This is a genomic window from Pseudomonas sp. FP198, from assembly GCF_030687895.1.
Lineage (GTDB): Bacteria > Pseudomonadota > Gammaproteobacteria > Pseudomonadales > Pseudomonadaceae > Aquipseudomonas.
Genome location: NZ_CP117452.1, coordinates 3,159,335 through 3,390,020, shown reverse-complemented (window position 1 = coordinate 3,390,020; position 230,686 = coordinate 3,159,335). Strand labels below are relative to the sequence as shown.

Here is a 230,686-nt window from a genome sequence, read left to right as displayed (position 1 = left end):
ACCCTGGCGCCACGCCTCGACGCCCATGAGCGTCAGGCACTGGCAATCGCCCATTGGTTGCAGGCGCAGCCGCAGGTGAAACGGGTCTTCCACCCAGCGTTGCCCGATCATCCCGGTCACGGTTTATGGCTGCGGGACTTCAAGGGCAGCAATGGACTGCTGTCTTTTGAGCTTCGCGAAAATGACGACGCGTACCTGGAGCGCTTTATCGATGCGTTGCAGGTGTTCGGGTTGGGGGCGTCCTGGGGTGGGTTCGAGAGTCTGGTGACCGTTGCCGATACCCAGGATCGGCAAAGCGCCGAGGATCGGGCGTTGAACCCGGTGGTGCGCTTGCATGTGGGGTTGGAGGATGTCGAGGTGTTGATCGAGGACCTGCAGCGGAGTTTTGTGGCTGCCGGATGATTTACCAGACTTCTGGTTTCTCCAATGCGGCAGGCATGAGGTCTACCGCCGAAAAACGCTTGGCCCAGAGATGCGCCTGACGAAATTGCTGAACGGTTGCATGGTCGCTTTGACTGGCGAGCGCTGCAGCGACGGTGTTGCGCAGGTCAGTGCCTTGATCCACGATCCAGACGCCCGGCTCACGGTCGCGCAGGGCCATTTCACCGAAGCGGGTCGAGATGACAGGCAGGCCGAGGGCCCGGTACTCGTAGTATTTGATCGGGTCGACCGAGGCAGTCAGGCGGTTGAGCTTGAACGGAATCAGGCCTACCGAAAACGTTGCCATGGCCGTCATTGCATCGGCATGGGAACACTCGGGTAGCAGCTCGATGTTGGCAGGCAATACGCAGGGCGCCGGTGTGAAGACGGGGCCGATCAGCCGGATCCGGTGTCCAGGGTTGGCCTGGGCCAGCGCGGTGACCAGGTCCCAGTCGAACCAGCGACCCAGGGTGCCGACATAACCAAGCACCGGTTGTTTGGCGCTCAGGTCCGGGCTTTCAACTGGCGCAAGTCCGTGCACATCACAGGCATTGAGAGCCAGTTCTACCTGGTCGGTCATGCCCAGGAGTTTATTGCGCAGGTGGCTGGAGGAGGCCAGCACTCTGTCTACCCGTCGAATAAGCTGCGCCTGGCGACGCTCCATGGACCGGCGTGACAGGCCCTGATAAAAGGCCGGGAAATCATCCATCGCGTCGTAGACGGCAGGGCTTGCAGGCATGCGCGCCAGCAGTTGCAAGGCCAGTTCGGAAGGTTTTCCGACACCTATCAGGCAGGGGCCGGCGGCGGCAAAAGCCGCAGTCTCCTTGAACAGGTTGCGCCACAGTCGCTTGAGCAGCATTGCCGAGCCTGGAAGCGGCTCAATGGGCAGGCTCCGGGGTTTGCAAACGTGCAACCAGGGGGGAACGGTGACGCTGTGCTGATCGGCAACAGGCGGCTTGGACCTGATGTCGTTCAACGTGGGCAAGCGCGTCGGGTAGGGGTCGATCCAGAGCACCTGTGCGCCAGTCTGCTGGTGATACCAGTTGACGAAATGATGGGGGCGCTGGCTGAAACTGGCCCATGGCACCGGGGACAGGTAGATCATTCTCATGACTGAAGGTGCTGGCGCAGGACGTCGGCAATACGCGCTGCGGCCCTGCCGTCGCCGTAGGGGGAAACGCCCCGCGCCATGCCCTGATAGGCCTATGGGTCATCCAGGAGATGCTGTGCCTGTTCAACAATGGTGTCCCGATTGGCGCCCACCAACTTGACCACGCCGAGGTCGACCGCTTCGGGGCGTTCGGTTTCTGTCCTGAGTACCAGTACCGGTTTACCCAGGGCAGGGGCTTCTTCCTGCACGCCCCCGGAATCGCTGATGATCAGGTATGAGCGCTTGATTGCCGCGACAAACGGAGCGTAGTCCAGCGGTGCGCAGAGGATGATGTTCGGGGTTCGGCCGAGCAACTGATGCGCGACGTCCTTGACGTTGGGGTTGGGGTGGACGGGATAGAGGATCTGGATGTCCGGGTTCCGTTCGGCCAGGCACTTGAGTGCCTGGCAGATATCCTGGAACGGTTCGCCGAAGTTTTCCCGACGATGGCAGGTCACCAGCACCATGCGTCTGTGCGCATCGAGTGGGACGGTCAGGGCTGAGTCCTGTGCCGCGGTCATCAGCAAGGCATCGATGACGGTGTTGCCGGTCAGGGTGATATCACTGGCGGCAACACCTTCGCCCAGCAGGTTAGCCACGGCGCCCTGGGTCGGCGCGAAATGCCAGCGGGCCAGCTTGCCGGCGATCACCCGGTTGGCCTCTTCGGGGAACGGATTGTACAGGTCCCCGGTACGCAGGCCCGCTTCGACATGGCCGAAGGGAATTCGCAGGTAGAAACACGCCAGTGCGGCACTCATGACGGTGGTCGTGTCACCTTGAGCCAGTACGACATCCGGTTCCTCGGCTTGCAGAACGCCGTCGAGTTCACGCAGCAGGCGTGAGGTCAGGGCTGCCAGAGACTGGTTGGGACGCATGATGTCCAGGTCGAGGTCGGCATTGATCGCAAAGCCCTTCAGTATCTGGTCCAGCAGGCCGCGGTGCTGGGCGGTGGCGAGCACCCGGCACTCGATGTTTTTCTCGGCCTTGAGGGCATTGATCACCGGGGCCATCTTGATGGCTTCGGGGCGTGTACCGACGATGCAGAGTACCTTGTGGGTCATGACTGCTGATTTCCTATCATTGTTGTCAGAGAGCGTGCTATCCGGTCCGCGTTGGCCATCAGGGTCAACGTGTGCGATTTCTCGGTAAGGCTGGGCAGACAGGCGCCGTCGACGACATGCACGCCGTCGAGGCCTGCGACCTGGCCAAGGCGATCGGTCTGGCCAATCTTCGGCATCGAGTGCATGGGTAGGGTTCCCGCATAGTGGATATCTGCTCCCGGTCGGCCGACGGTGAAACTCATGGGCATCAACAGCGCGCCCATCTTCCAATAGATCCGGCGCAGCCTGGTCTCGGCGGCTTTCATCACCCCGGGGAGCTCGGGATGCACTTGGCCGGTGATGCTCAAGGACCCGTCGGGGCGCAGCAGCGCCGTATTGCTGGACAACTGCCCGGGAAGGAAGACATTGCCGACGACGCACGCGCTGAGCAGGTTCCTCAGCCATTCGATGCTGTAGCGTTTGCTTATGGGAATCCGGCTGACGAACTCGGTCATGGGCAAGCCCGTGGTGCTGAACGTCGAACCGAACGCCGTGGTGCCGGGCGTCAACTCCAGGGTGAACGAGAGCTGGCCCAGGCCAAATACCGGCACTCTCGGGGTGCCGAGCATTCTTGGCAGCCATAACAGGAAGGCCGCCGTCGGCGATGACAGCAGCGGTACCGGTGCGGAATGGTTCAGGCACTTGAGGACGAGCCGGGTCGAGGCCAGTGTGCCCGCCGCCAACAACAGGCGCGCACCGCGCAAGCGCCGGGCGGAGCGATGATCGGTGATGGTCCATGCGTCGTCTTGTTTCAGCAGATCCTCCACCAGGAAATTCTGGACGTGCTGGAACCCAGGGTATTGCTTGAGTTTGCTCAGCTCTTGCGAGGCGCTGTACAAGGCTTGGTGGTGACAGCCCCACAAGCAGTTTCCAGAAAGATCGCAGGCCTTGCGCTCCTCAAGGGGCTGGCTCAAGGCGGCGACTCTTGAACGGCCAAGGCGAAAGCCCAGGTCGGGAAACACTGCTCGGCGCCGGGTGTAGCGGTCGAGCAAGCGCTGATGCAGGCTGTCCAGCGGCAGGGGCGGTTGCGACCACTCATCCAGACCGAAGTAGCTGGAGAGATCGTCGTTGAGCCGGCCACTGATACCGATCCGGCGCGCGACCGTTTCGTAGGACGCCCGCATCTCGGAATAATCGATGGGCAGCCCGGCAAAGTCACCGGCGCCCAGCGTTGCCACGCCGCAACCCCAGGCATTGGACAGGCCTCCGGTGGCCAGTGAGCCGATGCCGATAAAGTTTTCGGTCTCGATGCGATTGCCGGCGCTGAACCCTTCGAAGACATGGGCGTGGGTCGGCGTCTTCAGCTTGGGCGATACGGCGTCCAGTTGGTCCAGGGCGTGGAAGTTTTCGCCGATCATCCATTTCCACTGATGCGCGTCGTTGGCCCTGGCACTGAGGAATGGCCGGGTTGGCGGCGCCGGTGAGGCGCTGTTGGCCTGGGCATCGACCATGAGCACTCGCAGGCCCGCCTTGACCAGCGGATAGGCCGCTGAAGTCCCGGCCGGGCCGCTGCCGACAATGATCACATCGAACTCAGGCTTCACGGTGGGCTTCACTTCCAAGCAGCAGCGGGCGGGCAAAAGCACGGCACGACAACGCCGCTATCTTCCACGCCAACGCTTTGACCGAGGTGAGTCCCAACGCAACCAGCGTGGCGACAAGGCTGCGCGGCCATTGGGTGCCGAGAAACACCTGCGCGCCTTGGGGGCTGGCTTCGGCGATACCGAGTGCAACCTGCAGGCGCCAGGCCAGTTCCTGGCCCTCAGGCGAGCGCAGGACGCCGGGGTTGTCCAGCAGCGTCAAGAGTATCGGCCAGCCCATCAGCAGGCGTGAGTGAATGACGGGACGGGTTTCGCCCGCACGCTCCAGTGCCCTGGCATAGCGCCTGACCAGGCTTTTTTGCGGCGCTCGTTTGAGCAGGTAGCCCAAGAGCACCGCGGCTTCCTGAAGCAGGCCTCGACGTTGCCCATGACCGGAGCGATGCATGCCGTGGGCAAGGGGGCGCAACGCGATGCCGAGTTTTTCCAGGGAACGCTCGGTGTCCATGGGCGGCAGATGAATAAGGGAAAAGATCCGCTCCAGGCCGAGTTTTCTGCTCAAGGATCGTCCGAGTATCAGCCGCAACAGCCTGAGCAATGCCACCGGCACGGGGATTGGCAGGCGAGTGGCGCGGACCCGGTGCGTCGCGATTGCGCCCAGGAACAAGCCAAAGGCAATCGGTTTCACGGCGCCCAGATTGAGGACCTCACCGTGAGTGTCGTCCCGCTCGGCGATGGCCAGTATCGCGGCCGCGAGGTCGTCGACATGGATCGGCTGCACGCGAGGCGCTGGCATGAGGGTCGGAATGAACGGGCTCCGGCGAACCAGCCCGGTCAACAGACCAAAAAGCCCGCGTTCGGGGCCGCCGTACACTTGTCCGGGGCGGATTACGGTGCCCCCGGCGGCAAGCACATGCTGCTCGATACGCCACTTGGTCCGGCCATAAACGCTCGGGGCCGTGGCCTCGGCGGTTTGACTGGAAATGAAGATGAACCTGGCCGAGCCTTGTCGGGCGCAATCGATCAGCGCCAGGGCCGCGTTTATTTCAGCGTCCGCGTTAGTGTCAGTATCGGGTGATGTGTCGGCCGCCAGATGGATCAGCGCCTGAGTGCCAGCCGGGCATTCGGGCGCCGGGCCCCGCAGGTCATAAGGCAGCCAGGCATAGGGGGCAGGGCACGGCTGGCGGGTGGCGCAAATGACCTCGTGACCGCTTGCCGCCGCGAGGGCACTCAAGCGTTGTCCGATGTAGCCGGTCGCACCGGTAATCAGTAGCGTCATGGTCGTGCGCCTTCGGCTCGGTCAGCGGGAGCCGGCGGGTGCGTATCGGTACGAAACACGAACCGCTTGCTGATCCAGTAGGTCAGCGCTACGCAGATCACGTCGCTGACAAATTTCACCGGGACAGGGTTGTCGATGAAGTACAGCCCCGCGCTGAGCAGCACCGAAGCGAGCGGAATATTGATGGCGAGCAATGAAAAATAGCGCAGTGCTTGAGCCTTGCTGCCGACGCGTGTCGACAGGAACGTGAAATGCCGATGCGAAAAGAACGCGAACGTCCCGGCCACGACTTTGCCGGCGACGTTGGCCAGCACGGGTTGGTCGGCGAATAGCGCGACCAGCAGCAAGAAGATCCCCATGTCCAGCCCATAGGCCACGAGTTGGATGGCGCCGTATCGGAAAAAGGTCAAGACGTCCTCCGGATCACCACGATGTGGTGCAAGGCCAATATCCGGCGCAACGGATACAGCAGTTTTTCGATGACCTTGAGCACAGGGATGAATACGTCAGGCAACAGCTGGCGAAAGTTCAGGCCACCGGAAACCAGATACCGCAGGTAGTTGCCGCAGATTTCCTGGTGGACGATCTCCAGGCCCGGGTACTTACGCTCGAACGCCTGCCGGTCGCGAACGAAAACGATGTAGCTGAGGGCCTGGTTGGCGCCGTTCATGGGGCCGGTCGCCGGTGTATGCCAAGAGGGGAAGTGCATGTCGAAGCCTTCGGACTTGAACAGGCGCTTATAGAGGAACGCGGCAAAGGGGCCGTGAAAGGGCTCGATCAGAATGGCCCCGCCGCCGATCCTGAGTGTCCTTTCCAGCTCCGTGAAAAACCGTTCGGGATGAGGAAAGTGGTGAAAACAGTTCTGGCCATAAAAGGCCCTGACCGAATCATCGTCCAGGCTCATTGCCTGGGCATCGAGCGCCATGTCGAGTTTCTCACTGGCGACAACGTCCGTGGCCAACACTTGCGGGTATGAGTCGCGCATGGGCGCGATGCCCGCTCCCAACTCCACCTCAAGCCCCCCGGCCTGGAAATAGCGGTCTGCCAGTCGACGGAACGCGTGGTGGAACTCTACGAAGACGTCCCGAAGCATTTGCTTGCGCTCAAGCACTTTGCCGTGAAGTTCAAGACGTTCGCAGCCATCGACATCCAGCGTCTTGAGTGATGGGTCGGATAAAAAATCTCTTAGCGCTTTAATGACTTTTCTTCCCGCAATGAAGTAGCCCTACGCCTGGAATGCCGAGGCCTGTTGGGGACCGAAGCGATGTCGTAACCGAGAAACGCCATGATCAATTGCAGCCCCATGAGCATCGGCAATGCGCTGAGCATCACAGTGCCGGCTGGCGTCGCGACGCCATGCTGCGCCGACTCGAACCAGTGATAACTGCCGAACAGGATGCCGAACACGAACATCAGGATGCCGACCGGCAGCTCGATCGAAGCCAGGGACATGTCGCGCAAGTAGTAGTTGTAGAGCACGCGCTTGGTGAAGTTGCGCAGGTGCTTGAAGAGGAATTCGCCGACGATCTTTGAGATCTTCAGGTGACTGACTTCATCGCCGTAGCGGGCTTCCATCGGAATATCCACCACCACCGCGCGCACGGTGTTCAGGCGGAACAGGATGTCGGTCTCGAAAAAATAGCGTTGGCTGACCTTGTCCAGGGGCAGCAGCCTGGCGACGTCACGGTGAATCGCGGTATAGCCGTTGGTCGGGTCGAACAGATCCCAGTAACCCGTCGACAGTTTGGCCATCAACGACAACACGGCATTGCCGAACAGACGAATTCGCGGCATCGACTGGACTTCCTCCAGGTCGAAAAACCGATTGCCCTTGGTGTAGTCGGCTTCACCCGCCAGGATCGGTTCGATGAACAGCGGAATCAGGGTCGGGTCCATCTGACCGTCGCCGTCGACCTTGACGATGATACTTGCGCCGTCAGCGAGGGCGGCTCGATAGCCGGTCATGACCGCACCCCCGACACCTTTGTTGATGTCATGGGGCAGCACCTTGACCCGAGGGTCGTTACATGAGGCCAGGACATGCCCGCCCGAACCGTCCGGGCAGGCATCGTCAATGACATAGATGCGCCAGACCTCCGGCCCGATGGCGTCGATGACGCCGACGATATGTGCGGTGACCCGATAGCTGGGGATGACGACGGCAACGCGTAGTTCATCCGTGAAAATCGCTGTTGTTGTGTTCATCGATTCGCCAACTATTGCCTGAATGAAAGTGATTTGAACTCCAGGGGAGTGTCGGTATGCCCGGACGCATAAATGACCGCGGACGTGGCATTAGCCGGCGCAACGACACTCATCTCATGAGTCTCCCAGTGCGTGGTGCAATCAAACGTTTCGATGCTGGTGCTGATGAAGTCGCCTTGGTCGTCAATCCAGTTGGCCTGGATTCTTCCGGTAGTGGCTGCCTCCGTGCAGCGCGCGGACACACTGTTGATGTAGGTCAGCCCCGGCGTCACGCCGACGCGCTGTGTGGCGGGGGTGTTGACGTTGACGGTGAGGATCTTGCGCGAGGTGTCATAGGTCGAGGGTGACAGCAGGTTCCAGCCGTCGAGGCTGGACAGGTCCGGATTGAGCAGGAGCTCGTAGTGAGTGGCGTTGAGTTTGCGCAGGTCCAGGTTACCCAGCCTGGAATACGACGTGGACACGGCGAGCAGGCGGTCGAGTTGTGCCTGGGGAAGAGACTTGAGATCGATCACCAGCCAGTTCACCTGGCGCTGGCGCAAGCGCCGGGTAAGCTCCGCCGGCGAGGTCGCTGCGTCGAATTCGCCTTTCCACTTCAGGTTGTACCACGATGCGTAAAGGGCATCGCCATGCAAACCCGCCATCAAGGGCGACGCAAAAACCGCCACGGGCTGATAACCGCTGTTCAAGGCGTTGACGGTGTCGACCATTTTCCGGATCGGCAGGCGCTCCAGCAAAAAGGCCTCCCGACCGGCCTGGCTCAACAGTGCCGAGGGTTTGATTTCACCATAGTACGTCGCGGCCTGGATGAAGCGGGTATTGGCCAGGACCAACACGGCACCGGCCGCGATGGCGAGGCTGCGGGGGAAGGCCCTGGCGTCGGAAAACGGCAGGGCGAGGATCACCGAGAACAGCGCGAAGGAGGGGAACACATAACGCAGGTAGGCCGTTGACTGGAACGTCATGAACATCGCGCCGGCGCCGACCAGGAGGATGCACAGGGCTTTTTTGTTGCCGCTCAGCAGCACGGCGACGGCCGCTGTGGGTAGCAGCAGCCACTGGAAGCCCGCCGCGCCGACCCGCCCCTCGATGAACTGCGGCGACTGGAAGACCATTCGATACAGGGTGTCCCAGGTCATCCCGGTACCGAAAGTGGCGGGCGGTTCGAAGTTCATGTCCGGCCAGAGCGGCGAATGGAAAACCCCGTTGAAAAACGGGAACACCGGGTTACCGGTCAAGTACCCGGCACAGACGTAAGGGGTAGCGCCCGCCAGCAGCAGGCCGGCGCTGCCGAGCATCAGCGCCTTGGCGATTCCTCCCATGGCCCAGGCCTTGTATTGCAACAAGAGGACCACCAGCAGGACCGGCAGGACACTCAGGGTCACCGCCTTGGTCGCCATGGCGAAGCCCAACAGGACACCGGCCAGGATCAATTGCGACAGGCGTTCCCGAGGATCCGCAGTGAAGCCCGAGACCTTCAGGATCGCCAGGGTCCCGGCCAGCATGAAGGCGGTCCACGCCGACTCTATGTGCAGGCTGCTGCTTTCAGCGAAGGCGAGGGGCGTCGACAGAAAGATCAGGCTTGCCCAGCGAGCGCTCGTGGCGGAGCCCCCGGCCCAGAGGGTCATGTTGCGAATCTGCCACGCCACCAGCAAGGCGAATGCGCTATTGCTCAGGCGTGACGCCGTTTCGCCCGCCAGCATATAGACGATGCTATAGATCCAGTCGGCCAGCATGGGCATGACTGCCCACACATAGGTGTTTGCATCGAACGACCATTGGTGCCGCTGGGCCAGGTGTGAAGGGACGAAAAGGTGCATGGCCAACGCGTCGTGGCCGACCTCCGGCATGAAGGCTACCAGCACGTAGAGGCAGGCGAATCCGCCAATCAGTACATCAAGGCCGGTTTGCAGGGGCGTATGTGCCGAGCGGGTGGCCCGGATTTGGGCCAGCAGTTCGCGACCTATCGACAGGACCTGTTTGTGTCCCAATACAAGCGGCACTGCTAGCATCGCGCCATAGAGCCAGGGATAGTTGATCGGCAAATACGCAGCCAGGCCTGTCAGCGTACCGAACGTGCCGGTGCCCATCAGCAGATGGATGCTCCAGTCGGCCGGGTTTTCTTGCCTGAGCAGCCACCTGCCGAGCACGGTGGCAGACAGCGCGAAGACCGTGACGACAACCACCGGCCAGATCTGCGCGCAGGCAATGGTCAGGCACGCCAGCAGGCCCAGGCAAAGAATGATCGGCGGCTTGCGAGTGAAGGCGGTAAGGGCTGCCAGGACTGCCACTGACAGCAGTATCGTGCGGCTACTGTTGTTCATGGACGCCAGTTCAAGCGTCGAAAAACCGTACACACCGACCGCCGTACTCGCCAGTAAAACCAACAGCACCACTGCGTATTTCAGGCTTGATCCGGGCAAAATATCGTCTCTGCTGAAGGAACTTCGCTTAAGGTGTTTCTCGATTCATTGTGGCGAGGGGATTTATCCCCGCTGGGCTGCGAAGCGGCCCCAAAAGGCTGAATGCAACCAACCTGGTCCAGTGTGGTGGCTGGGTTCAGGGCCGCTTCGCACCCCAGCGGGGATAAATCCCCTCGCCACAGGTTCATCTGCACCCTCAAGAACAGCGTTGCATCCAAGAGGGCCCTATACATCTCGATACGTATGCGGAACCCAGGCCCCCCATTTGTTCTCGTAGATCGCCCGGTTCTTCTCGAAAAGTGCCTGTTTTTTCCTGGCACCCAAGGTGTTGAACGAGGCGGACAGGTGGTGATGGACGAATACATCTTCGGCGCAAGCCGCGCGCAGGCCGCGACGCTGCACGCGGCGGCAGTAATCGTCATCCTCGAAGAACCCCAGGCCGTACTCCTCGCACAGGCCGCCAATCTGCTCGTAGGTCGAACGCGGGAACATCACGCAGAAAAACGCCAGGGTGTTTATTTCGAACCACTCGCCCATGCGGGCACGGGTCATTTGCGCGGCTTCGGCGGGCATGTCCTCCATCCGGCCATAACGGGTGCTGACTTTGGCTTCGTTGCCGATGTTGTTGGTGACCGGGCCGATGATGCCGATTTCCTCGTGGTCCTTCAGATGACGGATCAACCCCCTGATCCAGCCGGCGGTGACGACCGTATCGTTGTTCAGGATGACCAGGTAGTCGCCACTGGCTGCCGCGAGCCCTTGGTTGTTCCCTGCGGCGAATCCCTTGTTATCCGGATTGAGGATGACGATCCGTTCGGGATGTCCCTTGGCCCAGGCAGTGAGATAGGCCGGGGTCTGGTCGCTGGAGCAGTTGTCGACCACGATGATTTCAAGGTTCGGGTACTGGCTCTGGGTCAACAGACTGTCGAGGCAAGCCTTGGTCAGTTCGAGGTTGTTGTAGGTCAACACCACGACGCTGACCTTGGGCAGGGGCAATGACGCGACGGCCTTTCGCAGGCTGGCGGCCCGATGCTGCCAGGTCTGGCCCTGAGCGAACGATTGACGCGCCTTTGGCGTTGCGCCGGCCTCTGGCAGAGCGTCGAGTACACGGCGTATGGCCGAGATGAATTCAGAGGGCTGTTCAACCGTCCAGACCAGTTTGCCGAACTGGCTCAACTCCGGCAGTTTCACCGAGACCACCGGTTTTCCCGCGCTCAGGTATTCATAGACCTTGACCGGATTGGTGGCGAGCGTCAGGGGCATGACCTTGAACGGAAGCAGGCAAACGTCTATGGCGTGGAGGTAGTAGGGCAGGGAGGCATACGGGACTTCGCCCTCCAGGACCACATTCGGGCAGGCCTTGAAATATTTTTTCGCCTGGACGATATCGCTGCCGATCAACAGGATCAGATGCTGCGGGAAGGACTGGGCGACGCGCTTGACCAGTTCCAGGTCGAACCATTCGGCGATGACGCCGTAGTAGCCGATGATCTTTCTGTTGGCCGGGTCCCGGTAGATCTTGTCGGGACGTTGGCTGAAAAAACCGTATTCGCAGGCGTTGCGGATCACCTCTACGTTGCGGTTTTCCCGCTTGCCGTGTTGTTCGATCCAGTCGGAAGTCGCCACCAGCAGATCGGCCCGGCGCATCAAGGCGATTTCCAGGTCGAGCAGTTCCTGGGCAACATTGCCGAAACCTTCGTGGTGATCCATGCAGTCATAGACCAGCGTGGCGTTGGGGACACGTATTGCCAGCGGGAACCAGTAGGCGTGCTGGACGATGCAATCCACGGCGGCGACGTTCGCCGCGTCCAGCAGCATGGCCAGGCCTTGGCGCAACTGGCTGATCGCGGCCGCTGAAGGCGGGGCATGATAAATGGCCGGAGCCCCGCGCACCTTGAAACGGATCTGGAACAGCCGCTCGGAGCCCTCCAGGCGCTCCGCCTCGAAGCCGGGAGCATCATCGTCGATAAAGTGGTTGGAAATATAAAACGTCGTTTGTCCCGCCCGCGACAACTCCTTGGCCAGGTTTTGTGGGCGCTGGATGCGAAAGTGCCAATCGATCACGCCGAACATCAGGATCGTCGGCTGCCCGTGACTGGATGGCACGGCAAGGTCAATCGGTGGTAGCAGGGGTTGCAGCGGCGCGAGGCTTGGGGACGCCGATGATTCGCCGGCTGTCGCCCTGGTGCGTTTCAGCCAGCTTCGAAGCCGCTGGGCCAGCCTGCTTTTCTGCTGTGCGGTGAGCGGCAACCAGGCGTAGATCCGGCGCGATAATTTATACAGCTGCTTGCGTATCGAATAACGCAGCGGTGCGCGTTCGATGGCGTTGCCCCAGTCAGAAAGCTTGAACAGCTCAGTCTGCTTCGCCGCCAGTTGTGCGCGTAAATCCACCGCCCAATCGGACAGCTCCACCGCTTGGCGTTCTTTGGCCCGGAGCAACGTCTGGGTGTCTTTGAGGCGCCGTTCGGTCACCTGCAATTGCTCGCGCAGTCGCCCGGCCTTGCCTTCCTGAAGTGACAGGCGAGTGCGAAGCGCTTGTGAACCCAGGTTCAGTTGCTTGATCAGCCGGTCCCGATTCTCGATTTCCTTGACCAACTGCAAGGCTTCAATGGATCTGGACTGTGTTGAGCGAGTCAGTTTGTCAATGTGATCGACAAGACGGTTGATCTGATCCATGCGTTCTTCCAGTCCCTTGGACATTACGGCAACGCACCCCGGCTCTTGCAGGTGTGTTGTCGACTTCAATAACCAGGCAGGCCCAGATTCCAGCCGTGCCACCCATCAGCATAGCGGCTGCTGGACGAGGCGCCACGTCAACAAACTCAGATGACATCGGCAAAGCCTTTGCGTGTCCTCTGGAACCAGGCGAATCCGGCACAGGCAATCGACAAGGAAATTGCCGAATAAGTTGCCAGGTGCGCCCATTGTGGCGTCCTGCCCCAGAACAGTACGTCACGAACCATTTCCACCGGCAGCGTCAGAGGGTTCGCCTGCAAGGCGGCCTGATAACTTTGCGGAAGTATCGAAAGCGGATAGAAAATCGGCGAGAGAAAGAGCATCGCCGTTATGACGATGCCGATGAACTGGCCAATATCGCGCAGGTACACGCTTATCGAGGCGAGAAACCAGGAAATTCCCAGGGTCAACAACACCAACGGAAACAGCACCAACGGCAGCAGAAGGGCGGTTGCCGGAGGGGTTCCGAACAGGACGATATAGAAGAGCAGCCAGGCCAGGATGCTGATCGCCATGTGGAACAGCGCCGCGCCGAGCGACACCATCGGCAGGGTTTCCAGCGGGAAGACGATCTTCTTGACGTAGTTGGTATTGGCCAGCACCAGGCCCGGCGCGCGGTTCAGGCATTCGGAAAACAGATTGAACACCAGCAGGCCTGCGAACAGCACCAGGGCGAATTCGCTCTTGGACTCGCCGCCACCCGACCAGCGGGCCTTGAAGACCACGCTGAACACGAACGTGTAGACCACCAGCATTAACGCCGGGGTGAAGAACGACCATAGGATACCGAGCATCGAGCCTTTATAACGACCGATGATCTCCCTGCGGATCAACACGTAGATCAGGATTCGATTGACCAGCACACTTTTGATCATGGCGGCAGGGGAGGTGCTGAACGACTGCATTGGTACTAGGGCCCTCAAGACAAAAAATCGAAACTCGGTGAATCGCATCCTCATGGAGGGTAGGCCAAGTTCAGGGCATTCGAAGTTTTTTTCCCCGTTTGTGCTTAACTCATCGGCAGTGCCCAGCGAAGGAATGATTCTGTAGTGCCGCTAATGGAAGTGACTCATGGAAGGGCTTTGCCGATGTCGTTTGAAGTGGCCATCAGCGCCGAGAACCTGAGCAAGTGTTATCAGATCTACGATGCGCCCAAGGACCGCCTGTTGCAGATGCTGGTGCGCGGCAGGAAGCGTTTCTACCGCGAATTCTGGGCCCTGGATGATGTTTCCCTGACCATCGCAAGGGGGGAGACCGTCGGCATCATCGGCCGTAACGGCAGTGGCAAATCCACCTTGTTGCAACTGATCTGCGGAACGTTGATGCCGACCCGGGGCAGCGTCCGCGGGCATGGCCGGATCGCAGCGTTGCTTGAGCTCGGGTCGGGCTTCAATCCGGAGTTCAGCGGCCGCGAGAACGTCTATGTAAACGCAGCGGTGCTGGGCTTGAGTCGCGCGGAAATCGATGCTCGTTTCGATGACATCATCGCCTTCGCCAACATCGGCGACTTCATCGACCAGCCCACCAAAATCTATTCCAGCGGGATGCTGGTACGGCTGGCCTTCGCCGTTTCGGTCTGTGTGGAACCGGAGATCCTGATCGTCGACGAGGCCCTTGCCGTCGGCGATGCCTCTTTTCAATTCAAATGCCTGAACCGGCTGGAAGAACTGGCTGCCAAAGGCACCACGCTGCTGTTCGTCTCCCACGACATGAGCATGGTCAAACGGTTTTGCCACCGGGTCATCTATCTGCGCGCGGGCCGCGTCGTTGCCAGCGGCTCTCCCGATGAAATGGCCGAGCTGCACTTGCTCGACATGCGTGACGAGCAACGTCGCTGGGCCAGTGGCGGGGCCATACCGGTTACCCAAAAATCCTTTATTGGCGGTCAGCAGGGGATGGCCTTTGGAACCGGGGAGGGACACATCAGCGCCGCCTGCTTCACCAACACCCGGCAGCTTTCGTCGAGTTACCTGTATGGCGACGACATCGAGATTCGCGTTGAAGCGTTACTGCATGAGTCGATCACTCAACCCAACATCAGCTTCACTATCCAAGAGGCGAGGCTACTGGTGATCGGCGGGGGCAACTTCGCCCTGCAACCGGGACCGGTCGAAAACGGCTGGCGGCATACGGCCATTACGGTGCGCTTCCCGGCTAACCTCGCCGAGGGGCGCTACCACGTCACGCTCAAACTGTTGCATGGCGCGACGGAAGACACCTCGCAACTGATCGAGAAGCAAGTCGCGCCCTTGGCGTTCGACATGTTGCCCAGCCACAAGCATTTCCTGGGCATGGTTGACCTGGGATTGCAGAGCGTCGAACCGCGAGCGGCGGAGTCGCCCCCCAAGACCTGCGGGATTCAAGAAAAGGGGGATCTGGCGGAACACTTGGATGAGCGCACATGGCAGGTGGCTATCTTCGGCACCTTCGACGTTGAAAACTATGGTGACCTGCTGTTTCCCATCATCGCCGAGGCAGAACTGGCCCGGCGCTTGGGTTCGGTCAATCTGCAGCGGTTTTCCTATCACGGGAAAACCCCATCCGAATGGCCCTATGCGGTGACGTCGCTGACAGAGCTGCCCACTGTAGCGGCAGGCCTGGATGGCGTGTTGATCGGCGGTGGTTTCCTGATCCGATTCGATAAAGTCGTTGCCCATGGTTATGGTCCGACCACTGCCGACATCCATCACCCTAGCGGTTATTGGCTGACCCCCGCGCTCATCGCGCTGCAGCATGCGGTTCCGGTCATGTGGAATGCACCGGGGATGCATTGCAACAGTATCCCCGATTGGGCCAGGCCGTTATTGACGATGGCCCTTGAGCAGAGCCGGTATGTGCGCGTCCGTGATGCCCTGTCGCGCGATACCCTCGGCGCGCTCAGCCAGCAAATCGAGATCGAAGTGCTGCCCGACACCGCGTTCGGCTTACCGCGCCTGATCGATGAGCAACGGCCCTCGGCCGAGTTTGTTCGCCTGCGCGAGCATGCCGGGCTGACCGGGCCCTACATCGTGATCCACGCGATTCATGTGGTGGAGTCCTTTGTAAAATTGTTCGAAGACCACCCCGAGGCATTCCTGGGCTACCAGTTCCTGGTGGTGCCGATTGGACCGGTCCTGGGTGACGATCCGTCAGTGATTGCCGGGCGGCTGCCCGGATCCATCACCTTGCCGTTCTGGCCGGAGCCGTTGCTCATGGCCGAAATTCTCAGCCAGGCCCAAGCGGTGATCGGCCATAGCTATCACCTGGCGATCACCGCCCTGGCGTTTGGCGTGCCGGTGTTTTGTTCGGCGGACCTGACCACGGGCAAGTACACGGCGCTGGCTGGGTTCGACACGCTGCATGCGTTGCCGAATGTCGCGACGGTCGATCCGCAATGGTTCCTCGCCCGCGTGGGCAAGACCCGTGCATCGCCCGCGGCGCGTGCGGCGGCGGATCAGTTGGTGGAGCATTGGGACCGGGTCGCTGAGATCATTCGCCAAGGTAAAACGGCGTCGCAGCCGGTGCTGGGGGCTTTTCTGCAGCACCTGCCGAATCTGCTCGAAGCCGCGGCCGAGACGTGCAACCCAGTGCCGGCTGAATCGCCGGTGAGTCCGGTCATGCCTGTGCCGCAGATCAACGAACCCGCGCAGGAACTGGCGGCACGGGAGCTTGCCCAACAGCAACGGATCGTCCAGCTTCGTGAGCAACTGGCTCGCAGCGATGCCAGGATGCGTGAGCTGCAGAACTCCAATTCATTCCGAATGACCGCGCCACTGCGCTCCATCGCCCGTGGTATCAGAAACCTGACAGCGAACAAGAACCGACAATGCTAGATCTCTCTCGTCTCACGCCAGCGGCGCTAAAGGATCAGCCGTTCTCATGGGCTGAAATCGGCAACCTGTACTCGGCCGAGGATGCCGCCGCGTTGGCGGCTACCTTTCCTCATGATCACTTCAAGACGGTGAGTGGTTATGGCGGCGAAAAAAACTATGACTACGAGGCACGAGCCTTGTTGGGCATGGGCGACGATACCATCGCTCATGCGCAGGAATTGAGCGAGGCATGGTTGCGGCTGGCTCGGGATCTTGGCTCGGCTGGTTATCGCGAAGCCCTGTCGCAAATGACCGGAATCGATCTGCGCAGCGTGCCGATGGAGGTCAATGTCTTTCATTACGGTCCGGGTGCGAGCCTGGGCGCCCATCCGGACCTGCCCGATAAACTGGTCACCCATATCCTCTATTTCAATGAGTCCTGGGACCGTAACGACGGCGGTTGCCTGAACATCCTGCACCGCAACGATCCCAGCGCAGTGGCGGCCGAGATCGAGCCCTTGGTGGGTAATTCGGCGATCCTGGTGCGCTCGGATAATTCCTGGCATGCCGTCACGCCCGTAGTCAGTGGCTGCCATTCTTCCCGTCGTAGCCTGACCGCAACGTTCTACCGGCCGGGCTCGCGCAGTTCCATGTGGCCGCCGGATGACAGCACGCCGCTGCATCGGTACCCGCATGCTTAAGCCCGACAGCCCCTTGATCGACCGGGACGCCGCCTTGGCTCAGCGAGATGCGGCCGTCAATGAGCGCGATACCGCGCTGGCGAAAGTCGACTTCCTGCAAAACACCCGTTCGTGGCGCTTCACCCGGCCACTGCGTACGCTGTTCCGGGTGCTGCGTTATGGATTTTCCGCCTACCGGGAGTTTCCCGAAACGGCTCCGGCAATCGTCTACCCGGCAGCGCCGGAACCGTTGCCGAAGGTTGAGGTACAAGCGGATTTCGCCACCAGAGGGCAGCTGGATATTCTCTGCTTCGCCAATATCGACTGGGCCGCGCGCTTCCAGCGACCGCAGCAACTGATGAGCCAGTTCGCGAGCAATGGTTATCGGGTGTTTTATATCGTCCCTTCCAGTGTGCCGGAGCAGGGACAGCTTTATCGAGTGACCTCAGTGGCGTCCAACCTTTTCGAGGTGGCGCTGCATCGCGATGTGCAAATGGCCTATTACGAAAAGATAGTGACGCCTGAGAACCATCAGGCGTTGCTGCGTGCGATTGCTGCATTGGTCACCGACATGCAAATCAGAACCGCCCTTTCGGTGGTGCATATTGCCTACTGGAGCCCTGTGGTACTGAGCCTGCGCACGCTGCATGGCTGGCGCATTCACTATGACTGCATGGATGACTGGGATGGTTTTCCGAACATTGGCGAACAGTTGCTGAGCGAGGAAAAGACCCTGATCCCCCAGGCCGATCTGGTGACCGTTTCCGCGGCGTTGCTTTACCAGAAATGGTGCGCTCATAACCCTCGCTGCGTGCTGGTGCGAAACGCTGTGGATTTCGCTTTTTTCCACCAGCACTGTTTTACCAACGATGTGCTGAGCGGGCTGGTCGGCCCGGTGATTGGTTATTACGGCGCCTTGGCGCAATGGCTCGATTATCCACTGCTAGCGGCGTTGGCGGACCTGCGGCCGACGTGGAATTTCATCCTGGTGGGGGATATTTTCGTCGAGGACCTGGCGGGGCTCGAGCACAAGCCCAATGTGCGCTTGCTGGGCCGCAAGCCGTACACCGACATGCCGCTGTACCTGGATCATTTCGATGCGTGCCTGATTCCCTTCAGGCTTTACAACGTGACCCATGCGGTCGATCCGGTGAAGTTCTACGAGTACATCAGCGCCGGCAAACCGGTGATCTCCACGCCACTGGCGGAGATCGCCATCTACAAGGACCTGCTGTACTTTGCAACCGGAGTCGATGAGTTCATCGAGCAGATCGAGCGTGCCCTGGCCGAGCGCGATCTGGCCCTTTACAAGCGGCGTGTGGAGCTCGCTCGGGCCAACGATTGGAAGGATCGATTTAATAGCATGCAACTTGCCATCGTCGGGCTGTACGAGAAAGTCTCCATCGTGATCGTGACGTACAACAACCTCAATCTGACGATTCAATGTGTAAACAGTATTTTGCGTAATACCACCTGGCCCAATTACCAACTGATTGTCGTCGACAACGGCTCGGACGATGGCACACAAGACTATCTTGAATGTCTTGGCCATGAGGTGCCGTTCACGAAGATCATCCTCAACCCGGACAACCGGGGCTTCGCTGCGGCGAATAACCAGGGTTTGCGAGAAGCCGACGGTGACGTCCTGCTACTGCTCAATAACGACACGGTGGTGCCGGGCGGTTGGCTCGATCCGCTGGTCAGGCATTTGCGTGATCCGAGCATCGGCCTGGTCGGGCCGGTCACGAATGCGGTAGGAAACGAAGCGAAGATCGAGATTTCCTATACCGACATCCAACAGATGCAAGCGTTTGCAGACCACTACACCGAAGCCCGTAAGGGGCAGTCGTTCGATATCTCCATGCTCGCAATGTTTTGTGTCGCCTTTCGCCGAACCACCTTCGATGAGGTGGGGTATCTGGATGAAACGTTCGGTATCGGGTTGTTCGAAGATGACGACTACAGCCGTCGCATCCAGGCTGCCGGCTACCGCACGGTCTGCGCTGAAGATGCGTTTATCCATCACTACGGGCAGGCCTCATTCAGCAAGCTGATCGCCAGCGGCGAATACCAGGCCCTCTGGGACAAAAACCAGGCGTACTTCGAAAGCAAATGGGGAGCGTGGCAAGCCCACGCACATCGCGACGAGCCCGGCGCGGCAAAGGATGGGTAGGGGTAGGGCGCGATAGGTCATCCCCCTCGACATCCTCGTCGACAGCAACCCCGCCATCGCGAGCAGGCTCGCTCCCACATTGGGTTTTCGGCAGGCGGACACAAACATCCTACCTATCGCCCAGGCCGTTTCAGCGTCCAGGCAAATCCTCATCCAGCAGCTGAAACGCCTTGGGGGCAAAGCCAAACCGTTGACTGGCCGGCGAGTGGTCGAACACCAGGTCCTGGTTCATCCGCGCCACAAGCGCGCTGGAAAGGTGCCGGTAGCGTGGCAGGCAGCGCATGATCGAAACGCCCCAACCCAATGCCTTGGCTGGGAGGGGCACTGTTCGAACCGGACGTCCCATCGCCTGGAAGATGCGTCGCACCATGGTGTGATACGGCAAGATTTCTCCCCCCGACAGGTTGTAGCCACCACTGGGCAAGTCAGGCATGTTCATGGCCGACAGGCAAGCCTGGATAACATCATCACCATGCACCGGCTGGCGCAACCCGGTGCCGCCACCGATCAGTGGGAAAAATCCAAAGCGCTGGATGAAACGAGCGATTTCCGAAATATTCTTGTCGCCACCAAAGCCATAGATCAGGGTCGGTCGCAGGATCACCCATTCGATCTGCCGTTCGGTCGCCCACTGCTCAAGTTGTTCTTCCGCACGTATCAAGCGTTGCGCTACGTCTCTTTCCCGAGGGTCAGGCGACGCGTGCTTGGCAAAACGGCTGGTGGAAGACAGGACGACAACGCGTTTGACCTGGGTGCTGGCAAGGCGCTCCAGATAGTCGGACAACACCCAGATGGGAGCGAAGGACAGCAAGGTGTCCAGCGTCAGTTCCCGCCAGTCGTTAGCCTCTCGCCAGGTCACGCCCGGGCAGGACGAAACCTTCGACAGGCTTCGGGTGAAGGCGCTTGTCGAATGACCGGTTTGTACCAGCAATGGCAGGAGGCGCTGGCCCAGGAAACTGGAGCCGCCCAATAGGCCTACCCGCAAATTCAAGTCTGTTGTCATAGGTTCCATGCATTTTTAAACCGGGTCGTCGCGTGGCGAAGGACGATCAGGCCGAATCGAAACCAGACCCCGATCACCACGCTGATCCAAAGGGCGCCAGAGTATTTGCGACGGAAAAATTTGCGATAGAAACGCAAGAACCCGAGGTGTTTATGCCATTCGACGAAATACGGACGATGGTGACTGCAGCCACCGAATACATGCATCACCTGGGCATCTGGTACGAACAGGACACGCCAGTCGGCCTGATGGAAGCGCATGCACCAATCCAGATCCTCGCAATGCAGGAAATAGTCTTCGTCCCACATTCCGACGCTCTCGATCGCTTCGCGCTTGACCAGCATGCAGGCCCCGGAAATGGCTTCAACGGCAATGGGCGTGCTGGGTAGGGGATCCTTGTGCAATAAAAAATCAGACAGAACCGAAGGGAAAAACTTCGAGAGCCGCGAGAATCCGAAAGCTCGCATGAAGGCACGCCTGGGAGTCGGAAAGACCCGGCGTCCACCGGCTTGCTCGCTGCCATCCGGATTGCACAGGAACCCTCCCACCATGCCGACTTCCGGCGCGCTGTGCAGCGCCAGGAGCAAGCGGTCCATGGCATTGGCTGCCAAAACCGCGTCCGGGTTCAAGAAAAACAGATTGGTCGCCGCCGACAGGCGGGCACCCTGGTTGCATGCCACCGCGAAGCCGAGGTTGGCGGCATTGCGCACGATTTCAAGCTTGTCGTCGCCGGCGTGGGTACGCGCCAGCCTCACCAGGCTGTCATCGTGGGAATTGTTATCCACCACGATCACTCTGGAAGCGCCGGCGGCAAACGCTGACTCTACACACGCCAGCAAAAGCTCTCCGGCGTTGTAATTGACGACGATCACATCGCACTCGCCGCATAAAGATGATGTGGCCGATCCATCGACAGCGCGCAGATCCATTGCTTTCAAATTCATTACTCCCTGCACAACCTGAATACATATGGAATCGCAACTACACAGGTGTGTATTTCAAGATAGCAGGTCCACGCCCTTCGACCAGTTTCTGGACGGGTGGGCGCTCCTGGCAGTCATATGCCACCGTGTTGAGTGCCGGGGCGTTTGCGTGTCAGGTTCGGCACAGCTGTCGCGGCCAGTGCGACAGCTGTCGCACGCCGACGCAACCGCTAACCAGGCGTGTAGGCCCCGTACCACGGGGCCTACAGTGATATCTACAAGAGTGGCATGGGGGTTGCTCTTCTTCTGGTGCGCAGCGCAATGGCTTCGCTACTAATAAGAACCAGGAGTCTCCCATGACACAGATTGGCCTTCCCGTGCCTACTGCTTCTGTGGACGCGCGCCCGCGCGTTCCCCTCAAGACGTTATTTATCGTGCTGGCGCTTACCCTCAATGCCGCCCCAGGCTGGGCGCAGGACATGCCGGCGAATGTCGATGGCAAGCGCATCATTGCCGCCGACCAGGAGCCCGGTAACTGGATGAGCACCGGCCGTACCTACGACGAGCAGCGCTACAGCCCCCTGAACAAAATCAGCGACCAGAACGTTGGCCAGCTGGGGCTCGCGTGGAGCTACAAGCTCGACCTGGACCGCGGTGTCGAGGCCACGCCGATCGTCGTTGATGGCGTGATGTACACCACCGGTCCGTTTTCCGTGGTCTACGCCCTGGATGCGCGCGACGGCAAGCTGATCTGGAAGTATGACCCCAAGTCTGACCGCAACCGCGCCGGCGAGGCCTGTTGCGATGCGGTCAACCGGGGTGTCGCGGTGTGGAAGGGCAAGGTCTACGTGGGCGTGCTTGATGGCCGCCTGGAGGCAATCGATGCCAAGACCGGCCAGCGCGCCTGGTCGGTGGACACCCGCGCCGATCACTCGCGCAGCTACACCATCACCGGGGCCCCGCGGGTGGTCAACGGCAAAGTGGTGATCGGCAACGGCGGCGCCGAGTTCGGCGTACGCGGCTATGTCACCGCCTACGATGCTGAAACCGGCAAGCAGGCCTGGCGTTTCTTCACGGTACCGGGTGACCCCAAGCTGCCGCCGGAAGACAAGGCCATGGCCATCGCCGCCAAGACCTGGCACGGCGATGCCTATGTGGCCCAGGGCGGGGGCGGCACGGCGTGGGACTCTTTCGCTTTCGACCCGGACTTGAACCTGCTGTACATCGGCGTGGGCAATGGCTCGCTGTGGGACCCGAAATGGCGTAGCCAGGCCAAGGGTGACAACCTGTTCCTGTCATCCATCGTCGCGGTCAATGCCGATACCGGCGAGTACGCCTGGCACTACCAGACCACGCCAGGAGATGCCTGGGACTACACCGCCACCCAGCACATGATCCTGGCGGAACTGCCGATCAATGGAAAGCCGCGCAAGGTCCTGATGCAGGCGCCGAAGAACGGTTTTTTCTACGTGATCGACCGCGCCACGGGTGAGCTGCTGTCGGCCAAGGGGATCGTGCCGCAAAGCTGGACCAAGGGCATGGACATGAAGACCGGCCGGCCGATCGTCGACGACGAGAACGCCGCGTACTGGAAGGACGGCAAGCGCAAACTGGTCACACCGGCGTTCTGGGGCGCCCACGACTGGCAGCCGATGTCCTACAACCCGAACACGGGCCTGGTGTATATCCCGGCGCACATCATGTCGGCCTACTACGAGCACATCCCCGAGGCGCCGAAGCGCAACCCGTTCAAAAGCATGTACCAGTTGGGCCTGCGCACCGGGATGATGCCGGAGGATGCCGACGGGCTGCTGGAAATGGCCAAGGGCTGGTCGGGCAAACTGATCGCCTGGGACCCGGTCAAGCAGCAACCGGCCTGGGAAGTGCCGTATGTGACGATCTTCAACGGCGGCACATTGAGCACAGCTGGCAACCTGGTATTCGAGGGCAGCGCCGACGGCCGGGTGATCGCCTACGCCGCCGACACCGGCAAGAAGCTCTGGGAGCAGCCGGCGGCCAGTGGCGTCATGGCCGCGCCGATTACCTACAGCGTGGACGGCGAGCAATATGTCACCTTCATGGCCGGCTGGGGCGGGGCCTTCTCGACGTTCGCCGGGGCTTTGTCCCTGCGTGCCGGGGTGCGGCCGTTCTCCCAGGTGCTGACCTACAAACTGGACGGCACCGCGAAACTCAACGAGCCGGCGCCACTTGCCGACACGCCAAAACCGCCGCCACTGACTGCTGACATGGCGGCGGTGGACGCCGGCGGCAAGCTCTATGACGGCTACTGCTCGCAGTGCCATGGCATCCATGCCGTCAGCGGTGGCGTGCTGCCGGACCTGCGCAAGCTGACCACTGAAAAACACCAGATGTTCCTCGGCATTCTTTATGGCGGTCGAGTACCTGACGGCATGCCGTCCTTTGCCGATGCCTTCACGCCGGAACAGGTGGAGCAGATTCATCAATACCTGATCAAGCGTGCCCACGACCTGCAGCAGGAAGGCGGCGTCTGGAAAACCTTCAGCGCCAAATGAACGCCCGCGACGCAGGGGCCGGTGCGCCTCTGCATCGCTTTCGACACTGACCGCGAGAGCAGACCCATGACCGAGATCATCGATTACCAGAACTTCATCGCCAACGCCTTTGTCCCCAGCGACCCGAGCATCGACGTGCACAACCCTGCCAACGGACGCTTGCTGGCGCGGGTGCCGCAAGCCAGCGGCGACCAGGTAGAAGCGGCCATTGCCGCGGCGCGCAAGGCACAGAAAAGCTGGGCAGCCCGCCCGGCCATCGAACGCGCCGGTTACCTGCGCAAGATCGCCAGCAAAGTGCGCGACAACGCCGAGCGCCTCGCCCATATCATCACCGCCGAACAGGGCAAGGTGCTGGGGCTGGCGCGGGTGGAGGTCAACTTCACCGCCGACTATCTGGATTACATGGCGGAATGGGCGCGGCGCCTTGAAGGCGAAGTGCTGACCAGCGATCGCGCCGGCGAAAGCATCTTCCTGCTGCGCAAACCGTTGGGTGTGGTGGCCGGCATCCTGCCGTGGAACTTCCCGTTCTTCCTGATTGCACGCAAGATGGCGCCGGCGCTGGTGACCGGCAATACCATCGTGATCAAGCCCAGCGAAGAAACCCCGATCAACTGCTTCGAGTTCGCCCGCCTGGTCGCCGAGACCGACTTGCCGGCAGGCGTGTTCAACGTGGTCAGCGGCACCGGCGCAACGGTGGGGCATGACCTGACCAGCCATGCTGGCATCGACCTGATCAGCTTCACCGGCAGCGTCGGCACCGGCTCGCGAATCATGGCCGCGGCGGCGCCGAACATCACCAAGCTCAACCTGGAACTGGGCGGCAAGGCCCCGGCAATCGTGCTGGCGGACGCCGACCTGGCGCTGGCGGTCAAGGCGGTCACCGCGTCGCGGGTGATCAACAGCGGGCAAGTCTGCAATTGCGCCGAGCGGGTGTACGTCGAACGCAAGGTTGCGGATCAATTCATCGAGCAGATCGCCGCGTCGATGGCCGCGACCCGCTACGGCGACCCGCTGGCCGAGGACAATCTGGACATGGGCCCGCTGATCAACCAGGCGGCGCTGGAGAAGGTTGCGCAGATGGTCCGGACCGCCACGGGGCAGGGGGCCGAAGTGGTCACCGGCGGCGCGGTGGCCGACAAGGGCCAGGGCTTTCATTATCAGCCGACGGTGCTGGCCGGGTGTGGCAGCGACATGGCGATCATGCGCCAGGAGATTTTCGGCCCGGTGTTGCCGATCCAGATTGTCGATGACCTGGACGAAGCCATCGCCCTGGCCAACGACAGCGAATACGGCCTCACTTCATCGATCTATACCCGCAGCCTGAGTTCGGCCATGCGCGCCAGCCATGAACTGGATTTCGGCGAAACCTACATCAACCGGGAGAATTTCGAAGCGATGCAGGGCTTTCATGCGGGGGCGCGCAAATCCGGTATCGGCGGCGCGGATGGCAAGCACGGTTTGTATGAGTACACCCATACTCATGTGGTTTACATTCAAATCTGATCCATTACCTGCGCCTGGAAAAATGCCGGCTCCCCGCTTGTAACGCTGTCCACTCAAGGGAAAATGGTAATCCCGTGGCGAGGGAGCTTGCTCCCGCTGGGTTGCGAAGCGACCCCAAACCTGGCGAACGCGGAGCATCAGATGCACCGCACCCGCTGGTTTACGACTGCTTCGCAGCCGAGCGGGAGCAAGCTCCCTCGCCACCTGTCGCAAGCCTTAAGTGAACTGCATCAGGCCGGGCATCAGGGCTGATCGTTGGGCGCGATGACACCGTGCTTCTTCATCTTGCGGTACAGCGTCGAGCGCGACACGCCGAGCTCGGTGGCGGCTGCGCTGATGTTCCAGCGCTGTCGGCGCAAGGTGCCCAGCAGGTGACGGGCTTCTTCGTTCCCGAGTTGTTCACCCAGGTTGTTGGTCGACAGTTGGGCGTTGCCAGGCAATCGCAGCGTCTGCGGTGCGAGCAATTCGCCGGGCAGGCAATCCAGGTCGATCACGCCGTCTTCCGCCAGGGCCACCGCGTAGCGCAGGCTATTGAGCAACTGCCGAATGTTGCCGGGCCATGGGTAGTCGATCAGGCATTGGCGCGCATCGGCGTTCAGCCGTAACCCGCGGGCGCCAGGTTGGGCGGCGAGCAACTTGTCGATCAGCTCGGCCCGATCACTGCGTTCGCGCAAGGCCGGCAGCGCCAGGTTCATGCCGGCGAGGCGATAGAACAGGTCTTCGCGAAAGCGCTTGTCGCCGATCATCGCCTGCAGGTCCTGGTGCGTGGCCGAGATCACCTGGACATCCAGGGTTACCGGCACCTCGGCCCCCAGAGGCGAGATTTCACGCTCCGCCAGCACCCGCAGCAAACGGGTCTGCAAGTGGGCGGGCATGTCGCCGATTTCGTCAAGGAACAGGGTCCCGCCGTTCGCCAGCTCCAGTTTGCCTTTCATGCCTTTGCGGTTGGCGCCGGTGAAACTGCCGGCGCGATAGCCGAACAGCTCGCTCTCGATCAACGTTTCCGGAATCGCCGCGCAGTTCAATGCCACGAAAGGCCCGGTGCGACGTTGGCTGGCCTGGTGGATGGCACGGGCAAAGGCCTCCTTGCCGGTGCCGGTCTCGCCGGTAATCAGGATCGGGATGCCCTTGTCGATCACCTTGCGCACGCGTCGCACGTTCTGTTGCAGCCGGGCGTCGAGACCGGCGAGTTGCTGCAAGTCCGGGTGAGCCTCAGGGGCAGGGCGGGCGACGGGCACCGGGCGGTGCCGTTCGGAAGGTATACGCAGGCCGACGTCCAGCAGCGCTTCATCCTGACGACGGCGCAGGCGCACGCCCTGGGCGCCGCCATTGGTAAGCCGGAGCAGTTCGTCCACCGAAGTCGGGAGCAGGCTGTCGATGAGCGTGCCAAGCAGTGCCGGTTGATCTGCCAGCTCCAGGGCGACAAACGCGGCACGGTTGGCGCCGATGACGCGACCACTTTCATCGAGCGCGAGCAGTTGCTCGTTAGCCAGGTCGGCGATCTCATCGATGGGCTTGAGGGACAGGGTCAAGCGGTCGCGATAGCGCTGGCGAAAGTCTGCGTTCTCGATCAGCCGCGCGTACATGATCACCAGTTGCAGTGTGAGGTACTGGCTTTCCCGAGGGCCCTCGTTGTTCATGCAGGTCGCATTCAGGCAGCCGCGTAACAAGCCTTGGGCGTCGAAGATCGGCGCCACCGAGCAGCTCAGGCTGAAATTCGATGCCAGGAAGTGCTCCTCACGATGAATGATCAACGGCTGCGCCGCCGCCAGGGTGGTGCCGATGCCGTTGGTGCCCACCACCGACTCGTCCCACTGCGCGCCCACTACCAGCCCCGATCGGGTGTAGATGTCGTGCTGGTTGGGGAGCCGGGAATCCAGGGTGATGCCATGCTCGTCGCTCAGCAGTACGGCAAAACCGGCTGGCACCACGCGCTGGGCCAGGCCGCTGACGCCCTGGCTGGCGATGGAAAGATATTGCTGGTGCTGTTCCTGATGACGCCGTATGGCGTCGGCGCTGAGGATATTCTTGCGGCTTGGCGCGCCAGGATCGAGCCGGTGCTCCACGACGCTGCGGTACCAGGATTGCGCAATGACCCCATCCGGCCTGAGGCCGCGCCCGGAGAAGTGGTCGTTGACGAACGCCGCGAGTTCGCCGGGGATCGTCTGCGTGTCATGCAGGGTCATGAATTGCTCCATCAGGCGTAAGGCCCGCGAAGGGCCTTCACAGCGATCTTGTTATTGGACGATGGCCGCCGTTGCAAGTATCTACCATAGACGCTGGAGCGTGAATTTTCAGCCTCTGGAAATGTTCGCAATTGATGCCGAGGAAGTTTCGCCGCGTGAAGTCACCTGGCGCCGGGCACCGATGGGAGCAAGAACCCGAGCACCTCGTCAATCAGCAGCTCTGGCGCTTCCTCTGCAATGTAATGCCCCGACGGCAAGGCTTTTCCCCGGACGTTGGTGGCGACCTTTTGCCATTCGCCAAGGGGATCGAAGCAGCGACCCACAACGCCGTCGGATCCCCACAAGGCGAGTAACGGCAGTGAAAGTTTCTTGCCAGCTTGCAGGTCGCTCTTGTCGTGCTCCAGATCGATACTGGCACTGGCCCGGTAGTCTTCGCACAAGCCATGGGCTGCGCCCGGGAGTCCCAGGCAGCGCGAATACTCGGCGAATGCCGCTTCGGTGAAGGGCGCCATGCCCGCGCTGCGAGCACCCATGACGCTGCGCAGATACAGCTGCGGATCCGCTTCAATGAGCGTCTCGGGAAAAGGCGCTGGGCGAATCAGAAAGAACCAGTGCCAATAGGCGCGAGCGAAAGCTTCGTTGGTCTGCTCGTACATCGCCAGCGTCGGAGCGATATCCAGGATGATCAAGCGCTTCACTGCGTCCGGATGATCCATTGCCATCCGACAGGCCACTCGTGCGCCCCTGTCGTGAGCCAACACGTCGAACTTTATGAATCCCAGTTCGCGCATCAACTCCAGTCCGTCCAGCGCCATCTGCCGCTTGGAGTAAGCCAGGTGCTGCGCGTCGCTTGGCGGTTTTTCGCTGTCACCGTAGCCCCGAAGATCCGCCGCCACCACGGTGAAATGTTGCGCCAGCGGCTCGGCGACCTTGTGCCACATCACGTGAGTCTGAGGGTGCCCGTGAAGCAGTAGCAAACCTTGGCCACTGCCGCCTTTGCGGTAGTTGACGGTGATACCGTTGACGTGGCATCGACCCGATTCAAATGAGGCAAACATCGCTCGAAACTCCTTTTGGTTGTTGCTCCCATTCTAGGGCGAGCGCGCTGTGGTACGAAGGTACGGCGTGTGAAAGCTTCCTTCACGAATCGTGAAGAACTTTAGTTGCCTTAGGCAGACATCACTCAAGTTGCGCGCGGGATCACCGACAAGCCGCTTTCGATGTTGCCTTCACACCTGCATTTCGACCATCTCGGCGGGCCACGCTTTCGAACACCTTGAAACTGTGTAGCGGAGGAAGCGTCATTTCGTCTCTCTCGCAAGCGTTGGGACGGGAAGGTTATCGAAAAATAATCGCCGCGGGCTGTCGATTTGCGTCGTCGCCATTCGATTAGTCTGCAGAGCCGCCACACGGACGGCTTGATCCATCTATTCTGAGGAGCTATGAGCATGCGATTTATGGTGATCGTCAAAGCCAGTCCCGAATCCGAAGCCGGAGAAATGCCCAGCGCGCAGTTGCTGACCGCCATGGGCGCCTACAATGAGGAACTGGTCAAGGCCGGGGTGATGCTCGCCGGTGAAGGCCTGCATCCCAGCGCCAAGGGTGTTCGCGTACAGTTTTCCGGAAACAACCGGACCGTCGTCCAGGGCCCGTTTGCCCAAACAGGGGAATTGATCGCTGGCTTCTGGATCTTCCAGGTCCAGTCGTTGCAGGAAGCTGTCGACTGGGTCAAGCGCTGCCCCAACCCTATGGTCAGCGACAGTGAAATTGAAATTCGCCAGATCTTCGAAGCTGAGGATTTCGGTGAGTCTTTTACCCCCGAGTTGCGCGAGCAGGAAGAACGTTTGCGAGCGCAGATATCCGATCAATCGTGAAACCGCAGACAGGAGAGCAGAGCATGAAAATCATTCCGTACCTGACCTTCAACGGCCGCTGCAAGGAAGCCTTCGCGTTGTACCAGGACGTGCTGGGCGGCGAGTTGTTTTCCATGTCCTTTGCCGAGGCGCCCGAGGACGTCGGCATACCCAAGGACCCCAATCTGATCATGCACACCTGCCTGACCGTGGGCGGCTTCAGCCTGATGGCTTCCGACTGCGCGCCCGGCCAGCCGTTCAGCAAGCCGCAAGGCGTGTCGGTGTCTCTGAATGTCGACAGCGCGGCGGAGGCCGAGCGGCTGTTCAATGGCCTGAGTGCCGGCGGCAGCGTGCAGATGCCCTTGGGCAAGACCTTCTGGGCGGAGCGCTTTGCGATGTTCGAAGACCGTTTCGGGGTCGCCTGGATGGTCAATTTCGAGGGGCGGCCATAAATCGGACTGCCGGCACGGCCGCGCCAATTCTGACAGGAATGTCAGGAAGCGGTCAGGCTGCGGACACCTTCGGCCCGATACTCTGCTGGACGCTGTACCCGTCTGCCCGGACCGCTTGAAACATGCATGAGCGCCTGTACAGCGCACCCCTTTGCTAGAGGAAATATCCGATGCGGTTGCTCATCGTCGAGGACGAAGAAAAAACGTCTTCCTATGTCCATCGTGGCTTGAGCGAGCTTGGCTACATTGTCGATGTCGCGACCAATGGTATCGATGGCCTGCATTACGCGTTGGAAATGGATTACGACGTGGTGATCCTGGATGTGATGCTGCCGGGCAAGGACGGCTACGGCGTGTTGCAGGGCTTGCGCCTGCACAAGAAGACGCCGGTGATCATGTTGTCGGCCAGGGGCACGGTGGATGATCGGGTCCGGGGGCTGCGCGAGGGTGCTGACGACTACCTGGGCAAACCGTTTTCCTTCGCCGAGCTTGTTGCGCGTGTCCAGGCATTGATCCGGCGGCGTGCCGATGACACCGCCGATCCGACGCATTTGCGCATCGATGACCTGGAGGTTGATCTGCAGGCGCGCAAGGTAACCCGGGCCGGGCTGCGCCTGGACCTGACCGCCAAGGAGTTCTGCCTGTTGAGCCTGCTGGCGCGACACCAGGGTGAAATTCTCTCCAAGTTGATGATTGCCGAGCAGGTCTGGGACATGAATTTCGACAGCGACGCCAACGTGGTTGAAGTCGCGATCAAGCGGGTGCGGGCCAAGGTGGATGCGCCTTATCCACGCAAGTTGCTGCATACCGTGCGCGGCATGGGTTATGTGCTGGAGAGCCGTGAACTCAGTGACAGGCAGGCTGGTACGCCGTGATGAAAGGATCGATAGCCAAGCGACTGGCCCTGATGTTCGCGCTGGCGGTCATGCTGATCACTGCGGTCAGTGCGACGCTGTTGCGCTGTTCGTTGAAGCAGTCGCTCGACGAGCAGATGCAGAACGAGCTGATCCTGCGCCATTCGGTGCTCGATCCGGTGCTCGCCAAATACGATTCGCCGGCGTTCTGGGTCGGCTTGCGACAAAAGCTCGATGGCCTGACGCCTGCGGATGAGCGCGTGCGTTATTGGGTGGTGGTCGACGACCCGGCCTACAGTTATGGCGGGCCGATGCCGGACGGCCTGGACTGGTCGAAGCGCCCGGATGGTTTCGCCACCCTCGATCTACCCGACCGGGACCGCCCCATGGTGCTGATGGTCGAGACCATTGCGGCCATGGGCAGCCGTCCGGAATTGCGTTTTATCGTGGGATTGGATTCGACGCCGTTCATGAAGACCCTGGATGATTTCACCCGGATACTGATCCTGACCTCGGCGCTGGGCGTCGTGCTGGTGGCGCTGCTCGGCTATTGGGTCGCACGTTTTGGCCTGGGCCCGGTCCGGCGCTTGAGCCGTCAGGCCAACAGCCTGCCGCCAGGGGATTCGAAGCAGCGACTCGACACCCAGGCGCTGCCTGGCGAATTGCAGGAGCTGGCGGTGTCGTTCAACGGCGCCCTGGCGCGCCAGGAAGCCGCCTGGTGCCAGCTCGAAGGGTTCAACGCCAATGTGGCCCACGAATTGCGAACGCCGCTGACCAACCTGATCGGGCAGACCCAGGTCGCGTTGGCCCATGGGCGGGATGTGAACGAGCTTCAGGACCTGTTGCAGTCCAATCTCGAAGAACTGGAACGGATGGGCACCATCGTCAACGACATGCTGTTCCTGGCGGGCGCCGAAAGCGGCCAACGGGCAACCGAGCTGAGCGATGTCTCGCTTTACGAGGAAGCGTCGAAGACCGTGGAGTACCTGGAGCCGGTCCTGCACGACAAACAGTTGAGCGTGGTGATCCAGGGCGACATGCGCGTGTGCATCGATCGGCGCCTGTTCCACCGTTCCCTGGCCAATCTGTTGCAGAACGCGGCGCGCTACGCGGTGCCGGCGAGCACCATCACGGTGAGCCTGGAAGACCATGGCATGCAGGCCAGGGTGAGCGTTTCCAACGCCGGCGAACCGATCGAAAGCGTGCATCTGGAACATTTGTTCGAACGCTTCTATCGAGCCGACGTCGCCAGGGCCAGAAGCGACGCGCACCATGGCCTGGGGCTCTCCATCGTGCGGGCGGTGGCGTCGATGCACGGTGGGCGGGTATTCGCCCACAGCAAGGACGGACTCAACACCTTCGGCTTTTCCCTGACGAGCCAGGCGGTGCGCTAGTCGCTGGCTCGCGAAGCTTGAACATCGCCGTCGGCCAAGACGGCGCTTTCGCGAGCAGGCTCGCTCCCACAGTGGATCTCCAGCAGTCGCAAAATCCAAGGTAAACCATCGATTTTTGTGGGAGCGAGCCTGCTCGCGAAGAGGCCAGCACATCACTATTGCGTTGGCTGAGCCACCGAGTTTGTCCCCGCGCCGGCGTTTGACATGTTCCTGTCAGTCGCCAGTCACCTTGACGTCAGTGTCCCCCTCATAAAGTGCAACCACTATCCCGGTAAGGGCATTCGTGGAGACCACTATGAACATTCAGAACCTGTCGATCGCCAGTCTGTTGGCCGTCATCGCATTGGGCGGTGCGCCGCTGTATGCCAAGGAGCAAACCAATCCCCCGGCTTACGAGTACGGCATGCCGCTGGACGTGGCCCAGGCCATTCGCATCGAGGCGCCAAGCCCGCCGATGTGCGAGGTCGTGCGGGCCAAGATGACCTATGTCGATACCCAGGGTGAACTCCGGCACGTCAGCTTCCTGCAGCTGGCCGATGCGTGCTCCATCCAGTGAACACCGGCCATACCCCTTCATCACCCCCAACAGAGAAGCCAGCCATGTGGAATAGAACAACAATCCCCGCAATCGGACTTTCGCCCAATCTGGGCCGGATCATCACGCTGGCCCGGACGCTCGCTGCGGGCGTAGCGCTGTTCAGCGCCATCAGCGTCGAAGCATCGGCTCGCGTTGCACCCAAACCCGACTGGTCCACCAGCGATATACCGTCGCAGAAAGGCCGAATTGTCCTGATCACCGGCGGCACCAGCGGCATGGGTTATGAAGACGCGCTGGCATTGGCGCGTGCCGGTGCCGACGTCATTATCGCCGCCCGCAACCCGGAGCGCGGCGCCGAGGCCATTGCCCGTATCCGCCAGTCGGTGCCCGATGCCAAGGTGCAATTCGAGGCCGTGGACCTGGCCAATCTCTCATCGGTAAGTGCCCTGGCCCAGCGGCTCCAGAGCAAGCTGCCGCGCCTCGACGTGTTGATCAACAATGCCGCCATCATGGCGCCGCCGGAACGCGGTACGTCCGCCGACGGTTTTGAACTGCAACTGGCGACCAATTACCTCGGGCACTTTGCGCTGACCGGTCTGCTGGTGCCGCTCTTGCGCCAGAGCCAGGACGCCCGAGTTGTGAGCCTTTCAAGCATCGCGGCGACGCGCGGCGCGATGAATTTCGATGACTTGCAGTTCGAGCGCAAGTACGACCCGTACGCGGCCTACGCGCAATCGAAACTGGCGGTGCTGCACTGGGCGTTTGCCTTGCAGCGGCGCAGTGATGCCGAAAACTGGGGTATTCGCAGCATGGCGGCGCACCCCGGGGTAGCAGTCACCGAGCTGGTCGCGCGCGGGCCCGGCCTCGAAAGCGAGTTCGGCCAGCGCTGGGCAAAGGATCGCGACGCGTACCACTCGGCGGCACAAGGCGCGCTGCCCACGCTGTATGCCGCTACCGCTGTGCAAGCCGTGGGCGGTGCTTATTACGGCCCGACCGGGGACGACGAACGGCGCGGCCCGTTGGGTTTCGCCAAGACCCCGACTGCCGCGAACGCGCAAGCGGATGCCGAACGGCTCTGGGCCATCTCCGAGCAACTGACCGGCGTGACCTATCGCTGACGCAGCCTGGGCGCGGGCATGCGTCCCCGCGCTCGACCTCCGGCTTGTTGCCGTTTCCCAGGAGTTTCCATGAGTACCCCTTCCTATTTGCATCGGCTGAGCCTGGCCCTCAATGCCCGTGACGATGAACTGCGTCCGGCACTGTGCGGGTTCCTGTTGTTCCTCTGCCTGTTCACCGGCTACTTCATGTTGCGTCCGATCCGTGAGTCGATGGGGATCGCCGCGGGTGTGGAGAATCTGCAATGGCTGTTTACCGCGACCTTTCTCGTCATGCTGGTGGCCGTGCCGTTGTTCGCCTGGCTCAGCGCGCGAGTGCCGCGCCTGCGCCTCGTCGATTGGGTGTATGGCTTTTTCGTCTTGAACTTGCTGATGTTCGTCGAGCTGTTCCAGTTCGATTCGGACAACGTCTGGCTGGCGCGTACTTTTTACGTATGGATTTCGGTCTACAACCTGTTTGTCGTCTCCGTGGCCTGGAGCCTGATGGCCGATGTATTCGACAGCGAGCAGGCCAAGCGCCTGTTCGCCTTCATCGCGGCCGGCGCCAGCACCGGTGGCCTGCTCGGGCCGGCCTTGAGTGCGCTGCTGATCGACAGCCTCGGTGCCTCGGGGTTGATGTTCGTGGCAGCCGTGTTGCTGGGGGCCACGCTGGGATTGAAACGAACCTTGATGCGTTGGCGTGAAAGCGGTGGGGCCGGGCGTCCCGGCGCGGCACCCACGCAAAGCCCGCAGCGGCCCTTGACTGGCAATCCGTTCAGCGGGATGACGGCGGTGTTCCGTTCGCCGTATCTGCTGGGGATCGCCGGTTTCGTCGTGCTGCTGGCAACGGTCAGCACCTTTCTCTACTTCGAGCAGGCACGTCTGGTGGCCGAGCTGTTTCCGGACCGCCAGGCCCAGGTACGGGTCTTCGGCACTATCGATTTTATTGTGCAGGCGGGCGCGCTACTGTCCCAGCTGTTCATCACCGGGCGCATCGCCCCGAAGCTCGGCATCGGGGCGTTACTGGCGATCGTCCCACTGATGATGTGCATCGGTTTCGTCGGTCTGGCACTGGCGCCAGGCTTTGCGGTACTCGCGACCTTGATGATTGTGCGGCGGATCGGCGAATACGCGTTCGTGAGACCGGGCCGGGAAATGCTGTTCACCCCGCTGGACGCCGAGAGTAAATACAAAGCCAAGAATTTTATCGATACGGTGGTCTATCGCGGCGGTGATGCGCTCAGCGGGTGGATCAAGACGGCGCTCGATATGCTGGGGCAGGGCGCCGGCCTGGTCGCGTTGATCGGCGCGGCGTGCGCGTTGCTGTGGGCCGGCCTTGGATGGTCGCTGGGGCGGCAGGCTGATCATCGCCGTGATGAGCTGGAGCTGGAAGCAGGCGTTGCCGAAACCTAGGCACGTATAGACTTGCCGAAGGGTTCGAAAGACCCTGTGGGAGCGAGCCTGCTCGCGAAGAGGTAGGCACATCCAGCATCTTCATCGGCTGTGGTAGCGCATTCGCGAGCAGGCTCGCTCCCACAGGGGAAATAACTGTCTTTTAAAAACTCGCCAATTTTTTAGCTTTATCTTTTGATGATTCAGGAAGTTTACAACTTCTTGCCTATTTGGCGGGCGGAAGTGAATCATTTAATTAACACTCGAAGCTTATAATTGTTTTTTTTCGGATTTCTTGACAAGGTGGTTTCTGCTTACTATTTATTGCTAGGCGATAAGGCGCAGTTAGGCGGTATGGTTGATCTCTGTTTTAACGGATTTATATATCGTTCAGGTTTCCGCTGTTCACAGGCTCAAGTTTTTGTTTCTATTGCGCGCGTTCAAGTTGTTTGATGGATGTCCAGTGCGGGGGGCGTCATGGCAGATTTCAAGTTTGGCCCGGGATCGCTGAACGAATTGAAAAATGTCCATCAGGATCTGGTGGCGGTGGTCAATCGTTCTCTGGCTTATTCGGTACAGGATTTTGCGGTTCACGATGGCATTCGATCGCTGGATCAGCAGAAGTCCCTGTTCGCCAAAGGAGCGGCCAAGACGTTGGATTCCCGGCATATCACCGGGCATGCCGTTGACCTGGTGCCCTACATAAACGGGAAGTTGCGGTGGGAATGGCCGCCCATTTTCCTGATTGCGGAGGCCATGAGGATGGCGGCAAAGGAGTTGGACGTGAAGCTGCGATGGGGTGGTGCATGGGACATCGATTTTACCGACTCGGAGGCTGCACCTGAAGACCTCATGATTGATTACGGCGCCCGGATCAAGAAACAGGGGAAACATCCATTTCTTGACGGTCCGCATTTTGAATTGAAAAAAGCTTTTTATCCCGCTTGATTGCATGTTGGTATGGATGCGCGGAGGCAAACAGGGTGAGTAAGACAATTGATCTGATTCGAGGCAGTTCGTTTTTTAAAACAGCCTCAGGTATGCATCGAAATCCGTTAGGCCTGATTGCCTTGTTCATTATTTCCGTCTATGCGATCGGGGCACTCGTGGTCGGGTTCGGCAATGAGCGATTCTACGAGGCGCCAAGCCATCCAGTCATTCTGTTCATGGCGATCTTTCCCGTCGCTGTGTTGTTCGTTTTTTACCTGTTGGTTGCGTACTTCCATACCCATCTCTACGGGCCCAGTGATTTCATCAACCAGGCTCATTTTTTTCGAGCACCTTCGCCGCGAGAGTTGGAAAGTGTCGATACCGGGATCGCCACCTCCGGCGCTGACGTACCGGTCGTGGAGTCGGATGTCTCGATCCTGAATGCCAAATACGATCGCATGGTCGATTTTGGTTTCATCCTGCTGCATCAGTCGGAAACCTTGCGCTCCAGGACCATTCCGAGAAGTGGGCTGTTCAAGGTGCGGGTCTGGATAGAACCGTTGGATTCGCGCAACAACCTTGGCGAGATTGAATCGGTCACCTATCGCGTGTGGGAGGATTTCCCGCAACCGGTGATCGCCTCTTCAGATCAAAAATCTTCATTCGACCTTTGGCTGAAGATTTACGGTGAGTTTCCGGTGTTGGCGGTGGTGAGAAAGAAAAACGGCGAGACATTTCAATTGATGCGTCATATCGACCTGCCTGGACGGCCGATGGATTGAGTGCAAAACCGTTGATGCGCAGCATGAGGGGGGCACGACGACTGCCGATCGGCCGTCGCAATGCCCTAGGCGTTGAGGTTGGCCCCATGCGTGCCCGTCACGAGGCCTGATTCGTCCGGGCGCAACGTCAGCACGGAAAAGCCGGAAGCCGTGACGGCCACGGTATGCTCGAACTGCGCGGAGAGCGCCCCGTCCCGGGTCACCACGGTCCAGCCGTCGGCTTCGGTCCTGACGTCCGATGTGCCCTGGTTGAGCATCGGCTCGATGGTGAAGACCATGCCCTCGCGCAGGACCAGGCCCGTTCCCGCTTTGCCGAAGTGCAACACCTGGGGTTCCTCGTGCATTTGCCGGCCGATGCCGTGGCCGCAATATTCACGGACCACCGAATAACCGTTGCGTGTCGCATGGCCTTGGATGGCCGCGCCGATGTCGCCCAGGCGAGCTCCCGGGCGGACGGCGCGGATGCCCTTCCACATGGCTTCGTAAGTGACCTGGACCAGCTTCCTGGCGGCTGGGTCGACGTTGCCGATCAGGTACGTCTTGCTCGAATCCGCGATATAGCCGTTCTTCTCCAGGGTGATATCGAGATTGACGATGTCACCGTCTTGAAGCACTCGCGAGCGCGAGGGCACACCATGGCAGACCACTTCGTTGATCGAGCAGTTGAGCACAAAACCGTACCCGTACTGTCCCTTGCTGGCGGGGCGCGCATGGAGACCGCGGACGATGAAATCCTCGACCATTGCATCGATCTGCAGCGTTGACAGCCCCATCAAGTTGGTTCGATCCAGCCGTTCGAACACCAAGGCGAGCAGTCGGCCGGACTCGGCCATCAGGGCCAGTTCTTCGGGTCGCTTGATCATTGCCAGCTCGCCTCCAGCGGTTGCGCCGTAACGCCGGCGTCGCTGAGTTCGCGCTGGATGATCTCGTTGAAACTGAGGGTAGGGTTGGTCTCGCACAGCATGCCGACCTTGATCCAGAAGGCCGCCTGCGCGTTGATCGAACGGCAGGAGACCTTGGTGGCCTTGCGTAGCTGGTCGTGAAGTTCGTCGTCGATGTTGACAATGCCCATGTGTGGCTCCATATGTTTCGTATATCGAGGATATACGTTTCATATGCCATGGCGCCAGCCCCATTTGGCAGTGAGCAGGTCACGCCTGTTCTTCGACACGCAGCAAGACCCTGGTTACCCGACGCTCTTCTACCTCCATGACGGTCATGCTCCAGCCCTGCCAACCGAGGGTATCGCCAATCATCGGCAAGCGGTCCAGCAGGCTCATCACCAGGCCGGCAAGTGTCTGGTAATCCTCCGTCGCGTATGCGTGGAAACCGATGTGTTCGCGAACCTGGCTGAGGTTCAGGGCGCCGCTGACGAGGAAACCGTCTTCTTGCGCAACAATATTCGGCCCGTCGATTTCACTGGCGTCGGGCAGTTCGCCCGCAATGGATTCGAGGATGTCGGTCATCGTGAGCAGGCCGACGAAGTCACCGAACTCGTTTACCACGAAGGCGATGTGGGTCGACTCCTTGCGCATTTGCTCCAGCGCGTTGAGGATCGTGAAGCTGTCGAGCAGGTTGATGGCTTTGCGCGCCATGGCTTCCAGATTCGGTTGATTGCCCGCCAGTATTTCCTTGAGCAGTTCCTTCTTGTGGACGAAACCCAGGGGCTCATCTACGCGCCCGTCGCGAATCAATGGCAAGCGCGAATACGATGAGTGCATCAGCGTCGTACGGATGTCTTCCGGCGTGTTCGCCAGGTCGAGATGGTCGATTTGCGCACGCGGGGTCATCACGCTGCGTATCGGGCGCTCCGCCAATTGCAGCACGCCGCTGATCATCACCCGTTCGCGTCGATGGAAAACCTGTTCGGGTTTTTCGCCCTCCAGCAGGTCGGCGATTTCTTCACCGACCTCATCGGCCCCCAGCTTTTGACCGCCCAGCAGGCGCAGTACCGCATGGGCGGTACGTTCGCGCATCGGCCGAAGACCTTGCAGGTTTTTCTTGCGCCGCGAACGCGCCAACTGGTTGAACAGTTCGATCAGGATCGAGAAGCCAATCGCCGCGTACAAATAGCCCTTCGGAATATGGAAGCCCAAGCCCTCGGCCGTGAGGCTGAAGCCGATCATCATCAAAAAGCCCAGGCAGAGCATGATGACGGTAGGGTGGCCGTTGACGAACTTTGTCAGTGGCTTGCTCGCGATCATCATCAGGCCGATGGAGAAGATCACCGCGATCATCATCACCGACAGATGTTCCACCATGCCCACGGCGGTGATCACCGCATCCAGGGAGAAGACCGCATCCAGCACCACGATCTGCGCAACGATCGGCCAGAACAGCGCATAGGCAGCATTGCCGGAACGTTGCGCGACGTGCCCCTCGAGTCGCTCATGCAACTCCATGGTTGCCTTGAACAACAGGAACACACCGCCGAACAGCATGATCAAGTCGCGGCCCGAGAACGTCTTGTCGAACACTTCGAAGAGCGGGTTGGTCAGGGTCACCATCCAGGAAATGCTCGCCAGCAGGCCCAGGCGCATCAGCAGCGCCAAGGACAGGCCGATGACTCGGGCACGGTCGCGCTGCGCGGGGGGGAGCTTGTCCGCCAGGATGGCGATGAATACCAGGTTATCGATGCCGAGCACCAGCTCCAGCACGATCAGAGTCAGCAGGCCGAGCCATGCCGTGGGGTCAACGATCCATTCCATGGGTTATTCGCTTCCTCGGGCGTTCAATACGAAGGAAGAGCGCTGCAACCGTGATATGCGCGGCGCTGAAGCGGGGGAGACAGTGTTTCTTGAACAGCGACTGGGAGGTTCCTGGAGGGTGTTCATACGGGCCTGGCAATAATTCGGGAAGAAATCCTACAACGGTTCCCGGCATTTCATACGAAGCGATTTATTACAGGATCTGACGGAGCGGAAAAGTCACGCGCTGCGTCGTGCCGGAGCATGGCTGCCCTGTGCAATGAACAACTTTCCCATTACGCTGAAAAGCTCCTGTCCAGGTAAAGAATCGCGCAGCGTGAAAAAAATAGTTCGAGTCGATGATCTACAGGTGTTCGTGACGACCACTGACGCCGGGAGTTTTTCCGCGGCGGCGCGCTTGCTGGATATTTCTCCGGCGCTGGCCAGCGTCGCGGTACAGCGACTTGAGGCAAGCCTGGGGGTGAGGCTGTTCGTGCGCTCTACGCGGCGGCTGCGTTTGTCGGATGATGGTGAGCGCTACCTGGCCCATGCCCGGCGGGCATTGGAGGTGTTGGAGGATGGCGAGCTCGCCCTGGCAGAGGGGCGCGACGAAGTGGCCGGGACGCTGCGCTTGTCCGTGCCCTCGGATATCGGGCGAAACCTGCTTCTGCCGTGGCTGGACGAGTTCCAGCAGATGCATCCCAAGGTACTGTTGCAGCTGCGGGTCAGCGACCAGGTCGCCGACCTGTTCGGGGAGCATCTCGATGCGAGCATTCGTTATGGTCAGTTGGCCGATTCGAGCCTCGTCTCCTTGATGCTGGCCCCATCCAATCGAAGGACTGTGTGTGCCTCGCCCGACTACATCGCGCGGCACGGCCTGCCAAAGGCGCCGAGTGAGCTGAGTAGGCACAATTGCCTGCGTTACGTGATGGGTGAGCAAACCTACGAGCGCTGGATTTTCCAGACAGCGGATGGGCTGGAAACGGTTCAGGTCGCTGGCGATCGCATCAGCGATGATGCCGATATTGCCAGGCGTTGGGCCGTGGCGGGCCAGGGGATCGTCTACAAATCGAAGCTCGATGTGATGGACGATATTCGCAGCGGTCGCCTGGTGGAGATCTTTCCAGCGGAGTATGGCCAGCCAGCGCCGCTGCAACTGGTGTGTGCCCATCGAACCTCGCTGACGCCGTCGGTCCAGGTGCTCAGGGCCTTCCTGTCTGCGCGCTGTGAACGCTACATCAACGAGTGAGCAGGGCGTTGGCCAGCGGCTGAAACAGGCCTCACGGCTGGCGATAATCGCTGGGCGTCACGCCTATCTCCCGGCGAAAGACCTGGGAGAAATGGCTCGGGCTTGAGTAACCCACTTCAAGTCCGATGTCGATGACGCTGCGGTCCGTTTCGAGCAGCAGTTGCCGGGCCCGGTTCATGCGCAGGCGTATGAAATACTGCGAAGGCGACAGGCCTGTGGCGCGCTTGAACATTCGGCTGAAGTGATACTCGCTCAGGTCTGCGACCTGGGCCAGGTGGGCCAGGCTGAAGTCATCGGCGAGGCGCTGCTTCATCGTATCGAGGACCCGACGCAATTTGTACGCCTGCAGCGCGTTGCTGCGCGGGGCTCCGCTGTGGGGCGCGAGATAGGTACGCACCAGGTGCACCGCCAGTGCCTGGGCCAGGCTCTGTGCAAACAGTGGGCTGGGCTGGCGTTCGTCGACCAGCTCGTTGCGCAACTGATCCAGTATGAAGCTCACCCGCAGGTCCCGGGCTCCGGAGATATCGCGAAAGGTGACAGGCCCGGCCCGTTCCCCGAGCACGTCGCGCGCGGCGCGCTCGATCAACGGCAAACCGAGATACAGGTGCATGACTTCGAAGGTGTCGCAACCTTGCGTTTGCCAGCGCATCTCGTAAGGCTCGTTCGTGCTGGTGAGGTAGAAATCACCGGCCTGAACATCCACAGCTTCCCATTCGCCGCCCAGCGAACGTTCCTCGATCCGGGCGGCCCCGGTCAGTACCAGGACGAGCAGAGGCTCGACCACCGCAGGCACCAGGATCGGCTCGACCACCGTCGGGTGGCTGAACAGCTGCACCACCATTTCCTGGACCTGCGCACGCGTCGGCACGACTTGCGGCGTGCCGGGCATGAAATGCGCCATCGACTCGGCACTGATGCGCTGGGGAGCGTTCTGCGGCGGTTCATCCGGTCCGGTCTGGCGCATGTGTTGCTCCATCAACGAAGTCCTTTTACCTGCTGGATCCAGTTCGAAAACTGTTTTGATATCGCTCGACTCGCTGCGGATTTGTCAAAGGGGCGAAGTTAGCGTTGGCGTAGTTATATGGACAAAATCTGTCCACTTGTCAACACCGTCGCAGGCCTTATCATCGCCTCAAAGAAGAAGTAAAAAAGAAGAGGGATTTATGCGAACGGTATTTCAAGATTGTATAAAAGTCATTGTTCCCTGCGGTTCTTTGGGAGCGGGCGTTCGGGAAGAGGAAATAGCCTATGGATTGGCCGCCGGTGCACAAGTTATCGCCACCGATGCCGGTTCAACCGACAGTGGCGCGGCTTATCTTGCACTGGGTAAATCGAAGAACAACCGAGGCGCGGTCAAGCGTGACTTGATGATATTAATGAAAGCCCAGGCGCAATCCGGAGTGCCGATCATTGTCGGTACCGCCGGTCAGGCGGGAGGCGATCTTAATTTGAACTGGACGCGTGATATCGCCTTGGAAATAGCTGAAGAGTTGGGCGTGACGCCAAAGATTGCGCTCATTTATTGCGAGCAGGACAAGGACACGATAAAGAACTTGAATGCCGAGGGGCGTATAAAACCCTTGTCGCCACATACTGCGTTGGACGACGCAACGGTGGACGCCTGCGAACATATTGTCGCCGCGCTGGGGGTGGAGCCCTTTCTCGCTGCGCTGGAGGCCGGTGCCGATATCATATTGGCCGGCCGCTCCACCGATACCGCGGTCATCGCCTGTTATCCGATCTGGAAAGGCGCGCCTTGGGGGCCTTCGTGGCACGCTGGCAAGACCGGCGAATGCGGCGTGCAGTGTGCCGTCAATCCCACGCTAGGCTCGGGAATCCTGCTGAGTGTCGATGCGAACGGCTTCGAAGTCGAGCCGTTGAGCCAGGACAACCGGTGCACGGCCCATAGCGTTTCGGCCCACATGCTCTATGAAAACAGCGACCCGTTCCGGTTGGTCGAGCCCGGTGGCATCCTGAATGTAGTCGAGGCACGTTACGCCGATCTCAACGGCCGTGCTGTCCGGGTCGAAGGTTCGCGCTGGGAGGAAATGCCCTACACCATGAAGTTGGAAGGTGCCGCGGCCGGTTTATATCAAACGATCATGCTGGTGGGCATTCAAGACCCCGATGTGCTCAAGGATATCGACGGTTTTCATGGTCGGTTACTTGAAGCGCTTTATACGAGAACCCGCCAATCCATCCCCGCCGAGGAACTCGGCGAGTTTCATATTTCCCTGCGCATGTATGGATGGAACGGCGTCACCGGCGTAACGCCGCCTTCGGGAATATTACCGCCGCCGGAAGTAGGCATGTTGTTTGTGGCAACTGCCGCAACCCAGGAAATGGCCAATACCATTGCCCACGCGTGTAATCCATATTTCTTTCATTACCCGAGTGTCATGGGCAAGGAACTGCCGTCGTATGGATTTGCCTTTACCCCGGCTGATATACCGCGTGGGCAGATTTTCGAGTTCAAGTTGAATCACGTGGTGGAACTTGAGGATCCCATGGAGTTGGTTCGCCTGGAGTGGATTGATTTATCGGCTACCTCGGTGGCCAGGAAGGAGTTTGCACAATGACCAAGTTGCGTGATGTATGTCGGCATGTCCGATCCAAGCAAGCGGGGCCGTTCTGGATCACCTTCGATATCTTTTTCAACGGGCGGGAGAATTTCGAGCGTTATTCCGATTGCGCGGCACTTTCCCCGGCGCAATTCGCGAAGCTCTACGGCACTGATCCCGAGCGGGTCAAGCACATCCCGGTGGCGGACCTGGAAATGGTCAAGATTTCCTTTCCCCGCCCAACGCCCCAGGGCGGCATGGTCGAGCGCGACATGCATGCCGGCCAGCAATACGTCCGACTGCTTGATGTGACCATCGACTGAGGCCCGCTCGCGCCTTGCTCTGTTCGCCTCATGGACGAGGACTGACCACCCATTTACCCGAGGTAATCATGACGGATTCCACCGTTGCGATGCGGCTGGCGCGCTATGCCCACGCATTCAGGAAACAGCGCCTGCCCGACGCAATCATCCACCTGGTGCGCCAGCGCTTCATCGACAGCCTGGCCTGCGTGCTGGGCGCCTACGGGGCGGCCCCGGTAAAGGCTGCGCTGGGTTATGCAGCTGCCAACCCCGCGACTACCGCCGGCATATTCGGCTCGAACCTGCAAACGACAGCGGAAATCGCTGCCTTCGCCAACGGCCTGATGGTTCGTTTCCTCGATTACAACGATGGCTACATGGGCTTGGAACCGGGCCATCCGAGTGACAATATCCCGGCCTGCCTCGCCGTGGCGCAAGCCGAGAACGCCACCGGCGCCGAACTGATTTCGGCCATCGTCCTGGCCTATGAGATCCAGATGCGCTTGCAGGATGCGGCAAGCTTGAACAGGCGTGGCTGGGATCACGTCAATTACATCAACGTCGCGATGGCAGCGGCGGCTTCCAACCTGATGAAGCTGGACGTCGCGCAGACCGAGCAAGCCATCAATATTGCTTTGAGTGGGCACTTGGCGATGCGCCAGGTGCGCAGTGGAACCCTGTCCGACTGGAAGGGCTGTTCGGCCGCCAATGCCGCGCGCAACGCGGTTTTTGCGGCCCAGCTGGCGCGCCAAGGCATGACCGGGCCGTCGCCGGTCTTCGAGGGCGAGATGGGGTTCTTCAAGCTGGTTTCAGGGCCGTTCGAGCTGGACACTGATCGTTTTGCTACGCCCGGCAATGGCGACTATGCGATACGACGCTCGCTGACCAAGACATTCCCCACCAACGGTGAGCTGCACACCGCCGTCTGGGCCGCGCTGGATATCCGCAAGCGCATCGACAACGTGAATGACATCGCTGCCATTACCATCGAAACGTCCGAATTCAACCGTCGTGTACTCGCCGACACCCCGGAGAAATGGTTGCCGAAAACCCGCGAGACGGCGGACCACAGCCTGCCCTATAACGTGGCTCGGGCATTGCTCGACGGCGATATCACCATCGCTTCGTATTCCGCGGAAAAAATCGCCGACCCTGCGGCGATTGCCTTGATGGACAAGGTCAGCGTCACGGAGGATCCGGTGTTGACGGCGCTGTTTCCACGGCACCTTGCCAATCGTGTCAGTGTGACGCTGGTCTGCGGCGAACAGGTGGTGAGCGAGATGATCACCGGCCCCGGGTCAGTCGAAACGCCGATGACCGATCAGGATTTCGAGCGAAAATTCCGGCGCATGGCGATGCCGCATATCAACGCGTCGGCACAGGACCTGGTGCTTGGGTTCGTCGCCGGGCTTGAGCGGCAAACCGAGTTCGGTTCGTTGTTTGCGGCGATGGCTGTCGCCCCCATTGCGGACCAGAAACCGGCCGCACTGCGCCTTTGAGAAGCTTCGCGAGCAGGCTCGCTCCCACAGGTCATGTGTCGTGCCGGGATGTTCTGGATGGCGCAGATCTAAGGTGGGAGCGAGCCTGCTCGCGAAGAGGCCAGTCCATTCAACATCCCCATCGCCTGAAGCGCCGCCATCGCGAGCAAGCTCGCTCCCACAGCGTCATGTGTCGTGCCTGGATGTTCTGGGTGGCGGGAATATCTTTTTGCAGGAACGCCCGGAGCGGACTTCAACGGCGCCCACTGTCAGTCGCCGTTGGCAACGTCCCGGTATAACGAGCGCGAGGCCGGCCCTCGTGGTGCTGGTTGTATTGCTCGCTGGCATGGGCTATCCAGCCGATCGAGCGACCGACGCCGGCCAATGAAATTTCCTGTCCACGCAGTCCCATTTTCCTGCCGATGAAACTCACCAGGAGTATGAATTCAGGCGGGTATGCAACGAGTTCCGAGGCCACCGAAAAGGCTTTCTGCAACCTGATGAATTCACTGTCGCCATCAAATACTGCCGTCAACGCGTCCATCAGGTTGCTGGCTCGCGGGTCGTTGATCGAATGCACATTGGGGCCGAACCCGACGATGTGTCCGTCCTGGCTGTAGCGCTGCAGGATCGGTCGAGTAGGGTCCGCGGCCGTACAGATTTCCTCGATCATCCGGCTGGCGGCTTCATTTCGTCCATAGGCGATCTTGTGGCCTCGCGCGGCGGCGAGCGCGGCGATCACCGCATAGTAGGGGGTTGCGCCGGTGGTGGCGGCAACGCGGACGCTGTGAGTGGTGTGGTCCAGTTCATGATCGATGCTGAGAATCAGCAGGCGCCGGATCAGGTCGGCATGCGCTGGCGGGGCGCCGCAGGCCTGGGTGATGAACTCATGCAAGGGCTGGTTGCTCGGTTCGGTCGCCCCCACGACCAACGCGGCAAACCAGCGCACGACATCGGCGCCGGTACGGGCGTAACTGTCAGGGGAAAGGTCGAAGGCCTTGGGATTTTCGCGTTGCACCAGAGGGAACAGCGCGATGGCTTTTTCCTGGGCGGACGTGTGTTCATAGATCTTTAACAGCCTGGCAGCGTCCTTCGGTGTCCGAGGCAGCGATGTGCCGAACGCCGAAGGCACCTGCCAGATCAACTCGGCGACTTCTTCGACGGTTGAACGATCAGCCAGCTCGACGACATTGTGGCCGCGATAAAACAGGCCATCGTCCGTTATCAGCGTAATCGCGCTGTCCGACGGCGTCGTACGCTTGGCAACGGGCTTGTCTTGCGCCGGTACTTTCACCAGTCGTTGGATGTCCTCTGCCCAGTAACGCCGCTTGGGCGAGCCGGCAATCTTGATGGAGCGGATATTTTTGCGGCTGACATAGGCGTACAGCGTCGGCAGGCTGACCCGGAGTATGGCTGCCGCCTCTTCTGCCGAGAGGTAAAGGCCTTCTTGTTCTGGCATGGCGGGTCCAATCGGATTGATGGAGAGGTATACATGTTTATTGGATTTACCGTCCTGTAGTCAATGTGTATTGGCGCGGAGTTTCAACTTTGTTTTTTCTACCCAGGCTGTGTCTGATGAGCCTCATCCAGCAGGGATGTTGACGGAAAAAATCAAGATTTACAGGGTTTCACCCCCTATGTAGATTTCGGCTGCGCAAGGGTTGTTCACATTGATTTTCGAAGATCGATAACAATAAAAACGAAAAGGTGAAACGCATGGCTTGGTTAGGTTTCGCAATGGTCGTCACGTTTATGGCATTGATCATAAGCAAGCGACTTTCCGCTGTGACGGCACTCATTCTTGTCCCGGTCGCGTTTAGCCTGGCCAGTGGAGCAGGACCGGAACTGGGCGCGATGGTGATGAACGGCGTCAAGCAAGTAGCGCCCACCGCGCTGATGTTGATGTTCGCAATCCTCTATTTCGCAATCATGTTTGACGCGGGGCTCTTTGAACCCGCTGTACGAAAGATCCTGCGTTACGTGGGCAACGATCCTCTCCGTGTGGTCCTGGGCACTGCGCTGCTGGCCACGGTCATTTCTTTCGATGGCGATGGCGCAACGACGGTCTTGATTGTAACCACTGCGTTCCTGCCGCTTTACCTTCGCCTCGGCATGAACCCGCTGATTCTGGCGTTGATGCTGCTATTGACCAATACCGTGGTCAACCTGATTCCCTGGGGAGGGCCGGTGGCCCGCGCCGCCAGTGCGCTTCACCTGGATGTGGCCGAGTTGTTCCTGGGGTTGGTGCCGGCCATGTTCGCGGGTCTTGCCTATGCATTCGTCGTGGCGTTCTGGATTGGCCGCAGAGAGCGCCGTCGCTTGGGCTGGACGGCCGCTGCCAAGGATGCCGCGCCGGAAGATGTCGTCTTGCCCACCACGCATTCCGAGACGCATCGGCCGAAGCTTTTCTGGGTCAACCTCGCGCTCACCGCTGGGCTCATGTATGCGATGGCGACAGGGCTGGCGCCGTTGCCGATGTTGATGATGGTGGGGCTTTCCCTGGCGCTGCTGATCAACTATCCACGCCTGGCGGAACAGAAGGCCAGAGTCGCGGCGCACTCCGAAAGTGTCCTGATGGTCATCGCCTTGATCTTCGCTTCAGGTGCGTTTACCGGGATCTTGTCAGGTACCGGCATGGTTGATGGGATGTCCGAGAAGATCGTGCAATTGATTCCCGACGACCACGGCCAATATTTCAGCATCATTACTGCGCTCGTCGCCTTGCCACTCAACTTCCTGTTATCCAATGACGCGTTTTTCTTTGGCATCTTGCCGGTACTGGGCGCGGCGGGCGTCGAATACGGTATTGACCCGATGCACATAGCGCGGGCCTCGGTGCTGGGCCAACCGGTTCACGCACTAAGCCCCTTGGTGGCGGCGGTTTATCTGATCAGTGGAATCATCAAACGTGACATGGGTGACATGCAACGTTATTGCCTGCTCTGGGCGATCGGCAGCAGCCTGGTCTTGATTGTAACCGCGGTCATTACCCGGGCGATTATCTGATTCATTAACGCGTAGCGCCGAAGTTTGAAAGACGCCAAGTTGCGTCTGCTCACGTCAAAATAAAAATAATAGATGAGGTGGTCGATGAAATCGATTAACGCCGTCGCTATGACGTTGCTGTCGACAATGTTTGTGTCTGAAGTGGCTGTTTCGGCAACGATCAGTTACCCGGACCGGTTCCAGCATGAAGGAAAGTTGAATGCCTATCTGCGCTCGGTTTATATCAATACTCGAATATCCAACGACTTGATCGAAGATCGTTTTGGCGGTTTTCCGGACGGCAACAAACTGGGCGGTACCGGAATCGGCGCAATTCTGGATTACAACTCAAGTTATTGGGCCGGCGTCGTAGGGTTTGACGCCTCGTTGTATGGCGTGGCGATGATCGATTCCAAAGATAACGGCCGGGATTTGTTCGATGACAGCGATGGCACGAATGGCGGTTTCGCAAAAGTCGGGCAGAGTTATTTCAAGCTGCGTTATGAGGGAGATGGCTGGAACGTCGATTCCCAGATGGGGCGGGGTCGGTTCGATGCGGGAACGTTGGTCACGCTCGACACGCGGATTGTCCCGGGCTCCTATCAGGGAGGGCGGGCCCATCTGAATTTTACCGAGATGGGCATCGGTCCGCTCCCTGGCACGCTGGGGTTCGAAACAGCCTATATCAATCGTTCTTCACCGCGCGACAGGGAAGAGTTCGAACACCTGCTGAGCCAGTCAGGCGAGGAAATAAAAGACCTGTACACCTATGGCGTCAAATACGATCTGAAGGCCATCGAACTCGGCTACGACCATGGCGTATCGCGGAACTTCAATGAAAACACTCGTTACGGACTGACACTAAAGGCCCCGCTTGGTGATAAAGCCGGCATCGTCCTGGACACTCAATATTATGAGTTCGAAAAGGCCGGGCGAATCTGGGAGCGTGATAGGCAGGCCGGCGAGGCTGCTTATGACGATGACGCGACCTGGTTGAATATCAATGTCGGTTTGTTGCTCGACAAACTTCGCCTGGGTGTTTCGTTTTCCGAGACCAAGGCCGAGTTGGGCAATGGGCAACTCGGTTATGCCTACTTTGATCATGCGGACAACGTCGACGGCAAGATGGATGCCTGGACACGCTCCGGCAACGACTTCAATAACGATGGCGAGCGAACCTGGCAAATCGGCGCCGAATATGACTTGAGCTCACATTCTTTATTGGGGACTTCGCTGGACGGCTTCAAAGTCATGACTATTTATAAGCAAGGTCAGTTTGACGCCACCGATCCATTCAGCGGCCGACGCACCAATGTGACCGAGCGGCAGAATGAATACCGTCTCTATTATCGCTTCGATGAAAAGGAATACGCCGGACTTTCAGTCGGCTTGATTTATATCGACTACCGCATTGACCAGGACTTTGTCGCATTGATATCCGCACAACCCGACAACGTGGTCAGCGGCTCGGAGGCTAGGGTGTATCTGGATTACGCATTTTGAACGCTGGACGTTTCTACCAAGAGGTCCGTGATGTTTGAACATCGCCAAAAAATAGTGGTTACACAGCGGTTTTTCGACGCCATGGCCAGCGACTTTCTACACAGCCATGGTTGTGAAGTGGTAGTCGCGGAGCTGGCTCCCGGACAAGCCGATGGTGACCTGAGTGAGCGGCAGTTGATCGACTTGCTGGCAGACGCCGACGGTTGGATCGTCGGGCACGCGAATGTCACGTCCAGCCTGCTAGGTGCACTGCCGCGCCTGCAAGTCATCGCCCGTCGCGGCGTCGGTTATGAGCGGGTCGATACGGCAGCGGTGGCAGCGGCAGGGAAGGTGGCGACCATTGCTACTGGCGGCAACGATGCCAGCGTCGCCGACCACACCGTTGCGCTGATGCTCGCCGTTTGCCGTCAACTCAAGCGCTGCCAGATGGGCTTGTCGGCCAATGACTGGTCGATTCCCCTGGGCGGTGATCTGTATCGCAAGACGGTTGGCATCGTCGGATTGGGCCGGATTGGCCGGGGCGTCCTGCAGCGCTTGTCCGGGTTCGAAGTCAGGCCGCTGATCTGCACGCCTCATCCAGGCGGTGCCGAGGTCGACGGTGATTTTGTTGACCTGGATACGCTGCTCAGGCAAAGCGACTTCATTACCCTTCACGCGCCGCTCAATCAGCAGTCCCAAGGACTGATCGATGAGCGCGCACTGAACCTGATGAAGCGTTCCGCGGTGCTCATCAACACCGCGCGGGGCGGGTTGGTGCGCGATGCCGATCTGCTGCGGGCCCTGCGCGAAAAGCGAATCGCAGGGGCAGGGCTCGACGTCTTCGAAAGCGAGTCGGACCCCTCGCTCTTGCCGGTGACCGAACAACTGATTCAGCTACCGAACGTGATCGTGACGCCCCATGTCGGCGCGTCCACGGTGGAAGGGCTCAATCGCACCAATCTGATCGCCGCCCAATGCGCGGTGGCCGTTCTGGAAGGACGCAGCCCGCCCAGCCATTGCATCATCGCGGACGGACGTCCACCTATGGGCTGCGAGAGCCGCGTGGATAACCGGCCATGAGTTGCGACGAAAACCCGCCGGTGCATCCCGACCTGGCGGCGGTGGTCGGCGCGCTCCGGGAGCAGGGATTGCTGCCCCTCGTTCATGGGGATGTGCACAGCGTCCGGGCGCATCTGGAACGGATCAATGCCTGGGCGGCGCAACGCAGCGTGCCGCTGTCCTACGAGCGCACCTTGAGCTTTGCCGTTGATGGGCGAACGGTGCCCTGCAAACTCTATTGGCCGGAGGGCGATGAGACGCCTTGCTTGATGTTCTACTGCCATGGCGGCGGATTCCGCCACGGTTCGCTCGCCGGCTGGGACGCACCGTTGCGCCAGTTGGTACGCGACAGTGGCCTGGCGGTGCTCTCCATCGACTATGCGCTGGCGCCGGAACAACGCTTTCCGGTGGCGTTCAACGAGGTGGTGGCGATCGTCAGCCGGGTCATCAAGCTCGGCGCCATCACCGACTGCCCGGTACGCGGCTATGCCTTGGGCGGCGATTCGGCAGGCGCCAATCTCGCCCTGGGGGCGGCGATTGCGCTGCGCGAGGCGGGGATCGATGCGTTGCGGCAGTTATTGTTGTTCTACGGCAGCTACTCGCGGGACCTGACCTCCGATTCCTGGCAGCGACTTGGCGGCTACGGGGGCCAGAGCCTGTCGGTCGAGACCATGGGGGCTTACTGGGCCAGCTACCTGGCCAATGACGAGGACGACTGGCGGGTGCAGCCGATCATTGCCGATTTGGCGGGCCTGCCGCCGGTGCGATTGGTGGTCGGTGAACTGGATCCGCTGGTGGACGAAAACCGTGAGCTGGCGAGTCGCTTGCAAAGCGCGGGCGTGGCAACACATCTGCAAGTACTCGCGAACATGCCTCACGGGTTCATTCGTTTCAATGAGGTGGCCCCTGTTGCGCGCAATATCGTCGCTGCGCAGGGCAACGCCTTGCGCAAGGCATTTTCCGGTCGGGGAAACTTTCCATGAGTATTCGCCAAGCCTTCACAGGAATTTGTGTGGGCGCAATCATCGTCCTGGCAGCCAACGCCATGGCGGCCGGCACGCTTCCCGTCGGTCCCGCTGCCGGAGACATGCAGCTATCGCCGTTCTATCGCTGGCCGGACGCAATGCCCGCGCAGCCTGGCGTGCTGCTGCGCAGCGAGGCCATGGCGGTGCAGCCAGATATGCCTGCAGCATCACAGGCGTTGCGCCTGCTCTACAGCTCCATCGATCAGCGCTGGCAGTCCGGTCTCGTTCCGGTCAGCGGAGCGTTGTATCTGCCGGCAGGAAATCCTCCGGCCGGAGGTTGGCCGTTGCTGGCCTGGGCCCACGGCACGCTGGGCATCGCCGATGCCTGCGCGCCTTCCTGGGCGGGACTGCGTGAGCGTGACGCGGCGTATATCAATCGCTGGCTCGCGCGCGGCTTCGCCGTGGTGGTCAGCGATTATCAAGGCCTCGGAGGGCCGGGACCTCATCCCTATACGTTCTGGCAGGCCGAGGGACGCTCGGTCCTGGACTCGATTCGCGCCGCCCATGCCATCAAGCCAGGCCTGATCGCCAATCGCGTAGTCCTGGCCGGACAATCCCAGGGCGGCGGGGCGGCATTGGGCGCGGCGATCCTTGCTGGCACCTATGCACCGGAACTGCCCATTCTGGGCGCGGTGCTCACGGCACCGAACAGCACATTTCCCGAAGGCCCCATCAAGCTGCCGCCGCGCCAGTCCAATACGGTGTTCCTGGCACTGGCGTCAGGCGCGTTGCGTGAGGACGGGCCACCGATCGAAGGCATCCTGACGGCCAAGGGGCTTGAACTGCTGAGCGTCGCCCGGCAAGGCTGTACCCGTGATATTGGCCGCAAGTCCAAGGCGTTGCAGATCGGTTCGTTTGCCGAGCTGTTCACGATCACCCCAGAGGCGTTGAATGCTGCGCGCATTCCAACGACCGATATGCCCCAGGCGTCAATAGCCTTCCCATTGTTCATTGCCACGGGCCAGGCGGATCAGACCATCGCGCCAGAGCGGCAATACGCGGTCGCGGCGGCGTTGTGTGCCGCTGGCAATCCGGTGATGTGGCGTACGTATGAAGGCCTGGGGCATGACGGGGTGTTGCATGGTTCCCTGGACGACGTGTTTGCCTTTGTCGACGCGTGGTTCGATGGACAGAATCACGCTTCGAATTGCTCCAACCTGCAGAAACCCGGTGCGCCAGGCGAAAGAGACGTGGCAGCGCCGTTCAATGACGACTGAGTCTGTTTCATACCAGCTCATCCCCCTGTGGGAGCGAGCCTGCTCGCGAAGGCAGTAACGCAGGCTGTGAACACGAGCCGCCATGAGCAGATCCCCGTGGCGAGGGAGCTTGCTCCCGCTGGCCTGCGAAGCGGGCCCCGGCAATCTTTCAGGCAGACCGCATTCGCCGGTTTGCGACTGCTGCGCAGCCGAGCGGGAGCAAGCTCCCTCGCCACGAGTTTTGAGGCGTCTGGGCTGGCGCCTTCGCGAGCAGGCTCGCTCCCACTTTGGTTCGGGTTCACCCATCGCATACCCACCGCTTCGTGCCTCAATGCAACGAATACCGGGCCAGAGCCTCATATGACTAATGAGCGGCGCCGCTGACGTCGGCAGCCGGTCCGGTTTTTTCTTCACGACAGGGATTTTTATGACGATGGCTGAGAAAAATCATGTCGACTGGCTGGTCGAACAATCGATGCTCCACGCGGCGCGGCAGCGGGCCAAGCTCTATTCGGGGCAAGGACGCTTGTGGCAGCAGCCCTATGCGCACACCCGGCCCCGTGATGCTTCAGCGCTTTCCTCAGTGTGGTTTACCGCCTACCCAGCCTCCATCGTTACCCGGGAAAATGGCACGGTGCTCGAGGCGTTGGGCGACGAAACCTTGTGGCACGCCTTGTCGAAAATCGGCATCCAGGGCATTCACAACGGTCCGCTGAAAAGATCCGGCGGCCTGCGCGACACTGACTACACCCCAACCATCGATGGCAATTTCGACCGTATCAGCTTCGACATCGACCCGGAACTGGGCACCGACGCCCAGCTCCAGGCACTGACCCGCATGGCCGCTGCGCACAACGCGGTGGTCATCGACGACGTCATCCCGTCCCACACCGGCAAGGGCGCCGATTTCCGCCTGGCGGAGATGGCTTACGAGGACTATCCGGGGCTCTACCACATGGTGGAAATCCGCGAGGAAGACTGGCCGCTGCTGCCCGAGGTCGGGGAGGGACGTGATGCCCAGAACCTCACCGCGCAGCAGGTGGATGCCCTGCGTGACAAGCACTACATCGTCGGCCAGTTGCAGCGGGTGATTTTCTTCGAGCCTGGCGTCAAGGAAACCGACTGGAGCGCGACGCCGATCATCATGGGCGTCGACGGCAAGCCACGGCGTTGGGTTTATCTGCACTATTTCAAGGAAGGGCAGCCGTCGCTGAACTGGCTGGACCCGACCTTTGCCGCGCAGCAGATGATCATTGGCGATGCGCTGCACGCCATTGATGTCATGGGAGCGAAGATCCTCCGGCTGGACGCCAACGGATTCCTCGGCGTGGAGCGCAAGCTCGATGGCACCGCCTGGTCGGAAAGCCATCCGCTATCGATCACCGGCAACCAGTTGCTCGGCGGGGCGATTCGCAAGGCCGGCGGTTTCAGCTTCCAGGAATTGAACCTGACCCTCGATGACATTGCCGCCATGTCCCACGGCGGGGCGGACCTGTCTTACGACTTCATCACCCGACCGGCCTACCAGCACGCCTTGCTGATGGGTGACACCGAATTCCTGCGCTTGATGCTGCGCCAGATGCACAGCTTCGGCATCGACCCGGGCTCGCTGATCCACGCCTTGCAGAATCACGATGAACTGACCCTGGAACTGGTGCACTTCTGGACCCTGCATGCCCACGACACCTACCTGTACCAAGGCCAGACGTTTCCCGGCAGCATCCTGCGCGAGCACATCCGCGAGCAGATGTACGAACGCCTGTCCGGCGAGCACGCGCCTTACAATCTGAAATTCGTCACCAACGGCGTCTCGTGCACCACGGCGAGCATCATCACCGCCGCCCTGGGCATTCGTGACCTCGACGCGATCACAGCGGCCGATATCCAGCAGATTCGCCAAGTGCATCTGCTTCTGGTGATGTTCAACGCCATGCAACCGGGCGTGTTCGCCTTGTCTGGCTGGGATCTGGTGGGCGCGTTGCCGTTGCCGGCGGAACAGGTCGAGCACCTGATGCGCGACGGCGACACGCGCTGGATTCATCGGGGGGCCTACGACCTGGTGGACCTCAACCCGGAAGCGCCGCTGTCAGCCGGGCAGATGCCACGTCCAAAGACCTTGTATGGCAGCCTGCCGAGCCAGTTGAAGGATCCGGATTCATTCGCCTCGCAACTGCGCAGGATCCTGTCCGCGCGCCGCGCCTACGACATCGCGGCGAGCCGCCAGATCCTCATCCCGGACGTCGAGCATCCGGGGCTGTTGATCATGGTCCACGAACTGCCGGCCGGCAAAGGCACGCAGATCACCGCGCTGAACTTCGGTTCGACGCCGATCACCGAAACCCTGCACCTGCCCGGTATCGCACCGGGGCCGGTGGTGGACATCATCAACGAGCGGGTCGAAGGGGATCTCACGCCCGAGGGTGACTTCACCATTACCCTGGATGCGTTCGAGGGGCTGGCGCTGCGGGTGGTGAGCAGTTCGCCGATGATCTAGCCGGGCCCGGCAGAGGCTCAGCGGGGCTTGGTCCAATATTGGCCGACGGCCCCCGGTGATCCCTGCACCGGGTCCCGATCAGGAAACGGTAGCGCGTCGATGTTTGCCAGTTGCGCCGCGTTCGGCGCTTCGCGGCAGATGTCGGCCTGCTGGCCCGGTGGATACGCTCCGACGACCAGGAAATCTTCGCTGGAACCCAGGTTGCAATGCCCGGTGCCGGCAGGTAGCAGCAACACGTCGCCTGCCTGGACGTCGATCGCTTGTCCATCGGGGCCGCCGATCATCAAGCGCGCCTGACCACTGGCGACGCCCAGAACTTCGTGGCCCTCGGTGTGGTAATGGTGGAAATCGTAGATCCCGTAGCGCCATTGCGGCGGCCAGCCGTTGCTGCGAAACATCTCTTCCAGATGGGCGGCCAGATCACCTGCCTGGGTAGCTATTGCGCCACGGTAGATGATCACCGGCAGGCGCGGGTGGTTGGGTACCCAATCGTTGCGTTCCAGCATCAGGGTCTGAATGGACTCCGATACCGAGTTCAGTGTGCTCATCGATACATCTCCATCGCTGTAGCCGAAACCAGGAATGTGGGAGCGAGCCTGCTCGCGAATCGGTGTGACAGACGACATTGATGTCGAATGTGCAGCCGTCTTCGCGAGCAGGCTCGCTCCCACAGCATCTAGTGGGCTAGACGATATTTGCGATGCGAGAGTTCAACGTCGCTGACCGGTGCCGCTCGTCAACGCTTCTCCTTCATGATCCGCTCGACTTCGCCCGACGCCTTGAGCGCTTCGAACGCGCGCTGGGCACGGGCGACCGTCTCGTCCGGCGTGCTCAGGCTGAAAGCCAGGTAGACCCGGTGGGGCTGTTCGCCGAGGGCATAGACTTCCTCCAGCTGATTGAAATCCATCTGGGCATCCTGGCTCATCAGGCGTGCCGTGTTCTCCGGCATCGGCACCAGTTGGACCTGACGGTTCAACAGTTTCTGGAAGTTGTCGTGGTTGTTCGCCGACACGACCAGACGACTGAAGCCACGTTCTTGCAGGTAGATCTGCTTGGCGTCATTGCGTATCACGCCGATGCTGTACTGCTTGGCCTCTTCAAGGTTGCGGACAGTGATGGGGTCGGCGTCTCGCAGCTTGTAGAGCCGGCTGGTGGAACGATGAATTTCACCGACCCACTTGAACAGCTGTTCCCGGGCCGGGGTGCGATCGAGCGGGAAAATCAGCACGTTGGGCTCGCGCAAGGCCATCTCATAAGCCCGCGCCCACGGATACAGGGCCATGCGGAAATCGTTGAGGTTGGCCTGTTGCAGCGTGTCGGACGCGATGTGGATACCGGGGCCGACGAGTTTGTCATCGCGCAGATACGCGTACAGTGAGTCCTCGGTCACGACCTCGATGGTTTCGGCCTGACCCTTGAGACTGATCAAGGCCAGGAGTACGCAGGAGCAGAGCAGCAGAGAGTGGCGCATACAGACCTCGACGTTGACGATTCAGAGGGAGACGCGGTTGCGTCCCTGGTGCTTGGCCCGGTACAGCGCCTGGTCGGCGCGTTGCATCAGTGGGTCGAAATGATCCATGGTCTCGGGGTCCAGCTCGGCGACGCCGATGCTCAGGGTGACGAAGGGCGAGACCGATGAGCCGCTGTGGGGCAGCTTGCGTTCGGCCAGGGCGGCGCGCAGCCTCTCGGCCGCCTCGCAGGCCTGCTGCGCGTCGATGTTGGGGAGCACGACGACGAACTCTTCGCCACCCACCCGTGCGGTCAGCTCGCCGGAGCGCCCGAACACGTCACGCAGGGTTTCGGCTATCTGTTGCAGGCACAGGTCGCCGTTCATGTGGCCGTAGGTGTCGTTGTAGATCTTGAAAAAATCCACGTCGCACATGAGCACCGCCAGCGGCGTCCTATGACGCATGGCGCGGCGGAATTCGACTTCCTTCAGTTCGTCGAAGTGGCGACGGTTGGCCAGGCCGGTCAAGGCGTCGTGGCGGGACAAGGCTTCGAGGGCCTGGTTGGCGGCCTTGAGTTCCGCCGTGCGCGCCTCGACCAGTTCGACCAGTTGATCGCGGCTGGCGGCGATCGCCAGTTCGTCCGAACGCTGGCGCTCCAGGTGCGCGTGGAGATTGTCCTGCAGTTCGTTGACCTGGGTTTCGAGCAGGCTCAGTTCGTCCTGGCGGTTGACCGAGCGCTGCAATTTGAGGTGACGCTTGAGCGTCTGCGGAGCGAGCTCACCCAAATGCCGGGCGATATGCACCACATGGATGGTCACCAGGCGGTTGAACATGGTCATGACCAGCCCGGCCAGGAGCATCGATTGGATGATTTGCGTGATGACGATAGTGCGCGCTTCGCCCCACAGGCGCTTCCAGAGCAGTTGGTTGTCGCCCTCGATGATCAGCTCGCCGACTTTTTCATGGGCGCCGAGATAGGGTTGCGCGATGAGCTGGCGCTGCAACACCGGTGCCGAGCCGGCGTTACCGGTGGTATAGCGGTTGAGTTCGATGATTTCCGGTGAGCGGCCGGGCCGCAGGACATTCAGGACCACGCGTCCGACCGGCGCGGCACTGGCGACACTGTTGAGCTGCTTGTCCAGGGACTCGCGATCCATTTCCCAGATGGCGTGGGCCAGGGTGTCCTGGAACACCTGGTCAATCAGCCCCAGCTCGGAATTCATCTCCGCCAGGTTGCTTTCCCAGGCCAGCCAGGTGCGCCATGTCACCATCGCCACGGTGAAAATCAGGCAGAACAGCAGCGTCGCGAGCACCAGTCGACGCCCCAGGGAGCTAAGGGCCTTGGCCGGTGGTCGTTGAAAGGGCGCCGGGGCGAAGTTGCCGTCCATCTCATAACCACTTGCGCGCGATGGCATCGTAGACGCCGTTGCGACGAATGGCCTCCAGGCCGGCGCGGAATTTCTCGACGGTTTGCGCCGGCGTGTTACGGCTGAACGCCATGTTCAAGCCGTCGGCGCTGCTCAGTTCGGGCAGCGGCAATGACCGGATGAGGACTTTGTCCGGGTCTTCACCATTTTGCCGAGTCAGGTACAGCGCGTTGAGTTCGTTGGAAATCCACAACTCCACATGATCAACCTTGAGCTTGCGGTAGTTGTGTTCGTATCGGGTGCTCGATTGCAGATCCTCGCCGATGCGGAATCCCTTCGAGACCAGGTATTGCTCGCCGACGTCCTGATTGACGGTCGCGATCTGGTGCCCATGGGCATCGGCCAGGGAGTTGAGCTTCACTGGCCGCTCAGCCAGGGAGTAGATGTACCACTGGGTCGGGGCGATGGCGCCGATCCACTGGAAAAGCGCTTCGCGTGCGGGCGTGCGGACGATCGAATAGATCAGGACATTGCTTTCGTTGAGCGCCAACTCGTATGCGCGGGCCCAAGGCATGGGCTGGATCGACGCCTGGACGCCGATCTCCTTGAGCACGGCCTCGACGACCTCGGTGCTCATGCCGGTCACGCGTCCGTCCTGCGTCATGTTGTAGGGCGGCAATTCCTCCGTGACGATGCGCAGCGGCGGCTCAGCCGCGATGGCCAACGCCGACCCACCCGCAACCAGGAGCATCAGGACGCCGAACATCAGTAAGCGGTTAAGCTGCAAAGCCATTGATCATCACCCTATGCGACCAGCAGAGCCTGGCGAGGCCTGAGGGCCGTCGTCACACAGGTTATCGGCCAGGTGGGGGGCTGCTTGAGGAGAGCGTTCGATTGTCGGGGCTGACCGCTCTATCCCGTGGTCGCCAGAATCATCGCCGGTGAACCTTGCGTCGATACGGCACTCACTTGTCAGGTAGTTGCCTCGGCTGAGCCGAATGTTTTTTGCCGATAAGGAATTCGCATGGACCAGATTTCCAGCCCGCATGTCCTCCCCGTCGAACGCGAATTCAGTCCGCGCGCGGTCATCACGGGGATCGTGCTTGGCATCCTCCTGACGCCCTCCAATGTCTATGCCGGATTAAAAATCGGCTGGTCATTCAACATGTCGATCATTGCCTTGCTGGTCGGCTACGGCATCTGGCAGGGCCTGGCCAAACGCTCGGCAGCGGGGCTGCCGTGGACGTTGCACGAAAGCAACATCAACCAGACCGTGGCGTCGGCAGCGGCGTCGATCATCTCCGGCGGGCTGGTCGCGCCCATTCCGGCGTACACCTTGCTGACCGGCCAGCAACTGGACGCGGTGCCGATGATTGCCTGGGTATTTTCGGTGAGCTTCCTGGGCATCTGGATTGCCTGGTACCTGCGGCCGTCATTGCTCAATGACAAGGCGCTGAGGTTCCCCGAAGGCATGGCGACCCTGGAAACCCTCCTGCACATCTACAACCATGGTCAGGAGGCCGCGACGCGGCTGAAGGTGCTGCTCGGCGCGGCGCTGCTGTCCGGGCTCGCCAAGTGGGTCGATACCTTTTGGTGGGCCATCCCGCGCTGGTCGCCGAGCGCCCAACTGGAGCGCCTGACCTTTACCGCAGACCCTTCGTTGTTGCTGGTGGGGTTCGGCGGCATCATCGGCATTCGTGTTGGCCTGACCCTGCTGCTCGGCGCGCTACTGGCGTGGGGCGGGTTGGCGCCGTGGCTGCTGGAAAATGGCCTGGTGCAGTTACCGCCCGGTAGCAGTGGAGCGCAATTTGCCGTGCTGGTGGAGTGGCTGCTGTGGCCGGGGGTGAGCCTGATGGTCTGCTCGACGCTGGCTTCCCTGGCGATTCGCTTGTGGGACTTGCACGGTTCCACCAAGGCCAGCGGCGCGGCGACCTGGGTGGTTCCCAAGGCCGGCCCCGCCCTCGGTTTCCTATCGGCGATCATCCTGGTGGTGAGCCTGCAAGCGCTGTTGTTTGGCATCAATCCGTGGATGGCGCTACTGACCATCCCCTTGGCCATCTGCCTGGCGGCGGTGGCGGCCCGGGTAGTCGGCGCCACAGGCATTCCGCCTATCGGTGCCATCGGGCAACTGTCCCAGTTGAGTTTTGGCATCGTCGCCCCGGGCCAGGTGCCGATCAACCTGATGAGCGCCAATACCGCCGGCGGTTCGGCCGGGCAATGCACAGACTTGATGAACGATTTCAAGGTGGGCCGAGCGATCGGCGCCACGCCGCGCAAACAACTGCAGGCGCAGACCCTGGGAATCTTCATCGGCAGCATCGTCGGCGTACTGGCCTATCTGGCGCTGATTCCGGACCCCCAGACCATGCTGCTCACCGAAGAGTGGCCGGCCCCAGCGGTCGCCACCTGGAAAGCCGTGGCGCAGACCCTCACCCATGGCCTGGACTCACTGTCAGCCAGCATCCGCTGGGCGATTTTCATCGGCGCCATCGCCGGCTTGCTGCTGGGCATCCTCGACAGCCTGCTGCCGGCCCATCGGGCCCGCTACCTGCCAAGCACGGCGGCCTTGGGCCTGGCCTTTGTCCTGCCGGCCTCGGTATCGCTGATGATGGCCCTCGGCGCCGTGCTCACCTGGCTGGTGAGCTGCCGCTGGCCAAGCCTCACCGAACGCTTCGCCATTACGGCGGCGGCGGGGTTGATTGCGGGGGAGAGCATTACCGGGGTAGGGGCATCGTTGTGGGAGATGGTTGGGAATATGTGAGTAGGCATGAAAGTTTGATCTATGAGTGTGCAACTTAACATGTGCCTGCAACCCCCCGTGGCGAGGGAGCTTGCTCCCGCTGGGCTGCGTAGCAGCCCCTCTAAACGGCACCAAGGTGTGTTTGGCTGATCCCATAGACTGTTTTGGGGCCGCTTCGCGACCCAGCGGGAGCAAGCTCCCTCGCCACGGAGGGCGAATCTTTTGATGGAACGGCCAGTTAATAAAACCTGTAGTGGCGGCAAGAAACGCTCTCGGCAATATAAGCGATTATATGTAATCCCAAGTAGATTGGTCCTCGGTTTCTGCTTTTTTTAGATCGTCTGCCCATAATGTAGTAGCCAATCTATATATATCTTCAAAAAACGCCCTGGGATTATTCATTGTGTCCCATCCGCAGGGGAGTGATGAGTATTCCTGGCAGCCATGTTCTAATAAAGCCTGAAAATCATAACTACCGTCTTGCAATGCTTCCTCTAAGCTTTTGTACAGCGCAAACTTTTGTCTGTGCGTTATTTTCCAACGCTTAGATAGCGAATAATTTAGGATTAGGATCTCTCGATCCGTTGGGTTGTTAGGGTCAAATTTTGCCAATTCTTCCCCTAGTGTCTCCTCCCGATCGTAGATATCAAAACATCCCAAAAAATACGCAGGCGTGGGTAGATATGGTTGGCCAGTGCTAGGGTCGATCACTTTGTTTATCCTATTTAATTGCGTGAAAAGGTGAGAGGGGGCAAAAAGTGAAAAGGGGATGGATTAATTACGCCTTGAAAGGGGCGGATCTATTAAAAATAAACCTGTCCCCTTTTTTCTTTTTTCCTTTCCACTTTTTCCCTAAAAACTTAGATATAGTGCCAGGTGGGTTGATCCTCAGTTTTCGCCCTGCAAATATCATCCTTCCAGGCTTTTCCTGCTAGTCTATATATTTCTTCAAAAAACAAGCGAGGATTTTTTATCTCATCCCATCCATCGGGGAACGATGCACACTCCTGCGAGTCATGCTCTAGCAAAGCCTGAAAGTCGTACTCGTTATCTAAGGTCGCGGTTTCCAAGCACTTGTGGAGCAAGTACTTTTCCCTGTATGTCCGCCTTGCCTTCAAAGCATACTCGAGATTAATATTTTTCTATCGATGGGTCTGTTAGGATCATATTTTTGCAGCTCTTCACCTAATGTTTCTTCTCTGTCATAAATATCAAGGCATCCTAAAAAATAAGAAGGTGTTGGTGTGTATGGAAGTCTGGTTCCGGGATCAATCAACATTTCTCACCTGTCTTAGTAATGAAAAGGGGCGGATTTATTAACGCCTTGAAAGGGGCGGATCTATTAAAAATAAATCTGTCCCCGTTTTCTCACGTGGCGAGGGAGCTTGCTCCCGCTGGGCTGCGTAGCAGCCCCTTCTCAAAGCACTTCGGTGTGTCTGGCTGGTCCCTTAGATTGTTTTGGGGCCGCTTCGCGACCCAGCGGGAGCACGCTCCCTCGCCACGGGGAGCGGTTTGGCGGTGCAGTGGGGGCTCGCATTCTTTGGCCGATGTCCGTGGGCGTCGGTACTGTTATAACTCTAATTTTCAAATATGGGATTTATACTTGATTAAAGAGTTTAATAGTATTTGCATAAATCGACGCTGATCATGGACATCATCATCAAAATAAGTATCCATATTTAGAAAAACCCTGTCAAAGCTATCGCCACCCTTAAGGAGATGTTCTAGGGTGTCGATTAGCAAAGCTTGCTCTTTTGGTTTGTGATGCATAAATTCCGGGCGAATCAGTAGATCAAATAGATCTTTCAGATCCTCATCACAGTTGATATTTTTTGATGTTATTATTTCTTCACGCGCCACGTCGTGATTATTTTCGATGCTAAAAACAAATAGTAGCGCCCAAACATCATGCAAGTCGTAAGTCTGCTTCATATGCCCGATCCCGTATAGGCTGTTTTAGGTAGGCCATTTTTATCGAGGATAACTATTGCCTTTGTTTGTGTTCGGAATGAAAGGGGCGCCAGATGAAAGCAGATAAAAGGGGACGGATTTATTAACGCCCTGAGAGGGGCAGGTCTATTAAAAATAAATCTGTCCCCTTTCTTTAGGGCACAAGAGGACGCATTTTCTACAAACTTAGATATAGTGCCAGGTAGATTGATCCTCAGTTTCCGCCTTGCAAATATCATCCTTCCAGACTTTTCCTGCTAATCTATATATTTCTTCAAAAAACAAGCGAGGATTTTCCATTTCATCCCATCCATCGGGGAGCGATGAGCACTCCTGCGAGTCATGCTCTAGCAAAGGCTGAAAGTCGTACTCATTATCTAGAATCGCAGTTTCCAAGCACTTATAGAGCAAGTACTTTTCCCTGTATGTCCGCCTTACCTTCAAAGCGTACTCGATAATTAATATTTCTCTATCGATAGGCCTGTTAGGATCAAATTTTTGCAGCTCCTCACCTAATGTTTCTTCTCTGTCATAAATATCAAAGCATCCTAAAAAATAAGACGGTGTTGGTGTGTATGGAAGTCTGGTCCCGGGATCAATCAACATTTCTCACCTATTTTATTGGGAATAAAGTAAACGGTACGCCTGTATCGGGATCTACTTTCATCTCAAATCGGTCCATGGCAACAAGCTTTGGGTTTGATGGGGCCTTTTTGTTTGGGATATATCCTTCGCCAGCCCCAGGAAGCTCCGTTCTAATGATGTTATTGTTGTTTTGATCTCGCCCTGTAAACCGTGAAAGCCCATATTTTTCCCGGCTGACTGCTAGGTTATAAGCTTTTAGTTGCATTTCCCAACTGGAAAACCTTGAAGTGAAAAGGGGACGGATTTATTAACGCCTTGAAAGGGGCGGATCTATTAAAAATAAATCTGTCCCCGTTTTTTCTCCAAACCAACCCTCCGAAAACTTACCAATTGGATGGGTCTTCAATGACAGCTTTTTGGATATCTTCTTTCCATTTTTCTTTTGCTAGCAGATAGATATCTCTAAAGAAACCTTTTGGATCTTTCAAGTTATACCACTCTCCACGAGGCCAGCTACCAGCGCAGTCTTCCTCTATGTCAAACACGCCTTGAAAATCAACAGTCGGATCATCGAGTTTTTCCTTAAGGAACGATAGCAGCACATATTTATGCCTGTAAGACAAGCATTCCAGATCCAAACCATACTTACGAATAAGTTCTAATCTGTCCTGTTCGTCATCAGGGTTGTAAGCTTCGAGCATTGCACCGCAAGTCTCTTCACGATCGTATACGTCAAACTGTCCAACAAACCACATGAAATCAGGGATAAACTCCTCATTTAGAAATGGGTGTTTCAACATTATTTTCTCTCCGCAGGAAAACCAGTGTAAGGCGCGCCATTCTTGTCAAATTTAATTTCGAACCAATTTAAGTTTTCGTTCAGTTTAGGATTTTTCTTGTCTTTTTTGTTTGGTTTATAACCACGCCCAGCTCCCGGCAGTTCTTGCCTGACAACCCTATCTTTTTTATGATCCATGCCAGTAAAAGGGTCGAGCCCAAGCCTTTCCCTTGTCATGGCCTTGTTTAGCGCACCTAGATGAATACGCCAGTTGCTAAACTGAGAGCTCAAGCTTCCAATAGCGCCTTTGGGAACGTCTCCTGTATGTGGATTCGCACCGTTAATGGCTCGCTGTTTCAGCGCAAGGTCTGATATTTCCGCACTGTGCTTCTCAACGGTGTGCATGTTGTATTTTTTCTCCATAGCGACAACACGCCTCTTAGCGTTCGCTTCCCCTAATTCATCAATCCGTGCCCGGCGCTGATCCGCCGTCATCGGCAGCGCCGGCTCACCCTCGTCCACCGCAACCTTCGCCGCCGGATCCTGCTCGCCAACCGCCGGCTTCTTACATCCATCTCCCGGGCAACCTTCCAACCCCAACGGATCCACCCACCCCGTCGGGTTCAGGGTGTACCGGTACCCATTGAGCCCACCCGCCAGCTTGCTCGGGTCAGGCGTGAGATACCGCCCCGTCTCCGGATTGTAGTACCGGTGCCGGTTGTAATGCAGGCCGCTTTCCAGGTCGTGGTATTGGCCTTGGAAACGCAGCGGTTGGGTCAGTCGCTTGCCGGCGCCGTGGGCGAGTTTGCTGAGTTTGCCGTAGCCGGTGTAGCGCGCCGCCCAGACGATTTCGCCTTGGTAACTGGTCAGTTCTTGCGGTGTGCCGAGGTGGTCGTTGTGGTAGTAGAACGGCGTGGCGTTTTCCGGGCCTTGGCCTTCGAGCAGGGCGAGGGGGCGGAAGCTGCCGGGCTCGTAGACGTAGCTTTGGTAATGATGGTCGCTGCTTTCGGCGATGAGCTGGTCGCCTTGCCAGATGAATTCGGTGGTCTGGCCGTCCACGGTCTTTTCGATGCGTCGGCCGAAGGCGTCGTAGCGGTAGGTCACCAGCGTCTGTTCGGTGCGCCAGGCTTCGTCCGGATGTTGTTGCGGGTCAAAGCTCTGATAGTCGATGGCGACCAGGTGGCGATGCTCGTAGCGCAACCGCAGGCCGCGCCGGGCGCCGTTGTCCAGGCGGCTGATGTCGCCGTAGATGTTGCGCTGGACGGTCAGGCGGTTGTCGTACCGATCACTCAACGCCGTCAGATGACCGTCGCGAAAGTGCAGGAAAGGGGCGTCTTCGCCGGGCTGGGCGATGATCAGCTCGTCCGGCTCGCGGCTCAGGTAGATCGCCGCGCGGGCCAGGCTGTTGTGGATCGCCGGGCGCTGTAGGCTGGGGCGAGGAAAGCTGGTGCGGCGGTTTTCCTGGTCGATCCAGATCACCTGCTCGCCTTCGATCACCAAGCGATGGGCCAGCGCATGGCTCCAGCCACGGCCAAGCCCGATGTCCAGCTCGGCGGCGCTGGTGCGATAGAGGCGGGTGAAGATGAACGGCAAGCGTCCGTCGAGGGTGCCGTCTTCCAGGGTCAGCAGTTCTTCACCGGTGACCATCGACACCGGACAGCCGTCGGTGCGGGTCTGGGCGGCGCTGTCGGCGGGGTCGCCGTTGGGGTTTTTCGATGGGGTGGGGGCGTCGTCGTGGGCTTCGTCTTTTTTCAGCGTGGTGTTGCGCTGTGCGTCCCAGCGCAATTGCATCCGACCTTTTTTCACGCCGGCGGCAATGCCTCGCGCCGCCACGGTTTTGTAGCGGTCCACGTAGGCCACGAAACCGTTCACCAACGCGAAGATCGCCCGGATGAAACGCGTCACCGCGTCCAGTAGCCGGGCGCTGTGCCGGACCAGGCGCAGCGACAGGTAGGCAATCCCGGCGCCCGCCCCGGCGAAGGTCAGGACCACGCCGATCAGCAGGTCGATCACCAACTGCACGACCACCATGGACAACGCTTTGGCCGTGCCGCCGGCCACTTCGCTGGGCGGCAGCATGTCCAGCCAGAGACTCGCGGTGCGCACCAGCAGGCACAGCGCCGCTTCGTCGCTGGCGAGCAATTGCAGCTTGGCCATCACCAGCGGGGACGACTCGGCAAGTTCGACCAGGTCCGCCGCACCGCTGCCCAATTGTTCGCCGAACCGGCTCGGGTCCTTGAGGATGTCCGAGAGCAAGCTGATGCTGTCCCACACACCTTCGATGGCCGCCCAACCGCCGGCGAGCAGGCCATTGCCCACCGCGGCCGCCGACGTCGCCGACGATTGCTGCGCCCATTGCGGCTTGAAACCCTGCCATTCGCTACGCAGCCAGTCCGTCAGATCAGCAGTCAGGCCGTCGTAGGAAGAAAACAGATCCTCGATCTGCCTGGGGGTGACTTCGCTTTGAACGTGAACCCGGTAGTAGCGACCCGCTTCGCCTTTGAAGGTCCCGACGCCCTGGGCATTCAGCTGGACGGGGGTGATCTCGCCGCTGTCCACCGACACTACATCCACCACGATGTCGCCCAGCGGAATGTCGTACACCGATTCGAGCTTGCTCTCGATCGTCAGGACCCCACCCTTGGGGCATCGAGCGACGGTAGAGTGAAAATCACTGTCGCGGCTGCTGACTGCCGTGGCGCTGTCACCAAAAACAAGCACCCGTTCCATGCCCATCAGCGAAGGCAAGTCGGCCGCCTGGCTGGCCCGGTCCGCCGCACGGGCGTACCAGCGGTCGAGTTGTTCGCGGTAGAGGGAAAGGCTGTCTTTGAAGCTGTCGAGTTCCGCCTCGATGCGGCGCACCTGATCCATCAGGAAGCGGCCTGTTCAAAGGCCGGCAGGAAAAATCGGTCGAACATGGGCAGGCGTCTCGCGAAAAATCGGGTGCGCGAGACTTTGCCGAGGAAGGCTAGGGAAATAAGTCAGACAAGGAGGCGGGTGATGTAGGACGTTTCTTTAAGTGCTTCCAAACGCCCGGCCACTCACGACCGGGCGCTTCGAGTCAATGAGAGTGCCGCGGCTCGCCGCTGCGGGCGATTACCCGCAAATGCAACGTGGCCGGCTCCAGGCAGCCGCCGGTGGACAGCTGCCCGACCAGTTGCCGATAGAGTTCCTGCCAGGGCGTTTGCGAGGGCGGGATGTTCGGTGTCCATTCGCGGCGGCGCCGTTCCATTTCGGCCTCGTCGACCAGCAGGTTGACGGTGCGGGTGTTCAGGTCCACTTGCAGCCGGTCGTTGGTTTGCAGCAGTGCCAGACCGCCGCCCACGGCTGCTTCCGGGGACATGTTGAGGATCGACGGGCTCGCCGATGTGCCGCTCTGGCGGCCGTCGCCGAGGCAGGGCAGGGAGTCGATGCCGCGTTTGATCAGTGCCGCGGGCGGCGCCATGTTCACCACCTCGGCGCTGCCGGGATAACCCACGGTGCCAACGCCGCGAATGACCAGGATGCAGCGCTCGTCGATGTCCAGCGCCGGGTCGTCGATCCGCGCGTGGTAATCCTCCGGTCCTTCAAACACGATGGCCCGGGCTTCGAAGCTGTTTTCGGCGCCGGGTTCGGACAGGTAGGTCTTGCGAAACGCCTCGCCGACCACCGACATCTTCATGATCGCGCTGTCGAAAAAATTGCCGCTGAGCACGATGAATCCGGCGCGGTGCTTGAGCGGGGTAGCAAACGGATAGATGACATCGGCGTTGCTGGTCAGGCTGCTGCTGACGATTTCGCCAATCGTCTTGCCGCTGACCGTGGCGCAGTCTTCGTGCAGGCGTCCGGCCTTTTGCAGTTCATGCATGACCGCCGGCACGCCACCGGCGCGGTGGAAGCCTTCGCCGAGGTACTTGCCGGCCGGCATGCAGTTGACCAACAGCGGCACGTCCTCGCCGATCTTCTGCCAGTCATCCAGGCTCAGCTCGACGCCCATGTGCCGGGCGATGGCGATCAGGTGCGGCGGGCAGTTGCTCGATGCACCGAGTGCCGAGGCGACAGCGATGGCGTTCTCGAACGCCTCGCGGGTCATGATCCGGGACGGGCGCACGTCCTGGCGGACCAATTCGCAGATGCGTTTGCCGGTGGCGTAGGCCATCTGCCCGCGCTCGCGATAGGGCGCCGGAATGCTCGCGCAACCGGGCAGCGACATGCCCAGGGCTTCGGCCAGGGCGTTCATCGACAGCGCGGTGCCCATGGTGTTGCAGTGGCCCACGGAGGGCGATGCCGCCGTGGTCATTTCCATGAAGCCTTCGTAGTCGATTTCGCCGGCGGCCATCAGGTTGCGTGCGTGCCAGAGCACGGTGCCGGAGCCGATCAGTTCGCCCTTGTGATGGCCGTCGAGCATCGGCCCGCCGGAGAGCACGATGGCCGGCAGGTCGGTGGTCGCCGCCGCCATCAGGCACGCCGGGGTGGTCTTGTCGCAGCCGGTGGTGAGGACCACGCCGTCCAACGGGTAGCCATGGAGGATTTCCACCAGGCCCAGGTAGGCCAGGTTACGGTCCAGGGCAGCGGTGGGCCGGCGCGACTGTTCGGCGATCGGGTGGACCGGGAATTCCATCGGGATGCCACCGGCGTCGCGAATACCGGCCTTGACCCGTTGCGCCAGCTCCAGGTGATGACGATTGCAGGGCGTCAGGTCGCTGCCGGTCTGGGCGATGCCGATGATCGGCCGACCCGATTGCAGCTCTTCGCGGGTCATTCCGTAGTTCATGTAGCGCTCGACGTACAGCGCGGTCATGTCCGCGTGAGCCGGGTCGTTGAACCACTGCTCGCTGCGCAGGCGGCGTTTTGGCGTGTCACTCATGATTCATTTCTCTCTTGTAATTGGATGAATCGACGATCTGTCGGGCTCAGCGATCGAGCAGCCCCCGCGCGGCGAGATTACGCAGCAAGGCGCCGACGCCGAAGGTCCAGGGCGCGGCCTCGCAGCTGTGAGTCACCTGATTATGCAAACTGCCGAGCAACGGGCTGCTGATACTGACCCGGTCGCCCAGTTTGTGGGTGAAACCGCTGCCGGCGTGGTCGCGATCCTCGGTGGGGGCGAACAGGGTACCGAGAAACAGCAGGAAGCCATCCGGGTATTGGTGGTTGGCGTTGAGTGTCTGGCCTGCGAGGTCCTGCGGGTCGCGGCTGATCTGACTCATGGAGCTGCAGCCGTGCAGGCGGTAACCGTCTTCGCCGTGTACCTGGAGATCGACCTCGCAGGCCCGCACGTCGTCCAGGCTGAAGTGTTCATCGAACAGCCGGATGAACGGCCCGATGGCGCACGAGGCATTGTTGTCCTTGGCCTTGCTCAGCAACAACGCGCTGCGGCCTTCGATGTCCCGCAGGTTGACGTCGTTGCCCAGGGTGGCGCCGTGGATCTGGCCGCGGCTATTCACCGCCAGCACCACTTCCGGTTCCGGGTTGTTCCATTGCGAGGCCGGATGAATGCCGATCTGGCTGCCGCTGCCGACGGCGGCCAGCACCGGCGCCTTGGTGAAGATCTCCGCGTCCGGCCCGATGCCGACCTCCAGATACTGCGACCACATGCCCTGTTCGATGAGGAAGGCCTTGAGGCGCATGGCTTGCTCGGAGCCCGGGACGATCGAGCGCAGGTTGTCGCCAATGACGCTGTGCACCGTCGCGCGCACGGCTTCGGCCCGGGCCGCGTCACCGCCAGCCTGCTCCTCGATCACCCGCTCGATCATGCTCGCGGCGAAGGTCACGCCGGCGGCCTTGATCACTTGTAAGTCCAGGGGCGGCAACAGGAAGGGCCTGGCCGGGTCAGCATGCATGCCGGTGTTGGCCAGCAGCGCGTCGACACTGGCGATGAACGTGCCCGGCGTCTGCCTGACCGCTGTCAGCGGCGAGGGCGTTTCCAGCAAATCGCTCAAGGTCGCGAAACGCTCCGACAGGTCGAACACTCCGTCGCTGCGCAGCACGATTGGCGAAGGCCCGGCGACCCGGCCAGGGACCCAGGCACGACCAATCAGGGTGCCGGCCAGGCCATCGACCGGCAGCGTATTCTCGGGGGTAAGCATCAGCGACATGGGCAGTCTTCCTGGTTCGTAAAGCTTTCAAGCTAGGGCGCGCTGCTGATGAACTCCAATGAGATATATTCAGTATCTGATAACGTCCGGTTATTGCATCGTGAGGGTTGCCCATGTCCGATCTGTCCTTTTCCAGCTTCTGCGGCTGGCTCAAATTTCGCCATCTGCTGCTGATCGATACCTTGGGCCGCACCTGCAACATGCACCTGGCGGCCGAACAGATGAACCTCAGCCAGCCGGCGGTGAGCAAGATGCTCAAGGAAATCGAGAGCCTGCTCGGCTTTGCCCTGTTCGAGCGGCGTCCGCGCAGCATGCCGCCCACCGCGCTGGGCGAGCATGTGCTGCGCTACGCACAGATCGCTTTGAATGACGCGCGCTCGTTCGTCGAGCAGATCAGCAGCCTGCGGGAGGGCGGCCATGGTTATCTCAAGGTCGGCGGGATCTTTGCCGCGACGGCGGTGGCCCTGCCCGAGGCGATCCTGCAGATCAAGCAGCGTTGGCCGTTGTTGTCCATCGAGGTGGTAGAGCAGACCAGCAATCACCTGATGAAGATGCTGGAGGAGAAGAAGCTCGACCTGGCCGTGGCGCGGTTTACCGAGCAGAGCCAGCAGCAGCGCTACGACTTCCAGCCCCTGGCTCCGGAACCGTTCTGCATCGTCGTCAACGACCGGCATCCGCTGGCAGACGCCGGGCCGATATCGCTGCAGCAACTGGTGGACCTGCCGTGGATTCTCTACCCGGTCGGCACGCCGATCCGCGCCCGCATGGAACTGGCCTTCGCCGAAGCGGGCGTGCGAATGCCGCGCAACACCATTGATACGATTTCCATGCAGACTTTCCTCCAGGTGCTGAAACGCGGCCCGATGATCGGCATGTTGCCCAATGCCATGGTTGATCCGCTGCTGGAAAGCGGCCAGCTCAAGACCCTCGATACCCCGTTGCACCTGGTGCCGCAGGACTACGGCATCCTCACGCGAAAAGACGAGCCGCTGGTGGGCGCGGCGCTGGAGTTTGCCGAGATTCTCAAGGACAACGCCCGCCAGAGTGGTTGAACATCCTGTGGCGAGGGGATTTATCCCCGCTGGGCTGCGCAGCAGCCCCAAGAAGCTCACCGAAATCAGTCTGACAGAATGCAGAGGCCGGGTTAGGACTGCTTCGCAGCCCAGCGGGGATAAATCCCCTCGCCACGGGTCATGTGCTTTGACGTAGATCCTCGTCCTGGGTTTGGACTTTGATAACAACCGGTTATCAACTAATCCAAAAATGCCATTGGGAAAGAATCGATCCGCGACAGTAGAGTCCTCGTTCAATCGCCGGATGAGCCGCTCATTCGACGTGACCCAATAACAACAATCAGGGGTTACCTCATGCAAACCATCTCCGAGCCGTTGCCTGCCCAGGCGCAAGCCGGCGAACTGGATTTCGAAGACCGGACCTACCGCAAGGTGATCTGGCGGATCCTGCCAGTGCTGCTGTTGTGCTACATGGCGGCATACCTCGATCGGGTCAATATCGGCTTCGCCAAGCTCGACATGCTCGCCGAGTTGCAGTTCAGTAACACCGTGTACGCCCTGGGCGCCAGTATGTTTTTCTGGGGCTATTTCCTTTTCGAGGTCCCCAGCAACCTGTTGCTGCATCGTCTGGGCGCGCGGTTCTGGATCGCCCGGATCATGCTCAGTTGGGCGGTGATCTCCATGGCCGTGGCCTACACGGTGCCGCTGGCGGCGTTCTTCCACATCGAATCGAGCACGATGTTCTATGTGCTGCGTTTCCTGTTGGGCATCTGTGAAGCAGGCTTTTTCCCCGGCGTGATCCTCTACCTCAATTACTGGTTCCCGACCCACCGGCAGAGCCGGGTGATGTCCGGGTTCCTGCTGGCGTTGCCGGTCAGCCTGACACTGGGCGGGATCCTGTCCGGGTGGCTGATGAACAGCATGCAAGGCGTGCAGGGCATGTCCGGCTGGCAGTGGATGCTGATCATCGAGGGCATCCCTTCGATCATCATGGCCTTCGTGGTGATCGTCTGCCTGGCCGATAACATCGACAAGGCCAAGTGGCTGTCGGCAGCGGAAAAGGCTCTGCTCAAGGCCAACCTGCAAACCGACAACCAGGGCAAGGCTTCGCGCTTGAGCGAAGTGTTCTTCAACCCTCGCGTCTGGTTGCTGGTGCTGATCCTGCTGACCTTCAATACCGGTTTCTACGGCCTGGCCTTCTGGATGCCGTCAATCATCAAGAGCACCGGCATCACCAACAGCCTGCACATCGGTTTGCTCACCGCCATTCCTTATTCTGTGGCCGTGGTGGCGATGCTGCTCAACGCAAGGCACTCCAACCGCACCGGTGAACGGCGCCTGCACGCGGCCATTCCGGCATTCATTGGTGGCGCCGGGCTGATCCTCAGTGCTTACTTCGCCGATAACCTGGTGCTGTCAGTGCTGTTCCTCAGCGTCTCCGCCTCGGGGATCCTCAGCCTGATGCCGATTTTCTGGACCTTGCCGGGCACTGTGCTGTCGGGCGTTGCCGCCGCAGCCGGGATCGGCATGATCAACGCCATCGGCAACCTTTCGGGCTTCACCGGTTCGATGATCACGGCCGTGGCGGAAACCCTGACGGGCAACATCAACAACGGTACGTACGTCCTGGCGCTGTGCCTGTTGGTCAGCGGCGGTTTGATCCTGGCGATTCCCGCCTCGATGCTCGGCAGGACAGCCAAGACCGCGCCCACGGCCGCGCAACTGGAGACCGCATGAACCTGCAAGGCAAACGGGTGCTGGTGACGGCGGCGGGGCAGGGCATCGGCCTGGCCAGTGCCGTGGCCTTCGCCCAGGCCGGCGCCGAGGTGTTCGCCAGTGACATCGATATTCGCGCGCTGGCGGGCATCGAGGGGGTCACGCCGATGCTCCTGGATGTCACCTCGGCCAGCGCCATCGACGCTGCCCGCGAGCGCATTGGCGGGCTGGACGTGCTTTTCAACTGCGCCGGCTACGTGCACAGCGGCACCATTCTCGATTGCGACGAAGCCGCCTGGGCGCGCTCGATGGACCTCAATGTCAGCGCCATGTACCGCATGATCCGCGCGTTTCTGCCAGGTATGCTGGCGCGTGGCGGCGGGTCGATCATCAACATGTCGTCGGTAGCGTCCAGTATCAAGGGCGTGCCCAATCGTTTCGCCTATGCTGCCAGCAAGGCGGCGGTAGTCGGGCTGACCAAATCCGTCGCCATCGACTTCGTCAGCCAGGGGATCCGTTGCAATGCGATATGCCCCGGCACCGTCGACTCGCCTTCGCTGCGCCAGCGCATTGCCGACCAGGCGGCGCAGCAGGGTGTCGAGGAGGAACAGGTCTACCGGCAGTTTCTCGACCGCCAGCCCATGGGGCGCATCGGCAACACCGAGGAGGTCGCGCAACTGGCGCTGTACCTGGGCAGCGACGCATCTGCCTACACCACCGGGACGGTACACGTCATTGACGGTGGCATGAGCCTCTGAATTTTCACTTGAGCAGGAGCACTTCATGAAACTGTTGCGTTACGGCGAAAAAGGTTCGGAAAAGCCCGGGCTGCTGGATGATGACAATCAGATCCGTGACCTGTCGGGCCACGTGCCAGACATCGCCGGGCAAGCCCTGGCTCCTGAAGGCCTGGCAAGACTCGCCGCCATCGACCCGCGCAGCCTGCCGGTCGTAGGCGGGCAGCCGCGGATCGGCGCGTGCGTCGGGCAGGTCGGCAAGTTCATCTGCATCGGCCTGAACTACGCCGACCATGCCGCCGAGTCGAACATGGAGGTGCCGAAAGAACCGATCATCTTCAACAAGTGGACCAGCGCCATCTGCGGACCGAACGACGATGTCCAGATTCCCCGTGGCTCGCTCAAGACCGATTGGGAAGTCGAGCTCGGCGTGGTCATTGGCAAGGGCGGGCGCTACATCGACGAAGCCAATGCCATGGAGCATGTCGCCGGTTATTGCGTCATCAACGATGTGTCGGAGCGCGAATGGCAGCTCGAACGCGGTGGCACCTGGGACAAGGGCAAAGGCTTCGACACCTTCGGCCCGCTTGGACCCTGGCTGGTGACGAAGGACGAAATCGCCGATCCCCACGCGCTGGATCTGTGGCTGGAAGTCGACGGGCATCGTTATCAGAACGGCAATACCCGGACGCTGATCTTCAGCGTGCCGCAACTGATTGCCTACCTGAGCCGGTGCATGAGCCTGCAACCCGGCGACGTGATCTCGACCGGGACGCCACCGGGTGTCGGCCTGGGCATCAAGCCCAACCCGGTGTTCCTGCACCCGGGCCAGACCATGCGCCTGGGCATTCAAGGTTTGGGTGAACAGCGTCAGGTGACGGTGCAGGCGGACTGATCCCTGGCTTTACCGCCGTCTTCGCGAGCAGGCTCGCTCCCACAGAATCTCCGATCCCCTGGGGGAGCGAGCCTGCTCGCGAAAGCGCGGGTTCAGCCACACAGGAATGGGAACTCCGTAGAGACTGGTCGCGCCAGTAAAAATCGCCGAAGATGCGCGACCGTTTCAAGAGAAATGACGCCCTCCATGCGCGACGACTCCCACACGCAGTTCTTCCGCTTCCAGACCCCTGATCCGGGCATCGGTCCGCGAGAGCAGGCACCGATGCTTGCGCAGGAGCTGGCCTGGGCGCGTGACCGTGCGTCCATGCATGACTTCAGTTGGTTGGTCGTACTGCTGCCGCCATTGAGCATGGGCCTGGTTCTGCCGGGCGTGGTGTTCCTGGCGGGCCTGGGCCTGAGCCAGAAGTTATTCGCCCCGGAGCTGGACGTTGATCGGATCGTCGGCGACTCCCTGGGCTGGCTGGCGCTGGCAACGCTGCTTTTCGTGGCGGGGTGGATACTCTCCAATTACCTGCGCGACTCGCGCGACCCGACCAAGCACTATTGGCAATCGATGCCCGATCAAGGGCTGGTCGAGCTTGAGCGTCATACGCTGATCTCGGCCATCAGTCTGTGGGCCAACGACTTTGATCCCGATTGCAGCAGCCTGATGTTATGGAAAAACGACAAGCTGGTGCGGGTGCAAAGCTCCGGCGTGTCGCAGTGGATCCTGGCGATGACCGAGGCCGGACACTGGCTGGTGCTCAAGGAGGAGTTTCCCGGTGACTTCTGCTACCGACGGGTAGGGCAGATGCCCGCGCCGGAGAAGCAGATGCAACCCCGGCAGCAACTGGCGATTGTCTTCGCTCCCGGCACCCAGTTGGCGCTTGGCCGGCGTTTCGACGGTGCGCCTTTGCCAGTGACGCAAACGCCTTACTGGATGTCTGCCGATGAGATCAAGCGACTCGCGCAGATTGCCCATCACTGGATGTTTTTCCCGCCGGACCGTTATGCGGTGGTCAATGCCCAGGATGCCGGTTGGATAAAACGATTGGTGGACAGGGCCCAGGCCAGCGCCGGGCCTTTGCCTGCGCGACCGGACGTCATGACTGACTGTCCACCAACGTGACGGGGGTCTCTGGGGACGAGACAGCGTTGATGACAGTCGCCGCCAGGGCAAGCAACGCACCGACGGCGGCCAGCCCGATCCAGCCGGCCCGGTGCACGCCATAGTTGCCCAGTGCCGCACCGAATGCACCGCCCAGGAAATATGCGCTCATGAACACCGTATTGAGCCGGCTTCGCGCCTCGGCGCGCAGGGTCTGGACGCGCGATTGATTGGCGACCAGGCCGGCACGGTTGCCAAGATCCAACAGCAGCATGCCGACAATCAGCCAGGCCAGGCTCAGCCCGCCCGCCGCGATGAAAACGAAACCCACGACCAGGGTAACGGCGCCGGCCACGGCCAGGGCGCGAGCGCCCAGGCGATCAACCCAGCTGCCGATGCGTGGCGATGCGGCGATCCCCAGCACCGTTACCAACCCGAACAGGCCGATGGTGGCGGCGCCGAACGCGTAGGGCGGTTGCGTCAGCAGCGCGGCCAGCGTGGCCCACAGCGCGCTGAACGCGGCAAATGTGAGAAAGCCGCTCGCGGCGCAGAAACGCAACACTCGCTCCTCGCGCAGCAGGCTGCCCAGCGAACGCATCAGCGTCCCATAGCGGATCGGAGACAAACGGGCAATGCTCGGTAGATTCCTGGCGACGATGACCAGCAGCAGTGCATCGGCGAATGAGGCCAGCAGGAAAACCGATCGCCAGCCCGTGTGTTCGCCGAGCAAGCCGCCAACGGTCCGTGCCAGGAGCAACCCCGCGGAAAGCCCGCTCAGCAAAGTCCCGACGACTCGACCGCGTGCTGCAGGCGTCGTCAGGCTCGATAGCGCGGGAATGATCAGTTGCGCGGTGATCGCCGTCACCCCGAGCATGAAACTGGCGACGCACAGCAGCGCGAAGTTCGGCGCGGCCGCGCAGGCGAGCAGCGCGACGGCATTCGCGCCGATGGCCAGCAACGCCAGCCTGCGCGGCTGTCGCCAATCGGCCAGCGGCACGATAAGCAACAGGCCCGTTCCATAGCCGAGTTGCGTCAGCGTGGCGATCAGGCCGGCTTGCGTCGGTGTCAGGCCGAACGACGCCGCCATCAGTGGCAGCAGCGGCTGGTGGTAATAAATGGTCGACACGGCCAGGGCACAACACACCGCCATCAGGCCCACCAGGCGTGCGGGGAGCGCGTTCGATTCCGGCATGACGGGTCCCATCAATGCTGTTGCAACGCCGAGACCAGCGTGCGCGTATCGAGGATGCTGTGGGCGAACGTCGGCCCGTTCAGCGCGTGCGCCGCGTGCATCATTTCCTGACTGAACGCCGCCGTCGCATCGCGCACCAGCGTCACGTGGTAACCCAGCTCCATGGCGAAGCGCGCGGTGGATTCGATGCAAGTGTTCGCCAGCAGGCCCACGACGATCACATGGGTGATGCCTTGCTGCTTGAGCTGGAAATCCAGGTCGGTATTGGCGAATCCACTCTGGCCCCAATGTTCCTGGACGATGATGTCGCCGTCCTGCGGCACGAAGTCCGGATGCCATTCGCCGCCCCAGGTGCCCTTGGCGAACGTATGGCGCTGCTGGATCAGGCGTTGGGTCGGGTTGGGGTGGTTCCAGTTGTCATAGTCGCCGGGCTGCCAGCGCCGATGGGGTACGTAGAACACCTGGATCCGCTGTTGCCGAGCGGCGGCCACGGCAGTGCGAAGGTTGTCGAGGAGGTGAACGTCCTGGGCGACGTTTTTCAGCAAGGGAAACAGCTTGCCGCCGTCGGACAGGAAATCGTTGTACGGGTCGACCAACAGCAGGCCAGTTCGCGACGGGGAGTACACAGGCTGGGTCATTTTTTGATGCTCCGGTTGAGGAATATATCTTCTCAATACTAACTATGAAAATCATATAGTCAATATTTACGCTGCCTGTGAGGTGTTTTTAGAGCTCTGCTGTAGTGTTACTATGAAAAAAAAAGTGATTTGAGAAAATGCCTATGCAGTATGAAACGAGCGATACGGTGTGCCCGGTGGCCCGCTCAGTGGGTGTGGTAGGGGACAAATGGACGATCCTGGTGTTGCGTGAGTTGTACATGGGCACGACGCGCTTCGAGGAAATCCAGATCCAGACCGGCGCCACGCCGCAGATGCTGACCTCGCGCCTCAAGGCGCTGGAGACGGACGGTCTGGTCGAGCGAAAGCCCTACAACGAAAAACCGCTGCGTTACGAATATCAACTGACCGGCAAGGGCTGGGATTTCTACCCGGTGATCTATGCGCTGCGCGCCTGGGGTGAGAAGTGGTGCAAAGGGGACGAGGAGGGGGTGGCGATGCACTTTGTGCACCGCGCGTGTGGTCATGACGTGGGGCTGGCCAGCGTGTGTCCCCATTGCGGCGTGCCTGTTGAACGCAAGGACTTGCAGGCATCGATCAGCGAGCGCTTCCTCGACGAGCGCACCGCTCGCCGGGAAGCCTTCAAGCGCAAGTAGCGCAGCGAACCCTCAATCGGGCTTGCTGCGCGCGACCCGCTTCATCACCACCACGAAAAACACCGGGACAAACACCACCGCCAGCGTGGCGCTGATCATCCCTCCGATCACGCCGGTACCAATCGCCTGCTGGCTCGCCGAGCTGGCCCCGGTGGCGATCGCCAACGGGACCACGCCGAGGATGAACGCCAGCGAGGTCATGATGATTGGCCGCAGGCGCAGGCGCGCGGCCTGGAGCGTGGCGTCGAGCAGGTCATGGCCATCGTCGTAGAGGCTCTTGGCGAACTCGATGATCAGGATGGCGTTCTTTGCTGACAGGCCGATGATGGTGATCAGGCCGATCTTGAAGAACACATCGTTGGGCATGCCACGCAACGACACAGCCATTACGGCGCCGAGCACGCCCAGCGGTACCACCAGCAACACCGAGGTCGGAATCGACCAGCTCTCGTACAGCGCCGCCAGGCACAGGAACACCACCAGCAGCGACAGGCCTAGCAGGACCGGTGCCTGGCTGCCGGACAAGCGCTCCTGCAAGGACAGGCCGGTCCATTCCTGGCCCATGCCCTTGGGCCCCTGGGCCACCAGCCGTTCGATCTCGGCCATGGCTTGCCCGGTGCTGTAGCCCGGCGCCGGTTCTCCGGAAATACTCACCGCCGGATAGCCGTTGTAGCGAGTCAACTGTGCCGGCCCCTGGGTCCAGCGCGCCTGGACAAACGCCGACAATGGCACCATCTTCCCGCTGCTGTTGCGTACGTGAATCTTCAGCAGGTCCTCGACCTGGCTGCGCTGGTCACCCTCGGCCTGGACCACCACCCGCTGCATGCGGCCCTGGTTCGGGAAGTCATTGATGTAGGCTGAGCCCACCGCCGTGGACAATACGCTGCCGACGTCGGCAAAGGAGATGCCCAAGGCATTGGCCTGTTTCCGATCCACTTCCAGTTGCACCTGCGGCGCTTCCGCCAGGGCGCTTTCGCGCACATTCATCAGCACCGGGCTTTTATCCGCGGCGGCGAGCAGATCGCTGCGGGCCTGCATCAGCGTGGCGTGGCCAAGGCCGCCGCGGTCCTGCAAGCGGAACTCGAAACCGCTGGAGGTGCCGAGGCCGTCCACTGGCGGTGGCAGCACGGAAAACACCATGGCGTCCTTGATTCCAGCGAAGGCCTGGTTGGCGCGATCGGCGATGGACGCCGCCGAATCGTCGCCACCGCGCTGCGACCAATCCTTCAGCGTGGTAAACGCCAGGGCCGCATTTTGCCCGCTGCCGGAGAAGCTGAAGCCGAGGATGACGGTGCTGTCGCCGACCCCAGGCTCGCCGGCATTGTGCGCCTCGATCTGCTCCACCACCTGAACCGTACGATTCTTGCTGGCACCCGGCGGCAGCTGAATGTCGGTGATGGTATAGCCCTGGTCTTCAACCGGCAGGAACGAGGAGGGCAAGCGGCTGAACAGCAGGCCCATGCCCACCAGCAGCACGCCATAGATCAGCAGGTAGCGGCCGCTGCGTTTCATCGCGTAGGCGACCCAACCCTGGTAGCGGTTGCCGAACCGGTCGAAGCCACGGTTGAACCAGCCAAAGAAACCGCCCTTTGCATGGTGATCGCCTTGGGTGATCGGTTTGAGCAAGGTCGCGCAAAGCGCCGGGGTCAAGGTCAGCGCGAGAAAGGCCGAGAACAGGATCGACGTCGCCATCGACAGCGAGAACTGCTGGTAGATCACGCCCACCGAACCCTGCATGAACGCCATCGGAATGAACACCGCCACCAGCACCAGGGTGATACCGATGATCGCCCCGGTGATCTGGCCCATGGCCTTGCGTGTCGCTTCCTTGGGCGACAGACCTTCCTCTACCATGATCCGCTCGACGTTTTCCACCACCACGATGGCGTCGTCCACCAGGATGCCGATGGCCAGCACCATGCCGAACATGGTCAGCACGTTGATCGAGAACCCCAGCGCGAGCATGGTCGCGAAGGTACCCATCAGCGCCACCGGCACGACGAGGGTGGGGATCAGCGTGTAGCGGATGTTCTGCAGGAACAGGAACATCACCGCGAACACCAGCAACATCGCCTCGCCGAGGGTATAGACCACCTTGGTGATCGAGACCTTGACGAACGGCGACGTGTCGTAGGGAATCTTGTACGCCACGCCGGCGGGGAAGTAGCGCGACAGCTCGTCCATTTTCGCGCGCACCAGGGTGGCGGTGTTCAGCGCGTTGGCGCCTGGCGACAGCTGCACGGCCACGGCGGTGGATGGCTTGCCGTTCAGGCGCGTGGAGAACTGGTATTCCTGGCTGCCGATTTCCACCCGCGCGACGTCGGCGATGCGCACCGTGGAACCGTCGGGGTTGGCCTTGAGCACGATGTCGGCAAACTCCTGCGGGGTCGAGAGCTGGCCCTTGACGACGATGGTCGCGGTGATTTCCTGGGTGCTGCGGCTCGGCAGGTCGCCGAGGCTGCCGGCCGAGACCTGGGCGTTCTGCGCCACGATGGCAGCGTTGACGTCAGCCGGGGTCAGGTTGAAACCCAGCAACTTCTGCGGGTCGATCCAGATCCGCATGGCTCGCTCGGCACCGTACAGCTGGGCCTTGCCGACACCGTCGAGGCGCTTGATCTCGTTCATCACGTTGCGCGCCAGATAATCGCTGAGCGCCACGTCGTCGAGCTTGCCGTCGCTGGAGGTGAGGGTGATCAGCAGCAGGAAGCCGGCGGAAACCTTGTCCACCTGCAAGCCTTGCTGGGTCACCGCTTGCGGCAGGCGCGACTCCACGGCCTTGAGGCGGTTCTGCACGTCGACCTGGGCCAGTTCCGGGTTCGTCCCCGGTTGAAAGGTCGCGGTGATCGTCGCGCTGCCGAGACTGCTCTGGGATTCGAAATACAACAGGTTGTCGGCGCCGTTGAGCTCCTCCTCGATCAGGCTGACCACGCTTTCGTCCACCGTCTGCGCCGAAGCGCCCGGGTACACCGCGTAGATCTCGATTTGCGGCGGAGCCACGACCGGGTACTGCGCCACCGGCAGTTGCGGAATGGCCAGGATCCCGGCCAGCAGGATGAACAGCGCGACGACCCAGGCGAAGACGGGGCGGTCGATGAAAAAATGCGGCATGGCTTAGTGTCCTGCCTGTGGCCCGGGAACCTGGGCGAGGGGGAGAGGGGCGTCGTCGACCCGGACCTGTTCACCGGGGCGGGCGTGCTGCAGGCCTTCGACGACGATGCGATCGCCCGGCTTCAAGCCCTGCGTGACGATCCAGCGATCGTTCTGCGCCGCGCCCAGTTGCACCGGTTGCTGACTGATCTTCTGCTCGGCGTCCAGCAGCAGCACCTGGGCGACGCCGGCGCTGTCGCGCAGGATCGCCCGTTGCGGCACGGTGATGCCCTGGCGGTTGACCGCCTGTTCCAGGCGCACGCGAATGAAGCTGCCGGGCAGCAGATCGAGGTCGGGGTTGGGAAACTCGCTGCGCAGGGTGATCTGGCCGGTGCTCGGGTCGACGCTGAGGTCGGTGAATAGCAACTTGCCCGGCAGCGGATAAGGGCTGCCGTCGTCCTGGATCAAAGTGGCCTTGGCCTGGCCCTGGCCGACGGCTTGCAGCTGCCCCGCACGGAACGCGCGACGCAGTTCATTGAGTTCGCGGGTCGATTGGGTGAGGTCGGCGTGGATCGGGTCCAACTGCTGGATCAGCGCCAGTGGCGTGCTTTCGTTCTGTCCCACCAGCGCGCCTTCCGTCACCAGGGCCCGGCCGATGCGCCCGGAAATCGGTGCGGTCACCGTGGCGTAGCCCAGGTTCAGCTTCGCCCGTTCAACGGCCGCCTTGTTGGCGGCGACGTCGGCTGCGGTCTGGCGCACGGCGGCCCGGGCATTGTCATATTCCTGGCCGCTGATCGCCTGGTCATCGATCAACTGGGCATAACGCTGCGCCTGCAACCGGGCCTGGAACGCATTGGCCTCGGCCTTGCGCAACGCCGCCTCGGCGCTGTCCAGGTCGGCCTTGAACGGCGCCGGGTCGATGCGAAACAACACGTCGCCCTGCTTGACGTCGCGACCCTCTCGAAACACTCGCTGCAAGACCACGCCGGCTACCCGTGCACGGACTTCGGCCACCCGTGGCGCGGCGATACGGCCACTCAGTTCGTTGCTGATCGACAGCGGCCCGGCCTGGACGGTCTCGATACGCACGCTTGCCAGCGGCGCGGATTCTTCCGGGGGCGAGGCGCTGTCACAGCCGCTCAGCAACGCCCCGACCAACAGGCCCAGTGTGACGGAAGGAATCTTGGACATGGTGCTTCCCCAATATTGAACCGCCCATGGTAGGGACCGGAGCCAAGGTCAGGGGTGAAGCTTTGTAGGCGCTCTGTGAAATTGTGTAACCAGGCTAGATCCGAAAGTGCTCCACCAGCTGCTGTTGATGGTTGGCCATGGCATGCAGCGAGTGGCTGGCCTCGGAGGCTTCGTGCATCTGGCCGCTCAAGGTTTCGCTGATGCCGCGAATGCCGCTCACCCGATGGCTGATGTCTTCCACCACCGAGCTTTGTTCCAGGGCTGCGCTGGCGATCTGCTGGTTCATCTGTTCGATCACTTCCACGGCCCGGGTGATACGTTGCAGTGCCCCGTGGGTCTGCTCGACCTGGACCACGCTGCCCCTGGCCAGCTCGCGGCTCGACTGGGTGCTGTGCACCACGTCCTGGCTCAGTTGCTGCAACGCTTCGATCACCGTGCGTATCTGCTCGACCGAGTTCTGGGTGTTGCTCGCCAGATGCCGGACTTCGTCAGCCACCACCGCGAAGCCGCGCCCCTGTTCGCCGGCGCGGGCCGCTTCGATAGCGGCGTTCAAGGCCAGCAGGTTGGTTTGCTGGGCGATGGCGCAGATGACGTCGAGCACCTGGCTGATCTGCTGGCTGTTGTCCGCCAGTGTCCTGACCTGCCCAAGCGTCGCCTCCAGCCGCTGGTCCAGGGTATCGATGCTGCTGACGGCATTGGCGAACATTTCCTGCCCCGATCGGCTGGCATTTTCGGCCACCGTTGCGGCATCGGCGGCCTGGTGGGAATGGCGGGCAACCTCCTGGGCGCTGGCGCTCATTTCGTGCAATGCCGTCGCCGCTAGTTCTACCTCGCGGTATTGCTGCTGCATGCCCGCGCTGACTTCGCGGGCAACCCGCGCCGAGGTGTCGGCCGTCTCCCGGGTGTCGAGGGAGGCTTGCTGGATATCCCGGATGATCGGTTGCAGTTTGTCGAGAAAACGATTGAAGCCGTCGGCCAGTCGGCCCAGTTCATCGTGCCGGGTGTTCGGCAGCCGCTGGGTGAGGTCACCGTCGCCTTCGACAATCGCATCGAGCATATGCGCCACCCTCAGCAGTGGCCGGGTCACGCCGTATGCGCTGAGCCAGACAAGCAACAGGCCCAGACCGGCGCAGAGCAACCCGAGGCTGAGGTTGAACCCGTTGGACTGGCGCTGCTTGTCGTCCAGTTGCGCCTGCATGTGCAAGGCGGGCGCCTGCACCAGTGCTTCCGGCACACGTATCTGCAATTGCCAGGGATTGTTGGCCGGAACGGTCTGCACCGTCTGCTGCACATCGACCGAAGTGCCCGCCACGGCGCCGCTGTGGCCGGCAATCTGCCCGGAGGGGGAGAGAATACGGATCTCGCTGTGGCCGGGGTACAAGTCATCGGCAAGGCTGACGGCGAGTTGCTGGAGGGTATCCAGGCTGATGTCCATGCCGACGATACCGATGATCTTGCCCTCGTCCAGCAGCGGTATGGAAATGCTGCTCATCAGGGTCTTCCGGCCTTCGACTTCAATCGCGTAGGGCTCTGTCACGCATGTGCGCCCCTGGGTCTGCGGGCAGATGTACCAGGCGTTTGCCGGCTCGCTGCCCGGTGGCGCGGTGTCGGCGCTGATCTGGGCTTCGCTGAGCACTTCTTGCACCAGATGGCCGGGTTGGCTTTGTGACCAGTACAGGGCAAAGCGGCCGTTTTCGTTGCCGGCCAGGTCGCGCTGCCCGGCGAAACCGGCGTCTGGACCGGCCAGCGCATCGGGAAGCAGCACCACGTAGAAACCGAGGACTTTTTCGCGATTCGCAAGGGCCTGGCGCGTTGCGGCGATCAGGTCCTGGCGCAGTTGCCCTGGGGTCAGTCGCCCGTGCAATGCCTGGGCGCGCAGTTGCAGCACTTGTTGGGCAAAACCTTCGCCATAAATCGCTGTTTCGCTGAAAAAACGCTCCACCCGCTGACCGTGTGCCAGGGCCTGTGCCCGCAGGCCCTCCAAGGCCGATTGCCCTAGCAACTGGCTGCTTTGCTGTTTCAACAGCGTGGCGCCTTGCTGGTTCTGATACAGCGAGGCAGCGGTCAACGCCCCGACCACGGCGAGCAGGCACAGGCCGCTCAATAGCGTGATCCGCCATTGGATAGAGAGACGAGCGAAGAACATGCTGAGGTTTCCTGCGCTTGGGGATTTTTATTGTTTTGGGCCCAACAGCGTTTGAACGGCGGGCCAGACTATCTTGCGGCAGGAAACGCCGCCCGGTTATCCCGAATCGGCAGCGTCTGCGCGTCGTCATTGAGCCAATACGCATCACTCAAGAGCACGCTGAATTTGTGGTGAGGGGATTTATCCCCGCTGGGCTGCGAAGCGGCCCCAAACCAGGCACGCTCTGTGTGCCGGGAAGATTGATTTCACTGCTTCAGGGCTGCTTCGCAGCCCAACGGGGATGAATCCCCTCGCCACAGGTCCACCATGTTCCCGGGCCAAACAGGCTGAGCAGTTTTGGGGCATCGCTTCGGATGCTGCCGTTTTGGGATAGCGGAGGGTTCTGGCGAGGGCATAGCATCGGTTCCAGCGTACAACCAGAACAATAAGCTTTTGGCGAACGGCGCCGTTGGCCGTCCCGAACCCGCAATACTGCCTCATACAATAAGGTCAAGAACAATGAGCGTATCTTTCCCGATCAATAGCTCGACGGAGTTGAAGCGCGGCGCCCTGGGCGTCGGCTTCATCATCTTCTTTGTGATTTCAGCGGCGAGCCCCCTGAGCGTGATCGCCGGTGGCTTTCCCATCGGCATCATGCTCGGCAACGGCGCCGGTACGCCCGCGCTGCTGCTTCTGGCGTTGTTGGTGTTGCTGGCCTTTTCGGCGGGATACACCGCCATGTCCCGGCACATGACCAACGCGGGCGGTTTCTACGCCTTTACCTCCCGTGGCCTTGGTGGCTTGGCGGGCGGGGCGGCAGGGGTGTTGGCGATGTTTGCCTACAACATTCTCCAGGTCGGTCTGTACGGGATGTTCGGCGGCGTGGTCAGCGGCACGATGGCCAGCATGTTCGGCCTGGAATTGCCGTGGTGGGCCTATTCGTTGCTGGCGATGGCGAGCGTTGCGATTCTCGGCTATCGCAAGATCGACCTGTCGGCCCGTGTGTTGTCGGTGGTGGTGATCGCCGAATACCTGGCGATCCTGACGCTGGACTTCGCCATGCTCAAGTCCGGTGGCGACAGTGGCATCAACCTCGATTCATTCGACCGCAGCCACGTATTCAGCGGCACGCCTTCAATCGGCCTGTTGTTCTGTTTTGCCGCATTCATCGGCTTCGAGGCCACGACCATCTACGGCGAGGAGGCGAGGAACCCGCAGCGCACGATTCCCATTGCCACCTACGCGTCGGTGCTGTTGATCGGTGGTTTTTATGCGCTGTCGGTCTGGGCCATGGTCATCGGCGTCGGGGCCGACAAGATCGTCCCGACCCTGCAGGCGCTGCAGGATCCGACCACGTTCATCTACGGCCTGTCCGATCATTTTGTCGGCCCGCAGCTGACCCAAGTCATCCGCGTGCTGTTCATGGTCAGCATCTACGCCGGGCTGCTGGCGTTCCACAATGCCGCGGCGCGTTACTTCTACGCCATCGGCCGGGACGGGCTGCTGCACAGCCGGTTGGGGACGACCCATCGCGTACACCAGAGTCCACACATGGGCTCGGTCCTGCAAAGCCTGATTGCCGCGGTGGTGGTGCTGATTTTCGCCGCGCTGGACGCCGACCCGATCCTGCAACTGTTCGCCTGGTTCTCCAACCTGGCCACCCTCTGCGTCATCCTGCTCATGGCGCTCACTTCGGCTGCGGTGCTGGTCTATTGCCGCAAACACCCGGAACTGAAACTCGGGCTGTGGCGCGGTCGGATCCTTCCCGGCTTTTCATGCCTGGCGTTACTCGCGGTGCTGGCCCTTGCCGTGCTGCATTTCGATGTGCTGACCGGCGCCAGCCAGCTCTTGTCCTACGGCCTGTGCGCCGTCATTCCCGTCGCGCTGATCGTCGGCGTGTTCCTCGCCACCCGACTGCGCAAGGTCGCGCCCGAGCGATACAGCGCGCTGGGTAGCCACAAGCTCTAGGCGCCAGCCCGGCAAGGCCAATCACCCAGAAAACCCGTTCGCTGCGGTTCCGCACGGTTCGGCAGCGCGTGAAAGGAAGGTTCCATGCACGATTATCAAATGCTCATCAATGGGCTCCCGGTCAACGGTGAAAATGGCCACTTCGATGTGCTCAATCCGGCCACCGGTACCGCGTTCGCCCGTTGCCCGGCCGGTTCCCTGGCCCAGTTGGACCTTGCTGTCGAAGCGGCGCAGTCGGCCTTTATCGAATGGCGCCACAGCAGCCACGAAGACCGCCGCCGACGCTTGCTCGATATCGCCGATGATATCGAGCAGGAGGCCGACGCATTGGCCCGGCTCATCGTCCTGGAACAGGGCAAGCCGCTGGCGCTGGCGTTCTCCGAAGTCATGGGCGCGGCGGCCTGGACCCGCTATGCCGCCGAGCAGCAGATTCCCATCGAACTGGTGGAAGAGACTCCGACCCAGCGCATCGAGCTGCATCGCAAACCCCTGGGCGTGGTGGCCTCGATCACACCGTGGAACTGGCCGTTCATGATCGCCGTCTGGCACATCATGCCGGCGTTGCGGGCCGGCAACTGCGTGATCAGCAAGCCTTCAAGCCTGACACCCTTGAGCACCCTGCGGCTGGTGGAAATCATCGCCGGTCATGTGCCTCATGGCGTGATCAATGTGGTGACCGGTGAACAAGGTTTTGGCAGCGCGATTACCTCTCACGCCGGCATTCAGAAGATTGTCTTCACCGGCTCGACCGCCACCGGCCAGAGTGTGATGCGCGGCGCCGCCGCCAACCTCAAGCGCCTGACCCTGGAGCTGGGCGGCAACGATGCGGCGATCGTGCTGCCCGGCACGCCGGTCGAGGCGGTGGCCGAGGATATTTTCCAGGCGGCCTTCCTCAACATGGGCCAGACCTGCGCCGCCCTCAAGCGTTTGTACGTCCATCAATCCCAATACGAGGCCTTTGCCGATGCGTTGACGCGCATTGCGGCGCGCCAGGTAGTGGGCGATGGCCTGGAGCCGGAGGTGACCTTCGGCCCGGTGCAGAACCCTGAACAATTGGCGCTGGTGGAGGCGCTGGTAGCCGATGCCCGTGGGCATGGCGCGCGGGTGCTGTGTGGCGGTGCGCGACTGGACCGGCCGGGCTTTTTCTACCCGCCAACCCTGGTCGCCGACGTCACCGATGGCCATCGCCTGGTGGACGAGGAGCAGTTTGGCCCGGTGTTGCCATTGATCGCCTATCAGGACGTCGAGGATGTCCTGCGCCGCGCCAATGCCGGCGACATGGGCTTGGGTGGCTCGGTCTGGGGCAGCGATATCGAGCAGGCCCAAGCATTGGCCAGTCGCCTCGAAAGCGGCGTGGCCTGGGTCAACTGCCACGCGCAGATCCAGCCGAATACGCCGTTTGGCGGCAGCAAGATGTCCGGGTTCGGCGTCGAGTTCGGCCTTGAGGGGTTGCTGGAATTCACCGGCCAGCAACTGCTGTACGTACGCAAGCGTGAAACACAGTGAGGACTGCAACCATGTACGAGCACTACAAGACAGCGCCAAAGAAATTCTGGCACCCGATGAGTTCATCGGCCCCCGCGAACCGCTCGAAGACATTGGTCATTGCCCGGGGCGACGGCAACTACATCACCGACATCGAAGGCCATCGCATGCTCGACGGTGTCGGCGGCTTATGGAACGTGAACGTCGGCCATAACCGTGCTTCGGTGAAGGCGGCCATCGCCGCGCAGATGGATGAGCTGGCGTATTACCAGACCTTCGACGGCATCGCGCATCCTCGGGTGTTTGATCTGGCCGAGCGGCTGACGTCGATGTTTGCCGAGGAAAACATGGAGCGGGTGCTGTTCAGTTCCGGTGGTTCCGATGCAGTCGAGACGGCGCTGAAAATGGCCCGACAATACTGGATCGCCAGCGGCGAACCCGGACGCACGCGTTTTCTGTCGTTGCGCAACGGTTACCACGGCGTGCACATGGGCGGCACCTCGGTGGGTGGCAACGGCGTCTATCACTACAATCACGGGCCGCTGTTGGCCGGCTGCCATTTGCTCGACACGCCCTGGCTGTACCGCAACCCCTGGGACTGCCGCGACCCGCAGGAGCTCACCGCCCATTGCATTCGTCAGTTGGAGGACCAGATCGCCTTGCTCGGTGCGCAGACCATCGCCGCGCTGATCGCCGAGCCAGTGCAGGGCGCCGGCGGCGTGATCGTCCCGCCGGCCAATTACTGGAAAAGCCTGCGCGAGGTGTGCGATCGCCACGGCATCCTGCTGATCGCCGATGAAGTGGTAACCGGCTTCGGCCGCACCGGCTGCATGCTCGGCAGTCGTGGCTGGGGCGTCGCGCCAGACGTACTGTGCCTGGCCAAGGGCATCACGGCCGGCTACGTGCCCATGGGCGCTACCGTGTTCAACCGGCGCATCGTCGAGGCCATCGAGAACGGGCCGGGTTTCAGCAGCGTGATCATGCATGGCTACACCTACAGCGGACACCCGACCGCCTGCGCCGCGGCTTTGGCGGTGCTGGACATCGTCGAGGCCGAAGATTTGCCGCGCAACGCCGGCAACGTCGGCGCCCAGTTGCTGGAGCAACTGCAACCGTTGGCTGAACGTCACGCGGTGGTCGGCGAAGCGCGCGGCAAGGGCTTGATGATCGCCCTCGACCTGGTGGCGGACAAGGCCACCCGTGAACCGCTGGACCCGGCCACCGGGCTGGCCTCGCGCGTCGCTGAGCATGCGCGCCGCGCCGGCGTGCTGGTGCGCCCGATCGGTAACAAGATCGTCCTCTCGCCGCCGCTGACCCTCACCTCCGATGAGGCCGGCTTGATGGTCGACGCGCTGGATGAGGCGCTCGCCAACTGCCGCTGACCTGACCCACCGGCATAGCGTGCTGCGCCGGCTCCCCTAATAAAAAACAGCCTGTAAAGGCGCACCACAAGGAGCTCAGCCATGCGGTCCCTAGCGCGTATGGAATTTTTCGGCAGTGGTCTTGCCTGCACGCTGGCGCTTTGCGCCGCGGGCCCGGTTCAGGCCTATGAGCTGTATGCCGATGACGACACGCACCTCAACGCCGACATGCTCGCGGTGTTCGGCCATTTCAACAGCCGCAAGAATTACGACGGTAGGTCCGGCGGTTCCACCTGGCGTGAGGGCTTCATCAAGTACGGATTAAGCGGCGACCAAGGCCTGGCCGGTCATGGCACCGCCTACGGCGCGTTCAACCTGGTCAGTTCGGCCACCTGGGGCGATGGTGACGCGGCCGGCAATACGCTGGGCAGCGAGCGCACGACGAAGATCGAAGACGCTTACCTGGGCTGGCGCTCCGCCGACCTGTTCCCGGTGCTGGGACAAGACGGTATCGATATCTCCGGCGGCCGCCAGGTGGTCAAGCTGGGCCGGGGATTCCTCATCAACGATGACGGGCCGAACCTGGGCAAAGGCCCGGCGGACGGGCGTTTGAACCGCGGTGGCGCCTATTACCTGGCCGCCCGGCATGCGTTCGACCAAACCGCCGTGTTGCGCCTGGGTGGGCAGGACGGGCTGCACGGCAGCGTGCTGTGGCTCAAGTCCGACAACCGCGCCCAGGCCGACACCGAATTGGCCGCCGGTACGCTGGACTACACCACCCGGGCCGGTACGTTGGGGCTGACCTGGGTACATGGCTTGGACGTGAACGACCGCTGGGCCAGTGATTTCCAGCGGCAGCGCAAGGGCATGGACGTCTACAGTATTCGCGGCGAGGGCAATGCCGGCATCGAGAACGCCAGCCTGGCCTTCGAATACGCCTGGCAAGACAAGGACGCCGGTCCGCAGAACGCCTGGTACGCCGAGGCCGGCTACACCTTTGCCGATATCGCCTGGACGCCGAAGCTGACCTACCGCTACACCCGTTATTCGCAGAAATGGGGCTCGCTGTTCACCGGCCAGAGCAGCGGTTACGGCACCTGGTTCCAGGGCGAAGTCGCGGGGAACTACGCCGGCCCGTTCAACAGCAATACCGGCATCCACCATCTCGGCCTGACCGCCAGGCCATTGGAGAACCTGACCCTCGGTGCGTTGTACTTCGACTTCAACACGCTGCGTAAGGACAACGCCGTGAACTTGGATGCCCGGGAGCTGGACCTGTACGCCGAGTGGGCGGTGAACGAGCACCTGATCATCACGCCGCTGGTAGGCCTCTACAAACCGGATCGGGATGCGACAAACGGCGGCAATCAGGTGAGCGGTAACGGCACCAACCTATACAGCCAGGTGACGGTGGCGATGCCGTTTTGAGTTTTGGGGATGTTTGCAAAACCCTGTGGTGAGGGGATAAATCCCCTCGCCACAGGGGTTGTTTCACTTGAGAAATACAACGTTCCCGGCGTTTAGCCGACAGCGGGCGGATTTTGCATTCGTTCGGCAATCCGCCGGGTGGTGTCCATGACCATTTCAATCACGGTTTCCTGGCGCAGCAGCTTGAAGCTGTGGGTGCTGCCGACGGCCGAAAGGCTGCCCACCACTTCATCGAGCCCGGGATTGATGATCGGCGCCGCGATACCGGTCAGCCCTTGGTTGAGCTCATCGTGCGTCAGGCAATAGCCATCCTTGCGGATCTTTTTTGTCGCCTTGGAAAAACCCGCCCAGTCGTAGGTGTTCGCGGGATCGTTGGCCAGGTGCTCGTCGAACAGGCGTTGCAGCCGCCGACCTTTCTGGAAAGCAATCAATACCTTGGATTGGGCACCGCGAAAAAACGGCAGCGGGTGGCCGCGGCCGAATGAGAACTGGTAGGTGTCATTCGGGTCGGCAATGTAGGTATTGATGATGTGACCGTCATAAAAAACGCTGGCGAACACGGCAAGGCCGGTCTGTTCGGACAGCTCATGCATCAGCTCGCGCCCGGCGACGAGGATCGGGTCGTACTGACGCATCATCCAGTCAAGCTCGATGATGCGCGGCCCCAGGCCGTAGCTGCCGGCATCCACCCGGGTCAACAGGCCCGCATCACACAAGTCCTTGACGTAGCGGTACACGGTCGCCCGCGACAGGCCCATGCGTTCGGCGATGGTGTCGGGGTCGATCTTCAGTCGATCCGGGCCGAAGAGGTCCAGGACGCTCAGCATTTTGCTCAGGCTGCTCATTTCGCTCCTAAAGGGGGAGTGGCGCGTAGGTGGCCGTTTGGGTGAGCACTATAGGTAGGCGCGTCGCTGATGAAAAGCCTGCGAGATCGTCCATGCGTGCGCTGCCAAGGTAACTCAATGCCTGAGAAATACAAGCCTCAGGGTCGACGTTTAAGCTTTATAAAATCACATAAATCTCAAAATACGAGTTTAATGATAAAAAAATAACTTGTTTTGTCGATTTTCATATGTGATAAATCTCAGCCACTGCAAACGCTCGATGAAGAGGGCTGGAAATGAATGGTGCGCAACTGATAGTGAAGGCGGCGGTGGCAAGCGGTATCGAGTACTGCTTCGCCAACCCCGGGACGACCGAGATTCCCCTGGTGGCGGCCATGGCCAGCGCGCCAGCCCTCAAGCCGGTGTTGTCGTTATTCGAAGGGGTATGCACCGGTGCCGCCGATGGTTACGGCCGGATTGCCGGCAAGCCGGCGATGACCCTGACCCACCTCGGGCCGGGCTTTGCCAATGGCATCGCCAACCTGCACAACGCCCGTCGCGCCAACACGCCGATCGTCAACGTCATCGGCGACCACGCCTCATGGCACGTCAATTACGATCCGCCGCTGGCGAGTGATATCCAGGCGTTGGCCGGGAGCGTATCCGGCTGGGTGCGCACCTCGCGCACGGCAGCGGGCATCGGCGAAGATTTCCAGGAAGCGGTGCGCGCCGCCTGGCAAGCCAAGGGCCAGATCGCCAGCCTGATACTGCCGATGGATCTGCAAGCCAGCCCGGTGCAGCGGGAGAAAGCCTTCAGCTCTTTGCAGGCCCCGGTCCGGCGCTTTGCCGGTGATCGGGTCGAGGCAGTAGCGCGGGCGCTGCGTGACGGTCGGCGGCTGGTGTTCATCGTTGGCGACCAGGGCCTCTCGGTTGCCGGCCTGGAAGCGGCGGGGCGCCTGGCCCGGTTGGCCGGCGTGCGGATGTTCGCCGAAACCTTCCCGCGCTTGAGCTATCGCGGCGGTGGCCTGCCGGACCTGGATCGCCTGCCTTACTTTCCCGAAGTGGCCATCGAAATCCTCGACCAATACGACGCCGTGGTCTGCGCCGGCGTCCCCGAGCCCATCAGTTATTTCGGCTACGAAGGCATTGCGTCGCGACTGGCGGAGCGTGAGCGGCTGTTGTGCCTGGCCGAGGTGGGCGACGACGTTGCCGAAGCGCTCACGGCACTGGCCGATGCGCTTGAGGCGCCGGCGCATATACCTACGCCGATCGGGATCGAGCTGCCCGCCGCCGAGGCTGAACTGACGCCTCAGTCGGTCGGGCAGGTGCTGGCCGCGTCGCTGCCGGACGACAGTATCGTTTCCGTCGAAGGCGGCACGTGCGGTTATCCGTTTTTCACCGCCTCGGCCCATGCCGCGCGGCATCGCGTATTGACCAATACCGGCGGCGCCATTGGCCAGGGGATTCCGGTGGGATTCGGCGCCGCCATGGCCGAGCGGGGCAACAAGGTATTCTGCCTGCAATCGGACGGCAGCGCCCAGTACACCATCCAGACGTTATGGAGTATTGCCCGCGAACAATTGCCGGTGGTGATCCTGATCGCAGCCAACCATCGCTACGCGATTTTGCAGAACGAACTGCGCCGCTTCGGCATGACCGAGCTGGGCCCCGAGGCCCTGAGCCTGACGGTGCTGGACCGTCCACGCATCGACTGGAAAGCCCTGGCCAGAGGCTACGGCATACCGGCCAGCACGGTGCATACCAATGGTGAGTTGCAGCGCGCCCTGGCTAACGCCAAGGCCGATGGCGGCCCGTGCCTGATCGAAATGGCGCTGTGAAGGAGCGGATATGAGCCAGATCCAATTGTTACCTGCCGTCGAGCAGTTCCTGTCGCAGCCGGGGCACCTGTTCATTGGCGGCACCTGGCAGGACGCCGCCAGCGGCCGCCGGTTCGCCGTGGAAAACCCGGCCACCGAACAGACCCTGGCCGAAGTGGCCGAAGGCGCTGAGCGGGACGTCGACGCCGCCGTCGCTGCCGCCCGCGCAGCCTTCACCGGCAGTTGGGCGCAGCACTCGCCGGCCCAGCGCGGCCTGTTGCTGTTTCGTCTGGCGGAGTTGCTCGATCAGCATCGCGAAGAGCTGGCGCAACTGATCACCCTGGAAAACGGCAAGCCGATTGCCACGGCCCGTGGAGAAGCGGCGAGCGCGGCCAACATCATTCGCTACTTCGCCGGCTGGCCGACCAAGATCGAAGGCAGCACGCTGCCGGTGTCGCCCGCCAGCGGCGCACCGATGCTCAACTACACCCTGCGCGAACCGGTGGGCGTCTGCGCATTGATCGTGCCGTGGAATTTCCCGTTGACCATGTGCGTGTGGAAGCTCGGCCCGGTGCTGGCGACCGGTTGTGTCGCGGTGCTCAAGCCCGCCGAACAGACGCCCCTGGTTGCGATTCGCCTGGTGCAGTTGATCGAGGCCGCCGGCTTCCCGGCCGGCGTCGTCAACCTGCTCACCGGCCTCGGTGCCCAGACCGGCGCACCGCTGGCCGGGCATCCGGACGTCGACAAGATCGCCTTCACCGGCTCGACCCAGGTCGGCCGGCTGATCGCCCAGGCGGCCACCGGCAACATGAAGAAGGTCTCCCTGGAGCTGGGTGGCAAGTCGCCGAACATCATCTTGCCGGACGCCGATATCGTCCGGGCCGCCAAGGGTGCCGCCGACGGCATCTTCTACAACCAGGGCCAGGTCTGCACCGCCGGCTCGCGTCTCTACGTACACGCCAGCGTCCTCGACCAGGTGCTTGAAGAACTCCAGCGCCACGCGGCCGCGCATGTCCTCGGGCCAGGCCTGGACCCGGCCAGCAGCATGGGCCCGCTGGTCTCGGCCCGGCAATTGGGCACGGTCCGTGGCTACCTGCAACGGGGCCAGGAGGAGGGCGCCGAACTGATCTGCGGCGGCGATCGGCCAGAACACCTGGAGCAGGGCCACTTCATCCGCCCCAGCGTTTTTCTTGACCGTGCCGAGCGCGCCTGCGTCGCCCGGGAGGAAATCTTCGGCCCGGTGCTGACCGTCATGAGCTGGACCGAAATCGACGAACTGGTACTGCGCGCCAACGACTCGCCGTACGGGCTGGCGGCCGGTCTCTGGACCCGTGACCTGCGTTCCGCCCATCGCGTGGCCGCGCAGTTGAAGGCCGGGTCGGTGTGGATCAACTGCTGGAACGTCGTCGACCCGGCGTCGCCCTTCGGTGGCTACAAGCAATCCGGTTGGGGACGGGAAATGAGCAAGAACGTGATCGATGCGTACACCGAAACCAAAAGTGTCTTTGTCGATCTGGCCTGAGCGAATAATCACAAGAGGAACTGCTATGGATCTGGAATTGCAAGGCCGCGTGGCAATCGTCACCGGCGGTGGGATGGGCATCGGCAAGGAAGTCGCGCGTTTTCTGTCCCAGGAAGGCTGCAAGGTAGTGATCTGCGCGCGGCGCATGGAGTATCTCCAGCAAGCCGCCGAGGAGATCACCGCCGAAACCGGCAACCAAGTGCTGCCGTTGTTCTGTGACACCAACCAGATGTCGGCCGTGTCCGACATGGTCCAGGCCGCCCACAAGCACTTCGGCCGGATCGACATCCTGGTCAACGGCGCCGCGGCCCCGTCCGGCGTGGTGCGCAACGACATCGAGCATGCCGGCGACGACGAATTGCTCTCGGACCTGAACACCAAGGTGATCGGCTATTTTCGGTGCGCCAAGGCCGTGACCCCGCACATGAAGGCCGGCGGCTTCGGTCGCATCATCAACATCGGTGGCCTGACCGGGCGCGGCAGCAAGGTGCTCTCGGGCATGCGCAACCTGGCCATCGCCCATATGACCAAGACCCTTTCCGATCAGTTGGGCCCATCCGGCATCACCGTCAACCTGATTCACCCCGGCGTGGTGGACACCCCGCACATCCAGGAGCTGTACGAGCGCGAAGGGGTCAAGCAGGGCAAGACGCCTGAGCAGGTGGAGCAGGGCTACATCGACGCGACGCCGATCCGGCGCACCCTGGCGCCGATCGAAATGGGCTGGCTGATCGGTTTCCTCGCGTCCCCCAAGGCCGGCGCGGTGACCGGCGAATCCATCGGCATCGATGGCGGCCTGACCCGTGGCATCTTCATTTGAGGAGCAGCAGTGATGAGTAACGGAACGCTTTTAGTCGCCACCGTAGGGCAGGCGGTCATCCGCAGCGCCGACGATGGTCGCACCTGGCATCGCCTGGGCCTGGGCCAGGACCTGGAATTCGATGCAATCACCCGGTCCCTGAGTTTCCACCCAGGCACTCCCGAAGTGATCTACGCCGGCACCGACGTCGGCCTGTGCATCAGCCGGGATGCCGGTGGTTATTGGCAGCGGGTGGATTCGCCGTTCAATGGCGAAACCGTCTGGAAGGTCGCCGTGGATCCGCAGGACGCACAACGCATTTTCGTCGGCACCGGCGCGCCTTCCCGGGCGGTGCTGTGGCGCACCCTCGACGGTGGCCAGAGCTGGGATCGTGCCCCGGTTGAGATCCCGGAGTTCTGCGACGGCGTCAGTCGTCCACGCTTGCTGGCCTTCGCCTACGACCCGACGGATCGCAACCAGCTCTGGTTCGGCCTGGAAGAGGGCGGGCTGTTTCACAGCCGCGATGGCGGCGACAACTGGACCCGCGTCGATGACCGCTTGCTGTGGGACTACAACTCGGATGTGCACAACATTCTGGTCCTGCCCAACCATGGGCAAAAAGTCATCGTGGTGGTCTGCGTCAACGCCGTCTACCGCAGCCTCGACGAGGGGCAGACCTGGACCGGCATTGTCGCCCGGGAAACCTTCGGCCTGTATTACGTGCGCGCCATGAATGCGCCGCTGGGCAGCGAGGACACCCTCTACCTGAGCATCTCCGACGGCACGCCAGGCACCACCAGCAAGGTGCTGGTTTCCCGGGACGCGGCCTTGAGTTGGCAAGTGTTGCCGCTGTCGCAACAACCCAACTCGTGTGTCTGGGCGATTGCCTTCAACCCGACTGGCCCGCGCCAGATCGTCGCCGGCACCAAGTACGGACACCTGTTCACCTCCGAGAACGGCGGTGATGGCTGGCAGAAGCAGTGGCGTGAATTCAGCGAAATTGCTGATGTGCTCTGGACGCCCGCCGTGGCGCAGATCAAGTCCGGGCATCAATCCATCGTCAAGAAAAACTGAGGTATCGCGCGATGAAAGTCGAGGTCGTTCGTACTCATCTATCGCTGTTCGTGAGTGACCCTGAAGTGTCGGCGCGCTGGTACGCCGATGTGTTGGGCATGCATGAAAGTGCCCGCGGTGAAAGCTGGATCATGATGGCCTTCGGTGCCAAGCACCACGACATCGCCCTGATCCGCGCAGCACCGGGGGCCCATCAGGGCGGCCTGGGATTGCAGCACTACGGGCTGGAGATCGCGGGTGACATGACCACCCTGCGCCAGCTCTACGGCATGTTGCTGAACAAGGGCGTCGAGGTGGTGAAAATCACCGATCACGAGATCGGCAACGGCGTGTATTTCAACGACCCCGATGGCAATCGCATGGAATTTTTCCTCGAGTCCGAACACGACGACGAGCGCGGCAAGGCCCGCTTCAAGGCCGCTGGCGCGCCCAGCCGGCACTTCGATCTCGACCCACTTTGAAAGAGGCTTCCGTTATGAAAACCGCGAATTTCGCCAGCTACCACATCCGCAAATGGTACAGCTTCGTCGAGGAAACCCTGGCCAACGAAACCGGCCAGCTCGCCGATGGCGAGCCGTTGTTCAAATACGCCATCGGCGCGGTGATCGCCAATCCTTATGCCGGACGCTTCAGCGAGAGCCTGGTCGAGCTGATCGAACCGTCACCGTTGTTGGGCGAGGAATTTGGCCGGCGTATCCAGGCACTGGCGGGCGAGCGGCACATTATCAGCTACGGCAAGGCTTGCCTGGTGGGCAGCCAGGGTGAGTACGAACACGGCAATGCGTTACTGACCAACCCGGCGGCGGACCCGATTCGCCTGGCCTTGGGCGGCGGCAAATCCTGGGTGCCTTCCACCGGCAAGCGCGGTGGGCCTGGTTCGACTATCGATGTGCCGCTGGCCCACAAGGACGCGCTGTATGTGCGTTCGCACTACGACAGCATTTCGCTTTCGTTCGGTGACGGTCCTTCAGCGGACGAGTTGATCATCATCTGGGCCTTCGCCACGCGCGGACGTCTGCATGCGCGTCTTGGCGGCCTCCAGGCAGCGGACGTCAAGGGTAACGACGGCCTGTACTGAAGCGCGCTGATCGCGGGAGCAAACGTATGTCGGCAAACAGCCAGTTCTTCACCAATCGGACGGGGATGCGCCTGCGTTATGTGCGCTGGGGCAACCCGTCAGCAACTCCGGTGCTGCTGCTCCATGGGCTGCGCTCCTACGCCCGGACCTGGGCGCCGCTGGCCGCTGCGCTGGGCGAGCAGTACGCCTGCCATGCGCTGGATCAGCGCGGCCGTGGCGAGAGTGACTGGGCCGAGGCGTCCAGCTATCGCACCGAGAGTTATGTGAGCGACCTGGAGGATTGGGTGGCTCATCTGGGCCTGGAGCGTTTTGTCCTGGTGGGCCATTCCCTCGGCGGCGCCAATGCGCTGGAGTACGCCCGGCTCAATCCCGGGCGACTGCACGCGCTGGTAATCGAGGACATCGGCCCCGGTTCGTCGATCCGTGGCGAGGGCGCCGAACGTATCCGCCGCGAGATGAGCCAGACGCCGCTGGTGTTTCCCGACTGGGACAGCGCCGCGCAGTTCTGGCGGCAGTCGCGACCAGGTCTGTCGGCCGATGCGCTAGCGTCCCGATTGAGCTTTTCCATGAAGCAGACGCCGACGGGCATCGAATGGCGTCATGATCAGAAGGGCATTGCCGAGGCGCGCCTGAGCATCACCCCGACTGATCTGTGGCCCGCGGTGCGGGCGCTGGACTGCCCGACGCTGTTCATCCGTGGCGCACGTTCGGATTTTCTGCCGCAGGCGACCCTGGCGGCGATGAAAGAAGCCAATGCGCATGTGCAGACAGCAGAAGTCGCCGATGCCAGCCATTATGTCCATGACGACCAGGGCGAAATCTTCAACCGTATCGTCGCGGACTACCTGCGCGGCCAACTTCACAAGCAACTTTCGCAAGCAACTTTCGCAAAACAACAAAAAAGCGGTGAATAGCGATGAAGCAGGACAAAACCCAGGTGGTCATCGTTGGTGGCGGCCCGAACGGGATCACGGCGGCGCATTACATGGGGCTGTACGGGATCGACTGTATCGTCCTTGAACTGGCTGACGGCATCCTGCCGTATCCGCGCGCCGTGGGCATGGACGATGAGGCGCTGCGCGTGCTGCAAGGCATCGGCATTGCCGAACTGGCCGCGCGGGACATGATCTGCAACGTGCCGCTGCGTTACTACAACGCGCGGGGCGTGTGTTTTGCCGAGGTCAAGCCAAGCGCGGCCCATTACGGTTGGCCGATGCGCAATATCTTCATGCAGCAGTTGCTGGAAACGACCTTGCGCGCAGAGCTGGGTCGGCACGCGGGCGTCGAGCTGCGTCAAGGCCATGAAATGCTCGACCTGGAGCAGGATGAAGCGGGCGTGACCTTGCAGGTGCGCGACGCCCAGGGTGAGCTGTATCAGTTGAGCGCACAGTACGTGATCGGTGCCGATGGCGGCCGCTCCAGCGTGCGCAAGAAACTCGGTATCGAGCTGCTGGGGCTGACCCATCCGCGCAAATGGGTGGTGGTCGACACGGCCAACGACACCCTGGATGCGCCGTACACCGCCCTGCATGCCGATCCCCAGCGGCCCTTCGTGTGCATCTATTTGCCGTACCAGCAACGTCGTTGGGAATTCATGCTGCTGGAAGGCGAGGACGAGGCCCGCATGTGCGAAGAAACAACGATCCGGCAGCTGATCCGTGGTCATATCGGCGATGCGGTGGATCAGCTGGAAATCATCCGGATCCGCGCCTACACCCACAACTCGCGAGTGGCGGCGCGGTTTGTCGCCGGCCGCGTGGCGCTGGTGGGCGATGCGGCGCACATTTCCCCGCCCTGGGCCGGGCAGGGACTCAACTCGGGCTTGCGTGACGTGGTCAACGTGGCGTGGAAACTGGCGGCGATCCTCCAGGGCCGGGCATCACCGGCGATTCTCGCCAGTTACGACCAGGAGCGTCGTGGTCATGCGACGGACCTCATCGCGCTGGCCGACAACATGGGCGCGGTCCTCGGCCTGACCAACCCACTGATGGCCGGCGTGCGGGACTGGTTGTTCCAGGCGGTGAACAGCGTCGACAACCTGCGCTCGCACTTGCTGGAGTTCAAGTTCAAACCCAAGGCGACCATCACCAAAGGCCTGGTCTACCACGAGCGCGCCGAGCTGCACGAGGATGACTTGGTCGGACAATTGTTCATCCAGCCTTCAATCGAAGATGCCCAAGGGCAGCGTCGACAGCTGGACGAGGTGCTGGGACATTCCTACGCGGTGCTCGGTTATCGGGTCAATCCGGCCGCGCACCTGGGCGAAGAAACCGCGGCCTGGTGGGCGCGCTGGGAGACGCGCTTCATCCAGATCAATCGTTCGCGCAGTGGCGCGGGGCGCAACCAGCCCTTGGCGGCCGAAGGCGCCCTATGCATTGAAGACGTTGATAATCGTCTGGGTGAGTGGTTTGCCAGGGTGCGCGATTGCATCGTGGTGGTGCGGCCGGATCGGTTTGTCGCGGCGATCACCACGCCCGAGCGGCTTGACGGCGTGTTGCGCAAACTGGCGGAGCAACTGTCATGAGGCGTGAAGATGATCTTTTGGTCCGGCTTCACGACGCCGCGCAGGCGGTACATGCCTTGCCTTCATTGGAACCACAGGCTTTCGATTTACCGAAGGGCTACGCCTTGCAGCGCGAGGCGTTGCGCCGACGCCAGGCCGACGGAGAGCAGTTGAGCGGGTGGAAAGTCGCTTTCGCCGGCCGCGCGGCGCAGCAACGCTTCGGGCTCGATGAGCCGGTATTGGGCGGCTTGACCGATGCCATGGCCGTGGAGCCCGGCAGTGCGGTGGCGCTTGCACGGCTGATCCAGCCGAAGCTGGAAATCGAACTGGCATTTGTCCTCGGGCGTACGCTGGAGCCCGGTTTTTACAGTGACGAGGACCTCCTCGCCGCCGTGTCGGAGGTCGCGCCAGCGTTCGAGATCGCCGATTGCCGCTGGCAGGGCTGGCGTTTCGGTGTCGGCGCGTTCCTGGCCGACAATGCCGCCGCGGGGCTGTACTGCCTGGGCCCACGGGTAGGTTTTGATCCCGACCGACTGTGCGAAGTGAACTATCGCCTGGTGTGTGACGGGGTGTCTTGCGGCGAAGGTAACGTCCTGGCGCGTGAAGACACTCCGGTGGCGAATCTGTGCTGGCTGGCGCGGCGCTTGCTGGCCGACGGGCAGCGCGTTGAGGCGGGGCAGGTGGTGCTTTCCGGGTCTTTATTGGCGCCCCTGGATATCAGGGCCGCTGAATACCGCTTGCACATGCTTGGCATGGAACTGGCTTTGGTTTTCCACCGATAAGAACAATTCTCTCAAGGACACGATGAGCCCGTGGCGAGGGAGCTTGCTCCCGCTGGGCTGCGAAGCAGACCCCTTTTTGTGAGCGCTTCGCACTGGAGCGCCAGCCCGGTCAAGCGGGAGCAAGCTCCCTCGCCACGGGGTTTATCGATTTCTTTGGATATCAGCATCGGGCAATAAGCGCAGGGCCACCGAGGAACAATGATCATGTTCGCCGAAACCCGTACCTTCCATGACCCTCAGCAACACGCCGGTTCGATCCTGGGCTGGCAACAGGTCTACGACCAGCTCGGCCGTGGGTGCCTTTCCAGCGAGCTGCGACAGGTGTGCGCCGAGCGCTTCCAGATTTTCCAGGAAGTGCTGGACAAGCGCGTGGTGCAGCGCGGTTGCGCGCCCAAGGGACGCTTGTGCATTGCCATGTCGCTGGGCAATGCACCGGTGGTCCAGGGCCAGCAAGTGGGGGCGCAGAGTGTCGTGTTGTTGCGCGATGGCGAAGACTTTGTGTTGCACGCCCCCGAAGGCACGCACTTCTTCGCGGCCAACGTCGACACGGTGCGTTTCGCCAGGCTGGCGGCTCATGAGTTGCCGGACGAACAGCTCAAGCGCCTGAAAAATGAATCGCAGATCAGCGTGAATGAAGCGGTGCTGGCAAGGGTTCGGCAGCAGATCCAGCCGCTGTTTCGTCACATGCTGGAACAGGCGGACGCGATCAACCCGGCCACGGAAAAAATCCTCGAGGACGTTCTGCTCAACGCCTTCCTCGATCTGTTCAGCCACGCCTCGGACGAGGCGCGCGGCCGCCGCGGCAATTTTGCCGTCAACGCCTATCTGGTCAAGCGGTGCCAGGAACTGGTGGTTGCCAGCGCGGACGCACCGTTGAGCATCCTGGACCTGTGCGAGCAACTGCGGGTAAGCCGCAGGACCCTGCAGAACAGTTTCCAGGCAGTCACCGGGATGCGTCCGCTGGAGTACCTGCGCAACCTGCGACTCAATGCGGTGCGCCGACGTTTGATCAGCACCCGCGCGGCTGCGCTGAACGTCAGCGAGATTGCCGTGGCGATGGGCTTTTTTCACTTGAGCCATTTTGCCGCGCATTACCGCGCGCTGTTCGGCGAATCGCCCTCGGATACTCCCAGGGCCAAGGCATGATGGGCTGTCGCCCCTGAGTGTTACCAAACCGTCATGTCGCGCACCTGAAAGGCGCCCATTGAGCTGTTTGGTAGCACAAATGAGTGTCGCTCGCGGTCTGCCGGCTACCCCCTGTTTTTCATCTATTTCCTACTAATCAACAGCTTGCACGATGACTCGTGAAGCTGGCACGCATTCTGCTTTTTTGAATCCGTGGATAATTGGATACAAAAATGCAGAAGGTGCCGCCATGCAGTTTGCTCCGACCTATGCTGAACGTCCGCCAATCACCGCCGAGGAAGAGGCCTACAACTTTTTGCTGGAGGCCATATGCGGTGGTCGCCTGCGCAAGGGCGATCGGCTGATCGCCGAGGACATTGCCAACGAGATCGGCATGAGCCGCATGCCGGTGCGCGAAGCCTTCCGCCGTCTGGATGCCCAGGGCCTCGTCACCCTGCGGCCGAACCGCGGGGCGGTCGTCAGTGGTCTGGACATCGACGAACTGCACGAAGTCTTCGAAATGCGCAGCGCACTGGAAGGCCTGGCAGTGCGTGTCGCGACAGCGAAGATCGGTGAGCGTCAATTGGCGGCCCTGGAGCGCCTGCTGGACGAGATGGACGATTACCGCGAAGAGAGCGCCGAGTGGGTCAGCCGCCACCGCGCGTTCCATGAATATCTGTGCAGCCTCAGCGGTCGCCCGCGCTTGTTGAAGCAGATCAGCGCCCTGTATTCGCTGATCGAGGCGCCGATGCGCCTGTGGTTGCAGCATGTCGAAAAGCCCTTGAGCGCGCGCCAGGAGCACGTCGTGATCCTCGACGCCCTCCGCGCGGGCGACGCGGATAAGGCCGAGGCGGTGGTGCGCGCGCATATCGAAGGCACCGTTCCCGAACTGATCAAGTTTCTGCAAGGGAAAAAATAACCAGAGCAGGCCCTGAGAGCCTGCCTCGTGTTCTGACTTTGAGTACTGCCCGTCATTTACTGAACCGGAGTGTCTGGTCATGCATAAGCCTAGCCTGTTGGTCGCCGCTTTATCCTTGGGATTGTGTGCTCAGTGGGCGCTAGCCGCGCCCGTTGTCCCGGATCGCTTGCTCAAGGTCGATAAACTCGTCTATTGCTCGGGCATGGATTCGCCGCCGCTGGTGTCCTTCGATGCGGCGCAGAAACCCAAGGGACTGACCGTGGACCTGGGGCTGGAAATCGCCAAGCGCCTGGGCGACAAGAAGGTCGAATGGCGGGTCATTCCCTTCTCCGGATTGCTTCCGGCGCTGCTGGCCCGGCAGTGCGACATGATCGTCGACCAGCTGTTCGACAAGCCCGAGCGCCGCGAGGTGATCGACATCGTCAACTACATGTATTCCAGCCAGGCGGTGGTGGTGCCCAAGGGCAATCCCAAGGGCCTGAAGACGCTGCAGAGTCTCTCCGGCCACAAGGTCGCGGTACTCAACGGTTCGACCATCAAGACCCTGCTCGACGCCGAAAACGAAACCCTGGCCAAGGCCGGCAAGCCGCCGATGAAGCTGGTGGTCTACAACACCGACACCGATGCCTTCCAGGCCTTGCGCATCAGCCAGGTCGACGCCTACGGCACTACCGTGGAAACCGCCGGTTACTACGCTGGCATGGCCCCTGACCTGTTCGAAGAAGGCGTGCCGGCATTCAGTCGGATTCTCACCGGACTGGGCATCCGCAAGGACGATCCGCAATTGACCGCCGCCGTGCAGCAGATCATCGCTGACATGCGCAGCGACGGCAGCTACAGCCAGTTGCTCGGCAAATGGCATGTCGCCAGCGACACACTGGATTGAGGCTAAACCCATGAACTTCAATTGGGATGTGTTCTGGCAGTACCTGTTGCAGCCCAGTGAGGTGTACCTCACCGGGCTGTGGCTGACCTGCCTGATCAGCGTGCTGGCGATGCTGCTCGGTTGTGCCCTGGGGCTGGCGGCCGCGCTGCTGCGGTTGTCGAAGAACCCGTTGCTGCACCTGCCGGTGCGCTTCTACGTGTGGCTGATGCGCGGTACGCCGTTGCTGGTGCAGATCGTCTTTCTCTACACCGCCCTGGCTGCCGGCGGGATTTTCCGCTTCGAAGACATCGAGCTGTTCGGCCTGGTGGTGCCCGGTAATATCCAGGCGGCGATCATCGCCCTCGGCCTCAACGAGGGCGCCTACATGGCCGAGATCATCCGCGCTGGCATCGGTGCGGTGGACAAGGGCCAATACGAGGCCGGACGTTCCCTGGGCATGACCTTCGCCAAGCTGATGCGCCGCATTGTCTTGCCCCAGGCGTTCCGGGTCATCGTTCCGCCGCTGGGCAACGAGTTCAACGTGATGCTCAAGAACACCACGCTGGTCAGCGTGATCGGCGTGCAGGAGCTGCTGCTCAGTACCCAGATGGTCACGTCGGCGACGTTCCGGGTGTTCGAGTTGTACCTGGTGGTGGCGATCTATTTCCTGCTGCTGACCACCCTGTGGGGCTTTTTCCAGCGCTGGCTGGAGGGCCGTTTCGGCCAGTCGGACCGGCCGTCGTCACCGCCGCCGGCGTCGCTGCGAATGTTCGGTCGCAGCACCTTGAACCTGCTGAGGGCACGTTGACCATGGCGCACAAGAGTGAAGAGCTGATCATCGAGGCGCTGGACGTACACAAGTCCTTCGGTGAGTTGCAGATTCTCAAGGGCATCTCGCTGCAGGTGCGGCGCGGTGAAGTGGTGGTGCTGATCGGCGCGTCAGGCTCCGGCAAGACCACCTTCATCCGTTGCATCAATCTGCTGGAAGACATCCAGGGCGGACGCATCCGCGTCAATGGCCAGGCCATGGGTTACCGCGAGCGGGCCGACGGCAGCCTGGTGCGGGAGTCGGAGCGCAACATCGCCCGCCAGCGCAGGGACATCGGCATGGTGTTCCAGCGCTTCAATCTGTTCCCCCACATGACTGCCCTGGAGAACATCATCGAGGCGCCGATCCAGGTGCTCGGCGTGCCTCGCGCCGCAGCGCTGGAACAGGCTCGCGGCTTGCTGGAACGGGTCGGCCTGGCGGACAAGGCCGATCACTACCCGTCGATGCTTTCCGGTGGCCAGCAACAGCGGGTGGCGATTGCTCGCGCGCTGGCGATGAAACCCCAGGCCATGCTGTTCGACGAACCGACCAGCGCCCTCGACCCGGAAACCGTCGGCGAGGTCCTGCAAGTGATGAAGGAATTGGCCGAGGAGGGCATGACCATGGTCGTGGTGACCCACGAGATGGGCTTTGCCCGCGAAGTGGCGGACCGCGTGGTGGTGCTCGATCAGGGCGAGCTCATCGAGCAAGGGCCGCCGGAGCAGATTTTCTGTCACCCCATCCACCCGCGCACCCGGGCCTTTCTCAGTCGCGTGCTGTGACCTTTCCCGGCCATGTATTTCCGTATTGAAGAGCCTTTGCCATGCTGAAATTTTCTGCCCACGAATACCCATATCCGTCGCAGCGCCAGAGCGTTTTCGCCCGTCGCGGCATGGTCGCCGCGTCCCAGCCCCTGGCGGCCCAGGCGGGCATCGAGGTCATGCAAAAAGGTGGCAACGCCATCGACGCCGCCATCGCCACGGCGGCGGCGCTGACGGTGGTGGAGCCCACCGGCTGCGGTATTGGCGGTGACGCCTTCGCGTTGGTCTGGTGCAAGGGCCAGTTGCATGGGCTCAACGGCAACGGCCATGCACCGGCGGCCTTGAGCATCGAGGCGGTCAAGGCGGCCGGCCATGAACAGATGCCGGTGTATGGCTGGACGCCCGTCACCGTTCCCGGTTGCCCGTCGGCCTGGGCCGAGCTGTCCCGGCGCTTCGGCAAGCTGCCTTTTGCCGAGTTGTTGCAACCGGCGATCAGCCTGGCGCGGGACGGTTTTGTAGTGTCGCCGGTGGTTGCCCATCAATGGCAGGTCGCGGTGAACGAGCTCACGCCCCATCGCGATCCGGTCCTGGAGGCCTGGTTCGATACCTTTCTCATCGAAGCTCGCGCGCCACGGGCCGGGGAGATTTTCCGCAATCCGGCCCAGGCCCGCACGCTCCAGGAACTGGCCGTCACATGCTGCGAAAGCCTCTATCGCGGCGCATTGGCCGAGCGCCTGGATGCCCATTCCCGAGCCAGCGGCGGCTACCTGCGCGCCTCGGACCTGAGGGATTATCGCGCCCAGTGGGTCGACCCCATCCACGTCAATTACCGTGGCGTCGATGTCTGGGAGATCCCGCCGAGCGGGCAGGGCCTGGTGGCCTTGATGGCGTTGAAAATACTTGAAGGCTTCGACTTCGATCACCGTGACAGCCAGCAGACCTGGCATCGTCAGTTGGAGGCGATGAAGCTCGCCTACAGCGACGGCCTGCACCACATCACCGACCCCCTGCACATGCGCGTGGCCGTGGCCGATTTGCTCAGCGATGACTACAGTGCCCGCCGTCGCGGACAGATCGGCGAGCAGGCCCAACCGCCAAAGCCCGGCGATCCCCACGCCAGCGGCACGGTGTACCTGGCGACCGCCGACGGCGAGGGCAATATGGTCTCGTTCATCCAGAGCAACTACCACGGGTTCGGCTCCGGCGTGGTGCTGCCCGACAGCGGAATCGCACTGCAGAATCGCGGCCAGGAGTTCAGCCTTGATCCGGCCCACGCCAATTGCCTGGCCTCAGGCAAGAAGACCTTCCATACCATCATTCCCGGGTTTCTTACCCGTGATGGCGAGGCCCTCGGTCCTTTCGGCGTGATGGGCGGCTACATGCAACCCCAGGGACATGTGCAAATGGTCATGAACCTGGTGGATTTCGGCCTGAACCCGCAAGCGGCCCTGGATGCGCCGCGCTGGCAATGGCTGGGCGAGATGAAGGTCGGCATCGAACAGGGCGCTTCACGGGACCTGATCAATGCCCTGGCGCGCCGCGGCCACGAGGTTCAGGTCGCCAGCGACCTGACCGACTACGGGCGCGGCCAGATCATCCTGCGCGATCCGGTCAGTGGCGTGTTGTGTGGCGGGACCGAACCGCGCGCGGATTCGCATATCGCGGTCTGGTAGCCGCTGCAGAGGCGCTATCCAACGCCACCGCCGGCCTGCTCTTGAATCAGTTCGGCCAACGTCGCGACGGGGTCGGCAAGGCTCTGCCGCGACCGATGGATGAGGCCGATATCGCGGTGAAAAGTGTGCTGGCCCAAGTCGAGCGCCCGCACACCTTTCGGCCATGGCTGATGGGCCGATGTCTGCGGCACCAGGGCGACACCGACGCCTTTTTCCACCAGTTTGATGATCGCGTCCAGTTCATCCAGCTCGCACACTTCGCGCAAGGTGAAGTGCATCTGCCGCAGGAAACGGTCGACCTGCCTGCCACCGAAGGACGACCGGTCATAGCGGATGAAAGGTTGGCTCGACAGCAGCGCCGCCCAGTCCTCGCCGAGCATTCCACGGGGGACGATCAACCGGTAGGGCTCAAGCGCCAGCGTCGTCCAGCGCAGGTCGCTTTGCAGCGAGAACGGCGGGCGGATCATCACCGCCAGGTCGATTTCGCCGGCGTCCACCAGGTTGATCAACTCGACCGACAGGCCTGGCACCACACGCGTGCGACATTGCGGACACCGCTGGTGGAACCTGGCGAGGGCGTCCGGCAGATAGGAACGCTGGACGGAGGCGATCGCGCCGATGTTCACCAGGACGCTGGCGGGTAGTCCGGGCAGGGTGGAGCCGAGATTGTCGTAAAGACGGAGCAGCTCCTGGGCTTGCAGTAGTATCTGCTGGCCCCGCTTGTTGAGGCGGGCCGAGCGGCCCTTGCGGTCGAACAGCTCGAAGCCCAGTTCGGCTTCCAGACGCTGGATCTGCGCGCTGACCGCCGCCTGGGTGAGGCCGATCCTGTGCCCGGCGGCGGCAAAGGTGCCTTCGCGCGCCACCGCGATGAGGGTCTTGAGTTCTTTGATCATTCATCAAGACTAATTGTGTTTCTGAGAAATTTATATTGATTTTATTGTTCAGTGGCCACGCCTACGATAGGGCACGCCTTGATGAGCGTGCCCTTGAACAAGAATATTGTCATTTGGAGTCCTGATGAGCCTTTCACCTTTCCATCTCGCAATCCCGGTTTATGACCTCGCGGCGGCCCGAAACTTTTATGGCCAGGTGTTCGGGCTGGAGGAGGGGCGTTCCAGTGATCAATGGGTCGACTTCAACTTCTACGGGCACCAGTTGGTGATCCACGAGCATCCGAAGACCGCTTCCCAGGACAACGCGCACAGCAATGCCGTGGATGGGCACGATGTGCTGGTTCCGCACTTCGGCGTCGTACTGGGTTGGGCGGAATGGGAAGCGCTGGCCGAGCGATTGAAGTCGTTGGGTACCGAATTCGTCATCGAACCCTACATCCGCTTCAAGGGTCAGGTGGGCGAGCAGGCGACGATGTTCCTGTTCGACCCTTGCGGCAATGCGCTGGAGTTCAAGGCGTTCAAGGATATGAGTCAGCTCTTTGCGAAATAAGGAGGGATGGGGGTTCAAACTTGTGGGAGCTAGCAGGTAATGCGCTCCGCTCAAGGGAACGAAGGACCCGTGGCGAGGTAGCTTGCTCCCGCTCGGCTGCGAAGCAGTCGTAAAAACCAGTGGATGCGGTGTGTCTGATGCGCCGCATTCGGCAGGTTTTTGGGGCCGCTTTGCGACCCAGCGGGAGCAAGCTCCCTCGCCACGGGTTGTCGTCGGATCTAGCGCTCAACGTGCATGCCAACCCAACTGAGCTGAAATCTGCTGCGTCGCCTGCATCAGTTGCTTGACGTAGTCCTGCTTCAATTCTTCCCTGAAGCGAAAGCACGGGAATGAAACGCTCATCCCGCCGATGACATGGCCGAACCGGTCGCGGATCGGTGCCGCCAGGCAGCGCATGTTGTCTTCGAATTCTTCGTGATCCTCGGCATAGCCCTGCTGGCGAACAATCTCCAACTCCTGCAGATACGCCTCGACACTGGTCAAGGTATTGGCCGTACGGCGCTCGAAGCTTTCCTGCGCCAGGTGCGCGAGCAGCTCCTCTTCTTCCAGCCACGCCATCAGCACTTTGCCGATGCCGGTGCAATACAACGGCGCCCGCCGGCCGATGCGCGAGTACATGCGCAGGTTGTATTTGGAGTCGATCTTGTGCACGTAGACGATGCTGCCTTCGTCAAGGATCCCCAGGTGCACGGTCTCGGCGGTCAGCTCGTTGATCCGGCGCATCCCCGGCTCCGCTTCGCGAACGATGTCCAGGTGTGGCAGGGCCTGGGCGCCCAGTTCGAACAGCCGGACGCTGAGGCGATAACGATCTTCGGCATCCTGCACCACATACCCGCGAGCCTTGAGTGACTGCAGGAAGCGATAAACCGTGGCCTTGGACATGTCCAGTTTGGTGGCGATTTCCGACACGCCGCTTTCTTCCGGATGCTCGGCCAGGGCCTCGAGCACGGCCATGGTCCGGCCAACCGCCGACACCAGATCGTTGTTGGGAATGACGCTGTTGTCCATGAAGGCTCCAACGTGAAAAGTAAAACCCAAGGATATACGCAAGCAGAACAAAACGCTGTTTCATTTTTGCTTGACGAGGCCGGAAATCTGACTAGACTCGGGCCTTGAGATAAAAATGAAACGCCGTTTTAAAAACAAGAAAGGCGCGTAATGATGGATTTGACACTCAACCATGGCCCGGACACCCGCTTCCCCCGACCGCTGAAGGTCGCATTGGTGGGGGAGTGCATGATCGAGATGCGCGGCGGGCCGGATGCCGCAATCACGCAGACCTTCGGTGGCGATACGCTTAACACCGCGGTCTACCTGGCCCGATTGAATCCATGTGGCGCTGTCGCCGTGGACTATATGACCGCGGTGGGCAACGACGCATTCAGCGCGGCCATGCGCCAGTCCTGGTTGGACGAAGGCATTGGCGATGCGCATGTCCGGGTGATTGAAGACGCGCTGCCGGGGTTGTACTTCATCCAGACCGATCCACTCGGCGAGCGGCGGTTCCTCTACTGGCGCGCGGAAGCGGCGGCGCGGCGCATGTTCGAAGGCGCCGAGGCCGAGGCCATGCTCGCTGCGCTGGCCGATTACGACTATGTCTACCTGAGCGGCATTACCCTGGCGATCCTCCTGCCGGAGGGGCGCGAGCGCCTGATCCACGCCTTGCATCGGGCTCGCCGGGCGGGCACACGCATTGTCTTCGACAACAATTACCGTCCCCACCTTTGGCCCGACCCTGAAACGGCCCGCCAGGCCTATCGCGATCTACTGCACCTGAGCGACCTGGCGCTGGTGACTTGGGAAGACGACGCGAGCCTGTTCGGCTACCACGACCCTGATGCCTTGTTCAGTGCCTACGCCGAGGCGGGAGTCCGCGAGGTCGCCCTCAAGCGTGGCGCCGCCAGTTGCCTGATCCAGTGTCCCGCGGGGCGTTTCGAAGTGCCTGCGCAGACCGTCGCGCAGGTCATCGACACCACCGCTGCCGGTGACTCGTTCAACGCTGCTTACCTAGCCTGCCACCTGCGCGGCGGTGATCCGCAGCAGGCCGCCCGCTGGGGCCATCGCCTGGCTGCCGAGGTCGTCCAGTACCGGGGTGCGCTGATTCCGCAGGCGGCCATGCCGAGCATGGGCACGTCCTCACTTCCTTTTGTCGAACAGGTCTGACTTATGAAAATCGTTGAAGCGCGTGTCATCGTTACCTGCCCGGGGCGCAACCTGGTCACGTTGAAGATTGTCACCGACGAAGGCATCTACGGCATCGGCGATGCCACGTTGAACGGCCGTGAACTGGCCGTCGTCGCGTATCTGGAAGAGCACGTTCTTCCCGCGTTGATCGGCCGCGATGCCCATCGCATCGAGGACATCTGGCAGTACCTCTATCGCGGTGCGTACTGGCGTCGGGGGCCGGTGACCATGACGGCCATCGCCGCCGTCGACGTGGCGCTCTGGGACATCAAGGCCAAGGCCGCGAACATGCCGCTGTACCAATTGCTCGGCGGCAAGAGCCGTGAGCGGGTGATGGTCTACGGGCACGCCACCGGCAAGGACATCGAAGGCTGCCTGGACGAAGTCGCCCGTCACGTCGAGCTGGGCTACAAGGCGGTGCGGGTGCAATGCGGCGTGCCGGGCATTGCCACGACGTACGGGGTCGCCAAACGCAGTGGCGAACGTTATGAACCAGCCGACAGCGACTTGCCCGCCGAACACGTCTGGGACACCGCCAAATACCTCAACTACGTACCCAAGCTGTTTGCCGCCGTGCGCGAGCGTTTTGGCGATGACCTGCACATTCTCCACGACGTGCATCATCGCCTGACGCCCATCGAGGCCGGGCGCCTGGGCAAGGCCGTGGAACCGTACAACCTGTTCTGGCTGGAAGACTGCACGCCGGCGGAGAACCAGCAGAGCTTCCGCCTGATCCGCCAGCACACCACCACGCCGCTGGCGGTGGGCGAGGTGTTCAACTCGATCCATGACTGCCGCGAGCTGATCCAGGAACAGTTGATCGACTACATCCGCACGACGCTGGTGCATGCCGGCGGCATCACCCACGTGCGGCGCATCGCCGATTTCGCCGCGCTGTTCCAGGTGCGGACCGGTTTTCACGGGGCCACCGACCTGTCACCGGTGTGCATGGGCGCGGCCCTGCATTTCGATACGTGGGTGCCGAACTTCGGCATCCAGGAACACATGCCTCACGAAGACCGCATCGATGAGGTCTTCCCTCATGCGTATCGCTTCGAGGACGGCCATTTCACCCCGGGCGAAACGCCAGGGCATGGCGTCGATATCGATGAAGAGCTTGCCCGCCAATACCCCTACAAACGCGCCAGCCTGCCGGTCAACCGTCTTGAAGACGGCACGCTGTGGCATTGGTGAAACGGTTTCAACCCATTCAAGGAAACGGGACGAATGTCCCGCCAGGAGTCATCCGATGAAAGCGTTCCAGGTAAGAGCACCCTTCGAGTTCGGCCTGGCCCAGGTCGACCGCCCCGAGATCGCTCGTGGCGAGGTGCTGGTCGATGTGGCGTATGCCGGCATCTGTGGCTCGGACATGCACATCATTCACGGGCAGAACGCATTCGTGCGTTTCCCCCGGGTCACCGGCCATGAGTTCTCCGGGGTGATCCGGCAGGTCGGTGAAGGTGTCGAGCACCTTCAAGTCGGCGACCGGGTCTGCATCGATCCGGTGATCAGTTGCGGCACCTGTTATCCCTGCCGCATTGGGCGGCCGAACGTCTGCACGCGGCTGCAAGTGATCGGCGTGCACCGCGACGGAGGCTTCAGCGAACAGGTCTGCGTCCCGGCCGAGAACGCCCACCGCTTGCCCGATTCGATGTCCCTCAGCCACGGCGCCCTGGTGGAGCCTTATTCCATTGCCCTGAACGTGCTCGATCGGATGCAGCCGCAACCGGGTGACAGCGTGTTGATCTACGGCGCCGGCGTGATCGGCCTGACCCTGGTGCAAATGGCCCGGGCGCTGGGAATGACTGACATCACCGTGACCGATGTCATCGACAGCCGCCTGGAGACAGCGCGTGCGCTGGGCGCCAGTCGGACCCTGAACGGCCAGCAAGTCGATGTCGAAGCGCTGATGCGTGAGCACACCCAGGGCGAGGGTGTGCCGTTGATTGTCGACGCCGCCTGCATTCCGGCGCTGATGCCGCAGATGGTGCGCCTGGCCTCGCCGGCCGGACGCATCGGATTGCTCGGCTTCAATGCCACGCCCAGCGATCTGGTGCAGTTGGAAATGATCAAGAAGGAATTGACCCTGGTCGGTTCACGGCTAAACAACCGCAAGTTTCCGCGGGTGATCGAACTGATCGCCAGCGGCAAATTGCAGGTCCAGGACCTGATCAGCCATCGCGTCAGCTTCGATGAAATGCCCGGCGCCATCGACCTGATCGAGAAGCACCCCGAGCAAACCCGAAAAGTCCTGGTGGAGCTGACGAGCGCCCTTCACTGAGCCGTCTGCATCACCGGTTTCATCGTGCCTGTCATGGGCACCCTCACCGAATAAACACAACAAGCGGGAGGTTCCACCATGTTTGGTCAAGGACGTAGCTTAATCATCATCATGCTGTTCCTGGCCGGGGTGATCAATTACCTCGACCGGTCGGCATTGTCTGTGGCGGCGCCGTTCATCCAGAAAGACTACGGTTTGAGTACGGGTGAGATGGGCATGATCTTCAGCAGCTTTTTCGTCGGTTATGCCGCCTTCAACTTCATCGGTGGCTGGGCCGCCGACCGTTATGGCGCCAAGACCACGTTGCTGCTGGCCATGGTCCTGTGGTCGTTGTTCAGCGGCCTCACGGTGCTGACGGTGGGCTTCGCGTCGCTGGTGCTCATCCGGATCCTGTTCGGCATGGGTGAAGGTCCGCTGAGTGTCACCACCAGCAAAATGGTGAACAACTGGTACACCCCCAAGCGCCGGGCGCGAGCCCTCGGTGCCTCGATGTCCGGCACGCCGCTGGGCGGGGCGATTTCCGGTCCGGTGGTGGGCTTCATTGCGGTCACCTACGGCTGGAAGGTGTCTTTCATCATCATCATGCTGGTCGGCCTGATCTGGGCGGCAATCTGGTACAAGTTCGTCAAGGAAAAACCCGAGGGCGAGGGCGCCGAGGATATCCTGCGGGCGGAGGGGCAGAGCGAGCTGGCGTCGCAACCGGTATTCCCGCTGCGGTTCTACCTCAAGCAGCCGACGGTGCTGTTCACCTCCCTGGCGTTCTTTTCCTATAACTACACACTGTTCTTCTTCCTGACCTGGTTCCCCAGTTATCTCACCATGGCCCACGGCCTGAACGTCAAGGACATGAGCATCGCCACGGTCATCCCCTGGTTGCTGGGCTTCCTGGGGCTGGCGTTGGGTGGGTTCATTTCCGACTTCGTGTTCAAGAAGACCGGGCGGATCATGTTCTCGCGCAAGGTCGTGCTGGTGACTTGCCTGTTGGCCTGCGCCGGTTGCATCGGCGTCGCCGGGGTGGTGAAGACGCTGTATCCGGCCGTCATCCTGGTGGCGCTGGCGGTGTTTTTCCTCTACCTCACCGGCGCGATCTATTGGGCGATCATCCAGGACACGGTACCTGCGGCGCGGGTCGGCGGCGTCAGCGGCTTCATGCATTTCCTGGCCAACACCTCGGGCATCATCGGGCCGACCCTGACCGGGTTCATCGTCCAGTTCACCGGCTCGTTCACCAGCGCGTTCCTGCTGGCGGGCCTGCTGACCATCATCGGTGCGCTGTGCGTGGCGCGTTACGTCAAGCCGCTGGCGGTGGCAGGTGTCGCGCCGCAGGCCGATGCCGGCGGCCAGCCGCGTCCAGCCCTCGACCATCCCTGAAGGAGGATAGCCATGTCGCTCAACCAACGCGTTCCCGCCACCGGCCAAGTCCGCGAGATCGGCATCGTGCACCTGGGCCTGGGTGCCTTTCACCGGGCGCATCAGGCGGTGTACCTGCAACGCCATCTCAATCGCCACGGCGACAGCGACTGGGGCTTGTGCAGCGCCAACCTGCGCTCCAATCACGCCTTGGTCGAGCAATTGCGCGAGCAGGACGGCCGTTACCATGTAGCGGAGTATCGTGACCGCGAGCAGGTGACGCTGCGGGAGATCGGGGTGTTGCGCGAGGCCTTGTATGCAGGCGAGGGCGGTCAGGAACTGGAGCAGTTGTTGCAACGCATGGCCGCGCCGCAGACGCGGATCGTCACGCTCACCGTCACTGAAAAAGGCTACTGCCTGAGCCCTTCTTCAGGGCAGTTACGCCGTGAGGATCCGACAATTGCCCATGACATCGCCCATCCGCAGGCGCCGCGCTCGGCGCCCGGCATCGTCCTCGAAGCCCTGCGTCGTCGTCGCGCCGCGGGCGTCCCGGCGTTCACCGTGTTGTGCTGTGACAACATGCCCGACAACGGCCAGCGCACCCGCCAGGCGGTCAGCGCATTGGCGGCGTTGCAGGATCAGGCGCTGGCGCAGTGGATCGAGCAACAGGTGGCATTTCCCAGCTGCATGGTCGACCGCATCGTGCCGGCCATGGACGAGGAATCCTTCGCCCGGCTTGAGCAACAATTGGACTGCCACGACCGCGCCGCCGTGGTCTGCGAAAGCTTCAGCCAGTGGGTGATCGAAGACCATTTCCCCCTTGGCCGACCGGACTGGGAAGTCGAAGGCGTGCAGATGGTCGACGACGTGCGCCCGTTCGAAACCATGAAATTGCGCATGCTCAACGGCAGCCATTCGTTGCTGGCCTATGTGGGGCTGCTGGCCGGGCATGAGTCAGTCTTCGAGGCCGTCAGCGATGTGAGGCTGGCGCGTTTCATCGAGCGTTACATGTCCGAGGAAGCCGCGCCCACGCTGGACATGCCGGCAGGTATCGACCTGTCGGTATACGGTCGCGACCTGCTGGCGCGCTTCGCCAATGACAGCCTGCAACATCGCTTGCGCCAGATTGCCATGGACGGTTCGCAAAAACTGCCGCAACGCTGGTTGCTCGGCGCCGAGCAACTGCTCGACCAAGGGCGCGGCATCGACTGCACCGCGTTGGGAATTGCCGCCTGGATTCATTACTGCACGCAGCCGTTGCCCGGTCGACCGGCGCATGTGGTCGACGACCCGCTGAGCGCAACCTTTGCCGACGTTGCGGGACGCTTCGACGGTGCATCGCGGGTCGATGCTTTTCTCGATCTTCAAGAAGTCTTCCCGCCGGCGCTGTCGGCTCACGCCGCATTTCGCGATGCGGTGCACCGCGCCTACGCCGTCTTGACCCGCGATGGCGTGGACAGCCTGTTGCACACCTTTGCCGCACCCAACCGATAACAAGGAGAAGAACATGGAACAGACATGGCGTTGGTTTGGCCCCAAAGATCCGATTTCCCTGGCAGACGTTCGCCAGACCGGTGCGACCGGCATCGTCACCGCGTTGCACGAGATTCCCAATGGCCAGGTCTGGCCGGTGGACGCGATTGCGGCGCGCAAGGCGCTGATCGAAGCGGCTGGCTTGACCTGGTCCGTGGTGGAAAGCATTCCGGTGCACGAGGACATCAAGCGCGGTTGCGGACGTCGTGACGAGTACATCGCCAACTACCAGCAAAGCGTGCGTAACCTGGCGAGCTGCGGCATCGATATCGTCTGCTACAACTTCATGCCGGTGCTGGACTGGACCCGCACCGACCTGACGTATGAACTGGCGGATGGCGGTTGGGCCTTGCGCTTCGACCAGACTGCGTTCGCCGCCTTCGACCTGTTCATCCTCCAGCGTCCGGGAGCGCAGGACGAGTACAGCGCCGAGGATATCCAGCAGGCCAGGGCCTATTTCGGACAACTGTCGCCCGCCGGGCGCGAAGCCTTGGTCGATACCCTGATCGCCGGATTGCCCGGCGCGGAAGAACACTACAGCCTGGACAAATTTCGCGAGTTGCTGCGTACCTACGCCGACATCGACGAGGCCAGGTTGCGTGAGCACCTGGGGTATTTTCTGCGCGCGGTGATCCCGGTTGCGGAGGCGGTGGGCGTGCGCATGGCGATCCACCCGGACGACCCGCCCCGGGCATTGCTCGGGCTGCCGCGCATCCTTTCTACCGCCGAAGACGCCCAATGGCTGCTGGACGCCGCGCCAAGCCCGGCCAATGGCCTGACATTCTGTACCGGCTCCTATGGCGTGCGCGAGGACAACGACCTGGTGGCGATGGCCAGGCACTTTGCGCCGTTCATCTACTTCACTCACCTGCGTTCGACCCGTCGGGAAGCCGATCCACGCAGCTTTCATGAAGCTCATCACCTGGCTGGGGACGTCGATATGGTCGGGGTCATCAGTGCCCTGGTGGCCGAAGAGCGCCGGCGCGAGCGCGAAGGCGGCCCGCGCTTGCCGCTGCGTCCAGACCATGGGCATCAGTTGCTCGACGACCAGCATCGCAAGAGCAATCCCGGCTACTCCCTGATCGGCCGCCTCAAGGGCCTGGCGGAAATCCGCGGCGTGGAACTGGCCGTGCGCCGACAACTGGACCAAACAGCAGACTAAATCCCGAGCAACACCCCGTGGCGGAGGAGCTTGCTCCCGCTGGGCTGCGCAGCAGCCCTGAAACCAGAGATGCCGGGGCTTTTGTGGCGAGGGGATTTATCCCCGCTGGGCTGCGCAGCAGCCCTGAAACCAGGCACCTCGGTGCATCCGGCAAATCGCATTCAACCGGATTGGGGGCGCTGCGCACCCCAGCGGGGATAAATCCCCTCGCCACAAAAGCGGGTACCGGTAGGGAAACGAGGCAGGAGTGCAGACGCGTCGGTGCATTCCATACCCAACTGCCTACACGAACCCGTGGCGAGGGAGCTTGCTCCCGCTGGGCTGCGCAGCAGCCCCTGAAACAGGCACCTCGGTGCATCAGGCAAATCGCGTTCAACCGGATTGGGGTCGCTGCGCAACCCAGCGGGAGCAAGCTCCCTCGCCACAAAAGCGGTACCAGCATCAAGCGAGGCAAGCGTCAGGACGCCGGGGCTTTTGTGGCGAGGGGATTTATCCCCGCTGGGCTGCGCAGCAGCCCCTGAAACAGGCACCTCGGTGCATCAGGCAAATCGCGTTCAACCGGATTGGGGTCGCTGCGCAACCCAGCGGGAGCAAGCTCCCTCGCCACAAAAGCGGTACCAGCATCAAGCGAGGCAAGCGTCAGGACGCCGGGGCTTTTGTGGCGAGGGGATTTATCCCCGCTGGGCTGCGCAGCAGCCCCTGAAACAGGCACCTCGGTGCATCAGGCAAATCGCGTTCAACCGGATTGGGGTCGCTGCGCAACCCAGCGGGAGCAAGCTCCCTCGCCACAAAAGCGGTACCAGCATCAAGCGAGGCAAGCGTCAGGACGCCGGGGCTTTTGTGGCGAGGGGATTTATCCCCGCTGGGCTGCGCAGCAGCCCCTGAGACAGGCACCTCGGTGCATCCGGAAAATCGCATTCAACCGGATTGGGGGCGCTGCGCACCCCAGCGGGAGCAAGCTCCCTCGCCACGGGTTCTGTGTTCTGAGATTGAACGGATGGGCCTAGTCGGCGGGGGCTTCAGGTTCGAGGGCCTTCAGCCAGCGGTTTTCCGAGCGGCTCAGGTGCTGGCGCATTGAGGTCTGGGCGCCGAGCACGTCCTTGGTGGACACGGCGTGCAGGATTGCTTCATGTTCGACGACTGCCGCCTCCCACGTCAGTGTGTTCTCCGCGTGTTTGCTCAGGTGCGCCGAAATCGGATTGTGACGTTCATCGAACAGGGCGGTGATGATCCGCACCAGGGCGGAGTTGCCGCTCATTTTTGCCAGGCGCTGATGAAACCTGCGGTCATCCTCCAACGGCGGCAGACCACTGGCGATGCTCGCGCGCATCGCATCGATGCATTCCTGCAGGTAGCGGTAGTCACTTTTCTTGCCATGCAGACACGCCAGGACCACCGACTCGCCCTCGATCAAGGCGCGAGCCTGCATGAGTTCCGAGGGACTCTCGCCCAAGGTCATGCTCGGTTTTTTTGCATCCGCGGACCTGGCCCGTACGTACACGCCGGAGCCCATCTTGATCTCGATGTCGCCGTCGATTTCGAGAGCGATCAGCGCCTCGCGAAGGGACGGGCGGGAAACCCCGAGAAGCTGGGTCAAATCGCGCTCGGGGGGAAGTCTTGCGCCCGTCTTGAACTCCCCCTCGGCAATGTAGTTGCGCAGTTGATCAGCGATTTTCTGGTACGGCTTGCGTTCGGCGGCGTTGATCGGTGAGACCATGGGGGGCGTCCATCGGAGAATCCGCAAAGGCTACCATAGCCGCTTGATCGTGTTCATTGGTGTAGGAACGAGTGCAAGGACTCACATCACCGCACCAATCTGCCAGGGCAGGAATTCGTTATCGCCCAGGCCATTTTCCTCGCTGCGGGTGCGGCTTCCGGAAGCGGTCTGCAGCATCAACCTGAACAACCGTTCACCGGCCTCGGCCACCGATTCCCCACCGTCGACAATGCCACCGGCGTTGAAGTCCATGTCCAGCTCCATGTGCTGGAACAGGCGGGTGTTGGTGGCGATCTTCAAGGAGGGCGTGGGCTTGCAGCCGTAGGTCGAGCCGCGCCCCGTGGTGAAGCAGATGAGATTGGCGCCGCCCGCCACCTGACCGGTCGCGGACACCGGGTCATAGCCGGGGGTGTCCATGAACACCAGGCCCCGGGTATCGATTTTTTCAGCGTAGTGATAGACCCCCATCAGCCCGGTCGAGCCGGCTTTTGCCACCGCGCCCAGGGATTTTTCCAGAATGGTAGTGATGCCTCCGGCCTTGTTGCCCGGTGACGGGTTGTTGTTCATGTCGCCGTCGTTGTGTTGCACATAGGTTTCCCACCAATGGATGCGCTCCATCAGTTTCGCCGAGATGTCGGCGGACGCGGCGCGGGCTGTCAGCAGGTGTTCAGCGCCATAGATCTCCGGGGTTTCCGACAGGATCGCGGTGCCGCCCTGTTGCACCAGCAGGTCCACGGCCGCGCCTAGCGCCGGATTGGCCGTGATGCCTGAGTAGCCATCCGAGCCGCCACATTGCAGACCGACGCACAGGTGACTGGCGGCTACCGTCGTGCGCCGGCATTGGTTGACGATGGGCAACATCGCTTCAATCGCGGCAATACCGCGTTGCACGGCTTCGCGGGTGCCGCCTTCGTCCTGAATGATCAGGCTGGCCTTGAGTGCAGCGCGGCGATCGCCCAGTTCATCCATGAGCGGGGTGAGTTGGTTGACCTCGCAACCGAGGCCGATCAACAGCACCCCGGCGAAATTGGCGTGATCGGCATACCCGCGCAAGGTGCGCTTGAGGATGTCGATACCTTCACCCTTGGCCCCCATGCCACAGCCACTGCCATGGGTGATTGCGACGACGCCGTCGACGTTGGGGAAGTCTTTCAGCCGCTCGGATGAAAAGGCCTTGGCGATGTGCTTGCAGACGGTCGCCGAGCAGTTGACGCTGGAAATCACGCCAATGTAGTTGCGCGTGCCGACGCGTCCATCGTCACGCAGATAACCTTCGAACGTGGCAGGGTGAGCGCTCGGCAATGTGGGCACATAGACGTTCTGCACGCTGTGTTCGGCATTGGTCGCAGACATGTCCAGGTTATGCACGTGGACGTGATCGCCGGGCTCGATGTCTCGGGTTGCCTGGCCGATAGTCTGCCCGTATTTGAGTACCCGATGGCCGGCCGACACCGGGCGCAGGGCGATCTTGTGGCCGGATGGTATCGGTTGTCGGGCGGCCAGCGTGATGCCATCGGCGCTGAGGCTTTGACCTTCGGGAATGTCGCCCCGAGCCACGGCAACATCGTCACCGGCGGCCAGGACAAGCAAGGTGGAAGCAGGCGGGTTCATACGGTGTCCTCCGTTGCCTAGCACTCGATGATTGCCTTGACCACACCCTGGTTGGGGTCGAGCAATGTGGAGAAGGAGCGGGCCACGTCGCTCAGCAGCAGCCGATGGGTGTTCAGGGCTGCATCGGGAATCAAGCCCTCGCGCAAACATTGCTCGACGTACTGGAAATCTTCCCGGGTGGCGTTGCGGCTGCCCATCAGCGTGGCTTCACGCTTGTGGAATTCAGGATCGGAGAAAGTGATCGAGTCCCGTACCACCGAGATCATCACGTAGGTGCCACCGTGGGCGATGAATTCGAATCCACGCTCCATCGCCCGGGCATTGCCGGTGGCATCGAATACCACGTCGAAAAAATCGTCCCCGGTCAGTTCGGCCAAGGCCTGCTTGTCGCCTTCGCCGATGTGCACGGCCGCGTGGATATCCAGATGTTCCTTGCAGAACGCCAGGCGATCCTGGCGGGTATCCAGTACGGTGACTTTCGCCCCCCGCAGGCTCGCGAAGATCGCCGCCGCCATGCCGATCGGGCCGGTGCCGACCACCAGGGCGTGTTTGTCTGTCTGGACGTTCGAGCGACGTACGGCGTGGGCTCCGATGGAGAGAAATTCGATCATCGCCGCCTGGTCCAGGGAAACCCCCACGGCCTTGTGCACGAACTCCTGGGGGACGCTCAGGTATTGAGTGAAGGCGCCGTCGCAATGGACGCCCAGGACCTGGATGCGGGTGCAGCAGTTGGTCTTGCCTTGACGGCAGGCAACGCAAGTGCCGCAGGAAAGATAGGGCATCACGTAGACAACATCACCGACAGCCAGGTCGCTGGAGGCGTCGCTGGCTTCGACGATTCCGGAGAACTCATGACCCATGACGCGTGGGTATTCGAGGAACGGCTGGTTGCCGCTGAAAATATGCAGATCGGTGCCGCAGACGCCGACACGCTTGACTCGAATCAGGACCTCTCGCGGTTTCCTGGCGGGTATTTCACGTTCGATGGCGGTTAGCGAGCCGGGTTCGTTACAGATGACAGTCAGCATGTTGATGCTCCTTGGCTGGCGCGCAGGCGGAGGTTGGCTGCACGCGGTAGGAGGGGGGAGTGAGCGCACGGCTGCCGGGACCGGGACGCTCTTTCTTGTTGTAGGCGCGCAGTGAGCTGCGCCGCTGATGTTGGCTCGAAACTACACGGCGGGAAAAATATTGGCAAGACCAATCAAATAAAAAGTAGATTGGACAGACCAGTTATGGGCGGGCACAAACTTCGAAACCACCGCCATTCCCGTGTGGGAGCGAGCCTGCTCGCGATAGCAATCCATCAGCCAGAATAATGTTGAATGTACCGCCGCCTTCGCGAGCAGGCTCGCTCCCACAATTTGATTGGGGTGAAGACAAATTCCGAGCTGGCACAGATTCTCTGTGGAGGAAGGGGCAGTGGCTCAGTGGCCGTGAACCGTCACGCGATTGCGTCCGGTCTTTTTCGACGTATACAACGCCTGGTCGGCCCTGGCGATCAGTTCGGCGTGGTCGTTGGCGGGCTGGCTCAGGTCGGCCACGCCCAGGCTGACGGTAAAACTTATGTCCTGGCCGTTGTACTGCACCAGCGACTCTTCAACTGCCTTGCGCAGGCGCTCGGCAAAAATCTGCCCGCCGGCTGAATCGGTGTCTGAAAGCACCACGCCGAACTCTTCGCCACCGTAACGCCCGGCGACGTCGGATTCGCGCACATGCTCGTGCAACAGTCGGGCAACTTGCTCAATGACTTTGTCGCCGGCCTGGTGACCGTAGGTGTCGTTGACCCGCTTGAAGTGGTCGATGTCGAGCATCACCAGGCTCAGCGCATTGCCGTAGCGTTGATGGCGGGCGTAGGCGGCTTTCAGGCTGGCTTCCCAATGACCACGGTTGTACAGGCCGGTCAGGCGATCGGTGCTGGAGAGCAGTTGCAACTGTGCGTTGGCGGCCTGGATCTGATGGCGGTTGGTGGCGACGTCAGTGACGTCGTAGATCACCAGGCAGATGTGGTTGATCCGGTTGTCGGGCGAGCGCAGCGGCAGCAGCGTGGTGTTCTGGTACATGAACTCTTCCTGGCCGGTGATCGGCTGGTAGCTCTTGAACCGCATCAGGTACGGGCGCTGCTCCCAGACCGTGAATGCCGGCGTGCCGAGGGTCGCGACGCTCTCGACCTTGCGGCTGAACCAGGGGCGATCGATTTCGGGAAACAGGCTGAAGAAGTTGCTGTTCTGGGCGTCCTTGGGCTGCACGCCGGAGCGGTTCTCCATGAAGGTGTTCCAGACCTGTACGCGGTACTCGCGGTCAAGTACCACCACGCCGACGTCGATGCTCTGAACGATGGCCAGCAACCAGTGGAATTCGTTCAGATCGATAGATTCGCTCATGGCTCAGTTCATCAGGTAGGCGAGTTTGTGGGTCAGCCGCTCGATAGAGTCTTCCGTGAACAGCAGCAACAGGTCGAAGCGGATATCCTGGCCTTCCAGGCCATAGCTGATTTCCACCGCCAGGGTCTTTTTCCAGTGGACGCGGTTGGCGCGGATCAATTCCTCGATTGCCGCATGCTGACCCAGGATCTGCGGATGCCCCTGGGAGAAAATCACGTCGATCTGTTCGGCGATGCTGCTCAGGCAAGCACCGATGAGGATGCTGGAAAGGTCCACCAGCATCTCCAGGTCCGAATAGTCGGCGCTCTCGCGCTGCATCAGTTGCCCGATGTCGGCGATCTCCGAGTCATGGAATATCAGCAGTGCTTCGCCGGCGATGCCGCTGCCGATAAAGCCCTGGCAGATGGCCGTGAGTTGCTGGGAGCTGCCGACGTCGTTCAGCGCCATGTGCAGTTCCCCGACTTCGAGGATGTTCACGTTCGGCACCGGCAATTGCACGAAGACGCCCAGGACCTTGGCAATCAGCGCCGCGGCCTGGCCGATGGCAACGTTGACCGTCTCGCGGAACGCATCCTGGAAACTGATGGCCGCGTTCGGTACCGGTCGATTTTGCTGCGGAGCCCGGCCGGGTTGGGTCAGTAGACCCAGCCCGGTGAGTGTCTGGCGCAACTGGTTTTCGTCGAAAGGTTTTTTCAGGAACGCCAGCGCGCCCAGTTCATGCACTCGGCGTACCGCTTCGTCCTGGACGTCGCCGGAAATCACGATGACCTGCGCTTTCAAGCCCTCGGCGCGCAAGGCACTCAGCACCTGATAACCATCCATCTCCGGCATGGTCAGGTCAAGCAGCACCACGTGGCCAAGGCCCTGGCGTATGGCATCCATCGCCTGGCGACCGTTGACCGCCTCGGTGACTGAAACCGGCCAATCTTGCGGCAGCGCACGCAACACCTGCTTGCGCGCCATGGTGGAGTCGTCGCACACAACCAAGGGGATCAGCGACACAGGGGCACCCAACAAGACTCAACGGCGCAGATTCTTCGTACATCGATCATAGGCGGCAGCGGTCCTCTGATTCACGAATGGGGTGTATCCAGCACAACGTCCGGTGAGATGCTGTCCTTGAAAACTGGACCATTAAGTCAAGGACGTCAAATGCACTTCGTCATTTGACGCAATTGCGCCGGACTCACCCCAAGGCGCTGCTTGAACGTCATCGTCATGTGCGCTTGTGAATTGAAACCGCAGGCGAGGGCGATTGCCGACAGCGTGGCCGATGAATCGCGTATCAGCGCGCGGGCCTTGGCGAGGCGCCGGTCGATGAGGTATGCATGGGGGCTCTTGCCTGTCGCGGCCTTGAACGCACGCATGAAATAGCCCTCGGACAGCCCTAGCAGCTGCGCCATCGCCGGTACGGCCAATGGCTGATCGAGGCCTGCATCGATGAATTCATCCAGCAAGCGCATCCGGCTGTCGGTGAGGGAACCCTGGGGCCTTGCCGACTTGGAGTTTTCCGCTGCCGCGCATTCGGCCAGTGCCAGGGCCAAAGCCTCCCAATCGTCGTCGATCGAACCGTGCAGGAGCGCGCGGCGCATGCGTTGCGCGAGCGCAATGGCTCGAGGGTCGATGCGATTGTTGAAGGGGTGATCGCCCTCAAGCACGCAACCATCGGTGCGTATCAGGCGCAGGTATTCGCCGCCATGAGGTGACTGTGAATACACGTCGCACTGGGCCGGGACGAACGCCAGCCCGTTGGGCAGCGCATTGAAGGGCTGCACCCGGTCGCTGCCGATCGCATGCAAGCCGCGCTGGCTGTCGAACGCAAAACCGATCGCCGACTGGCTCGCGATATAGCGCGCTGCATAGGCGCAGCCGGGGAGCAATTCGATCGCCCACGGCCCTACCTCGATGCGACGGATCGATTCAGTCTTGCGCGGCGGCTGTGGGCGGTTGCGATGGCTCATGGTGTTCATAGTAGTGAAGCGGCGCCGGAAAAGTCAGGTCGGTTTTTTGAAAGCCGGGGCTCGGCGCCCCTGGCTAGACTGGGCGAAATTCCAGGAGGCCATTCTCATGTACACACTGACGCTCGACGAGATTGAACAAGCGGCTCGGCAGGTCTACCAAGTCATGCCCGCCACCGCCCAGTACGCCTGGCCCTTGTTGGCGCAGCGGCTGGGATGCACGGTGTGGGTCAAGCACGAAAACCACACCCCCACCGGGGCTTTCAAAGTGCGTGGCGGCATCACCTTCATGCATTGGCTCAAGCGTGAGCACCCGCAAGCAAAGGGGATCGTCACCGCCACCCGTGGCAACCACGGCCAGAGCCTGGCGTTGTCGGCCAGCGCCTCGGGGCTGAAGGCGTTGATTGTGGTGCCGGAGGGGAACTCGATCGAAAAGAACAATGCCATGCGCGGCTTCGGCGGCGAAGTGATCGAATACGGCCGCGATTTCGATGAGGCCCGGGAGGAGGCGGCACGCCTGGCGCAAGCGCACGGGCTGTTTCTCGTGCCGCCGTTTCATACCGAGCTGGTCAAGGGCGTCGCCACTTATGCCCTGGAGCTGTTCACCGCCGTGCCCGACCTGGACACCGTCTACGTACCCATCGGCTGTGGCTCGGGGATCTGCGCAGTGATTGCCGCGCGCGATGCCCTGGGTTTGCAGACCCGGATCGTGGGGGTGGTCTCCACCGAGGCAACGGCTGCAAAAATGTCATTTGAAACCGGAGAAATCTGCGAAACCGCTTCGGCCCATACCTTCGCCGACGGCCTTGCCGTGCGCAGGCCGATTCCCGAAGCCTTGGCCATCTACGGCGCCGCGGCGGCGCGGATCGTGGCGGTCAGTGACCAGGAGATTGCCGAGGCCATGCGCGTCTATTACACCGACACTCACAACCTCGCCGAAGGTGCCGGCGCCGCGGCTCTGGCGGGGCTGATCCAGGAGTGTGGGTTGATGGAGGGAAAAAAGGTCGGGGTGGTGCTGTCCGGGGGTAATGTCGACAGGGCAGTGTATGCCGATGTGATTGGCTGACAGCCAAAGGATGGCCGGCTCGAAGGGTAATGCTGTTCACTTAACAAAATGATGTACCCGTGGCGAGGGAGCTTGCTCCCGCTCGGCTGCGAAGCAGTCGCAAACCGGCGGATGCGGTGTGTCTGATACTACGTATTTGGCAGGTTTTGGGGCCGCTTCGCGGCCCAGCGGGAGCAAGCTCCCTCGCCACGGTTCCCCGAATGCCTTAAGTGAACAGCATTAGCTTCAAAGGGGGGCTTTTGTGACTCTATTCCGGATAGGTCATGAGTTGTCAGCGACCTTTCGGGTGCGTAAGCTGCCTCCATGAACCAGCCATCCTCTGCATCACCCAGCGCGCGCGGCCCCGTCGATCACGATATTCGCGATCAGATTGTCGCGGCCGCCAATGAACACTTCAGCCAGTACGGTTATGGCAAGACCACGGTGTCCGACCTGGCCAAGGCCATCGGTTTTTCCAAGGCGTACATCTACAAATTCTTCGATTCCAAGCAGGCGATCGGCGAGGCTATCTGCGCCAATTGCCTGTCGAAAATCGTTGCGGCCGTCGAAGACGCCATCCAGGAAGAAGGGCTGTCGGCGACGGAGCGTTTTCGCCGGCTGGTCAAGACCGTGATCGCGACGGGCGTGGACCTGTTCTTCAATGAGCGCAAGCTCTACGACATCGCCGCGTTCTCGGCCTCGGAGCGCTGGCCCAGTTCACAAATCTACAACGAGCAGATCAAGAGCTTCGTGCTGCAGATCGTCCGGGAAGGTCGTGAGCTCGGCGAGTTTGAGCGCAAGACGCCGCTGGACGAAACCGTCGAAGCCATTCACCTGGCGCTGCGGCCGTTCGTCAATCCGTTGCTGCTGCAGTACAACCTCGATTTTGTCGAGGAAGCGCCCACGCTCACTTCCAACCTGATCCTGCGCAGTCTTATGCCCTGAGCTACACATAAAAAGGGCTGCTGCGCAGCCCAGCGGGAGCAAGCTCCCTCGCCACGGGGGTGGTGAACTCCTCATGAATAGTCTTACCTGATACCGCCAATGGGTGACCCTTTCAAGGAGTGGTCACCGGGTTGCCATGGGCGCTTCCCCAGGCGGTTGCCAGCCACGGCCGAGCGCCCGGAAGGCCGCGACTGCCGCCCGTGCCGATTCCGTTCGCGCCTGCGCTCGGGTGTCGGACGTGCGCAGCAGCGTCTCGTCGGCATTGAGCACATCGATCAGGCTGGCCGTACCTTTGCGGTAGGCGACAAATGTCGATTGACGAGCCTGGGTCAGCGACGTTTCCCCTTGAGCAAGAGTCGTCGCCTGGGCTTCGCGGTTCACCAGGGCGCTGAGGGCGTTTTCAACCTCCTCGGTGGCGCGCAACACCGACTGGCGATAAGCCGCCAGTGCTTCGGCTTCCTGGCCCTTGGCCCGTTCGATCTGCGCGTTGATGCGGGCGAAATCGAAGAGCCTCCAGCGCAGCCCCAGCACACCCGCCGACTGGCTGGCCCCGCCGCTGAAAAGATTGCCGCCGGAAACCGCCGTGGCACTGCCGAGCAAGGCGCTGAGGGAGAACTTCGGATAATACTCGGCGACGGCCTCGCCGATGCGTGCGTTGGAGGCCGCCAGGCGGCGCTCGGCGACGATGAGGTCAGGTCGACGTCGAAGCAGGTCCGCAGGGGTTCCTGTCGTCGCCATCGGTGGGGCGAGAGGAATATCGCCCACCTGAGCCAATTGCGGGCGATGGGTGCCAGGTGGCGTGCCGAGCATCACATCCAGCGCATTCATGGCCGCGTCCAACCCGGCTTGCAAGACCGGCACGGTGGCCTGCACCCCTGACAATTGTCCCTCGGTCTGGCGGACCTGATAGCTGGCGGCCAGGCCTTTGCTGTAGAGCAGTTGGACTTTTTCCAGCAGGTCCTGCTGCGTCCTGACCTGGCGGTTCGCGATGTCCAGCCGGGTCTGTAAACCCCGCACGGTGATGTAGACGTCGGCGACCTGCGCGGCAACGGCCAGGCGCGTGGCGACGGCACCGGCCTCAGACGCCTGGTATTCGGCCAACGCCGCCTCGCGCCCGCGGCGCAGGCCGCCGAAGGCGTCTATCTCCCAGCTGGCACCGAGGTTGAGCTCGTAGAAGTTTCCGTATCGGTCGTAGCCGGGCGTCGAGTCCAGCACCTGGCCGAGCGGGGTCTCGACCGATTGGTATGAGCGCGCGGCCTGGCCACTGATGTTGCCCGAGGGCAGCAAAGCGGCGTTGGCCGCGCCCAGGCCAGCCCGTGCCTGGGTGACGCGCGCCGACGCCTGCGCCAGGTCCAGGTTCTGTTCCAGGGCTTGTTGGATGAAGGCGGTGAGGGTGGGATCAGCGAAGCCTTCCCACCAGTTGACCAGCAGGGTCGGTGCGGCCGTGGAGCGCTGTTCGACCGCAGGCTGGCCCAGGTACCGGCTCGAAAGCGGCGCAGCGGCACGTTTGGTAATCCGGGCCGACCGCGCAACCTGCCATGAGGCTGGCACTCATCAGAAGAGCAATGGGGCGCAGGGGAGGCATCGTATTTCCTTGAGTGGAGATTAGTTGTGACCATAGTAATTATTGGTCACTTAAAGTCAAATCATCTTGTTGGCAACGGTTTTCATCCCATCATTGAAGTCAGTAGGTTCAGTACTCAAACGGAAAGCGTCTTATCAACTGGAGTTTTTGTGACGATTGACAGAAATAGTCACAAGCATTGAGAATGCGCCTTCCATCCTAGCGTTCAAGTAAGGGACCCTATGCTCCGGCGCCGACCTGTCACCATTGCCGCTTGCTTGTTGCCGCTCGTTCTGACGGCGTGCAGTGAGTCCTCCACCCCCAAGGATCCGCGCACGCTGGCGCCGTTGGTGCGGGTGTCCGAGGTATCGGCGGCGTCCGATACCTCGCGCGCCTTCACCGGCGTGGTGACCGCCCGCGTCCAGAGCGATCTGGGTTTCCGGGTCTCGGGCAAGGTGCTCGAACGTCTGGTGGACACTGGCCAGACCGTCAAGCGGGGCCAGCCACTCATGCGCCTCGATCCCATCGACCTCGGCTTGCAGGCACGCGCGCAGCAGGAGGCCGTCGCCGCGGCCCGGGCCCGGGCCAGGCAGACCGCGGATGACGAGGCGCGGTATCGCGACCTGGTGGCCGCGGGCGCTGTTTCCGCCTCGGGCTACGATCAGATCAAGGCCGCCGCCGACACCGCGAAAGCGCAACTTAGCGCCGCCCAGGCGCAGGCTGACGTAGCGCGCAATGCCTCCGGTTATGCCGTGCTGCTGGCCGACGCCGATGGCGTGGTGATGGAGACCCTGGCCGAGCCCGGGCAAGTCGTCACCCCTGGCCAAATCGTCGTGCGACTGGCGCGTGCAGGCCAGCGCGAAGCCGCTGTGCAGTTGCCCGAAACCCTGCGGCCCGCCCCCGGCGCAACCGCGCAGGCGACGCTTTATGGCAACGCCGCCACGACGGTTAACGCCAAGCTCAGGTGGCTGTCGGATTCCGCCGATCGGGTCACGCGCACCTTCGAGGCACGCTATGTGTTGGAGGGCGCGCTGGCCAATGCCCCGCTGGGTTCGACGGTGACGCTGCGGATCAGTCCGGGCACCCGGTTGGGGCAGGCGCTGCAAGTGCCGATCGCCGCGCTGCACGACTCGGGCAAAGGCGCGGGCGTCTGGGTGATCGCCGGTGAACCGGCAAAAGTTTCCTGGCGTCCGGTCCAGCTACTGGGCCTGAGCGACGACACTGCGCAAGTCTCGGGCGAGCTGAACGTCGGCGAGCGGATCGTCGCGCTTGGCGCCCATCTGCTACGCGATGGCGAAGAGGTGAGGCTGGCTCAACCGGGCGATGTGCAGGTTGCGGAGAATCGTCCATGAGCTTCAATCTCTCGGCGCTCGCCGTTCGCGAGCGCTCGATCACGGTGTTCCTGTTGTTCCTGATTGCTGTCGCGGGTGTCCTGGCGTTCTTCCAGCTGGGCCGCGCGGAAGATCCGCCGTTCACCGTCAAGCAACTCACCGTCATCACCGCCTGGCCAGGGGCGACGGCCCAGGAGATGCAAGACCAGGTCGCCGAGCCGCTGGAAAAACGCCTGCAGGAATTGAAGTGGTACGACCGCACGGAAACCTATACGCGCCCGGGGCTCGCGTTCACCATGGTGTCGCTGGTCGACCGCACGCCGCCGTCCCAGGTCCAGGAGGAGTTCTACCAGGCGCGCAAGAAGCTTGCCGACGAAGCCATCAAGCTGCCGGCCGGCGTCATCGGGCCGATGGTCAACGACGAGTTTTCCGACGTGACCTTTGCGCTGTTCGCCCTGAAAGCCAAAGGCGAGCCGCAGCGATTGCTGGTGCGTGACGCCGAGGCGTTGCGCCAACGGCTGCTGCACGTGCCGGGCGTAAAAAAGGTCAACATCATTGGCGAGCAGGCCGAACGGATTTTCGTGTCCTTTTCTCATGATCGGTTGGCGACCCTGGGGGTTTCGCCGCAGGAAATCTTTGCCGCCCTCAACGGCCAGAACATGCTCACGCCAGCGGGGTCGATCGAAACCGTCGGGCCGCAGGTCTTCCTGCGTCTGGACGGCGCTTTCGACAAGTTGCAGAAGATTCGCGATACACCGGTGGCGGTCCAAGGTCGCTCGCTGAAGCTGTCGGACGTGGCGACCGTCGAGCGCGGCTACGAAGACCCGGCCACATTCCTGGTGCGCAACGGCGGCGAAGAGGCGCTGTTGCTGGGCGTGATCATGCGCGAGGGCTGGAACGGCCTCGACCTGGGCAAAGCGCTGGATGCGGAAACCAGCAATATCAATGCGGGCATGCCACTGGGCATGACGCTGACCAAGGTCACCGACCAATCGGTAAACATCGACTCGGCCGTCGGCGAGTTCATGGTCAAGTTCTTCGTCGCGCTGCTGGTGGTAATGCTGGTCTGCTTCCTGAGCATGGGCTGGCGCGTCGGGGTGGTGGTCGCGGCAGCGGTGCCGCTGACCCTGGCGGTGGTGTTCGTGGTCATGGCCGCCACCGGCAAGAACTTCGACCGCATTACCTTGGGGTCGCTGATCCTGGCGCTCGGGCTGCTGGTGGATGACGCCATCATTGCCATTGAAATGATGGTGGTGAAGATGGAGGAGGGCTACGACCGGATCAAGGCCTCCGCCTATGCCTGGAGCCACACGGCCGCGCCGATGCTTTCCGGCACCCTGGTGACCGCCATCGGCTTCATGCCCAATGGCTTCGCCCAATCGACCGCCGGCGAGTACACCAGCAACATGTTCTGGATCGTCGGCATTGCGCTGATCGCTTCCTGGGTGGTCGCGGTGGCGTTCACGCCGTACCTGGGTGTCAAGCTGCTGCCCGACATCAAGCAGGTCGAGGGTGGTCACGCGGCCATCTACAACACCCGCCATTACAACCGCTTCCGCCAGCTACTGACCCGCGTCATCGCCCGCAAGTGGTGGGTGGCCGGGACGGTGATCGCAACGTTCTTCGTGGCGATTCTGGGCATGGGCCTGGTGAAGAAGCAGTTCTTCCCGACCTCGGACCGCCCAGAGGTACTGGTGGAAGTGCAGATGCCTTATGGCACCTCCATCGAGCAGACCAGCGCCACCACCGCCAAGGTCGAAGCCTGGCTGCAACAGCAGGAAGAGGCGAAGATCGTCACCGCCTATATCGGTCAAGGCGCGCCGCGTTTCTACCTGGCGATGGCGCCGGAACTCCCCGACCCGTCCTTCGCCAAGATCGTGGTCCTGACCGACAGCCAGGAGGCGCGCGAAGCCCTCAAGTTCCGTCTGCGTGAAGCGGTTGCCGAAGGCCTTGCACCAGAGGCGCGGGTGCGGGTGACCCAACTGGTGTTCGGCCCGTATTCGCCGTTTCCCGTGGCCTATCGGGTGATGGGGCCGGATCCGGCGAAACTGCGCGAGATCGCCAGCCAGGTTGAGGGCATCATGCAGGCGAGCCCGCTGATGAGGACCGTCAACACCGATTGGGGGCCGCTGGTGCCGACGCTGCATTTCAACCTCGACCAGGACCGCTTGCAGGCGGTGGGCCTGACGTCCAGCTCAGTCGCCCAGCAACTGCAGTTCTTGCTCACGGGCGTGCCGATCACGGCGGTCCGCGAGGACATCCGCTCGGTGCAGGTGGTCGGCCGCGCTGCCGGGGATATCCGCCTCGACCCCGCAAAAATAGACGGCTTTACCTTGGTGGGCGCTACGGGCCAGCGGCTTCCGCTGTCTCAGGTGGGCGAAGTCGGTGTGCGCATGGAGGACCCGATCCTGCGCCGACGTGATCGCACGCCGACCATGACCGTGCGCGGCGACATCGCCGAAGGCCTGCAACCTCCGGATGTCTCCAGCGCAATCATCAAGCAGCTGCAACCGGTGATCGACAGATTGCCCAGCGGCTACCGGATCGAGCAGGCGGGCGCGATCGAGGAGTCGGGCAAGGCCGGCAAGGCCATCGTGCCGCTGGTGCCGATCATGGTGGCCATGACGCTGCTGATCATCATCCTGCAAGTGCGTTCGGTCTCGGCGATGATCATGGTCTTCCTTACCGCGCCGCTGGGCTTGATCGGTGTGGTGCCGACGCTGCTGATCTTCAATCAGCCGTTCGGCATCAACGCGCTGGTCGGGCTGATCGCGCTGTCGGGCATCCTGATGCGCAATACGCTGATCCTGATCGGGCAGATCCATCACAACGCCAATGAAGGCCTCGATCCGTTTCACGCGGTGATCGAAGCCACGGTGCAGCGAGCCAGGCCGGTGCTGCTCACGGCGCTGGCGGCGATCCTGGCGTTCATTCCGCTGACTCATTCGGTGTTCTGGGGAACGCTGGCCTACACCCTGATCGGTGGCACGTTCGTCGGCACCATTATGACGCTGGTATTCCTGCCGGCGATGTATTCCATCTGGTTCAAGATCCGTCCAGAGATGAAGAGGGCAGCATGAAAAATCACCAAGGTCTGAAACGAATCGTCGTCACCGGTGTGGGCATGGTCGGGCCGCTGGGTTGCGTCGTGGACGCGGTGTGGCAGCGGTTGCTGGCCGGGCATTCCGGCATTCGCAATCTGTCCGCCGAGGTCACCGACGGCACCGGCGTCGCGGTGGGTGGGCAGGTGCCGACCCTGGAAGAGGACGGCATTGCTGGCTACGACCCGGAGCGCCTCATCGCGCCCAAGGATCGCAAGAAGATGGACCGCTTCATCGAGTTCGCCCTGGTGGCGGCTCACGAAGCCCTGGAGCAGGCCGGCTGGCATCCCGTCGAGGCCATCGATCAGGAGCGGACCGCCACGATCATTTCCTCGGGCGTGGGTGGTTTCGCCACGATTGCCGATGCCGTGCGCACCACGGACAACCGTGGCCCGCGTCGTTTGTCGCCGTTCACCGCGCCGGCTTTCCTGGCCAACATGGCGGCCGGGCAGGTGTCGATCCGGCATGCGTTCAAAGGGCCGCTGGGCGCGCCCGTCACGGCTTGCGCCGCCGGTGTGCAGGCCATCGGCGATGCGGCCCGGCTGATCAGGAGTGGCGAGGCGGACATTGCCATCTGCGGCGGTACCGAGGCAGCGATAGACCGCGTCACCCTGGGCTGTTTCGCGGCGGCTCGCGCGCTGTCCACCGGGTTCGCCGAGCGCCCGCAAGAGGCCTCGCGGCCGTTTGATCGTGATCGCGACGGTTTTGTCATGGCCGAAGGCGCCGGTTTGCTGGTGATCGAATCGCTGGAACACGCCTTGGCACGTGGCGCCAAGCCTCTGGCCGAGCTGGTAGGTTATGGCACCAGCGCCGACGCCTATCACTTGACCGCAGGGCCGGAGGACGGCAACGGTGCTCGCCGCGCCATGGAGCAAGCCTTGCGCCAGGCCGGTATCAGCCCCGCCGAGGTGCAGCACATCAACGCCCACGCGACCTCGACCCAGGTTGGCGACGCGGGTGAGCTGGCAGCGATTCGCGCGGTGTTCGGCGTGGACTCCGGTGTGGCGATCACCTCGACAAAATCCGCCACCGGGCATCTGTTGGGCGCCGCCGGAGGCATCGAAGCCATCTTCACCGTGCTCGCGCTTCGTGACCAGATCGTGCCGCCGACGCTGAATCTGCTTCATCCGGATGAGGCGGCCAGCGGGCTCGATCTGGTTGGCCTGAAGTCGCGGAAGATGCCGATCACCCACGCCCTGTCGAATGGGTTCGGCTTTGGTGGCGTCAACGCCAGCGTGCTGTTCCGTCGCTGGGAAGACTGACGTCGGCTCAGCGGCGCAGGAAGAACAGCAGCAGCGCGATCAGGCAGGTCAACGCCTGGATCGCGCCCAGCGTGGTGATGGGCGAAAAGCTCAATACGGAGGCCAGCCAGGTGGTCAGCGCCGCCGCGCCCATGGACAGGAATCCCAGCAACGCCGAGGCCATGCCGGCCTCCTTGCCGAAAGGCCCCATGGTAATAGCGGTGCCCAGCGGGTTTGCCAGGCCCATGCCCCAGAGAAACGTCACCATCGAAACGGCATACCAGCCCAGGCCTGGATCAGCCGGCCCGACCACGAGCAGGCCGCCGCCGAGCATGGCGCAGGCAATGCCCAGCAAGGCAATGGTACGCGGCCCATGGCGGTGCGCCAGGCGCGGGGCCGCCATGCCGGCGGCGAACACGACGAACACCGTCGAGGCGAAATACAGGCCGGCTTGCACTGACGTCAGGCCGATGCCTTTCATCAGGATCGCCGGGGCGGCGGCGAAAGAGGCGAACAAGCCGCTCAGCAGCAGGCTCATCGACAGGGCGGGTAGGATAAAGCGCTTGTCCGCCATCAGCCTTGCGTAGGCGCGCACGACGCTGCCGGTGGAGTGCGGCGCCCGGCGATCGGCGGGATGGGTTTCACCGAGGTCGCGGACGTAGAAGAAGGCAAGTACGACTGCCGCCAATCCAACCAGGATAAACATCGCGCGCCACCCGAGCGTGACGGACAGCACGCTGCCCACCAAGGGCGAGAAGCCTGGCGCGGCGGCGGTGGCGACCATCGTCAACGACAGGGCGCGGGCCAACGTTTCGCCTTCGAACAGATCCCGAGCGATGGCGCGCGACAGCACCGAGGCAGCGCAGACACCCAATGCCTGGACGATGCGTCCGGCGATCATGACATCGAGCGTGGTGGCGAGCCCGGCGATGACGGTCCCGACCATGAACACTGACAATCCGCCCAGCACCAGCTTCTTGCGCCCATAACGATCGGCCAGAGGCCCGACCACCAACTGGCCCAGGGCAAAGGTGACGAAGTAGCTGGAGAGCGTCAGGCCCAGTTCGCGGGCGGTCACGCCCAACTCATCGCCAATGACCGGGAACGCGGGGAGGATGATGTTGGTGGAGAGCATGCCGATCGCCGCGAGGCCTGCGAGCAGGGCGACGATTCGGCCGGTCAGGGCTGGACGCGATGTCTCTGGCTGCGCTTGCGCAATCGCTGATGCACTTCCAGTTTCCATGGATCAACCCTCTTGGCCGGTTATTGTCTGGCTTATGATGATCGTAATATGACGATCGACATCTGTTGCGTCAAGTCAAAAGAGGATTCAGGGGGGCGGGTGCGATGAAGGGGATTCGAGCGGGCTTGAAAAGGTTTTCGTTCAGCGCGAAATGACTCGGTCGACGCTTGTCGGCGCCGACCGAGCCAGGGGTTTTACCAGCGGAAGTTAACGGAGGTCACCAGCTCGCGCTCGTCGCCGTAGCGGCAGATGGCGGCTTCGCAGTACACGTACTTTTTGTTCGTCACGTTGTTAGCGTTTAGAGCGATGTCCCAGTTTTTATCGATCTGGTAGCTAGCCATTGCGTCGAACAGCGTATAGGCAGGCAGTTGTGAGTCGATGCCCGACGCCTGGGTGGTGCCTTTGTAGCGCGCGCCGCCGCCCACCTTCAGCTGTGGTACGCCGAAGAGTGCGAAGTTGTAGTCAGCCCAAAGCGCGGCTTGGTGGTAAGGCGTATCTTCGCTGCGCTGGCCGACTTCGCTCTGGACTACGCTTTTGGTGATGCGTGAGTCGGTGTAGGCATACGTCGCGATGACTGTCAGTTGAGGCGTGACGTCGCTCTTGGCTTCCAGCTCCAGGCCACGGGAGCGCTGTTCGCCAATCTGCTGGGGATTGTTGCCAGCCAGGTCGCGCTTGACGACGTTTTCCTGGGTCAGCTCATAAACCGCTGCGCTCAACAGTGTGTTGCTGCCCGGAGGCTGGTAGCGGATACCGATTTCGTACTGCTTGCCTTCGGTGGGCTCGAACGTCTGGCCGGGTGCATCGGCCACCGCCACCGGGAAGAACGATTCGCTGTAGCTGATGTAAGGGGCCAGACCGTTGTCGGCCTCGTACACCAGGCCGGCGCGCCAGGTAGTGGATTCGTCGTCCTGGCTCAGCTTCTGGCCGGTGGCGAAGCCTTCCTGGTCCTGATCGGCCCAGTCATGGCGACCGCCCAACAGCAGCAGCCAGTGATCGTCGAACTTGATCTGGTCTTGCAGGTAGATGCCGGTCTGGAAGGTATCGATCTGCGAACCACGGTCACGGTTCCGGCTCTTGTCTACTACAACAGGCTGGCCGTAGTTGTAGTCACCGATATTGATCGATGTCGAGTTGGCGCGGAAATTATGCGAGTCATACGACGCATCATAGGTATCCGCGCCCACCAGGAAGGTGTTTTCAATACCGCCAATGTTCCAGCGCGTCTCGATGTTGGTGTCGCTGGCCAGTGCCCGGGAACGCTCCCGCCGGTCACTGTACTGACGACGAAGGACGCCGGTATTGGCTGCTCCGTTGATGGCTGCCGTGCTGGTCTGTGCCTGCATGTATTTCCACTTCACATCCGCTTCGTAGTAACGGAGTTTGTTGCTGATACGGGTGTGCTCATCGAAGCGGTGTTCGAACTCATAACCGATGGCGGACATCTCGCCATTCATGTCGTCGTAATCGGGCTCGCCGATGAAATCGTGGCGGCCGATGGTGACCGGCCCGTTACCCACGCCCTTGACCAATTGATAGGGCAGCGGGGCGGAGAAACGGGTGTCGCTCTTCTGATAGAACGAGAGCAGGGTCAGCGACGTGTCTTCATTGGGGCGCCAGGTCAGGGCTGGGGCGATGTAGAGCTTGTCGTCATTGATGTAGTCCTGCTGGGTGTCGCTGTCGCGCTTGAGCATGGTCAAGCGGTAGCTGAGGACTTCGCTGTCGCCGAGCGGCCCGCTGAAGTCGGCGGTCAGTTGCTTGCGATCATGGTTGCCGTATTGCATGCCCAGCTCGTGCTGTGGGGTTTCGGTCGGGCGTTTGCTCACGCCGTTGACGAAGCCACCGGGCGACAGTTGACCGTACAACACCGAAGCCGCGCCGCGCACGACCTCCACGCGTTCCAGACCATAGGGTTCCTGCACACCGTCGTAAGAGTTGTACTGCAAGCGCATGCCGTCGCGTAGCGAACCGCCGGTGGCGGATTCGACGTCGAAGCCGCGCATGCGGAACCGGTCGGAGGTGCGGTTGAAGCTGCTTGGCTGGCTGGTGAAACCCGGGGTATAGCTAAGGGCATCCGCCAGAGTGTCGGACTTGCGATCACGCATTTCATCGGCGGTCACCACGGAAACCGATTGCGGCGTTTCGGTGATGGCTGCGTTGGATTTGGTGGCGCTGCCGTTACGCAAGGCGACTTTGCCGGCCAGCGGCGCCGTCGGGTTTTCCACCGCGGCGGCGTTGATATTGATTTCGCCGAGTTGAAGAGGGGCCTTGTCGGCGGCCTCTTCTTGGGCGGCCATCGCCTGTGCTGAAAAAATGCTCCCCAAAGCCAATGCCAGCGTGCTCAGGTGAAACGCAGGATGACGCGAGACGTAACGTTTTTCGGTGCCAACTATTGTTTTTCTGACGAGCATCGAGGAAGTCCTTGGGGTTGTTTTTGTCTTCGCAGGCCTGCTGTCCCGGTCCAGCGGCATCGGGCAGACGAACGAGGTTAGTGTCTACTGGCCATAATCTGACTGTGAATGATAAGGGTTTGCATTAATATTGTCAGGCTTGTAGCGAAATTATTTTGGTTTCGACATATTCTGTGCCCCACTTTTTTGACCCTTGGTGTATTTCCCTGTGTTGTCAGGGGGAAATGATCCGGGGGGATCTGTACGATGGACGAAACGATCAGGCCCTCTAGGGCGTTGGAGGGACGGTCATGCTGAAAGCCAGCAACGTGCGGCTGAGCTATGGCGAGCAACAGATTCTCAACGGTGTCAGCCTGGATATTCCCGAAGGTTGCTTCACCGCTTTGATCGGGGCCAACGGCTGCGGCAAGACCACGCTGCTTAATGTACTGGCGCATATGTTGCGGCCGAGCGCGGGTGACGTGCACCTGGGCGGAAAATCGTTGGGGCAGTACTCACGTCGCGCATTGGCGCAACGAATGGCGCTGTTACCCCAGCGCACCACGTCGCCGGCCGGCATGAGCGTGCGGGAGCTGGTGATGCAGGGGCGCTTCCCCTGGCAGAGCTGGTGGCGCCAATGGTCCGACCAGGACCAGCAGGCGATTGATCGCGCCATTGACCTGGCGGGTATCGGGCCTTTGCTGGATCGCTCGCTGGCGACCTTGTCGGGCGGGCAGTTGCAGCGCTGCTGGATTGCCATGACCCTGGCCCAGGACACTCCGGTGATCCTGCTGGACGAACCGACGACCTTTCTCGACATCGCGCACCAGATCACGCTGCTCGAATTGCTGGTGGATCTGCGTGAGCAAGGCAAGACCATCGTGGCGGTGCTGCACGACCTCAACCAGGCCGCGCGTTACGCCGATCACCTGGTGATGATGCGCGAGGGTCGGTTGCTGGCCCAGGGTGCGCCGGCCGAGGTGTTCACTCGGGAAAACCTCAAGGCGGTCTTTGACCTGGACGCGCACATCATTACCGACCCTTATTCCGGCGATCCGTTATGTGTCCCGCAAACCACCCGTAGCCAGCCGCTGGCTGTGCGGGAGGCGATGTGATCCACGGTTTGCGCTTGCCGGTGTGGCTGGGCCTGCTGATTGCGATTGCCCTGGCCGCGCTGCTGCATCTGGCGGTGGGCGCCAAGAGCATCCCCTGGAACGAGGCGTGGCAGGCCTTGGTCGCCTATTCGCCAGACAGTCCCGACCAAAGCGTCATTCGTGGCAGCCGCCTGCCACGCCTGCTGGTGGCCATGCTGGTGGGCGCGAGTCTCGGCCTGGCCGGCGCGATCATGCAGGCGGTGGGCGACAACCCATTGGCCGACCCGGGGATTCTCGGCATCAACAGCGGCGCGGCATTGTTCGTCGTGTTCGGCTTGCTGGTGATGCCGGGCCACGACCTGTCGATGATCCCGCTGTTTGCTTTCAGCGGCGCCCTGGTCGCCGCCGTTGGTGTTCTGCTGCTGGCGGGCAGGGGCCACAACCCGATTCGATTGACGTTGTCCGGGGCGATGATCGCGGCGTTGTTCAGTGCTATCACTTCGATTTTACTGTTGCTCGATCAGCAGGGGCTGGACAGCCTGCGGCGCTGGCTCACCGGCTCGATCGGGGTGACCGGAGGCTCGATGCAGGCGTGGGTCTGGCCGTATGCCGTGTTGGGCATGTTCCTCTGCCTGGTCAACGTCCGCGCGCTGAACGCGCATCGGCTGGGTCCGCAGGCCGCCGCCGGCATGGGCGTCAACCTGTTGAAGATGCGTCTGTTCGGCCTGGCTTCGGTGGTTCTGCTGTCAGGCTGCGCCGTGGCCCTGGCGGGGCCGATCGGTTTTGTCGGGCTGGTGGTGCCTCACGCCGCGCGCCTGTTGTTCGGCGATGACTACCGTCGGTTGCTGCTGGCCGCGCCCTTGCTTGGCGCGCTGCTGCTGATCCTGGCGGACATCGCCGCCAGGACTTTGGTGCGTCCCTTCGAGCTCAATACCGGGATCGTCACGGCGCTGATCGGCGGGCCGATCTTCGTGGTACTGGTGTTGAGGAAAGTCCGATGATGCGCTTGGGGTTGACCCTGCCCAGAATGCTGCCGTTGCTGCCCTGGGTGGCCCGGCCGATCGACCTGATTTCGGTGCTGGGGTTGCTGCTCGCCTTGGTTGCGTTGGCCTTGTACGCACTGACCGTCGGCAGCTACTCGCTGGATGTTGCCCAAGCCTGGCAAGCGCTGTCAGCCCCTGACCAGGCCAACTCGACGACGCGCAATCTGCTCTGGGAGTTGCGCCTGCCGCGGGTCTTGTTGGCGATCCTCGCCGGAGCGGCGATGTCGCTGGCCGGCCTGTTGATGCAATCGTTGACGCGCAATCCCCTGGCGGCGCCGGGCCTGGTAGGCGTGGAGTCGGGCGCCAGCGTCACCATGCTGTTGATCATCGTGCTCTGGCCCACGCTGCTGCCGCTGGAGCTGTATCCGTTGGCGGCACTGACCGGCGGGCTGGCCGTGGCGTTCTTCGTCGCGTTGCTGTCGTGGCGCCAGGGCATCTCGCCGCTGCGCCTGATCCTCGTCGGCGTCGGGCTGACCGCCATGCTCAGTGCGGTTGCCGACCTGCTCATCACCTACGGCAATATCGATCAGGTCGAGTCAGCCTTGATGTGGCTGGGCGGCAGCTTGCATCGGGCCGGCTGGGCCCAGGTTCATAGTCTTGCCGCCTGGTTGCTGCTGGCGGGGGCGCCGTTGCTGTTTTTTCATCGCCAGTTGAACCTGTTGCAGCTGGGTGAAAAGGTCGCCCTCAGTCGCGGCCTGAATGTGACGGGTGTCATGGCTTTCCTGTTGCTTTGCAGCGTCATGCTGACGGCGGCAGCGGTGGCGAATGTCGGCACCATGACTTTTGTCGGCCTGGTGGCACCGCACCTGGCGCGCCAGCTGGCGGGTGATCGCCACGGCGCCCTGATGCCTTTATCCGCGTTGATGGGGGCGCTGCTGGTGCTGGCGGGCGACACACTGGGGCGGGGGCTTTTCCCACCTTTGCAACTACCGGCGGGGCTGGTGGTCGCGATCATCGGAGCGCCCTATCTGATCGTCTTGTTGGCGCGTCAACGCAGTCGCTGAGAACACAGCGACGTTCATATTGAAGTTATCTGGAGGCAAGCGCGTGCGGGGAAGGGTGAAGGGAATATTCCAAGGGTTGCTCGGCATGCTGTGTGTGTCGTTGGCATTGCTGTCCATGCCTGCTGGCGCGGCTGAAACCAAGGTGTTCGAGAACAGCTTCGGCCGGGTCGAAGTGCCCGTTTCCCCGCGCTGCATCGTGTCTTTGCATGATTTCAGCCTGACCACCCAGTTGCTCGAGTTGGGTATCAAGCCCTGCGGCTCGACAGGACGCAAAAAGCTGTTTTCGGATGTGCTGTTTCGCGGCGCGCAGGAGCGCTTCGATGTGACGGGCATTCAATACATCGGCTCGCACCAGTCGCCTGATCTTGAAGCCATTGCAGCGTTGAAGCCTGACCTGATCATCGGCCTGTCCTATCACGCCGACCTCAAGGACAAGCTCAGCAAGATCGCCCCGGTCGTTCTGTTGCCGTCGCGAGAGAGCGATATCAAGACCTACGCCAAGGAGCTCGCCGAACTGGTCGGCAAGCAACAGCGCTATGAAGAGATGCTTCGCGAATACCAATGGGTGGTCAGCGAGTTCAAGAAGCGCGTCAAGGACCCTTCGCGCATCACGGTTACCACGCTGGAAGTCTATACCGATGGTTTCCAGTTGATCGGGCGTGGCGGGATGGATGACGTTATCGCTGATTTCGGCCTGGGGCGTGTCGCCGCGTATCGCGAGGCGCGGCAGAATGTGCCCTACAGCCTGGAGCGAATCGGTGACTTCGACAGTGATTTCATTATCGACACCTATGAGGAACTGCTCGATTCGGAAACCAGCACGGCAGCTTTCCGCCAGTCCCCTCAATGGCGGAACCTGTTCGCCGTGAAGAACCGTCAGTTTCTTTACCTGAACCGCAGTCGTTACGCCGATACGATGCAAGGCCTGCTGGGGTCCGCTTACCTGCTGATGTCCCATATCGCTGAGCGCGAGAGTGTGCTCCAGGGCAAGTGAATCGTACCAGCTGTCATACTATCGTCATTAATGACAATCATTCTCTATTGCTGTTGTTACTCGTTTGTATTAGTTTGTGCTCTCGAAAAAAACGCTCATCGGAATGGCGAGGGACTACAAATGGAAACTGGTTTGGCGCGTGCACAGGTTCAATCCATGGAAGGCGTACCGGGCAACGAGCAGACCTTGCCGTTCATCCTCGAAGCGCCGGCCACGGGGGCTCGCTGGCAGGATAGCCGAGCGCAGATCCTGCAGGCAGTCGAGGCCGAGTTGCCGCGTGTCGGCGGCATCCTGTTCCGCGGTTTTGCCTTCAACGGGGAAGCCGATTTCGAGGAGTTTGCCCGCGGTTTCGGCCATGAGCTGCTGACCTACGACTACGCCTCCACGCCGCGCACCAAGCTCAACAACCGCGTATACACCTCCACTGAATACCCTGCCCACCAAGTCATCCCGCTGCACAACGAGCAGTCCTATTCGCTCAATTGGCCGATGAAGATCTGGTTCCACTGCGTACAGGCTTCTCCTGTGGGTGGTGAAACCCCGATCGCCGATAGCCGCAAGGTCTACCAGCAACTCGATCCGGCGATCCGCCAGCGCTTCGCCGAGAAACGCCTGATGTACGTGCGCAACTATGGCAACGGCCTCGACTTGCCCTGGCAGCAGGCGTTCAGCACCGAAGATCGCTCGCAGGTGGAACAGTTCTGTCGCGCCAACCACATCCAGTTCCAATGGAAGGACGACGGCGAGCTGTCCACGCGCCAGGTCTGCCAGGCCGTGGCCCAGCATCCGGTGACCGGGGAGTGGGTATGGTTCAACCAGGCGCATCTGTTTCATATCTCCAATCTCGCTGCGCCAGTGCGCGAGACGCTGATTTCCATCGTTGGCGAAGAGGGTGTGCCACGTAACGTCTTCTACGGGGACGGTTCACCCATCGAGCTGGAAGCCCTGGAGCATGTGCGCGGCGTATTGCAGCGCTGCCAGGTGAGTTTCCCCTGGCAGGCGGGCGACGTGCTGATGCTCGACAACATGCTGGTGGCCCACGGCCGCTCGACATTCCAGGGCGCGCGCAAGGTCGTGGTCGCCATGGCCGAGCCTGCTCCGGCGGGTTGAGCCCGACGCTCTTGCATTGCCGCCACATTGGGTGGCTTTCCAAACAAGAAAAATGAAGGACATCAAATGCTCGATCGCCTGATGCATCGCTGCTGGCTGCGTGGAATCCGCCTATCGGAAGCCGAAGGTCAACTGGACATCGTGCCCGGGTCGCAAGGTGCTTTGACGGATGAACTTGAAGTTGAGCTCCGTTCGCGAGAGCACGAAGTGTTGCAATGGCTGGCCCTGCATCCCGATTATCTTGATGCGCGGCCACTGACCGACAATGAGCAGGCTCTCTGGTTTCTACAGCGACTGGAACCCGACAGTTGTGCCTATAACCTTGCTTACGCAGGACGAATCAAGGCGCAGTTCGTAACGGAGGACTTGCCCCGGCGCCTACAAGACGCCTGGGCCATGATTCAGCGGCGTTACCCGGTGTTGAGCACAGCCTACGGTGAACGCAACGGCGACCTGGTGCAGTGGAGTCATAGCGAAAATATCCAGCCGTTGCAGTGGGTTGCCTTGCAGGCGGCGGATACCGATACCTTGCACCAACGCATTGCCGAACTGGCCGACCGGCCTTTCAATCTCCAGGCCGGGGAAGTCAGCAGGGCCGTGGTGCTGAGCAACGCCCGGGATGGTCATACCGAGCTCACGCTGCTGCTGGTGATCCATCACATTGCTGCCGATCCGGCCACGTTCCATATCGTGCTCAACGAGTTGTTCGCACAGGTCGATGGTCAGCCGTTGCCTGCGATCAATCCTGATGCCTATCGCAACTACAACAGTGAGCTGCACGTGCGTAGCGAGGCGACTGAAGCTGCGGAGCTGGCATGGTGGCAGGCGCAACTGAGCGAAGCCCCGACGCTGGAGTTGCCGACGGATTTCGCCTTTGGCGGTAATCGCTCATTCGAAGGGATGGAGCTGCCGGTTCGCTTCGATCCCGCCACCACGGCGAGGGCAAGGGCCCGGGCCCGCGAGTGGGGCGTGACGCCTTACGTCTGGTGGTTCTCGCTGTTTCAACAGTTTCTCGGGGTGTTGTCCGGGCAAGACGATTTTGTGCTGGGTACGGCCGGCGGTCTGCGCCTGCGACGCGAACACCTCAATTTGCCGGGCTATCTGGTCAACTCGCTGCCGGTTCGCTGTCGCTTGCAGCCAGACCTTTCAAGTCGTGACTGGGCCCGTGAGGTAGACGCTACCGTCAAGCAGGCCCTCGCGCACCGACACTACCCGTTCTCGCGCCTGGTCAAGCAGTTGAACCTTGAGCGTCAGGCGGGCAAGGCGCCGCTGTTCCAGCACATGTTCACGCTCAACAAGGAACGTGCCGCGCCGTTTCACCAGTACGTGGATCCCGTGTTGTCGGAACAGCGTGGAGCGGCCCATGAACTGAACATGGTTGTGGTGGATGAGGAGGAGGGTTTCCTCTGTCGGTGGCGTTACAGCAAGGCTTTGTACCGTCACGAAACAGTCCAGCGTTATTGCGACCAGTTCGTTGCATTGGTCCACGCGGTCATCGAACAGCCGGACGTACCTTTTGCCCAGCTCGACTGGCTGCCGTCCGCGCAACGATCGATCCTCAATGGCGAGGACCTACCGGTCCCGGTCAGCAACGCCTGGCAGGCGTTCGTCCAGCAGTGCGCCCACAAGTCTGATTCGATTGCGCTGCAAGACGAACAAGGCACATTGAGCTATGCCGAGCTGGGCCAAGCGGTGGTTGCCCGTGGCGAGCGCTTGCAGGCCGGCGCGAACCTCGAGGGCGCACGCATCGCCTTGTGCCTGCCCCGCAGTCGCGAACTGGTGATGCACATGCTCGCGGCCTGGCAGTGCGGCGCCACCTACCTGGCCCTCGATCCGCAGTGGCCGCAGTCGCGTCTGCAGGACATCTGCGAGGATGCCACGCCCCGGGTCTGGGTGGGCGAGGGCCTGCGTCCCGAATGGCTGCCTGAACCGGTACGGTGGCTGTCGCTGCCAACTGCACCGTTGTCCTGCGAATCGCCATTACGCGCAGCCGTGGCCGCGGACCTGCCGGCCTACATCGTCTATACCTCCGGCTCCACCGGACGGCCGAAGGGCGTGGCGGTCAGCCAGGCCAACCTGATTCATTATGTGACCGGGTGCCTTGAACGCCTGGACCTGACCGCCGATGCCAGCCTTGCCAGCCTGGCCAGTTGCGCCACCGACCTGGGGCACACGGCGTTGTTCGGCGCATTGCTCAGTGGTCGGCGCCTGCGCTTGCTGGCCGAGGAACTGGCCTTCGATGCCGAGGAGCTGGCTACGGTGCTTGAGCGCGAGCCCGTGGACCTGCTGAAAATCGTGCCGTCGCACCTCAACGCCTTGCTGGTCGCCAATGATCCGCAGCGCTTGTTGCCGCGCCAGTGCCTGGTGACCGGCGGCGAAGCCTTGGGCCAGGAGCTGGTTTCGCGGCTGCGCGCCTTGCAGCCGGACCTGCGCATCGTCAACCACTACGGCCCCAGCGAAACCACCGTCGGGGTGTTGACTCATGAGGTCGATACCCGCGGCGCAGCGCCGCTGGGTCGACCCCTGCCGAACGTCCAGGTCAGCGTGCGTTCGCCCGCCGGCGCGCTCTTGCCGACCGGCGTCAGTGGCGAGCTGTACATCCAGGGGGCGACCGTTGCGCTGGGCTACCTCAGCGCGACCGACGCAGACCGGGCCCGCTTTGGCCGGCACGGTTATCGCACCGGCGATCGGGTTCGACTCAATCATCAAGGGCAGGTTGAGTTTCTCGGTCGGCTCGATGAGCAGGTGAAGATCCGCGGTTACCGGGTAGAACCGGCCGAAGTCGCGGCGCGATTGCGCGCGATGCCGCGGGTCGGCGACGTGCAGGTGCTGAACAGTCCTTCGCCGTTGACCGGCAATCGCCTGGTGGCGTTCCTGGTCGCGCCAGCTGCCGCGCTGCCCTACATTCAAGCCGCCCTGCAAGGGCAACTGCCGGACTACATGCAACCGGCCCAATGGCATTGCCTCGAGGGTTTCGCCTTGCTGCCCAACGGCAAGGTCGATCGCCAGGCATTGCTGCGATGGGACGAGCAGGCGCCGGCCCAAGCGCCGGCGAAGACTTCGCTCGATCAGCCATTGGACGCGGTTGAAAGCGCATTGCTGGACATCTGGCGCGGGCTGCTCGGCAATCCCGACCTGGGGCCCGATGACAACTTCTTTGCCCTCGGCGGCGACTCGATCCTCGGCTTGCAGATCATTGCCCTGGCGCGCCAGCAGAACATCCTGATGACGCCCAAGCAGCTGTTCGCCGAACAGACCGTGCGCGCCTTGGCGCGAGTGGTGCAGACACCGCAGCGCAGTCTCGAACAGCGCTTGCTCGACATCGCTCGGGAGATTCTCAACAATCCGCAGCTGCGGGTCGATGACAATTTCTTCAGCGTTGGTGGCGACTCGATCCTGAGTTTGCAGATCATCGCCCGGGCCAAGCAGCAGGGCCTGCAGCTCAAGCCCAAGCAGATTTTCGAGTTCCCGACCGTGCGCGGCTGGGCCGAACAGGTGGTTGACCTTGGCGCGGCGAAGGAGGGTGCCAAGCCTTCCGTGCTCGAGCCCACCACGGCATTTGCCTTGACGCCGATCCAGCAATGGTTCTTCGCCCAAGAGCAAAGCCAGCCCGGGTATTGGAACCAGTCATTGCTGCTGGCGTTGGATCAGCCATTGGAACCGGCGCGGTTTACCCAGGCCGTGGGCGCGCTGTTGCAGCGTCACGCCAGCTTGCGCCTGATCTTTGAAGCCTCGCCGCAAGGCTGGCAACAACGCTACCAGGCGTTTTCCCAATCCCAGGTCGACGGGTTGTTCCATGTCGAGGAGCAACCCCTGAACGAAGCGCTGTTGCAGCACTGGCAGCAAGGCTTCGATCTGGCAACGGCGCCGTTGATTCGCTGGGTGTATTTCGCCCAGAGCCGGGAGTTGCTCTGCACGGCGCATCACTTGCTCGTCGATGCAGTGTCGTGGCAGGTGCTGCTGGAGGAGCTGGAAAGTCTCTACCTGCAACCGGACCTGGCGTTGCCGGCCGTCTCGGCGGGTTTCCATGTGTGGAGCGAGGCCCTGCAGCAACACCGCCGCGAGCCGGCCGTACTGGCCCAGGTTGATTACTGGCACGAACAACTGCGTGCAGAGGGCGTTGTCCCCGAACAGGCGAATACCTACGGCGCAAGCCGGACGCTGGACACGCAACTGTCGTTCGAGCAGACGCAGTTGTTGCTGGGCGACTGCCACGCCGCCTATGGCACCCAGGTCCAGGATTTGCTGGTGGCGGCTTTGGCCGGCGTCATCGGCCAGTGGCAGGGTCGCGAGCGCGTCACCCTTGAGCTGGAAAGCCATGGCCGCAGCGGCTGGGAGCCGGGACCCGATTTGTCCCGCTCGATCGGTTGGCACACCAGCCGCTATCCACTGGCGGTCGACACTTCATGGGATCTGGAGCCCTCGATCATCGCGGCCAAGGAAGCCCTGCGCCGCGTACCCGAGCAAGGCATCGGCTACGGTCTGTTGCGCCAGGATCCGGCGCACGGCCTGGCTGCGGCCTCGCTGTTGACGTTCAACTATCTGGGGCGGGTCGATCAATGGATCGGCGCTTCGCGCCTCTGGCGTCTGGCGCGGCCGGTGTGTCCAGGCATGCGCGCCGAGAGCACGCGTCGCACGCATTGGCTGGACGTGACGGCGCTGATCAACGAAGGGCAGTTGCATGTGGAGTGGCGTTATGCGCCGCAAGTCCATGACCCGGCGCTGGTGGGCGAGTTGGCGCGGCAGTTCCAACAACGCCTCACAGCCTTGCTGGAGCATTGCCAGGCGCCTTCGGCTGGCCGCGCCACAGCTTCGGATTTCGCCGACTCAGGCTTGTCCGACGATGAATTCCTGGGGCTGCTCGAACAACTCGAACAGTGAAACCTCTGCGTCCCCAAACATTACAGGTTCGGATACCGTCAGCATGAACGACAAGGTCAAAGCTCTTTCGCGCAATATCGAAGCTATTTACCCGCTGGCTCCCATGCAGCAAGGATTGCTGTTCCACAGCCTGATGCACCCGGGCAAGGGCATGTATCTGCTGCAATACCGGCACGTCATGGTCATGCCGAACCTCGACCTGGCGGCGTTCCGCCAGGCCTGGGCGCAAGTGGTGGAACGCCATGAACTGCTGCGCACCTCCTTCGTCTGGAAGCAGCAGAAGCGCCCGATGCAAGTGGTGCACAAGCAGGTCGAACTGCCGATCACTTATGAGGATTGGTCGCACCTGGGCGAAGCCGAGCAGCACGCGCGTCTGGAGCAGTTGCTCAGCGCGGAACGCACCGAAGGGCTGGACTTCACCAAGGCACCGCTGATGCGGGTCAGGCTGTACAAGCTGGCGCCCGACACCTATCAGTTCGTGCGCAGCTACCACCACATCCTGATGGATGCCTGGTGCTTCTCGATCATCATGATGGACTTCCTCAACGGCTACCGCGCCGCCCAGGAAGGCCGTCGATTGAACCTCCCGGCGCCCCGTCCCTATCGCGATTTCATTCGTTGGCTGGAAACCCAGAAGCCGGAGGATCACCAGGCCTTCTGGCAACAACGCCTGGCGGGTTTCGACACACCAAACGAGTTCGGCTTCGGCCATGTCGGCCGCATCCAGGGCGCCAGTGAACCGGTCGAGGATTGTGTCGAGTTTCTGCAGCCTGAGCAGACCCTGGCATTGCAAAACGTCGCGGCGCAGCACGGCCTGACCCTCAACACGCTGGTGCAGGGCGCCTGGGCCTTGTTGCTGGCGCGCTACAGCGGTGATCGCGACCTGGTGTTCGGTATCACCGTCGCCGGTCGTCCGGTCCACCTGCAAGGTATGGAAAGCATCGTCGGCCTGTTCATCAACAGCTTGCCGCTGCGCTGGAGCTGGCGCCCGGATGACGCGCTTGGCCCGTGGCTGAAAGCCTTGCAGACCGAGAACCTGAGCCTGCGTGAACACGAGAGTGTGTCCCTGGCCGACATCCAGCGCTGGAGCGATGTCCAGCGCCAGGACCTGTTTCAGAGTCTGTTCGTGTTCGAGAACGCGCCCATCGCCGCCGACCTGCGCCAGGGGCAGCTGGACTACCTGATCAGCGACATGGCCAACCGCACCCACACCAATTACCCGATCACCGTGGTCATCGTGCCGGGCGAACGCCTGCACCTGCAACTGACCTACCAGACCGACTGGTTCCTGCGTGAAGAAGTCGAGCAGATGCTGCGCCACTTCCGTGCCCTGCTGTTGAACATGGGCCAGGCCCTGGGCGCGAACGCCGCAACGCCTTTGCATCAACTGGCGATGCTCGATGAAAGTGAAATCCGCCATCAGCACCAGGTCTGGGCCGGTGGAGGCCTGGCGGCCGACGAACAACTGCTGCAACCGTTGTTCATCGAACGCTTTCAGCAGCAGGTCCGCCAGAATCCAGGGCGCGTCGCCGTAGTCCATGGCGAGCACAGCCTGAGCTTCGATCAGTTGAACCGCGCCGCCAACCGGCTGGCCCGACACCTGCGGGCACAAGGGGTGAGCAGCGACGATCTGATTGCGGTGTTCGATGAGCGCGGGCTGGACCTGGTGGTGATGATTGTCGCCACGCTCAAAGCCGGTGCCGGTTGGCTGCCGCTCGATCCACGCAACCCGGCCCAACGCCTGGCCCAGGTGCTGCGCCAGAGCCGCACGCCGTTGCTGGTGCACAGCGCGGGGCAGGGCGAGTTGGCCATGCAGGCACTGGATCTGCTCGAACAGCGGCCCAAGGCCGTGCGTTATGACCCCTCGATGCTGAGCGGCTACAGCGATGAAAACCTGAATATCGCAGTGCACGGCGACTCGTTGGCCTATTGCATCTTCACGTCCGGTTCCACCGGCACGCCGAAGGGCGCCATGGTGGCCCAGGCGGGCATGCTCAACAATATTCTCGGCAAACTGCCGGGGCTGGGGCTCGATGCAAATGATGTGATCGCCCAGACCGCACCGCAGTGCTTCGACATCTCGGTCTGGCAAACCCTCGCGGGCCTGGTGCTGGGCGCACGCACGGTGATTCTCGGTGACTGTGTGGTGCAGGACCCCGAGGCGCTGGCAACGGCCATCGGCCGGCACGGCGTCAGCATCCTTGAAGCGGTGCCGTCATTGATGCAAAGCCTGCTCGACGCCGGCCTGGAGACGTCGCCCCTGCGCTGGGTCCTCGCCACGGGTGAGGCCTTGCCGCCAGCCTTGGCGCGACGCTGGTTCGAGCGCTATCCGGCGATCCCGCTGATGAACGCCTACGGTCCGGCCGAATGCTCCGATGACGTCGCCTTCCACCCGCTGCTGGAACGCTTGCCGGAACAACGCATCAACGTACCGATCGGGCGCGCCACGCTGAACAATCGCCTGTATCTGCTCAATGCTGATCTGCAACCGATACCGGTTGGCGCAGTGGGCGAGATTTTCGTCGCCGGTGTCGGCGTCGGGCGCGGCTACATGGCCGACCCGGCGCGCACGGCGGCGGTGTTCCTGCCGGATCCGATTGCCAACGACGGTTCGCGCCTGTATCGCACCGGCGACCTGGCGCGCTTCCTGCCCAATGGCGACCTGGAATACGTCGGACGCACCGACCACCAGGTCAAGATTCGCGGGCACCGTATCGAACTGGACGAGATCGAAGCCTGCCTGACCCGTTACCCAGGGGTGCGGGAAGCGGTGGTGGTGGCCCGCGACGACCAGCAGCGCTCCAAGGTGCTGGTGGCTTATGTCGTGGCCGAGGTCGGGTGCGGCATCGAGGCGTTGCGCGAGCATGTGCTGGGCAATCTGCCGGCCTACATGATCCCGAGTGCATTCGTGTTCCTGGAGCGTTTCCCGCTCAACGGCAACGGCAAGATCGATCGCAAATCCTTGCCCGCTCCGGATTTCGCCGCGCAAAGCCAGGCCCGTTATGTGGCACCCAGCAGCGCGTTGCAAGGCCAGTTGGTGGAAGCCTGGCAAAGCGTGCTCGGGCTCGAACAGGTGGGCGTCGAGGATAACTTCTTCGAACTCGGCGGCCATTCGCTGCTGGCCACTCAACTGATTGGCCTGATCGGCAAACTCACAGGCAAGGACTTGCCGTTGCGCGTGGTCTTCGAGCGTCCAACCATCACCGCCATGGCCGATTGGCTGGAAAGCCAGGCCGGTGCGGTAAAACCGTCGCCAACCCTGCTGCCACGACCAGAAAAGCTGCCGCTGTCGTTTGCCCAGCAACGTCTCTGGTTCTTGCAGCAACTCGACCCGCAGAGCCCGGCGTACAACCTGGCGGGCGCGGTACGCCTGACCGGCGAGCTGCATGTCGCTGACCTGCATGCGGCGTTGCAAGCGGTAGTCGACCAGCACGAGGTGCTGCGCAGCGGCTATGTCAGCGGGGCCGAAGGGCCGAGCCAGGTGATCCTGGCGCAGACCGAAGTTGATTTGCCGGTGATCGATGTGGCGAGCGAAGAGGCGCTGCACGATCGGCTGCGTCAGGATGCAATGACCCCGTTTGCGCTGGAAGCGGCGCCGTTGCTGCGCGCCCGGCTGTATCGCCTGGCGCCGCAGGTGTCAGTCCTGTCGCTGAACTGTCATCACATCGTTGCCGATGGCTGGTCCCTGCAACTGATCATCGACGCTTTGTGCGAGCAGTATCGCAACCGCCGCCAGGGCCAGGCGACTCAACGGCTCGCCCCGGCGATGCAATACGCTGACTACGCCGTCTGGCAGCACCAGTGGATGCGCAGCAAGGCGTGCGCGCAAGAGCTGGCCTACTGGCGCGAGCAACTGGCCGGTGAACTGCCAGTGCTCGACCTGGCGGCCGATTTTGCCCGACCTGCCCAGGCCAGCCAGGCCGGAGGGCGTGTCGAGCGACGCTTGCCCGAAGACCTGGCAGCCCGCCTGAAGGCCTTCAGCGCTCGCCACGGCTGGAGCAATTTCATCCCGATGCTGACCGCTTTCCAGTTGCTGTTGCGCAGTCGCAGCGGCGAAGACGACATTCTGGTCGGTGTTCCAGCGGCCAACCGGCACCATGCGGTGTTGCAGCCTCTGGTCGGTTGCTTCGTCAACACGCTGGTGTACCGCAGGAAACTTTCCGGCGAGCGCAGCCTGCTGCAACTGATGAGCGAGTTGCAGGCGCTGTCCGTGTCGGTCCAGTCCCATCAGGATTTGCCGTTCGATTACCTGATCGAACAACTCGGCGTGGTTCGGCAGGTGAGCTACAACCCGCTGTTCCAGGTGATGTTCAACTATTTCCCGGGTAATGCCCTGGAGCGTTTCGACCTCACCGAGGTCATTGCCGAACCGCTGGACAACCGTCCGGACAGCGCGCTGTGCGACCTGCACCTGGATGTGCGCGACAGCGAGCACGGCATCACCCTGAGCTTGCAGTACAGCAGCGATCTGTTCCGTGAACAGACCGTGCAAGCGATGGCCGCACAGTACCTGGCGTTGCTCGACGCGTTGATCGAGCAGTCCGATCAGCCGTTGGGTGAGCTGGCATGGCAGCCGGCCGAGCGGGATCTTGCGCGGATTGATGGTCGCGCGGTGAAGGGTCATCAGGACATCCTCCAGGCCTTTGCGCTTCAGGTTGCCCGCCAGCCCGCGGCGATTGCCGTCGTGGCAGGTAATGAACAGCTGACCTACGCCGAACTGGATCAGGCCGCCGGGCGGCTGGCGGCGAAGTTGCAGGCCCAGGGCGTCGGTGTCGAAGACCGCGTTGTGCTGAGCCTGCCCCGCGACGCGCGCCTGCCGATGGCCATGTTGGCGGTGCTCAAGGCCGGCGCTGCGTATGTGCCCTTGGCCGAGGACACGCCACCGGAGCGTGGCCGCTACATTCTCCAAGCGGCCCGGCCCACGTTGTGCCTGGGCACGGCGGCGAGTCTCGGTGTGTTGGCGCAGTGGAACAGCGGCCTGCCGTTGCTCGACATTGAAGCCAGCGCTCCAACCGACACCTTCAATGCAATGACCTGCGTCGCCGGTCAGCTCGCCTACGTGCTGTATACCTCGGGTTCCACCGGCCAGCCCAAAGGCGTGGCGATCAGCCGTGGCAACCTGATGAACCTGATGCTGGCCGTCGAGCAGGTCCTGCCGATGACGGCCCGGGACCGGGTCCTGGCGCTGACCACTGCGACGTTCGACATTGCCATCGTCGAGTTGCTCCTGCCCCTGGCCCGAGGCGCCAGTATCCTGCTCGCCGATCGCGAACAGGCGCGGGACCCGCAGGCCATCGACCAGTTGTTGCTGTCCGGCCAACCCACCGTCATGCAGGCCACGCCGGCTACCTGGCGGATGCTGGTGGCGCATACCTCGCGCAGTTGGCAAGGCGTGCGCGCCGTCTCCGGTGGCGAGGCCTTGCCGTGCGCATTGGCCGAAGCCATCGAGGGCAGGGGCGCCGAGGTCATCAATGGCTACGGGCCGACGGAAGCGACCGTCTACAGCACCTTTGAAGTGCGCAGCGGCAACGAAGCCGGCGCTGAGGTGCCGATCGGGCAACCGGTGGCCAATACCGCCGCGTACGTTCTCGATGCCGACTTGCAACCGGTGGCCGCCGGGGTTCCCGGTGAGCTGTACCTGGCCGGGGCCAACCTGGGCCGCGGTTATTTCGCCGCCGCGCGCCTGACCGCCGCGGCGTTCCTGCCGGATCCTTTCGTGGCCGGCGCGCGCATGTACCGTACCGGCGACCGGGTCAGGCGGAACAGCAATGGCAGCCTCGATTACCTGGGACGCCTGGATTTCCAGGTCAAGCTGCGGGGTTTTCGCATCGAATTGGGCGAAATCGAAGCACTGTTGTCCCGCATCCATGGGGTTCGCGAGGCGGCTGTCGTGTTGTTGGGCAGCGGTGAGTCGGCGCGCCTGGTGGGCTATTACGCAGGCGATGCGCTGGATGAAGCGCTGTTGCGTGACACTCTTGGCGCTCAGTTGCCGGACTACATGCTGCCCAGTCAGTTTGTGCGTCTCGACACGCTGCCGTTGAGCCCGAGTGGCAAGGTCGACCGCAAGGCCCTGCCGGCACCGCAACAGCGTGACGGCCAGCATGGCGCGTTGGCGGGTGAGTGGGAACTGGCGCTGGCCGAGCTCTGGAAGGAGCTGTTGGGATGCACCGAGGTGGGCGCCGACGATAACTTCTTTGCCTTGGGCGGACACTCGCTCCTGGCGGCGCGGCTGGTCGCGCGGATCGCCGAACAGCATGGCCGGCGCCTGCCATTGCGCAGCGTGTTCGAGCAACCGCTGCTGCGTGACCTGGCCGCTACGCTGGCCCAGGCAAGCACCGAGGCCGACGGCATCCTGCGCGCTTTCGAAGAGCCCTTGGCACCGTTGCATTTCACCCAGCAACGCTTGTGGTTCCTTGATCGCCTGCAGGGCGATACCCAGGCCTATCACTTGTCCCTGGCCCTGCGCCTGGCTGGCAACTTGCAACCGGAAGTGCTGGAGCGGGCGCTGGCGCAACTGGTTGCCCGTCAACACGGCCTGCGAACGCTGTTCAGCGAAACAGCCGAGGGTGCGCGCCAGCGTGTCGAGGCCCTGGGCGTCATGCCGCTGAGCTTCGAGCCACTGGAAAATGATGAACAATCGAGCGCTTTCACGCAGAAACTGAGCCATGAGGCGCAGCGTCCGTTCGACCTCACCGCGCCGCCGCTGTGGCGCGTGCGGGTGTACCAGGGCCACGACCGCAGCGTGCTGCAAGTGACTGTGCATCACATCATCGCTGATGCGCGCTCGTTGGAGATTCTCTTCAACGAACTGCAACTGATCTACCAGGCTTTGCTGGAAGGGCGCGACGCTTGCCTGCCACCGCTGCCGCTGCAATTCTCCGATATCGCGGCCAGCTGGCAGAGCCCGGCCGGGCAGGCACGAATCGAAGCGCAGCTCGGGTACTGGCGTGACGCCCTGGCGGGCGAGCCGCCCGTGCTGAATCTGCCGACCGATCTGCCGCGGCCCGCCGAGCAGGGCTACAACGGCCAGCGGCTGCGCTTCAACCTGCCAACTGTGCTGGTCCGGCGCCTGCGCGAAACGGCACAACGCCACGGCCTGACCGCTTTCGCACCGTTGCTGGCGGCCTGGAAAACCCTGTTGGCCAGGCACTCGGGACAGCGCGAAATCTGGGTCGGCCTGCCGGTCGCCCATCGCCATCAGGCCCACACGGATAACCTGATCGGTTACTTCGCCACCACCCAGGTACTGCGTAGCCACATCGACCCGCAACAATCGGTCGAGCAGTTCTGGCAACAATTGCAAGCCACTCACCTGGCGGCACAACAGCATGCCGACGTGCCGTTCGAGCGCTTGGTGGAAGCGTTGCAGGTGCGCCGCGATCTCAGCCACACACCGCTGTTCCAGGCGTTGTTCAACCTGATCCAGCGGGATGCCAACGCAGCGCTCGAACAGCGCTTCGCCGGGCTGCCGGCACAGCGCCTGAACGTCGAAAGCGCCAGCGCCCTGGTGGACATCGGCCTGCATATCGAGCAGCAGGGCGAGGATTGGCAGTGCGTGCTGGAATACAACACCGACCTGTTCCTGGCACACACCGCGCAGCGTTACGCCGCTGAGTTCCGTTACCTGCTCGAAGGCATGCTCGAGCAACCCGAGGCGCGCCTCTGGGACATCGACCTGGCGAATGCCGACCATGCGCTCGCCGAGCGGCCGTGGAATCGGCCCGCGCAATCCTTGAGTGCCGCAGTGGACGTGATTGCCCGCTTCGAACGGCAAGCCGTCCTGACGCCTGAAGCCCTTGCCGTCGATTGCCAGGACCGGCAACTGAACTACACGCAACTCAACGCCATCAGCAATCGATTGGCCCATTGGCTGCGTGCGCGCAATGTCGGCACCGATGATCTGGTTGCCGTTTGCCTGAGTCGCGGCCCGTGGTTGCTGCCCACCCTGTTGGCGATCCACAAGGCGGGCGCGGCGTACCTGCCGCTGGATCCGCAACACCCGAGCGAACGCCTGCGCTTCATCATCGATCACGCGCGTCCAGCCCTGGTGCTCAGCGAAAGCCTGTGCGCCGAGGCCTTGGCCGGCGTCGATCACGTCCTGCTCGATCAGTTGCCGCTGGATGCCAGCAGCGATGCCAACCTGACGTTGGCGGTGGACCCGCGGCAGCGTGCATATGTGATCTATACCTCGGGCTCGACCGGCACACCGAAAGGCGTGCAGGTGACCCGTGGCAACCTGAGCAATCTGTTGGCCGGTCTCGATCGCTTGCTGCCGCTTGGCGCCGAGGATGTCTGGCTCGCCAGCACCACGTACGCCTTCGATATGTGCAAGCCGGAGCTGTTCCTGCCGCTGGTCAACGGCGCCGCGATCCTGCTGGCGCGGCGCGAGCAGGTGGTCGATGGGCATCAGCTGTTCGCGCTGCTGCGTCGGGCCACGGTGTTCCAGGCGACACCGGCCGGTTGGCAGATCCTGCTGGAGACCGGCCAGGCTGACTGGCCGCCTTTGCGTGGCCTGATCGGTGGCGAGGCGGTGCCCGGTGGACTGGTGAACGAATTGCGTGGCCGAGGCGTGGCGTTGATCAACGCTTATGGGCCGACGGAAACCACCGTCTGGTCGACCACCCAGGCGTTGCAAGACGTGCCGTCCGGCGTCGCCGACATCGGCGCGCCCTTGCTCAACACCCGTTGCTACGTGCTCGACGACATGCTCCGCCCGGTTCCGCTGGGCGCCACTGGCGAACTGTATATCGCCGGCTCCGGGGTTACCCGTGGGTATCAGCACGCGCCCGCCATCACGGCGGCGGCGTACTTGCCCGACCCTTATGCCGGCGAACCCGGCAGCCGGATGTACCGCACCGGCGACCTGGTACGCCGCCGCAACGATGGGGCACTGGCCTATGTCGGTCGCGGTGATTTCCAGGTCAAGGTGCGCGGATTCCGCATCGAACCGGGCGAAATCGAATCGCTGCTGCGCCGTTACCCGGGCGTCGAAGAAGCCGTGGTGATGATCGATTCGCGCAGCCAGAGCCTGTTCGCCTGGCTGCAAACGCCGAACCCGGTTGATCAGGCGGCGCTGCGTCGGTATCTCGAAGGCGTGCTGCCGGGCTACATGATTCCGGCCGGCTTCATCGAACAACCGCGCTTTGCCCTCAATGCCAACGGCAAGATCGACCGCAAGGCACTGCCGGCACCGCAGCCCGTGGCGATCCAGGGCGTGGCACCGCGCAACGAACTGGAACAGCAACTGGCGGACATCTGGCAGAACCTGCTCGAGTTGCCGCAAGTCGGGGTATTCACCAGCTTCTTCGAGCTGGGCGGGCATTCGTTGTTGGCGATGCGTTTGATGACCCAGGTCGAAAGCCGCTTCGGCGTCAAGCTTGAGCTGCGCAGCCTGTTCCAGAACCCGACGATCGCGGCGCTCGCCGAGCAGATCGAAAAGCCCCAGGGGCCTTCGACCGACGAAGCCCTGGACGAAATGCAGCGCCTGTTATCAGAGATGGAAGAGTAAGGATGAGTACGATGACGCAACAAGCTTTCCTGGAGATTGCGCAGCGGCTGGCATCCTTGCCCGCGGACAAGAAAAAAGTCTTTCGCCAGCGCCTGGCCGAGAAGGGCATCGACAGCTGGCGCCTGCCGATCGTCCCCGCCGTGCTCGGCGAAGGCGAGCACAGACCGCTGGCGCAGGCGCAGCGGCGCTTCCTGTCGGCTGAAGCCTTGAGCAGCCGGGCCCTCTACAATCTGTGCTCGGTGCTGCGCTTCGACGGGCGCCTGGACGGCGAGCGTCTGCAGCAGGCGATGCAGCAAGTCGTCGATCGCCACCAGATCCTGCGTACTCGCTACACCACGGATGCCAACGGGCTATTGCAACCTCAGTGCGAGCCGCAACAGGTCCGCTTGCCAGCCGTCGAGCGGTTGATGTTGGCGGCGTCTGACCAGGCGCAATGGTGCGCCGACGAGTACGCCCGCCAACTTGCCGAACCATTTGACCTGGCTCAGTCGATGCCTTGGCGCTGGCAAGCGTTCAGTGACGCCCAGGAGCAATCCACCTGGCTGTTCTTCACCATCCATCACGTCGCCTATGACGCCTGGTCGGCCCAGCAACTCACCCTTGAACTGGCCGAGGCCTATCGGGCGCTCGCTTCGAATCAGCCTGCCGCACAACCCGAGTTGAGCATTCAATACGCCGATTACGCCGCGTGGGAACGCGAGTGGCTGGACAGCGACACTTGCCGGCAGCACATCGATTTCTGGCGCGACCAACTGGCGGACGCTCCGGCGCCCCTGGCGTTGCCACTGGACCGGCCGCGCCCTGCGGCCAACCAACGTCGCCACAGTGGCGCGATCCTGGCCCGGGAGCTCTCGCCGCAACTGACCGCGGCGGTGGAGGCGGCCATTCGCACCCAGGGGGTAACGCTGTATATCTACGGCCTGACGGCCTTTACCTGCCTGCTGTCGCGCTACAGCGGCGAGACCGATCTGTGCCTGGGCACGTCGGCGGCCCAACGTGACCGTCCGGAGCTGGTGCCGCTGATCGGCCCGTTGCTCAATACCCTGGTGATCCGCCAGCGTCTGCAGGGCAACCCGGACTTTGGCAGCGCCTTGCTGCGCACCCGCGATACGGTCGCGGCCGCGTTCGACCATCAGCAGTTGCCCTTCGAAAATATCCTCGAAAGCGTTGAGCGTCCGCGTTCGAGCCCGCTGTTCCAGGTCATGTTCGTTCAGGTTGATCTACCCGAAAGCCGCACCCTGGCCTTGCCCGGTGTGGCGGTCGAAGTGCTCGACCCGCCGCAACGGCATGCGCGTTTCGACTTGACGCTGCGCATGGTGCGTAGTGCTGACGCGCGGCTGCGCTGCGAGCTGGAGTACAGCGACGAATTGTTTGATGCGGCCACGGTCGAGCAGATGCTCGACGACTTGCTGGCGATTCTGCACGAGGGCTCGGTGCATCCGCAGCGACGCCTGGCGGATCTGCAACTGGTTTCGCCACCCAGCGAGTTGCACGGCCCCGCCCTGGATACGGCGCCGTTGCCGTTGGACCGGCAAGTGTTGCACTGGGCCAATCAGACGCCGACCGCTGCGGCGCTCTGCAGCGTTGGGCAGACCCTTGATTACGCCACGCTCGGCGCCGCCAGTCGGTCGATGGCCGCGCGGCTGGCCGGGCAGGGCATCGGGCCCGGGCAGGTGGTTGCGCTGTGCATGCCGCGCTGCGCTGAACAGCTGTTGGCGACCCTGGCTTGTTGGCAGCGTGGCGCGACCTGCCTGTTCCTCGACCCGGCGCAACCGCCGCAGCGCCTCGCGCAGTTACTGCAAGACAGCGGGGCGAGCCTGTGGGTGACGCTGGCACACGCGCCTGAAGCCGGCATGGGCCTCGCGCATCTGGTGATGAGCGACGCCGACTGGTCGGCCGATGCCCATGCCGGGCAGGGCGAAAGCCTCAGCCAGCCGCATTTGCCTGCCTACCTGATCTATACCTCGGGCTCGACCGGCCAACCCAAAGGCGTGCTGGTCAGCCATGCCAACCTGGCGCATTACGCGAGCGCGGTCGGCCAGCGCTTGCACGCCCGTCCCGGCAGCCGCTGGGCGACCCTGGCGACCGTCGCCGCGGACCTGGGACTGACCTCGGTATTCGCCGCGCTCGCCGCTGGCGACCCGCTGGTCTTGCCGCCGGCGTCGTTGGCTTTCGATCCACCCGGCTGGGCTGACTTTCTTGATCAGAATCCCGTCGATTGCCTGAAGATCGCGCCTTCGCATCTGCGCGGCTTGCTGGCATTGGACGATGCTCGCCGTGTGTTGCCCAGGGAGATATTGATCCTCGGCGGCGAGGGGTTCGATCAGGCGCTGTTCGCCAAGGTGCACGAACTGGCGCCGCAACTGCGTATCTTCAATCACTACGGGCCGTCGGAAACCACGGTTGGGGTGATCTGCGGGGAAATCACCGGGGCCGACGCACTCGAGGCGGGTCAGTACCTGCCGCTGGGCCAGCCTTTGTCTGGCTGCGAGTTGCGCATCGTCGATGGCAATGACAGAACCGTACCCCTCGGGGTTGCCGGTGAGCTGTTGATTGGCGGCCCCCAGGTTGCGCAGGGCTACCTCGGGCAGGCCGGGTTGACGGCGCGCGCGTTCGGTTGCACGGTCCAGGGGCAGCGATTCTATCGCAGCGGTGACCGGGTGCGCCTGGATCGCAGCGGGCGCCTGGTATTCCTCGGGCGCCAGGACGATCAGGTCAAGATCCGTGGTTTTCGTGTCGAACCGGGCGAGGTCAGTGCCTGGCTCAACGCCCAACCCCAGGTGCGCGAGGGGGCGGTGCTCGCCTGCGAAGTGAAAGGGCGCACGCAACTGGTGGCCTACCTCACCCCCGGGATCGGCTCTTCGATGACCACCGAAGCCCTGGCGATGCTGCAAGCCGAGGCCAAGCGCCAACTGCCGGAACACATGCTGCCGGCCTATTGGCTGGCCTTGGAGACACTGCCGCTGACCGCCAACGGCAAGCTCGACCGGCGCGCATTGCCCGAGCCTGCGACGGATGAGCCGGCCGCTGAAGCCGCCGAGCCACCGAGCGGTGCGACCGAACAGCGCCTGGCGCAACTGTGGTGCCAGATTCTCGGTTGCGCGCAAGTCGGGCGCGGGGATGATTTTTTCGCCCTCGGCGGCGACTCGATTCTCAGCCTGCAATTGATCGGCCTGGCTGCACGGGAAGGGCTCAGGCTGCAACCTCGCGATGTCTTGCAGCACCCGACATTGGCGGCCATGGCGCTGTGCATCGATTGCCGCGCCGAGCCCGCCTTGCTTGCGGTGCTGACGGCCTTTCGCGAGCTGCTCGGCCAACCCGCGCTGGGCGCGGATGCGGATTTTTTTGCCATGGGCGGCGATTCGATCCTCAGTCTGCAATTGATCGCGCGCTTGCGTCAGGCCGAGCTGCGCCTGATGCCTCGGCAATTGTTGGAGAACCCAACCCCTCGGCAGTTGGCCAAGGCGCTGACGCCGGTGGTGGCGCCGGTCGTCGCCGCGGTCGAGCCGAGTGACGTGGCGAAGCAACCACAGCCGCTGTCCCACGCCCAGCAACGGGTGTGGTTCATGCAGCAGCTCGATCCGGCTGAAACCGCCTACAACGTCACCCAGTTGCTGGCCTTGCGCGGCGATCTGGATGTGCCGCGTCTGCAGCGCGCCTGCCAGGCGCTGGTCGCCCGGCATGATGCGTTGCGCTGCCGCTTCTTCGAAGAGCAAGGGCAAGTCTGGCAACGCCTGGACGATACGCCCGGGGCGATCTTCAATGTCCATGACGTCGGTGGCCTGACCGGGGCGGAGCAGAATGCGGCCATCGCCAGCGCGGCCAAGCGGGTGTTCGACCTCACGCAGGGGCCCTTGCTGGCGGTCGATGTGTTTTGTGTCGCACCCGCTGACTACCGCTTGCTGTTCAATGTGCATCACATTGCCGTGGACGGCTGGTCCATGGGCCTGCTGGTCGAGGATCTGACGTCGCTCTATCAGGACCGGACGCTGCCTTCGACAAATGCTCTGCTGCCGTTGATCAACGCGCAGCGGCAACAGTTGGAAGGGGATCACGGCAAGACGCTATTGGCTTATTGGCGGCAACGCCTGGAAGGCTTGGGCAACGAGCCTCTGGAACTGCCCGGACAACCCGCTCGGCCGGCAGTGCAGGCATACGCCGGAGCGCGGGACGAGTTCGCTTTGCCCGGTACGCTGAGTGCTGCCGTGGAGGCGCGGGCAAGGGCGTTGGGCGTCACACCTTTCGTGGTGTATTTCGCTGCGTATCAATTGCTGCTCTGGCGCCATGGCGGACGCAGTGACTTCGCCGTCGGCGTTCCAGTGGCCGGACGCGAGTCGGCAGAGAGCCAGGCGCTGGTCGGCCTGTTCGTCAACACGCTGGCGCACCGGGTGCAGATCGATGCTCGCCAGAGCCTGCAATCGTTCGTCCAGGCCTTGAACGGCAGACTGAGCGAGGACCTGGCCCATCAGGCGCTGCCGTTCGAGCAATTGCTCGACGTGCTGAGTATCGAGCGCAGCCTGGATCGCACGCCGGTGTTCCAGACGATGTTCAACTACCAGGTCGACCATCAGCAGTCCCGCAGCCTGAACCTGCCCGGCGTCAGCGCACAGGCCCTGGCATTGCCGGGCGGGGTGGTGAGCGCCAAGTTCGACCTGACCTTCAACCTGTTCACCCAAGGGCGTGGTGCCGAGGCCAGTACCGGGTTGATCGTCGAATACGCGACCGCGCTGCTGCAACCGGGCACCACCCGGCGGCTGGTGGAGGACTATCAGGGATTGCTCGCCAGCCTGGCTGGTGTTGACCTTGAGACATGCTTGCTGGAAATCCCGCTGCGCTCCGTTGCGACCCTGGCGACTGCCGGTGAGCCGTTGCAATTGCCCGGCGAAGCGGATTTCGTGACGCGTTTCGAAGCGCAAGCCGCTGCGCATCCCGAGCGCATCGCGGTGTACTGCGCTGACCGGCAGATAAGCTACGGGACGCTGGATGCCCAGGCCAACCGCCTCGCTCGTTGGCTGCTGGGCCAAGGCGTGGGCGGCGAGTCGATGGTTGCCTTCTGCCTGCCTCGGGATGAGCGGTTGCTGGTGTGCATGCTGGGCATTCAGAAGGCCGGCGCGGCATACCTGCCGCTCGATCCCGGCCATCCGCCGGCTCGCCAGGCGCAAATCCTCAATCGGGCGCAGCCGCATCTGCTGCTCTGCGATTCGCCGAGCGCCGATCTGCCGGCGCCGTTGCGCGTGTGCCCATGGGCGGACCTGCCGCTGGGGCAATTTGCAGCCCAGGCGCCGGAAGTGGCGGCCAACCTTGGGCAACTGGCCTACACCCTCTATACCTCGGGCTCGACCGGCCAACCGAAGGGCGTGCAGATCAGTCGCGGCAACTTCGCCAACTTCCTGCTGGCCATGGAACAGGCGCTGCCCTTGGCAAATGTGCAGCGCTACCTGGCCTTGACCACGGTCACCTTCGACATCTGTGGCCTGGAGTTGTGCCTGCCGCTGGTGCGTGGCGGCGCGGTCGTCCTCGCCGACGATGAAGAGCGCCAGGATCCGCTGCTGCTTGCGCGCTTGATCGAGGAAAAGAATGTCGACCTGATCCAGGCCACACCGGCAACCTGGGCGATGTTGCTGCAAGGCGATCGCCAGGTGCTCAAGGGGCGCGTGGCCCTGGCCGGTGGCGAGGCAGTGTCGGCCGAATTGGCACACGAGCTGAAGCAGTGCGTGGCGCAACTGATCAACGTCTATGGCCCGACCGAGACCACGGTGTGGTCGACCCAGGCGCCGATCGATGCGCTGCAACTGCCCGTCGCGCCCATTGGCCGACCGCTGCTCAACACGCGCTGTCATGTTCTCGACGAACACCTGTGCGAAGTGCCGCCTGGCTGCGTGGGCGAACTCTATATCGCCGGCGACGGCCTGGCCCGCGGTTATGCCGGGCAGCCGGGGCTGACCGCCGAGCGCTTCATTGCCGACCCGTTCGGGAGTAACGGCGGGCGCTTGTATCGCACCGGCGATCTGGCGCGCTGGCAGCCCGACGGCCAGCTGTACTACCTCGGGCGTACCGATGACCAGATAAAGTTGCGCGGGTACCGCATCGAACTGGGAGAAATCGAGGCGGTTCTGCTCAGCCATCCCCAACTGCTGCAGGCGGTCGTGGCCGTGCAAGGCGAGCACCTGGCGGCGTTCTGGGTTGCGGAGGCTGAAAACGCACCTGACGAGGCGGCTGTGCGCGACTATCTGCAGACACGTTTGCCGATCTATATGTTGCCGACGCACCTGCAAGCGCTGGAGCGGCTGCCGCTCAACACCAACGGCAAGGTCGATCGCAAGCAGCTGCCGCGCCTGCTCGCGGTGGTCGACAGTGCACCCGCTACCGAGCGCGCATTGTCGGCGAGCGAGGCCTTGCTGATGCAGGTCTGGTCCTCGGTGTTGCAGGTGCAACACGTGCCGGTTGATGGCCATTTCTTCCAGATGGGCGGGCATTCGCTGATGGCCGCTCAGGTGCGTGGGCGCTTGCGTGAGCAGGGGTTTGACGTGCCATTGCGCTGGCTGTTCGAAACGCCGGTGCTGGGGCAACTGGCTGAGCGAATCGAAGGGCTTGCGGGGCAGCAGGACCTGGCTTCGCTGACGATCTCGCCGGTTGATCATGAGGTCGAGCAACCCTTGTCCTCGGCGCAACAGCGAGTCTGGTTGATGCAGCAGTTGGACCTTGCCGACAGCAGTTTCAACATGAGCAGTAATGTCCGTTTGCGCGGGCAACTCGATATCCAGGCCCTGGAGCGTTCATTGCAGCGGCTGGTAAGCCGCCATGCCATTCTGCGCACCACCTATCACCAGCGTGACGGCGAACCGCGCCAGCGCATCCACCCACAATCGATGGTGGCCCTGGAAACCCTCGCTTCGACGCAAGCGCAGTGGCCGATTGAAGCCCGGGACAGGGCACTGCGCCCCTTCGATCTGGTGTGCCAGGCTCCGCTGCGGGTGGTCCTGTATCGCCTCGGCGAAGAGGATCATGTGCTGCAGATGGTCATGCACCACATTGCCTCCGATGGCTGGTCCGGCGCCATCCTGGTCGATGAGCTGATCGAGGGCTACGAGGCCTACAGCACCGGCGTGCTACCGAGCCAGGAAGCGTTGCCGATCCAGTACGTCGACTACGCCGTATGGCAAGGGTCGGCCGCGGTCCGGTTGCGTCAGCGTGAAGGTCTGGATTTCTGGCGACGGACCCTGGCCGGCATTCCCGCGCAAGTGCCGCTGCCGTTCGATTTCCCGCGCCCGGAGCATGACAGTGGCGCCGGGGCCGCGGTGGATTTCCAGTTGTCGCCCGCCATGGTCGGTCGGCTCAAGAGCTTCGCCCACGGCAGTGGGACGTCGCCGTTCATGGTGCTGCTGACCTGTTATGCCGCCGTGCTGCAACGCGAGACGCAGGGTCGCGATCTGGTGATCGGTACGGACGTGGCGAACCGCGACCATCCGGCCACCGAATCGCTGATCGGCTTCTTCGTCAACCTGCTGGCCTTGCGTGTCCGCCTGCAACCGGAGTTGAGTTTCCGTGAGCTGGCGCTCCAGGTGCGTGAGGTCTGCCTGCAAGCGTTCGCCTGGCAGGACACGCCGTTCGAACAGGTCGTGGAGTGCCTCGAGCTGCCGCGCGTCGCCAATGTCCACCCGCTGTTGCAGACCTTGTTCGTGCTCGACAACACCCCACGCCAGCAGCGTCAGCTGGGCGATCTTCAGGTCGAGCCGCTGGCCGGCGAGCAACACCATTCGAAGTTCGACATGGCTCTGTTCGCCAGTGAAGACTTTGATGCCATCAGCCTGCGCTGGGTGTACCGCACCAGCCTGTTCCGCCAGGCCACCGTCGAGCGCTTGCGCCATGCCTTCGAGTCACTGCTGGAGCTGGCCCTCGGCGCGCCGGACAATCCCATCGATACCTTGATTCCGACTGTAAAGGGAGCCGCTGCAATGTCCACGGACAACCCGCTGCAACGCAAAATGAGCAAATTGGGCAAGATGCGCCAGAGCGGATCGGCGGCGACCCGTGAGCCCATCGACGCCCGGCCGCTACGAGAGGCGGCGAAATTTCCGCTACTGGTCTCGCTGCGTGACCGCGAGCTGGCCCCGGCTATCTGGGCCGAAGCCAACCGCGACAAGGTCGAGAGCTGGCTGCGCGAGCATGGCGGTATCCTGTTCCGTGGGTTCGACCTGCCGACACCGGCGGATTTCGAGGCGTTCTGCCAGGCGCTGTGCCCGCAGTTGTATGGACAGTACGGCGACCTGCCGAAGAAGGAGGGTGGCAAGAACATCTACAAGTCCACGCCATACCCCAAGGACCGGATGATCCTGTTCCATAACGAGAGTGCGCATCAGCACCGTTGGCCGCGCCGCCAGTGGTTCTACTGCGAGACGCCGGCGACCTCCGGTGGCGCGACGCCGATTGTCGACAGCCGCCAGGTCTACCGCGAACTGCCGGCCTGGTTGCAGGCAAACCTGCGGCGCAAACAGCTGATGTACGTGCGCAATTTCAGCGCCAGCCTGGACGTCAGCTGGCAGCATTTCTTCCAGACCGAGGATCGGGCCGAGGTCGAGCGGATCTGCCGTGAGAGCAACATCGAATTCCAATGGCGCGGCGCCAATGACCTGCACACCCGCCAGGTTTGCCCGGCGGTGATCCTGCATCCCTTGACGAGCGAAGAGAGCTTCTTCAACCAGATCCAGCTGTACCACCCGGCGTTTCTCGATGCCGATATCCGCGAGCAGTTCCTGCGTGATGGCGAGGCAGCCATGCCCAGGCAGGTGTTCTACGGTGACGGCTCGGACCTCGAACCGGCCGCCATCGATGCCATCAATGCCGCCTATGACCGCTGCGCCGTGCGTTTCGATTGGCAACAGGGCGATGTGGTCATGCTCGATAACATGCTGGCGGCGCATGCCCGGGATCCCTTCGAGGGCGAGCGCAAGATTGTCGTGGCCATGGGCGAGATCTATGGTCGTCACCAGGTAATGGCTGCCCCTGCGCAGCCCGAAGAGCATTGCGCAGAGTTGACCCCATGATGGATCTTGGACTGACCCTTTCACCGCAACAGAAACAACTGGCCCAGGCCAATCCGCAAGGCTGGCGCTGGGTCCGCATGCGCTTGGCGGGCGTGCCCGAGGGCATCGTCGAACAACGCTTGCGCGACGCCCTGGCGCAGCATCAGGCGCTGCGCCTGCGTTACGAGCGCCCACTGGGCGCCACCGGCCTGCGCCAGCGCGTTATCGAACCTGATGCGCTGCGGCTGGACTGGCGCCAGGGGCGGGCAGCCGACGGTCACGATGGGCAGTCGTGGCTGGAGGCGGCCCGGCGTCGTTGCGACGCCGAGCAACCCGACATTCTCGCCTGGCTGCTCGACGATCAGTTGCTGTTGGCAGTCCCGGTCTATTCACTGGACCAGCGCAGCCTGATCGGCTTGCAGGAGCACTTGCTCGGGCGTGCCGCAGCGCTGGACGACAAGCCCATGCAGTACGCCGACTATGTCGAGTGGATCAACGGCCTGCAATTGGATGAAGACGCCGAGCAGGGCGCGCAGTTCTGGCGCAACCTGGCCTTGCAGGACATTCCCGGCATGCGCCTGGTCGAGCGTTATGGCATCGCCAGCGGCCGTCACGCGGTCGTCCGCGAGGAACTTGAGCAGCGCTTGCCGGCGATGCTCACGGCACTGGCCGATCGTGAAGGCGTGGCCGTCGAGCAGTGGGTGCTGGCCGCCTGGGGTTCATTGCTCGGCAGGCTCAACGGGCAGCAGCAGGGGCAGTTGGGGTTGCAACACGATCCTCGCGACAACTACGAGGAATTGTCCGGCGCGTATGGGCTGTTCGAGCAGACTTTGCCGATGGTCCTGCAAGTGTCCGAACACAGCACGCTGACCAACCTGGCCCGGCAACTGGCCCGGCAACTGGAGAGCGCCGTCGACTGGCAGGAATATGTCGGCCAGGCACAGTTGCTGCCCGAATGGCGGGCCAGCTTCCAGGCCGGCCTGAGGGTCTTGCCTGTGCCGCAACTGGACATGTCGCAGTGGCTGTCTTTCGACACACCGGTCGAACTGCAACTGCAATTGACGCTGGATGCCCAGGGCCACGGCGAGCTGGCGTTGGCCTACGACCTCGGCCTGTATCGCGAGGGGCAGATGCAGGCGCTGCTCAAACGTTTTGCCCATTGGCTTGGCCAACTGGTGCAAACGCCCGACGGGCTCATCGCTGACGTTGACGCGCGCCTGCCTGAAGAACGGCTGGCCTCGGCGCAGCCTGCTGCCCTTGGACCGGACCTCGACATCATCGCGACCTTGCGCCGCCATGCCCAGGCACAACCGTCGCGTCCGGCGCTGCGGTATGCCGAGGAGGTATTTTCCTACGCTGAACTGGATGCCCTGAGCGATCGTGTCGCCGGCAGCCTGAACGAGGCTGGCGTGGGCCGCGAGCAGGTCGTTGGGCTGTATCTGCCGCGCGGCGCGCAGATGCTGATCGCGATGCTGGCCTGCTTCAAGGTGGGGGCCGCGTATCTGCCATTGGACCCACAGCAGCCACCGCTGCGTCTGGCCGGCATACTCGACGACGCTCAACCGGCGTTGTTGCTGCACCTGGAAGGGCTGTTGCCCGAGACATCGGTGCGGACCCTGTGCTGGACCCAGGCTAGCAATGCACCGGCGTTCGCCGCGCCAGTCTCCGGCACAGCGCAGGACCTGGCCTACGTGCTCTATACCTCGGGCACCAGCGGCAAGCCCAAGGGTGTGCAGATCGAGCAAGGGCAATTGCGTCACTACGCCACCCAGGTGACCCACGCGCTGCAATTGCCCGAGGGCGGGCATTACGGACTGGTGTCCTCGTTGCTCGCAGACCTGGGCAATACCGTGCTGTTCCCTGCGTGGCTGCAAGGCGGCTGCGTGCATGTCCTGGCGCAGACGACCGTGACCGATGCGCGGGCGTTTGCCGATGAGCTTCGGCGCTACCCACTGGACGTGCTCAAGATCGTACCTTCGCACCTCGAAGCGCTGATGGGCGAGCAGGCCGCCGACGTCCTTCCACGCCAGGTCCTGGTGCTGGGCGGAGAGCCGATCGGCGAGGCGCTGTTGACCCGCCTGGCGCAGGCCGGACCGACCTGCCGTGTTTACAATCACTATGGCCCGACCGAGACCACGGTAGGGGTGTTGTGGCGGGCGATCGATCTGGAACAGGGGGTGAGTGGCTGCGCATTGGACCAGGTGTTGGGTGCCAACCGTATCCACCTGCTCGACGAGCGGCAGCGGCCGGTACCGTCAGGCCAGGCCGGCGAGTTGTGCATCAGCGGCGCCAGCGTTGGTCGAGGCTACATCGGCAATGTCGGCGGCAACACCTTTGCTGTCGAGCCTGCCAGTGGTCATCGTCTATACCGTACGGGCGACCTGGCCCTGCGCCAGGCCGATGGGGCCGTGCGCATTCTGGGGCGCAACGATCAGCAGGTGAAAATCCGTGGGTTTCGCCTTGAGTTGGCCGAGGTCGAGCAGGCGATGCTGGCCCAGCCAGGCATCTTGCAGGCTGCTGTGCTGCTGGACGGCGAAGGTGACCACGCCCGATTGCTGGCATTCGTGGTCACGGAGGAGGGGGATTCGCAAGGCACGGATCAGTTGCGCGCCAGCCTGGCCCGCCAGTTGCCGGACTACATGCTGCCCAGCGCTGTCCTGGTGCTGAAGGCCATGCCGTTGAACAACAATGGCAAGCTCGATCGCAAGAACCTGCTCGAACGCGCCCGGCAGCGTTTGCACAACACCCGCGTGGCACCGGTCGGCGAGCTGGAGGCCGCGATCCTCGCCATCTGGTGCGAAGTATTGGCAGTCGAGGACCTTGGCGTCACCGACAATTTCTTCAATGTCGGTGGGCATTCGCTGGCCGCGATCAAGGTGGTGTCGCTGATTCGCGAACGGTTGAGTCTCGACCTGCCGACCAACCTGCTGTTCGAACGCCATACCGTGCGTGACCTCGTGCAAAGCCTTGGCGAGATCGACAGCGGTCCGTGGAAAGTCCTGAACGCTGCCGACCCGCATGCCCCGGCGCTGTTGCTGGTGCATGGGGCGCAAGGGCACCTGCAGGCTTACCAGCCGCTGGTGGACAACCTGCGCGACGACGTCGCGGTGTTTGGCCTCGCCGCGCTTGAAAGCGGCTGGGCCGAAGGCGATATGGATGCATTGCTGCGCCGATACGTGGCGAGTGTCCCGGCGCAGCTCAAAGGGCGCCCACTGGTACTGTTGGGCTGGAGCCTGGCCGCGCGCCTGGCCACGTTGCTGGTGCCGCATCTGCAATCCAGCGGTTTCAGTGTCGCCGGGTTGGTGGTGCTGGATCACGATGCGCAGCGCAGCCTGGCCGGCGAGGGTGATGAAACCGGCCAGTTGCTTGCCGATTTCGCTTTTTATTGCCGCAGCCACGCCCAGCCGCTCGGCGAGTCGCTACGGGAGCGGTTGACGGGCCTGTTGGCCGGCCTTGACTATGCCGAGGGTGTCGCCCGGCTACTGGATGACGAACAGGTGCGCGCGCATCTGCAATGGGAATCGGCCGACGCGGAATTGCTGGCGTTGATGGCGCAATATCGCGCGATCAAGACCCGCTTGTACGAGCAGGCCTTGCCGACCGTCGATGTGCCGGTCTGGCTCTGGCGCGGCAATGCCCACGGCGATTTGCGCGCGTCATGGCAACGCCATGCCTTGCAACCGGTCAGCCAGTGGACATTGGACGTGGGGCATCATGAAATGCTCGGCGAGCCGCGACTGGTCGAAAACCTGCTGCCTTTACTGTTGCAAACCTCTGCCAAGGTGGTGCCGGTCCCATGATGTTATTGAAAGAACTGCTGCATGACGCGCGATGGCGCATCTTCCTTGCGGTGCTGAGCAGTGCCTTGAGCGCGGCCACCAGTATCGGCCTGATCGGCTACATCAACCGTTGCCTGGAACAAGGCCTGGATGACCTCGGCCGGGGCTTGCTGCTGTTTGGCGGCCTGTTGGTGCTGTTGTTCATCAGTGGGGTCGTCTCGCAATGGTTGCTGGTGCAGATTGGTCATCGCCTGATCTATCAGCTGCGCCTGCGGCTGGTGGGCAAGGTCCTGGGCACTGCGCTCGAGCGCGTCGAACGGCTGGGCAGCCCACGTATCTACAACGCCCTGACCAAGGATGTGACCACCGTCGCGACAGCGTTCAAGCAACTGCCGATCTCCTTGTACAACGGTTTGCTGCTGTTGGCGGGGCTGGCCTACATGGGCTGGTTGAGCTTGCCGTTCTTTTGCCTGACGCTGGCGGTGATCGCCGCTGGCGTTGGTCTCGATGTGTTGCTGGGGCGCAAGGTCAAGACCTTGATGCAGGCTGTCCGGCAACAGGACGACCAATTGACCGAGCAATTCGAAGCCACGATCCAGGGGCGCTGCGAGTTGGGCCTGAGCCGCGAGCGCCGCCATCTGCTTTATCAACACAAGCTGGAACCCATCGCGCGCGCCTCGCTGGACGCCTCGGTGCGCGCCGACACCCTCTGGGCGGTGAACCTCAATTGGACGACACTGCTGGTGTTCATGTTGATCGGCACACTGTTTTTCCTCGGCCAGGGGCTGGGGTTGCTGGACCAGCAGGTGGTGGTCGGCTACGTGTTGGCGATCATGTTCCTGCGCACGCCCATCGCGATGATCCTCGACGCCATTCCCGCAGTGATTCGCGGCCATGTCGCGTTGCAGGCCATCGACGCCCTGGCGCTGGGCGAGACGGTGCAGTTCAAGACCCCGGCGCAAGCGGCGCAGCCGTTTCGCGAACTGCGCCTGGCGGACGTGCATTACCGTTATGCCGGCAAGAACGAGGAGTTTGCATTTGAACTGGGTCCGATCGACCTGACGATACGCCGTGGCGAGCTGATTTTCATCGTCGGTGGCAATGGCAGCGGCAAGTCGACCCTGGCCAAGCTGCTGACCGGCCTCTACGTGCCCGCTTCCGGGGAGGTGTCACTCAATGGCGTGGTACTTGATGCCACTACCAGTGAGTGGCACCGGGAGCATTTCGCCGCGATCTTCGCCGACTTCTATCTGTTCGCCGACGTTCTCGGCGAGGCGGGTGACCATGACGGGCTCGAAGCCCGGGTGGACCATTATCTGGAGCGCCTGGGGCTGGCCCACAAGGTCGAATTCGCCGCCGGGCGCCTGTCCACCACTGCCTTGTCCCAGGGCCAGCGCAAACGCCTCGCGTTGCTGCTACTGATGATGGAAGGCCGGGAAGTGTTCTTGCTGGATGAGTGGGCGGCGGACCAGGACCCGGTCTTCCGCCATGTGTTCTACAACGAGTTGCTGCCCGAGCTGAAGGCCGCCGGCAAGACTGTCATCGCGATCACTCACGATGATCGTTATTTCGATGTGGCGGACCGGGTCTATCGCCTCGATTACGGCCACCTCGTCGATTACGACCGGACCACGGAGAACCCTTTTCAGCTGGTGAAATGACGGCTGCGCTCAGGCGCCTTGGACCTGGCGCCTGGATTCATCGAGGGGGCAGCTGCTGCAATAGCCAACGCCGGGGAGGCGGTAGCGAATGCAGCAGATGCGCCTCAGGCGCTGCGGCTCGTCCTCGCCGATGTCTTGGTAACGCACGGGCGCGAACAGAGGGTTGCGGCGGCCGTCGGGGCGTAGCCGGGCAGTGAGGATTTCCCTGGCCGGCAGGGTGCTGGAGGCATCAGCCAGGGGGTGCAGCTCGATTCGCGTGGTGACGAATTCGAAGGTGTTGGCGGCGTTGCTCCAGAACAATCGGGGCGATGCCCGGCTGACGCTGGCAAGGATCCCGATGACCGGTTCCAGATGACCTTCGACGAGCGTATGGAACCGCTCGAAGGCCGTGCACGGCGGGAGTATCTGACCCTCGTCGCGCAAATGCAGGGCCTGGGGCCTGGCGTCATCGCCGAGTTTCACGCCGACATCAGCCAGGGCGAGCGGCAGCTCCCGTTGCTGGAGCAGGTTGGCGGCCATCACTGGCGCCAGGAAGGTACTGAAATACCATTTGGACCACAACGACACCAGGGCCAGGCGCTCATCGGTCTTGTAGCGTGCCAGCAGATCGTCGACGAATGTACTGAACGTCTCGTGCTGGAAGAACACGGCGGCCGGCAGATCGGTGCGCGGGTGGCTGCGCAGTTGCAGTTTCTCTTCAAAGGCTGCGAGCGGCCCGATGAACAGCGGAGCAAGGCTGGGAATCATTGACTCATCCGTGACCGCGAATCGAGAGAGGTTATCGTCAGGGGCCGAAGTATAAACAGCGTACTGCCGTCTTGCGACTGCTCGCCGGCATTGAAATATGTGCGCAACGTAAGATTTTTATAATATTAATGAGAATCGCTACCATTAGTATTGTATCGTAGCGGTCTTTTCCGTCATGCCAGTCAAAAGGAGCAAGCAATGAGTTTGGATAGCCCGGATACGCGGTTTCTGGTTGTCGTCAACGAAGAGGAGCAGTACTCGATCTGGCCGGACTACCGCAGCGTGCCCGACGGCTGGCGCACCGTGGACATGCAGGGCAGCAAGGAAGAGTGCCTGGCTTATATCGAGAAAGTCTGGACCGACATGCGCCCGCTGAGCCTGCGTCAGGCCATGCAGGTACAAGGACAGGGCTGATCGCCCACAACCGAGTGGTTACTCAGGGAGTCAAAATGGAAAGTGTCCAGCCCCGTTCATCCTCCAGCGCAACCTTCACGCTGGAGCAGTTTCGCCAGCAAGCGCCGCGTGAACTGAACACCAACCCGTATCTGCAACGCCAGGCGGCCCGGGAGTCGAACGCCCGTTCCTATCCGCGGCGCATTCCGTTGGCCTTGCAAGAAGCCCATGGTCTTTATGTGCGCGATACCCAAGGCCAGTTGTTCATGGATTGCCTAGCGGGTGCGGGGACATTGGCGCTGGGCCACAACCATCCGGTGGCCATCGCGGCCATGCGCCAGACACTCGATTCCGGCCTGCCCTTGCACACCCTGGACCTGACGACGCCGGTCAAGGATCGTTTTGTCGAGGACCTGTTCAACGCCTTGCCGGAAAACTTCGCGCGTCACGCGCGCATCCAGTTCTGCGGACCGACCGGTGCCGACGGCATCGAGGCGGCCCTGAAGCTGGCGCGGATCGCCACCGGACGCAAACCGATCCTGACGTTCTCCGGCGGTTACCACGGCATGACCCTGGGGACACTGAGCCTGATGGGCAACCTGGGGCCGAAACAGGGGCTGGGCTCGTTGATGGCCGACGTGCAATTCCTGCCGTACCCCTATGACTACCGCTGTCCGTTCGGCATCGGCGGCGAAGCCGGCATCGATGCCGGGCTGCACTTTATCGAACAACTGTTGAGCGACCCGGAGTCGGGCGTGCTGCCACCGGCAGCGGTGGTCGTGGAAGTCGTGCAGGGCGAGGGTGGGGTGATCCCGGCACCGGTTCGTTGGCTCCAGGGCTTGCGCCAATTGACCCGCAAACACGGCGTGGCACTGATTATCGATGAAGTACAGACCGGCCTGGGGCGTACCGGCAAGCTGTTCGCTTTCCAGCACGCCGACATCGAGCCGGACATTCTGGTCTTGTCCAAAGCCATCGGCGGCGGCCTGCCACTGGCGGTGATGGTGTATCGCGAAGAACTGGACACCTGGAAACCCGGTGCCCATGCCGGCACGTTCCGTGGCAATCAGCTGGCGATGGCAGCGGGCGCCGCGACGTTGCGTCATATCATCAGCGAACACCTGCCAGCGCACGCTGAGGTCATGGGGCAGCGCCTGATGGAGCAGCTGCGTCAGTTGCAAGGCGATTACCCTTGCCTGGGCCAGGTGCGTGGTCGTGGCTTGATGGTGGGCGTAGAGGTTGTCAGCGATACGCCGAGCGATGCCCGTGTGCCCGCCGCGGATACGGCATTGGCCCAGGCCATCCAGCGCCAGTGCCTGCGCTTGGGCGTCATTCTGGAGTTGGGCGGGCGCCATGGCGCCGTTGTGCGATTCCTGCCGCCGCTGATCATCCAGGCTGAGGAAATCGATGTGCTGGTCGAGCTGTTCCGGGTGGCCTTGAACAATGCCATCGCCGAGACCAAGGGCAGGGCGTTGCACATCGCCTGAGCGGGCCATTCGCTTATCGACCCGTGGCGAGGGAGCTTGCTCCCGCTGGGCTGCGCAGCTGCCCCAAAAATCTTGCGGCTGCTACGCAACCGAGCGGGAGCAAGCTCCCTCGCCACGATCACGCGTCTCTGCTACTTGTAGCGCTGCTCGAACACCGCCAGTTGCTCAGGCTTGATCAACTGGAACGGCACCCAGACCTCCGGTTCAACCGGCTCGCCCTTGATCATCTTGAGCGCCGCCTGCACCGCGCTGGTCGCCTGGGCCTTGGGGTCCTGGAATACCGAGGCGACCAGCATCCCACGCTTGATCGCCGCCAGGCCATCAGGCAAACCGTCGATGCCGACAATCGAAATCTCGCCCTTGGCTTTGCCGGCTTGCTGCAAGGCCATGGCCGCACCGATGGCCATCTCGTCATTGTTGGCGACGATGGCATCGAAACGGCTGCCGGCGAGCAGCCAGTTGCTGGTCAGGTCCATCCCTTTGCTGCGCTGCCATTCGGCGCTTTGCTGCTCGACGATCCTGATCTCGGGAAAGTCCTTGAGCACCTGCTTGACCCCTTCGGTGCGGTCATGGGTGGCGTTTTGCGCGAGGTCGCCCATGATGATCGCGAGGTTGCCCTTGCCGCCGAGTTTTTCCGCCAGGTAGCGCATCTGCAGTTGGCCGGCCTCGATGTCGTTGGACGCTACCGTAACCACGCCTTTGGGCAAGGTGCGCTCGTCCGGATGGCGATTGACGTAGACCAGCGGCGTCTTGGCTTCGACCGCGGCGCGGGTGATGTTGGCCGTGGCGGAAGTGTCCACCGGCAGGACAATGACCGCATCGACCTTCTGATTGATGAAGCCCTGGACCTGATTGAGCTGGCGGACCACGTCGCCCTGGGCATCCTCGAACTGGATCTGGACATTTTCCTTTCTGGCGGCCTCGTCCAGGCCGTTACGCACGTAGGTCATGAAGTTATCGTCAACCCTGGCGATGCTGACGCCGATGCGATAATCGGCGGCGGCCCATTGGCTGAAGAGCAGCAGCAAGGTGGCGAAAAGCAGTGTGCAACGACGCATGATGGTTTTCCTTTTGTTGTTATGGAGTGAAGGTCATCAATAGGACTTCCGCACGGGCCTCACCCGTCCAGCGTGAAGGCCTGCCTGAAGCGCTCTAGCGCTCGTTCGCTGTCACCGCTGGCCCAGCCTTCAAGGCCGACGACACCGCTGTATCCCATGCCGGACAGCGCCCGGGCAATGGCCGGATAGTGAATTTCACCGGTGCCGGGTTCCATGCGACCCGGAACATCGGCGACCTGTATTTCACCGATGGCGTCACCGGCGCGCTGGATCAGCTCGATCAGGTTTCCTTCGCCGATTTGCGCGTGATAAAGGTCCAGGTTCATTTTCAGGTGCGGGCTGCCCACGGCTTCGATCAGCGCCAGGGTATCGTCGGCGCGGGCGAACGGTGTACCGGGATGGTCGACTTCGGTGTTGAGATTTTCCAGCAGGAATACCCGGCCGGCGTCTTCGCCCAGGCGGGCAATCTTTTCCAGGGTCTTGCAGGCGCTCAACCACATGCGTCCGGTGGTCCGGGCAACCGGTTTGACCGGCAAGCCCTGATCACCCAGGCCGGTGCCGTGCAGGTTCAGGCTCGGGCAGTTCAACCGGGCTGCGACGGCCAAGGATTCCCGAGCGCTGTCGAGCAGTTGCCGGACGGCCTCGGGATCGGTCAGGTTGCCCGAGACGTAACCGGTCATCGAGGTAAAATCCGCGCCAGTCGCCGCGAGGGCCTGGATGTCCTTGCTCGTCCAGTTCCATATCTCGACGCTGAAGCCCTGCGCGTGGATGCGTTTGACCCGTTCGACAAAGGGCAGGTCGAGAAAGACCATCTCGGCGCTGACCGCCAGTTTGAAGGGGACGAAACTCATGACGAGGCTCCTTGCACGCGTACGGCTTTACCCTGCTGGAAGGACTCGATGCAGGCCCGTGCAATGGCCAGGGCGGCCCGGGCATCTTCACCGCTGGCCAGCGGTTTCTCGCCGCTGCGCACGCAACTGACGAAGTGATTGAGCTCGGCCACGTACGCATCACGCAGCAAGTCGGTGTCCAGGCGTTGGGTATCGGCCTGGACCCCATTGGCGAGGTAGCGCAGCAAATCGGAGTCGTTGACGCTGCCCATGGTCAGCATGCCGGCACTGCCGAACACTTCGCCGCGGACGTCGTAGCCATAGACGGCCTGGAAGTTGGCCTCGGCGGTGGCAATGGCGCCATTGTCGAAACGGATCGTGACCACTGCCGTGTCGAGAAAGCCCTTCTCCTTGTAGGCGGGTGCAATCAAGGCGTCGGCCATCACGAATACCTCGACCGCCTCGGCGCCTGGATTCAGGTAGCGCAGGGTATCGAAGTCATGGATCAGCGTTTCCAGGAAGATCACCCATTGCGGCGAGGCGGCGGGGTTGTTCAGCGCCGGGTCGCGGGTCAGCGAGCGCAGCAGTTGTGGGGTGCCGATCCGGCCGGCGACCACGTCCAGATGAGCTGTGCGGAAACTCCTGGCGAAGCGCCGGTTGAAACCGACCTGGAGCGTCACGCGTGCATCGGCAGCGGCGGCGATGGCGCGGTCGGCTTCTTCCAGGGTGATCGCCATCGGTTTTTCACAAAAGACCCCTTTGCCGGCCCGGGCCGCGCTGATCACCAGCTCGGCATGGCTGCGTGCCGGGGCGGCGATCAGCACGGCGTCGATGTCCGGGTCGTCCAGCAGTTGCTGCGGGTCGGCGTAGGTCTTGGGTACATCCAGCTCCGCCGCCAGGCGCGCGGCCTGGCCGGGAGTAGGGTCGGCGATGGCGGCGAGGCAGGCGCCGGGAATGTGCCGGGCGGCGGTCAGGCCGTGAAAACTGCCCATGCGGCCAGCGCCGATGAGACCCAGGCGAATGGTTTTCGAGGTGCTCATGAAAGGACTCCCTTTTATTGTTGTTCGCGACGCGCTGGCTGAAACGCCGGTGTCGCTATACAGCAGGGAGCAACTGCTGTGCCAATATTCAACGTGCTGAATTTAAAGGTTTTTTTATATGATCCTGAAAGAGGCGTGTTCATTTCGTGGACATGTCTACACTGACATGTCGAGAACCTGAACATAGAGCCGACAATGAATGCACAACCCATGGCCCTGAGCGTTGAAGACCGGGACTATCTGACCGCACTCGGCCCCGCGTCGTTGAATGGAGGATCAAACGCTGCGCTGGAAGAGGCCTGGCGAGCGTGCCTGAACGCCAGCACCGAGCGTCCCGCTGGTGTCAGGCAAGTAATCTGGGATTCCTGGCGGCGCAGCGTCGATGCCGGGCTGGATCCGCAGGACGGCGAGTACCGTTTTGTCGCGCCCGCCGAGCTGACCGCCACGCTGACGGCGAATCGCCTGTTGATCGCCGCCGCCGCACAGGTCATGCGCGGCTTGCTCGCCTACAACCCCAACGGGCATATCAACCTGACCGATGCCGAAGGCACGACCCTGTATTTCTGCGGGCTGGACCTAACGCCCATCGGCAGCCGGTTGCTCGAATCGGTGCAGGGCACCAATTGCACCGGGCTGGCGCTGGTTGAAGACCGGCTGGTGTATGTGCTGGCCGAGGAAAATTTCGGCATAGGCCTGCGCCAGCGGCGTATGCATTGCGCCGCCGCGCCGATCCGCGATGCTCATGGCCGGACCCTGGCGATGCTGACCCTGACCGCCGAGCCCGGTTGGTTTCACTTCCATACCCTGGGCACCGTCCAGGCTGCGGCTGAAGCGGTCTCCCGGCAAATGGCGCTGCAGGCGCTGTTGGAAGAACAACAGACAGTCCTTGAAGTGCTCAACGAGGGCTTGGTGGTACTCGATGAAACGGGTTGCATCAAGGCCCTCAACCATTACGCCCGGCAATTGTTCCGCGTCGACCGTGACTGGTTGGGCAAGCCGTTCCAAAGCCTTGGGCAGACCGAGCTGAGCGGTGAAATCCTGCGTGGAGGTGGCGAGGGGGCAAGGGACCTGGATTGCGCTTTTGAGCTGCACGATCGCAGTCATCTGGCCTGCCTGGTGTCAGTCTGTCCTCTGGCGCAGGGCGGTCGCATTGTTTCGCTGCGCGAGAATCGGCGCATCCGGGAGATTACCCGGCGCATCATCGGCACCCAGGCCAGCTACACCTTCGAGATCATCCAGGGCCGTTCACGGGCGATTCAGGACGCCTTGCAACTGGGCCGGATCGCCAGTCGCAGTGACTCGACGACGCTGATTCTCGGTGAGAGTGGCACCGGAAAGGAGCTGTTTGCCCAGGCCATCCATAACGCCAGCGACCGCAGTGGCGGTCCGTTCGTGGCGGTCAACTGCGGGGCCATTCCCCGGGATCTGGTGCAGAGCGAACTGTTCGGCCATGTCGAAGGTGCGTTCACCGGATCGGCTCGCGGTGGCTCGGCGGGCAAATTCGAACTGGCCGATGGCGGGACGATCTTCCTCGACGAGATCGGTGATATGGCCTTTGATGCGCAGGTCAGCTTGCTGCGCGTCCTGCAGGAAGGCGAAGTGACGCGGGTCGGGGCGAAAAAATCGCTGCGGGTCAACGTGCGCATCATTGCCGCTACTCACCGCAACCTGAGCCAGGCCGTCGCCGACGGCGCTTTTCGCGAAGACCTTTATTACCGCCTCAATGTGCTGAGCCTGACGGTGCCGCCGCTGCGGATGCGGCGGGAGGATGTGCCCTTGCTGGCGCGGCATTTCCTCGCGCGGTGTGCCCGGTCGCTGCGAAAGCCGATACGTGACCTGTCACCGCAGGCGCTGGAGGTTCTCGATGCCTATCATTGGCCGGGGAACGTCCGTGAGCTGGAAAACGTCATTGAGCGCGCGACCAACCTGGCAACCACCGAGCTCATCCAGGCCAATGACCTGGCCCTGGAAGTCAGGCAGGGCGGGCGGCCCTCGGCTCGCCAAGCGACTCTCGAATCCAGGGCGGCCGTCGATCTGGGTACCCATGAGATGAATGCAATCATCGCCGCCCTGCGGGACACGCGCGGCAATATCCGCCTGGCCGCCCGACAGCTGAAGGTGTCCCGGGGCGGTCTGTACAACAAAATGAGCCGGTTCGGGCTCAAGGTCGACGCGTTCCGTTCGGCAGTGGACTGATCCAATAGCTTCGCTGTGCGGTCACCTGCGGCCACGCTCCCGACCCAACGCCACCAGGCACCCGCCAAGCAACAGCGCCGCACCCGCCACCAGCACGGGTGATGGTCGTCGCGCAGGCTTGCGCCAGCCGCCTTCGATTTTACGCGGCCCGCTGGGCGGGTTGAACAGGTTGCCCGAGGATGACGCCAACGCCGGGCTGCGGTTCAGGCCCAGACGCGTCAACCAGCCGGACAGTTGCGGGAAACCGGGCACCAGGAAATGCGCGACTCTCGCCAGTACCGCCGCGCTGCCCACGGTGGTGCTGGGCTTGGGGTTGAGCGCACAGCTGAGCATCGCTTCGGCAACCCGCTGCGGGTCGTAGACGGGAGGTGGTGGCTTGAGCGCATGGCCGGTGTAATTGGCGCCGTCGCGAAAGCCCGGCGTGTCGATGACGGCGGGGTAGATGTCGCAGACGTGGATGTCGCGGTATTCGCCGAGCTCACCGCGCAAGGCTTCGGACAAGCCGCGCAAGCCGTATTTGCTTGCCGAATAGGCAGCGGCATAGGGCTGGGCGACCCAACTGCCCAGCGACAGGGTATTGATCAGGATCCCGCGCTTCTGTGCCTTGAAATAGGGCCATGCCACATAGGCGCCCCGCAGGTAGCCGAGCAGGTCGGTTTGCAGAACCTGTTCATGTACCTCAAGCGGCGTTTGCTCGAAACTGCCCACCGCACCGACGCCGGCATTGTTGATCCAGATATCGATGCGCCCGTCGCCAAACGCGGCGGCCTCGGCGGCTAGCGCCTGCATCTGTTCGCTGCGGGTGACGTCGGTGCACACCGCCAATGCGGCGGCGCCCTGGGCCTGGCATTCGTCGACAACTTCGGCAAGCGCCTCGCGGTCACGTGCCGCCAGCACCAGGCGCGCCCGTTGCCGGGCAAACGCCAGGGCGGTGGCACGGCCGATTCCGCTGGACGCCCCGGTGACGACCACGAGTTTTTCCGCCAGGGGATACGATTGGGTCTGAGCAGCGCTATCTGCGCGGCCCGCGGGCCGGTCGACGTCGGGCTGCAAAGGTGTCAGCTTCAGGCGCACGCCATCGGCCATTATCAGCGTCAGGTCCTCAATAGTGCCGGCGACTCTGCCGGGGTACACCGGCTCGCCCTCGGGGTCGAGCTGGTCGTAGAGGAAGGTCTGGCCTTCCAGCCAGCCCACAGCCGTATTCAATTCAGGGCCCAGGTAATACTTTCCATCGAGGAAGAAACCCGGGAAGTGAGGCGCGCGCTCAATACTTTCAACGGCGTAACGCTCACCGTGCCGCATGCCGGTTGCTGGGGCAATCATGATCAACACCTCCGTCCTGTTGGTCCTGCGATAGAGAGCAGGGGTCAGGCAGGGGTTCCGTCGAGGTGAGGAAAGGCATTTCGAGTGAACCGCGCTCCACCTCGTTCTGTCACTCGTTGGTCAGGAACGACAAATGATGGAGCCGCCGATGCGACCACTGTATTTCCCCAGCCTGTCTCTCGCTGCCGTGCTGTGCACGGCCTGTTCAAGCCAACCGTCCGCCATGTGGAGTTACGCCGACGCCCAGGACCGGGCCAATCAGCCGCCCGACCAGATGTACCCCGAGCTGTTCGAAGCCGTGCAGCGTCAGCAGGTATTCACCGACCAGAAGCATTTCGTCGATGCGTTGCCCAAGCGTGACCCGGCGAAGATCCGTGCCGATTACCTGGCCCGGCGGGAGGGCGCCGATTTCAATCTCGATGACTTCATAAAAGACAACTTCATCGAATCCGGCCAGGCTGAAAGTCCTGCCCCCGAACCGGGCGCGCCGATCAAGGAGCACATCGATAATCTCTGGCCCGTGCTCAGCCGAACCTACACCCAAGTGCCGCCCTACAGCAGCCTGCTGCCGTTGCCGCAACCGTATGTCGTCCCGGGCGGACGTTTCCGCGAAATGTATTACTGGGACTCGTATTTCACCATGCTCGGTCTGGAGCAAAGCGGCAAGAAGGCGCAGGTTCGCCAGATGACCGATAATTTTGCCTACATGATCGACACCTACGGCCATATTCCCAATGGCAACCGCAGCTACTACCTGAGCCGCTCGCAGCCGCCGTTCTTTGCTTACATGGTCGAGTTGCAGGCGCACATCGAGGGCGAGCAGGCCTACGGGCGCTACCTTCCCCAGTTGCAAAAGGAATATGCCTACTGGATGGACGGCGCGCAGGCCCTCAAGGCCGGTGAGGCATTGCAGCATGTCGTCAAGCTCGCCGATGGCAGTGTGCTCAACCGTTATTGGGATGCCAGCGCTACGCCTCGGCAGGAGTCATGGCTGCAAGACACGAAGACCGCCGAGCAGGCGCCCGAGCGACCCAAGGAGGAGGTCTGGCGCGACTTGCGCGCCGGGGCCGAAAGCGGCTGGGATTTCAGCTCCCGCTGGCTGGGGGACGGCAGGAACCTGGCGACCATCCGAACCACATCGATTGTCCCGGTGGACCTGAACAGCCTGATGTTCCACCTGGAGCGCACCATCGCCAAGGCCTGCGAGACGGTGGCGAACACGGCTTGCGTCCAGGCCTATGGGCAGCGTGCCGAGCAACGCCAGCGCGCCATCGAGACGCACTTGTGGAACGCCGAGGGTGGTTATTACGTGGACTACGACTGGCAGCAGAACCGGCAACGGCCGGGATTGACTGCCGCAACACTGTTCCCGCTCTTCGCTGGCCTGGCCTCTACCGAACGCGCCGATCGCAGCGCCGATGCGGTGCGTCGAGGTTTGTTGCGTCCGGGCGGCATCGCCACCACCCAGGTGAACAATGGCCAGCAATGGGACGAGCCCAATGGCTGGGCGCCGTTGCAATGGGTGGCGGTCGAAGGGTTGGACCGCTACGGACAAACGGAACTGGCCCGGGATATTGGCAGCCGCTTTCTGAAGCAGGTCCAAGACCTTTATCTCAAAGAGGACAAATTGGTCGAGAAGTACGACGTGTCCGGACAGGGCGACGGCGGTGGGGGCGGCGAATACGAACTGCAGGACGGCTTCGGCTGGACGAACGGGGTAACGCTGAAGCTGATGGACAAATACGGCGGTTGAGCCGGGCGGGATCGATGCTATTCTTCGCAAAATCTGCGAAGAATAGCGCTGCCGTGGGGCTTATGAACACGAGTCGTGATCAGTTTCCATTACCGGAGGACCTGAAGGTCTTTCTTACCGTCGTTCGGAAAAACGGCTTTGCCAGTGCCGCACAAGCGCTGGGTTATTCACCGGCCTATATCAGCAAGCGCATTTCGGTACTGGAAGCGACGCTCGCCACGCGCTTGCTGCACCGTACCACCCGGCGTATCGCCCTGACCGACGATGGCGAGCGTGTACGGGTGTGGGCCGAAAAGCTGTTGGGGGATTTCGAGGAGTTTGTCGGTGAAATCGCCCAGGCGCGACACCAGCCCAGCGGCGCTCTGCACATCTGCAGCAGTTTCGGTTTTGGTCGCAACCACGTCGCACCGGCCATCGGCAAACTGTCGCAGGCGTATCCCCGGCTCGACATCCGCCTGGACGTATTCGACCGCGTCGTCGATATCGTCGGCGAAGGCTTCGACCTGGAGATACGCGTCGGTGACGACCTGCCGGACCAACACCTGGGGCGCAAGCTGGCGAGCAATCGGCGGATACTCTGCGCAAGCCCGGAGTATCTGCAACGGCGGGGCATCCCGCATTCGCTGGAAGAGCTTGACGCCCATGATTGCCTGGTGCTCAAAGAGCGCAATAACGCCTTCGGCCTATGGACGCTGACCCGGGATGGCGAGGAGGCAACGGTACGTGTCGGCGGCCCGTTATCATCCAACAGTGGCGAGATCGTTCTGGAGTGGGCGTTGAGCGGCGGCGGGATCCTGCTGCGCTCGATGTGGGACGTCAAGCCGCTGCTGGAGCAGGGGCGGCTGGTCCAGGTGCTGCCAGACTATTCGCAAAGCGCCAATGTCTGGGCCGTATACCCGACCCGGCTCAGCCAGTCGGCCAAGCTGCGGGTATGTGTCGAGTTTCTCGAGGAATGCTTCCGGGATTTGTCGGCTGGTTAGACGTAGTGGCGTCCTCTGTGGGAGCGAGCCTGCTCGCGAAGGGGCCAGCCCATCCAACATCTTCAGTGGCTGACACGCCGCCATCGCGAGCAGGCTCGCTCCCACATTGGATTTTCGACAGGCACAGATTTCACAGCCTACATGGAACCCCTGTGGGAGCGAGCTTGCTCGCGAAGGGGCCAGCCCATCCAACATCTTCAGTGACTGACACGCCGCCTTCGCGAGCAAGCTCGCTCCCACATTGTAATTTTCGACAGACCCAGACCTCGCGGTATACATGGAACCCTTGTGGGAGCGAGCCTGCTCGCGAAGGGGCCGGCCCATTCAATATCTTCAGTGGCTGACACGCCGCATCGCGAGCAGGCTCGCTCCCACATTGGATTTTCGACAGGCACAGATTTCGCAGCCACATGGAGTCACTGTGGGAGCGAGCTTGCTCGCGAAGGGGCCGGCCCATCCAACATCTTCTGTGGCTGACCCGCCGCCTTCGCGAGCAAGCTCGCTCCCACATTGGATTTTCGACAGGCACAGATTTCACAGCCTACATGGAACGCCTGTGGGAGCGAGCCTGCTCGCGAAGGGGCCAGCCCATCCAACATCTTCAGTGACTGACACGCCGCCTTCGCGAGCAGGCTCGCTCCCACATTGGATTTTCGACAGGTGCAGATTTCGCAGACCACATGGAGTCATTGTGGGAGCGAGCTTGCTCGCGATGGGGCCAGCCCATCCAACATCTTCAGTGGCTGACACGCCGCCATCGCGAGCAGGCTCGCTCCCACATTGGATTTTCGACAGGCACAGATTTCACAGGCTACAGGGGAAGGCCGGACCTACCAAAACCAGGTCAACCCCAATCCCTACAACCAAGGATTCTCCGCCAAATGCCGACGCTCGAACTGGCGAATCTGCTCGGCACGCTGGAGCGTTGCGCCAATGGCATCCAACCCCAGCAGCAACGACTCCTTGCGCAGTCCGTCAATCTCGAACGCCATAACGCTGCCGTCCGCCAGCTCAATGCGCTGCTCGGGAAGGTTGACGCTGATAGCGGCCGTTTCCGCGTGGCCAACGAGTTCGGCAATCTTTTTCCACTGGACCTCGGCAAGCTCAATCAGCAGCACCCCGTTTCGCTGGCAATTGTCGTAGAAGATCCCGGCGAAGCTAGTGCCAATCAGCGCCCTGATCCCTACCTGCTTCAAGCCCCAGACCGCATGCTCACGGCTTGAGCCACAGCCGAAGTTTTCGCCCACCACCAGAAACGTCGCATCGCGCCAGCCAGGTTGATTGAGCACGAAATCCGGATTGGCGACGCCGGGCTCGCGCCATCTGAGGTCAAAGAACAGGCCCCGGTCCAGCCCCTGGCGGTCGATGCCCTTGAGGAACTGCTTGGGCATGATGACGTCGGTGTCGATGTTGGCGGCCAGCAGCGGGGCGGCGATGCCGGTTACGGTGTCAAAGGGTTGCATCTTCAGGCCTCCGGGAGCAGTGAGCGGACGTCAGTCAGGTGACCGGTTATCGCGGCGGCGGCGACCATGGCCGGACTCATCAGGTGAGTGCGCGCGCCTGCGCCCTGGCGTCCTTCGAAATTGCGATTGGTGCTGGATGCGCAGCGATCGCCTGGCGCAAGCACGTCGTCGTTCATCGCCAGGCACATCGAGCAGCCGGACTGGCGCCATTCGAAACCGGCGTCGCGGAAAATCGCCGCCAGTCCTTCCTCTTCGGCCTGGTCGCGCACCGCGGTGGAGCCGGGCACGATCATCGCCCGCACATGAGCCGCGACCCGTTTGCCGCGGACCACCCGTGCCGCGTCGCGCAGGTCTTCGATGCGCGCATTGGTGCAGGAGCCGATGAAGGCATGGCTGATCTCCACTTCGCCAAGGGGCATCCCTGGCGTCAGCCCCATGTAGTCCAGCGCCCGTTGCAGACCCTGGCGCAGAATCGGGTCGGGCTGCGCCGCCGGATCCGGTACCTGGCCGCCAATCGGCGCTGCCTGGTCGGGGCTGGTGCCCCAGGTCACCATCGGCTCCAGCGCAGCGACATCGAGGCTCACTTCCCGATCGAATACCGCGCCCTCATCGCTGCGCAAGTCCCGCCACTTGGCCACGGCCTGTTCCCACAGCTCTCCCCGAGGCGCACGGGGTTTGCTTTGCAGGTAGGCGAAGACTTTGTCATCCGGCGCCATGAACGCGCCCCTCGCACCCGCTTCCACGGCCATGTTGCAGATGGTCATCCGCGCTTCGACGCTGAGGGCGCTGATGACCGGGCCGGTGAATTCGATTGCGTAGCCCGTAGCGCCCGAGGCGCCGATTTTTTCGATCAGCGCCATGATGACGTCCTTGGCGGTGACGCCCGCGCCGAGGGCGCCATCGACCGTGACGCGGAGGGTTTTCAGGCGCTTGTAGACCAGCGTCTGGGTGGCCAGCAAATGTTCGATTTCAGAAGTACCGATGCCGAAACCGAACGCCCCGAGCGCACCGTAGGTGGTGGTGTGGCTGTCGCCAGCGGCGATGACCATGCCCGGCAGGATGAAGCCTTGCTCGGGAGCGACGACGTGCTCGATGCCCTGGCGCTTGTCGAGCACATCGAACAGTTCGATGCCGAAGTCGCGGCAGTTTTCGGCAAAGTAGGACACCTGCCGGGCGCCGCCCGCATCCGGCATGGCCGCGATGCGTTGAGGCGTGGTCGGGTTGACGTGGTCAACCACCGCGAGGGTCGCGCTGGGGCGCCAGACGCTGCGGCGGGCTTCGCGCAGGCCGCTGAACGCTTGCGGGCTGGTGTATTCGTTGGCGACCTGACGGTCGATGTACAGCAGCACGTGGCCCTGATCATCCAGCGGGCAAACGGTATGGCTGTCGATGTGTTTCTGATAGAGCGTTCTCGGGCTGTTCATTTTCGCGCGCTTCTTGTCCTGGCGGGGCTTGCTGTAAACAGCATATTCCCCGCCCTGAAAGCATCAAGCGCGCAAAAGTGAAGGCGTTGCACACGAGTCGTGATCAATCACCCAAGGGGCGGCCATCAACGTCGTCCAGTCCGGGTGCTGACGTCTACCCATACGGCCAGGACCAGAATGCTGCCTTTGACAATCATCTGCCAGTAGCTGTCGACGTCGAGCATCGACATGCCGTTGTCCAGGCTGGTGATGACCAGAGCGCCAAGCAGCGCACCGTAGACCGTCCCGGAGCCGCCGCGCATGGAGGTGCCACCGATGAAACAGGCAGCGATGGCGTCGAGCTCGCCCATGTTGCCGGCCGAGGGCGAGCCGGCCGCCAGGCGCGCGGTGTTGACCATGCCGGCGAGGGCGCACATCACGCCCATGATGCCGAAGATCCAGAGTTTCACCGCTTGCACGTTGATGCCGGACAGGCGGGTCGCTTCCATGTTGCTGCCCACGGAATAGACACGCCGGCCGAACACGGTCTGGCTGGTCACGTAGCTGAACACCCCCAGCAGGACCAACAGCAGCAGCACCGGAACCGGAATCCCGTCGTAGCTGTTCAGCGTGTAGACGAAGCCGGCCAGCACTGCGCCGATCAACACTACCCGCACCACATCACGCACCAATGAATGGGCTGCCAGGCCGTGCAAGGCGCGATTGCGGCGTTGTTTCCAGGTCAGGAACACCGTCAGGGCGAACAGCACCACGCCAAGGCCCGTGCCGACCGCATGGGGCAGATAGCCCTGGCCGACATAAACCAGCTCCGGCGATACCGGGGCGATGGTGGTGCCGCCGGTGATGCCCAGCAGAATTCCGCGAAACGCCAGCATGCCGCCCAAGCCGACGATGAACGAGGGGATGCGCAGGTAGGCGGTCATGTAGCCGTTGGCGAGGCCGATGACCAGCCCGCACAAGGCGACCAGGCTCAGGTTGGCCAGTAGCGGAATGTGATAGACCACATCGAGAATCGCCGCGAGCCCACCGAGCAAGCCCAGCAGCGAGCCCACCGACAGATCGATCTCGCCGCTGATGATCACCAGCACCATGCCGCAGGCGAGGATTCCGGTGATGGACATCTGCCGCAGCAGGTTGGAGAGGTTGCGCGGAGTCAGGAATCCGCCCTCGGTCTGCCAGCTGAAGAACAGCCAGATGACCGCCACGGCAATTACCAGGGCGAGCATTTTGTAGCGGGTGAACACTTGTTTGACCTGATTCATCTACGCGGATTTCCGATCATTGTTGTCAGGGGCTTCGGGATGGCTGAGCGCGGCCGCAAGCACCTGCTCCTGGGTCAGTTCACGGTTGACGAAATCGCCGCGCAGCTGGCCGTCGCCAATCACCAGCACGCGGTCGGACACCCCGAGCACTTCGGCCAGCTCCGAGGACACCATGATGATCGACACGCCTTCGGCCGCCAGCGCGCCCATCAGCTTGTAGATCTCGTACTTGGCACCCACATCCACGCCTCGGGTGGGCTCGTCGAGAATCAACACCCGTGGCTTGGTCAGGAGCATCTTCGCCAACACGGCTTTCTGCTGGTTGCCGCCGGACAGGCTGGTGATCGGCAGGAACGGGCTCGCGGTCTTCAGGTGCATGCGCGAGATCTCCCGGTCGATGCTGCCCAGTTCGGCCTCGGCATCGATCCGGGTCATCTTCGAGAAGTTCTCCAGCACCGCCAGGGTGATGTTCTGGCCGACGCCCAGGTCCGGGATGATGCCTTGGCGCTTGCGGTCTTCGGGAACCATGCACAGGCCGGCGCGGATCGACTTGAGCGGCGTGCTGCTGTCGATCCGCTGGCCGTCCAGCCAGACCTCGCCTTCATGGCGTCCGGGGTAGGCGCCGAACAGGGCCGACACCAGTTCCGTGCGACCGGCGCCCACCAGCCCGGCGATGCCGAGAATCTCGCCGCGCTTGAGGACAAACGAAATGTCGTCGACCCGTTTGCGCCTGGGGTTGTCGACGTCGTAGCAGCTGATATGGCGTGCCTCGAAAATCACCTCGCCGATCTCGTGGGGTTCGGTGGGGTAGAGGTTGCTCATTTCCCGCCCGACCATCTGCGTGATGATCTTCGGGATATCCATGTCGGCCATGGCGGTGGTCGCGATGTGTTTGCCATCGCGGATGACCGAAATGGTGTCGCACACCGCCGCCACTTCATCGAGCTTGTGGGAGATATACACGCAGGCCACGCCCTTGGCCTTGAGGTCGCGGATGATGTCCAGCAGCACCTCGATTTCCGAGCGGGTCAGGGCCGAGGAGGGCTCGTCGAGGATCAGCAGGCGCGCCTGTTTGTTCAGCGCCTTGGCGATCTCGACCAGTTGCTGGTAGCCACCGCCGTACTGCGAGACCGGCAGCGAGACGTTCATGTCCGGCACCTTGAGTTCACGCATCAGGGCTTCGGCGCGATGGATCATCGCCGGATAGTTCATGCGCCCGCCGGGCAGGGTCAGCTCGTGGCCCATGAAGATGTTTTCGGCCACTGACAGGTCGGGGACCAGCGTAAGTTCCTGATGGATGATGACGATCCCGGCGGCCTCGGTTTCGCTGATCGATTGGGCTTTCAGCGGCTGGCCGTCCCAGAGGATTTCGCCCTCCCAGGTGCCATAGGGGTAGACCGCCGAGAGGACCTTCATCAACGTGGATTTGCCCGCGCCGTTTTCACCGCACAGGCCGACACACTCTCCCGGTCGGACCTTGATGTCGATGCCGTTGAGGGCTTTGACACCGCCAAAGGTCTTGACGATGCCGTTCATTTGCAACAGGTATTCGGACATGGCGAGGGCTCGTAAAAAAAAGGGCTCACAGGCGGCGTTGAGGAGCACCACCCAGCCCTGTGGGAGCGAGCTTGCTCGCGATGAGGCCGTCACATCCGACACCAATGTTGACTGTCAGGCCGCCATCGCGAGCAAGCTCGCTCCCACAGGGACTGTTTGGCAAAAAGTCCCCGGGCTGCGCTTTGGTCACTGCCCGGCGATCTGCGCCTTGGTGTAGAACCCGTCCTTTTCCAGCAGGTCGATGTTGTCCTTGGTCAGCGCGGTGGGCGTGAGCAGGATGGTGTCGACCTTCTTGTTGCCGTTGTCGTACTGTGAGCTGTAGGTGGGTTTCTCGTTGCGCGCCAGTTGCACCGAGAGCTTGGCGGCTTCGGAGGCGATCAGTTTCAGCGGCTTGTAGACCGTCATGGTCTGCGTGCCGTCGATCACGCGCTTGACCGCCGCCAGGTCGGCGTCCTGGCCCGAGATCGGCACCTTGCCGGCCAGCTTCTGCGCGGCCAGGGCCTGGATGGCGCCGCCGGCGGTGGCGTCGTTGGAGGCGACAATGCCATCGATCTTGTTGTTGTTCCGGGTCAGGGCGTTTTCAACGATGCTCAGGGCTTCGGTGGGGTTCCATTCCTTCACCCATTGCTGGCCGACAATCTTGATGTCGCCCTTGTCGATGGCTGGTTGCAACACCTTCATCTGGCCCTCGCGCAGGATCTTGGCGTTGTTGTCCGTAGGGGCGCCGCCCAGCAGGAAATAGTTACCCTTGGGCGCTGCCTTCAGGACACCGCCGGCCTGCATCTCGCCGACTTTTTCGTTATCGAAGGAAATGTAGGCGTCGATGTCGGCGTTGAGGATCAGCCGGTCATAGGACACCACCTTGATTCCGGCCTTCTTGGCTTCGGCGACGGCGTTGGTCAGCACGGTAGCGTTGAACGGCACGATGACGATCACATCGACGCCCCGGGAAATGAGGTTTTCGATCTGGGAAATCTGCTTCTGCTCGTTGGCGTCCGCCGATTGCACGTAGACCTTGGCGTCGAGTTTTTCCGCCGCCGCGACAAAGTAGTCACGGTCGCGCGACCAGCGCTCCAGGCGCAGGTCGTCAATGGAAAAACCGATTTTCGGGTGGGTCGCGTCGGCCATGGCCGGAAGCGACAGCAGGGCGAGGGCGCCGGCGAGCAGGGTACGTTTGAAGGTTTTCATGGTGGTGCGTCCTTTTATTGTTTTTTGAAAGACACTGCCTGACGATGAACATGATGCCGGTAGAACTGTAGAGACTTGTCCTGCGTTGTGGGCGCAGATTTGTCGCGCGAATGTAACAACCTCCCTGCGCCCATGAAGGTTGCCTGCGGTCAGGGGTAGATGAACCGGTTGACGACGTTTTCGAGCATCTCCTGCCGACCGCTGACGGCCTGCGGATCCAGATCGTTGGTGAACGCATGCTCGGCCAGTGATTCGAGGCTGAAGTCGCCCGCCAGAACCGCCTTGCCGAACGGCTGCTGCCAGCCGGCGTAGCGCTGGTCCTTGAATTTCTGCAGTTGATCGTTCTGCACCATGGCCGCTGCGCGTTCCAGGGACAGGGCGAGCACGTCCATGGCGGCGACATGACCGTGGAACAGATCGACGTCGTCGACGCTCTGGCGGCGGACCTTGGAGTCGAAGTTGAATCCGCCGTTGCCGAAGCCCCCGGCCTTGAGGATTTCATAGGTGGCGAGGGTCATTTCCTCGACGCTGTTGGGAAACTGGTCGGTGTCCCAGCCGTTCTGCGGATCGCCACGGTTGGCATCGATGCTGCCGAAGATTCCCAGGGAGACCGCCGTGGCGATTTCATGATGGAAACTGTGCCCGGCCAAGGTCGCGTGGTTGGCCTCGATGTTGACCTTGATCTCGTTCTCCAGACCGAACTGTTGCAGGAAGCCGAACACGGTGGCGCTGTCGTAATCGTATTGGTGCTTGGTCGGCTCCTGGGGCTTGGGCTCGATCAGCAGGTCGCCCTTGAAGCCGATTTTGTGCTTGTGCTCAACCACCATGCGCATGAAGCGGCCCAGCTGTTCGCGTTCGCGTGCAAGGTCGGTATTGAGCAGGGTTTCATAGCCTTCACGGCCGCCCCACAATACGTAATTGGAGCCTTTCAAACGCTGAGTGGCGTTCATGGCGCTGAACACTTGGGCAGCGGCGCAGGCGAAGACCTGTGGGTCCGGGTTGCTGGCGGCGCCGGCGGCAAAACGCGGGTTGCTGAAGCAATTGGCGGTGCCCCACAACAGCTTGATTCCGCTTTGTTCCTGATGGCGCTCCAGGTGATCGACCATCTGCGCGAAGTTGTTGCGGTATTCCTTCAGCGATTGTCCTTCCGGCGCCACGTCGGTGTCGTGGAAGCAGTAGTAGTCGATGCCCAGCTTGGAAAAGAACTCGAACGCCGCCTCGGCCTTGCCTATCGCCAGTTCCAGCGGGTCCCCGGCGTGCTGCCACGGGCGCTTGAACGTCCCGGCGCCGAACACATCGGACCCCGGCCAGACAAACGTATGCCAATAGCAGACGGCCATGCGCAGGTGCTCGCGCATGGGTTTGCCGAGCACCAGCTTGTTGGCGTCGTAATGGCGGAAGGCGAGCGGCGAGTCGCTGCCGGGGCCTTCATAACGAATCGGCTCGACATCGGGGAAGTACGACATGGACGGTTTCCTTTTTATTCTTGGCGGTGTCCCGATACTACCGCCGGCCCGCAGGCTGCTGATTATGAAAATCACCAATCGGCAGTTCGATTTTGAGTATTGAGATTCGCCGTTCGCGCGCCTAGTCTGTGTCCATCGGCCCAGGGTAAAAACAATGAAAATCGTCCCGCCCGTTCACCGCATCGCCCTGCTGTTCAACGGCAGCAAGATCTACGACCGCGGCATCATCAGCGGCATCGGCAACTACCTGAGCAGCACGCGCGCGTCCTGGGACCTGTTTCTCGAGGAGGATTTTCACTGCCGGTTGAAAGGAATCGAGCGCTGGCAGGGCGATGGAATCATCGCCGACTTCGATGACCCGCTGATCGGCGAGGCGCTGGCCGGGATCAAGCTGCCCGTGGTGGCGGTGGGGGGCTCGTATCAGGACGAGCGCGCCTATCCGAAGGGCATTCCGTATGTCGCTACGGATAATCACGCGCTGATCAAGTTGGCCTACGCACATCTGATCGAAGCCGGGTTGACGCAATTCGCCTGTTTCAGCCTGCCCGAAGCCCAGGCCAATCGCTGGGCCCAGGAACGGGAAAAGGCCTTTCGCCAGTTGATGCAGCGCGATGGCCTGCCGGCGCAGGTGTACCGGGGCATGGGCACCAGCGCGCCGCTTTGGGATAGCGCGGTCGAGCAGCAGATCGCCTGGCTGCAGAGCCTGCCCAAACCCATCGGCATCATCGCTGTCAGCGACGCGCGGGCCCGGCAGTTGTTGCAAGCCTGCCTGACAGCCGGGATCGCCGTGCCGGAGCAAGTCGCGTTGATCGGCATCGACAACGACCCGCTGACCCGCAGCCTGACCCGGGTGCCGCTCAGTTCGGTGGTGCAGGGCACCGAAACCATGGGCCGGACCGCCGCGCGCCTGCTTCACCAGATGCTGCACGGCATGCCCTCCACCGGCACCCAGGTGTTGATCCCGCCCGAGACGATCAACGTGCAAGCGTCGAGCCTGCACCAGCCACTGGGCAATCCTTATGTCATGCAGGCTTTGTTGTTCATTCGCCAATACGCCTGCCAGGGCATCAAGACCGCGCAAGTGGCGGCGTATGTCGGCGTGTCGCGTTCATCCCTGGAGTCGCATTTTCGCAAGGAGCGTGGTTGCAGCGTCCATGACGAGATCCTGCGCTTCAAGCTGGCGGCGGCGGCCAGCGGGTTGGAGAACACCGAGCTGGCGATTGCCGATATCGCCCGCGATTGCGGCTTCAAGTCGGCGCAGTACCTGCACACGGTGTTTCGTCGCGAATTCGGCTGTACGCCTCGGGGATTTCGCCAATCAGTCGGATAGCCAGGTACTCATCACCCGCCGATCCAGTTCCTCCCAGTCCGCCATGCCCAACACCCGGGTAGTGTTCAACCCCCGCAGATAACCGCGCAGTTGATTGGCCGTGTCGCGCTTGAGCAGCGGGTCGATTTCGGCATTGCTCAACAGCACGCTTTCGTACTGGACCAGGTACTCCGCGACCCGCTCACGGAAGTCGGGCAGTACCGCGTCACGAATCAAGTCAAACGTTCTCATCCCGTTCCCCATCCTTATCCGGCTTGCAACTATTGCTACGAGTAATAGTGACCATTACCAAATGCAAGTTCTGCTTTGCGGGCAATCATTGGAAAATCAGCGCCATCGAGACGCAGCCCAACGTTTTTATTTTCAGGACCGATCCATGCGCCCTTTATTTCTACTGTCCCTGGCGTTTTCCCCGCTGTTATTGGCGGCATGTGCCTCGGCACCGAACGATCCGACCCTGACCTTGCAGACCAGCAAGACCCCGGCCGAATACGCTGAATGCGTCGTGCCGAAGTTGCAAGGCAGCGCTTTGAACCCGATGGTCTCGCAGAGCCAGCGCAGCTACCGCATCGTCGTGCCGAGCAAGATTTCCGCGGACAACGTGCTGGAAGCCTACAAGGCCGGCAGTGGCGGCAAGGTGTTTGTCTACGAGCGCCATCTGCTGGCGTCCAACCTCCTGCCTTCGAGTTTCGAGCGCGCCGCACAGGAATGCATCTGACCGGCCCGTAAACGCTTTTCTCCGTGCTCCTTTGGTTGGCCGCAACCAACCAATTCCCTTGCCCCGCACCGTCTTCGGTCGCGGGGCTTTTTTTGTCCAGGGACCTCGGATACCTTGATGTGAAAGAGTTGCCGATGCAAATTCGCCCCGCATGAAGGACCGAAATGACCATGCTCCCTGCGTACTCCGCGCCATTCGCCCTGGCGCTTGCAGCCTTTTGCGCACCTGCGCAGGCCGCGACGTGGCAGATCTGCGATATCCAGCTGCACGTCACCGAAGTGGTGAAACGGCCCACGCCGAAGCTCCAGGCCCAAGTCCTGAAGGCGCGCCCGGCCTCGCCCGGTGTGGAATGCCCGGAAGAGGGCGCGGTGATCAGCTTCATTCCGGAAACCGCCGACTACCAGGCCACGCTGCCACGCCGCAAATGGCCCGGGAAAGGCCAGGCGATCCGGATCAAGTACCGCTATCTGGATGGGATCTGCAAGGGCGACGGCAACGACCATCCTTGCCGTATCGAGCATTATCCGTTTGTGGCTCGATGAAAAAGTCGCCCCTCGAACATCCACAACTACCGTGGCTGGATTGAAAGCGCGTACCAATGATCCAGCCCGGAGGCGTCTGGTGGCGTAGGCTCCACCAGAAAACCACCACGCTCGTCCTCATCAGTCGGAGCATTCACAACGCCAGGTCCGGGTCGGAATCGCTGTGCTTCTGGCCTACCGGGTCGCTGTTGGTCGGGGCGTTTGACTCGGCGTTGCCACGAATATCCGGAGGCGGCGCCAGTTTTAGCACGTCGCTGGTGTATTTCCATGCCTCGTAGACACGTTCAGGATCATCGTTGAGCCGCGTCCCGTAGCTGGGAATGATCTGATGCAGTTTTTCCTGCCAGGCCGGGGATGCAACCTTGTCCTTGAAGACCCGCTGCATCACTTCCAGCATGATCGGGGCCGCCGTCGATGCGCCAGGGGATGCACCCAGCAGGCCGGCAATGCTGCCGTCCTGGGAGGCCACCACTTCGGTGCCCAGCTTGAGCACGCCACCTTTTTCTTCATCGCGCTTGATCACCTGCACGCGCTGGCCGGCTTGCCAGAGGCGCCAGTCTTCCTTCCTGGCCTGGGGAAAATATTCCTGCAAGGCCTTGAACCGATCATCGTCGGAAAGCATGAGCTGGCCGGCCAGGTATTCAACCAGCGGGTATTGCTCGATGCCTACTTTGGTCATCGGCCAGATATTGTGCGGGGTCATGCTGGTGAAAAGGTCGAAGTACGAGCCTTCCTTGAGGAATTTGGTGGAGAAGGTCGCAAACGGACCAAAGAGGATGACCCGCTTGCCATCCAGCACGCGGGTGTCCAGGTGCGGCACCGACATTGGTGGCGCGCCGGCGGAAGCGATGCCGTAGGCCTTGGCCATGTGTCGCTCGGCAATGCCAGGGTTCTCGGCGACCAGGAACGAGCCGCCGACCGGGAATCCGGCATAGTCGTCTGCCTCCGGGATGCCCGATTCCTGTAGCAGATGCAGTGCGCCGCCACCGGCGCCAATGAATACGAACCGGGCGTCGGTGGTGGTCGTTTCGCCGTCCTTGAGGTTCTTGTATTCCACGCGCCAGGTACCGTCGTCATTGCGGGTGATGTCGCGCACCTCGCTGGAAAGCTTCAGGCTGAAGTTGGGTCTGCTCTGCAAGTAGCTGACGTACTGGCGGGTGATTTCGCCAAAATTCACATCGGTGCCGATCGGCGTCCAGGTGGCCGCGAGCTTCTGGTTCGGATCGCGGCCTTCCATCATCAAGGGCACCCATTTCCTGATCTGCTCCGGGTCTTCGGAGTATTGCATCGGCCGGAACAACGGGCTCGCTTGCAGCGCCTCGTAACGTTTCCTGAGGAACTTGATGTTGTCGTCGCCCCAGACAAAACTCATGTGGGGGGTGGAGTTGATGAACGAGGGAGGGTTCTTCAGTACATTGTTGCGCACCTGCCAGGCCAGGAATTGGCGGGTGATCTGGAAGGCTTCGTTGATTTCGATGGCCTTGGTAATGTTGACGTTGCCCTGGTCGTCCATCGGCGTGTAATTGAGCTCCGCCAGTGCCGAATGCCCGGTGCCGGCGTTGTTCCAGCCGTTGGAGCTTTCTTCGGCCACCGCGTCCAGGCGCTCGACCATTTCCATCGACCAACCAGGCTCAAGCTCGTTGAGCCAGATGCCCAGCGTCGAACTCATGATGCCGCCGCCCACCAGCAGCACGTCGACCTTCTTCGTTTCCGCGGCCTGAGCCCCGTTGGCGCCTGATAAGAGGGCAGCGCCCAGCAGGAGCGCCGTAATGATTCTGTTCATAGTTCCATCCTCGGCGACCCGAGGAGTCGCTCGTTGACCAATTGACGCAACCGACCTTGTGTTGACCCGCAGGGAGAAAGGACTGTTCAGCAACCTGGCGGGAGCGAGTGACGAAAGGCACCCTGGCCTTCGCAGCGGAGGGTTTGACGACCCGAGGGAGACGCGGCATAGTGTGCTCGATTGTGTATGTTCATGCTCGTTTATGCAGGTTTAGCTGTCATGAGTGCTACCCACGAAGTGTTTCCCGGCGAACGCCAACGCTTGATCAGCGAGCGGCTTGCCCTGTATGGCCGGGTCATCGCGGCTGATCTGGCCAGCGAATTCAACGTCTCTGAACATTCGATACGCCGAGACCTGGGCACATTGGCGGCGGCGGGCTTGTGCAAGCGCGTCTATGGCGGCGCGATTCGCCTGCCGGCCGCCGAAGCGCCGATCGATGTGCGGATCCACCAGGATCCAGCGCGCAAGGATAGTCTTGGCCAGGCGGCAGCCGCGCTGCTCAGCGCAGGCCAGCATGTATTCCTGGATGCCGGCTCGACCAACCTGGCCATTGCCCGTGCCATCGACCCGGGGCTGCAATTGACCCTCAGCACCAACTCCCCGCTGATCGCGGTGGAACTGATGAAGCTGCCCCGCGCCGAGGTCATCCTGCTCGGCGGTCGCATGAACCGCGTCGCGGGCGGGGCGATCGGTCTGGCCGCCGTCCAGCAATTGCGCCAGTTCAATTTCGACTTGTGTTTTGTCGGGGCCTGCGCCATCGACCCGGACAATGGCGTCACGGCGTTTGGCCTGGACGACGCCGAGTTCAAGCGCGCGGTGGTCGCGGCCAGCGGTCAGGTGGTGGTGGCGGTGACCAACCAGAAGCTGTCCAGCGTCGCTCATTATCAAGTGGCTTCCTGTGAAGAGGTGACCACGCTGGTGGTGGAGCAGGACGCGCCCCAAGAGCGACTCGGCCCCTTTTTCGAGCGAATCTCCAAAGTCGTGAGGGCGGTCGAGAAGCAATAACGCAAGGCAAGGGGATTCGACCCATTGTCCGCCAGGCGATTTACGTCTAGTTTGCTGGCCCATCATAAGTACAAAAGTCAGGAGTCATCGATGCAACCGATTCGTCTCGGCCTGGTGGGCTACGGCAAGATCGCCCAGGATCAACACGTTCCCGCCATCCAGGCCAACCCCGCGTTCGAACTGGTGGCGGTCGCCACGCAAGGCAAGCCCTGCGCCGGTGTGGAGAATTTCCAGTCCTTGGGCGAGTTGCTGGAAAACGGCCCGCACGTCGATGCAATTGCCTTTTGCACGCCGCCACAAGGGCGATTCGGCCTGGTCCGGCAGGCGCTGGCGGCCGGCAAGCATGTGCTGGTGGAAAAACCGCCCTGTGCCACCCTGGGCGAAGCGATGGCGCTGGTGGAGCACGCAAGCGAGCAAGGCGTCAGCGGCCTGTTCGCCTGGCATTCGCGTTACGCCCCGGGCATCGAGGTTGCCCGGGACTGGCTCGCCAGCCGCACGTTGCAAAGCGTCCGGATCGACTGGAAGGAAGACGTGCGCAAATGGCACCCCGGCCAGGCGTGGATCTGGCAACCGGGCGGCCTCGGGGTCTTTGATCCGGGCATCAACGCCTTGTCGATCGTCACCCATCTGCTGCCGCTGTCGCTGTTCGTCGAGTCGGCCGAGCTGCGCGTTCCGGACAACTGCCAGTCGCCGATTGCCGCGAGCATCAGGCTGTCGGATGCCCGCCATCTCGATATCCGCGCCGAATTCGATTTCGACCATGGCCATGATGAGCTCTGGAGCATCGAGATTCGTTGCGCCGAAGGCGTCTTGCGACTGGACAACGGCGGCGCGTTGTTGAGCATCGATGGCATGCGCCAGGCGGTGTCGGAGGAGGGCGAGTACGCGGCGGTGTATCGGCATTTCCAGCAGTTGATCGGTAACAAGGCCAGCGACATGGACCTGCAACCGCTGCGCCTGGTTGCGGACAGCTTTTTCGTCGGCAGCCGGACCTTGGTCGAGCCGTTCTACGACTGAATGACGAGCGTGCCCATTCTCGTGAGGGGATGGGCACGCGGCCTGCTATTGATGTATTTCGGCAACCGACATGGTGAAGACCAGCTTCGACTTGCCGGCGTTGGAATACGTGTGCGCCACGTCGGTTTTCGCGACCGCCGAGCTACCGGCGTGGACGAGCAATTCCGTTTCTCCCACCACGCATTTCAGCGTGCCTTTTTCTACATGGAACAGCTCAAGCGTGCCTTGAGGGTGTCCGGCCGAGGCGAAGGTTTCGCCGGGAAACATCTCCCAGCGCCACAGCTCGATCATGTTCGGGCCTGGCGTACCGGCCAGCAGGCGCGCGCTGCCTCCCAGCTCTCCGGTCCAGAGCGTGGGAATGTCCTGGCTGTCGATGACATGGGCCGAAGGCGCTTCTGCCACATTGACGATGTCGGCCACCGAAAGGCCCAGCGCCGCGGCGATCTTGCACAGGATGCCGATGCTCGGGTTGGCCGTGCATTTCTCGATTTCCACGACCATCCCTTTGCTCACGCCCGAGCGCCGGGACAGTTCGTCCAGCGTGATTTTCTGAGTCTTGCGTGCCTGCTTGAGCGTGCGCGCAACGGCCAGGCTCACCGCGTGGGCGTCCGCGCCAGGGACGGTCGATAGGGGGTTGTTCAGGGGCATCACCAGGGATCGCGACAAATGTGCCAGGGATTCTCGGCGTTTGGCGAGGACCGCGTCAATCGGCTCATCACACTTTGATGACCAAAAAGTCGATATATTGACTTTGGCGGCCGGCGGTGACTAGCATGAAAACCGATTTTGAATTGCTGGAGAATGCTGATGCTGTCGGTACAGCCGTTGATCGACCAAGCCGTTGCCGAGCTGGCGCCGGGGTTCAGGGCCCTGAGCATCGTCGCGTTAGCTGCGCCGCTCACCGAACCCGACGTCGCCCGCGCGGCGCTGGAGCGAGCTTGTCAATCGGTGCTGGCGGGCGGGCCGGCCTGGGCGGAGGCCCATTTGCAGCAGTGGGCGCAGACGTTCCGACTGTTTGGTGCCAAGCCGCAACGCACGCCTTGTTCAGCCGAAGCGTTGCGCAAGCGGGTATTGCGCGACGGCGGCTTGCCGAGCCTTGATCCCGTCGTTGACCTCTACAACGCCATCAGTCTCGAATACGCGATCCCGGTGGGCGGGGAAAATATCGAGGCGTACGCAGGCTCGCCGCGACTGGTGATTGCCGAGGGTGGCGAACCGTTCGATACGATGAAAGAGGGGGCGCCTGCCCATGAATATCCCGACGCCGGCGAAGTGGTCTGGCGCGACGACCAGGGCGTGACGTGCCGCCGCTGGAACTGGCGCCAGGGCGTCAGGACCCGCTTGGACGCGGAGGCCCGGCAGATGTGGTTCATCCTCGAAAGCCTGCCGGCGATGCCGCTCGAAGCGCTGACCGAAGCGGGCGACAGGCTGATAGAAGGCTTGCAGGCGATGATGCCCGGCGTGCAGATCGAGAGCATGCTGATCGGGCCCGGAAGTTGAAGAAGGCTCGGTTGAACGCTCTTGTGGCGAGGGAGCTTGCTCCCGCTGGTCTGCGCAGCAGACCCAACCCAGCCAACGCAGTCATTCAGGCATATCGCATCGACCGGCTGACGACTGCTGCGCAGCCGAGCGGGAGCAAGCTCCCTCGCCACAAGGGGGTGTCAGTCAGTCCAGGTCTTGCGCGCTATGCCGCTCCGGCAACTGGCTCGCTTCGTCGCCCCAGGTCCGATTGACGCGCTGTCCGCGCACCACGGCGGGGCGCTTGGCGATTTCCTCCGCCCAACGCTGCACGTGGGTGTATTCGTGGGCCGCGAGGAACTCGGCCGCCGAGTACACGTTGTTCCGCACCAGCTGGCCGTACCAGGGCCAGACCGCGATGTCGGCAATGGTGTACTGGTCGCCGGCCAGATAGCGCTTTTCAGCCAGGCGACGATCCAGCACATCCAGTTGGCGCTTGGCTTCCATGGTGAAGCGATTGATCGGGTATTCCAGTTTCTCCGGCGCGTAGGCGTAGAAATGTCCGAAGCCGCCACCCAGGTAAGGCGCCGAGCCCATCTGCCAGAACAGCCAGTTCAAGGTTTCGGTGCGCCCGGCCGGATCGCTCGGCAGCAGCGCACCGAATTTTTCTGCCAGGTACAGCAGGATCGAACCGGACTCGAACACCCGGATCGCAGGTTCGACGCTGCGGTCCAGCAGGGCCGGGATCTTGGAATTCGGATTGACCTCGACGAAACCGCTGGAGAACTGGTCGCCTTCGCCGATGCGAATCAGCCAGGCGTCGTATTCCGCGCCGGTGTGCCCGAGCGCCAGTAGCTCTTCGAGCAGGATGGTCACTTTCACGCCATTGGGCGTTGCCAGCGAATAGAGTTGCAACGGGTGCTCGCCGATCGGCAGGGTTTTTTCATGGGTCGGTCCGGCGACAGGGCGGTTGATGCTGGCGAAGTGGCCGCCCGAGGGGGCTTCGTGCTTCCAGACTTTGGGCGGGACGTAAGACGCTTGGCTCATGGGACGTACCTTATCGTTTGAATGCGCTGATCCTGAAGCGAAGCCATAGCACATTTGCGCTATGGCTCAGGTCGGGGACATGGACTCTAATCTATGGGCGCTCTGTCAGGCAGACAAGGGCCGTTGAAAATATCAGTCGGATCGACAGGGAGCAGTCTTGAACATCACATCGGCAAGCCATCCTGAAGCGAATACCCAAGGGCACAGGCGCGTCGCAAGAGGCTTGGCCATTGTGCTGATCATGACCGGTGCGTCGGCGGCGTACGCCGCAGACACCTCATCCGCCGACTGCACCAACGAAGCCGACTTCCGGCCCGGGACCGTGGTGCATTCCGAAAGTCGCGACAACCTGTCGCCCGCCACCAGCCGCAGCAAAACCGAGACGCTCGGGCGTGAAGCCTTTGCCGGAGCCGATCCGGTGGTGACCTTGCACACCTCGTACTTGAACAACGCGCCGTTCTTCCTGACCAAGACCTATGCCGAGATCAAGGACGGCAAAATGATTCGGTACGGTGACCGGCATGGCGACGGGGCTTCATTGGTGACCACCACCTATGACCCGCCGCCCGGCACGCCACTGGACCTGCAGCCTGGCCAGACCGTTTCCGTCAGTTATAAAGGCAAGGCCCACAGCGCCGGCGGGACGGTTGAATTCGAGGTTTCCGAAAAGCTGACCTATAACGGCCGGGAGACCATCACGACGGCGCTCGGGACGTTCGACACTTGCAAATTCACCAACGAAATCACCACCGGGGGCGCCGCGAGGCAGGTCGCCGTGGTGCAGAACTGGTTCCCGGTGGAGGGACCTTATCGCGGCCAATCGATCAAGTCGGTCACGCCGGCCTTCAACGGGGTGCCCGAAAGAGTCAGTGAAATAACCCAGATGAAGTACTCCACGCGGTGACGTTGTACTTCAGAGGTTATTTTCTTTCGGCAAACAAAAGTAAGCAGATACAGACTTTCTTGACGTCAAAAGATAATTCCTGCGTACCGTTTCAGTCTCCGGATTATTCGCCGATAGCCATTTGAGGTCCGGTTGATTTCCAGATTCTGCCGAGGGTACGTCATGTTTAACACCGCATTGAAAAATGAACTGACGGCCAGGACGGCCGAATTGGCAACCTATAAAGGACTGGTTGGCGCGCTGGAACGGTCGATGGCCGTGATCGAGTTCAGCCCCGACGGCAAAGTGCTGCGCGCCAACGAAAATTTCCTGAAGACGATGGGGTACCGCGAGGACCAAATGGCGGGCCTGTCCCATCGCAATTTCTGTACGCCCGCGCTGGCTGGCAGTGCTGAATATCGTGAGTTCTGGGACCGGCTGCGGGCCGGTCAATTCGTTTCCGGGACTTTCCAGCGGGTCAGCGGGCAAGGTCGAAATGTCTGGCTGGAAGCCAGCTATAACCCGGTTCTGGACGAACACGGTAAAGTCGTGAAAGTCGTCAAATATGCACTTGACGTCACCGCCCGGGTTGCCAGTGATGCGGAGATCCGGGGCCGGCTGGCGGCACTTGATCGGGCCATGGCGGTCATTGAATTCGACCTGGGCGGCAACATATTGACCGCCAATGACAACTTCCTGCACACGATGAATTACTCCCTGGCGGAGATCAAAGGCAAGCATCACCGGTTGTTTTGCGAAGCGGGCCTGGTCAACAGTTCGGAATATGGCGATTTCTGGCGACGCCTCAATGCCGGTGAGTTTTTCACCGGACAATTCAAGCGGGTCGGCAAGCACGGCAAGGTGGTCTGGCTGGAAGCCAGTTACAACCCGGTCTATGACGCCGAAGGCAAGCTGAGCAAGATCGTCAAGTTCGCCAGTGACATCACCGAACGGGTGGAGAAGTTCGAAGAAGACTCACGCGGTGCGTCCCGTGCGTACCACATTTCCTCCGAGACCGAGAGAGTCGCCGAGCAGGGCGCCCAGGTGATCCAGCAGACCGCCAGGGAAATGCGCCAGATCGCCGAGAACATCGGCGCTTCCGCGCGCCTGGTCGGGCAACTGGGTGCGCGCTCGGAGGAGATCACCGCCATCGTCAACACCATTCGCGGCATCGCCGACCAGACCAACCTGTTGGCGCTCAACGCGGCCATCGAGGCGGCGCGGGCGGGCGACCAGGGCAGGGGCTTCGCGGTGGTGGCCGACGAAGTCCGGCAACTGGCCGGGCGCACCAGTCGCTCCACGTCGGAGATCGCCGAGATGATCGGCATGATCCTTTCGGAAACCCGCGACGCCGTCGCCAGCATGAGCGTGACTCAGGAAGGCGCATTGCGCGGGGTGACCCTGGCGGACCAGGCCGGATCGGTGATCGTACAGATCAGGGCCGGGACCACGGATGCGTTGGAGGCGGTGAGCATGTTCGCCTCCAAGCTCGATGAATCCGAGGTCATTCCCAAGACGGCGATTGGCTGGGTCGGCTGATTACCTGCTCCGGTTCACAAGGACGTGACGGAATACTTGTCAATCCGACGCGGTCTTCATGGCCTTGACCTGATCAAGCAACACCGATCGTAGCTCTGGCGGTCGAACCGGCTTGGCGAGCACCGAAATGTTCAGGCTCTGTAGCGAATGGCGTATTCGCTCGATCTCGTGCCCGGTGATCACCAGCGCCGGAACTTCCCAGCCGCGCTGCTCGCGTATCGCCGCAATGCACTCGGAACCGGACACTCTGGTGCCGAGGTCGAAATCGGCAATGATGATGTCGCAGTCACTGGTCAACCCTTCGGCGTCGCTGTGGGTTTCGACCTGGCAGCCCCATTTTTCAAGCAGCGCCGACGTCGCCATCAAGACGTTCGCGTCGTCCTCGACCAGGCACACCCGCAGCCCGTCAAGGCGGTTGTAGGTTGCGGGCGTCCTGGCTGTCACTGCCTGTGGTGCCGCTGGCGCCAGTCCGCTGATCGCCACTCGGGTGCCTTGCCCGACCTTGGAGCGAATGTCGATTTCAACATTGAGCAACTGGCTGATGCGCTTGACGATGGAAAGCCCGAGGCCTAGCCCCTCGACATCTTTGTCGCGCACATGGCGCACCCGATAGAACTCATTGAACACGTCGGGCAAGTGTTCTTCGGCGATGCCGCGCCCCTTGTCATATACCACTATCGCAAGGCCCTTGGCCCGACGCCGCACGCCGACCAGTACTGGTTGGCCCGGCGCGTATTTAAGGGCATTGGACAGAAGATTCTGGACCATCGTGGTCAATAGCCCCGCGTTTACGGTCACCCAATAAGGGCAGGCGCGCAGGCGCAGCTCCACGCCGGCCCATCGAGCCGCTTCGGTGTTTTGCCTGACTACATCCTGAAGCAGCTCTCCCAGGTGCACCGTCTCGGCTTGTGGCGCGAGCTTGCCGTGGTCCAGCGTGTAGATGTCCAGAATCGAACGAAACAATTGCGACACGGTGTGCAGCGAACGGTCGATGTTGTCCACCAGTCGTAGCTCCTCCAGCCCCAGCCTGGCATCACGCAGGCAAGCGGTAAACAGGCCGATGGAGTGGATGGGCTGGCGCAAGTCATGGCTGGCCTGGGCCAGGAAACGCGATTTCTCCTGGTTCGCGGCAATCGCCTCTTCCGAAGCAATGCGCGTGCGTTTGAGCAGAATGTGCGCGTAGGCCGGAACCACGATGGTGGTCACGATCAACATCAGGAACATGTAGGGCTGCGTGCGCCAGAATGGATTGAGGGAAAAAATCAGCACCAGGGTTACCAGCGCGATGGCCGTCGCCAGCGCCAGATAGCGTGAGCCAAAGCGCATCCCGTTACCCAGGGTGACCCACAACAGCGCGGCGTAGATCGGGAGTGCGCCTTCGCCTCCCAGGACCATGGCGAAGGCAATCCCGGTGTAGTCATGGACCATCGCGAAAAGGCGTCGCCAGAAAAAGTGTCCCGGATAACGCTGGATGATCATGCGCAGAAATACCGACGCGACGATGAAAGTCACGATGTAGATAATGATTGGCAGGTAACTCGTGGCTTCGCCGGGATGGAGGCCTGCCAATACCACGATGTATAACAGTGCGCAGGCGCTGACGGTCAGGCGTAACGTAGCCTAGTCGAGTTCGCTGTTCTTTTCCAAGGGCCTTCAACCTTCCGCTAAGGGTGGACGCTCCCGGGGCGGCCTCGGTTGGCGTATGAGGTGCCTCTGGGACGCGCTATCAGGTAGGCAAATCATAGACAGGAAATGACTCGACCTGCCTCATCCGAGCGAGGCGTTGGACGAGCAGGTGGCCTGAAATGGGTTGGGCCGTCTCAGAAACATCAGAGGGCGGCCATGGAGTGGCCGCCCTCTGATGGTTGAACAGGAACCCCGACGGGGTGTGGGTGAAGGGGGATGCTGCCCTGGCACGCTGACCAGGGCGTGAATCGAAGCCTCAATAAACCCGGTAATATTTCACCACGTCGTCGATAAAATAAATCGTCAAGACGGTGCCCTGGGTCTGGCTCTGGCCTTTTCGTTGGCCCGTCACGCTGCCGACGTCGTTGGCGACGCCTTGTGCCTTGGAGATCTGGGCCGAGGTGTCATACATCTTCAGGCTCGTCTCGGTCGAGACATATTTGTGAGCCAGCTTCATGTATTTATCCAGGCCTTCTTCCCTTTTGTCATACGTCCAGTTCGACTCATTGCTGGTGCTGGTTGAATCAAGTTCCTCGCTCACCGGTGCGCCGAACATCTGAGTGATCTGGCCTTTGGTGGTCTTGCCCGGAATGATGGTCTGCTTGAGATAAGCAATGTCGTATTTCTGTGCGCCGGGGTTCAAGGCGCCCATCAAGTCACCGGTATTGGTACAGCCGGCGAGTGCCCCGGCCAGTAAGCACAGTGCCATTCCGTTCTTGAGTGTTTTTCCATAATTGAAAGACATAAGACTTACCTTGAGTGGTTTTCAGGACCGTTCCATTTCGCGGACGAGCGAAGTTGACCCAGCATGCGCAACCTGTTGGCTATTTTTCTCGACAGTGCACGAAACGCCATCCACAACCCGTCGACGCGCGCTTTAATGCGCGCGCGATGGCGTGAAGTTTAATTAGCTTGAATGTTGGCCATTAATGGCGTGTTGACAGCTTAGGCGGAGGATAATGCTGAAGGCTATAGTACAAGTGTGCTATGGCCTGGCTCGCGCGCAGGGCGGATAAAGTCTTATGTCGCGCACGCTTGGTCGGTGCTTCAGGTTTGATATTTACCCGGCCATTTATCAACGCTCGGGTCATTGGCGAATTGAGCGGCAGCCGCCGCGCGGGTAGGGACATCCAGCGCCTTGAGCAAACCTGAGACATGGATCCGGACGGTAAAGGGCGAAATCCCCAGCTCCTTGGCGATTTCCTTGTTGGTCTTGCCGGCGGCGATCAGGCCAAGCACTTGTCTTTGCCGTGCGGTCAGCTGGGAAAGTGCAGTTGATTGGACATCAGCAAGTATCGAGTTTTCCGTCTGGTATTTCACGACCACTTCGCCTTCACGAATCGCCATCAGGGCTTCGGCGATGCCGGCGGGGTCGATGTTCTTGCCAATAAAACCGTCAGCCCCCAACGCCATGACCTGGTCAATGACGTCGATGTCTTCGACCATTGAAACCACAATGATCGAAGTGCGTTTGAATTCATGGCGCAATTGCTTGATGACGTCGAGCGACTTGATGCCCGGAAAGCGCAGATCGAGAATCAGGGAATCCACTTCTGCTCCGGATCTGGCCAGCGACAGTACTTCCTCGAGATTACCCGCCTGTTCGATTATTGCTGTCGGAAGAAGCCTTTCAATGGTTCTTAACATACCCTCGCGAAACAAGGGGTGGTCATCGGCTACTATCACTCTGCAGGTCATGCGCAAGATCCTCCTGATCTTCCAGTCCCGCGCATCGTACCTTAAACGAAGGTGTCGGGTTTCAAGTCTGGAACAAACTTTCATGTTGGGAAATGGATTTGAATATGACTGAAAAGAACAGCGAGCTGGACCAGGCTACATTGAGATTGACGGTCGGGGCTTGTGCCTCGTTATATGTCTTTGTCGTTGCGAGTCTTCCCTCCAGCGATTTTGCGACCTATGTACCGATCATGTGGTACATGACCTTTTTCTTCGGCGTCGCGATTCCGTTGCGCATGGCGATCAAGCGCTGGCCGGGACATTTCTTCTGGCGCCGACTGTTCGCCATGACCCTCGACTACGTAAGCCTGGCTTATGCGCTGTTCGTCGGCGGGGAGGGCGCGCTGCCGTTGTACGCTGCCGTGCTGTGGGTCACGCTGGGCAACGGCATGCGTTTCGGTACGCGCTACCTGACGATCGCGACGTTGATTGCCTTGGCCACGCTGGTGGCGATTTTCCTGTTCACGCCGTTCTGGCGCAGTCAGCCTTTCCTGTTCCTGACCTTGATAGTGACGACAATCGTCGTGCCGGCCTATGCCCACGTCCTGCTGACCCGCACACGCATCGCGTCGGAAGAGGCGATCGCGGCGAATCAGGAAAAATCCCGTTTCCTTGCCCAGGCCAGCCATGACTTGCGCCAGCCGATCCACTCGATCGGCCTGTTCACCGCCTGTCTGCGCGACGCCAGGCTGGGCCGGGAGGAGCTACGGTTGGTGGATAACATCGACCGATCGCTGCATATCGTCTCGCAGCTGTTTCGTTCGATCCTGGACATCTACACCCTCGACAACGGTCAGCTTGAGCCGCAAGCCGAGCCGGTCAACCTTGATGTGCTGCTGCAGGACGTGGTCAAGCAGAACACCGAAGCCGCCCGCTGGGCCGGCGTCGAACTGCGCTTGCGGCCTTGCAGGCATTGGGTCCAGGTCAATGCCGGCCTGTTGGCGACGATGGTGCAGAACCTGATTTCCAACACGCTCAAGTACGCCCCCGGCCAACCGGTGCTGATCGGTGTTCGTCCGCAAGGCAGCGGCCTGTCGATCGTCATCTATGACAAGGGCCGGGGCATTGCCGCCGAGCACCTGCCCGAGGTGTTCAAGGAGTTTTACCGGGTGCGTCATGTGCGCGACAAAGACGTCGAAGGGCTGGGCCTGGGATTGTCGATCGTCAAGCGCATCAGTCATCTGATCAACCTGGACATCCGCCTGGATTCGAGGCTCGGCAAGGGCACTCGCGCCATGATCCAGGGCCTGGAAAGGATCGCGCCCGGAACCACCGTGGACCGGCCGGTTGCGCCACAGAACCGTTTGCAGGGTTTGCGGGTGTGCCTGGTGGAAGACGATTCCAACGTGTTGATGGCGACGTCCGCGTTGCTGGAGAAGTGGGGTTGTGTCGTCGAGACCCACAGTGACGGCGTCGGCGTGAGCAGTGACTGCGACATCATCATCGCGGATTTCGATCTGGGCCCCAAAGTGTCTGGCGCCGAGTGTATCGCAGCGATTCGTGAGCAGCGCGGCTGGGAGGTGCCGGCGATGATCATGACCGGGCATGAGATCGAGCGCATTCGCCATGCGCTGCACCACATGAACATCTCGATCCTGGCCAAGCCCGTGCGCCCGCCGGAGTTGCGCACGACCCTGCTTGAACTGACGAAGAATTTTGCCTGGAGGATCTAGGCCCTGGCAGGGCAGCGACCCCCACGCCACGCGTCATTTCATTTGATGAAACAGTGGATTTCAATCCGTGCGTATTCTTGCCTCGGCGCATTGGGAAGAAGATGACTCCACCCGCCCACACACCCGGTCAAAGGGGGTGACGGACGAACCCTGACCGTAGCGCACTGGCCCAGGCAGCGATGCCGCAGGCGCAAGGAGTGATCGATGAACGAAGCCTCGAAAGTAGTCCCTTCGCCCTGGCATGAAGGCGAGTTGGCCTTGCAGCGCACCGTCGGGGCAGTAGAAATGATGGCGGGTGTCGGCCAGCGGCAACTGGCGCGTAACTGGATGCCGGATCAGCACCGCGACTTTTACGCTCAGTTGCCTTTCGTGGTGCTGGGCGCGGTGAATCGCCAGGGCGATGTCTGGGCGACCCTGCGTACCGGGCAGCCCGGTTTCATGAATTCACCGGACCCGGAAACGCTGCACATCCACTTCGATCCGGAACCTGAAGATCCGGCCCAGCAAGGCATGGGCGAGGGTGACGCCATCGGCATGCTCGGCATCGAGTTGCATACCCGTCGCCGCAACCGCGTGAACGGCGTCGTCCGGCGGCGGCTTGAGCGCGGGCTGGAGATCTCGGTGAGCCAGGCCTATGGCAACTGCCCACGCTACATCAACCTGCGCCAGTACCGTTTCGTCGATGAGCAGCCCGCCGAATCGCGCCAATTGGAGGCGGCCGACCCGTTGGTCCGGCAGTTGGTCACGGCGGCCGATTCGTTCTACATCGCCACCTACGTGGTACGCGACGGCGATCGGCAAGTCGATGCGTCCCATCGCGGCGGCAAGTCAGGTTTTGTGCGCATGGACGAGGACGGCACGCTGACCATTCCGGACTTCTCTGGAAACCTGTTCTTCAATACGCTGGGCAATATCCTGCTGAACCCGCGTGCGGGCCTGGTCTTCGTTGATTTCCAAACGGGCGATTTGCTGCAGATGAGCGGATCGGCGCAAGTGCTGCTGGACGACACGCAGATCGCCGCGTTCCAGGGCGCCGAGCGGCTGTTGCGTTTTACTCCGCAGCGCATTGTCCATCGTCCGGGGGCGCTGCCGTTGCGCTGGAAGGACCAGGACGAGGGTGAGTCGCCCAATTCATTGATGACCGGCAGCTGGGAGCAGACCGCCGAGCGCTTGCACGCCGAGGCCCTGCGCAGCCAATGGCGGGCGCTGCAGGTCACCCGGGTGGTGGACGAAAGCCACGATATTCGATCCTTCTACCTGCAAACCAACGACGGCGTCGGTTTACCCCGCTTTGAAGCCGGACAGCATCTACCCGTACGGATAACGCTGGAAGGACAGCAAGTGCCATCGATCCGGACCTATAGCGTGTCCAGCGCACCGTCGGACGATTTTCTGCGCATCAGCGTCAAGCGTGACGGCGCGGTGTCTTCGCACCTGCATGAGCAGATCCAGGCGTCCCACCAGATTGACGCCCGGGCGCCTCAGGGCCATTTCACGGTGAATCCGACTGAGCGCCGGCCTTTGGTACTGTTGGCGGCGGGCGTCGGCATCACACCGCTGTTGTCGATGCTGCGCGAGGTGGTCTACCAGGGGAAACGCATCAGCCGGATGCGCCCGGTCTGGCTGGTGCAAAGCGCTCGCCACGTGGCCGACCTGGCCTTTCGCGAGGAGATCGATGAATTGGTGGCCCGTGCCGGTGACAAGTTGCGGGTGCTGCGCATGGTCAGCCAGCCGCCCAGCGACGGGACGGTCGGGCAAGGCTACGACGTGGCCGGCAGAATCGAAGTGACGCTGCTCAAGCAACTGTTGCCCCTCGATGATTACGATTACTACCTGTGCGGGCCGGGCAGCTTTACCCAGGCGCTGTACGACGGCTTGCGCAAGCTGCGCATTCCCGATGATCGCATTCACGCCGAAACCTTTGGTCCGTCCACGCTGGTGCGCGACATCGAAGTCAGCGTACCGGCGGCCGAGCAAGTGCCGGCGGCCACCGAAGCGGTCAAGGTGCTGTTCGCCGGTTCGGCCAAGGAAGCCCGCTGGGAACCGGAAAGCGGGACGCTGCTGGAATTGGCCGAGGCGCGGGGTCTGAATCCGGAGTTCAGTTGCCGCGGTGGATCCTGCGGCACCTGCAAGACCCGCATGACCCAGGGCCAGGTGCATTACCTGACCCAGCCGGCCGAGCCCGTGGCCGCCGGCGAAGTGCTGATCTGCTGCGCCGTACCGGCCCAGGGCAGCGAGCCTTTGGTGCTGGAGGTCTAGCGTGTGGCGCTGGCGCTTGTTCCTTCGCCAGCACATTCAATGTCTTCATCGACTGATACGCCGCCTTCGCGAGCAGGCTCGCTCCCACATGGGCCCTGCGGCGCATACACATCCGACACCTGGCCCATTCCAGTGTGTGCGAGCTTGCTCGCGATGAGGTCAGTCCATCCAACCTCTTCATCGACTGATACGCCGCCTTCGCGAGCAAGCTCGCTCCCACATGGGCCCTGTGGCGCATACACATCCGACACCTGGCCCATTCCAGTGTGGGAGCGAGCCTGCTCGCGAAGGGGCCTGTGTGTTCAACACCCTGGACAGTGAATTTATTCCTCAGCCGGTCTCATATGAAAAATGGTGTAGGGCAGGATCAGCGTATCGGCGACGAAGCTGAGGGGTAGATCGATGACTGCGAACGGCGCCAGTGCGCGTGCGATGGTCGCGTTATCTTCGGTCGTCGCCTTGAGCACCTGGAGATCGACGGACACACCGCAATAAGGGTGAATACCGCAAAGCTGCCCGGTGCCAAAGGTTTCGTTGGCCGTCGCGCACCCTGTCAGCAGTGTGATGGTCAAAGCAATTCCCACGATGCGCATGGCGGTCCCTCGTTGTTGGTGCGCGACTTTAGCACTGTGGGCTGCGACCGGGTTGGCCCGCCAATGGATCCCTGTCACAAGTGCACAAATTTTTTCAGATAAGAAACTACTCGCAACAGAGTACGCCGCGCATTGAAGCTGGAAACCAATCTGTCGCCAGGCTGCTCCTAGTGAAAGCACCCAGCCGAAACCGGATCTCTCATGGAAAACCCCAGCCTCTACACCATCGGTCACTCAACGAGGACCCTCGAACAGTTCGTGGAAATCGTCAAAAGCTTCGATGTAGAGATGATCGTCGATGTGCGGACTGTGCCGAGATCGCGGCGAAACCCTCAGTACAATCTCGACACGCTTGCCGGCCTGCTGGCGCCGTTCGGGCTTGAGCATGAGCAGCTCCGGGAGCTGGGCGGGCTGCGAAAGAAATCCGTGACAGTTGCCGATGACGTCAACGGATTCTGGGAGAACCGCAGCTTTCATAATTATGCGGATTACGCGCTGTCGGACGAATTCGAGCGGGGCCTGGACCGCCTGCTGGCGCTCAGCCGGACCCGACGCTGCGCCATCATGTGCGCGGAGGCCGTCTGGTGGCGCTGTCATCGCCGGATCATCAGCGACTATCTGTTGCTCCGCAATGTCGAGGTCTACCACATCATGGACAAAGACAAGGCGACACGAGCGGTCTTGAACCCGGCGGCTCAAACGTCTGGGCTCAAATTGACTTATCCGCCCGACTCAGTGCACTCGCGATGACTCCTGCCGATTTTCAGTCCGTCGCGTCTGCCGGGTTTCTTCACGCACCACCAGCCAGATTCCGATGGCGGACACCGCCATCCCCAGTGCCATCTGCCATGAAAGCGGTTCGTCGAACATCGCCCAGGCCCACAGCATCGTGATCGGTGGGCTCAGGTACAGGACGCTGGCGACGCGGGTGGTGGATGCCCGGCGCAGACACAGCCAATAGAGCCCGTAACCGCCGATTGTCGACAAACCTGCCGTCCACAGCACACTCAGCGCAAACCCGGTACTCGGTATCGGCGCCAGGCTGCCTTGCGTGCCCTCGATCACGGCGAATGCCAGGCCGGAGACGCCACATTGCAGCCAGAGGTTGGGCAGCAGGCCGAGCGATTGCGAGGCAGGCAGTCGCTTTTGCCAGAGGGTCGCGATAGCCAGCGAAAACATTCCCAGCAATGGCAGCCCGTACGCCCACAGTGGCGCGTGGCCCCAAGCCAGCGCGCCGTGGGTGCCAAGCGCAACGCCGATCAGGCCGACGATCAGTCCGGCCCAGACGCGCGGCGCCAAGCGCTGGCCCAGAGCACCGGCGCCCAGCAACGCCAGGCCTATCGGCAACAGATCGGCGAACAACGCCGCCAGCCCAGCGGGTACGCCCAAGGCGATGCCCTGGGTGATACCAGCCAGGTACCCAGCCATCGCGAGCAGGCCGATGCCGGCGTTTTTCAACAAAGTGACCCGCGAGGCTCGCCGCAACTGCCCGGCGACGAAAGGAAACAGCACCAGTGTGACTACCAGGCAGCGCCAGAACACCACCAGCAGTGGCGGCGCGTAATCAATGGAGAATCGCGCACCGACAAACCCGGAGCTCCAGGCCAGGAGCAAGGCGGCCTCCAGCAAAGGCAAGGGGATCAGCCAATAGACGCTGGACGGCAAAGGGCAAGTGATCGATTTGGGCAGGTTCATGGTCACAGGCTACGAAAGCAGCCTAATCTAATAAATCAAAATATCTTGCAGCAGTCGTTCAGGAAAAATGAATCATGACCGCCATATTGGATATCGAGCTGATACGGACCTTTCACGCCGTCGCGCGAATCGGCAAGTTCAGCGCCGCAGCCGAGCAGTTGCACAAAAGCCCGGCGGCGGTGAGCGTGCACATCCAGCGATTGGAAGCGGTCGCCGGAGGTCGGTTGCTGAACCGCGACAATCAGGCGGTATCCCTGACCGCGCTGGGCAAGCGCTTGCTGCTTTCCACAACGGAGTTGCTCACCACCCACGATCGGGTGCTGGCCGACCTGCACGGCACGCGGCTGGCGGGTCGCATCACGTTAGGCGTGCCGGACGAGTACGCCGACCACGTCATCCGCGACATCCTGCCGACATTCACGGCAGCCTGGCCAAACGTGATCCTCGAGCTGAGGACGGCCCCCAGTTATGCCCTGCGTGAGCAGGTGCAGCGCGGGAAACTGCAAGCGGCCGTGCTCGCTCAGCCGATGGATCAGGCATGGGAGGAAACCGAGGTATTGACCACCACGACGCCGGTCTGGGTCGGCGCGATTCACGCGCCGGCCAGCCTGTCCGAACCGCTCGCGCTGGCCGTGCATGCGGCGCAGTGCCCTTATCGACAAGCCATGATGCAGGCGCTCAGGGAGAGCGGTTACCGGCTGCGCGTCGTTCTGGAAAGCCCGTCCAACCAGGCCGTCAAGGCTTGTGTCGAGGCCGGTCTGGCGATCAGCCTGATCGATCGTGCCCGCGTGACCGAGCACATGCGGATCCTTGATGGCCTGCCGGTGATTGCTGACCATGCAGTGGTGTTCATGCGCTCCCAGGCGTCACGCGGCAATGAAGCGGTGGACCTGCTTGGCCAGGCCATGCAGCAGCGTTTTCGACTGTAGACGGTCTGTTTCAGGTGGCGTTGGCCTTGCAGGTCGAGGCCTGGTCGGGCTGCGCCGAAAGCGGAAGATCAAACACCCGGTCGAATGCCCACTGAAAAACCAGGGCGTAGAAAAAGAAAAACACGAAGAGCCCCAGGTTTGTCGCCAATGCCTGCCACAGGCTGATGTCCAGCCACGCGGCAATCACTGGCGTGAGGATCAGCGTCAGGCCGCCTTCGAATCCCAGCGAATGCCACAGACGCCGGCGCCAGTTGCGCTGGCGATTGTCCTGGCGCCGCTCCCAGGCTTCGAACAAACCATTGAACAGCATGTTCCAGGCCAGCGCGACGAAAGAAATCAGCAACGACAGCAGGGTCGAATAACCCATGCCTTGCTGATAGATCAGCGCCAGTGCAGGGGCCACGAACAGCACGCCGCCGGCTTCGTAGAGGATGGCTTGAAGAATTTTTCGAGGTGCGCCTTGCATCGGTGGTCTCCGGGAAACGGGGCAGGACCACAGCCTGGCGAGTTGAGCGGCGGCGCACAATTGAGCTAAATTGAGCCTCGCTCAACCTGAGTAATGCTTGCCGCCATGTTTGCCAGACAGCCCCTGACCGCCTTGCGCGGCTTCGAGTCCGCCGCACGGCTGGGCAGCTTCAAGGCGGCGGCCCAGGAGCTGAGTATCAGCGCCGCGGCGATCTCCCATCAGGTCAAGAGCCTCGAAGCGTTTCTGGGTGTGCGGTTGTTCGAACGCTCCAGCCAGAGCGTACGCCTGAGCCCCGATGGCGAGCGGCTTTATCCGCATATCCACCGGGCCTTGGCGGAGATCCAGCATGGCTTGCAGACATTGGCGCCGCCTTGTGTCGCGCAATCACTGGTGGTGAGCACGACGCCGGCCTTCGCCAGCCTGTGGCTGATCCCGCGGCTCGGCGATTTTTATCGAGCGCACCCGGACATCAGCGTCCGACTGCACAGCAGCAATGATGTCGTCGACCTGCAGCGTGACGCCAGCATCGACCTGGCGATTCGCGCCGTGTTCACCTCGGATCCGCAACTGTTCGAGCAGCCATTGCTGGATGAATATTTTGCCGTCTACTGCCACCCCGGCTGGCAGCCGCCCGCAACGGGGGCTCCCGTCGAGTTGATCGACGTGCCGTGGCTGAGCAGCTCCGATGTCGCGGTCGATTGGCCGGCCTGGTGCGCCCGGGCCGGTACTTCGGTCTGGCTGGATAACGCCCGCGTGCGAGGCTATGACGAAGAGCAACATGCGCTGCAGGCAGCAATCGTCGGACACGGTCTGGTGCTCGCCAGCCAGGTCCTGGTTGCGGAGGCCGTGGCCCGTGGGCAGTTGGTGCCTTATCGGCCGGAAGTTCGCCTGGCGGGTGCGCGCTATACCCTGGTGTGCGTACCGGGACGGGAGCGGCAGCCTGCGGTACGGGCGTTCAGTGAATGGTTGCTGGGGCAGGGCGCCTGCTGAAACAAGGCGTCAAACGGCTGGGCCATGGAAAACCCGATTGGCGCGGGAATAGGTTCGAGGTCAAGGCTGTCCCTGGACTTTGGTCGAGACGAGACTCTCGTAACTTTCCGGGCGCGGCGCCTCGGTGAAGACCACGTTGGAACGCTCGCTGCGGCACTTGAACTTCACGCCCTTGCGCGGCGTCATCTCCCTGGCCGTCTCCAGGCAGATCTGCCTTGAAGCGTAGGTCGGCCCCGGTCTGCGTTCTTCAACGCAACCCTCGAAGCCACTGCAAATCGTCATAACGACAAAATATACGGTCATCATCCTTGTATTGCTCCGCTGGGCGATGCGATTGACTGCCTCTGCGCCTGCCTCTGTTCAGTTGAACAGGCAGGGCCGATGAGGCGGATGATGAGCGCTTCATCGAACCTTCAGCAATGGCACGCCAGTGCCATTTGTCGGAATATTGTCGCTTTTTCGAATGTTTTCAAATCTGCAGTTTTTGTCGCCAATATATTGGCGAAAACGCCGTTATCGATAGTTTTTGCCAGGGGTTTGAAAAGGCTAATTCCGCGCCGAGAAAAACCATGAAACCAGCGCCGCGAGGCTGATCGAGGCGCCCAGTAAACTCACCGCCTGCCAGCCCCAAAGCGCATACACCTGAGTGGCAGCTGCCGCCCCCAGCGCGCTGCCGACCGAGTAACAACACATGTAGGCGCCAACCATGCGGCTCTGGGCGTCGGGCCGCGCGGCGAAAAGAAAACTCTGGTTGGTGACATGCACCGCCTGCACGGCGAAATCGAGCAGGATCACTCCCACGACCAGCGCGATCAACGACGACTCGGCAAAGGCGATGGGCAGCCAGGAAAGCGCCAGCAGCCCCAGGGAAAGGCCGGTCACCCGTCGCCCCCAGCCTCGGTCCGCCCAGCGGCCAGCCCTCCTGGCGGCGAGCGCCCCGGCAACGCCGGCCAGGCCGAACAGGCCGATAGCGGTGTGTGAAAGCGCCAGCGGAGCGGCACTGAGGGGCAATACCATGGCGGTCCATAGCACGGAAAAAGCCGCGAAGATCAGCAGCGCGAACAAGCCTCTGCTGCGCAGGACCGGTTCAGTCAGGAACAGTTTGAACAGCGATCGAATGAGCGCTGGGTAGGTAGGCTGGTTACGTAGCGGTTTGGCGGGTGGCGCTATTTTCCATAACACTGCCGCGATCGTCAGCATCAGTCCTGACGAAACGAAATAAACCGCACGCCAGCCCGCCAGGTCGGCGATCAGCCCAGAAGTGAACCGAGCCATGAGAATGCCCAGCACGATCGCGCTGGTCAGGGCGCCCACGGCCTGCCCGCGTTGGGCCGGTGGAGACAGCAGCGCGGCATAGGCGACCATTACCTGCACGACCACCGCCATCAAGCCCGTCAGGCTCATGGCTGCCAACAGGACCAGCCAGTGCCGGGAAGCACCGACGGCCGCCAGCGCCAGCACCGATAACGTCACGAGCGTGAGGATCAGCCGCCTGCTGTCGACCTTGTCGCCCAACGGCACGATGAACAGCAACCCCAGCGCGTATCCAGCCTGGGTGGCCGTCACCACGATGCCGATCGATCCGGGCGTCACGCCGAGGCTTTGTGCGATGGAGGCGAGTAACGGCTGGGCAAAATAGACATTGGCAACGGCCAGTGCGCAAGTCACCGAAAACAATAACGTCAGCGTTTTGGACAAGCCTCGTTCCATGGGGGTAAATGCGCTCATGTTCCTCTCCGTGGGTAATTCTGGTTTCAATTGAAAACCTGTTTTCGATTTATGCGGGATTGGGTTTTAAATTGCAACCACATGGGCGAGACTGACCGACGAGTAAACGGGTCCGAAGGTAAACAAGATGGTCGAGAACGATGTCTCGCATAACCGCGAATGTCCCGTGGCACGCACGCTGGAAGTCATCGGCGATCGCTGGTCGCTGTTGATCATCCGCGACGCCTTCGATGGGCTTCGCCGCTTCAGCGAGTTTCAGAAGAACCTGGGCGTGGCCAAGAACATCCTGGCGTCGCGACTCAAGGCCCTGGTCGAGGTCGGCGTGTTCGAGGTGCGGCCCGCCTCGGATGGGAGCGCCTACAAGGAGTACGTCCTGACGGAAAAAGGCCAGGCAACTTTTGCGCTGGTCGTCAGCTTGAGGCAGTGGGGTGAAAGGTTCCTGTTCACTCCGCAGGAGACAAGGTCGCTTTTGGTAGATAACGAATCAGGGCAGCCGCTGATGCCGATCGAGATTCGTTCATCGAGTGGCCGCAAAATCGAACCGTGGGATTGTCACCGGGTCAGGCGGGTTGCCGGCGCGTCGTGAAGCCGCTGTGCTTCAGCGTTCGGCTGGTTGCTCGTAGCGTTGCTGGATGCGCGCCAGTTCACCGGACCGGCGCAGTTGCTCAAGCGCGTTGGCCCACTTGGCAATCACCTGCTCGTCGCTGTCGACGCTGAAGGCGATGTACAGCGAGGAGCGGTAGAGTTCGATGGGAATCCTGCGCAGTGTTCCGGCGGGTATTTTCAACTGGCGGCTGTAATACGCCACGCCCGCATCGGTATCGCCGACGATGATATTCGTCCGCCCGGCCAGCAACATGCGGTAGAGCAGCTTGCTCTCGGTGGCGCTCTTGTCCAGGTTGTTGAAGCCCAGCGATTTCAGCATCTGGGGCACCAGGCCGGCATGGCGGGTGGTGATTTGCGGGGCGCGCAGCAGCTGTTCCAGCGAAGTGATCGGCGGCGCGTCTGCCAGTTGATAGGCATGGATGGATTCTTCGACGATCGGCCCGACCCACTTGTACAACGGCTCGCGCTCCGGCGTGCGGAACAGCGAGAACATGATGGTCTTGGGCCGGGTCCGCAATATTTGCGTGGCCCGCATGCTGGGCTGCAGCACTACTTCGAAGTCGTCCCCGGTCTGGGCCATGATGGCTCGGACGATTTCCGTGGTCATACCGGTGAGCTGACTGTTTTCGACGTAGTTGTAGGGTGCCCATTCCTCGGTCACGACCTGATATGGCTCAGCCGCGGCCCCTGAACCGAGCAATAGACAGAGCAGCGCTGCGGCAGGCATCGAATGCTTCACATGTTCTCCTGATAGGCGGTTCGCCGTTCCTGAGCGAACCCAAGACAAGCATAGACCCAAACACGTGGCTGACGACGGCTGCGGCTCCGTTATGAGAACGATCCCGCAGTTGTGTGCCGTGCCGGGCCGGGTGCGCGAGGGTTCACACGCCTGACTGCATCCGTCGCTGGTACAGTGTCGCGCCTGACCGTGGCTACAGACGCCGGGGCTGCCCGGCGAGAATAGGACTGGAAGTTTGAACGAACAGACATTATCCATGCGCCTGGAGCGCGTGGCAGCGCATGTGCCGGCGGGTGCTCGGCTTGCCGATATCGGTTCCGATCACGGCTACTTGCCGGTGGCATTGCTACGTCGTGGTGTGATCAGCGCAGCTGTGGCCGGGGAGGTGGCGTTGACGCCGTTCCGCTCGGCCGAACGCACGGTGCGCGAAAGCGGCCTGGAGCACACGATTGCCGTGCGCCTGGCCAGCGGCCTGGCGGCGATCGAACCCGGCGACGGCATAACGGCGATCAGCCTGTGCGGCATGGGGGGCGAGACGATTCGCGACATTCTCGAGGCCGGCAAGTCCCGCCTGAGCGGCCGGGAACGGCTGATCCTGCAGCCTAACGGCGGCGAGCAGCCACTGCGCCAATGGTTGATGGCCCACGATTACCGCATCTTGTCGGAGGAAATGTTGCGGGAGAACCGCTTCTACTACGAAATCATCGTCGCCGAGCGCGATGGGCCGGTGACGTACAGTGCCGAGGAACTGTACTTCGGCCCGCTGCAGATGCAGGCCCGCAGCCCGGTATTCCTCGACAAGTGGCAGCGCATGCTGCGCTTCAAACAAAAGAACCTGGCTAACCTCACCCGGGCGCAGCAGGGTGTGGCGCAGGAAAAGGTGCAGGAGATCGCGCGGCAAATTCGCTGGATCAGCGAACTGTTGGCGTGAGCCGCTCGAGCTGTTGCGCGACTGGCTGACAAAGCGCATCCGCCGCCGTTACATCAAATGGCGGATGCGTTTTTACTTCAACGTTGCGCTGCACCGCGCTCGACCATTGCTCGCCACTGCTGGACGCTGGGTCTTGCCTGCATCTTCGAATGCCATGCCAGCAACGCCTGGCATTCCTCGGGCACTGGCAACTTGACCAGCGAGGCGAAGATCATGCCGCCCAGTACCGCGATGTCTGCCATCGAAAAATGCTCGCCTGCAACAAAAGGGCGTTGGCTCAGCAGGCCGTTGAAATAACGCATGCCCCTGACCGCCTTGTCGCGCATACGCATGCCCCACTCAGCGTTCTGGTACAACTCGACCTCCGGCCCTAGACCCGGGGTCGCATGGTGGAAATACACGCTGACCGCATCGAGGAATTCTATTTCGGCGCGCTTGGTCATCATCTGGATCAGGCCTTTCTCCAAAGGCGTTTCACCGGTCAGGGCTGGGGGCCCAACCAAGGCGTCCAGGTACTGCGTGATCGCCGTGCATTCGGCGATGAGCGTGCCGTCTTCCAGCTCCAACACCGGCAGCGTTCCCGAATAATTGATCGCGAGGAACTCCGGCTTCTTGTGTTCGCCCGTCCATAGATTGACCGAGACGAATTCGATTTTCGAGAGTAGACCTTTCTCAGCCAGGGCGATGCGTACTCGCGCCGGGTACGGGCCGTCAAACCAGTCATGGATTTTCATCATAGGAAGCTCGGAAACGTCGTGGTGGGAATGGGGAAGAGTCATGGTCAACTTACCTGCCTGTCAATTGGTAGGTAAAAGATTGGGCGACAGTTCTCGGGCTGTCAACCCCTACCTGTCACTTGGCAGGTAAACTGGCTGCGGGTACAATCAGCCCGGTTTCAGCCATTCAGAATGAGGAACGGGACGTGAGCGAAAACGCTCGGGAAGCCATCCTGGCAGCCGCTAAAAGCGCTGCGCAGACCCATGGCTACAGCGGAATAAACTTTCGAAGCATTGCCGAAGCGGTGGGGATCAAGAACGCGAGTATCTACTACCACTTCCCCAGCAAGGCCGATCTGGGCGCGGCGGTAGCTGAACGCTACTGGCAGGACGCGGCCGCCGTTCTGAAGACGATCCGTGAGGAGAACCCCGACCCCCATGGTTGCTTGCGGCTGTACCCGTCGATCTTTCGCAAGTCATTGGAGGACGGCAACAGACTCTGCCTGTCCAGCTTCATGGCGGCCGAACACGAAGACTTGCCTGAGCCGGTGAAGCGCGAGGTCAAGGCTTTCGCCGACGCCAACGTGGCGTGGCTGGCCGAGGTGCTGGCAGCCGCCGGCACGGGCAGCGTGGAAAAGTGTGAACGCCGCGCCCTGGCCATTTACACCGCTGTCGCCGGTGCCCAGTTGATTGCCCGGACGCGGCTCGACATCAGCCTGTTCGACGAACTGATCCTCAGCTACCAGGAAGCCGGACTGATCCCGGGTTGAGCTACTGTTTCAGCACCAGCAATCGATAAGTGCCCGCTTCGCTTTCAATTCCATGGGTGTCATGGGTGAACCCGGGGAACGATCGGTCAAAGCTCTCCAGGGCCTTGAGATAGGTCAGCACCGGTCCTTCCGACGGCCCTGCGTTTTCTCCCGGCATCAGCAAGGGAATTCCTGGTGGATACGGCACGATACCCGTCGCGGCGATGCGTCCGGCCGCTTCTTCGAGGGTGACTTGCTCGATCTCGTTCTTGACCAGTTTCTCGTACGCCTCCACCGGGCTGAAGTGCGCCTGAGGCAGTGTGCCAAACGCCTGGGCCATGGCGGCAGTGGTCCTGGTTTGTTTCATGGCGGCGAAAATTTCTTCGGCGAGGTCCTTGAGACCCATGCCGGAATAACGCTGCTGGTTGGCGCTCAACAGGTCGGGCAGGCAGAGTTCCAGTTCCAGGTTGGCGTCGTAGTCGCGCTTGAAGTCGAGCAGCGCGTTGACCAGCGTGCCCCACTTGCCCTTGGTGATGCCGATGGAAAACAGGAACAGGATGGTGAAATCGGTGGTTTTTTCCACCACGATGCCTTGCGTGCCTAGGTAGGCACTGAGCACACACGCCGGAATACCGAAGTCCAGCAGGTTGCCGTCGTCGCCCATCCCGGGGCTGAGGATCGAGACCTTGATCGGGTCGAGCATGCAGTAGCCGTCTTCAATGTCACCGAAGCCGTGCCAGACTTCATTGGGGTGCAGGACCCAGCAGCCTGGATCGACCTTGAGCCTGGCCGGGTCAACTTCGTGGAACGCAATCGACAACCCGTCGACCTGTACTGACGGCGGCTGCCAGCAGGAAAAGAACCAGTCGTCATGGCTGCGCATCTCGTTCTGCATATGCGAGATGACCTGACGGAAGGCGATGGCTTCCTCGATCGCTTCGCTGGTGAGGATCTGCCCGCTGGGCGCCTCCATCATCGCCGAGCTGACGTCGCAGGAGGCCATGATTGCGTAATTCGGCGAGGTCGAGGCGTGCATCATGTACGACTCGTTGAAGCGCCCATGGGGGATCGGATTGCGGCCGTTGCGCACATGGATCATCGAGGCCTGGGACAGCGCCGCCAACAGCTTATGCGTGGACTGGGTGGCGAACACGGTCGGTTTCGACGGGTCGTGATCGTCCGGGCTGCCGTGCATCGCAAAGCGATCCTTGTACAGCGGATTGAAACGCGCGTAGCCGTACCAGGCTTCGTCGAAATGCAGCCGATCGACGCTTTGCCCCAACAACTCCTCGACGCGAGTGACGTTGTAGGTCAGGCCGTCATAGGTGGAGTTGGTGATGATCGCATGCACCGGCGTCGGGTCGATGTGACTCTTGACCAGCGGGTTGCTCGCGATGGCGGCCTTCACCCCCTCGGCGCTGAGCGTCTGCGGCAGGATTGGGCCGATGATGCCGAAGCGGTTGCGGGTCGGCACCAGGTAGGTCGGAATGGCCCCGGAGAGGGTCATCGCATGCTCGGCGGATTTATGGCAGTTGCGGTCGCACAATGCGATCTGGTCGCGGGTCACACTGGCCATCAGGATGACGCGGTTGGACATCGATGAGCCGTTGGTGACGTAGTAGGTGCGATGCGCGCCGAACACTTTGGCGGCATATCGCTCGCCCTGTCCGATAGGGCCGCTGTGGTCGAGCAGGGAACCCAGCTCGCCGACGGAAATCGACAGGTCCGAGCGCAGCAGGTTCTCCCCGAAAAACTCATAGAATGCCCGGCCGGCGGTGCTTTTCAAGAACGCCGTGCCGCCCGCATGGCCCGGTGTGTGCCAGGAATATTCGTAGCTGCGGGCAAACTTCAGCAGCGCGCCGAACATCGGCGGCAGCACCGCCTGGCGATAGCGCTCGATAGCCGCCAGTATCCGCCCGCTGAGGAAGCGGCTGGTGTCTTCCGGCAGCCAGATGAAGTCATCGGCATGTTGCATGACGATCAACGGCACGTTGGACGCCGTGCTGCGATCACTGATCAGGAACACCGGTACGCGGGTGTTGCGCTCGCGTAGCGCGGTGAGCAGGTCGATGCATTCGCGGTGGTCGTCGCTGGTGTCGATTTCCCAACTGAGCAACACGCATTGGATGGCCGGGTCGGAGCTCAGGATCGACTTGGCATCACTCAGGGTTTCGGAGGTCAGCACGCTCACGGCGCGGTCCTCCACATCGCTGATCAGCTGGATCAGGGCACGACCGAATACGCTGCGTTTGTCGGGCGCATTGGAGACCAGCAAGGCCAGCATCCCCAACAGATTTCGATGTTCCGTCATGGCAAGGGCTCCAGGTTAGCTGCCTTCAGGTGGTTGACGGGAATGGGCTCGCCAACGATGTGCTGCGCCGCGACGGTCTGGGTCGGTACGCTGTTGTTCAACGCCTCCAGGCGGATCAGGCGGGTGTTGACGAAACCGAACAGCGTATAGCCGAAGATCACCGCAACGCCGCCGAGCATCAAGGCTTGTTCGCCCGAGCTGTAGAGGGCCAGGTAGCTGTAGGCCGCGGCGATGCCCGCGACGATATTGGTGACCAGGGCTTTGTTCGCCGGGACATTCGAAACCTTTTGCAGGGTCACCAGTGTCGCCATGGAGAGAATGTAGGGCACCAGGTTGGTCACCACGGCGAGATTCACCAGCGTATCGAACTGCTTGGCCAGGTCCGGGCTGATGGTCAGCAGCGCCATGGTTGTCTGCATCGCCAGCAGGATCAGCATGCTGATGATCGGCACGCCATGTTTGTTGGCCTTGGCGAAGATCGGCAGGAAATAGCCGGTATCCGCCGAACTCTTGAAGACTTGTGCGACGGTGAATTGCCAGCCGAGCAACGAGCCGATGCAGGCCAGCACCATCAGGCCCATGACGATGTCACCCACCAGCGGCGTGAACATCTTGGCGAACACCAGGCCGAACGGCGCGGTGGAGGAGACCAGCTCGGCGTTGTCGACAATACCGGCGATGACGTTGGTCGAAACGATGTAGATCACCGCGGCGCCGAGGGTCCCGCCAAGGACCGCGATCGGCACGTTCTTCTCGGGATTTTCCACCGCATCCCCGTTGGCGCAGGCCGATTCGAGCCCGAGGAATGCCCAGAGCGTGATCGCCACCGAAGCGCCTGCCGCTTCGTACCAGGTCTTGTCGTGAGGGTTCCAGCCGGCGGCATAAATGCTGCTGTCGAACCAGAACCAACCGACCGTGGAAACCAGCACCACCGGGGCGATGACTCCCCACACCGTCACGGCGCCGATCTTGCCGGTGATGCGTGCGCCGCCGAAATTGGCGAAGGTGGTCAGCCACAACAAAGCGATGGTCGCCAGGCCGACTTGCAGCGAATCCAGCTTGATCTCGAACAACGTCTGGATATAGCCGACGGCGGTAATGCTGATCGCCACGTTGGCAATCAACAGCGAAAGGCCGTAGGTGTAGTTGGTGATGTAGTTGCCGGATTTGCCGAAGGTATATTCGGCGTAACCGCCCATGCCGCCGGTCTTGCGGCTGAGCATGCCGCAGCGGGCGAACGCGTAGGCCAGTGCCAGCGAGCCCGTGGCGGTGATCAGCCAGGACAGGATGGAGATGCCGCCGACTTCGGCGAGTTTGGTCGGCAACAATATGATGCCGGACCCTAGCATGTTGACGGCGGTCAGCATGGTCAGCTGACTCACACTCATCTTCTTGGCGACTGACATTCCCTTGCCTCACATGCATGAAGTGAAGGGCTTAAGCTATAGCAGAGGATTTGCAGTAAGCCAGAATATCGCAGCGGGATTTGGCGCCGCTGGTCAAGAATCGGATCGAAAACGTGCCGGGGTGGCACGGGGGACGAATGTCCCCGGTGCCGTTGCGGGTAAAAAGCCCGGCCTGCTCAGCCGTCGAGCAAGGTCATCACCTCGGCGCTGTAGCGTTCGCCAGCCACCGCGCCTTGGGCACCGAAAATAGCATCCAGCTGAGCCAGCTCCTCGGCGCTCAGGAAGACGCTGGCGGCAGCGACGTTGCTTTCCAGGTACTTGCGCTGCTTGGTGCCGGGGATCGGGATCACATTGCTGCCCTGGGCCAGCACCCAGCCCAAGGCCAGTTGCGAGGCGCTGATCTGCTTCTGCTCAGCCAACGCCTTGACCCGTTCGACCAAGGCCAGGTTGCGCTGGAAATTGTCGGCCAGGAAACGCGGGTTGAAGCGGCGGTAATCGTCTGCGGCAAAATCGTCCGGGGTCTTCAGCTCGCCTGTCAGGAAGCCGCGGCCCAAGGGGCTGTAGGCGACAAAAGCGATCCCCAGGCGTCGGCAGGTGTCGAGCACGCCGTTGTGTTCCGGCTCCCTGGACCACAGCGAGTATTCGCTTTGCACCGCTGCCAACGGGTGCACGGCATGGGCCCGCTGAATGGTCTCGGCGCTGGCCTCCGAAATCCCGATGTGGCGGACCTTGCCGGCCTTGACCAGCTCGGCCATGGCGCCGATGGTTTCTTCGACGGGTACCTGTGGGTCGATGCGATGCTGATAGTAGAGGTCAAGGTAATCGGTACCCAGGCGCTTGAGGCTGCCATCGATCGACTGCCGGACGTATTCGGGGTGACCATTGACGCCCCGGGCATGCGGATCATCGCTGCGCACCAGGCCGAACTTGCTCGCCAGGTAGATGCCTTCACGCTTGCCGCGCAAGGCGCGTCCGAGCAGTTCTTCGTTGGTGTGCGGCCCGTACATGTCGGCCGTGTCGAACAGGGTCACGCCCAGCTCAACGGCGCGGTGGAGCGTGGCGATGGATTCGCGCTCGTCGGTGCCCGTGGTGTAGAAATCCGACATGCCCATGCAGCCCAGGCCGATGGCGCTGACGTGGGGACCTTGATGGCCAAGTTGGCGAGTGATCATTGGTTGTTCCTTTAGGTTGAAGTGACGTGATCAGTCTTCGTAAAACAGTTTTCTGGATAAAGCCGCTGTTTTTGTTTTAACTATTCGTGATTTCCGAATAGTGAGTGGAACCATGGATCGACTACAGGCAATGCAGGTGTTCCGGCGCATCGTCGAACTGGGCGGTTTCGGCAAGGCGGCCGACGATCTGGGTTTGCCCCGGGCTACCGTCAGCCTGTTGATCCAGCAACTGGAGGGGCATCTGGGGGTGCAACTGCTACAGCGCACCACGCGGCAGGTGCGCGCAACCCTGGACGGCGAAGCCTATTACCAGCGCTGCGGCCAGTTGCTCGATGAACTGGATGACCTGGAAACCTCGCTGTCGGCGCAACGCAGCCAACCTCGCGGCACCCTGCGCGTGGACATGCCCATCGCCTTCGGCTGCACATGGATCGTGCCGAACCTGGCGGACTTCTATCGGCGCTATCCGCAATTGAAACTGGACCTGGGGTTTCATGACCGGTTGGTTCATCTGCAGCGTGAAGGCGTGGATTGCGCCGTTCGGGCCGGCGCCATCAGCGACCAGGCGCTGGTGGCGCGACCGATCGTGCGGTTGTGCCAGGTGACTTGCGCCAGCCCTGGCTACTTGGCCCGTTCAGGTACGCCTGTGGCGCTGGAGGACCTGGCAGAGCACCGCGCCATCGGTTTCGCGTCCGGTAACGGTCGCTATTTCCCGTTCGAATTCGAAGTGGCAGGGCAGGTGCGCGAATTGCAGATGTCATCCGAGCTGACCGTCAACAACGCCGACGGCTACGTAACGGCTTGTGAGGCAGGATTCGGCCTGATCCAGGCGCCGCGTTACCACGTGCAACGGCAGATCGCCGAGGGGCGGTTGATCGAGGTACTGAGCGATCATCCGGTGCCGTCATGGCCGATTTCAGTGGTCTACCCGCCTCATCGACAGCTGTCGCCGAGGGTAAGGGTGTTCATCGATTGGCTGATCGAATTGCTGCATGGCGCGGCGGATGCGGACGAGTCCCTGATGGTGCGGGTTTAACCCGAACCACCCCGAAACCCCATTCCCCCGTGGCGAGGGAGCTTGCTCCCGCTGGATTGCGTAGCAATCCCAAGAAGGCTGGTCGTGATCAGCCTGGCACACCCTGGTGAAGGGGCTTGGGGCCGCTACGCAGCCCAGCGGGGATAAATCCCCTCGCCACAGAAAACCATGACCTCAAGCCTTTGACGCTGACACCCAGCACTGCCCTTCGTGGCCAGGGAGCTTGCTCCCGCTGGATTGCGCAGCAATCCCAAAAGGCTCGTGATCAGCCTGGCACACCTCGGTGATAGGGCTTGGGGCCGCTACGCAGCCCAGCGGGAGCAAGCTCCCTCGCCACGGTTTGTATCGGCATGCACCGTACTCCCTGTCATGAAAATGCTGGGAACTGCCGCCTTACCCCAAGCGAAAAATCGGAACTATCGCTTTGGCGGCACGATCATTTCCCTAGGCGTTAATCAACGCGACCCCGGTGGCCCGGATCTCACGGAAACCGCCACGGGACGCTGAACGATAAGGAGCTGTCATGACCGTTACCACCCATCCCCTCTACCGAAGCACGCCAGGTCCGCTTCACGCGGTCCTGCTCGCCGGTAGCGTTCCGTTGTTTCTCGGGGCGCTGCTCAATGACATCGCGTACTACAAGACCTACCAGATCCAATGGAGCAATTTCGCCTCCTGGCTGATTGCCGGCGGACTGCTGTTCTGTGGGTTGGCCTTGCTGTTTGCGCTGGTCAATCTGATCCGTGCGGAGCGCAAGGCCGGGCGTCCCGTGGTGTATTTCCTGCTGTTGCTGGTGACTTGGGTACTCGGGCTGATCAATGCCTTTGAACATGCCAAGGACGCCTGGGCCATCATGCCCCAGGGCCTGGTTCTGTCAGTCGCCGTCAGCGTGTTGGCCTGCGCTGCGGCGTGGGTCGGGCTGACCAATCTGCGTTCCGGAGGTGAGCAATGAAACCGCGCATCGCATTGACAGCCTTGAGCATGGCGCTGTTGCTGAGCGCGTGCGGAGGGGAAGGGGACGCCACTCAGGCACGCGGTCCGGACCCCAAATTGCCGGAGCCCCAGCGCGGGTTGTTGCCCAGCATGAAAATCGCCGAGCCGGTGCCCTGGGGCGAGCAGAAACCAACGGTGCCGCAAGGCTACGAGATCACCGCGATCGCCACCGACCTGAAGATTCCGCGCCAGACCCTGGTGTTGCCCAACGGCGATATCCTGGTGGCCGAAGGCCGTGGCGGAAACGCCGCGAAGCTCAAGCCCAAGGATGTGATTGCCAGCGTCATCAAGGCCAAGGGCAACACCCAGGTCAAGGGCGGCAATCGTCTGACCTTGTTGCGCGACGCTGACGGTGACGGCACCTACGAGCTCAAGACGGTCTTCGCCGAAAACCTCAACGCACCCTATGGCCTGGCGTTTGCCGACGGCAAGCTGTACGTCGCCAACCAGGACGCACTGGTGCGCTTCGATTATGAAGAGGGCCAGACCAAGGCCGGCGGGCCACCCACCAAAGTCACCGACCTGCCCTCCGAGATCAACCACCACTGGACCAAGGCACTGGCCATCAGTCCCGACGGACGCTCGCTGTACGTTGGCATCGGTTCGAACAGCAACGTCACCGAACGCGGCATGGAAGTCGAAATCGACCGGGCCATGGTCTGGCAGATCGACGCCGAGACGGGCGCCCACAGACCCTATGCGACAGGTCTGCGCAACCCGACGGCGCTGAAGGTCGAGCCTGGCTCCGGACAGTTGTGGGCGGTGGTCAACGAGCGTGACGAGTTGGGCCCCGACCTGGTGCCGGATTACCTGACATCGGTGCGCGAGGGCGCGTTCTATGGCTGGCCCTATAGCTATTGGGGGCAGAACGTCGATCCGCGCGCGCAGCCGCAGGATCCGCAAAAAGTCGCCGCAGCGGTCAAACCCGACTACAGCCTCGGGTCCCACGTCGCGGCACTCGGTGTCGATTTCTCCATCCCGGCCATGGGCGAGCAATTCGCCGAAGGCGCCTTCGTGGGTGAGCACGGCAGTTGGAACCGCGACCAGCCGGTGGGCTACAAGGTCATTTTCGTGCCGTTTCGCAACGGTCGTCCCGCCGGTGAGCCGGTGGACTTCGCCACGGGTTTTCGCGGTGACGATGGCAAGACCCGTGGGCGGCCCGTGGGTGTGACCGTTGATCCGCGCGGTGCGTTGATCATCGCCGATGACCTGGCGAACACCGTGTGGCGGGTGACTCGCAAGCCATGAACCCGATGCCCGGGACGCGCTGCCGTCCCGGGTAATCCCGCCGGTTTTGCAGGTTCGCGCAAAACCCCGACAGTCCCCGCAACATCACCAAAGCCCGGTAACCCTCGTTGCGCGACAGTGAAGCCGTCAATCACGACAGCGCACCGGCGAATGTCTCGTCGGTCGGTCAACGAGGAGAGCTACCATGAGCGATATCAAACACAACATTCCCCACGAAGTCGAAGGCAAGGTCGCCCTGGTCACCGGCGCCGCCAGCGGTATCGGCAAGGCCATTTCCCTGTTGCTGCATGCCCGTGGCGCCAAGGTGATCGCCGAGGACATCAACCCCGCCGTCAACGAGCTGGCCCGCCCGGGACTGGTGCCGCTGGTGGCCGACATCACCGCGGACGGTGCCGCCGAGCGCGCGGTGGGCCTGGCGATCGAGCAGTTTGGCCGGCTGGATATCCTGGTCAATAACGCCGGCATCATCATCAATAAACGGGTAGTCGACATGACGCGCCAGGACTGGGAACGCATCCAGGCGGTCAACGCCACTGCGGCGTTTCTGCATTCACGCGAAGCGGTCAAGGCAATGATGCCCAACAAGTCCGGGGCCATCGTCAACATCGCCTCCTATGCCTCCTATTTCGCTTTCCCGACCATCGCCGCCTACACCGCGTCCAAGGGCGCCCTCGCGCAGTTGACCCGCACGCTGGCGCTGGAAGTCATCGAGCATGGCATCCGGGTCAATGCGGTCGGCGTTGGCGACGTGGTCACCAATATCCTCAATGACGTGGTCGAGGATGGCCCGCAATTTCTCGCCCAGCACGGCGAAGCCGCCCCCATCGGCCGGGCCGCGCAACCTGAAGAAATCGCCGAGGTGGTCGCCTTCCTGGCCTCGGACCGCGCCAGCTTCATGGTCGGCTCGGTGGTCATGGCTGACGGCGGCATGACTGTCACCGCCGGCTGAGCCAACAGAGGAGAACCGTCATGAGCAATCGTAAAACCTGGCTGGTCACCGGCTGTTCCACTGGTTTTGGTCGATACATTGCCGAGCATCTGCTCAAGCAGGATGAGCGCGTAGTCGTCACCGCCCGCAAAGTCAAGCAAGTGCAGGACCTGGGCCGCCTCGGCGAAGCCCTGGTGCTGCCGCTCGATGTCACTGACCCACAGCAGGCCCGCGACGCAGTGGCCGCCACCGAACGAGAATTTGGTACGGTCGACGTGTTGGTCAATAACGCTGGTATCGGTTATTTCGCCGCGGTCGAGGAAACCGATCCGCAGGCAGCGCGTCGGCTCCTGGAGGTCAACCTGTTCGGTACCGCGAACATGATCCACGCGGCGCTACCAGGCATGCGTCGGCGGCGGCAGGGGATGATCGTCAACCTGACATCCATCGGCGGGCTCGCCGGCTTTCCTGCGGTGGGTTATTACTGCGCGAGCAAGTTTGCCGTGGAAGGGCTCAGCGATGCCTTGCGGGC

At 62.0% G+C, this 230,686-nt stretch carries 172 protein-coding genes and 6 pseudogenes (2 of these 178 cut by a window edge); 101 read left to right on the top strand and 77 right to left on the bottom strand.

Annotated features, from left to right (window positions below; all coding sequences use genetic code 11):
* Positions 1-402, top strand: the end of a protein-coding gene (gene metC / locus PSH78_RS15235) for a cystathionine beta-lyase (RefSeq protein WP_305495158.1). Its footprint begins 2,346 nt before the window's first position; the window shows 402 of its 2,748 coding nt (coding positions 2,347-2,748); its start codon lies off the left edge, out of view; it ends in the stop codon at positions 400-402.
* A gap of 1 nt (position 403) precedes the next feature.
* Here metC and PSH78_RS15230 read toward each other — a convergent pair whose 3' ends face one another.
* The 10 genes and pseudogenes from PSH78_RS15230 to PSH78_RS15185 form a co-directional block, all read right to left on the bottom strand.
* The gene (locus tag PSH78_RS15230) at positions 404-1,531 is read right to left on the bottom strand and encodes a glycosyl transferase (protein WP_305495156.1); all 1,128 of its coding nucleotides are present in this window, start codon (positions 1,529-1,531) and stop codon (positions 404-406) included.
* Positions 1,528-2,631, bottom strand: a pseudogene (gene wecB, locus PSH78_RS15225) (non-hydrolyzing UDP-N-acetylglucosamine 2-epimerase). The gene PSH78_RS15230 and the pseudogene wecB overlap by 4 nt, the downstream one beginning before the upstream one ends.
* The gene (locus tag PSH78_RS15220) at positions 2,628-4,214 is read right to left on the bottom strand and encodes a GMC oxidoreductase (RefSeq protein WP_305495154.1); all 1,587 of its coding nucleotides are present in this window, start codon (positions 4,212-4,214) and stop codon (positions 2,628-2,630) included. Before PSH78_RS15220 ends, wecB begins: the two are co-directional and overlap by 4 nt.
* On the bottom strand, positions 4,204-5,487 hold the full coding sequence (locus tag PSH78_RS15215; protein ID WP_305495153.1) for an NAD(P)-dependent oxidoreductase: 1,284 nt from the start codon (positions 5,485-5,487) through the stop codon (positions 4,204-4,206). Before PSH78_RS15215 ends, PSH78_RS15220 begins: the two co-directional genes overlap by 11 nt.
* Positions 5,484-5,897 (bottom strand): GtrA family protein, encoded by a 414-nt coding sequence (locus PSH78_RS15210; protein ID WP_305495151.1) that lies wholly within the window; start codon positions 5,895-5,897, stop codon positions 5,484-5,486. Before PSH78_RS15210 ends, PSH78_RS15215 begins: the two co-directional genes overlap by 4 nt.
* Entirely contained in the window at positions 5,894-6,472 is a 579-nt protein-coding gene (locus PSH78_RS15205) for a class I SAM-dependent methyltransferase (protein WP_305495149.1), read from the bottom strand. Before PSH78_RS15205 ends, PSH78_RS15210 begins: the two co-directional genes overlap by 4 nt.
* A gap of 200 nt (positions 6,473-6,672) precedes the next feature.
* Positions 6,673-7,692 carry a glycosyltransferase family 2 protein gene (locus tag PSH78_RS15200; protein WP_305495147.1) on the bottom strand — a complete coding sequence of 340 codons (1,020 nt, stop codon included), beginning with the start codon at positions 7,690-7,692 and terminating at the stop codon, positions 6,673-6,675.
* 11 nt (positions 7,693-7,703) lie between these two features.
* Entirely contained in the window at positions 7,704-10,112 is a 2,409-nt protein-coding gene (locus tag PSH78_RS15195) for a phospholipid carrier-dependent glycosyltransferase (protein ID WP_305495146.1), read from the bottom strand.
* A 225-nt stretch (positions 10,113-10,337) separates the two neighbouring features.
* Positions 10,338-12,788, bottom strand: coding sequence for a glycosyltransferase (locus PSH78_RS15190; protein ID WP_305495145.1), 2,451 nt, complete (start codon positions 12,786-12,788; stop codon positions 10,338-10,340).
* A 146-nt stretch (positions 12,789-12,934) separates the two neighbouring features.
* Positions 12,935-13,753 (bottom strand): ABC transporter permease, encoded by an 819-nt coding sequence (locus PSH78_RS15185; RefSeq protein WP_305495144.1) that lies wholly within the window; start codon positions 13,751-13,753, stop codon positions 12,935-12,937.
* Between the two features lie 183 nt (positions 13,754-13,936).
* Between PSH78_RS15185 and PSH78_RS15180 the strand changes: the two are divergent.
* From PSH78_RS15180 to PSH78_RS15165, 4 genes and pseudogenes are all read left to right on the top strand, one after another.
* A pseudogene (locus PSH78_RS15180) lies at positions 13,937-15,166 on the top strand (ABC transporter ATP-binding protein); the annotation flags it as partial.
* Positions 15,140-16,660, top strand: coding sequence for a polysaccharide pyruvyl transferase family protein (locus PSH78_RS15175; protein ID WP_305501274.1), 1,521 nt, complete (start codon positions 15,140-15,142; stop codon positions 16,658-16,660). The pseudogene PSH78_RS15180 and the gene PSH78_RS15175, both read left to right, overlap by 27 nt.
* On the top strand, positions 16,654-17,340 hold the full coding sequence (locus PSH78_RS15170; RefSeq protein WP_305495143.1) for a 2OG-Fe(II) oxygenase: 687 nt from the start codon (positions 16,654-16,656) through the stop codon (positions 17,338-17,340). The genes PSH78_RS15175 and PSH78_RS15170 overlap by 7 nt, the downstream gene beginning before the upstream one ends.
* Complete coding sequence (locus PSH78_RS15165) at positions 17,333-19,492, top strand: glycosyltransferase (RefSeq protein WP_370871126.1); 2,160 nt, start codon at positions 17,333-17,335, stop codon at positions 19,490-19,492. Before PSH78_RS15170 ends, PSH78_RS15165 begins: the two co-directional genes overlap by 8 nt.
* Before the next feature lie 130 nt (positions 19,493-19,622).
* Here the strand turns inward: PSH78_RS15165 and PSH78_RS15160 are convergent, their stop codons facing one another.
* Together PSH78_RS15160 and PSH78_RS15155 are read right to left on the bottom strand one after the other, a co-directional pair.
* The gene (locus tag PSH78_RS15160; protein ID WP_305495141.1) at positions 19,623-20,483 is read right to left on the bottom strand and encodes an NAD(P)-dependent oxidoreductase; all 861 of its coding nucleotides are present in this window, start codon (positions 20,481-20,483) and stop codon (positions 19,623-19,625) included.
* 8 nt (positions 20,484-20,491) lie between these two features.
* Positions 20,492-21,439 carry a glycosyltransferase family 2 protein gene (locus tag PSH78_RS15155; protein ID WP_305495140.1) on the bottom strand — a complete coding sequence of 316 codons (948 nt, stop codon included), beginning with the start codon at positions 21,437-21,439 and terminating at the stop codon, positions 20,492-20,494.
* 335 nt (positions 21,440-21,774) lie between these two features.
* Between PSH78_RS15155 and PSH78_RS15150 the strand changes: the two genes are divergently transcribed.
* Together PSH78_RS15150 and aldA are read left to right on the top strand one after the other, a co-directional pair.
* Positions 21,775-23,952, top strand: a complete 2,178-nt coding sequence (locus PSH78_RS15150) for a PQQ-dependent dehydrogenase, methanol/ethanol family (RefSeq protein ID WP_305495139.1) — start codon at positions 21,775-21,777, stop codon at positions 23,950-23,952.
* 66 nt (positions 23,953-24,018) lie between these two features.
* Positions 24,019-25,455, top strand: coding sequence for an aldehyde dehydrogenase (gene aldA / locus PSH78_RS15145; protein WP_305495138.1), 1,437 nt, complete (start codon positions 24,019-24,021; stop codon positions 25,453-25,455).
* Between the two features lie 242 nt (positions 25,456-25,697).
* Here aldA and PSH78_RS15140 read toward each other — a convergent pair whose 3' ends face one another.
* On the bottom strand, positions 25,698-27,641 hold the full coding sequence (locus tag PSH78_RS15140; RefSeq protein WP_305495137.1) for a sigma-54-dependent Fis family transcriptional regulator: 1,944 nt from the start codon (positions 27,639-27,641) through the stop codon (positions 25,698-25,700).
* 161 nt (positions 27,642-27,802) lie between these two features.
* The gene (locus PSH78_RS15135) at positions 27,803-28,699 is read right to left on the bottom strand and encodes an alpha/beta fold hydrolase (protein ID WP_305495136.1); all 897 of its coding nucleotides are present in this window, start codon (positions 28,697-28,699) and stop codon (positions 27,803-27,805) included.
* 390 nt (positions 28,700-29,089) lie between these two features.
* On the opposite strand from PSH78_RS15135, the gene PSH78_RS15130 reads away from it, so the two are divergent.
* The 9 genes from PSH78_RS15130 (at position 29,090) to PSH78_RS15090 (ending at position 36,930) form a co-directional block, all read left to right on the top strand.
* Positions 29,090-29,515: a YciI family protein gene (locus PSH78_RS15130; RefSeq protein ID WP_305495135.1), complete on the top strand. Its 426-nt coding sequence runs from the start codon at positions 29,090-29,092 to the stop codon at positions 29,513-29,515.
* Positions 29,516-29,538: 23 nt separating this feature from the next.
* Positions 29,539-29,946, top strand: a complete 408-nt coding sequence (locus PSH78_RS15125; protein ID WP_305495134.1) for a VOC family protein — start codon at positions 29,539-29,541, stop codon at positions 29,944-29,946.
* 170 nt (positions 29,947-30,116) lie between these two features.
* Positions 30,117-30,821 (top strand): heavy metal response regulator transcription factor, encoded by a 705-nt coding sequence (locus PSH78_RS15120; RefSeq protein WP_305495133.1) that lies wholly within the window; start codon positions 30,117-30,119, stop codon positions 30,819-30,821.
* Positions 30,821-32,194 carry a heavy metal sensor histidine kinase gene (locus PSH78_RS15115; protein ID WP_305495132.1) on the top strand — a complete coding sequence of 458 codons (1,374 nt, stop codon included), beginning with the start codon at positions 30,821-30,823 and terminating at the stop codon, positions 32,192-32,194. The genes PSH78_RS15120 and PSH78_RS15115 overlap by 1 nt, the downstream gene beginning before the upstream one ends.
* Before the next feature lie 295 nt (positions 32,195-32,489).
* Positions 32,490-32,750, top strand: coding sequence for a DUF2790 domain-containing protein (locus PSH78_RS15110; RefSeq protein WP_305495131.1), 261 nt, complete (start codon positions 32,490-32,492; stop codon positions 32,748-32,750).
* Positions 32,751-32,794: 44 nt separating this feature from the next.
* Positions 32,795-33,850, top strand: coding sequence for an SDR family oxidoreductase (locus tag PSH78_RS15105; RefSeq protein WP_305495130.1), 1,056 nt, complete (start codon positions 32,795-32,797; stop codon positions 33,848-33,850).
* A gap of 69 nt (positions 33,851-33,919) precedes the next feature.
* Positions 33,920-35,239: an NTP/NDP exchange transporter gene (locus PSH78_RS15100; RefSeq protein ID WP_305495129.1), complete on the top strand. Its 1,320-nt coding sequence runs from the start codon at positions 33,920-33,922 to the stop codon at positions 35,237-35,239.
* Between the two features lie 456 nt (positions 35,240-35,695).
* A complete protein-coding gene (locus tag PSH78_RS15095) occupies positions 35,696-36,166 on the top strand; it encodes a M15 family metallopeptidase (RefSeq protein ID WP_305495128.1) in 471 nt (156 codons plus the stop codon).
* Positions 36,167-36,201: 35 nt separating this feature from the next.
* Positions 36,202-36,930: a pYEATS domain-containing protein gene (locus tag PSH78_RS15090; protein ID WP_305495126.1), complete on the top strand. Its 729-nt coding sequence runs from the start codon at positions 36,202-36,204 to the stop codon at positions 36,928-36,930.
* Positions 36,931-36,995: 65 nt separating this feature from the next.
* On the opposite strand, the gene map is transcribed toward PSH78_RS15090, so the two are convergent.
* The 3 genes from map to PSH78_RS15075 form a co-directional block, all read right to left on the bottom strand.
* A complete protein-coding gene (gene map, locus PSH78_RS15085) occupies positions 36,996-37,793 on the bottom strand; it encodes a type I methionyl aminopeptidase (protein WP_305495125.1) in 798 nt (265 codons plus the stop codon).
* Complete coding sequence (locus tag PSH78_RS15080) at positions 37,790-38,002, bottom strand: ParD-like family protein (RefSeq protein ID WP_305495124.1); 213 nt, start codon at positions 38,000-38,002, stop codon at positions 37,790-37,792. Before PSH78_RS15080 ends, map begins: the two co-directional genes overlap by 4 nt.
* 79 nt (positions 38,003-38,081) lie before the next feature.
* A complete protein-coding gene (locus tag PSH78_RS15075) occupies positions 38,082-39,638 on the bottom strand; it encodes a TerC family protein (RefSeq protein WP_305495123.1) in 1,557 nt (518 codons plus the stop codon).
* Between the two features lie 325 nt (positions 39,639-39,963).
* Here PSH78_RS15075 and PSH78_RS15070 point away from each other — a divergent pair, with 325 nt between their 5' ends.
* Complete coding sequence (locus PSH78_RS15070; RefSeq protein WP_305501272.1) at positions 39,964-40,866, top strand: LysR family transcriptional regulator; 903 nt, start codon at positions 39,964-39,966, stop codon at positions 40,864-40,866.
* A gap of 31 nt (positions 40,867-40,897) precedes the next feature.
* Here PSH78_RS15070 and PSH78_RS15065 read toward each other — a convergent pair whose 3' ends face one another.
* Positions 40,898-41,830 (bottom strand): helix-turn-helix domain-containing protein, encoded by a 933-nt coding sequence (locus PSH78_RS15065; protein ID WP_305495122.1) that lies wholly within the window; start codon positions 41,828-41,830, stop codon positions 40,898-40,900.
* A gap of 199 nt (positions 41,831-42,029) precedes the next feature.
* Between PSH78_RS15065 and PSH78_RS15060 the strand changes: the two genes are divergently transcribed.
* The 3 genes from PSH78_RS15060 to PSH78_RS15050 all read left to right on the top strand — a co-directional run bounded on the left by PSH78_RS15060 (position 42,030) and on the right by PSH78_RS15050 (position 45,228).
* Complete coding sequence (locus PSH78_RS15060; RefSeq protein WP_305495121.1) at positions 42,030-43,445, top strand: acyclic terpene utilization AtuA family protein; 1,416 nt, start codon at positions 42,030-42,032, stop codon at positions 43,443-43,445.
* Positions 43,442-43,750: a DUF4387 domain-containing protein gene (locus tag PSH78_RS15055; RefSeq protein WP_305495120.1), complete on the top strand. Its 309-nt coding sequence runs from the start codon at positions 43,442-43,444 to the stop codon at positions 43,748-43,750. Before PSH78_RS15060 ends, PSH78_RS15055 begins: the two co-directional genes overlap by 4 nt.
* A 68-nt stretch (positions 43,751-43,818) precedes the next feature.
* A complete protein-coding gene (locus PSH78_RS15050) occupies positions 43,819-45,228 on the top strand; it encodes an MmgE/PrpD family protein (protein WP_305495118.1) in 1,410 nt (469 codons plus the stop codon).
* Between the two features lie 232 nt (positions 45,229-45,460).
* Here PSH78_RS15050 and PSH78_RS15045 read toward each other — a convergent pair whose 3' ends face one another.
* The gene (locus PSH78_RS15045) at positions 45,461-46,666 is read right to left on the bottom strand and encodes a citrate synthase (protein WP_305495117.1); all 1,206 of its coding nucleotides are present in this window, start codon (positions 46,664-46,666) and stop codon (positions 45,461-45,463) included.
* Positions 46,667-46,923: 257 nt separating this feature from the next.
* Here PSH78_RS15045 and PSH78_RS15040 point away from each other — a divergent pair, with 257 nt between their 5' ends.
* The 6 genes from PSH78_RS15040 (at position 46,924) to treS (ending at position 55,448) form a co-directional block, all read left to right on the top strand.
* Complete coding sequence (locus PSH78_RS15040) at positions 46,924-48,213, top strand: CitMHS family transporter (RefSeq protein WP_305495115.1); 1,290 nt, start codon at positions 46,924-46,926, stop codon at positions 48,211-48,213.
* Between the two features lie 84 nt (positions 48,214-48,297).
* Complete coding sequence (locus PSH78_RS15035; RefSeq protein ID WP_305495114.1) at positions 48,298-49,695, top strand: OprD family outer membrane porin; 1,398 nt, start codon at positions 48,298-48,300, stop codon at positions 49,693-49,695.
* Positions 49,696-49,725: 30 nt separating this feature from the next.
* Positions 49,726-50,754, top strand: a complete 1,029-nt coding sequence (locus tag PSH78_RS15030; protein ID WP_305495113.1) for a phosphoglycerate dehydrogenase — start codon at positions 49,726-49,728, stop codon at positions 50,752-50,754.
* Positions 50,751-51,716, top strand: coding sequence for an alpha/beta hydrolase fold domain-containing protein (locus PSH78_RS15025; protein ID WP_305495112.1), 966 nt, complete (start codon positions 50,751-50,753; stop codon positions 51,714-51,716). Before PSH78_RS15030 ends, PSH78_RS15025 begins: the two co-directional genes overlap by 4 nt.
* Positions 51,713-52,975, top strand: coding sequence for a lipase family protein (locus PSH78_RS15020; RefSeq protein WP_305495110.1), 1,263 nt, complete (start codon positions 51,713-51,715; stop codon positions 52,973-52,975). Before PSH78_RS15025 ends, PSH78_RS15020 begins: the two co-directional genes overlap by 4 nt.
* A 406-nt stretch (positions 52,976-53,381) precedes the next feature.
* Positions 53,382-55,448 carry a maltose alpha-D-glucosyltransferase gene (gene treS, locus PSH78_RS15015; protein WP_305495108.1) on the top strand — a complete coding sequence of 689 codons (2,067 nt, stop codon included), beginning with the start codon at positions 53,382-53,384 and terminating at the stop codon, positions 55,446-55,448.
* A gap of 17 nt (positions 55,449-55,465) precedes the next feature.
* Here the strand turns inward: treS and PSH78_RS15010 are convergent, their stop codons facing one another.
* The 4 genes from PSH78_RS15010 to PSH78_RS14995 all read right to left on the bottom strand — a co-directional run bounded on the left by PSH78_RS15010 (position 55,466) and on the right by PSH78_RS14995 (position 59,056).
* A complete protein-coding gene (locus PSH78_RS15010) occupies positions 55,466-55,996 on the bottom strand; it encodes a cupin domain-containing protein (RefSeq protein ID WP_305495106.1) in 531 nt (176 codons plus the stop codon).
* Between the two features lie 188 nt (positions 55,997-56,184).
* Positions 56,185-56,919, bottom strand: a complete 735-nt coding sequence (locus tag PSH78_RS15005) for an ABC transporter substrate-binding protein (protein WP_305495104.1) — start codon at positions 56,917-56,919, stop codon at positions 56,185-56,187.
* A 21-nt stretch (positions 56,920-56,940) separates the two neighbouring features.
* On the bottom strand, positions 56,941-58,284 hold the full coding sequence (locus PSH78_RS15000; RefSeq protein WP_305501271.1) for a diguanylate cyclase: 1,344 nt from the start codon (positions 58,282-58,284) through the stop codon (positions 56,941-56,943).
* A gap of 1 nt (position 58,285) precedes the next feature.
* A complete protein-coding gene (locus PSH78_RS14995) occupies positions 58,286-59,056 on the bottom strand; it encodes an ABC transporter substrate-binding protein (RefSeq protein ID WP_305495102.1) in 771 nt (256 codons plus the stop codon).
* A 231-nt stretch (positions 59,057-59,287) separates the two neighbouring features.
* On the opposite strand from PSH78_RS14995, the gene PSH78_RS14990 reads away from it, so the two are divergent.
* Positions 59,288-61,024, top strand: a complete 1,737-nt coding sequence (locus PSH78_RS14990) for an OPT family oligopeptide transporter (RefSeq protein ID WP_305495101.1) — start codon at positions 59,288-59,290, stop codon at positions 61,022-61,024.
* Between the two features lie 267 nt (positions 61,025-61,291).
* On the opposite strand, the gene PSH78_RS14985 is transcribed toward PSH78_RS14990, so the two are convergent.
* The 8 genes from PSH78_RS14985 to PSH78_RS14950 form a co-directional block, all read right to left on the bottom strand.
* Complete coding sequence (locus PSH78_RS14985) at positions 61,292-61,714, bottom strand: hypothetical protein (RefSeq protein ID WP_305495099.1); 423 nt, start codon at positions 61,712-61,714, stop codon at positions 61,292-61,294.
* 403 nt (positions 61,715-62,117) lie between these two features.
* Entirely contained in the window at positions 62,118-62,282 is a 165-nt protein-coding gene (locus PSH78_RS14980; protein ID WP_305495097.1) for a hypothetical protein, read from the bottom strand.
* Positions 62,283-62,587: 305 nt separating this feature from the next.
* On the bottom strand, positions 62,588-62,935 hold the full coding sequence (locus tag PSH78_RS14975; protein ID WP_305495095.1) for a hypothetical protein: 348 nt from the start codon (positions 62,933-62,935) through the stop codon (positions 62,588-62,590).
* 204 nt (positions 62,936-63,139) lie between these two features.
* Positions 63,140-63,559, bottom strand: coding sequence for a hypothetical protein (locus PSH78_RS14970; RefSeq protein WP_305495093.1), 420 nt, complete (start codon positions 63,557-63,559; stop codon positions 63,140-63,142).
* Between the two features lie 362 nt (positions 63,560-63,921).
* Positions 63,922-64,338 (bottom strand): hypothetical protein, encoded by a 417-nt coding sequence (locus PSH78_RS14965; RefSeq protein WP_305495091.1) that lies wholly within the window; start codon positions 64,336-64,338, stop codon positions 63,922-63,924.
* Positions 64,338-67,187 (bottom strand): RHS repeat-associated core domain-containing protein, encoded by a 2,850-nt coding sequence (locus PSH78_RS14960; RefSeq protein ID WP_305495090.1) that lies wholly within the window; start codon positions 67,185-67,187, stop codon positions 64,338-64,340. Before PSH78_RS14960 ends, PSH78_RS14965 begins: the two co-directional genes overlap by 1 nt.
* 190 nt (positions 67,188-67,377) lie before the next feature.
* Positions 67,378-69,162, bottom strand: coding sequence for an IlvD/Edd family dehydratase (locus PSH78_RS14955; RefSeq protein ID WP_305495089.1), 1,785 nt, complete (start codon positions 69,160-69,162; stop codon positions 67,378-67,380).
* 46 nt (positions 69,163-69,208) lie between these two features.
* Entirely contained in the window at positions 69,209-70,390 is a 1,182-nt protein-coding gene (locus PSH78_RS14950; protein WP_305495088.1) for a fumarylacetoacetate hydrolase family protein, read from the bottom strand.
* Positions 70,391-70,503: 113 nt separating this feature from the next.
* Between PSH78_RS14950 and PSH78_RS14945 the strand changes: the two genes are divergently transcribed.
* From PSH78_RS14945 to PSH78_RS14925, 5 genes are all read left to right on the top strand, one after another.
* Positions 70,504-71,442 (top strand): LysR family transcriptional regulator, encoded by a 939-nt coding sequence (locus PSH78_RS14945; protein ID WP_305495087.1) that lies wholly within the window; start codon positions 70,504-70,506, stop codon positions 71,440-71,442.
* A 315-nt stretch (positions 71,443-71,757) separates the two neighbouring features.
* The gene (locus PSH78_RS14940; protein ID WP_305495086.1) at positions 71,758-73,140 is read left to right on the top strand and encodes an MFS transporter; all 1,383 of its coding nucleotides are present in this window, start codon (positions 71,758-71,760) and stop codon (positions 73,138-73,140) included.
* Entirely contained in the window at positions 73,137-73,877 is a 741-nt protein-coding gene (locus PSH78_RS14935; protein ID WP_305495084.1) for an SDR family oxidoreductase, read from the top strand. Before PSH78_RS14940 ends, PSH78_RS14935 begins: the two co-directional genes overlap by 4 nt.
* Positions 73,878-73,902: 25 nt before the next feature.
* Positions 73,903-74,751: an ureidoglycolate lyase gene (locus tag PSH78_RS14930; protein WP_305495083.1), complete on the top strand. Its 849-nt coding sequence runs from the start codon at positions 73,903-73,905 to the stop codon at positions 74,749-74,751.
* Between the two features lie 186 nt (positions 74,752-74,937).
* On the top strand, positions 74,938-75,861 hold the full coding sequence (locus PSH78_RS14925) for a hypothetical protein (RefSeq protein ID WP_305495081.1): 924 nt from the start codon (positions 74,938-74,940) through the stop codon (positions 75,859-75,861).
* On the opposite strand, the gene PSH78_RS14920 is transcribed toward PSH78_RS14925, so the two are convergent.
* Positions 75,836-77,032, bottom strand: a complete 1,197-nt coding sequence (locus PSH78_RS14920; RefSeq protein WP_305495079.1) for an MFS transporter — start codon at positions 77,030-77,032, stop codon at positions 75,836-75,838. The genes PSH78_RS14925 and PSH78_RS14920 overlap by 26 nt on opposite strands.
* A gap of 11 nt (positions 77,033-77,043) precedes the next feature.
* A complete protein-coding gene (locus PSH78_RS14915; RefSeq protein ID WP_305495077.1) occupies positions 77,044-77,670 on the bottom strand; it encodes an isochorismatase family cysteine hydrolase in 627 nt (208 codons plus the stop codon).
* A 137-nt stretch (positions 77,671-77,807) separates the two neighbouring features.
* Here PSH78_RS14915 and PSH78_RS14910 point away from each other — a divergent pair, with 137 nt between their 5' ends.
* Positions 77,808-78,305: a helix-turn-helix domain-containing protein gene (locus PSH78_RS14910; RefSeq protein ID WP_305495075.1), complete on the top strand. Its 498-nt coding sequence runs from the start codon at positions 77,808-77,810 to the stop codon at positions 78,303-78,305.
* Positions 78,306-78,317: 12 nt separating this feature from the next.
* On the opposite strand, the gene PSH78_RS14905 is transcribed toward PSH78_RS14910, so the two are convergent.
* The 4 genes and pseudogenes from PSH78_RS14905 to PSH78_RS26660 all read right to left on the bottom strand — a co-directional run.
* Positions 78,318-81,413, bottom strand: a complete 3,096-nt coding sequence (locus PSH78_RS14905; protein ID WP_305495073.1) for an efflux RND transporter permease subunit — start codon at positions 81,411-81,413, stop codon at positions 78,318-78,320.
* Between the two features lie 3 nt (positions 81,414-81,416).
* Positions 81,417-82,583, bottom strand: coding sequence for an efflux RND transporter periplasmic adaptor subunit (locus PSH78_RS14900; RefSeq protein WP_305495072.1), 1,167 nt, complete (start codon positions 82,581-82,583; stop codon positions 81,417-81,419).
* Between the two features lie 94 nt (positions 82,584-82,677).
* A pseudogene (locus PSH78_RS26665) lies at positions 82,678-83,274 on the bottom strand (methyl-accepting chemotaxis protein); the annotation flags it as partial.
* A gap of 309 nt (positions 83,275-83,583) precedes the next feature.
* Positions 83,584-84,729 (bottom strand): annotated as a pseudogene (locus PSH78_RS26660) (methyl-accepting chemotaxis protein); the annotation flags it as partial.
* A 498-nt stretch (positions 84,730-85,227) separates the two neighbouring features.
* Between PSH78_RS26660 and PSH78_RS14890 the strand changes: the two are divergent.
* From PSH78_RS14890 to PSH78_RS14875, 4 genes are all read left to right on the top strand, one after another.
* Positions 85,228-86,676 (top strand): APC family permease, encoded by a 1,449-nt coding sequence (locus PSH78_RS14890; protein ID WP_305495068.1) that lies wholly within the window; start codon positions 85,228-85,230, stop codon positions 86,674-86,676.
* A gap of 84 nt (positions 86,677-86,760) precedes the next feature.
* Positions 86,761-88,182, top strand: a complete 1,422-nt coding sequence (locus PSH78_RS14885; RefSeq protein WP_305495067.1) for an aldehyde dehydrogenase family protein — start codon at positions 86,761-86,763, stop codon at positions 88,180-88,182.
* Between the two features lie 11 nt (positions 88,183-88,193).
* Positions 88,194-89,543, top strand: coding sequence for an aminotransferase class III-fold pyridoxal phosphate-dependent enzyme (locus tag PSH78_RS14880; protein ID WP_305495065.1), 1,350 nt, complete (start codon positions 88,194-88,196; stop codon positions 89,541-89,543).
* Positions 89,544-89,624: 81 nt separating this feature from the next.
* Entirely contained in the window at positions 89,625-90,950 is a 1,326-nt protein-coding gene (locus tag PSH78_RS14875) for a hypothetical protein (protein ID WP_305495063.1), read from the top strand.
* Between the two features lie 92 nt (positions 90,951-91,042).
* On the opposite strand, the gene PSH78_RS14870 is transcribed toward PSH78_RS14875, so the two are convergent.
* A complete protein-coding gene (locus PSH78_RS14870; RefSeq protein ID WP_305495061.1) occupies positions 91,043-91,795 on the bottom strand; it encodes an IclR family transcriptional regulator in 753 nt (250 codons plus the stop codon).
* 275 nt (positions 91,796-92,070) lie between these two features.
* Here PSH78_RS14870 and PSH78_RS14865 point away from each other — a divergent pair, with 275 nt between their 5' ends.
* The 15 genes from PSH78_RS14865 to PSH78_RS14795 all read left to right on the top strand — a co-directional run bounded on the left by PSH78_RS14865 (position 92,071) and on the right by PSH78_RS14795 (position 107,500).
* Positions 92,071-93,612 (top strand): acetolactate synthase large subunit, encoded by a 1,542-nt coding sequence (locus PSH78_RS14865; protein WP_305495058.1) that lies wholly within the window; start codon positions 92,071-92,073, stop codon positions 93,610-93,612.
* Between the two features lie 10 nt (positions 93,613-93,622).
* Positions 93,623-95,113: an aldehyde dehydrogenase family protein gene (locus PSH78_RS14860; RefSeq protein ID WP_305495056.1), complete on the top strand. Its 1,491-nt coding sequence runs from the start codon at positions 93,623-93,625 to the stop codon at positions 95,111-95,113.
* Positions 95,114-95,138: 25 nt separating this feature from the next.
* Complete coding sequence (locus PSH78_RS14855; RefSeq protein WP_305495054.1) at positions 95,139-95,933, top strand: SDR family NAD(P)-dependent oxidoreductase; 795 nt, start codon at positions 95,139-95,141, stop codon at positions 95,931-95,933.
* A 12-nt stretch (positions 95,934-95,945) separates the two neighbouring features.
* Positions 95,946-96,986, top strand: coding sequence for a YCF48-related protein (locus PSH78_RS14850; protein WP_305495052.1), 1,041 nt, complete (start codon positions 95,946-95,948; stop codon positions 96,984-96,986).
* An 11-nt stretch (positions 96,987-96,997) separates the two neighbouring features.
* Entirely contained in the window at positions 96,998-97,447 is a 450-nt protein-coding gene (locus PSH78_RS14845) for a VOC family protein (protein WP_305495050.1), read from the top strand.
* A gap of 14 nt (positions 97,448-97,461) precedes the next feature.
* Positions 97,462-98,064 (top strand): amino acid synthesis family protein, encoded by a 603-nt coding sequence (locus tag PSH78_RS14840; protein WP_305495047.1) that lies wholly within the window; start codon positions 97,462-97,464, stop codon positions 98,062-98,064.
* 26 nt (positions 98,065-98,090) lie between these two features.
* The gene (locus PSH78_RS14835) at positions 98,091-98,978 is read left to right on the top strand and encodes an alpha/beta fold hydrolase (protein ID WP_305495046.1); all 888 of its coding nucleotides are present in this window, start codon (positions 98,091-98,093) and stop codon (positions 98,976-98,978) included.
* Between the two features lie 2 nt (positions 98,979-98,980).
* Complete coding sequence (locus PSH78_RS14830) at positions 98,981-100,588, top strand: bifunctional 3-(3-hydroxy-phenyl)propionate/3-hydroxycinnamic acid hydroxylase (protein ID WP_305495044.1); 1,608 nt, start codon at positions 98,981-98,983, stop codon at positions 100,586-100,588.
* Positions 100,585-101,349 (top strand): 2-keto-4-pentenoate hydratase, encoded by a 765-nt coding sequence (locus PSH78_RS14825; protein ID WP_305495043.1) that lies wholly within the window; start codon positions 100,585-100,587, stop codon positions 101,347-101,349. Before PSH78_RS14830 ends, PSH78_RS14825 begins: the two co-directional genes overlap by 4 nt.
* Before the next feature lie 204 nt (positions 101,350-101,553).
* Complete coding sequence (locus PSH78_RS14820; RefSeq protein ID WP_305495041.1) at positions 101,554-102,495, top strand: helix-turn-helix domain-containing protein; 942 nt, start codon at positions 101,554-101,556, stop codon at positions 102,493-102,495.
* 229 nt (positions 102,496-102,724) lie between these two features.
* Complete coding sequence (locus PSH78_RS14815; RefSeq protein ID WP_305495040.1) at positions 102,725-103,393, top strand: GntR family transcriptional regulator; 669 nt, start codon at positions 102,725-102,727, stop codon at positions 103,391-103,393.
* A gap of 79 nt (positions 103,394-103,472) precedes the next feature.
* Positions 103,473-104,279: an ABC transporter substrate-binding protein gene (locus PSH78_RS14810; RefSeq protein WP_305495038.1), complete on the top strand. Its 807-nt coding sequence runs from the start codon at positions 103,473-103,475 to the stop codon at positions 104,277-104,279.
* Between the two features lie 10 nt (positions 104,280-104,289).
* A complete protein-coding gene (locus PSH78_RS14805; RefSeq protein ID WP_305495036.1) occupies positions 104,290-105,066 on the top strand; it encodes an amino acid ABC transporter permease in 777 nt (258 codons plus the stop codon).
* 2 nt (positions 105,067-105,068) lie between these two features.
* Complete coding sequence (locus PSH78_RS14800; RefSeq protein ID WP_305495035.1) at positions 105,069-105,848, top strand: amino acid ABC transporter ATP-binding protein; 780 nt, start codon at positions 105,069-105,071, stop codon at positions 105,846-105,848.
* 41 nt (positions 105,849-105,889) lie between these two features.
* On the top strand, positions 105,890-107,500 hold the full coding sequence (locus tag PSH78_RS14795; RefSeq protein WP_305495034.1) for a gamma-glutamyltransferase family protein: 1,611 nt from the start codon (positions 105,890-105,892) through the stop codon (positions 107,498-107,500).
* A gap of 14 nt (positions 107,501-107,514) precedes the next feature.
* On the opposite strand, the gene PSH78_RS14790 is transcribed toward PSH78_RS14795, so the two are convergent.
* Complete coding sequence (locus PSH78_RS14790) at positions 107,515-108,393, bottom strand: LysR substrate-binding domain-containing protein (protein ID WP_305495032.1); 879 nt, start codon at positions 108,391-108,393, stop codon at positions 107,515-107,517.
* A 124-nt stretch (positions 108,394-108,517) separates the two neighbouring features.
* On the opposite strand from PSH78_RS14790, the gene PSH78_RS14785 reads away from it, so the two are divergent.
* Complete coding sequence (locus tag PSH78_RS14785) at positions 108,518-108,943, top strand: VOC family protein (protein ID WP_305495031.1); 426 nt, start codon at positions 108,518-108,520, stop codon at positions 108,941-108,943.
* 225 nt (positions 108,944-109,168) lie between these two features.
* On the opposite strand, the gene kdgR is transcribed toward PSH78_RS14785, so the two are convergent.
* The gene (gene kdgR / locus PSH78_RS14780; RefSeq protein WP_305495030.1) at positions 109,169-109,951 is read right to left on the bottom strand and encodes a DNA-binding transcriptional regulator KdgR; all 783 of its coding nucleotides are present in this window, start codon (positions 109,949-109,951) and stop codon (positions 109,169-109,171) included.
* 153 nt (positions 109,952-110,104) lie between these two features.
* Between kdgR and PSH78_RS14775 the strand changes: the two genes are divergently transcribed.
* The 6 genes from PSH78_RS14775 (at position 110,105) to uxuA (ending at position 117,453) form a co-directional block, all read left to right on the top strand.
* Positions 110,105-111,106 carry a sugar kinase gene (locus PSH78_RS14775; RefSeq protein WP_305501269.1) on the top strand — a complete coding sequence of 334 codons (1,002 nt, stop codon included), beginning with the start codon at positions 110,105-110,107 and terminating at the stop codon, positions 111,104-111,106.
* A gap of 3 nt (positions 111,107-111,109) precedes the next feature.
* The gene (gene manD, locus PSH78_RS14770) at positions 111,110-112,321 is read left to right on the top strand and encodes a D-mannonate dehydratase ManD (RefSeq protein ID WP_305495029.1); all 1,212 of its coding nucleotides are present in this window, start codon (positions 111,110-111,112) and stop codon (positions 112,319-112,321) included.
* A gap of 55 nt (positions 112,322-112,376) precedes the next feature.
* A complete protein-coding gene (locus tag PSH78_RS14765; protein ID WP_305495028.1) occupies positions 112,377-113,408 on the top strand; it encodes a Zn-dependent oxidoreductase in 1,032 nt (343 codons plus the stop codon).
* 78 nt (positions 113,409-113,486) lie between these two features.
* Positions 113,487-114,779, top strand: coding sequence for an MFS transporter (locus PSH78_RS14760; protein WP_305495026.1), 1,293 nt, complete (start codon positions 113,487-113,489; stop codon positions 114,777-114,779).
* Positions 114,780-114,791: 12 nt separating this feature from the next.
* Positions 114,792-116,252 (top strand): mannitol dehydrogenase family protein, encoded by a 1,461-nt coding sequence (locus tag PSH78_RS14755; protein ID WP_305495025.1) that lies wholly within the window; start codon positions 114,792-114,794, stop codon positions 116,250-116,252.
* A 13-nt stretch (positions 116,253-116,265) separates the two neighbouring features.
* Complete coding sequence (gene uxuA / locus PSH78_RS14750) at positions 116,266-117,453, top strand: mannonate dehydratase (RefSeq protein WP_305495024.1); 1,188 nt, start codon at positions 116,266-116,268, stop codon at positions 117,451-117,453.
* A gap of 1,003 nt (positions 117,454-118,456) precedes the next feature.
* On the opposite strand, the gene PSH78_RS14745 is transcribed toward uxuA, so the two are convergent.
* The 6 genes from PSH78_RS14745 to PSH78_RS14720 all read right to left on the bottom strand — a co-directional run bounded on the left by PSH78_RS14745 (position 118,457) and on the right by PSH78_RS14720 (position 125,123).
* Complete coding sequence (locus tag PSH78_RS14745) at positions 118,457-119,170, bottom strand: FadR/GntR family transcriptional regulator (RefSeq protein ID WP_305495023.1); 714 nt, start codon at positions 119,168-119,170, stop codon at positions 118,457-118,459.
* Positions 119,171-119,251: 81 nt separating this feature from the next.
* On the bottom strand, positions 119,252-120,781 hold the full coding sequence (locus PSH78_RS14740) for a UxaA family hydrolase (protein ID WP_305495022.1): 1,530 nt from the start codon (positions 120,779-120,781) through the stop codon (positions 119,252-119,254).
* A 17-nt stretch (positions 120,782-120,798) separates the two neighbouring features.
* The gene (locus PSH78_RS14735; protein ID WP_305495020.1) at positions 120,799-121,809 is read right to left on the bottom strand and encodes a zinc-binding alcohol dehydrogenase family protein; all 1,011 of its coding nucleotides are present in this window, start codon (positions 121,807-121,809) and stop codon (positions 120,799-120,801) included.
* Positions 121,810-122,205: 396 nt separating this feature from the next.
* Positions 122,206-123,162, bottom strand: coding sequence for a sensor domain-containing diguanylate cyclase (locus tag PSH78_RS14730; protein ID WP_305495019.1), 957 nt, complete (start codon positions 123,160-123,162; stop codon positions 122,206-122,208).
* Positions 123,163-123,165: 3 nt separating this feature from the next.
* Positions 123,166-124,125 (bottom strand): response regulator, encoded by a 960-nt coding sequence (locus PSH78_RS14725; RefSeq protein ID WP_305495018.1) that lies wholly within the window; start codon positions 124,123-124,125, stop codon positions 123,166-123,168.
* Positions 124,126-124,310: 185 nt separating this feature from the next.
* Positions 124,311-125,123 carry a helix-turn-helix transcriptional regulator gene (locus PSH78_RS14720; RefSeq protein WP_370870924.1) on the bottom strand — a complete coding sequence of 271 codons (813 nt, stop codon included), beginning with the start codon at positions 125,121-125,123 and terminating at the stop codon, positions 124,311-124,313.
* Positions 125,124-125,229: 106 nt separating this feature from the next.
* Here PSH78_RS14720 and PSH78_RS14715 point away from each other — a divergent pair, with 106 nt between their 5' ends.
* Both PSH78_RS14715 and PSH78_RS14710 read left to right on the top strand, forming a co-directional pair.
* Complete coding sequence (locus PSH78_RS14715) at positions 125,230-126,186, top strand: threonine dehydratase (RefSeq protein ID WP_305495014.1); 957 nt, start codon at positions 125,230-125,232, stop codon at positions 126,184-126,186.
* A 303-nt stretch (positions 126,187-126,489) separates the two neighbouring features.
* Complete coding sequence (locus PSH78_RS14710; RefSeq protein WP_305495012.1) at positions 126,490-127,110, top strand: TetR/AcrR family transcriptional regulator; 621 nt, start codon at positions 126,490-126,492, stop codon at positions 127,108-127,110.
* 123 nt (positions 127,111-127,233) lie between these two features.
* Here PSH78_RS14710 and PSH78_RS14705 read toward each other — a convergent pair.
* Positions 127,234-128,695, bottom strand: a pseudogene (locus tag PSH78_RS14705) (efflux transporter outer membrane subunit).
* Positions 128,696-128,916: 221 nt separating this feature from the next.
* Between PSH78_RS14705 and PSH78_RS14700 the strand changes: the two are divergent.
* Genes PSH78_RS14700 through fabF form a run of 3 tightly spaced genes read left to right on the top strand, consistent with a single transcriptional unit; the run spans position 128,917 to position 134,368 of the window.
* Entirely contained in the window at positions 128,917-130,026 is a 1,110-nt protein-coding gene (locus PSH78_RS14700; protein WP_305495010.1) for an efflux RND transporter periplasmic adaptor subunit, read from the top strand.
* Positions 130,023-133,085: an efflux RND transporter permease subunit gene (locus PSH78_RS14695; RefSeq protein WP_305495007.1), complete on the top strand. Its 3,063-nt coding sequence runs from the start codon at positions 130,023-130,025 to the stop codon at positions 133,083-133,085. The genes PSH78_RS14700 and PSH78_RS14695 overlap by 4 nt, the downstream gene beginning before the upstream one ends.
* The gene (gene fabF, locus PSH78_RS14690; protein ID WP_305495005.1) at positions 133,082-134,368 is read left to right on the top strand and encodes a beta-ketoacyl-ACP synthase II; all 1,287 of its coding nucleotides are present in this window, start codon (positions 133,082-133,084) and stop codon (positions 134,366-134,368) included. The genes PSH78_RS14695 and fabF overlap by 4 nt, the downstream gene beginning before the upstream one ends.
* 7 nt (positions 134,369-134,375) lie before the next feature.
* Here fabF and PSH78_RS14685 read toward each other — a convergent pair whose 3' ends face one another.
* On the bottom strand, positions 134,376-135,590 hold the full coding sequence (locus PSH78_RS14685; RefSeq protein ID WP_305495003.1) for a multidrug effflux MFS transporter: 1,215 nt from the start codon (positions 135,588-135,590) through the stop codon (positions 134,376-134,378).
* Positions 135,591-135,784: 194 nt separating this feature from the next.
* Entirely contained in the window at positions 135,785-137,998 is a 2,214-nt protein-coding gene (locus PSH78_RS14680) for a TonB-dependent siderophore receptor (RefSeq protein ID WP_305495002.1), read from the bottom strand.
* Between the two features lie 290 nt (positions 137,999-138,288).
* Here PSH78_RS14680 and PSH78_RS14675 point away from each other — a divergent pair, with 290 nt between their 5' ends.
* The 10 genes from PSH78_RS14675 to PSH78_RS14630 all read left to right on the top strand — a co-directional run bounded on the left by PSH78_RS14675 (position 138,289) and on the right by PSH78_RS14630 (position 172,074).
* Complete coding sequence (locus PSH78_RS14675; protein ID WP_305495001.1) at positions 138,289-139,092, top strand: ABC transporter ATP-binding protein; 804 nt, start codon at positions 138,289-138,291, stop codon at positions 139,090-139,092.
* Positions 139,089-140,072 carry an iron ABC transporter permease gene (locus PSH78_RS14670; RefSeq protein WP_305494999.1) on the top strand — a complete coding sequence of 328 codons (984 nt, stop codon included), beginning with the start codon at positions 139,089-139,091 and terminating at the stop codon, positions 140,070-140,072. Before PSH78_RS14675 ends, PSH78_RS14670 begins: the two co-directional genes overlap by 4 nt.
* Positions 140,069-141,118, top strand: coding sequence for an iron ABC transporter permease (locus PSH78_RS14665; protein WP_305494997.1), 1,050 nt, complete (start codon positions 140,069-140,071; stop codon positions 141,116-141,118). Before PSH78_RS14670 ends, PSH78_RS14665 begins: the two co-directional genes overlap by 4 nt.
* A gap of 55 nt (positions 141,119-141,173) precedes the next feature.
* Positions 141,174-142,112: an ABC transporter substrate-binding protein gene (locus tag PSH78_RS14660; RefSeq protein ID WP_305494996.1), complete on the top strand. Its 939-nt coding sequence runs from the start codon at positions 141,174-141,176 to the stop codon at positions 142,110-142,112.
* A 156-nt stretch (positions 142,113-142,268) separates the two neighbouring features.
* Positions 142,269-143,222 (top strand): TauD/TfdA family dioxygenase, encoded by a 954-nt coding sequence (locus tag PSH78_RS14655; protein WP_370871125.1) that lies wholly within the window; start codon positions 142,269-142,271, stop codon positions 143,220-143,222.
* 66 nt (positions 143,223-143,288) lie between these two features.
* A complete protein-coding gene (locus PSH78_RS14650) occupies positions 143,289-148,103 on the top strand; it encodes a non-ribosomal peptide synthetase (RefSeq protein WP_305494994.1) in 4,815 nt (1,604 codons plus the stop codon).
* Positions 148,104-148,146: 43 nt separating this feature from the next.
* Positions 148,147-157,611: a non-ribosomal peptide synthetase gene (locus PSH78_RS14645; protein WP_305494992.1), complete on the top strand. Its 9,465-nt coding sequence runs from the start codon at positions 148,147-148,149 to the stop codon at positions 157,609-157,611.
* A gap of 11 nt (positions 157,612-157,622) precedes the next feature.
* On the top strand, positions 157,623-166,655 hold the full coding sequence (locus PSH78_RS14640; protein WP_305494991.1) for a non-ribosomal peptide synthetase: 9,033 nt from the start codon (positions 157,623-157,625) through the stop codon (positions 166,653-166,655).
* Positions 166,652-170,434: an amino acid adenylation domain-containing protein gene (locus PSH78_RS14635; RefSeq protein ID WP_305494990.1), complete on the top strand. Its 3,783-nt coding sequence runs from the start codon at positions 166,652-166,654 to the stop codon at positions 170,432-170,434. Before PSH78_RS14640 ends, PSH78_RS14635 begins: the two co-directional genes overlap by 4 nt.
* Entirely contained in the window at positions 170,431-172,074 is a 1,644-nt protein-coding gene (locus tag PSH78_RS14630; protein WP_305494989.1) for a cyclic peptide export ABC transporter, read from the top strand. The genes PSH78_RS14635 and PSH78_RS14630 overlap by 4 nt, the downstream gene beginning before the upstream one ends.
* A gap of 9 nt (positions 172,075-172,083) precedes the next feature.
* Here PSH78_RS14630 and fhuF read toward each other — a convergent pair whose 3' ends face one another.
* Positions 172,084-172,821 (bottom strand): siderophore-iron reductase FhuF, encoded by a 738-nt coding sequence (gene fhuF / locus PSH78_RS14625; protein ID WP_305494988.1) that lies wholly within the window; start codon positions 172,819-172,821, stop codon positions 172,084-172,086.
* 198 nt (positions 172,822-173,019) lie between these two features.
* On the opposite strand from fhuF, the gene PSH78_RS14620 reads away from it, so the two are divergent.
* Together PSH78_RS14620 and PSH78_RS14615 are read left to right on the top strand one after the other, a co-directional pair.
* Positions 173,020-173,235, top strand: coding sequence for an MbtH family NRPS accessory protein (locus PSH78_RS14620; RefSeq protein WP_186610593.1), 216 nt, complete (start codon positions 173,020-173,022; stop codon positions 173,233-173,235).
* A gap of 35 nt (positions 173,236-173,270) precedes the next feature.
* A complete protein-coding gene (locus PSH78_RS14615; RefSeq protein WP_305494986.1) occupies positions 173,271-174,701 on the top strand; it encodes a diaminobutyrate--2-oxoglutarate transaminase in 1,431 nt (476 codons plus the stop codon).
* A gap of 131 nt (positions 174,702-174,832) precedes the next feature.
* Here PSH78_RS14615 and PSH78_RS14610 read toward each other — a convergent pair whose 3' ends face one another.
* From PSH78_RS14610 to PSH78_RS14600, 3 genes are read right to left on the bottom strand one after another with little or no spacing between them, the layout of a single operon-like run.
* The gene (locus PSH78_RS14610) at positions 174,833-175,759 is read right to left on the bottom strand and encodes a sugar ABC transporter substrate-binding protein (RefSeq protein WP_305494985.1); all 927 of its coding nucleotides are present in this window, start codon (positions 175,757-175,759) and stop codon (positions 174,833-174,835) included.
* Positions 175,760-175,818: 59 nt separating this feature from the next.
* Positions 175,819-176,610, bottom strand: coding sequence for a TIM barrel protein (locus tag PSH78_RS14605; RefSeq protein WP_305494984.1), 792 nt, complete (start codon positions 176,608-176,610; stop codon positions 175,819-175,821).
* Positions 176,607-177,629: a Gfo/Idh/MocA family oxidoreductase gene (locus PSH78_RS14600; protein WP_305494983.1), complete on the bottom strand. Its 1,023-nt coding sequence runs from the start codon at positions 177,627-177,629 to the stop codon at positions 176,607-176,609. The genes PSH78_RS14605 and PSH78_RS14600 overlap by 4 nt, the downstream gene beginning before the upstream one ends.
* A gap of 195 nt (positions 177,630-177,824) precedes the next feature.
* Between PSH78_RS14600 and PSH78_RS14595 the strand changes: the two genes are divergently transcribed.
* On the top strand, positions 177,825-179,825 hold the full coding sequence (locus PSH78_RS14595; RefSeq protein ID WP_305494982.1) for a sigma-54-dependent Fis family transcriptional regulator: 2,001 nt from the start codon (positions 177,825-177,827) through the stop codon (positions 179,823-179,825).
* A gap of 21 nt (positions 179,826-179,846) precedes the next feature.
* Here PSH78_RS14595 and PSH78_RS14590 read toward each other — a convergent pair whose 3' ends face one another.
* Positions 179,847-181,148 carry an SDR family oxidoreductase gene (locus tag PSH78_RS14590; RefSeq protein ID WP_305494980.1) on the bottom strand — a complete coding sequence of 434 codons (1,302 nt, stop codon included), beginning with the start codon at positions 181,146-181,148 and terminating at the stop codon, positions 179,847-179,849.
* A gap of 148 nt (positions 181,149-181,296) precedes the next feature.
* On the opposite strand from PSH78_RS14590, the gene treA reads away from it, so the two are divergent.
* Together treA and PSH78_RS14580 are read left to right on the top strand one after the other, a co-directional pair.
* A complete protein-coding gene (treA, locus tag PSH78_RS14585; protein ID WP_305494978.1) occupies positions 181,297-182,901 on the top strand; it encodes an alpha,alpha-trehalase TreA in 1,605 nt (534 codons plus the stop codon).
* A gap of 62 nt (positions 182,902-182,963) precedes the next feature.
* The gene (locus PSH78_RS14580; RefSeq protein ID WP_305494976.1) at positions 182,964-183,881 is read left to right on the top strand and encodes a LysR substrate-binding domain-containing protein; all 918 of its coding nucleotides are present in this window, start codon (positions 182,964-182,966) and stop codon (positions 183,879-183,881) included.
* Between the two features lie 857 nt (positions 183,882-184,738).
* Here PSH78_RS14580 and leuD read toward each other — a convergent pair.
* The 6 genes from leuD to xylA all read right to left on the bottom strand — a co-directional run bounded on the left by leuD (position 184,739) and on the right by xylA (position 192,241).
* On the bottom strand, positions 184,739-185,344 hold the full coding sequence (gene leuD / locus PSH78_RS14575; protein WP_305494974.1) for a 3-isopropylmalate dehydratase small subunit: 606 nt from the start codon (positions 185,342-185,344) through the stop codon (positions 184,739-184,741).
* 2 nt (positions 185,345-185,346) lie between these two features.
* On the bottom strand, positions 185,347-186,768 hold the full coding sequence (leuC, locus tag PSH78_RS14570; protein WP_305494972.1) for a 3-isopropylmalate dehydratase large subunit: 1,422 nt from the start codon (positions 186,766-186,768) through the stop codon (positions 185,347-185,349).
* Between the two features lie 125 nt (positions 186,769-186,893).
* On the bottom strand, positions 186,894-188,030 hold the full coding sequence (locus tag PSH78_RS14565; protein ID WP_305494970.1) for a sugar ABC transporter permease: 1,137 nt from the start codon (positions 188,028-188,030) through the stop codon (positions 186,894-186,896).
* Complete coding sequence (xylG, locus tag PSH78_RS14560; protein ID WP_305494968.1) at positions 188,031-189,587, bottom strand: D-xylose ABC transporter ATP-binding protein; 1,557 nt, start codon at positions 189,585-189,587, stop codon at positions 188,031-188,033.
* Positions 189,588-189,773: 186 nt separating this feature from the next.
* Positions 189,774-190,775, bottom strand: coding sequence for a D-xylose ABC transporter substrate-binding protein (gene xylF, locus PSH78_RS14555; RefSeq protein WP_305494967.1), 1,002 nt, complete (start codon positions 190,773-190,775; stop codon positions 189,774-189,776).
* A 149-nt stretch (positions 190,776-190,924) separates the two neighbouring features.
* Positions 190,925-192,241 (bottom strand): xylose isomerase, encoded by a 1,317-nt coding sequence (xylA, locus tag PSH78_RS14550; protein WP_305494965.1) that lies wholly within the window; start codon positions 192,239-192,241, stop codon positions 190,925-190,927.
* Positions 192,242-192,395: 154 nt separating this feature from the next.
* On the opposite strand from xylA, the gene PSH78_RS14545 reads away from it, so the two are divergent.
* Positions 192,396-193,571 carry a XylR family transcriptional regulator gene (locus PSH78_RS14545; RefSeq protein ID WP_305494963.1) on the top strand — a complete coding sequence of 392 codons (1,176 nt, stop codon included), beginning with the start codon at positions 192,396-192,398 and terminating at the stop codon, positions 193,569-193,571.
* Here the strand turns inward: PSH78_RS14545 and PSH78_RS14540 are convergent.
* Complete coding sequence (locus PSH78_RS14540) at positions 193,560-193,802, bottom strand: hypothetical protein (protein WP_305494962.1); 243 nt, start codon at positions 193,800-193,802, stop codon at positions 193,560-193,562. The two genes, PSH78_RS14545 and PSH78_RS14540, sit on opposite strands and share 12 nt — an antisense overlap.
* 145 nt (positions 193,803-193,947) lie before the next feature.
* Between PSH78_RS14540 and PSH78_RS14535 the strand changes: the two genes are divergently transcribed.
* Together PSH78_RS14535 and PSH78_RS14530 are read left to right on the top strand one after the other, a co-directional pair.
* Positions 193,948-194,289 (top strand): hypothetical protein, encoded by a 342-nt coding sequence (locus tag PSH78_RS14535; RefSeq protein WP_305494960.1) that lies wholly within the window; start codon positions 193,948-193,950, stop codon positions 194,287-194,289.
* A 164-nt stretch (positions 194,290-194,453) separates the two neighbouring features.
* Positions 194,454-194,831, top strand: a complete 378-nt coding sequence (locus PSH78_RS14530; protein ID WP_370870919.1) for a hypothetical protein — start codon at positions 194,454-194,456, stop codon at positions 194,829-194,831.
* A gap of 133 nt (positions 194,832-194,964) precedes the next feature.
* Here the strand turns inward: PSH78_RS14530 and mqo are convergent, their stop codons facing one another.
* Positions 194,965-196,614 carry a malate dehydrogenase (quinone) gene (gene mqo, locus PSH78_RS14525; RefSeq protein WP_305494958.1) on the bottom strand — a complete coding sequence of 550 codons (1,650 nt, stop codon included), beginning with the start codon at positions 196,612-196,614 and terminating at the stop codon, positions 194,965-194,967.
* 219 nt (positions 196,615-196,833) lie between these two features.
* Here mqo and PSH78_RS14520 point away from each other — a divergent pair, with 219 nt between their 5' ends.
* Together PSH78_RS14520 and PSH78_RS14515 are read left to right on the top strand one after the other, a co-directional pair.
* Complete coding sequence (locus PSH78_RS14520; RefSeq protein WP_305494956.1) at positions 196,834-197,619, top strand: DeoR/GlpR family DNA-binding transcription regulator; 786 nt, start codon at positions 196,834-196,836, stop codon at positions 197,617-197,619.
* Positions 197,620-197,709: 90 nt separating this feature from the next.
* Positions 197,710-198,636, top strand: coding sequence for a Gfo/Idh/MocA family protein (locus tag PSH78_RS14515; RefSeq protein WP_305494954.1), 927 nt, complete (start codon positions 197,710-197,712; stop codon positions 198,634-198,636).
* Positions 198,637-198,681: 45 nt separating this feature from the next.
* Here PSH78_RS14515 and PSH78_RS14510 read toward each other — a convergent pair whose 3' ends face one another.
* Positions 198,682-199,284 carry a helix-turn-helix domain-containing protein gene (locus tag PSH78_RS14510; protein ID WP_305494952.1) on the bottom strand — a complete coding sequence of 201 codons (603 nt, stop codon included), beginning with the start codon at positions 199,282-199,284 and terminating at the stop codon, positions 198,682-198,684.
* 159 nt (positions 199,285-199,443) lie between these two features.
* Between PSH78_RS14510 and PSH78_RS14505 the strand changes: the two genes are divergently transcribed.
* Entirely contained in the window at positions 199,444-200,136 is a 693-nt protein-coding gene (locus PSH78_RS14505; protein ID WP_305494950.1) for a B3/4 domain-containing protein, read from the top strand.
* A gap of 165 nt (positions 200,137-200,301) precedes the next feature.
* Here the strand turns inward: PSH78_RS14505 and yghU are convergent, their stop codons facing one another.
* The gene (gene yghU, locus PSH78_RS14500) at positions 200,302-201,141 is read right to left on the bottom strand and encodes a glutathione-dependent disulfide-bond oxidoreductase (protein ID WP_305494948.1); all 840 of its coding nucleotides are present in this window, start codon (positions 201,139-201,141) and stop codon (positions 200,302-200,304) included.
* A 241-nt stretch (positions 201,142-201,382) separates the two neighbouring features.
* Here yghU and PSH78_RS14495 point away from each other — a divergent pair, with 241 nt between their 5' ends.
* From PSH78_RS14495 to PSH78_RS26650, 3 genes and pseudogenes are all read left to right on the top strand, one after another.
* Complete coding sequence (locus PSH78_RS14495) at positions 201,383-202,045, top strand: hypothetical protein (protein ID WP_305501265.1); 663 nt, start codon at positions 201,383-201,385, stop codon at positions 202,043-202,045.
* A gap of 162 nt (positions 202,046-202,207) precedes the next feature.
* Positions 202,208-202,927 (top strand): annotated as a pseudogene (locus PSH78_RS26655) (PAS domain-containing protein); the annotation flags it as partial.
* A gap of 51 nt (positions 202,928-202,978) precedes the next feature.
* Positions 202,979-203,563: a methyl-accepting chemotaxis protein gene (locus tag PSH78_RS26650; RefSeq protein ID WP_370871124.1), complete on the top strand. Its 585-nt coding sequence runs from the start codon at positions 202,979-202,981 to the stop codon at positions 203,561-203,563.
* A gap of 39 nt (positions 203,564-203,602) precedes the next feature.
* Here PSH78_RS26650 and PSH78_RS14485 read toward each other — a convergent pair whose 3' ends face one another.
* From PSH78_RS14485 to PSH78_RS14475, 3 genes are all read right to left on the bottom strand, one after another.
* Complete coding sequence (locus PSH78_RS14485) at positions 203,603-205,171, bottom strand: hybrid sensor histidine kinase/response regulator (RefSeq protein WP_305501263.1); 1,569 nt, start codon at positions 205,169-205,171, stop codon at positions 203,603-203,605.
* A gap of 334 nt (positions 205,172-205,505) precedes the next feature.
* Positions 205,506-205,994, bottom strand: coding sequence for a hypothetical protein (locus PSH78_RS14480; RefSeq protein ID WP_305494945.1), 489 nt, complete (start codon positions 205,992-205,994; stop codon positions 205,506-205,508).
* A gap of 302 nt (positions 205,995-206,296) precedes the next feature.
* Complete coding sequence (locus tag PSH78_RS14475) at positions 206,297-206,947, bottom strand: response regulator transcription factor (protein WP_305494944.1); 651 nt, start codon at positions 206,945-206,947, stop codon at positions 206,297-206,299.
* A 104-nt stretch (positions 206,948-207,051) separates the two neighbouring features.
* Between PSH78_RS14475 and PSH78_RS14470 the strand changes: the two genes are divergently transcribed.
* On the top strand, positions 207,052-208,659 hold the full coding sequence (locus tag PSH78_RS14470) for a hybrid sensor histidine kinase/response regulator (RefSeq protein ID WP_305494943.1): 1,608 nt from the start codon (positions 207,052-207,054) through the stop codon (positions 208,657-208,659).
* Positions 208,660-208,863: 204 nt separating this feature from the next.
* Positions 208,864-210,918 (top strand): pyridoxamine 5'-phosphate oxidase family protein, encoded by a 2,055-nt coding sequence (locus PSH78_RS14465; protein WP_305494942.1) that lies wholly within the window; start codon positions 208,864-208,866, stop codon positions 210,916-210,918.
* Between the two features lie 323 nt (positions 210,919-211,241).
* Here PSH78_RS14465 and PSH78_RS14460 read toward each other — a convergent pair whose 3' ends face one another.
* A complete protein-coding gene (locus PSH78_RS14460) occupies positions 211,242-211,511 on the bottom strand; it encodes a YceK/YidQ family lipoprotein (protein WP_305494940.1) in 270 nt (89 codons plus the stop codon).
* A gap of 201 nt (positions 211,512-211,712) precedes the next feature.
* On the opposite strand from PSH78_RS14460, the gene PSH78_RS14455 reads away from it, so the two are divergent.
* Positions 211,713-212,261, top strand: coding sequence for a DUF488 family protein (locus PSH78_RS14455; RefSeq protein WP_305494939.1), 549 nt, complete (start codon positions 211,713-211,715; stop codon positions 212,259-212,261).
* On the opposite strand, the gene PSH78_RS14450 is transcribed toward PSH78_RS14455, so the two are convergent.
* Positions 212,244-213,206 carry a DMT family transporter gene (locus tag PSH78_RS14450; protein WP_305494938.1) on the bottom strand — a complete coding sequence of 321 codons (963 nt, stop codon included), beginning with the start codon at positions 213,204-213,206 and terminating at the stop codon, positions 212,244-212,246. The two genes, PSH78_RS14455 and PSH78_RS14450, sit on opposite strands and share 18 nt — an antisense overlap.
* A gap of 74 nt (positions 213,207-213,280) precedes the next feature.
* Here PSH78_RS14450 and PSH78_RS14445 point away from each other — a divergent pair, with 74 nt between their 5' ends.
* Positions 213,281-214,135: a LysR substrate-binding domain-containing protein gene (locus PSH78_RS14445; RefSeq protein WP_305494937.1), complete on the top strand. Its 855-nt coding sequence runs from the start codon at positions 213,281-213,283 to the stop codon at positions 214,133-214,135.
* Between the two features lie 10 nt (positions 214,136-214,145).
* Here PSH78_RS14445 and PSH78_RS14440 read toward each other — a convergent pair whose 3' ends face one another.
* The gene (locus PSH78_RS14440; RefSeq protein ID WP_305494935.1) at positions 214,146-214,601 is read right to left on the bottom strand and encodes a PACE efflux transporter; all 456 of its coding nucleotides are present in this window, start codon (positions 214,599-214,601) and stop codon (positions 214,146-214,148) included.
* A 105-nt stretch (positions 214,602-214,706) separates the two neighbouring features.
* Here PSH78_RS14440 and PSH78_RS14435 point away from each other — a divergent pair, with 105 nt between their 5' ends.
* Positions 214,707-215,591, top strand: coding sequence for a LysR substrate-binding domain-containing protein (locus tag PSH78_RS14435; RefSeq protein WP_305494933.1), 885 nt, complete (start codon positions 214,707-214,709; stop codon positions 215,589-215,591).
* 60 nt (positions 215,592-215,651) lie between these two features.
* On the opposite strand, the gene PSH78_RS14430 is transcribed toward PSH78_RS14435, so the two are convergent.
* Positions 215,652-215,897, bottom strand: coding sequence for a hypothetical protein (locus tag PSH78_RS14430; protein WP_305494931.1), 246 nt, complete (start codon positions 215,895-215,897; stop codon positions 215,652-215,654).
* Between the two features lie 240 nt (positions 215,898-216,137).
* Positions 216,138-217,319 carry an MFS transporter gene (locus PSH78_RS14425; RefSeq protein WP_305501262.1) on the bottom strand — a complete coding sequence of 394 codons (1,182 nt, stop codon included), beginning with the start codon at positions 217,317-217,319 and terminating at the stop codon, positions 216,138-216,140.
* Between the two features lie 127 nt (positions 217,320-217,446).
* On the opposite strand from PSH78_RS14425, the gene PSH78_RS14420 reads away from it, so the two are divergent.
* The gene (locus PSH78_RS14420) at positions 217,447-217,905 is read left to right on the top strand and encodes a helix-turn-helix domain-containing protein (RefSeq protein WP_305494929.1); all 459 of its coding nucleotides are present in this window, start codon (positions 217,447-217,449) and stop codon (positions 217,903-217,905) included.
* 12 nt (positions 217,906-217,917) lie between these two features.
* Here the strand turns inward: PSH78_RS14420 and PSH78_RS14415 are convergent, their stop codons facing one another.
* The gene (locus tag PSH78_RS14415) at positions 217,918-218,652 is read right to left on the bottom strand and encodes a substrate-binding periplasmic protein (protein ID WP_370871123.1); all 735 of its coding nucleotides are present in this window, start codon (positions 218,650-218,652) and stop codon (positions 217,918-217,920) included.
* Between the two features lie 247 nt (positions 218,653-218,899).
* On the opposite strand from PSH78_RS14415, the gene PSH78_RS14410 reads away from it, so the two are divergent.
* Positions 218,900-219,595 carry a tRNA (adenine(22)-N(1))-methyltransferase TrmK gene (locus tag PSH78_RS14410; protein ID WP_305494924.1) on the top strand — a complete coding sequence of 232 codons (696 nt, stop codon included), beginning with the start codon at positions 218,900-218,902 and terminating at the stop codon, positions 219,593-219,595.
* Positions 219,596-219,672: 77 nt separating this feature from the next.
* Here PSH78_RS14410 and PSH78_RS14405 read toward each other — a convergent pair whose 3' ends face one another.
* Entirely contained in the window at positions 219,673-220,329 is a 657-nt protein-coding gene (locus PSH78_RS14405) for a glutathione S-transferase (protein WP_305501260.1), read from the bottom strand.
* 188 nt (positions 220,330-220,517) lie between these two features.
* On the opposite strand from PSH78_RS14405, the gene PSH78_RS14400 reads away from it, so the two are divergent.
* Complete coding sequence (locus PSH78_RS14400) at positions 220,518-221,081, top strand: TetR/AcrR family transcriptional regulator (RefSeq protein ID WP_305494922.1); 564 nt, start codon at positions 220,518-220,520, stop codon at positions 221,079-221,081.
* A 1-nt stretch (position 221,082) separates the two neighbouring features.
* Here the strand turns inward: PSH78_RS14400 and PSH78_RS14395 are convergent, their stop codons facing one another.
* The 3 genes from PSH78_RS14395 to PSH78_RS14385 all read right to left on the bottom strand — a co-directional run bounded on the left by PSH78_RS14395 (position 221,083) and on the right by PSH78_RS14385 (position 225,949).
* Positions 221,083-223,371, bottom strand: coding sequence for an Orn/Lys/Arg decarboxylase N-terminal domain-containing protein (locus PSH78_RS14395; protein ID WP_305494921.1), 2,289 nt, complete (start codon positions 223,369-223,371; stop codon positions 221,083-221,085).
* Positions 223,368-224,777: a putrescine-ornithine antiporter gene (gene potE, locus PSH78_RS14390; protein ID WP_305494919.1), complete on the bottom strand. Its 1,410-nt coding sequence runs from the start codon at positions 224,775-224,777 to the stop codon at positions 223,368-223,370. The genes PSH78_RS14395 and potE overlap by 4 nt, the downstream gene beginning before the upstream one ends.
* A 176-nt stretch (positions 224,778-224,953) precedes the next feature.
* Positions 224,954-225,949 carry an aldo/keto reductase gene (locus PSH78_RS14385; RefSeq protein WP_305494917.1) on the bottom strand — a complete coding sequence of 332 codons (996 nt, stop codon included), beginning with the start codon at positions 225,947-225,949 and terminating at the stop codon, positions 224,954-224,956.
* A gap of 112 nt (positions 225,950-226,061) precedes the next feature.
* Here PSH78_RS14385 and PSH78_RS14380 point away from each other — a divergent pair, with 112 nt between their 5' ends.
* From PSH78_RS14380 to PSH78_RS14360, 5 genes are all read left to right on the top strand, one after another.
* Positions 226,062-226,985: a LysR family transcriptional regulator gene (locus PSH78_RS14380; RefSeq protein ID WP_305494915.1), complete on the top strand. Its 924-nt coding sequence runs from the start codon at positions 226,062-226,064 to the stop codon at positions 226,983-226,985.
* 523 nt (positions 226,986-227,508) lie between these two features.
* Positions 227,509-227,937, top strand: a complete 429-nt coding sequence (locus PSH78_RS14375; protein WP_305494913.1) for a DUF2231 domain-containing protein — start codon at positions 227,509-227,511, stop codon at positions 227,935-227,937.
* Positions 227,934-229,226: a sorbosone dehydrogenase family protein gene (locus PSH78_RS14370; RefSeq protein ID WP_305494911.1), complete on the top strand. Its 1,293-nt coding sequence runs from the start codon at positions 227,934-227,936 to the stop codon at positions 229,224-229,226. Before PSH78_RS14375 ends, PSH78_RS14370 begins: the two co-directional genes overlap by 4 nt.
* Positions 229,227-229,410: 184 nt before the next feature.
* Positions 229,411-230,175, top strand: coding sequence for an SDR family NAD(P)-dependent oxidoreductase (locus PSH78_RS14365; RefSeq protein ID WP_305494909.1), 765 nt, complete (start codon positions 229,411-229,413; stop codon positions 230,173-230,175).
* Between the two features lie 20 nt (positions 230,176-230,195).
* A protein-coding gene (locus PSH78_RS14360; protein ID WP_305494907.1) for an oxidoreductase crosses the window boundary here: on the top strand, positions 230,196-230,686 show its 5' portion. Its footprint extends 349 nt past the window's final position; only the first 491 of its 840 coding nucleotides appear in the window; its start codon is at positions 230,196-230,198; its stop codon lies beyond the right edge, outside the window.

Bases quoted from the DNA above. Each gene is read 5' to 3' on its own strand.
- leuD (WP_305494974.1), bottom strand. From the start codon at position 185,344: ATGCAACCCTTTGACACCGTAACCGGCATCGCCGCCCCGCTGCTGGCC.
- PSH78_RS14925 (WP_305495081.1), top strand. From the start codon at position 74,938: ATGCGCGACGACTCCCACACGCAGTTCTTCCGCTTCCAGACCCCTGAT.
- PSH78_RS14665 (WP_305494997.1), top strand. From the start codon at position 140,069: ATGATGCGCTTGGGGTTGACCCTGCCCAGAATGCTGCCGTTGCTGCCC.
- map (WP_305495125.1), bottom strand. From the start codon at position 37,793: ATGATCAAGCGACCCGAAGAACTGGCCCTGATGGCCGAGTCCGGCCGA.
- PSH78_RS14460 (WP_305494940.1), bottom strand. From the start codon at position 211,511: ATGCGCATCGTGGGAATTGCTTTGACCATCACACTGCTGACAGGGTGC.
- PSH78_RS14470 (WP_305494943.1), top strand. From the start codon at position 207,052: ATGACTGAAAAGAACAGCGAGCTGGACCAGGCTACATTGAGATTGACG.
- PSH78_RS14955 (WP_305495089.1), bottom strand. From the start codon at position 69,162: ATGAGTGACACGCCAAAACGCCGCCTGCGCAGCGAGCAGTGGTTCAAC.
- PSH78_RS14710 (WP_305495012.1), top strand. From the start codon at position 126,490: ATGAACCAGCCATCCTCTGCATCACCCAGCGCGCGCGGCCCCGTCGAT.
- PSH78_RS14395 (WP_305494921.1), bottom strand. From the start codon at position 223,371: ATGACGGAACATCGAAATCTGTTGGGGATGCTGGCCTTGCTGGTCTCC.
- manD (WP_305495029.1), top strand. From the start codon at position 111,110: ATGAAAATCGTTGAAGCGCGTGTCATCGTTACCTGCCCGGGGCGCAAC.
- PSH78_RS15020 (WP_305495110.1), top strand. From the start codon at position 51,713: ATGAGTATTCGCCAAGCCTTCACAGGAATTTGTGTGGGCGCAATCATC.
- PSH78_RS14635 (WP_305494990.1), top strand. From the start codon at position 166,652: ATGATGGATCTTGGACTGACCCTTTCACCGCAACAGAAACAACTGGCC.
- PSH78_RS14790 (WP_305495032.1), bottom strand. From the start codon at position 108,393: ATGATCAAAGAACTCAAGACCCTCATCGCGGTGGCGCGCGAAGGCACC.
- PSH78_RS15205 (WP_305495149.1), bottom strand. From the start codon at position 6,472: ATGCGCGACTCATACCCGCAAGTGTTGGCCACGGACGTTGTCGCCAGT.
- PSH78_RS14740 (WP_305495022.1), bottom strand. From the start codon at position 120,781: ATGAACCCGCCTGCTTCCACCTTGCTTGTCCTGGCCGCCGGTGACGAT.
- leuC (WP_305494972.1), bottom strand. From the start codon at position 186,768: ATGAACAGCCCGAGAACGCTCTATCAGAAACACATCGACAGCCATACC.
- PSH78_RS15155 (WP_305495140.1), bottom strand. From the start codon at position 21,439: ATGAATTTGAAAGCAATGGATCTGCGCGCTGTCGATGGATCGGCCACA.
- PSH78_RS14870 (WP_305495061.1), bottom strand. From the start codon at position 91,795: ATGAGCAGCCTGAGCAAAATGCTGAGCGTCCTGGACCTCTTCGGCCCG.
- PSH78_RS15175 (WP_305501274.1), top strand. From the start codon at position 15,140: ATGGTTGACCTGGGATTGCAGAGCGTCGAACCGCGAGCGGCGGAGTCG.
- PSH78_RS14720 (WP_370870924.1), bottom strand. From the start codon at position 125,123: ATGAGCCATCGCAACCGCCCACAGCCGCCGCGCAAGACTGAATCGATC.
- PSH78_RS14800 (WP_305495035.1), top strand. From the start codon at position 105,069: ATGGCGCACAAGAGTGAAGAGCTGATCATCGAGGCGCTGGACGTACAC.
- PSH78_RS14875 (WP_305495063.1), top strand. From the start codon at position 89,625: ATGCGGTCCCTAGCGCGTATGGAATTTTTCGGCAGTGGTCTTGCCTGC.
- PSH78_RS15065 (WP_305495122.1), bottom strand. From the start codon at position 41,830: ATGCGCCAGACCGGACCGGATGAACCGCCGCAGAACGCTCCCCAGCGC.
- PSH78_RS14425 (WP_305501262.1), bottom strand. From the start codon at position 217,319: ATGAGCGCATTTACCCCCATGGAACGAGGCTTGTCCAAAACGCTGACG.
- yghU (WP_305494948.1), bottom strand. From the start codon at position 201,141: ATGAGCCAAGCGTCTTACGTCCCGCCCAAAGTCTGGAAGCACGAAGCC.
- PSH78_RS14380 (WP_305494915.1), top strand. From the start codon at position 226,062: ATGGATCGACTACAGGCAATGCAGGTGTTCCGGCGCATCGTCGAACTG.
- PSH78_RS14515 (WP_305494954.1), top strand. From the start codon at position 197,710: ATGCAACCGATTCGTCTCGGCCTGGTGGGCTACGGCAAGATCGCCCAG.
- PSH78_RS15190 (WP_305495145.1), bottom strand. From the start codon at position 12,788: ATGGATCAGATCAACCGTCTTGTCGATCACATTGACAAACTGACTCGC.
- PSH78_RS14610 (WP_305494985.1), bottom strand. From the start codon at position 175,759: ATGCGTCGTTGCACACTGCTTTTCGCCACCTTGCTGCTGCTCTTCAGC.
- PSH78_RS14370 (WP_305494911.1), top strand. From the start codon at position 227,934: ATGAAACCGCGCATCGCATTGACAGCCTTGAGCATGGCGCTGTTGCTG.
- fhuF (WP_305494988.1), bottom strand. From the start codon at position 172,821: ATGATTCCCAGCCTTGCTCCGCTGTTCATCGGGCCGCTCGCAGCCTTT.
- PSH78_RS15130 (WP_305495135.1), top strand. From the start codon at position 29,090: ATGCGATTTATGGTGATCGTCAAAGCCAGTCCCGAATCCGAAGCCGGA.
- PSH78_RS14865 (WP_305495058.1), top strand. From the start codon at position 92,071: ATGAATGGTGCGCAACTGATAGTGAAGGCGGCGGTGGCAAGCGGTATC.
- PSH78_RS14440 (WP_305494935.1), bottom strand. From the start codon at position 214,601: ATGCAAGGCGCACCTCGAAAAATTCTTCAAGCCATCCTCTACGAAGCC.
- PSH78_RS14435 (WP_305494933.1), top strand. From the start codon at position 214,707: ATGTTTGCCAGACAGCCCCTGACCGCCTTGCGCGGCTTCGAGTCCGCC.
- PSH78_RS14605 (WP_305494984.1), bottom strand. From the start codon at position 176,610: ATGAGTTTCGTCCCCTTCAAACTGGCGGTCAGCGCCGAGATGGTCTTT.
- PSH78_RS14850 (WP_305495052.1), top strand. From the start codon at position 95,946: ATGAGTAACGGAACGCTTTTAGTCGCCACCGTAGGGCAGGCGGTCATC.
- PSH78_RS14630 (WP_305494989.1), top strand. From the start codon at position 170,431: ATGATGTTATTGAAAGAACTGCTGCATGACGCGCGATGGCGCATCTTC.
- PSH78_RS14965 (WP_305495091.1), bottom strand. From the start codon at position 64,338: ATGTTGAAACACCCATTTCTAAATGAGGAGTTTATCCCTGATTTCATG.
- PSH78_RS14835 (WP_305495046.1), top strand. From the start codon at position 98,091: ATGTCGGCAAACAGCCAGTTCTTCACCAATCGGACGGGGATGCGCCTG.
- PSH78_RS15055 (WP_305495120.1), top strand. From the start codon at position 43,442: ATGACCAAGTTGCGTGATGTATGTCGGCATGTCCGATCCAAGCAAGCG.
- PSH78_RS14650 (WP_305494994.1), top strand. From the start codon at position 143,289: ATGCTCGATCGCCTGATGCATCGCTGCTGGCTGCGTGGAATCCGCCTA.
- PSH78_RS14905 (WP_305495073.1), bottom strand. From the start codon at position 81,413: ATGCCGCATTTTTTCATCGACCGCCCCGTCTTCGCCTGGGTCGTCGCG.
- PSH78_RS14430 (WP_305494931.1), bottom strand. From the start codon at position 215,897: ATGATGACCGTATATTTTGTCGTTATGACGATTTGCAGTGGCTTCGAG.
- PSH78_RS14910 (WP_305495075.1), top strand. From the start codon at position 77,808: ATGCCTATGCAGTATGAAACGAGCGATACGGTGTGCCCGGTGGCCCGC.
- PSH78_RS14960 (WP_305495090.1), bottom strand. From the start codon at position 67,187: ATGGATCAGGTGCGCCGCATCGAGGCGGAACTCGACAGCTTCAAAGAC.
- PSH78_RS14375 (WP_305494913.1), top strand. From the start codon at position 227,509: ATGACCGTTACCACCCATCCCCTCTACCGAAGCACGCCAGGTCCGCTT.
- PSH78_RS14795 (WP_305495034.1), top strand. From the start codon at position 105,890: ATGCTGAAATTTTCTGCCCACGAATACCCATATCCGTCGCAGCGCCAG.
- PSH78_RS15150 (WP_305495139.1), top strand. From the start codon at position 21,775: ATGACACAGATTGGCCTTCCCGTGCCTACTGCTTCTGTGGACGCGCGC.
- PSH78_RS14815 (WP_305495040.1), top strand. From the start codon at position 102,725: ATGCAGTTTGCTCCGACCTATGCTGAACGTCCGCCAATCACCGCCGAG.
- PSH78_RS14680 (WP_305495002.1), bottom strand. From the start codon at position 137,998: ATGCTCGTCAGAAAAACAATAGTTGGCACCGAAAAACGTTACGTCTCG.
- PSH78_RS15230 (WP_305495156.1), bottom strand. From the start codon at position 1,531: ATGAGAATGATCTACCTGTCCCCGGTGCCATGGGCCAGTTTCAGCCAG.
- PSH78_RS15040 (WP_305495115.1), top strand. From the start codon at position 46,924: ATGGCTTGGTTAGGTTTCGCAATGGTCGTCACGTTTATGGCATTGATC.
- PSH78_RS14775 (WP_305501269.1), top strand. From the start codon at position 110,105: ATGGATTTGACACTCAACCATGGCCCGGACACCCGCTTCCCCCGACCG.
- PSH78_RS14590 (WP_305494980.1), bottom strand. From the start codon at position 181,148: ATGATTGCCCCAGCAACCGGCATGCGGCACGGTGAGCGTTACGCCGTT.
- PSH78_RS14445 (WP_305494937.1), top strand. From the start codon at position 213,281: ATGACCGCCATATTGGATATCGAGCTGATACGGACCTTTCACGCCGTC.
- PSH78_RS14825 (WP_305495043.1), top strand. From the start codon at position 100,585: ATGAGGCGTGAAGATGATCTTTTGGTCCGGCTTCACGACGCCGCGCAG.
- PSH78_RS14695 (WP_305495007.1), top strand. From the start codon at position 130,023: ATGAGCTTCAATCTCTCGGCGCTCGCCGTTCGCGAGCGCTCGATCACG.
- PSH78_RS15035 (WP_305495114.1), top strand. From the start codon at position 48,298: ATGAAATCGATTAACGCCGTCGCTATGACGTTGCTGTCGACAATGTTT.
- PSH78_RS14530 (WP_370870919.1), top strand. From the start codon at position 194,454: ATGACCATGCTCCCTGCGTACTCCGCGCCATTCGCCCTGGCGCTTGCA.
- PSH78_RS14655 (WP_370871125.1), top strand. From the start codon at position 142,269: ATGGAAGGCGTACCGGGCAACGAGCAGACCTTGCCGTTCATCCTCGAA.
- PSH78_RS15115 (WP_305495132.1), top strand. From the start codon at position 30,821: ATGAAAGGATCGATAGCCAAGCGACTGGCCCTGATGTTCGCGCTGGCG.
- PSH78_RS14475 (WP_305494944.1), bottom strand. From the start codon at position 206,947: ATGACCTGCAGAGTGATAGTAGCCGATGACCACCCCTTGTTTCGCGAG.
- PSH78_RS14845 (WP_305495050.1), top strand. From the start codon at position 96,998: ATGAAAGTCGAGGTCGTTCGTACTCATCTATCGCTGTTCGTGAGTGAC.
- PSH78_RS15100 (WP_305495129.1), top strand. From the start codon at position 33,920: ATGAGTACCCCTTCCTATTTGCATCGGCTGAGCCTGGCCCTCAATGCC.
- PSH78_RS15165 (WP_370871126.1), top strand. From the start codon at position 17,333: ATGCTTAAGCCCGACAGCCCCTTGATCGACCGGGACGCCGCCTTGGCT.
- PSH78_RS14885 (WP_305495067.1), top strand. From the start codon at position 86,761: ATGCACGATTATCAAATGCTCATCAATGGGCTCCCGGTCAACGGTGAA.
- PSH78_RS14765 (WP_305495028.1), top strand. From the start codon at position 112,377: ATGAAAGCGTTCCAGGTAAGAGCACCCTTCGAGTTCGGCCTGGCCCAG.
- PSH78_RS15120 (WP_305495133.1), top strand. From the start codon at position 30,117: ATGCGGTTGCTCATCGTCGAGGACGAAGAAAAAACGTCTTCCTATGTC.
- PSH78_RS14820 (WP_305495041.1), top strand. From the start codon at position 101,554: ATGTTCGCCGAAACCCGTACCTTCCATGACCCTCAGCAACACGCCGGT.
- PSH78_RS14465 (WP_305494942.1), top strand. From the start codon at position 208,864: ATGAACGAAGCCTCGAAAGTAGTCCCTTCGCCCTGGCATGAAGGCGAG.
- PSH78_RS14970 (WP_305495093.1), bottom strand. From the start codon at position 63,559: ATGTTGATTGATCCCGGGACCAGACTTCCATACACACCAACACCGTCT.
- mqo (WP_305494958.1), bottom strand. From the start codon at position 196,614: ATGAACAGAATCATTACGGCGCTCCTGCTGGGCGCTGCCCTCTTATCA.
- PSH78_RS15025 (WP_305495112.1), top strand. From the start codon at position 50,751: ATGAGTTGCGACGAAAACCCGCCGGTGCATCCCGACCTGGCGGCGGTG.
- PSH78_RS14920 (WP_305495079.1), bottom strand. From the start codon at position 77,032: ATGCCGGAATCGAACGCGCTCCCCGCACGCCTGGTGGGCCTGATGGCG.
- PSH78_RS15095 (WP_305495128.1), top strand. From the start codon at position 35,696: ATGGCAGATTTCAAGTTTGGCCCGGGATCGCTGAACGAATTGAAAAAT.
- PSH78_RS15125 (WP_305495134.1), top strand. From the start codon at position 29,539: ATGAAAATCATTCCGTACCTGACCTTCAACGGCCGCTGCAAGGAAGCC.
- PSH78_RS14950 (WP_305495088.1), bottom strand. From the start codon at position 70,390: ATGTCGCTGATGCTTACCCCCGAGAATACGCTGCCGGTCGATGGCCTG.
- PSH78_RS14760 (WP_305495026.1), top strand. From the start codon at position 113,487: ATGTTTGGTCAAGGACGTAGCTTAATCATCATCATGCTGTTCCTGGCC.
- PSH78_RS15200 (WP_305495147.1), bottom strand. From the start codon at position 7,692: ATGAACACAACAACAGCGATTTTCACGGATGAACTACGCGTTGCCGTC.
- PSH78_RS14415 (WP_370871123.1), bottom strand. From the start codon at position 218,652: ATGCCTGCCGCAGCGCTGCTCTGTCTATTGCTCGGTTCAGGGGCCGCG.
- PSH78_RS14385 (WP_305494917.1), bottom strand. From the start codon at position 225,949: ATGATCACTCGCCAACTTGGCCATCAAGGTCCCCACGTCAGCGCCATC.
- treA (WP_305494978.1), top strand. From the start codon at position 181,297: ATGCGACCACTGTATTTCCCCAGCCTGTCTCTCGCTGCCGTGCTGTGC.
- PSH78_RS14510 (WP_305494952.1), bottom strand. From the start codon at position 199,284: ATGCCCCTGAACAACCCCCTATCGACCGTCCCTGGCGCGGACGCCCAC.
- PSH78_RS14855 (WP_305495054.1), top strand. From the start codon at position 95,139: ATGGATCTGGAATTGCAAGGCCGCGTGGCAATCGTCACCGGCGGTGGG.
- PSH78_RS15045 (WP_305495117.1), bottom strand. From the start codon at position 46,666: ATGCCAGAACAAGAAGGCCTTTACCTCTCGGCAGAAGAGGCGGCAGCC.
- PSH78_RS15080 (WP_305495124.1), bottom strand. From the start codon at position 38,002: ATGGGCATTGTCAACATCGACGACGAACTTCACGACCAGCTACGCAAG.
- PSH78_RS14735 (WP_305495020.1), bottom strand. From the start codon at position 121,809: ATGCTGACTGTCATCTGTAACGAACCCGGCTCGCTAACCGCCATCGAA.
- PSH78_RS14520 (WP_305494956.1), top strand. From the start codon at position 196,834: ATGAGTGCTACCCACGAAGTGTTTCCCGGCGAACGCCAACGCTTGATC.
- PSH78_RS14365 (WP_305494909.1), top strand. From the start codon at position 229,411: ATGAGCGATATCAAACACAACATTCCCCACGAAGTCGAAGGCAAGGTC.
- PSH78_RS14565 (WP_305494970.1), bottom strand. From the start codon at position 188,030: ATGAATCAGGTCAAACAAGTGTTCACCCGCTACAAAATGCTCGCCCTG.
- PSH78_RS14615 (WP_305494986.1), top strand. From the start codon at position 173,271: ATGGAAAGTGTCCAGCCCCGTTCATCCTCCAGCGCAACCTTCACGCTG.
- PSH78_RS14860 (WP_305495056.1), top strand. From the start codon at position 93,623: ATGAGCCAGATCCAATTGTTACCTGCCGTCGAGCAGTTCCTGTCGCAG.
- PSH78_RS14805 (WP_305495036.1), top strand. From the start codon at position 104,290: ATGAACTTCAATTGGGATGTGTTCTGGCAGTACCTGTTGCAGCCCAGT.
- PSH78_RS14785 (WP_305495031.1), top strand. From the start codon at position 108,518: ATGAGCCTTTCACCTTTCCATCTCGCAATCCCGGTTTATGACCTCGCG.
- PSH78_RS14715 (WP_305495014.1), top strand. From the start codon at position 125,230: ATGTACACACTGACGCTCGACGAGATTGAACAAGCGGCTCGGCAGGTC.
- PSH78_RS14935 (WP_305495084.1), top strand. From the start codon at position 73,137: ATGAACCTGCAAGGCAAACGGGTGCTGGTGACGGCGGCGGGGCAGGGC.
- PSH78_RS14915 (WP_305495077.1), bottom strand. From the start codon at position 77,670: ATGACCCAGCCTGTGTACTCCCCGTCGCGAACTGGCCTGCTGTTGGTC.
- PSH78_RS14980 (WP_305495097.1), bottom strand. From the start codon at position 62,282: ATGTTGATTGATCCCGGAACCAGACTTCCATACACACCAACACCTTCT.
- PSH78_RS14930 (WP_305495083.1), top strand. From the start codon at position 73,903: ATGAAACTGTTGCGTTACGGCGAAAAAGGTTCGGAAAAGCCCGGGCTG.
- fabF (WP_305495005.1), top strand. From the start codon at position 133,082: ATGAAAAATCACCAAGGTCTGAAACGAATCGTCGTCACCGGTGTGGGC.
- PSH78_RS14755 (WP_305495025.1), top strand. From the start codon at position 114,792: ATGTCGCTCAACCAACGCGTTCCCGCCACCGGCCAAGTCCGCGAGATC.
- PSH78_RS14745 (WP_305495023.1), bottom strand. From the start codon at position 119,170: ATGGTCTCACCGATCAACGCCGCCGAACGCAAGCCGTACCAGAAAATC.
- kdgR (WP_305495030.1), bottom strand. From the start codon at position 109,951: ATGGACAACAGCGTCATTCCCAACAACGATCTGGTGTCGGCGGTTGGC.
- aldA (WP_305495138.1), top strand. From the start codon at position 24,019: ATGACCGAGATCATCGATTACCAGAACTTCATCGCCAACGCCTTTGTC.
- PSH78_RS14700 (WP_305495010.1), top strand. From the start codon at position 128,917: ATGCTCCGGCGCCGACCTGTCACCATTGCCGCTTGCTTGTTGCCGCTC.
- potE (WP_305494919.1), bottom strand. From the start codon at position 224,777: ATGTCAGTCGCCAAGAAGATGAGTGTGAGTCAGCTGACCATGCTGACC.
- PSH78_RS14420 (WP_305494929.1), top strand. From the start codon at position 217,447: ATGGTCGAGAACGATGTCTCGCATAACCGCGAATGTCCCGTGGCACGC.
- PSH78_RS15005 (WP_305495104.1), bottom strand. From the start codon at position 56,919: ATGCGCCACTCTCTGCTGCTCTGCTCCTGCGTACTCCTGGCCTTGATC.
- PSH78_RS15075 (WP_305495123.1), bottom strand. From the start codon at position 39,638: ATGGAATGGATCGTTGACCCCACGGCATGGCTCGGCCTGCTGACTCTG.
- PSH78_RS14990 (WP_305495101.1), top strand. From the start codon at position 59,288: ATGGACCAGATTTCCAGCCCGCATGTCCTCCCCGTCGAACGCGAATTC.
- PSH78_RS14900 (WP_305495072.1), bottom strand. From the start codon at position 82,583: ATGTCCAAGATTCCTTCCGTCACACTGGGCCTGTTGGTCGGGGCGTTG.
- PSH78_RS14580 (WP_305494976.1), top strand. From the start codon at position 182,964: ATGAACACGAGTCGTGATCAGTTTCCATTACCGGAGGACCTGAAGGTC.
- treS (WP_305495108.1), top strand. From the start codon at position 53,382: ATGACGATGGCTGAGAAAAATCATGTCGACTGGCTGGTCGAACAATCG.
- PSH78_RS15000 (WP_305501271.1), bottom strand. From the start codon at position 58,284: ATGGACGGCAACTTCGCCCCGGCGCCCTTTCAACGACCACCGGCCAAG.
- xylF (WP_305494967.1), bottom strand. From the start codon at position 190,775: ATGAAAACCTTCAAACGTACCCTGCTCGCCGGCGCCCTCGCCCTGCTG.
- PSH78_RS14535 (WP_305494960.1), top strand. From the start codon at position 193,948: ATGCGCCCTTTATTTCTACTGTCCCTGGCGTTTTCCCCGCTGTTATTG.
- PSH78_RS15050 (WP_305495118.1), top strand. From the start codon at position 43,819: ATGACGGATTCCACCGTTGCGATGCGGCTGGCGCGCTATGCCCACGCA.
- PSH78_RS15060 (WP_305495121.1), top strand. From the start codon at position 42,030: ATGCGAACGGTATTTCAAGATTGTATAAAAGTCATTGTTCCCTGCGGT.
- PSH78_RS15135 (WP_305495136.1), bottom strand. From the start codon at position 28,699: ATGTTTGCCTCATTTGAATCGGGTCGATGCCACGTCAACGGTATCACC.
- PSH78_RS14840 (WP_305495047.1), top strand. From the start codon at position 97,462: ATGAAAACCGCGAATTTCGCCAGCTACCACATCCGCAAATGGTACAGC.
- PSH78_RS14505 (WP_305494950.1), top strand. From the start codon at position 199,444: ATGCTGTCGGTACAGCCGTTGATCGACCAAGCCGTTGCCGAGCTGGCG.
- PSH78_RS15010 (WP_305495106.1), bottom strand. From the start codon at position 55,996: ATGAGCACACTGAACTCGGTATCGGAGTCCATTCAGACCCTGATGCTG.
- PSH78_RS14830 (WP_305495044.1), top strand. From the start codon at position 98,981: ATGAAGCAGGACAAAACCCAGGTGGTCATCGTTGGTGGCGGCCCGAAC.
- PSH78_RS14730 (WP_305495019.1), bottom strand. From the start codon at position 123,162: ATGAGCGAATCTATCGATCTGAACGAATTCCACTGGTTGCTGGCCATC.
- xylG (WP_305494968.1), bottom strand. From the start codon at position 189,587: ATGTCCGAATACCTGTTGCAAATGAACGGCATCGTCAAGACCTTTGGC.
- PSH78_RS14455 (WP_305494939.1), top strand. From the start codon at position 211,713: ATGGAAAACCCCAGCCTCTACACCATCGGTCACTCAACGAGGACCCTC.
- PSH78_RS14600 (WP_305494983.1), bottom strand. From the start codon at position 177,629: ATGAGCACCTCGAAAACCATTCGCCTGGGTCTCATCGGCGCTGGCCGC.
- PSH78_RS14540 (WP_305494962.1), bottom strand. From the start codon at position 193,802: ATGAGAACGTTTGACTTGATTCGTGACGCGGTACTGCCCGACTTCCGT.
- PSH78_RS14480 (WP_305494945.1), bottom strand. From the start codon at position 205,994: ATGTCTTTCAATTATGGAAAAACACTCAAGAACGGAATGGCACTGTGC.
- PSH78_RS15185 (WP_305495144.1), bottom strand. From the start codon at position 13,753: ATGCAGTCGTTCAGCACCTCCCCTGCCGCCATGATCAAAAGTGTGCTG.
- PSH78_RS14620 (WP_186610593.1), top strand. From the start codon at position 173,020: ATGAGTTTGGATAGCCCGGATACGCGGTTTCTGGTTGTCGTCAACGAA.
- PSH78_RS15105 (WP_305495130.1), top strand. From the start codon at position 32,795: ATGTGGAATAGAACAACAATCCCCGCAATCGGACTTTCGCCCAATCTG.
- PSH78_RS14880 (WP_305495065.1), top strand. From the start codon at position 88,194: ATGTACGAGCACTACAAGACAGCGCCAAAGAAATTCTGGCACCCGATG.
- PSH78_RS14595 (WP_305494982.1), top strand. From the start codon at position 177,825: ATGAATGCACAACCCATGGCCCTGAGCGTTGAAGACCGGGACTATCTG.
- PSH78_RS14975 (WP_305495095.1), bottom strand. From the start codon at position 62,935: ATGAAGCAGACTTACGACTTGCATGATGTTTGGGCGCTACTATTTGTT.
- uxuA (WP_305495024.1), top strand. From the start codon at position 116,266: ATGGAACAGACATGGCGTTGGTTTGGCCCCAAAGATCCGATTTCCCTG.
- PSH78_RS15030 (WP_305495113.1), top strand. From the start codon at position 49,726: ATGTTTGAACATCGCCAAAAAATAGTGGTTACACAGCGGTTTTTCGAC.
- PSH78_RS14725 (WP_305495018.1), bottom strand. From the start codon at position 124,125: ATGGCGCGCAAGCAGGTGTTGCGTGCGCTGCCGCAAGATTGGCCGGTT.
- PSH78_RS14405 (WP_305501260.1), bottom strand. From the start codon at position 220,329: ATGAAAATCCATGACTGGTTTGACGGCCCGTACCCGGCGCGAGTACGC.
- PSH78_RS14995 (WP_305495102.1), bottom strand. From the start codon at position 59,056: ATGGCTTTGCAGCTTAACCGCTTACTGATGTTCGGCGTCCTGATGCTC.
- PSH78_RS14890 (WP_305495068.1), top strand. From the start codon at position 85,228: ATGAGCGTATCTTTCCCGATCAATAGCTCGACGGAGTTGAAGCGCGGC.
- PSH78_RS14685 (WP_305495003.1), bottom strand. From the start codon at position 135,590: ATGGAAACTGGAAGTGCATCAGCGATTGCGCAAGCGCAGCCAGAGACA.
- PSH78_RS14640 (WP_305494991.1), top strand. From the start codon at position 157,623: ATGACGCAACAAGCTTTCCTGGAGATTGCGCAGCGGCTGGCATCCTTG.
- PSH78_RS14675 (WP_305495001.1), top strand. From the start codon at position 138,289: ATGCTGAAAGCCAGCAACGTGCGGCTGAGCTATGGCGAGCAACAGATT.
- PSH78_RS14495 (WP_305501265.1), top strand. From the start codon at position 201,383: ATGACCGGTGCGTCGGCGGCGTACGCCGCAGACACCTCATCCGCCGAC.
- PSH78_RS14545 (WP_305494963.1), top strand. From the start codon at position 192,396: ATGAAAATCGTCCCGCCCGTTCACCGCATCGCCCTGCTGTTCAACGGC.
- PSH78_RS14450 (WP_305494938.1), bottom strand. From the start codon at position 213,206: ATGAACCTGCCCAAATCGATCACTTGCCCTTTGCCGTCCAGCGTCTAT.
- PSH78_RS15140 (WP_305495137.1), bottom strand. From the start codon at position 27,641: ATGACCCTGCATGACACGCAGACGATCCCCGGCGAACTCGCGGCGTTC.
- PSH78_RS14645 (WP_305494992.1), top strand. From the start codon at position 148,147: ATGAACGACAAGGTCAAAGCTCTTTCGCGCAATATCGAAGCTATTTAC.
- PSH78_RS14940 (WP_305495086.1), top strand. From the start codon at position 71,758: ATGCAAACCATCTCCGAGCCGTTGCCTGCCCAGGCGCAAGCCGGCGAA.
- PSH78_RS14810 (WP_305495038.1), top strand. From the start codon at position 103,473: ATGCATAAGCCTAGCCTGTTGGTCGCCGCTTTATCCTTGGGATTGTGT.
- PSH78_RS15215 (WP_305495153.1), bottom strand. From the start codon at position 5,487: ATGACGCTACTGATTACCGGTGCGACCGGCTACATCGGACAACGCTTG.
- PSH78_RS15110 (WP_305495131.1), top strand. From the start codon at position 32,490: ATGAACATTCAGAACCTGTCGATCGCCAGTCTGTTGGCCGTCATCGCA.
- PSH78_RS14945 (WP_305495087.1), top strand. From the start codon at position 70,504: ATGTCCGATCTGTCCTTTTCCAGCTTCTGCGGCTGGCTCAAATTTCGC.
- PSH78_RS15170 (WP_305495143.1), top strand. From the start codon at position 16,654: ATGCTAGATCTCTCTCGTCTCACGCCAGCGGCGCTAAAGGATCAGCCG.
- xylA (WP_305494965.1), bottom strand. From the start codon at position 192,241: ATGTCGTACTTCCCCGATGTCGAGCCGATTCGTTATGAAGGCCCCGGC.